The sequence below is a fragment of the Aquimarina aggregata genome, from assembly GCF_001632745.1.
Classification (GTDB): Bacteria; Bacteroidota; Bacteroidia; order Flavobacteriales; family Flavobacteriaceae; genus Aquimarina; species Aquimarina aggregata.
This window is the reverse complement of the sequence record NZ_LQRT01000013.1, coordinates 57,672-288,357: the sequence shown is the minus strand read 5'-3', so window position 1 is coordinate 288,357 and position 230,686 is coordinate 57,672. Positions and strand designations below refer to the sequence as shown.

Sequence of the window (230,686 nt, the reverse complement as noted above, 5' to 3'; positions counted from 1 at the left end):
AGGACGTATTTTTGGTTAAATTTCTAAAAGCACTCGGTGTTTGCCCTGTTTTATCTTTAAATATTCTATTAAAAGCAGATTTACTATTAAAACCGTTATCATAGGCAATAATCATAATTTGTTCTGTAGATGTTATGAGCTCTTTTTTAATTGATTCAACTCTATATGTATTTATTAAATCGTAAAAATTATCAAACTCACTGTACTTAATTATCTCTGTTAATTCTGTGGATTTAATATTTAGGTAATTTGAAAGTTTAACTAGCGAAAGGTTTTCATCTTGATAATATTGACTTGTTTCTAGCACCTTTTTTAACTCATTTAATTTTTCTTTAAATTGTTCTGTTGGCTTGTCATCTTGTTTTGAAATATTTGTTTCAGGTATACTAACATAATTTTGCGATATAACATTTGAATTAAAAATCAGTGAAAATAATATCTGAATGATAACCATAAAACTTAAAAACAGCTTAATATTAATTACGGGATACATATAATTAAGAAAGTACAGTATAATTGGAATTAAAAAAAGAAAAATCCATATGCTATGAAACTTTAAAATCCAATTTGCATTTATGTTTTTTAGGCTAGAAAAATGATTATAAAGAATAGTGTTGAACTTTTTTAGCTCCCTAATACTTTTGCCAAAGTAAACGGTGGATACTGTAATTACTGCTAGGATAAAAACCAAAATATCTATGGCAAAAAGAGATTTTTTATCGCTGATATTTCTGTCAATTTTCGCGTATTGTTCTAAAATTAATTCATCGGGCACAGGTGAATAACTAAGTAATGAAAGTAACACTCCTATTATGAATGGAAGAAAATGAAGTAATACTTTAAATTTAACCGTAGTGTTGCGTAGTAATGATTTTGAATATAGCCATAGAAACACACTGTCCAGCAACAAGAGATTTTGATCTAACATTAACAATATCGGAAATCGTAATGATATATCTAAGTCTTTTAATATAAAAAACACAATCCTAATAGCCCAAAACATATTAATTAAAACGGCTATTTTAGTAGAGATAAGTTTAAAGTTTCTTCCTTTCAACAATTGAAAAATTGCTAATAGATTAATTCCAATACCTATTCCTAAAATAATTTTCATTTTTATTTATCCAGCTTGTAGCTAATATCTCGTACAAGAAATGTACGACAAGTGATAAACACCTGTGTTTTGATTTATAACAGCGCTAAATATAAATATTGTGCTTTATTTTTTACTCATAAACGGCAAATTTTATAGTTGGCGACTTTCAAAATAGGACACAGCACTTTTGATTAAATGCAAAGGCACTATGTTTTTTCTGTATTGTTAGCAATGGTTTTTAACTCGATTAAACTATATATGAGTTATTTTTTGCTCAAAAAGTCGAATTTTTTGATTTAACTCTTCATTTAATTCATTATTCGAAATTGTATTTTCTGTAAAATTGTCATAAAAACTAACTAAAGAAAAGTCTGCGACTACGTCACCACCTAAATACGGAAAATAGGTCTTAGCAGATTGTAATACAGTAGCTCCGCCTCTGGCACCTGGTGAAGTAGCTAATAATAGTAGGGGTTTATCTTTCCAAACTTTAATATCTATTCTGGATAACCAATCTATAGTATTTTTAAAGGAAGAAGTATATGAGCCGTTATGTTCTGCTAATGAAATTACTAGCCCATCTGTTGAAGCAATCAGGTTACTTAGTTTTTTTACATTTTCTGGAATTCCATTTTCGGTTTCTAAATCTACTCCATATATTGGTAGTTCAAAATCGTTTAAATCTAAGATACTTACTATTGCATTTTGAACTTTATTGGCTGCGTAGGTAGCTAGTAATTTGTTTATAGAATTTTTACTATTACTTCCTCCTAATGCTATTATTTTTTTCATGATATATTTTGTTATTTTTTATTAAACAAAGAACATAAACTTTGTTTACTGAAAAAATAATGTACATTAAGAAATTATATAGAAGATATTCTTTTTCGTAATACACTCAAAAATTCTGGTGTAACTCCTATGTATGAAGCAATGTCTTTTTGAGAAACTCGATTAACTAAAGAAGGATATTTTTTAACAAAATTAAAGTAACGATCTTCTGCACTTAACGAAATATTTTGATCAGATCTAAGAATATAGTTAGCCAAAGATTTTTGATATAAGATCCTATAAAAACGTTCAAATTTTGGTATTTTTTTAAATAGTAAATCATAATTTTTTCTTGAAATCTTTATGACTTCAGTTTCTTCAAGCGCTTGAATAAAATAATTTGATGGTTGTTGTGTTAAAAAACTCGCTATATCTCCAGTCCACCAATCCTTAATAGCAAACATAGAAATATGCTCAACTCCTTTATCATCGATACTATAAACCTTTAAACAACCTTTAACGATAAAATATTCATCTTTTACAACTTCTCCAGGTTTTAATATAAAATCTTTTTTTCTAATTACCCTTTGTCTTAACAGAGAAATATATAAGTTTTGTTCTTCCAGATTTAAGTCTATAAAACGACTAATGTTTTTTAAAATTAATTCGTATGAAAACGGTGTCTTACTCTCTTTCATTAAAATAGATGTGAAAGTTTTATTTATACTTAATACTAACGTTTAATTTATGTGTCGTAACAGGGCGAAATTTTACCAAGCCATCGATTTTTTCTTCACATTGGTTGCCAGTTTTTCCTTTTTGCAAGCATTGCGTCTTACCAAATATACAAGAACCATTCGATTGATTACCTAGTTGGTGTTAAACATATATGTTGTTAGCAAATGTTATTCTATTTTTTTTAGAGAGCATAGATCGAATTGAACTTTTTTATTGTGAAATTTCACTAGACATTCTGTTCTTCCAATTTCCAAGGAATTTAGATCCGTTTCCATTGCATCAATATCTTTTTTTAGAATTCCCAAAAGATACTTTTTCTTTAACTTTAAATATGGAGGGCTTCCAGGTCCAAAGATATATTCCTCTTTAGCATATGTGATTTCATAGTTATCTATGTCCCATTTTTCAAAAACTTTTTCGGTTCCGCTGAAACTACCAATAAATTCCACGAATAATAAATAGAAACCAAATCCAATAATTAATATTGATAAGAGTACTTTTGTACCTTGATTTTTAAAACTCAAAAAAACAAAATAACAATAACCTATTATTGAGAGAATAGTAATTTTTAAAAAGTGGTTTTCTAAAGAAAAATTGAAATCAGAGTAATATATTAGCAATTGAAATATTAGAAATATCACAATAATTATTCTTAACCTTTTTTCTTTTTGTTGCTTATGAAACATTTTTATCGAACGTCTTTTTATTAAGATACTAAGCAAAGAATTTATTCATTATTAAATTCAATCCAATTACAATTAGGAATATTGGAAATTCTAAAAGTGCCAAACTGAGAATGATACTAGGAAAGGTAAGCCTAACAATTTTCTCCCAGTTTCTTTTAAATTCGGGAATTATGAAATAAAATGCATATATGAGATACATATAATACTCCACGATCCAAAAATAATGTAACTTAATTGAGCGTCGCCTTGAACTTTTCCAATTTTAATTATCATTATAAAAATCGGAATTAAATTTGTTGATACGGGAATTTCGTGATAATTCTGAACATCCTTTTTTTTTATATGTTTGCCAAAGCTTTTGTATAAAAATTATAGCTATTTATAAGTGCATAAATTTATCAGTTTAGGCCAAAGTTTTTGTTGTTTTATTTTTTGGGTTTAACAGAATTTCCATCATTTATTTTTCTTGTATCTGTTGATTTTTCTTGCAAGATAAAAAGATCGAGATTGTTAATGTGATTAAAATTGTCTTTTCATTTTTTAAGGGGTCTAGTTTAATATGTAGAGGCTTTTTTCTTAAATAGCTTCTTTGAAGAAATTTCCGTGTAACTTACGTCTACTTGGAGTATTCTAAATTACCTACAACGTATTTGGCTATGATTTCGTTGTATAACTCATCCGCAGGATTATCTCACGTTAGAAATCAACCGTTGATTAATATTTTTATTTTGGTTTAGCATTAAGTCACAATGAATTATAGTTATTGTTACCTGTATTTACTTTTTTTGTTTAAATATTTAAATAATTCAAACCCAAAATCATCTGCTTGATCCTCATTGGTAAAGGTAATCAGTCCCCATTTTGTATTTAATTCAATTAAGAAAAGACTTGTGAACCCTTCATTGTTTCCGATATGGCCGTAAATCGGATTACTCAAAAAGTCAAATTTATGTTTAGCAAAGCCTAATGTCCAATTTTGAATTCCGACTTGGGTAAACCATTCAGATTCTGGAGTTTTAATTTGGTCTGTAAACAGTTCCTTGTAACTTTGTTCAGTCAAACCATCTTTATTCATTAAAGCAATTAGCCATTTTGAATATTCATTTGCTTCTGAGTGAATAGCGGAAGCCGCATTGAATTCTTCCGCCATCTTTTTAGTGGGTAATACTTTACCATTTTTATGAGGTTCGGCTTTGTGAGATAAATTGTAGTTATCTTGCACAAATTTGGTATGGTTCATTCCTAAAGGTGCTGCAACTTTTTCCTGAAAATATGCTTCTAATCCTTTATAGTCCGTTTTAAGAATTGACTCTATTACCTTTACCAAGTACTGATATCCTTCCCCAGAATATCCGAATTCAGTTCCCGGGTCAAATTGAATCTCAAGATTAGATTCCCCTCGCCAATTTGGAAATCCAGTTGAATGGGAAAGTACCATTCGTGCTGTGATGGTTGTATATCTTTCATCTTGATAATTTATTCCCTGATATTCGTAGTTAAGATATTCAAATAGTGGTTTGTCCAATTCTAATTTTCCATCTTCAACCAGGTGCATTACTAGATATGCAAATATAGGTTTTGAAATGGACGCACCTTCAAATAGAGTTTGACTGTCAACAGTTTGCTTTTTCTGGCTATTGGTATATCCTTTTGTAATGCTATAAACAATCTTGCCTTTATTTATAATTGCCAAAGAGAGTCCAGGTATATTCATTTCATTCATGCGTTGATTTATGAATGTCTCTAATGAGTCAATAGAAATCCTTTGGTTATTTATATTCTTAATACCCGAAAAATCCTTGACATTCAAGTTTTGATTGGGAGTGTTTTTACAGGACAAAACCCAAAAAAGTATAAGAGGCAAATAAATTATTCGTAATAGAGATTTCATAATAGATTTTTAATTACAATGAAATTACATTTGATAGCGAGATTTACGCTTATAAAATTAAAGGTAAAAACTATATATGTGTAAAAGTAAATATATTTTTATTATAGAAACTTTGTCTAGTGAATTCTTAATAATAGCCAATATATCATAAATAGTACGTGCGTAAAACGTTTCGTTTATTATTTGTATAGTAATGTTACGCAAAAATTGAATATTAAAAGAGAATATTATGTAATTGATCATAGGAAACATTTGATGATAAAAAGAAGTACTAAACATCTAAGCGAAATAAAAGAAATTAATTATTCCTATGTGGTGTAATTTTGAGTACGAAAGTCAATAAGATGTTTTTATTTGGTAATCATGATTTTAAAATGATTCGGTGAATTGAGCTAATTCAATTTCTCTTCGATATGATACTTCAGCTTTTACTTTATTTTATACTCCTGATTATTGTCTATTAAAATGAAAACTATTTAGACTTACTTTTGACAATTGTACTTTTTTTAGGAGCTTCAGAAAGCTTGGGTGACTAAAACAGATTGACAATTTTATCAGGTTTTTATTCGATAATCGTTGCTTTTTTTGAAAATGTGAAATTTTTAATGATATATTTCATTTCTTAAGCTTCCATATTCGTATGTTTTGAATAAAATATAAAATTGATTGTCAATTTTTTTAAAGTGTTTTATAGGGATTTTGTCATATGCATTGTACTTGATCTTTACAATTTCTCCGCTTTCAAGAATGTCTTCTGTGATGTTCTCCTTAGATATTTCTGAGTTGGTAACCGTACGTATACTTTCTTCAAAATCTTTATCAAATATAGTATGACATTCTGAATGTGCTGAATACAATGTTAATTCTTTGGCTATATAGTCAAATTCCATTGCTTTTAGTTCTGTTTTATGCTTTTCTGAATCTATAAATTCATAAGAGTTATGAGATTGAATAAGCGCAAAAAGTCTTCTATAAGATTCTGGTGAATTATCTGTAATTATTTTTTGATTAATTAAAGTTGTTTCAAACCTTTTTAATTCTGTTTTTACATCTATATTTTTAGATTTAAAATTTGGTGTTACACAATTTAAAAAAGGTGTTTTTTCTTCTGTACATCCATAGAATTGAAGTAAGGCTAAAAATAAAACTAGTTTGCTAAGTTTTTTCATCTGGTTTGCATTTCTATCTTTTATCCTTAAAGTTAATTATAATAATGATAATATTCTATGTAACCGTATTTGTTATTTTATTTGTGTTTCCAAAGAATTTTGATCTTTGAGTTATCAAACTTGAAGTGCAGGATTGAAAATTAAATCATTTTATAAAATCTTTTAAATAGTCTTCTAAAATTCAAAAACCCATAATCTTTATTGATTTGATGCTTTTTTATGGAGTCGAATAGGACCGTAGCGTTAAGAATTAATCCAGTGGATCAATTTAATGCAGGAGCCAGTTGGCGTGTTGGCAGAATCCTCTGGATACGCAAAATCCCGCCATTTGGCGGGATTGAAGTGGAGTCGGAGTTAACACTTTGGTAAAATTTCACTTCTTTTCAGATCGACTAAAAATAACTAATAAGTTTAATTTTACCAATATAATCAATAGTTTAAGAGCTTTTCTTTTCTTTTGCTAAGTTGTATCGTATTGTGTTAGATTGTGTTTAGCCGTACAAAAATAATTATATTTGTACGGTATTTTGTTTTTGGTACTATGGCTACAGTTAATTTTCTATATCGCTCTATTAAGGAAAATGCACCTTTGAATATTCGATTGTTGTTTAGGCACGATAAAATAGATTATTCTTTAGGGGCTAAGACTAAACTATACATATATTCTCATGAAGAATTAAGTGCTAATGATAAATTAAGCGGCAAAAGGTTTTGGAAAGAAAGGTTCAAAAAGTCCAAAGACATTGACTTTCAAAATAAGCAAGCTCAAGTTAACTTCGAGCTTAATAGAATTACCAACTATGTATTAGATGCTTTTAATAAAGTAGATATAGATATTATAATAAAAGATTCCAAGTGGTTACATGATTGTATAGGGTCTTACTATAATCCTAATAAGAATATTGAAATCCCTGTCGATTTATTGAGCTTTATCGATTACTATATTAAGAAGAAAGAAAAAGGAGGTAATACAGCGTCAGTAAAAAAGTATCGAGTCATCAAAAATAAGCTAAAACGTTTTGAAGATTTTAGAAAGAAACAGATTCTTATAGAAGATATTAATGAGGATTTCAAAGATGAGTTTGAGAAGTATTATGTCGATCAAAAATATTCAAGAAATACGATTCATCGTGAGTTTGTATTTATAAAGACGTTTTGTTTTCATGCTAGGTATTTGGGATTAAAAACTCATCACCATTTAGATAGCTTAAAATTTGATAGGGAAGAAGTATCACACGTTTATTTGTCATTTGATGAAATTGATAAAATAAAAGAAGTTGAATTGCCATATGAATATTTAGATAATGCAAGGGATTGGTTATTGATAAGTTGTTACTTAGGTCAGCGTATAAGTGATTTTATGAATTTTTCTAGTGAACTTATCAGGAAAGAGAACGATAAATATTTACTGGAATTTAGACAAGTAAAGACTAAAAAGTTAATGACTATTCTAGTTTCCAAAGAAGTTAGAGAGATACTAGAAAAAAGAGGGGGAGAATTTCCTAGAGCTATTTCTGATCAAAAGTATAATGACTATATAAAAGAAGTAGCTAGAATTGCTGGATTAAATGAAATATGTGAAGGTAAAAAACGAATTAATGTTACTCCTGACAAAAAGAAAGGGAGTTTTAGAGATGTTATCGGAAAATACGAAAAATGGCAACTTATTACATCGCATATAGGTAGGCGTTCTTTTGCAACTAATTATTATGGAAAAGTACCTACCACGTATTTGATAAATATTACTGGACACTCTACAGAATCTATGTTTTTAAATTACATCAAGAAAAGTAACAAGGATATAGCTTTGGATGCTTATAAATATTTTAATTAGAAAAGGCTTGAAATTTTAATATGGAAGATTTTAATGAAGAAAAGTTTAATGGAGACTGGGGTGAACGTCTAAATAATCAGAATAAAGATTTTGAAGAAAAATACACGAAGTTATATGATGAACTTTATAAGAGGTTCGAAATTGAATTTGGCAATCTTCAAAGTCTAGATAGTAAATGTGATTTCTTACAGGAGTTAATGGATAAGATAACCGAAGCTAATAATGACATGAATAATAATTATGATATTAATGAATTAGCGGAAGAATCTGAAAGTAAACTTAAAGGGTTACGTAGTTTTTTTGAAGTAGAGATGCAGAAACTTTTCCATAAAACGGAGAAAAATGAAAAGTCTGATGAGGACATGCTTTGGTTTAAAGTAGGATTATGTTTTGCGCAAGGTATAATGGAAAAGTATAAATCAAATGGAGTAATGAATTCAAATTGGACTGCTCCAAAGATTGCGAAAGACTTAAACCTTCCGAAATGCGAAAAATATTTCTTAGGAACATTAAATAATTATGATTCTAGTAGTCCTAATGCTAGCAAGAATATTTTTAATAATCTAGCCAAAATAGAAAAAATAATTAAGCATTGTGATGATAATAAAATTTCAATTTCCCCAAGTTTTATGGTTCGTTACAATGAGATGAAACAGAAAAGCATATATAACAAAAAGTAGTACTACCTTAGTACAGTACTATACAACTGTTCCAGATATTCGAAAGTAATATTGCCTAAGAAATTTAAATATTAGGCGATGGACAAAATTCAATTCATTCAAACTACACCCGAGCAACTCGCAGAATTAATAAAAGAAGGCGTTAAGTCAGAATTAGATATTTTAAAAAAAGAGTTGCTTCACGAAAATGCAAATGACGAGCTTCTAACCAGAGAGCAAGCCGCAGAGTTGTTACACATAAATTTATCGACTTTGTGGGCGTGGACTTCAAAAGGTAAAGTCAGTGCTTATGGTATTTCAGGAGCAAGACGTTATTACAAACGATCTGAGATAATGGAGGCTCTTACACTTCTCAAAAAATGATTACATGAGGAATAGTAAACAATCTCATGATTTTCAATCTATCCAAAGAAGTGAGTTTAAAAAAGAAAAATTTTGGAAAGGATGTATAAAAAATGGTGTGCCAAGTTTTCAAGTTGATAGGGCATTGTTAAGTGACTTTTTAGAAAAAATGGGTTATCGTACTTATTCCAGTTTTGGTAATGTACAGGTAGTTCAATTGTTAAATGGTATTGTTTTTATAAAGACTCCTCAAGATATTTTTAACGATTTGCTCATAATAATAAAAGAACAAAAAAATGATTTACTTCGGAGTTGTTTCATAGAGCAAGGAGAGAATCTATTGTTGGTTAAAAAAGCAATTCTAGGAAGTTTACCTCTTATAGAGTTAGATAGGTATAGGGATACTAGGAAAACTGTTCATTTGTTTTATCAGAATGGAATTATAAAGATTACCAAAAGTAAAAGGAAGGCTTTTTCCTATAAAAAATTTGGAAAACGAAAACATTACATTTTTTCAGAACAAATTATAAGAAGAAATATAAAATTGATAGACGGAAAAAACAGCGATATCAAAAAGTTTATATCCTTAGTAACTAATGATAATTCGCATTTTAATAGTGTTTGTAGTGCAATAGGTTATTTGGTTTCAAGTTATAAGAATCCCTCACTTGTTAAGGCAATTATTATCACAGATATTTTAAGTCAAGTAAAAAATGATGCTTATGGAAGATCGGGAAAGGGGATATTGGTTAAGGCATTATCCAAAATAATAAATGTCACCGAATATAATGGTAAAGTTACTGATCTTACAAATGATAAATTCGTTTTCCAGAATGTAAATCTTAATACGACTCTAATCGTATTGCAGGATGTAACAAAAGGTTTTTTATTTGAGAGTCTTTTTAGTACACTAACGGATAATATGAGTATAGAGCGTAAACATCGCCCTAAAATTAACATGCCATTTACTGATAGTCCTAAAATAGCATTAACAACTAATTACACTATACCGCAGGAGACGGATAGTTTCAAAGACAGGAAGCATTTAGTTACTTTAAATAACTTTTTTAATGCAAAAAATAAACCCGAGAAATATTTTAAGCATTTATTGTTTGAATGGGATGATGATGAATGGAATAGATTTGACAATTTTATTATCGAGTGTGTACAATTGTTTTTAAAAAAAGGATTGATAACATACGAAAGTGAAGACCTGAAATTGAAGAAATTAATCAATCAGACATCAAGAGATTTCGTGTATTTAATGAATGCTGATTATGATAGGTTAAATGACTACTTCGGTTTAAAAGAGTTGGCTCAGATGTTAGAAGTTGATGCTGAAGAACCTAGAACTAGAAGTAAAATAGTTAGTCAATGGGTTGATTTATATGCAATTTTTAAAGGGTATAAAGTCGAGAGAAGGAAAAGCGCAGGTGTCACTAAAATGTGCTTTAAAATTTAATTAATGTATTCATATCATCAGTAGATGAAAAAATTTATCCTCGATTAGAAATATAAATTATCATTGAAGGGTTTGATAAAAGTCAATTACATACTTACATGAAAACTGAATTTTTTAAGAAAAAGTGATTTTATACAATTTAGATGAGTATATGAAACACTAATCTACTTAAAGTAGAAGTATTAAGAATTACATCTACCAATGAAATCCATTGATAGCATTGGGTTTAGTAATAAAATGTAGATTAAGTAGATGTGTTTCTAAAATAAACGTGTGTTGTGATAATTGTATAAGAAGTAAATTAAAATTAAATCTATTTAATCTACAATATTAAATATACTAAGATGAAAGAAATAAAAATTTTGGAAAATAATTGTACACCTTGTTTAGAAAAGGAGATTAATAAGTATCTAAAAAAGGGGTGGGAAATAAAAGGTAATATAATCAAAGGAGAGGATTTATTAGTAATACTTTTGCAGCGATAATCAATGAGGTTTCTTTGTTATTTAATAATATAACAAATGCACATAACAAGGTTCAAATCCGTGTAAAGTGTTTGCTAAAAGCAGGACGTAACATATTGCATGTAGAAAAAAAAGTCGTTAAAGTACCTTTTTTTCGTGCTAGTTGGTTTACTTATTAGAGCCTTGTAGCAGTTTGGTGATAATAGGCTTAAGTGTTTTTGTTTCTTTCCACATGGAGAGGATGTTTTTAGTTGATGGATGAACTTCTAGTTTAGGAAAATTATAGTGCAACTCTAAAAACAATTCTATTAATTTTTTTACACCCCTAATAGGTTTGTTGTTCATATGACCTATTGCACCATTTAAAAGATGAAATAAGTATTCGTTATGTTTTTTAGAAACATTAAAAAGGTTTGAAGTTAAAAGATCGGTAAAGCGTTTAATTGGGGCATATTCTCCATACTCTAATTTTCCAATCATTTCACCCAATAATGTATTGTTTACTTTCTCCTCAGAATTGGCTTTAATCCATATTTCAGCAGCAAGTTCTCTTGCCACTTTATCACTACATAAGAGACCTGTTGCTAAAAATAAATAAGTAGAATCTTTATAGTCTATTCGATGCCATATTTCATACAACCCTTTTAATAGGTTAATCATATTCTTTTTGCTGCTTTCATCAAAAAAAGTAGATTCTTTTAGATTATTATGAATGACATTACTTAAGAACATACTTGGATTATTAGGCGATAGTAGTAAGAACTTTACATCATCATTAGGTTGTATAGTAGTGTAGTATTTCTGTTTTTTAAAATACATATAGTCGTAGATACTACTTACTTTAACAGGTTTTTTCTTTTTTGTGAAAATGTTTTTAATGGTAGAAATGAGGGGGTCAGGCTCCATTTTTTGCGGATGAAAATCTATAAATTTTAGTTCTTTTCTGACCATTTTCTTTTGTACTTGCTTACCAAGAGTATAGTCATACTCTTGGTAAAAGTGATCTCTTGGTTTACAATCCCAGTTATAAGTGCCTTTTTCCTTTTGTAAAGGATTAGATAAGTATTCCTGAAAATAATTAATTTCTTCTTCTTTATTTCTACTTAAAACACTCTGTAGCCATAATTCTGGTTTAGAGATATTATTTCCTTGAATCTCTAATAAATCGTAATGATAACTTAGAACAGCTTTAATATCCTTGTCTTTAATTGTATCTATATGCTGAGAAATGTCAATAGGGTTTTCGTTCAAAGGTAATCGACCAAGTGCTATCTGAAAGTCGTATAGATTTATTTCCTCGTTACTTTTTTCGTAGGACAAAACTCTATTAATTAGGGCTATTGGATCAATCCAGCAAGGAGCATGGGTTGGTTTAGATAATAAATCTAGGGTTAAGCCTCTTTTGATAAACGATTTAGATTTTATGAATAAAGAATGATGTATTTGATATATGTAATCTGGGATAGGTTGAAGTTCAATTTCTTTTAAGTTGTTTTTGTAATGAGAGTTAAAGTACCTATCCTCCTTGAACTTCTTGATTTTTTTGTTTTTAGTTTTTCTAAAATTGGTAAGTTCAGCAGGATATTTTTTCATTAGAATTTCTGCGAAATCATTTATGTAATATGCTGCCTCAGATTCTAGATTTCCAATCTGACTATTCCATTCAAAGCTCATCGAAAGATCAAAAGAACGTTTAAAGATGGGCTCTAGCTTGATTACATTGTCTTTATTTAGAAGAACATTTAATTTAGGCAGATAGCTTAGAAGCAAATCTATGTGAAAGACTTCGTTATTATCAATTGCTTGACTAACAAAAAAGATTAAATCATCCAGAGAGTCATAATTTGGGAGCTTATTCTGATCAATTAAAAATTTTGTTTCTTCAACTTCGTGGATAAAATCTTCTGTTTCTGTAGTTGTATCTATAAACTCTTTTAAAACCTCTTTCGAATCATGAAATAAATTATCAGTGTATAACCCAATTTCATCTAGTAATTCTTGTTTTTTAGAATCGCCATGTTTTTGAATAATCTTTGCTGCTCTTAGTTGTATTTTTTCATCTACATTTAGTAATGCTTCGGCGGCTTTTATGCAAACGGGTGTTTTTGATGTTTTATGTGTTTTAACAATCTTGTCTAAGATCATTAATGTAGAATTAACAACCGATTTTGTTTCAGAATTTAAGAGTATTGATGCGTTTTCTATAAAGACGCGATATTTAAACTTTTTGTGATTAGCAGCTACTTTAAAATACTTTAAAACAGTATTAACCACTTTAGAATGTGGGGAGTTTAAAGCAGCAAAAAATTCATTTTGCAAACTCAACACTTCATCTGTGGTAGGGTCTAGTTTTATAAGTAAATCAAAAAACCATCCGCTTAAGGTTTTGTTGAAACCTTTTGTAGATGTATAGATGGTTGCAATTAACACTTTCTTTCGGTTTAATCTATTTTCATTGGTTAAGTTATAAAAGGTGTCAATCCAAATATCATTTCCTCCTTTGTAATTCTCTAGGTGTAAGTAGTTGTAGTAATTATTTATAGTAGACTCTTCCTCAAATAAAAACCATATATGCTCATTTAAGGTTTCTTTATATAAATGTAAAACATCTGGTTTGTAGTAATTTAATCGTTTGTTATTCTTCCATTCATATTCAACTATGGCATTAGGGAGTTTGTTAAGAATGAGCTCGTGAGAAGGCTCTAGCAGTCCTTTTTTCTGCAATTCCATAGTTTTTTCATATGATAATTCCCAAGGTATATTTTCATTAATAAGATCACCATACCATTTAGGCGTATACCATGGTATAATATTTTCTAAATAATCATCACTTATAGAGAGGTTACTAACATTAAAAAAAGCTTTTTTTATATCTGTTTTGTTAAAACATACGTAACAAGCTTTACTGATAATGTTTCTTTTGGTTTCGGAATGTTTAGGTTTTGTAGTATAAGAAGTTCCCCATTTGTTTTTTTCGGTTACTTCGTAATGTTCGAAAATTTTTTCTTTAAATTTTTTCAAAAAAGGAACAAGCTCTCTTTTGTCTTTTGGGGTTAATTTTTTTAAAAAAGGGATAATGTCTTTTTCTTTGAGAACAATTTCCTCTAATTCTTTTTCGAACATATTAATTGGCTTTTACTTTTTTCTTTACTGCTAGAATATGTTTACAAGCTCCACGCTCTCCTTGGTTTTTGCTAAACCAAGTACAGGTGCATTTTTGCAAATCTCCCTTTAAGACTACATAATGGGTTACCCCACTTCCTTCTACTTGTGCTTCAATTTCATTATCATTTTGAAGTGTGATTTTGACTTTGTTTTCTTCTAGTAACTTTTCTGCACCTTTTTGTCTAGGGTTTAAAGACAATATTCGTTCTAATTTGAAAGGTAATCTTCTATAAAAGAATCCATTTTTGGATAGATCATAACCCAATAATCCCATTGCAGATAATTTAGTCGATAACTTTTCAATTTTTGTAATATCTATGCCTTCTTCAAAAGATAGTAGTGCGGGATTGAATTCCTGATTTGTATAAGAATAATTATCAAATGCTTGAACCAAAGAATCAGGTAAGTCTTCTATAAGAGATTCTAAAGCTGCTCCTTCACCTGAAAAACCTCTCCAAAAATCCCTAGAGACCGAGAAAACAAAATTTAGTTCGTTGAAACATAAAATAAAGGTCACAGACTGCATGTCTTTATGAGGGTATACCTTTAACTCATTTATTAGGGGGATTAGTGGTTGAAGTAATTTTAATCTATGGATACCGCCAATGCAAATAGCATTAGAAGCTTTTAAAGGGCTAAATAAGTATTTGTTTCCTCTTTTGATCAGATAATAGTCTGTTTTAACTTTTCCTGCTGGAATTGTTTTGAACAGTTGTAATGCTTGAATTCTATTTAACGTCTGTGCGTAGTCTGACTCTGAGAAATAATGTTGAACAGTAGTAAGCCCCTTAATCCATTTGCTAGGCAACGGAACTTTTCGTTCTATAAAGCTTGAGCCTTCTTTGTGAAACCCTACTTCTTTCTGACCTACGGATAAAATGAGATTGTCATTTTTTTTTATTTTACCCAATTCTGAAATTAGAGGAGTATTGAAATCTACATTAGTAGTTCCATTCTCTATGAAATCTCCATCTTGTCCGTTTTCTAAAACATCGACCCTTGCATAAACTCCTGCACAATGAGAAAAACCTTCAAATCTAATCTGGTTGTTGCCAGCGGTTACAATAGGGTCTTTTAGAAGAGCTAATTGAAAAGGGGATAAATTAAAGCAAGATTGTACGATGTTAGAGAGTGTTATTAGACACCTAGATAATTCATAGGGATTATTTAATTTACCCCAAAAAAAGCAGGGAGAACTTCCTTTATTAACTTCATTAAACTTTGATAGTAATAAATTCTCTTTCCCTTGCTTCTTTGTTATACTGGAGAGTGCGTTGTATTTATAACTCAAAGTTTCTGTTGACATACTTTTTGCTTGTAAAATAGTTAAAGTATGCCAATATAGGTAATAGTTTTTAAGTTAATCAAAGTAGGATAAAATTCCCTATTTATTATAGACTATATGAATTAAAAGATTTTAGATATCCATTTTGCTATAAACCTCTTCCAATTTCTCAAATTTCAGCTTATCAAAGTTTTTGTTCGGTAGCCATATACCGTTTTCAAGATTGAATAAAATGGAAAAATCATCACTGTTTAGATGCTCTTTTAAAATAGATTTAGCTTTTGCTCGATCAACTTTTAAGGTCTTCTTGTAGCTGTCGTAATACTTCTTTCTATCTTCAAAATCTAAAGGAACGGAGGTTATCGTCAATTCATTTAAGTTAGTTTGAGCAAATGTTTGAAAAGCAACATAAACTATATCTCTTTTTACGATTTCCTCTACAGCACTTTTTGAATCATTCTTTGAAATAGGTTTAGAAACCTGTATGTGTATATTTGATTTTTCTTCTGAGATAAATTTTAAAGAACCATTTTCTTCATAGAAATCACCAGAGTCTTCAAGCATTTCTCTAACGGTCTCGTATTGAGGTAAAGTCTTAGCTTCTGTATTGGTTTTAGTTTCAGACTTGCAACTCGCTAATAGAGCAGAAGCAGCAATTGAAAGAATGAATAACAGGTTAAGTATTGAATTTTTAGTCATTGGTTTATATTTTTTATTTTTGGTAAATATACAAAAAGGTTGTAAACAACCTGTTGTTTTCAATTCGTTGAATGAAACTAATTGATTGCAACTTTGATGTATGTCAAAACGTGAACGAAAAAAAGAGATACCTGTCTTTTGTATCGAACTAGGACAGCATATCAGAACTCTAAGAATCGAGAATGACTTGAGTATTGAAGAAATAGCATTTAAGGCAGGAATTGATGCTCAAAACCTAAGAAAGTACGAACTCGGTAAGCAAGAAATGAAAGTTTCTATGATGAAAAGAATAGCAGATGCGTTTGGGATAACTACCCCTGAATTATTGTCATTTGATAAGTAAATAATTATACAACAATAAAAAGTTAATGAGTAACACAACATCTATAATAAGATCCATAAGGAATATAATGAGAAAGGATGAAGGAGTCGATGGTGATGCACAGCGAATTTCTCAGATGGTATGGATGCTTTTTATGAAGATATTTGCAGATAAAGAAGAAGAGTGGAAAAAATCAAGGAAGACATATAAAAGCCCAATACCCGAAAAGTTAAAATGGCAAAATTGGGCAGCAGATGAAAATGGACTAACAGGGGATGAATTAATAACTTTTATTAATGATGAATTATTTCCAATATTAAAAACTATTGAACCTACCGATACGGATCAATCTGTAATTGTAAAATCAGTTTTTAATGACACATATAATTATATGAAAAAGGGAACTCTGTTCCGCCAAGTAATTAATGAGATAAATAAGATTGATTTCTCTAGTAATAATAAAGAGAGACATATTTTTAATGATATTTATGAATCAATTTTAAAAGAGCTGCAAAGTGCTGGTTCTTCGGGAGAATACTATACTCCTCGTGCGGTTACTCAATTTATGGTGGATATGGTAGATCCTAAAATTGGAGAGAGTATATTAGACCCTGCGTGTGGTACAGGCGGATTTTTGACATGTGCCTTAGATAATTTGTCAAAAAAAGAAGATTTCAATCCAAGCTCCATAGTTATTCAAAATTCTATTAGAGGTGTAGAGAAGAAGCCCTTACCACATCTTTTGTGTTCAACCAATTTAATACTTCACGGTATTGAAAAACCTGCTATTACCAAAGGTAATTTATTGACTTATCCTTATAAAAACTGGAAAAGCTCGAGTCAGGTGAATATTGTACTTTCAAATCCTCCATTTGGTGGTCAAGAAGAAGATGGAACTGAGAAAAATTTTCCTGAAGAATTTAGAACTAAAGAAACCGCAGATTTATTTTTAGCACTTATTATTAAGATTTTAAAGAAAAATGGACGTGCAAGTGTAGTGCTTCCAGATGGTACCTTATTTGGGGAAGGTGTAAAGACTAGAATCAAAGAAGAATTATTAAACAAATGTAATTTACATACAATTGTACGTTTACCCAATGGTGTTTTTAATCCTTACACAAGTATTAAAACTAATTTGTTATTTTTTGAAAAAGGAAAAACAACTAAGGAAACTTGGTATTATGAAATGCCATACCCAAAGGGAGTTAAGAATTTCACTAGATCAAGACCTATAAGAATTAGTGATTTCGATTCATTAAAAAAATGGTGGAAAAAAAGAACAGAGAATGAATGCGCTTGGAAAGTCTCCGTAAAAGAGATTAAAGATTCAAACTATAATCTCGATATTAAAAATCCCTTTATTTCTGAAACAGAAAAAATATTTACAACAAATGAAATTATAGAGAAACTGGTCTCTAATCTTGACAGATCAAAAGAGTTAATTCAAAAATTAAAAAGTGAATTATCATGAGTAGAGAAAAGGTGAAAATAAGTTCTTTTTTAGCTGAAAGGGAAGTACGTTATAAACCTGATATAGCTAATAAGTTAGGTCTTAAAAGAGTGAAAAAAATAGATTTTACTGGGAATATCCATTTAGTTGAATCCAAGCCAACTAGAACAAACATGATTCTGGTAAAGAAGGGAGATTTATTAATTTCAGGGATTAATGCTGAAAAAGGAGGAGTTGCAATTTATGAATATTCAGAAGATGCTATAGCAACAATACATTATTCATCTTATACGTATGATGAGTCTAAAATTGACATTGATTATTTAAAATGGTTCTTAAAGAGTAATGAATTTAAACAGACTTTAATTGATCAGGCTGGGAGTGGTATTAAAAGTGAATTAAAACCAAAAAGATTTTTATCGCTAGAAGTTAGCCTCCCAACTTTAAACGAACAAAAAGAAATTTTAAAAAATCTTAATTCTATTAACTCAGAGGCTGAAGAACTGAAAAGTTTAATTGTTGAGAATGAAGTTTTTCTTTCAAAACTTCGCCAATCTATTTTACAAGATGCAATAAAAGGTAAATTAACTCAAAAATGGCGTGAAGAAAACCCAGATGTAGAGTCATCGAGTGAGCTACTTAGAAAAATAAAAACGGAAAAAGAGCAACTTATAAAGGAAAAAAAGATTAGGAAAGAAAAGAAATTTGAAAAAATTTCTAATGAAGAAATAGAATTCGATATTCCCGCAAGTTGGACATATTCAAGAATTGTAGATTTAAGTAAAGTTGTTACAGATGGCGATCATTCCACCCCAGAGAGAACTCATGAAGGTTATTATCTACTTTCAGCTAGAAATGTTACCAATAAAGGGATTTCCCTGCAAAAAGTAGACTATGTTTCGGAAAGTGAGTTTATTAGAATGAGAAAAAGATGTGCTCCTCAAAAAGGGGATATTTTAATTTCCTGCTCAGGTTCTGTAGGTAGAGTTGCAATTGTAGATAAAGATGACACATATGTAATGGTTAGAAGTGCTGCAATGGTTAAACATTTTCATGAATACCTAGATAGTGAATATTTAGCATTTTCATTAAAATCTCCTTATCTGCAAACTCAAATTGTAAAAAAAACTAAAACTACTGCACAATCAAACTTGTTTTTAGGTCGTATTAAGGAATTAGTAGTCCCCCTTCCTTCACTAGAAGAACAAATAGCGATCAAAGAAAAGGTAAAACAACTATTTACATATTGTAATGAATTTGAGCAAGAGATAAAGATTAGTAAAAACAATGCGGAAAAACTCATGCAATCTATTTTGAGTGAATTATTAGGACAAGAAAATAATGTTTTAGTAAATAAATCGGCTTCTAGAAATCAAGAAAGAAAGCTTTCAAGAGAAATAAAATATAATAGTAAAACCTTGCTTATGGATTTAGTAGAAATATTAAAAGAAAATGGTAAACTGCATGCTGAAGATCTTTGGAAAATGTCTAAACATCCAAACGATATAGATGCTTTTTATGCTGAATTGAAAAAGCAAATAGAAGAAGAGAAAGCAATCAAAGAAGTAGTTAATGAAAAGGGGTATTTGGAACTAGCATGAGAATAGATAAAATCTACATAGATGAGTTTAAAAACCTCAGAGATTTCTCTATAGACCTTAATGAAGAATACATGAGTACTGTATTCCTTGGTCAAAATGCTGCTGGTAAATCTAATTTGCTAGAAGCTCTAGTTATCATTTTTAGAGATTTAGACTTAGAAGAAGAAACAGCTTTTAATTACACGATAGAATATCAGTGTAAAGACAATCTATTGAAAGTTGAAGGAGGTAAAAACACAAAAGGTAAATTTCAGTTTTATAGAGGTGTTAAAATAAAAAATTCAATCGCTTATAACTTAAAAGCCATTTCGAAATCATTGATTAAAAAGAACAAATCAGATTATTTGCCTAAATATGTGTTTTCCTATTATTCGGGTGTCAGTAATCGACTTTTGGAACATTTTGACAAACACCAAAAACGTTTTTATGATGAATTAATAAAAGGAGTTGATGCGCCACCAAGACCCTTATTTTATGCACGTCAAATTCATAGTTATTTTGTGCTAATGGCTTTCTATGCTTTCTCAGATAGAAAAGCGAGTAAATTTTTAAAGGAGTTTTTAGGTATTATAGGTCTAGAATCAGTACTATTTGTTTTAAAAAAGCCAGTGTGGGCAAGAAGTAAAACAGAAGCATTAGATTTTTGGAAAGCCAAAGGCGTAGTTCGTGAATTTTTAAATGAATTATTTGAATCTTCAATGGCGCCAATTGTTCATGAAAATACTGTGAGAGAGGATTTTAGAAGAAGTCACAAACAAGAGCAATTGTACTTATACATTTCTAATCAAGAAAAACTAGAAAAGATTGCAAAGAAATATGGAACCAATACAGAGTTTTTCAAAAGCCTAGAGAGTACCTATATATCAGATTTAATTCAAGAGGTAAGAGTTAAGGTGAAAAAAGTAAATGTACACGGGGATATTACTTTTAAAGAACTTTCAGAAGGAGAACAACAGCTTTTAACTGTTTTGGGTCTACTACGTTTTACAAGGGAAGATGAATCCTTAATTCTTTTGGATGAGCCGGATACTCATTTAAATCCATTGTGGAAATGGAAGTATATGAATCTTCTTGAAGAATATTCAGGAAAAGATGATTCAAGTCAAATTTTGATGACAACTCACGATCCATTGGTAATAGGTGGATTAAAAAAAGAGGAAATTCGAATATTCCAATCAATTAGGAAACACGATAAAGACGGAAAAGAGTATCAACATATAGAAACTTTTAAACCTGATTTTGATCCAAAAGGACTGGGCGTAGCAGGAATCTTAACTAGTGAATTTTTTAATTTACCAAGTACACTTGATGAAGATACATTAAATGATTTGATTGAGCGTAACCGATTGATTACTAAGCAGGAAACTAAAGGTTTGACAGAAGAGGAACAGCAAGATTTAAATGATTTATTCCAGCAATTGAGTCAGTTAGGTATTAACACAACAGATCGTGATCCGTTCTATCAAAAATTTATTATAGCCCTTAATAAGCGTAAAGATTTTGATATTAAAGAATCTACCCCTGAAGCACGAAAACGTCAGAATGCAATTGCCTTAGATATTTTGGAAGACCTATTTAAAGAGAAGAAATGATTTATATAAATTTAGAAAATGCGCCTCCTTCTCCCGAGTGGATTAAAAAAGCCGATGATGTAACTGCAAAACTTGTGGCGGAAGGTGATTCGGAAAAAAGAAATGAAATAATTGAAAAAAATGCAAAGATATGGGGGGAATTAAAAGATCACCTATCAAAATTAAGCCATGATAAATGTTGGTACACAGAGTCTAAAAATGCAGGAGGTTATTGTCACGTAGATCACTTTCGACCTAAGAAAAAAGCTATTGATGAAAATGGTGATGATAAAGGTGGGTATTGGTGGTTAGCCTTTGATTGGATGAATTATAGGTTTTCTAGTCCAGCTTCAAATACTAAGAAGAATGCTTATTTCCATGTGACTAAAAATAAAGCTGTTAAATACGGAGACAATATTAACAAAGAACATTATATGCTTCTTGACCCTATAAAATTTACGGATCCAGATTTATTGGCTTTTGATAATGAAGGTATGGCTCAACCAAAGTCGCCAAATAAGAACACAATTGATTATAAAAGAGCCTGTTATTCAATACTAAGATTAAATCTCAATTACTATAAAATTGTTGAGCAAAGAAAAGATTACTATAGGAAAGCAACTAATAAAATATTTAAAATTAAGAATCTTTTGAAACTACAAGATGTTAATTTAGATTATGATAGAGAAATTGAAATAGGTGATTTAATGAAGGAGCTTTGGGAAATGTGTTGTAGAAACTCCGAATACTCGGCAGCAGTAAAATATTGTCTGAAAAGCACAGGTGAGGATTGGGCTATTGGAATTGTTAATAAAGCTGCATAATGATAAAAACTATTCAAAATGATTGGCTTTACGAATTTAAAAATGAACTTGAAAGTACCCAGGAAATCAGAATAGTTTCTCCTTTTGTTACAGATAATATTGTGAAACATTTGCTAAAAGATTTTAAAGGTAGAACTATTAAATTTCTCACTCGTTACAATTTAAATGAGTTTAAAAAAGGTATTTCAAGTTTAACAGCACTTGAAAGATTGTTAAAGTCCAATGCGGAAATTAAAGGTATTAAAGATTTACATAGCAAATTGTATCTTTTTGATAAGAGGAGTGTAATTATCACTTCTGCAAACTTCACTCAAGGAGGATTCTTCAATAATAAAGAGTTTGGAATAATTTCAAATGAATATAAAACTGTTCTTGAGTCTTTGGACTATTTTAATGACTTATGGGGAATCGACCCTAATTTGTTAGAATTAAATAGGATAAAGGAATGGAGAGATGAAATAAATAAATCAAAGGCACTCAAAGAAAAAAACGAGAATCTTCCAGATTATGGAGTTTCGTATCAAAAATCAATTATAAAAAATAGAAAATATTTTATTAAATTTTTTGGTAAAGATGATAATAGGTCAGACTTAAGTGCTAAAGTTGTCAATGAGTTAGATGGAGGTTGTAGTCACTTTGCATTGTCTTTTTCAAGACCAAAAAATGATGGTAGACCTCGAAGATATAGGGATGGAGATATCGTATTTATGGCTAGGATGACAAATACGAAGGATTATGTAATTTTTGGAAGAGCTATAACTTATGCTCACCAAGATGAAAGAGATGTAGCTAATGACGAGGATATAAAACACATACCTTGGTTAAAAGATTGGCCAATTTTAGTTAGAGTGAGAGAGCCTTTATTTATTAATTCGACTTTAAGAGATTGCCCAAAGCTTAACGATTTATTGTATGATCTGGATTATGAAAGTTTTGCGAGTACCAAGTGGAGATTTGGACGCGGTGAAAGAAATATCAACCCTAGAAATACACTTATGCGAAAAGGAGATGTAATTTTAAGTGATTCTGGCGCACAATGGATGGAATTAGAATTTCAGAAAGCTTTAAGTGAGCATGGAGAAGTGAATAAGAGAATTATCAATAAATTGTACCATGGTCTAAAGATTAACAATTAGAGAAGCGAATAATTTCTTGAAAAAAAATAACTGTACAAAAATCATACATAAATATAAAATAAAAATCCGTAAGACTTTGTTTACAAAGTAATTACGGATTTTTAAAGTGGAGTCGGAGGGATTCGAACCCTCGTCCAAACAAGTAATACAATAGCTTTCTACACGCTTAGTTCTTGTTTAATTTTCGTCGATAAGAAAGACCAAAAACCGCCAACCTATCGCTTATTCTCAATTAGATTTCGAAATTATATCAAGACTCTATAATTTCTAGGTTTACTTTTACGATACTCAAAACCAAACGCCATAAACCAAGGCTTTTGAAGAGTATCCTGCTTGTCTACCTTGTAGACCGAGGCATTATCTTACTAAAATTCAGATTATGCAGCTAGGGCGTAGTTATTCTCGCCGTTTAAAAAAGTTGAAATATGATATTTACGAGCTGTATCTCAGCGCTCGACGTGCTTACCACTCTATTAATCTCGCTGTCAAAACCAGTCGACCCCAATAGTATTTTCTTTGAAATTGATCATTATAGATAAACAATATACAACTACTATTTATAATTTGATTAAAAAATCAAAGGTCGGCAAAGATACATATAATTGTCATATCTTTAACCGCAATTTTATAATACAAAATACATACCAATTACATATGATCAAGTTCGGTATTATTAAAGAACGTAAAAACCCGCCAGATCGTCGTGTCGTTTTCTCACCAAATGGCTTAAAAAACACAATATCAAAATTTCCAAAAGCTTCTTTTACTGTTGAAAACTCTGATATTAGAGTTTTTGAAGATGCATCATATACAGCAGCCGGTTTCGAAGTTACTAATGATATGTCGCATTGCGATGTATTACTAGGGGTTAAAGAGGTGCCTATCGAAGCATTAGTGCCTAATAAAAAATATTTTTTCTTCTCTCATACGATTAAGAAACAACCGTACAATAGAAATTTACTTAGAGCAATTCTAGAAAAGAATATTGAGTTTTATGATCATGAAACGATTGTAGGATCAAGAGGATTCAGGCTTATTGGTTTTGGTCGATACGCTGGTATTGTTGGAGCTTACAATGCATTTAGAGCTTGGGGGCTAAGAGATGATAGTTTTTTTCTTCCTAAAGCAGAAACACTTAGTGATCAACATGCTTTAGAAGTACAGCTCTCAAAAATCAAGCTACCTAATATTAAGATTGTACTTACAGGTAATGGTAAAGTGGGTAATGGTGCCAAAGAAATTTTGGATGCTATGAAAATCAAAGAAGTTACTGTTGATGAATATCTAAATAATGAGTTTAGAGAGCCCGTTTATGTGCAAATAGATGTGTTAGATTATAACAAAAGGAAAGACGGTGATGATTTAGATAAGAATGATTTTTATAAAAATCCAGAAGAATATGTAGGCGATTTTATGAAATTTGCAGAAGTTAGTGACTTATATATTGCGGGCCATTTTTATGGAGATGGAGCTCCTTTTATTTATACAAAAGAAGATGTTAGATCCAAAGGTTTTAATATTAAAGTAGTTGCAGATATTTCTTGTGATATAGATGGTCCTGTTGCTAGTACTATAAAAGCCTCAACGATTGCAGACCCAATATATGGTTATGATCCCCAGACGGGCTTAGAAATAGATTATAAAGATCCAAAAGCAATAGTGGTAATGGCTGTAGATAATCTTCCGTGTGAACTGCCAAAAGACGCTAGTGAAGGTTTTGGTGAAATGTTTTTAGAACATGTTATTCCGGCTTTTTTTAATGATGATATCGATGGTGTTTTAGAAAAAGCAAGAATGACTAAGGATGGAAAACTAACAAAGTCATTTAGTTATCTTCAAGCTTATGTAGATGGTAAAGAATAATTGTAAAAAAAGAATATTTATTATATGACTACTCAAGAGTTAGTACAACAGATTTATAAAAAGAAATCTTTCTTGTGTATAGGATTAGATGTAGACCTTACAAAAATCCCTAAGCATTTATTAGATAAAGAAGATCCAATCTTTGAATTTAATAAAGCTATTATAGATGCTACGCATCATTTGGCTGTTGGATACAAACCAAATATTGCGTTTTATGAGGCATACGGGGTTAAAGGATGGAAATCTTTAGAGAAAACAATACAGTATATAAATATTAATTATCCAGAACTTTTTACTATTGCTGATGCAAAACGTGGTGATATAGGTAATACAAGTACAATGTATGCAAAAGCGTTCTTTGAAGATTTAGCTTTTGACTCTATTACGATAGCACCGTATATGGGTAAAGATTCTGTAGAACCTTTCTTGGCTTTTAAAAATAAGCATACTATCCTGCTAGCGTTAACATCTAATCAAGGTGCTTTTGATTTTCAAACCAAGAACGTAGAAGGAAAAGAGTTGTATAAACATGTATTAGAGGTTTCTAAGTCATATAAAAATGCAGAAAACCTAATGTATGTTGTAGGCGCAACCAAAGCAGAATATTTATCAGATATCAGAAAAATAATACCAGACAGTTTTTTATTGGTACCAGGAGTAGGTGCCCAAGGAGGAAACTTAGATGATGTATGTAAATATGGATTAAATCACCAGGTTGGATTATTAATTAATTCTTCAAGAGGAATTATTTATGCTTCAGATGGCTTAGATTATGCCGAAGCTGCAGTAAAAAAAGCACTAGAGCTTCAAAAAGCAATGGAGAAAATATTGACTTCTAAATAAAAAAAGAAGACCAAAAATATTTTAGATATTCTTGGTCTTCTTTATTAGTAATTTTAAATTACCGATTAGTAAACAATAGAATTAACGTCTGTTGGAGTTAAATACTTGTCTGGCATATCCGTAGAGTCCATAAGAAATGAATATTACGAAAAATGCAATAATACCGTAAATAATAAAATTTAGTAATTCTGAATTCATAGCCCCGAAATTTTAATTAGTAATAATCTTAAATATACATGTTTTTGAAATAAAAAACAATTTTAAATACATGATTTACAAGTATTTATGTTTTTTTTATGATTTGTTTGAAAGTAATGTAATGAAATAAAACCATGGTATACGTAGATCAATTAAATAGGGAAATTAATCTTATAAATACACCAAAATGTATTATTTCCTTAGTTCCTTCTCAAACAGAATTATTGATAGATCTAGGTTTGGGAGATAAGATCGTAGGAATAACTAAGTTTTGTGTACATCCCGATACGTTAAGAAAAGAAAAAACTATAGTTGGGGGGACAAAAAAAATTAATTATAATAAAATCAAAGCCCTTCAACCAGATATTATACTTTGCAATAAAGAAGAGAATACAAAAGAAATTGTTGAAACTTTAGAAAGAGAATATGTTGTTCATGTTTCTGACATATTTACATTATATGATGCTTTTGAAATGATAGAGCAATATGGTAAAGTTTTTAATATAGAGACCAAAACCAATAAATTGATTTCGGAAATTAAGGTCGAAAAAGAATCTCTTGATCATTTTATAAAGCAACTACCCAAAAAAAGAGTCGTATATTTTATCTGGAAAGATCCTTGGATGGCTGTAGGAGGAAATACATTTATAAATCACCTTTTGAAATTAAATAACTTTGAAAATGTATATGAAGATCAAACAAGGTATCCCGAAGTTTCAATCGATCACATACGATCTTTGACAGATATCGATTTAATTCTTTTATCATCAGAACCCTATCCTTTTTCAGAAAAACATGTAAAAGAGATAAAAAATAGTAATACTAAGGCACAAGTGGTATTGGTAGACGGAGAATATTTTTCATGGTATGGTTCTCGTCTATTAGGCGCATTTGCTTATTTTAAAACCTTGCATAGCAAGTGATATCAGATAAACATTTCTATAAATACTGTTAAGCATAGTTGTATTACCAAATAAGTTTATATTTTTGGCAGACTAAATAATCTTTATATTGCTTAATTACTCGGTATACCGTCATCCAAAAAATGTTGCATGGGTAACTTTTGTCCATGGGGCAGGAGGAAGCTCTTCCATTTGGTTTAAACAAGTCCGAGAGTTTAGAAAACACTTTAACGTATTGCTTTTAGACCTTAGAGGGCATGGTAACTCTAAACCTGTGCTTAAGGATGCGTTTAATTCTAAGTATACTTTTGATTCTATAACAGAAGATATTGTTGAGGTTATAGATAAAGAAAAAATAGAAAAATCTCATTTTGTAGGTATTTCATTAGGAACAATATTGATTAGGAATCTTGCAGAAAAACACCCTGGTCGAGTATCTAGTATGATCATGGGAGGTGCAATCATGAAACTTAACTTTAGATCGCAAGTGCTAATGAAGTTAGGTGTTGTGTTTAAGTCTGTTATCCCGTATATGTTTTTATATAAGTTTTTTGCATTTATCATAATGCCTAAAAAAAATCATAAAAAATCTAGGTTGCTGTTCGCAAATGAAGCTAAAAAATTATATCAAAAAGAATTCGTTCGTTGGTTTAGATTAACTTCAGAAATTAATCCACTGCTGAGGTTTTTTAGAGCTAAGGATATAAAAATACCAACTTTATATGTTATGGGAGAAGAAGATTATTTATTCTTGCCTTCTGTTCAAAAAGTAGTTCTAGCCCATCAATTGTCTCACCTTTTTGTAATTAAAAACTCAGGGCATGTTGTAAATGTTGAACAACCGGAAGTTTTTAATAAAGAAACAATTTCTTTTATAGAACAATGTTAAGCCAGTAATTTATAAAACCGATTGGTTTTCAATTTTCTTTATCTGACTTAAAATCTGATTGGCTTCGTCATGTAATCTATCACTTTTACTTTTGTCTGTAAGTGCTAATTTGTAGGCATTCTTCATCAGCTTACAGTAAGCATGCTGTAATTTTTGTAGTTCGGTTTTTTGTTTAATCCAAGCAAACATTTCTTATCTTAATAAACTTCATTACAAAAGTACAGGATAATACAAACAAGGTTTCACAACAATGAGTTAACATTATTTAAAGTTGTGTAAATATTGGATTCTTTTTTTAACTCTTGTTTAACTTAAAGAGAGTTACTAATTTGTTTTCAGAAGATATGCAGGTCGCCTTTTTGTTAATCTTGTAGTGCAAAAACTTTTCGTAATAAATCTGTCGACCTAGAACTAAGTTTGGTTCTTATTTCTTTCTCTTCAACCGCAATCATTGTATATACACCCTTTAATGCTTCTTGTGTAACATAATCTGTTAAATCTGGATTCACATTATTAGTCAAAGGTATTGCATTGTATTTCTTGATAATATTCGCCCATATTTTATCGGCTCCAACTTTAGAAAAAGATTTATTTATAACAGGATTAAACTTTGCATACAAAGGACTTGTTGTTTTATTTTTTAAATATGAAGTTGCAGCATTATCACTACCTAAAAGTATTTGTTTAGCATCTGTAAATGTCATTTGTTTGACTGCACTTACAAAAATAGGAGTGGCTTCTTTAACAGCATCTTCTGCAGCCCTATTAAGAACTTTTAGCCCTTCGTCGGCAAGTTTACTAAGTCCAACATCTCTTAATGTTTTGTCAACTTTTCGTAGCTCCTGAGGGAGAAGAATTTTCACGAGTTCATTTCTATAAAAACCATCTTTTAAAGTGAGCTTATTTACTTGTTTGTCAATACCATTGTCTAAAGCTTCTCTTAGCCCATTAGCAATATCAATATTACTAATTCCGATACCACCTAAACCTCCGGTAGTCTGCGGGAGGTTGTTTACAACCTGTTGAAGTTCTGCACAACCACTAAAAAAGACAATACAAAGTAAAAAGATAGATTTTTTCATAAATAGTAATAATTGGGGTTAAAATAGTTTCCGCCTATTAGACGACTAATTTAAGCATAAAATTATTTGATCTTTACCTAAATAAAAAAATATTGATTTTAAAGCCCAGTATTTCCAAACGACTACAGTGATTTACGAAAAAATGACAGTTTTGTTGTTGTACACTAGAACTTTTCTTTCGATATGATGTTTAATAGCCCTTGATAATACTATCTTTTCAAGATCGCGACCTTTTAGAATAAAATCTTGAACGTTATGGATATGTGATACTCTAACGATTTCTTGTTCTATAATGGGGCCTTCGTCAAGATCAGAAGTTACATAATGACTGGTAGCCCCGATAATTTTAACACCTCTTTCATAGGCCGAATGATATGGTTTGGCTCCTGGAAAAGCAGGTAGGAATGAGTGGTGAATATTAATAATCTTATGTGGGTACTGATCCACAAAATTGGCAGAAAGAATTTGCATGTATCTGGCTAAAACAATAAAATCAATTTTATGCTCTTTTAGCGTTTTTAATTGTTCAGTCTCAGCCTCCTTTTTATTGCCTTTTGATACAGGGATATGCTTGAAAGGAATATTAAAGGCATTGGCAATTGATTCAAGATCCCTATGATTACTTATAATAATTGGTATTTTAACCTTTAACTCTCCAGAGGCATATCTTCCTAAAATATCATATAAGCAATGATCATATTTAGAAACAAATAATGCTAGCTTTGGAAGTTTTTCGGCATTGTAAAGCTCCCAATGCATATTGTAATTCTTAGCAACATGTTCATTAAAAGATTCTTTAAACAATGCTAGTTTTTCTTCGTCATGATCAAACTCACAATCTAAACGCATAAAAAACTCCCCTAATTCTCGATCAACATGTTGTTCTATATATACAGTGTTTCCCTTTTTAGCTAAGATAAAATTAGTAACTGTTGCAATAATTCCTTTTTTATCTGGGCAATTAATGAGTAGCGTCGTTTTTTTCATTATAATCTGTGTTTTCAACAATAAACATACTATTAATACTATAAATTACCTTATTATTTTGGGCAAAGCTGTGGTCGTAGGTGCTGTTTTTGAGTGATTAGAAATAGATAGCCAATATCAGTACAGAATTTTCAAAAAAGAGAATAGAAATAGTGCTAAATTTGAACTATAAGTAATGAAAAGCTTTAAAGAGGTATTGGCATTAGATAATTCTAAAAAAACAATCCTTTTTGATGCATATTTCGTAAATTAGCAGCATAAAAATCACTTTTTATTATCAATGGAACAAATAGCACCGTATACACCCAAGAATAAAGTTAGAATAGTAACCGCAGCTTCATTATTTGATGGACATGATGCTGCTATTAATATTATGCGCCGTATCATACAATCTACAGGAGTAGAAGTGATACATCTTGGTCATGATAGAAGTGTAGAAGAAGTTGTAAACTGTGCAATTCAAGAAGATGCTAATGCTATAGCAATGACTTCATATCAGGGTGGGCATAATGAATATTTCAAATATATGTATGATTTGCTTAAAGAAAAAGGAGCAACACATATCAAAATATTTGGCGGCGGTGGTGGTGTAATTCTACCTGAAGAAATTAAAGAGTTAATGGATTATGGAATTACCCGCATTTATTCACCAGATGATGGACGATCTCTTGGATTGCAAGGTATGATTAATGATCTGGTAGAACAATCTGATTTTCCTATCGGGGATAATTTAAACGGAGAAGTGGATCATTTAGAAGGAAAAGAAATTGGTGCTATTGCCAGAGTGATTTCTGCAGCCGAAAATTTTCCTGAGATAGCAAAAGATACACTAGATCAGATTCATACTAAAAATAAGACATCCAAAACACCTGTTCTTGGAATAACAGGAACTGGTGGAGCAGGGAAATCATCATTAGTAGATGAACTGGTACGTCGATTTTTAATTGATTTTCCAAAAAAAACGATAGGATTAATATCTGTTGATCCTTCTAAACGAAAAACAGGAGGAGCACTGCTTGGAGATAGAATTAGAATGAATGCTATCAATTCACCAAGAGTTTATATGCGTTCTCTAGCAACACGACAATCAAATTTAGCCTTATCTAAATATGTTGCAGAAGCCATAGAAGTGCTTAAAGCAGCCGAATTTGATATTATTATTTTGGAAACTTCGGGTATAGGACAGTCAGATACCGAAATATTAGAACATAGTGATACTTCCTTATATGTGATGACTCCAGAATTTGGGGCAGCAACTCAGCTGGAAAAAATCGATATGCTTGATTTTGCAGATTTAGTAGCGATCAACAAATTTGATAAGAGAGGCTCTTTAGATGCATTGCGTGATGTAAAAAAACAATATATGCGTAATCATCAACTATGGGATACTCCGCAAGATGATCTGCCGGTATTTGGAACAATAGCATCGCAGTTTAACGATCCTGGAATGAATACACTCTACAAAGCCATTATGGATAAAGTAGTAGAAAAAACAGGTGCTGATCTACAATCAGATTTTCATATCTCTAAAGAAATGTCTGAAAAAATATTTGTGATTCCGCCTAGTAGAACTAGATACTTATCAGAGATTGCCGAGAATAATCGAGCTTATGATAAAACAGCAGATATCCAAGTAGAAGTTGCCCAAAAACTTTATGGTATATATAAAACAATCTGTAGTGTAGCAGAAATAGATTTTATAGGATTGTCTAAAAATGGGATTGATGATGAACACCTTAGAAACGTCAAAGATGAAGACAGTTTAGCATTTATAAAACTATTACTAGCAGAGTTTGATAGAGTAAAACTTAACCTAGACCCATATAATTGGGAAATTATAACAGGATGGGCAGTAAAAGTTAAAAAATATAAGGATCCTATTTATTCTTTTAAAGTAAGAGATAAAGAAATTAAAATAGAAACACATACAGAATCCTTATCACACAGTCAAATCCCTAAGGTAGCATTACCTAAGTATCAAGCTTGGGGTGATATATTAAAGTGGTGTTTGCAAGAAAATGTGCCAGGAGAATTTCCTTACGCTTCAGGATTATACCCTTTTAAACGTACAGGAGAAGACCCAACGCGTATGTTTGCAGGAGAAGGTGGTCCAGAACGAACAAATCGTCGTTTTCATTATGTAAGTTTAGGTATGCCTGCTAAACGACTTTCTACAGCGTTTGACTCAGTAACACTTTATGGAAACGATCCCGATCATAGACCTGATATTTATGGTAAAATTGGTAATGCAGGGGTTTCAATCTGTTGTTTAGATGATGCTAAAAAACTATATTCTGGTTTTGATTTAACACATGCAATGACTTCTGTGAGTATGACAATTAATGGACCAGCACCAATGTTGTTAGGGTTTTTTATGAATGCTGCTATCGATCAAAATTGTGAAAAATATATAAAAGAAAATGATCTTGAAGAAGAAGTAGCTACTAAAATTGCAGAAATATATAAAGCAAAAGGAGTAGAGCGCCCAAAATATCAAGGAGATCTTCCTGAAGGAAATGATGGACTTGGGTTATTATTATTAGGGGTTACCGGTGACCAAGTGTTACCAGAGGCGATCTATAATGAAATTAAAATTACAACATTAAATACGGTTCGAGGTACTGTTCAAGCTGATATTTTGAAGGAAGATCAAGCACAGAATACCTGTATTTTCTCTACAGAATTTGCATTGCGATTAATGGGAGACGTTCAAGAGTATTTTATAGAGAAACAAGTGCGTAACTTCTATTCGGTATCCATTTCAGGTTATCATATTGCAGAAGCAGGAGCAAACCCAATTACCCAATTGGCGTTAACCTTAGCAAACGGATTTACCTATGTAGAGTATTACCTAAGCAGAGGTATGGATATTAATAAATTTGGACCAAATTTATCATTCTTCTTCTCAAATGGTATTGATCCAGAATATGCGGTAATAGGTCGTGTAGCACGTAAAATTTGGGCAAAAGCGCTAAAAAACAAATATGGAGCAAATTCTAGAGCTCAAATGCTAAAGTATCATATCCAGACTTCTGGCCGTTCTTTACATGCCCAAGAAATTGATTTTAATGATATACGTACAACTTTACAAGCCTTGTATGCTATTTATGATAACTGTAATTCGTTGCATACCAATGCCTACGATGAAGCAATCACAACACCTACAGAAGAATCTGTACGTAGAGCAATGGCAATACAACTTATCATAAATAAAGAATTGGGGTTAGCAAAAAATGAAAATCCAATTCAAGGTTCTTTTATAATCGAAGAATTAACAGATTTAGTTGAAGAAGCTGTTCTAACAGAGTTTGATAGAATTACAGAGCGCGGTGGAGTGTTAGGAGCGATGGAGACCATGTATCAGCGTAGTAAAATACAAGAAGAAAGTTTGTATTACGAAACCTTAAAACATACAGGAGAGTTTCCGATTATTGGTGTAAATACATTCTTAAGTTCTAAAGGTTCGCCAACAGTAACTCCAGGAGAAGTTATTAGAGCAACTGAAGAAGAAAAACAGTATCAAATCACAATGCTGAATGAACTACATAAAGGAAATACAGAGATAACTTCTGATTTGTTAAAAGATCTTCAAGAAAAAGCGGTGAATAATCAAAATATTTTTGAAACACTTATGGAAGTCTGTAAAAAGTGTTCGCTCGGTCAAATTACAGCAGCTTTATTTGAAGTAGGAGGTCAGTATAGAAGAAATATGTAAGTAATTTTCGGTAATAAATTACAGTATACTAAATCTTTGAAATAGATAACAAAAAAAACCCTTTGTCATAAGGGTTTTTCTTTTTTTGGACTTTGCTTATCTTTAGCAGATAATCTCCTTTATGTTTCAACCAATAGAATATACAGTAACTACAATTGTTTGTCTTATTTCGGCAGTTGTGATTCAGCGCATATTTAGTAAAGAGAAATTAAGAGGGGCTGATCAAAATGCTATACAAGGCATCAAGTGGTTTGGATTAGCAATTTTCGTTTGGGGATTAGGGGCATTGTTTAACTTAATTACTGTGATTGGATTAAATTGGTCTCCAACCAATAAAATTCTAATATATTTTGGTGTAGTGATTTCTTTAGCAAATTCATTGTGCATTATACTATCGCTACCTTCTATAGAACATCCCAAAAAACCAGGAATTATAGTTCGATTAGTACAGCGTTTTAGTGTTCGTGAGTTTGTAGGACTTTTTTGTGGGGTATTGGGGATGATTATTTTTGTATTCATGGCAGCGTCTTATGGTAACCCCGAGATTAGCAATAATTTTATATGGATAATCGATATCCCGATTTCGATTTTAGTAGCAATTTCTTTATTGTATGAGCTTAATAAAGCTTTTGTAGGTAGGCAAATGCGATTTATGTACTTGCCAACATTTGCTTTGTTTGTGCTCATTATCATAGCAGTTTGCCATCGAATGATACCACAGGATAAGGTGTTACAGTTTATAGACCAGGAGTTTTGGAGCGTTTTAGGAAGTATTACTGCGATATCCTTTAAATTTTTATTTATCCTATTGTTTTCTATTCTTTTGTATAGTTGGAAATTTCTTTCTGAAAAAGAGCAACAGCAAAGTTTGGTGGATGAATTAAATATACAAAAGGCAAAGTTGATAAAAGAAAAAGAACAATTACTTATTGCAAATGAGAGTCATTTAGATACAATCAAAACTTTAAAAATTGATTTAAAAACATTAAAATCCACTACTAAAATTGAACTCTCAGATCGACAAAAAGAAGTCTTAGGATATTTAGTTCATTTTGGGAGCTATAAATCATATACAGAGATCGCTCAAGAAATGCATATTAGTACAGATGGATTTCAAACGCATATTCATCAAATCAAAAAGATACTAAACATAAGTGGAGCCGATGGAAAAGAGCAATTAATAGCTTTTGCTAGAGCTAATAATTTTTTAAAATATACTTCTTTTGATGATCATGCGTAACCCTATGGTTAACCATAATGGTTGTTGAATTTGAGTAGTGCTTAACCTTTTGTATAATAGGTTTTTAAGGCAATTTGCTTTAAAAATTTTTATATGTTACTTCCTTGTATTATTTCACAACAAAATTTAGACGAAAACATTAATCAAACGTTTGGTAATGCTACGGGCTGGTTTGTAGATGCAATGTTTGCAGAAATCCCGATAACATCATCTGTTGGTATTCCTTGGGTAGCTGTAGTATTGTTATTGGGTGCTTCTTATTTTACGGTATATTTTAAGTTTATTAATTTCCGAAGTTTTTATACAGCCTTTCAAGTAGTCCGTGGAAAATATGATGTCTTAGAAGATAAAATAAAAGCACAAGACGAAGTAAAAGATACTAATGATATTGGAGAAGTAAGTCATTTTCAAGCATTGACTACTGCCGTTTCTGCAACGGTAGGACTTGGTAATATAGCAGGAGTAGCAATAGCGTTATCAATAGGAGGACCAGGAGCTACGTTTTGGATGGTTGTAATAGGTGTCTTAGGAATGTCATCAAAATTTGTGGAATGTACGCTTGGTGTAAAGTATCGAGAGATTGATGAAAATGGTAGAGTTTTTGGTGGACCGATGTATTACCTGACAAAAGGATTAAAAGAAAAAGGATATGTTAGGTTAGGAAAATTTTTATCGATTTTCTTTGCAATTATGTGTATTGGAGGCTCTTTTGGTGGCGGAAATATGTTTCAAGTAAATCAAGCATTTAAACTATTTGATCATGTAATTGTCTCAGAAAATTCTATAATTCATGGTCAAGGTTGGGTTTTTGGCCTTATTATGGCAATATTAGTCGGAGTTGTAATTATTGGTGGAATTAAAAAGATAGCCAGTGTAACGGATAAGATTGTTCCCTTTATGGTGTTGATCTATATCGTAACAGTATTCACAGTTTTAATACTATTTAGGGCAGAAATTCCCAAAGCACTGATAGCAATTTGGGAAGGAGTTTTTTATCCTCAAGGAGTCATTGGCGGTTTTGTGGGGGTGTTAGTACAAGGTTTAAGACGTGGTGCTTTTAGTAATGAAGCAGGAGTAGGTAGCGCTTCAATAGCGCACAGTGCCGTAAAGACTAGATTTCCAGCTAGTGAAGGTTTAGTGGCTTTACTAGAACCTTTTATAGATACCGTAATTGTGTGCACTATGACCGCCTTAGTCTTGATTATTACAGGACAAATAAGCACAGGAGTTGCCATTAATGATGAGCAGGGTGTTTTGTTAACGGCTTCAGCATTACAAAGTGGGGTTTCTTGGTTCCCTTACCTGCTTACGATTGCAGTGATGCTTTTTGCTTTTTCTTCTATGATTTCATGGTCGTATTACGGGTATCAAGCATGGAGCTATCTCTTTGGTAGAGGTAAACAAACAGAATATGTATATAAGTCTATCTTTTGCTGTTTTACTGTAATAGGTGCGGCAGCAACATTAAATTCTGTAACAGATTTTAGTGATGCCATGATTTTTGCAATGATGGTTCCCAATATGATTGGCTTGTTTTTACTAAGTTCTAAAGTAAAAGAAGAGTTAATACGGTATAAACAGAATATTTCAAATTTGACAAAGTGAGATGTTAAGTAGTTTTTTTATCTTTAGAGAAACACAAACTCATCATGCAAAAATTATTAATAGGACTCGTATTTATTACAGCATTCTCCTTTGCGCAACAAAACCAAGTAAAGGCTTTGGTAGGGGGAACTTTGATTGACGGTTATGGATCTACACCCATACAAAATAGTGTTATTTTGGTAAAGGGAGATAGGATACAAGCAGTTGGTACTGTTGAAACTCTAACAATACCTGATACGGCAGAAGTTATATCTACCGAAGGAATGTCTATACTACCAGGGCTATGGGATATGCATGTACATACAATGATTAATGGACATGCAGATTATTCGTATTGGGACAAAACATATCCACCATTATTAGAAAAAGTTATTATGCCCTCTTCGGCAGAACAGTTATTAATGGCAGGAGTTACTAGCGCTAGAGACCTAGGAGGACCGCTTAAAGAAAGTATCGTTGTACGAGATCGAATAAATAAAGGTGAGATACCAGGAGCCACATTATATGTTTCAGGGCCGTTTATCCAAAAAAAACCATATCCGGGTACAGAAGCTTTTCGATGGGGAATTAATGGAGTTGAAGACGCAAAAAAGAAAATTAAAAAATTGGCCGATGCAGGTGTAGATTGTATTAAATTAATTGATCAAGATCAAATGACTTTAGCAGAACTGCAAGCAGTGGTTGATACTGCACATAAGTATAATCTGAAAGTTGTAGCTCATGGTCATCGACCTCAAGAAATTAGACAAGGTTTAAAAGTTGGTGTTGACTGTTTTGAACATACAGGTTTATCTTCTGCTCCAAAGTATCCTGACGATGTTATTGATGCTATAAGAGAGAGAACAGCACAAATGAATTTAGGACCTATGTTTTGGTGCCCTACAGTCGAGGGATTATACAATTATGAATATGTAAGGGATAATGGCGAGCATTTAGATAATGACTCATGGCATAGGGGATTACATGATACGATTATTGCAGATATTAAAAATAGTTTTACGCATAAAGATCAGTTGCCTTATTTTCAATTAACTCCTATCAGAAAACCAACATTAGAAACAAAGATTAAACAATTAATGGATGCTGGTGTCGTATTAATGATTGGAACAGATAGTGGGATTCCTATGAAGTTTCATAGTCAATCTACTTGGAATGAATTAGATGTATGGGTTAATGAGTTTGGAATTGACCCAATGTACGCAATACGTGCGGCAACATACTGGCCGTCGTTGTGGATGGGCGTTGCAAATGAAGTAGGTACAGTTACGCCTGGAAAATATGCAGATATAATAGCAGTAAAAGGAGATGTGTTAAGACATATCAATATCTTACAAGATGTAGATATAGTAATCAAACACGGTAAAAGATATAAATAAGTAAAATGGTTTATAAACTTAGAAGCCACCTTCGTTGAAGATGTCTGAATTTTCTAAGTTCTTTTCGAAGAAGAATTAAAAATTCTTTTCCATTACTATCAGATTGTTCAAGCCGCTCACAATTTTTATACAACCTGTTCGTAATATGGATTAGTGAGTTAGCATGTTTGATTCGATCATCTTGAAAAGTCTGACTTTCTGCTGAAATGATTTTAGGAACCAATTCATCTGATTGCCTAATAATATCTCCAGTAAAATAAATATGAGGATGTTCTGTACCATTATTTTGTAATGAGGCCATGTCATAAACGAGATAGTTAGAAATACTTCGAGATAGAGTCAATATTTCTCTTGCTTTCTTATATAATCTTTTATTTTTTGGTTGTGGTCTCATATTCTATTTGGTTTCCCAAAAATAGGGTTATTTTAAGTAAATTTTATTTTGATTTTAATGCATATTTGCTAATTTGCTTTAATTATTAATTGTAAAACCATTTTTTGATTTAAAAATTAAGATTTTCTATATTAAATCAGATTGGTACTTAATTTTAAGTCGTTTTTTATGATTAAAGATTTCAAATAGTTAAAAATATAAGCTGCTGTATTTATGGAGATTGATACTATAAATTGGGAAATTTTACAATGTCTACAGGAAAATGCAAGGTTATCTAATGCAGAAATAGGTAGAAAGGTTGGATTAAGTTCTCCTGCGGTAGCAGAAAGAATAAAAAAAATGGAAGATTATGGTGTTTTAAAAGGTTATGTAGCAAATGTATCCTATACCGAGGCGGGATATCAACTAAAAGCTATTATTACATTAAGAGCTTTTATGGGGCGTTTAAAGCCATTTTTAACTAAGGTATCAGAGTTTAAAGAAGTAACAAATTGTTACCGAATAACAGGTAATGAAAATATAATTATGGAAGTAGTCTTGAGAGACCAGATACACTTACAAGAATTTATTGATCGATTGATAACTTATGGTGAAGTAAAAACACATATCATATTATCTAATTTAATCGAGAATAATCCAATTACAAATGATGCTTGATTAAATACCGAAAATGACTAGTTTTTTGGCATGAGATTTGATTATATTTGTATGGGAAACGATCTTTATCTTGTGTGAGGACATTAGTATGGGAAACTAAAGAGAGTACAAGTAAAAGATACGAGAACGCCTGAAGAGATTCAGGCGTTTTTTGATTTTCTTCATAAGCTTTTCTTACATTTATATCATTAATAGTGGCACCTTTTTTGTTGCACGATTATTTAAATACAGTCAGTCATGCGGTTATCAGTCATAAAGGGGTTTAGTTTTTTTATAATTCTTTGTTTTACTTCAATTATTTACAGTCAAAATAGTTTGACTGTAAAAAAAGGAAAAGTTATTGATTCTTTGATTGTTCCTGGAGCAAATACAATATTTAGTATATACTTACCTAAGTCTTTTGACCTTAATAAAAAATGGCCAGTTGTTTTTGGTTTTGATTCTAATGGAAATGCAGGCAATATTACACGACTGTATAGAGAAGCAGCTGAAGAACTAGGTTATATGGTAGTAATTAGCGATTTTCCTGAAAAGGTAGAAATAAAAGAAAAGGCAGAATATGTTGCTTCTTTTATGGATCATATTTTCTCTATTTTTCCAATTCAAAAGAAAAGGGTATACACTACAGGATTAGGAGAAGATGCAAATTTAATAAGTTTAGTTTCTGTTTTGATTAACGATGTGGCAGGAACAATTGCTGTTGGAGATACACACTACTATAATTCTAGTGTAAAAATAAGGAAAAACTTTTCCTACTTTGGAGTCGTAAATGTTAGTCGTCATAATTATAAAAACTTCTTATATAATAAAATGTATCTTAAAAAGCAGAATGCTTTTGCAGATGTATTAGATTATGAGGGTAAACAAGATTTCCCAAACCCTAATTTGTTTAAAAAAATATTATCAAATTTTACCTTACAAACAATGAGTAAGGGTGTAATACCAAAAGATTCTATCTGGATTCAAAATTTATTTCAGACCGAACTAAAACAAGTAGAAATTAACCAGAATCAAGGAAATTTTTTGTTGGCTTATGAAGAAATAAAAAAAATAAAGGATAAGTATAAGTTGTTTTTTGACACAAGCTATCTTAAAAAGAAAGAGAAGCAATTGAAACAATTTAAGGGATATGAAAGAGAGAAGAAACTATATTTAAAATACGATACAAAAGAAGCAGAGCTTAGACAATCGTATCAATTATCTTTGGCAGAAGATGTTGGAAATGAGGTATACGAGAATTTGGGATGGTGGCAACACGAGATGTCTAAATTAGATGAGCTATCCCGATCTAAAGAAAAATATGCGTCTAATACGGTACTTAGAATTAAAGGATATCTTAAAGAGAAGGTACGTAACTATAAAGCAGTTAAATTTTCTAAGGAAGATAAGTTCGAGAAGACAATGTATCTTAATATACTAAGTACGATAATAGATAAAAAAGATTATGAGTCCTACAGAACTGTTATTTCTTTAAGCGCGCAGGACCAAGATTATGAAACAGCCTTATTTTATTTAGAAAAATTACTTAAAAATGGTTTTAAGGATAAAAAAAACCTATATAACATAGAAGGTACATTAGGACTAAGGCTCTCAAAACCCTACAACATTTTAATAGAGAAATACCTTGGGTCATCAAGATATTTGTTTTCAGATTAAATTGAAATCATAAAAAATTGTGTATTTCATCGATTTTATTTGTTTTTTATCGTTTGTTTAAAAAAACTGTTTATCTTTACACCATCAAAAAGAAATATTCGATGTAATATCCATAACCAACATTTTAAGCTATATGACGATATGGAATTAAAATTTTAGTTTGGAATACATTAAGGGACAAATTGGATGTGAGGACATTAGTAAAAAGACCCCAGATCTTGAAACTAAAGAGAGTATGTGATTTGCCCTAAAACACAAAAGCGTTTGCTGAAAAAGCAAACGCTTTTTTTATGCTCCTATTAGAAGGGGAGTAGATCATTTAGATATGAAATTAAAAGAAGGTGTACTAAAAACATTTAATTAGATAACTATTATATATAAAGTACAGAGAATATATAAGATTTTGTTACCGCTCAATGATTAGAAAATGTAATGTTTATTTCTATTCTATTAGTGCTTAAAACAACTAATTTGTTAAAATTTGTGTATTTCGTCGATTTTATTTGCTTTTTATCCTAAAAAATTACTATATTAGTATTGTTAGTTAATGAATAAAGGAGTTCTTAAAAATTATGGTTTAAACGGTTATGACGATAATTAGATAAGCTGTATTTTTTTTGATCATCCGGGAAAAATTACGTGTGAGGACATTGGTTAAAGACCCCAAATCTAGAAACTGAAGAGAGTACATAATTTGCCCCAAAAGAAATAAAAAAGCACCTGAATAAGGTGCTTTTTTATATTAGAAAGAGTTTTATTTGTTAAAAAGTTACCTCTTATTTTTTAATTATTAAATGTGGCACGTCTTCTAATTTCCAATCAATGACCAATCCACCAGCTAGGGACCTAGCAATTTCGCTCCCATATAAATATTCACATAAGTATAATGCAGCTTCAAAACTCTTAGCGCCACCAGCAGAGGTAATGTATTTTCCATCATGAACAAATAATACTTCTTTTCTGATATCTAAGCCCGGAAACATAGTTTTCATTTTATCGATATCACTAGGAAAAGTAGTTGATACTTTATCTTCTAACAGACCAGCTTTAGCAAGCACAAAAGCTCCATCACAATGCGAGGTCATATATAAAGCATTCTTATCAACCTCTTTTATGAAATTAATCATATCGACATCTTCAAGATCTGTATCAAGATGATGTTCGGCACTTGGTACTACTAGAATATCAATTTTAGGAATCGAGTCTTTAGTATAATTATAGTCAGGAATAATTTTAAGACCTTCAAAAGTAGTTATTGGTTGATCTGTATTTGCCACAGTAAAAACATTCATTTGTTTAATGCTTTTTCGATATTGAGTATGTTGAAAAATATCGTAAGGAGCAGTAAATTCTGTATTATACGTCCCGTCCATAACTAAAAATGCAACATTATAACGATTTGGGACTAATTTTGGAAATGTTTTTATATTAGAGGTGCTTTCTGTTTCAGTAGCTACCAAAGGATCAGGTTTTTTGATCTCACTACACCCAAGTATTAGGATTGATAATAGGATTAAAAATGATTTTTGCATTGTCGTTATATATTTGTTATTGATTCTTTACGAACCCTTAATTTTACTAATACTAATAGAAAAGTTCCTAAAACCATTATTGATGTCATAAAGATCCAGGTGTTATTATAGCCAAAATTATCAATAAATTGCATTCCTGAGTTATGCCCAAAAATATGAGCTAAAGAAAAAGACATACTGTATAACCCCATGTATGCTCCTTGTCTTCCTTTTTTTGCTCTATCCAATGCAAATGCATTTCCAAATGGAAAAGCCACCATTTCACCAAGAGTAGCAATAATCATCCCAATGATTAATATTCCGGCCCAAGGCGTTACAAGCAAAAGAATAAAGCTTATCCCTGTTAATATAAAACCACTTATAACATGTCCCGTCTTAGAAATTTTAGTTTTTTCAAGATAGGCTATTAAGGGCATTTCAAAGAAAAAAATTAATGCTCCGTTTAAAGCTAGTAATAAACCAATTTTTTCTTCTGATAATTGATGGATTTCTTTATAATACAAAGGAATCGTAGAAAAATATTGAACGAATATAAAGCCAAATAATGCTAATGAAATTAAAAAGATAATGTATGTGGTATCTCTATATGCTGGAGTAGGGTTTTCTATAACAATTTCTTTATCTAGTTCTTTTGCTTTTTTGGGATGTAAGGTTTGTATCATAACTAACCCGGCGATAATACAAGTAATACCATCAACCCAAAATAGTCCATAATAACCTATCGAGGCGATAATTAATCCTCCTATAGCAGGGCCTGCAGAAAACCCTAAATTAATAGCTAGTCGTATAAAAGTAAGAGACCTAGTCTTGTTTTCAGGTTTGCTATAAGCACTTAAAGCAACAAAAAAAGCTGGTCTTGCAGCATCTGCAATAGCTATGAGAACAAAAAAACTGATACAAATACTCCAGAAACTAGTAAAATATTGAACAATCAAAAACGATGCACCTGTTAGAAATAAAGAACCTAAGATTACTTTGTAGTATCCAATTTTGTCACTTAATTTACCTCCAAGCCATGCTCCAAAAAAAGAACCTAACCCAAAACTGGTCATTATCCACCCAACTTGTTCTAAAGAGAAATTTAAATTGTCAGTTAAGTACAAGGAAAGAAATGGTATTACCATTGCTCCAGCTCGATTGATTAATGTAATAAGGGCAAGCCACCATACCTCTTTGGAGAGTCCCGAAAAAGAATTTATGTAATGGCGTAACATAGTAATAATGAATTTAGGATTTGCGCTTACTTTAATAATCTGTAAAAGTAGTTTTTTATCTATGATAGAGATACAATTTAGATGAAATTTAGTAGTTACTAATTGTTTGTATTAAATTAAATTATAAAGCACATTTATAGATTGAATGAGTATAAATTGTACTTTTGCAAAAACACAAGGGAAGGTGAATAAATTATTTATAATATTATTTTTTGTAGTAGGGAATGCTTTTGCACAAGATTCTTCTAGTATAAGACGTATATTACAGTTCCAAGAAAAATTGAATGAAGAATTTGCTTCAGAAGATAAATCACCACTAAGCCCAAAGGATTTAACGCATTTCAAAACCTTAGCGTTTTTTGATATTGATACTACTTTTTGTGTTCTTGCTAATTTTGTGAGAACTCCACATGAAACTCCTTTTATTATGAAAACAACTACAGGAAGAGAACCTGTATATGTAAAATACGGAGAAGTACATTTTAATATTCAAGAAAAAGAATTTGCTCTAAATATATATCAGAATCAAGCGCTGAAGGCAAAACCAGAATATGAAGATTATTTGTTTCTTCCTTTTACAGATTTAACAAACGGAGAAGAAAGTTATGATGGAGGACGTTTTATTGATCTTAAAACCCCAGAAGGTAATACAATTTTAATAGATTTTAATACGGCCTACAATCCATATTGTGCTTATAATGAGCGTTATTCATGTCCAATTCCTCCTTCAGAAAATCATCTTGACATTGTAGTGCCGGTAGGTGTCAAAAAATATAGAAAATATCCTGATAACAACTAAATAAAAAGCCCGCTTATTAGCGGACTTTTTAACTTTAAACAAACAAAACATAGTTAATTTAAACTATATTAAAATTTATATATAGCGCCTAAAACAAAAGACGATAGACTTTTTGTAGCTTCTAAATCATTATCTAGAAAAGTATCCTCAGATGTAGAATCTAATCTTAATTCTGGTTTTAGTGTTAAACTACCTATATCATAACTACCTGTTAAGGTTGCAGCAACAACGCTTCCATCACCTTCCGTATCAACTCCAACAGCTCCTAATCCTAATAAACCATCATTGTATAATGCAAAATATTCTCCTCTTATTCCAATAGTGAATTTTTCAGAAGTTTTGTATTGAGGGTATAAAGCTACCCCATAAAAACCTCCAGCATCACCATCTGCTTGTGGATCTGTCGAAAGGTATGTCGCATTTATACCTAAATAAAATTCTTCAGCTACGTCCCATCCTGTTGTTAAGTCAGCTTGAAATGTAGGTCCTACCAAACCAGGAAATCCTTCATTACCATATCTAAAGTTTAAGTAAGCACTGCCATTATCTGCAGAATATCCAAGCTGTGCACCTATAATATAAGTATCAAAAGGATTACTTTCTGTAAAATCTGTTGGATTCATAATTGCTAACATAGCTGACCAGTTATCATTAAGTGTAAAATCTGCTTTTAAACCTGTATGAGAAAAAGGTCCGTAAGAAAACATATATGATGTAGAATAATTAAAGTTTCCTGTTGGGGAAATCACTTCATAACCAAGGTAAGTGTTAAAGTTACCAACTGTTAGTTTTACAGATTCTGAAACATTCCAGTATGCATATAATTGATTTACAATTTGAGCAGAACCATCAGAATTGAAAACGGCATCTTCTCCTCTTTGACCAAATACAAGATCAGCTACGAATCCAACTTTATCGCCTTCATATCCTAAAATTACATTAGCCATACCTAATGCGAACCCTGATTGATTAACAAAAGAAGTTCCAGGAGCAATATATGAAGGGTCAGTTGTTGGATCACCATCAAAATCACCTATTCTATTAGGAGCTCCAATGTTGTAACGATAATAACCATCTACTGATCCACTAACAGAAAAATTTTCGATCCAACTTTTTTCTTCTGATTCTTCTTGTGCTACTGTGGTGAAGCTTGCTAAGGCTAGTGCAACAAGACATACTTTTTTTAAAAAATTTGTTACGGTTTTTGTTTTCATAATAAACATTAATTATTGTAATTGTTTTAATCGGAACCGTAAAATTATGTTAAAAGAGTTTTACCCCAATATAAAAAGGGGATATGTGTGGTATTTTTATGTATTCTTAATTTTATACCCTAAAAAAATTAGGGTTTAACTTTATTTTGGATAAATTTTGAGAATTTGAAAGTCGTTTTTTGAAGTTTTTGAAGTTTTTTTCAAAAATTTTTAAGAGGATATTTCATATTGTTAAACATTTAAGTGTTCAATTTGTTAAAATTTGACAATATATATCCCTATCCTTAAGTAAAAAATAAAAGAATTATTTATTTGTTTAGAAACCCTATAAGAAGATAGCTTAATTTAGTGCTTGGTTTCCTTTCTCGCCAGTTCTAATTCTGTAGGTATTTTGAATATCTGAAACAAAAATCTTTCCATCACCAACTTCTCCAGTTTTTGCTGCTTCAATTATGGCTTGTATTGTTTTTTGTTCGAATTGGTCAGAAACAACTACAGACAAGTATCTGCGTTGTATATCGGTAGTACTATAAGTGATTCCTCTGTAAACGTGTCCTTTTTTTTCATTACCAACACCAGTAACATCCCAATATGTAAAAAAGTTTACCTCAATTTCATGTAAGGCATCTTTTACGGCTTTAAATTGCGATTTACGTATAATAGCTTCAATTTTTTTCATAAATATATAAAGGGTTTATTTGGTAATAAACATTCCTAAAAATACAAAAAGCAATCCAATTGCAAATGATCCAATGGCATAGATTATGAAATTTACAAAATCTCCAGATTTTAAAAACAAATGATTTTCATGAGCAAAGGTCGAAAAAGTAGTAAACCCTCCACAAAATCCAGTAGCGAGGAAGGCTACCGTATTTTGAGACACCGAATTGTTCTTGACAGCAAGTCCAAGAATAATACCAATAATCAGACTGCCTAAAACATTCGCGGTAAAAGTGCCATAAGGAATATTAGAAGCAGTACTATTTAGGTATTTACTAATAAGGTATCGAGCTATACTTCCTGTGCCACCTCCTAAAAATACCAATAGTATTTGTTTCATTAGTGAATCATTTAGAAACTGCATTTTAATGATTATAGTAAAATGCAGTTTGTGTAGTATCTAATATTATTTTATTGGAATATAAATTTCTGTAACCCATTCTGCCGGGTTAGGTTGTAATTCTGGTTCTACTCGATATACCTCAAATGCTGGTGAAGCAGTGTCCAGCTCTAAGCCATTATCAGCAATATATTTATATCCAGCTTTCCAAGCTTCTTTTAAATTTATATAGTCTCCTTTTAATGTTGTTTTAACCGCTTTTTGTTTAGGTAGAAAACCAGAAAGAATATCACTGTCTTTAGGAGTAACTACTTTATCTCTGGTAGGGATTGCTGCAGAAAAAATAGCTGTTCCTTGCTCTTCATTAAAATCATTATATATTGTGAATGGCGTCCCAGTGCGAGGTAAATTATTTTGCATCATATATGCATTAACATTAGGTAGCATTTGAGCAATTTTTTCGGAGGTATTTGCAATAGTTGAAGCAGTTGCACTATACATATAAAAGCCACCACCATGTTCTGTTTCACCATCAACATGTATGTGGTATTGTTTCATAACCTCTTTGGTTAGGTTATCTAGGTTTTCCAGTCCTTTTTTGTACATAGGACGTATTGTCTGTGATAAGGTACTATCTTGTGTTGCCCAAAATGCTTTCTCCATAAAAGATTGTTCACCTTTCATACCCCAAGTCACCTTTGTCTTTCTTTCATCGATTTTTTCAAGTTTCCAATATACGTCACTTGTACTTTCACCCATAGGACTTATAAAGGTTAGCTTTTGATCTAAACTAGCAAAAGGTATAGTTTTTACGGTTTTCATGGTACCATCACCTTGCGTCTCGCTTTTCCAACTATACGAAGCTCCTTTACCACTTGTAGTAGTAGCATATTCAAGAATCATATCATCAGATCCATCTATCCACGGGTTCCATTTTTCCCAAGTTTTATATTCATTAATGCTATTAAACAGTAATTCATCAGGAGCGTCTATTGTTCTACTTTGTTCTATCTGATATTCGCCATTAATAGTTGCTACATATACAGCACCTCCAATAACAACCAGTAGTAATAGAAAGAATAAATACTTGATTATTTTCATGTTAGTTAGTTTTGATTATTTGATCAGCTAATATAACTAAATTTTGCCTCCTATTATTTTATTACATTTGTCTGAATAATGAAATGCTCAATATAAAATGCGCTATTACTAATTTTGATATTACATTAAAATTAAAGTAATAACGTATGTAGTACACAAATTAAAAAACATAAACTATAACACATGAAACTTAACAAAATACTTGTTTTTACAGCTTTTATAGCGTTTACAGTAGGTTGTAAAAATGAACCAAAAGTTCAGGATCAAATAGATCAAAAAGAAGCAGAGATTACTGAAGAGAAATTTGAATATGTAGTAGAGCAATTTGCAGACTTAAAGATTTTGAGGTATCAAATCCCTGGATGGGATAATCTTACCTTAAAAGAACAGAAATTAGTATACTATTTAACACAAGCAGGTTTAAGCGGAAGAGATATAATGTGGGATCAAAATTACCGACATAATCTTACTTTAAGAAAGGCTCTTGAAAAAATCTATACAACATATGATGGTAATAAAACGTCTAAGGATTGGAAAGCATTTGAAATTTACCTGAAACGAGTTTGGTTTTCAAATGGTATTCATCACCACTATAGTAATGATAAAATTAAACCAGAATTTGATCAGGATTATTTTAGTTCTTTGTTGGCAGCGACAGGAACAGAAGTTTCAAAAGAAGTTTATGAAGTAATCTTTAACGAAGCAGATGCTAAAAAGGTGAATCAAGCAAAAGGAGTTGATAATGTAGCATTGTCTGCTGTTAACTTTTATGGCCCAGGAGTAACAAATGATGATGTGGAGTCTTTTTATGGAAAAATGAAATCCCCAAATCCTGAGAAACCATTGTCTTTCGGTTTAAATTCTCAATTGGTTAAAGAAGAAGGAAAACTAAAAGAAAGAGTATATAAATCGGGAGGATTATATGGTACTGCAATAGATGAGATTATTAAATGGTTAGAAAAAGCTAAAACAGTAGCAGAAAATAAAGCTCAAGGTGATGCTATTGGTTTGTTAATTGAATATTACAAAACAGGGGATTTGCAAACGTGGGATGATTATAATGTGGCTTGGACTGCTGCAACCGAAGGAAATATTGATTATATCAATAGTTTTATTGAAGTATATAATGATCCTTTGGGGTATAGAGGTTCTTATGAAACTATCGTACAAATCAAGGATTTTGACATGTCAAAGAAAATGTCTGTATTATCCGAAAATGCACAATGGTTTGAAGATGAATCACCTTTGATGGATGAACATAAGAAAAAAAATGTAGTTGGAGTTTCGTATAAAGTTGTTGCTGTTGCAGGAGAAGCTGGTGATGCATCACCAAGTACACCTATTGGAGTAAATCTTCCAAATGCAAATTGGATTAGAGCAGCCGTTGGATCAAAGTCAGTTTCTTTGGGTAATATCATTGGAGCTTATAATAACGCTGGTGGATCTGGACGATTGAAAGAATTTGTACATGATAATGAAGAATTTGAATTAGAAGAAAAATATGGTCAATTAGGGGATAAACTACATACAGCTTTACATGAAGTAGTCGGTCATGCATCTGGACAATTAAACCCAGGAGTGGGAGAGACAAAAGAAACTTTAAAGAATTATGCTTCTACAATGGAAGAAGGACGTGCAGATTTGGTTGGTTTATACTATTTAATGGATCCAAAATTACAGGAACTTGGATTAGTAGAAGATTGGGAAAAAACAGGTAAAGCTGCCTATGATGGGTATATCCGAAATGGATTACTAACCCAATTAATACGTTTAAATCTTGGAGATGATGTAGAAGAAGCCCATATGAGAAACCGACAGTGGGTTAGTGCTTGGGCTTTTGAACAAGGCGCAAAAGATAATGTTATAGAGAAAGTTACCAGAGATGGTAAAACCTACTATGATATTAAAGATTATCAAAAATTACGTGAGATTTTTGGACGTTTATTACGTGAGACGCAACGTATAAAATCTGAAGGTGATTATAAAGCTGCAGAAGCGTTAGTAGAAGGATACGGAGTAAAAGTTGATCAAGATATACACGCAGAAATATTAAAGCGTAATGAACAATTTACATCTGCACCTTATAGTGGTTTTGTAAACCCAGTTTTACTGCCACAAAAAGATGATACTGATGAAATCACTGGTTTTGAAATATTCCAACCTAAAACTTTTGAAGAACAAATGTTATGGTATAGTAAGAATTATAATTTCTTACCAGAAGTGAATTAAAATAATTCTGTAACTAATAATAAAAAACCTCTTTGAAAAATTATCAAAGAGGTTTTTTATTGCTTATAAATTGTTAGAATAGATTTCTATGATCTGTGATAAGCCTCATTTGATCATATTCCCCATCATCCCAATCTATTTTACTAGCCTTAACAGCAATAGGAAATGAGGAATTTCCTTCTGAAATCATTTCAATTTTACTTTCAGATACCCTAGAAAATGTAACTTTTCCTTCTGCAATATTATTTAATTCAATGTCTAAATCTATATTCAGGTCGGTATTAGTTTCAATAATAGCTTTGATGTTTTTTGCCATAATTACACCAGTTATAACAATTATGTTGTTTCGATTGGCATTCCTTAATAATTCTCTATTTGGGTGTATAAAATCAGCATTGCTCAAAAAATTTGCCAATTCACCTTGCACAACGGTTAAGGTTTTACTTCTGTCATAACTCAGACTGACTTTTTTTCCTTTATTAAATTTAGTGTTTAATCCTAAATTACCTAACCCTAAAGAAGTAAGAAGCTCATCAAGAACAGTGATCCCGAGATTAAATTTGTATTCTAATTTTTTAGTATGATCTACAGCAAAGGCATTATCTTCAATAATACTAATCTTCTGATCCGATATTAATGCATGTAAAATGTTTTCATAATATAATTCAACTGGATTAGAAGGTTTTTTTAGCCATAATTGTAGTGGTTTATGATTTCTTATAGGGCTATCAATAAGGTCATATCCATATGTTTTTCGTAATTCTTTTTTAAAATTCATTGTTTAGTGTTTTTTATAGATTTTACTCAAAACTACCTCACAATCAAGCATAAAAAAATACCCATAACAGGGTATATTTAGTGTTTATTGAGAATAAATGTACTTAAAAATCATACTTTTTCTCAATGGCATATCGCAATAATTCTCCCTTGCCATGCAGTCCAAGTTTTCGGATGATGTTTTTTCGATGTGTTTCTACTGTCGAAACAGAGTTAAAACGAATTGTTGCAATTTCTGATGATGTTTTCCCTTGTCCGATAAGTTTTAAAATTTCCCGTTCACTTTTTGATAAGATTTGTTTTTTGATTTCTTGCTTGGCATCTTTCGAAAAAAGTGAAGGGTCAAGAGCGGCATCAAAATAGGTTGCTCCTTTTGATATTTGCTTTATAGCGGTTAATACTTCTTCTAAGGGCGAATTTTTGAGGAGATATCCAGATGCTCCGGCTTCAATCATTTGTTTTACAGCGTCTTCTTGATCAAACATAGAAAATGCTATTATTTTTGTATAAGGAAATTCTTTTTTTATAATATGAGTTGCTGCGATACCATCAATTTTTGGCATACGAATATCCATTAGTACTACCTTAGGTTGTTTTCTTCTAACAATATTGATTAGTTCTTCTCCATCATTAGCCATCCCTACGATGCTTATTTCCTCTTCGTATTTAAGAAGAAGTTCGATACCATCAATTAAAGACTGGTGGTCTTCTGCAATAGCTACTGTTATCATATTGGTATATTTATAATAATGTTCGTTCCTTTATTAATAGTAGAATCTATCTCAAAAGTTCCTTCAAGATGTTCAACACGTTTTTCGATAGTGGCTAAACCCATTCCGTCTTTTTGAGGTAATATTTTGGCATCAAAACCTATTCCGTTATCTTCAATAATAATGTTTAATAGTGAATCATGATTGGTTAACGATATGTTTACTTCTGAAGCTTTTGAGTGCTTAATTGTATTGGCTACCAATTCTTGAATCATTCTGAAAATTGAAATTTCAAGAGTGTTGTCTAATCGTTCTTCTAATCCATAATCTTGAACTTCTATAGTTATTTCATTACTATTTGAGGCATTTTTAGCTAGTTTTTTTATTGCAGGTAAAAGCCCTTGATTAGCCATTACACCACTATTTTTTTCGTGTGCTATAGTTCGTACTTTTTGATAAGCCTCATCTAATAGATCATTTGTTTTAATAAATAATTCTTCTTTGTTTTTAATTTTAGAATTTTCTCTGTTATTTTTTAAATGATTGAAATGTAATTTTACAGTGGCTAAGGTACTTCCTAGATTATCATGCAGATCATTCGCCATTCGTTGACGTTCTTTTTCTTGACCAGCAATCATAGCATCAATAGCTGTTAATTCTTGGTCTTTAAGTAATTTTTCTGTTTTTTGAAATTCAATTTCACGTTCTTGTTCGGCAATACGTTGTTTGCGTCTAACGTTTTTATATACTAGAAAAGAAATTAGAATAGCCATTGCTAAGAGAGAAATTGATCCAATTAGGAGATTTCTATTGCGAATTCTATGCGCTTCTGATTTTAAGTTGGTATTAAGTAGTTGTACGATTTTCTTTTCTTTTTCTGTTGTTCGGTACTTAGTTTCTAGTTCGTCATAAGCATTTTTATTACTTGATAATAGGAATTGCTCTGTTCTGGAAGTGTATTCTATTAAGTTTTTGAAAGCAGATTTGTAATTTTTATGTGTAGAGTCGATTATTGAGTTATAAAAGAATATATATTTTTTGTGATCATCTTCTAATTTATTATATGCTTTGCTATTTATTTTTGGTAAAATAGCATGTGCATTTTCCATTTGTTTTAGCGAAATGTAATATCGTGCTAATGCTATGTACGAGGTTTTTAAATGTGTAGATTTATAATTGTAGGGAATTTTTTTAAAATTCGCTATCGCTTTTTTTTCAAAATCAACAGCTTTTGTGTTCTCCTTTAAAAAATTATAGTAACTGGATAGTAATTGAAATATCATACCATTAAGAAAGTAATGGTTACTATTTTCAGTAAAATTGATGAGTTGATCTTCCAGCGTCTGATCCCACTGCTCCTTTTTGAAATATTGAAAAGATAAAATAAGCTTGTAATAAGTATAGTAGGCTACCTCAATAGGATCATAAGTATTTGTTTTATATAGATCCATATACAACTTAGAAGAGGTGTTATCGATCAGGTAATCAAATCTATTTATTTTAAGTAGTCGTTTAAGTACTTCACAAATTAATTGAGGCCTGTTATTCATTTCAGCAATTTTTAATGCTTCGAGATAAGCATTTCTCGCTTGGATATTTTTGCTGCTATATTTATAAAAAAGATAATCTCCTAAATTGATATAATATAAAAACCTACCAAGAATATTTTCTGTATTAAGTGCATTTTCCTGTGTTATCGAAGAAAACTTATCTTGATAAATATCAAATTCTTTAAGGAAATTTACTTGCCATAGAATCATTCGAGTAGTAAAGGGGTCATACGTGTTTTCGTGATTAAATTCTTTCTCTAGATCATATTTTCGCAGGTTATCAATCACTTTAAAATGTTCTTGGGCCGAGAGATAGCCAAGGCCCAAGAAAAAGAAAATAACATATAGTGTCTTATTCATTTAGTTTATTTGGAAAAAAGCGTTTTCGGGCCTACAGGCAAATGTTATTCCTCTAGCTTCTCTATACGCTTTGGCTTTTAGTAATTTTGTTTTTGTTGGTTCTTTTTTATCATCTATACCTGCTGTTAGTAATGATTCTTCTGAGATCAGATCTAATAGGTGTAAATTAATCAAGGCTTCTTCTCCTTCGGGAGTTATAAAAACATCTTCACCCATTCGTTCCATAAATAAATCGTCTACAAAATTTGATTCGTTTCTATTTTTATTATCATAAATCAAGGAAATATCGGGTATTGCAGGAGTGAAAAACGGATTAGTGATTAAAATATCTCCCTGTTTTAATCTTATGTTTAATGGGGTAGTATGATCTTCAGGATAATTTTGAGTTTTGCTTTCCATTTTAAAGCCTTCTAAACCAATATGAAGATAATATTTTTTTCGATAAGTATATCTAGGATCGTTATCAGGATCATTTTCATCCATTTGGTCTACAATATCCATAGCTACGTAGCCATTAAATCCTATAGAAACTGATCCTGTATAGTTTTGTAGGTATAGTTGTATTTTATTGATAATGAAATCGTCCCCGTCTTTTTCACCTAAAAATTTTCCATATAAAAAATAGTGGGTACCATATTTTATATCCGAATAAATTGGTTGCCAATCTCCGATTTCTGCTCTGGATTGAATCGTGTTTCTGTTCATAGCATTAAAAGATCTAAATTCTTTGATGCTCTCGTCTAATCTTAATGTGTATTTTAAATTTTCATGCATTGTACTATAGTTGTTTGGTGATTATTATTTAAATACTGTATTATTAATGATGTTTTTATGCCCGTTAAGTTGTGGGGTTTGGTCATGTCCTTTTGACTGGTCAGGAAGAATATTTTGTAACTTTTTAATTAACTCTGCATACGTTATCTGTGGGTTGTCTTTAATATAACCTATAGTATAGTAGGTCAGTACCCCATTCATTCTTGCATTTTGATCTCGGATAAATAAATCTCCATATGCTAATTCATTTGGTTTGCAGGCAGAAAGTGTAATAAAATTTTTGTTAAGTGGTTTTAATAGTTTTCGGTAATTCTCTTTTGCGATTAAATTTTCTTTTAAAATTTTATTGGCATAACTTTTTATTTCTAAGTTTTGATTTTTTCTCTCTAAATTTTTGAGAATTAGTTCTTTAAAATCTACTCCGCCAGAGTAGCATGCGTCTACTATAGAAACAAAATATGCTTCGGGATTTATTTTATTTGTTATGGTACGTAATTCATTTTCATAAATAGATTTATCTCTTGCTCTAATACCTTCTTTTATGGTAGGTAAACCGTTTGTCGTAGTGAATTTCTGGTTTCCATGACCAGAAAAGATGAAAACTCCTAGATCTCCTTTTCCTAGACTTTTTACTAGTTTTCTTAATTCTTTTTTAATAGTAGAGGCATTTGTTTTGGGACCAAAAGAAAGTCTTGTAATATTGTTTTTTGGCACTTGTAAATCTTTATGAAATAATTGTTGCCAGTCTTTTGCATCATTAATGCATGATGTTAGTTTTGAAATGCCTAAGTAGTGATTTATTCCAACACAAAGTACCTTGATATTCATTGTCGTAATGGTTTTTAGTTATTTCAAAACTCTTAATAATAGAAGCGTTAATCCATACCCAATACAAGGTATTTTAAATGTTGCTAATTAAAAAAAATGATTGAGCTTTCAATAACCAAAATGTACTGATCTAAAAAAGGAAAGTATGTAATGCAAAAAGAAGTGTATAAGGTTTACTCAGGTTGTAGGTATGTCTTAAGTGCAAATAACAGTAAGATAAAAACAATAAAACCAACTAAAATAAAAATACTGCCTTTGTAATATTTACGATGTAGTTTGATGTCTTTACGGTAGCTAAATATCATCAAAACGATAAAAGCAACAACAAAACACCCTGCAAATATTAATTGACCAGTACTAAACATAAATGATTATTTTTACAGCAAATATAAGAACTGAATACTAAAAAATAATAGATAGATGAAAGATAAAATCGCTGCTGTACAAGAGTTTCACACTGCCTTTGAAATTGGATATAAAAATGAACCAATAGCCGATTTAGGAGAAGCTAAAAATACACTTCGTTTTAATCTCATGAAAGAAGAGAACGAAGAATATCTTGAAGCTGCTCAAAACAATGATTTGATAGAAGTGGCAGACGCTTTAGGGGATATGCTTTATATTTTATGCGGCACTATAATTGAACATGGTATGCAGCACAAAATAGAGGAGGTTTTTAATGAAATTCAACGTAGTAACATGAGTAAGCTAGGTGAAGATGGTAATCCAATTTATAGAGAAGATGGAAAAGTACTTAAAGGGCCTAATTATTTTAAACCAGATATAGCTGCAATACTTGATAAATAATAAATAAAAAAACTCCGGAATAATTTTCCGGAGTTTTTTTATTGTTATAGTTTGGAAGACTATTATACTTTATATCTCCATCCAAAAGGATCCTCTACTTTATTGTATTGGATATCCATTAATACTTTTTTGAAATACGAAGCATATGAGTTTTCTTGTTTTTCTATTTCATAATGTTCTCCTTTGTACCCAAAAGATTTAACCGGGCTTACTACGGCTGCAGTACCGGCTCCAAAAACCTCTTTTAAGCTTCCATCTTTAGCGGCAGCTACTATTTCGCTTACTTTTACTGGTCTAACATCTACTTTGTAGCCTTCTTTTTCGGCTATTGAAATTAAACTTTTACGAGTTATACCATCCAAAATACGATCACTAACCGGAGCAGTAAGCAACGTGTCATTAATTCTAAAAAATACATTCATAGTTCCAGCTTCTTCCATATATTCATGGGTATTAGAGTCTGTCCAGATAACTTGTTGGTATCCTTGCTCTTTTGCAAGTTTTGTCGGGTAAAATTGTCCAGCATAGTTCCCCGCGGCTTTAGCATAACCAAAACCACCACTGGCAGAACGACTAAATTTTTCAGCAACTAATACGCTTACATCTCCACTATAATATGATTGTGCGGGAGAGCAAATAATTAAAAATTTGTATTCATCGGCTTCTGATGCTGATACAGAGGCTTGAGTTGCTATTACAAAAGGTCGTATGTATAATGAATTTCCAGAACCTGATTTGATCCATGCGTTATCCAATTTTAATAAAGTGTTTAAACCATCAAAAAAGTACTCCTCAGGAAATTCAGGGATTGCTAGACGTTCAGAAGATTTGTTAATTCGTTTAAAATTTTCATCGGGTCTAAACAAAAAAGTATCTCCATTATCATCTTTATACGCCTTCATCCCTTCAAAAACGGCTTGACCATAATGAAAAACACGGGCAGATGGTTCCATAGTTAAAGGTCCATAAGGAATAATCTTAGGTGTTTGCCAAGATCCATTTTTATAATCGCAGACAAACATATGATCTGTAAAGATTTTTCCGAAATCAAGATTTTCGAAATCAACTTGTCCAATTTTGGACTCATTTACTTGATTAACTTCCACGGTTTGTGAGATTGTATTTTTCATCCTATACATATTTTAAAAGGTTGGATAGTACTGTATCCAGAATTCGTATTCTCTACTCTTGGTCTGAAAACTAAGAGCATACTAACACCTTAAATAATTCCTAGCAAAAATACCCTTTTCTGACAAAATATAAATTTTTAAAATGCGTAATTTTGTATTCTGTAACCAATATTTATGAAATCATGAATAAAAGTATACTTTTCTTGATAGTATTGTTAATAGGATTAACAAGTTGTCAGCATAAAAAACAAGTTTCGTTTTCAGTTAAAAATATCCCTGTGGAGCAATATGAAAGTTTTGGAGAGGTGCTAACAGCAGAAAACATTTACTACAAGAAAGAAATAGTAAAACGTTATAATAATCTTGTAAAAGGTGATACCGTATCTATTGCTTTTACAGGAACGGTAAATGGTGTTTGTAAAGCAAAAGGATGTTGGATGAAAGTAGCAATGGGAGACGGCAAAGAAACTATGGTTAGGTTCAAAAATTATGGTTTTTTTGTGCCAAAGGATATCGAAAACGATACTGTAATTGTTCAAGGAAGGGCTTTTGTAGGAGAAATGTCTGTTGATGATCAAAGACATTATGCCACTGATGCAGGTAAATCACCAGAAGAAATAGCTGCAATCACAGAACCTAAAAAAACATATTCATTAATTGCAGAGAGTGTTTTGATCAAAAATTAATGCAAAAAGAAATAAAGAGAGAAATAAGTATAACTGCAGACGGTTCTACTACAATACATCTTCCAGAGTTAGATGAACACTATCATTCTAAACATGGGGCTATTAATGAGGCGAACCATGTTTTTATACAGAATGGGTTATATCATATTTTAAAATCCAGAACCTTTAAGTCATTAAATATTTTGGAAATAGGATTTGGTACAGGTTTAAATGCCATAATTACATTGATAGAAGCTAAGAAAAAGGAACAAACTGTTAATTATGTAGGTGTAGAAGCATATCCTATTGCAGCAAAAGAAGTTCAACAAATGAACTATCCCAGGGCTTTAGGTAATATCGAAGCAGAACCTATTTTTAAAGAGTTGCATACATCTAATTGGGAAACTAACAGACCTGTTACCGATATTTTTACTTTACAAAAGCGAAAACAATTCTTTTCTGATATTGAGGATAAAAACAGTTTTGATCTTGTTTATTTTGATGCATTTGGTGCGCGAGTACAACCAGAACTTTGGACTGTTGTTATTTTTAAAAAAATGTTCGAAGCCTTAAATAAAGGAGGGGTATTGGTGACGTATTCGGCAAAAGGAAGTGTTAGAAGAGCTATGCTTGAAGTTGGTTTTGAGGTAGAAAGATTGCCTGGTCCTCCTGGTAAACGAGAAATGTTAAGAGCTACAAAACCATAAACAAATGCTGTGTGTTTTTGAGTATTTAACCATTTTAAACGATTGTTAAACCTATAATAAAGGAATAGGTTTTGTAATAAGCTGATAGTATTTTGCATAAAATTCAACTACAATGAAGGTTTTAATTACTGGTGCTACGGGTTTAATAGGCCAGGAAATTGTAACATTATGTCATCAATTAAAAATTGATGTAAATTACCTTACAACCAACAAATCCAAATTAAGCGATAATTCAAATTATAAAGGATACTTCTGGGATCCTAGTAATGGAATCATAGATGATAATTGTTTTACTGATGTCGAAGTGATTATTAATTTAGTAGGTGCCTCGGTAGCAAAACGTTGGACAGCTTCGTATAAGAGGGAAATACTAGAAAGTAGGACGCTTACTGCTAATTTAATTTTTAACTCTCTAAAAAAATTAAAACATAATGTTAGACATATCGTTTCTGCTAGTGCTATAGGGCTTTATCCAGATTCTTTTCAGAATTATTATATGGAAAATTCACCAGAAAGAGATACCGGTTTCTTAGGAGAAGTAGTGTCAAAATGGGAGGGAGCTGTTCTTGAATTTGAAGCTTTGGATATAAATGTGAGTTTACTTCGTATTGGTTTAGTGCTTTCTGAAAAAGGAGGAGCGTTTCCTAAAATAGTAAAGCCTATTCAATACGGTTTTGGAGCTCTTTTTGGAAGTGGTAAACAATGGCAAAGTTGGATACATGTTCATGATTTAGCACGTATGTTTGTATTTGTTGTTCAAGAAGAATTGACAGGAGTTTTTAATGCTGTAGCACCTAATGCAGTATCAAATAAAAAGTTTACCAATGTTATTGCCGAACGATTAAATAAAAAAATAGTATTACCAAATACACCTAAGTTTATAATGAAAATTATTCTTGGAGAAATGCACATACTTTTGTTTTCAAGCCAACGCGTCTGTAGCGATAAGATTTCTAAACTTGGTTTTGGATTTAACTATGATAATATTAAATCTGCAATCGCGGATTTGGTTAAATAATTGAAAATAAAAAACCGATACTGCAAGTACCGGTTTATACAAAATAATTTTATTGAATTAAGCTTTTGTAGCTGTTACACTAATTTTTAGCTCTATATCATCATTAATAAACTTATCTCCTATATCTGTAATAATAGATTTAGATGCGTAGTTTATTCCCCAATCGGTTCTATTAATAGTAAATACTTCAGTGTTTAAGGTCATGGTATTACCATTAATGGCAGTAGAGACAGGAAAAGAAATATTCTTTTTAATCCCTTTAATTGTTAAATTGCCATTCATAAAAGTTTTATTCTCTTTTTTGCTAATTCCAGTAACTTCAAATGAAGCAGAGGGAAACTTTGTAACATTAAAGAAATGATCTTCTTCACCTTTAGCTTCACCTTTTAAATGACCTTCTAAACCAGCTTTTTCTTTTCCTTGAAGATCAGTTACAGTAATGGATGTCATATCGATCACAAAAGATCCACTTTGAATAACATCATCATTAAGAGCAATTTTTCCTTTAGCTACTTTAATTGTCCCAGTATGCTTTCCTGTAGGTTTAATGCCTGTCCATTCGATAGTACTTAACGCATCATTCACTATGTAAATAGAAGCTTCTTTTGGAGTTTCAGAGGTTTCTTGCGCTTCAGAAGCTACAGTTTCATTCTTTTTTTCACCTTTACAAGAAAATGAACCAATGCTTATTAAGGCAATTGCAAAAAGATTAATCAATTTGGTTTTCATAAAATATAACTTAATAGTTTTCAGAATTTCAAAATTATTTTTTTGACTTAAAAACACTCTTAAATATATACTAAAATATTCCTGTGACATTATGACATTAATTCAAAAATGGCAGTACTTTTGCTATTTCAAAATGAAAACTTATAAAAGTTACATATTACATGAGTAAGAAAAATAAAAATACTGAAGATGTAAAAGATCAAGTAGAAGAAGTACTTGATACAAAAGTTGATGAGGAACAGGCTGAAGAAGTAGATGTAGAAACACAGCTAAAAGAAGATTTGGAAAAAGAAAAAGATAAATTTCTTAGGCTTTTTGCAGAATTCGAGAATTATAAAAAACGTACTTCTAAAGAACGTTTAGAGCTTTTTAAAACGGCAAGTCAAGATGTAATACAATCAATGTTACCGGTTCTTGATGATTTTGATCGTGCTACAAAAGAAATCGAAAAGTCAGAAGATAAAGACCTTATCAAAGGAGTATCACTTATACACAATAAATTAAAAGAAACATTAAAAGGAAAAGGTTTAACAGAAGTAGAAGTATCTGCGGGAGACACCTTTAATGCGGATGATCATGAGGCTATAACTCAAATTCCTGCGCCTAGTGATGATCTTAAAGGAAAAATTGTGGATGTGATAGAAAAAGGATATAAGCTTGGAGATAAAGTGATCAGATTTCCTAAAGTAGTAACCGGACAATAAAGAGGTATGAAGGAAGATTTTTACGACATATTAGGATTAAGCAAAAGTGCAACTGCATCTGAAATAAAGAAGGCGTATCGCAAGAAAGCTATCGAATATCACCCTGATAAAAACCCTGGTGATAAAAGTGCAGAAGAAAAATTCAAGAAAGCAGCAGAAGCTTATGAGATATTAAGTGACCCTGATAAAAAAGCACGTTATGATCAATATGGTCACCAAGCATTCGAAGGCGGCGGCGGCTTCGGAGGCGGCGGTATGAATATGGATGATATCTTTAGTCAGTTTGGAGACATCTTTGGCGGCGGTGGCTTTGGTGGTTTCGGCGGCTTTGGTGGTGGAGGCGGAAGACAACGACAAGCCAAAGGAAGTAACCTTCGAATTCGAGTAAAACTTACATTAGAAGAAATTGCTAATGGTGTAGAAAAAAAGATTAAAGTAAAACGTAAAGTACAAGCACCTGGTACAACCTATAAAACTTGTTCTACTTGTAATGGTACAGGCCAAGTAACCAGAATAACAAATACGATTCTAGGAAGAATGCAAACGTCATCTCCATGTTCGACATGTGGCGGAGCAGGGCAATCAATAGATTACAGACCTGATGGAGCTGATGGACAAGGATTAAAAGCTTTGGAAGAAACAGTAAGTATTAAAATCCCTGCAGGGGTTGAAGATGGTATGCAGCTTAAAGTTTCTGGAAAAGGAAATGAAGCACCTGGTAATGGTATAGCTGGAGATTTATTAGTAGCAATAGAAGAGCTTGATCATGCAGATTTACAAAGAGAAGGTAATAATCTTCATTATGATTTGTATATAAGTTTTTCTGAAGCTGCTTTAGGAGCCTCTAGAGAAATTGATACTGTTTCAGGAAAAGTGCGTATCAAAATTGAAGAAGGTGTGCAGAGTGGAAAAATCCTTAGACTAAGAGGTAAAGGAATCCCAAGTCTTAATGGATATGGCAGAGGTGATCTTTTAGTACATGTTAATGTATGGACACCAAAAACATTAAATAAAGAACAACGAGAGTTTTTCGAAAAAATGTCAAAAGATGACCATTTTAGACCTAGCCCAGATAGTGGTGAGAAGTCGTTTTTCGAGAAAGTAAAAGATATGTTTTCATAGATAAAACAAGTGGTTCGGATATTATGAATCCAAGCAGTTTTATTAATGGTTGAATAGGAAAAATTCGTATATTTGAGACATCACTAATGTATTTAGTGACAATTTTTCTTTTTCATAGCAATTTTTTTCCCATCCTTAATACTTGTATTTAGGGTGGGTTTTGTTTTTAATAAAAAAGTGTCTAATTCTGTCCCTTAATTTTTTAAAGAAATAAAAATCAAACTCGCTTATTTGATTAAGAACTTGTGCCGAAATAACATTAGTTACCTTTATTTTAGCATAAGTTTTTAAGTTTTCGTATCATTCGGGTATATTATAAATTATAAAATATTATTTCTATCTATGGCTAATCTTTTAGAGGTACAACAAGCTACAAAACAATTCGGTAGCTTTACAGCCTTGCAGAATGTTTCTATTCAGGTTCCTAAAGGAAGTATTTTTGGTTTACTTGGTCCTAATGGAGCAGGTAAAACGACATTAATAAGGATCATTAATCAAATTACATTACCAGATCAAGGAAGTGTGTTTCTGGATAATGAACCTTTAAAACCAGAGCATATAAAAGATATTGGTTATTTGCCAGAAGAAAGAGGACTTTACAAATCAATGAAAGTAGGAGAACAAGCTTTGTATTTGGCACAACTTAAAGGCTTGTCAAAAAAAGAAGCTAAAGAGCGATTAAAATATTGGTTTGATAAATTTGATATTACACATTGGTGGGACAAAAAGATACAGGAATTATCAAAAGGGATGGCCCAAAAAGTGCAGTTTATAGTGACTGTTTTGCATAGACCTAAACTTTTAATATTTGATGAGCCTTTTAGTGGTTTTGATCCTATAAATGCAAATGTTATTAAAGACGAAATATTGCAATTGCGTGATGAAGGAGCGACAGTTATTTTTTCTACTCATCGTATGGAAAGCGTAGAGGAACTATGTGATCACATAGCACTTATTAATAAATCTCAAAAAATATTAGAAGGTAAATTATCAGATATTAAAAGAGCGTATAAATCAAATACTTTTGAAGTCGGTCTTTTAACAGATGATCACCAAAGCTTATTTTCAACACTGAATAATAAGTTTAGTGTTGCACCTGCCGATTTTAAAACCATAGATGATCAATTAAAATTAAAGATCACTTTGGACAATACCATGTCATCAAATGATATGTTAAGGTATCTATCAGAAAAAGCTCAGGTATTACGCTTTAATGAAGTCATACCTAGTGTAAATGAAATATTCATCAAAACCATTACAGAAAATGAGTAATTTAAAGCTAATCATTAAAAGAGAATTTATTGCTCGGGTTCGTAACAAAACTTTTGTTGTAATGACTTTTTTGAGTCCGCTTATTTTTGTGGGAATGATCGGATTAATTACCTGGTTGACTACTTTAAATAAAGATGAAATTCGTGAAATCGCAATAGTTGATGAGACAGGGTCTTTCGAACCTTATTTTAAAAGTAGTAAAGGGATAAGTTATATTGATTATACAAATCTACCTTTAAATGATGCAAAAGACTCTGTAGTGATCAAAGACTTGTATGGCCTGTTATATATTCCAGGGAATACATCCAATAAAGAATTAGAAAAGAGTATTCAGTTTTATGCAGATGAGGCTCCTAATATTGATATTTTACAACAGATAGAAAAAATTATTTCAGAAGAACTAACGCATCAAAATTTTAAAAAGAAAGGTGTGGATATAGCAGTTATCGAGAGTTCAAAAGCTAAGGTAGATATACAAATAGAGAATTTTTTAGGAGAAAAAACATCCAAAATATCAAGCTATGTAAAAATGTTCTTTGGTGGGCTTGCAGGATATTTGTTATTGATGTTTGTAGTGATTTATGGTAACATGGTTATGCGCTCTGTAATTGAAGAAAAAACAAGTAGAATTATAGAGGTTATTATATCATCGGTAAAACCTGTACAGTTAATGATCGGTAAAATACTTGGTACAACATTAGCAGGTGTACTTCAGTTTTTTATATGGGTGATTATAGGTGGTGTTTTACTCTTTATAGCGAGTTTTTATTTAGGTATAGATGTGCAACCAACTACTCCAGGGCAAATACCGCAAGATGAATTGATGGAGCAATCACAACTTATTTTGCAAGATGTTTTAAACCTACCATTAATTTCTTTAGTAGTTTTATTTCTTGTTTATTTTATAGGAGGATACTTTTTATATAGCTCAATTTATGCAGCAATCGGTGCCGCTGTGGATAGTGAAACCGATTCACAACAATTTATGTTGCCAATTATCGTTCCATTGATGCTAGCATTTTATGTTGGAGTATTCGCAGTGATCGAAAATCCACATGGTACTATATCTACAGTATTTTCAATGATTCCCCTTACTTCACCAATAGTTATGCTAATGAGAGTGCCTTTTGGCGTAGATTGGTGGCAAATCCTCATTTCTATAGTAATTTTAATAGCCAGTATATGGTTTATGGTGATGTTTGCTGCAAAAATCTACAGAATTGGTATATTGATGTATGGTAAAAAACCTAGCTATAAAGAAATTTTTAAATGGTTAAAGTATTAAGTTAATGATTCAAGAGGACGGTTTAGAGAAAGCTGGAGATTTAATTACAAAAATTATCCCGGGTTCGGTAAAAGAATTTTTAGGGTATGAATTATTCCATTTAGGTACTGATAAAAAACCTATAGTATTAACCGTAGGTATGATATTGGTGGCTGTCTTAGCAATTGTCTTAACTTCTGTAGTTTTAAAGTTTATTAGAAGAATTGTAACCAAAAAACTATCACATGATGGTAAAATAAAGTTTGTATCGGTATTTTCTTTTGCCAAATATTTTATCTATCTCATTATTTTATTCATAATGTTAGATAGCATTGGCTTCAATATTACCGCCATATTTGCAGCTTCAGCAGCATTATTAGTTGGTGTTGGTTTGGCGTTACAGACCTTAATTCAAGACATTATTTCAGGAATATTTATTTTTATAGATCAAACGGTACATGTTGGTGATATTATTGAATTAGAAGGAAAAGTAGGTCGAGTAGAAGAAATAAAATTAAGGACTACGAGAGCGGTTACCATTGATAATAAAGTGTTAATTATACCTAATCATAAATATTTAACCTCCACACTATATAATTGGACTCAAAACGGAGCGTTAACAAGAGAATCTATTAGCGTAGGTGTTGCTTATGGTAGTGATACAAAATTGGTCAAAGAACTTCTAGTGCAAGCAGCATTATCTAATAAAAGTGTATTAAAAACACCAGAACCATTAGTTTTGTTTACAGAGTTTGCAGATAGTTCATTAAATTTTAAATTAATATTTACAATAGGAGATAGTTTTCAGGCGTCAATACCTAAAAGTGAGATACGTTTTGAGATTGATCGTTTATTTAGAGAACACAATATCAGTATTCCTTTTCCGCAAAGAGTTGTAACTATGATTCAGGATGAAAATAACAATGTTTCAAAAATATAAATAACCTATAAGCCCCAAGAATGAAAAAAAAGGATCTAATCTTAATGTGCATATTTTTTTATGCTGTTTATTATATGAGATCCCAGGATACAAATCTAGCTAGGTTAGAGTATGCTTATATTCCTCAATCAGGTAGTGAAAATACTTATAGCCGTATTCGATTTTCTGCTAATTATCCAATTAAAACGGATGATAAAGGGACATATATTGTAATATCTCCTCAATATAGATATAACGATCTTCAAATAAGAGATGAATTAATATTTGATCAAGGTGGTGATTTAAATGTTTTTCAAACTATAGGCCTAGAATTAGGATTTACCTTTAAAATGAAAAATAACTGGCGCTTTGGAACAAAAATAGGAGTAGGTATCTCCTCTAATTTTGAAGGTTCAAAATTAGAGAGTGACGATTTTAGATATACAGGTTCTGTCTTTTTTGTTAAAAGCTACAAGAGTAGTACTACACCTAAAACATCACGATTAATTTTAGGGTTACGATATTCAACACCAGCTAGTATAAGTTTTCCTTTACCAATAATTAATTATTATAAAAGATTTAGTCCAAGCTGGGCATATGGTATAGGTACACCTAAAACAAGTATTAAATATTTCTTTAATGAAATAAATACAATCCAAGCTTTTATTGGTTTAGATAGATTTTATGGTAATTTGCAGAATAACAGAACTTTTGTAGATGCAAACGGAACTACGAAAACAGTAGAAAATGCTTCTATGTTAAATGTAATAGGAGCTTTAGGATATGAGTTTTATTTTACGGAACACTTATTGTTCTATACATATGGAGGATATACATTAAGTAATGAAATTCGCTTACGAGATAAAAATCAAGATAATGTATTAACCATTAATAATGAAAATACATTTTATTTTCGAAGCGGAATTAAATTAAAAATATAATGGCAAAAATATTAGTAATTGAAGACGAAGCAGCAATTCGAAGAGTGCTGACTAAAATTTTATCTGAAGAGAATGATACTTATGAAGTTTTTGAAGCCGAAGATGGTTTGGCTGGTATAGAAAAAATAAAATCTGATGAGTATGATTTGGTTCTTTGTGATATTAAGATGCCAAAGATGGACGGAGTTGAGGTTTTAGAGGCAATCAAAAAAATAAAACCAGAAACTCCGGTAGTAATGATTTCTGGACATGGTGATCTTGATACAGCCGTAAATACAATGAGATTAGGGGCATTTGATTATATCTCTAAACCACCAGATTTAAATAGATTATTAAATACAGTACGAAATGCATTAGACCGTAAAGAGTTAGTTGTAGAAAATAAGAGACTTAAGAAAAAGGTTTCTAAAAACTATGATATGATCGGAGAGTCTCAGGCAATTTCGGATATTAAAAATATAATAGAAAAAGTTTCTGCTACAGATGCGAGAGTTCTAATAACAGGATCTAATGGTACAGGAAAAGAACTGGTGGCACACTGGATTCATCAAAAGAGCGAGCGATCCGGTGGCCCAATGATAGAGGTAAACTGTGCTGCAATACCTGGTGAACTAATAGAAAGTGAACTTTTTGGACATGTAAAAGGTGCGTTTACATCTGCTAATAAAGATCGTGCCGGTAAATTTGAAGCAGCAAATGGAGGAACAATATTTCTAGATGAAATTGGAGACATGAGTCTTTCTGCGCAAGCAAAAGTATTAAGAGCCTTACAGGAAAATAAAATTCAAAGAGTTGGTAGTGATAAAGATATCAAAGTAAATGTAAGAGTTCTTGCCGCTACGAATAAGGATTTAAAGAAAGAAATTGCAGACAATAAATTCAGAGAAGATCTATATCATAGATTGGCAGTAATTTTAATAAAAGTACCTGCCCTAAATGATAGGCGAGAAGACATTCCGTTATTGGTCGACTATTTTGTAAAGAAAATAGCAGGAGAACAAGGGTCTACAGTAAAAACGTTTTCTGAAAAAGCAGTTAAACAGTTGCAACAGTATGATTGGACAGGAAATATCCGAGAATTGCGAAATGTAATAGAGCGATTAATCATACTCGGAGGAAAAGAAGTTAGCGAAGAAGATGTTAAGCTCTTTGCAGCCAAGTAATTAAATAAAAAGAAAATTACAGATCATAGAATCCTATTTTGTGATCTGTTTTTTTAATTGTTGTAATGTATCATATATCCTTTACGACCAATATCTGATATGCCCCTGAAAATGAAAATATTTGTTTTTTTAATCACATGCTTATGTGGTATTTATGCTTCTAATGCTCAATATGATCCTGGAGCTGTAAATTATGGATTAGTAGCTATAAAAAGTATTGGATTAGAAGATGAGGTGGGTTTAGGAGCTCGTGTAGAATATGCATTTAATTGTTATACTACCTTTATTGGTGAATATAACCGATCTTTTACACTTGATGATTCGACCTATGAGGGGCATAATGAGCTTGCTTTAGGAGTAAACCTTATACTGTTTAATTGGTATCCGACCACAATAACTGCAGGTATTGGGTATGCCGGTAATGATTCAAGCCTTTTTAAAGAGATCGAAGATGAAGCTTTTTTGGGGTTTAGAACAGGAAGCTTTAATCATGGAGCACAAATTAAAATTAGAGCGTTACATCAACTCTCTAGATATGTGCACATTTTTGGAGAATTCAATCTAAAAAGTTTAGGGAGACGTTACGATACTTTTTTGATAGGGTTTAGCTATGATTTTTACGGAAAGTAACATAATTAGAACAGTTTATAATTTTTAATAGTTACCTTATTATTTTGTGATTTTTATTAGTTAACTATTTTTTTACAAATCCAAAACTTTAGTATCTTTCAAGATATAATATTTGTTGCACTATGAATTCTATACATCACAAAGATTTTAAAGTAACTAACCCCGTAGATTTGTCTAAAATCCCAACAAAACATGATCTTGATGCGAGCGAAAAGAAAATTGAAAAAGAATTAGAAGAAGTACGGGAGGAGCTAGGAGAGTTTCAAGATACAATATATGCTCATGACAAATATGCAGTGTTAATTTGTTTACAGGGGATGGATACTGCTGGTAAAGATAGTTTGATTAGAGAAGTCTTTAAAGATTTTAATACTCGTGGAATTGTTGTGCATAGTTTTAAAGTGCCTACAGACCTTGAATTAGGCCATGATTATTTATGGAGACATTATATTGCCTTGCCACAAAGAGGTAAGTTTGGTGTCTTTAATAGAACACATTATGAAAATGTTTTAGTTACTCGTGTACACCCTGAGTATATAATGGGAGAGAAAATTCCGGGGATAAATTCTGTAAGTGATATTACCGATGAGTTTTGGGATAAACGTTTTGAGCAAATTAGAAATTTTGAAAAACATATTGCAGAAAACGGAACTTTGATTTATAAGTTTTACTTGCACCTATCCAAAGAAGAACAAAAAAATAGACTTTTAAGAAGACTCGAAAAGAAAGACAAAAACTGGAAATTTTCATCAGGAGACCTTAAAGAACGAAAGTTATGGGATCAATATCAATCGTGTTATCAAGATGCAATTAATAGAACATCAACCCCACATGCTCCTTGGTATGTTATTCCAGCAGATGATAAACCAGTAGCAAGATATATTGTAGCAAAAATACTGTATGATACGCTAACAAAATATACCAATATACAAGAGCCAGAATTAGATGATAAAACCAAAGCTAATTTAGAAATGTATAAAGAGCAGTTAGAGAATGAGTAAACTGATCAGTGCAGTTGTTCATGCCTTAATTTAAACTTATAGTAAAACAAAATGTCAAAAAGAATAATCACAGTACTTTTAACCCTTTTATCCCTAAACTCTTTTTCACAGAAAGAAAATAAAGAAGATTCGATAATACTTAAAAAATTATACGATACATCATTGCTTAATGGGAAAAGTTATTCTTGGTTAGATTACCTTTCAAATCAAATAGGAGGAAGATTATCAGGATCTATAAACGCTCAAAAAGCAGTAGAATGGGGAGAGAAAGAACTTAAAGAGTTAGGAATTGATAAAGTATGGTTACAACCTGTTATGGTACCAAAATGGACTAGAGGAGTAACCGAATTTGCATATATAGAAACTACTCCCGGTAATACTACAAATGTGCCAATTTGTGCACTAGGAGGATCTGTACCAACACCAATAGGTGGTGTAAAAAAACCTATTATAGAAGTAAAAAGCTTAGATGATCTAAAAACCTTAGGAACAGATAAGATAAAAGGAAAAATTGTATTCTTTAACAGACCTATGCAAGCTGATCTGATTAGCACATTTAATGCTTACGGAGGTTGTGTGGATCAAAGATACTCTGGAGCAGCAGAAGCTGCAAAATATGGTGCAGTTGGTGTTCTTGTTCGTTCAATGAATTTAAGGTTAGATGATTTTCCACATACAGGAGCAATGAGTTATGGGGATTTAGCGAATATGGACAAAATTCCTGCGGCAGCAATTAGTACAAACGGAGCTGATTTATTGAGTTCTATGCTCAAACTAAATCCAAAAATTAAGTTTCATATGAATATGAATTGTCGTACTTGGAAAGATGTGAAATCATATAATGTGATTGGACAAATAACAGGTAGCGAATTTCCTAATGAATATATGGCCGTTGGTGGACATTTGGATTCTTGGGATTTAGGAGATGGTTCTCATGATGATGGCGCGGGTATAGTACAGTCTATGGAAGTTCTTAGACTTTTTAAAGAAATAGGATATAAACCAAAACGTTCTATACGTGTAGTGTTATTCATGAATGAAGAAAATGGATTACGAGGAGGTAAAAAATATGCCGAAATAGCCAAAAATAAAGGAGAAAATCATGTATTTGCTTTAGAAAGTGATGCCGGTGGTTTTACACCTAGAGGATTTTCTTTTGATTGCGATGTCGATAATTTTAAACAAGTCCAAAGTTGGAAACCATTATTTGAACCCTACTTAATTCATTATTTTGCTTTAGGTGGAAGTGGAGCAGATATTGGTCCATTAAAAAAGGATGGTATAGTATTAGCAGGACTTCGACCAGACTCACAACGATATTTTGATTATCATCATGCTAAGAATGATACTTTTGATGCAGTAAATAAACGTGAGCTAGAATTAGGCGCTGCTACGATGGCGAGTTTAGTATATCTTTTTGATAACTATGGCGTAAAATAGAGCGATTTAATCTCCAAAATCAAAAGATATATTTTTATGAATAAAGAACAATTAATTCACGAATTTAAAAGTGTACATTCATTGTTTATAGATGATATAGAAGTATTAGATGAACATGATTTTGTGAGTTATTTAAAAGGTAAATGGTCTGCAGGTCAACAATTAGAACATATATATCTTTCGGTAAAACCTCTTATTCAAGTATTTTTACTTCCAAAATTTATTTTAAAAATATTTTTTGGTAAGGCTAAAAGAGAAAGTATTTCCTATGATGCTATGATCACAAAATATTCAAAAGTCTTAGAGCAAGGAGGAAAAGCTACTTCTAAATATATTCCCAAGAAGATAACTATCCAACAAAGAGCACAACTCGCCAAATCATTAAAAAGTACCATAGACACGTTATTGATCAAAATTAAAAGTACAAAAGATCAGGATTTAGATGAAATTTTGGTTCCGCATCCACTAATGGGAAAGTTAACACTTAGAGAAATGTTATACTTCTCTATCTATCATGCTAAACACCATCATAAGTCACTAAAAAAGAATATAGTTGAAAATAAAATATGACTAGTGTGAATTATGCATTTATTAAAAATGATATTGAAAAGACTCTTTTAAAATAATTCTATAATAATACCATAACCAATAGATATTTATGCGATTTCGATTGCTATAATATTGGATATTTAGGCTAGTATTAATTATTTAATCGATTCTTGTACAAAAAATGAGATCAAAATTTAACCTCCCAAATGAAACGAGCTACGCAGAATGATGAAGAAACAGTAATCAGAATTTTAACCGAATCATTTGATCAAAACAAATCAGTCAATTTTATTATTAAACAAGACCGAAAAAGAAAAAAGAGAATTAAGTTTTTGATGAAATATTCTTTTTTTATAGGAATGAATTTTGGTGAAGTTTTCTTAGGAGAAGATAAATTATCGTGCTGTATCGTTATAGATTCTAAAAAAAATAAAAATACATTTAAAAAACTAATTTTTGATATTAGATTAGTACGTAATGCTATTGGTTTTTTTAGGATAAAAAAAATATTAAAAAGAGAAAAGATTTTAAGACGACATCAACCTAATGAGCCTTTTTTTCATCTCTGGTATATCGGAGTACTACCGCAATATTTCGGAAAAGGAAAAGGAAGTGTTTTATTAAAAGAAGTACTTGCATATTATGAACCCTTTAAGAAGAATATATGTTTAGAGACTTCTATGGTAGAGAATATTAAATTTTACCATCGTCATGGTTTCGATCAAGTTAGTAAAATAGATCAAGAACTTGCATATGAGCTTTTTATATTTAAGCACGAGTTTGCTAAATGATTATATAGGTGAAATGTATTTGACATTAATGGTTATTAACAATATCAATATGGTAATTATAGTTCCGAAAATATAGTGTTAACACTTAGCCCGAATTTTAAAAGTTACTTTTTTACTAACATGCAAAATTTCCATCACAGAAAATAGACATGTAAATAATTGCACCTATACCGATAAGAATATTTAAAAAAGGTAGACTAGCAGAAAGGATAGCCCCAAAAAATATTTTTCTGACAAACAATATCCAAGCTACTATAATACTTATAGATGTTACAAAAGGATAAGCGATTAAACTAATCACTAAAGTGATTGTTGGAATGCTATCTTCTGACCCCGGACTATCAAACATCATAGCAGACATCATGATCATAGGTAAAGAGGGGAGTATTAAAATTCCGAAAACAATGCTGGCTATAATAAGATAGATTTTAGTGGTATTCTTTTTCTTTCTCTCTTTTTGGGATACTGTAGTTTCTAACATGAAATTTAATTAAATAAAGTTAAATATACGATAAGAATATTTTAGTTTATTTTGCATCCAATACCTTTGCGTCTTCAAAATTATATAATGCTGTACCAATATACCAAAGAGTTTAGATATAACTTAAAATTAGCCGCCCCGGTAATGATGGGAATGTTAGGTCATACTTTTGTAGGTTTGATCGATAATATTATGGTAGGACAACTGGGAACGGCAGAATTAGCGGCAGTGTCATTAGGGAATAGTTTTATGTTTATTGCTATGTCCTTAGGGATTGGTTTTTCTACAGCAATTACACCATTAGTTGCAGAGGCAGACGGAGAGCATAATTTTAAGAATGGTAAATCTGCTTTTAAGCATGGTTTGGTCTTATGTACTACATTAGGGATTGCACTATTTTTAATGATACTATTGGCAAAACCGTTAATGTTTTTAATGAAACAACCTATAGAAGTGGTTGAGTTAGCTATGCCATATTTAGATTTGGTAGCTTTTTCATTAGTACCATTAGTTAGTTTTCAAGCTTTAAAACAATTTTCTGATGGCTTATCTATGACCAAATATCCAATGTATGCAACGTTAATTGCTAATGTCGTTAATGTTGTTTTAAATTATCTGTTAATCTTTGGAAAATTAGGATTTCCGCAGATGGGGATAGTAGGTGCAGCGGTAGGTACTTTGGTTTCAAGATTTGTTATGGTTGTTTTTCTATGGACACTACTTAGAAATAAAGAAAAATCAAGTAGTTATGTTACTAACATTAAAATTTTTGTGTTAGAAAATAAAATGATGAAAAAAATAATAGCACTGGGGTTTCCTTCTGCTTTACAAATGTTTTTTGAGGTGGCTATTTTTACTGCTGCAATATGGTTATCTGGTATTTTAGGAAAAAACCCTCAAGCCGCAAATCAAATTGCACTAAATTTATCATCAATGACTTTTATGGTAGCTATGGGATTAAGTGTTGCAGCTATGGTACGAGTTGGTAATCAAAAAGGATTACAACAATTTTCGGATTTAAGAAGAATTGCTATTTCAATATTTCTATTAGGGTTTTTAATAGCTACTGTTTTTGCATTGATTTTTATCATTTGCAATCAAATGTTACCTAGAATATATTTAGATGTTAGTGATATAGAAAACCTAGCAGATAATAATGAAGTGATTAGAATAGCTGCAAAACTTTTGATTATAGCAGCATTATTTCAAATATCAGATGCTGTTCAAGTAACTGTTTTAGGTGCATTGCGCGGGTTGCAAGATGTAAAAATACCCACATTTATAACGTTTATCGCTTATTGGATAGTAGGGTTTCCGATAAGTTATTATTTGGGGTTACATACTGCGTATAAAAGTGCCGGTATTTGGATTGGTCTCTTTGCGGGGCTTACTACTTCGGCATTGTTATTGTATATTAGATTTAATAAATTAACCAAAGACTTAATTCAAAAGAAGTAAGTTATTTTTAATTAAATTAGGAAAGAAATACGTTTTATCTACATTATTCGTTTATTTTGTATTAACGAATAATTAACTATCTTTCCAAAAAAACAGAACACAAAAAATGAGAGTCCCAAATTCTAAATTTTGTCTGCTGCTGATTCTTTTTACAGTAGTATGTGCATTACCTGGTATAAGCCAAGAGTTCGAACATAGTAAAAAGCAAAACCTTATTCCTAACCCTAGTTTTGAAGATGTAAATACATCTCTTAAAAGACTAGATATGGAGATGCAAAATTTTGCTTTTATGAAGGAGTGGAACCCTTCAATAAATACTCCAGATGTACATCATCCAGATCTAGAATTAATTAGATTTATTCATAAATCACCAAACTTTTTAAAGCAGTTTGGCCCACAAGAACCAAGAACTGGAAAAGGGAAAGTAGGGATGTATATCGCCGGAGGAGCTTATAAAGAAGGCGTAACAGCCAAATTGAAGAAGCCTTTAGGAGCAGGAAAATACTACTATTTTCATATGTATGTTTCTTTAGGAGAGGGGATATCTAATTCATGTACTTCTTCTATTGGCTCATATTTTAGTGCCAGAAATCCTAAGATTACCATGACCTCAAAACTTCCTTTGCATGTCGAGTCTTCTAAAATGGTTTGTGATACAAAAGGATGGGCGAAAGTTTGTGGAGTATATAGAGCAAAAGGTACAGAGAAATATATTTCTCTTGGATTCTTTTCTGATAGCCCAAGAGGAAAATCGGTAAAAGGAGGGAAGTATGATACAGGTTATTATTATGTTGATGATGTTTTACTAATGGAAATGAGAGATCCAAAAAATCTAGTATCGGGTCAAGTTTGTGATATGGCTTTAGACTTTTCACCTATTGAATTTTTAATTGGAGAAAGTGAAGCATATACCGAGATCAAAAAAGCTCTGGATTCCTATATCCAGTATGTTACTATTTTTAAAGTTAACACGATCAAAATTACAGGGCATGCAGATGATGCCGGTTCTACTTTTGAAAATGAAATTATGTCAGCAATGAGAGCTAGTAATGTAAAAGCTTATATGATTGAAAAAGGAGTAGATGAATCGTTAATCGAAATTATAGCTGCTGGTAATACCGAACCTATTGTTACCGAAGGATCAGATTTAGATCCAGAATCAAATAACAGAGTAGAAATTAAAATTGAATAACACTAAGATAATTTGTTAGTTTAGTTAAATAACTTATTACCTTTGAACTGTAATTTTAAGTAGTTATTTATGGACTTTCCTAAATTCTTGTTGGGCGACAATACTGATTATCCTTCGGCTATATTTGTAATTCATACCGAATTTCCTAGATTTATTATTAATTTAGAAAATGATGAGGTGGAGTGGTTAGAAGAATTTGATAAGGGAGAAGAGAAAGAATTATTAGAAGAGGCCGAAAATCTTTTTCAGGCAGCTAATGAATTTTATGACAGAGAGATTGAACGTTATGATGGATAATAACATACTTGAATAATGGAAGAACTTATACAATTAGATAAAGATCTTTTTTTATACCTGAACAATTTAGGAACATCTACTTGGGACTGGTTTTGGCTGTTTATGACTGAAAAGCTTTATCAAATACCATTGTACTTAGTATTGCTTTTCTTTTTTTATAAATATTTTGGATTAAAAGGCACTATTATCACTTTAGTAATTGTTGCTGCTTTGATTACTGCTACTGATCAGTTATCAAATCTGTTTAAAAATGTATTATTTATGAGGCCCAGACCTTGTCGGGCAGAAGGAGTGGCAGAATTTACACGTTTTATTGCAGAACGATGTGGTCGTCACGGTTATTTTTCAGCTCATGCTGCAAGTTCTATGGCTATCGCATTTTTTACAGGACTTGTGCTACAAAAGCGATTAAAATATATTTTTCCATTTATGGTGATATGGTCTATTGTAGTAAGTTATAGTAGAATTTATTTAGGTGTTCATTATCCTGGAGATATTATTACGGGTATGGCTATAGGTATTTTACTGGGTTTAGGAGCGTACAAATTGCATATATATTTGATCAGTAAGTACGGAGAAAAACAACATATTGCGATCTAAACAGCAAGCTCTTCTTTTATTCTGTAGTAAACTTTTTCTTTTTTTTCTTTTTTCCAAAAAGACGTTTTAATAAGTTATCTCGTTTCTCTGGTTTGCAGTCTAAATCTTTTAATACTTCTTCAGACGTTTCTGTAAATTTACTTTTTGTAATCGTATCAAAAGTAGGGTCGATATTCATTTTTTGATACCATTTTGCAAAAATTGGTAATGCGGTATTTGCGCCTTGACCTAGTGCGGTTGTTTTAAAACCAATATTGTAATTATCGTTTCCTACCCATGTGATAGTTACTAAATTTGGTGTAATGCCTACAAACCAACCGTCTTTATTGTCTTGTGTTGTCCCTGTTTTTCCTGCAATATCGTTTTCGAGTTTGTACGTAGTTCGTATTCTTGTCGCCGTACCACTTTCTACTGTAGATTTCATCATTTCTAGCAAAGCTTGCCTTGTATACTCACTATACCCTGGAGTTTCCAGAATATCAGACTTAAAAGAAGCAATAAGGTTACCATTTTTATCTTCAATTTTTGAAATAAAATATGGAGTAACTCCTTTTCCTTGATTTACATAACTGGCATATGCACCGGCAAGTTCTTTTATCTTAATTGCATCTGTTCCTAAAGCCATAGCAGGCTCTTTGGATAGAGAATCGGTAATACCTAATTTTCGAACTTGATCTATCACTTTTGGAATTCCTACCTCGTTTAAAACCTTTACAGCAATTGTATTTACAGAATTGCTTAGCGCTTTCTCTAGAGTGAAATTAAGATGGGGGTCTTCTTTTTCTGAAGCATTTTTTGGAGTCCAATTGTTTAGATTTGTATATGTAATTTCTTTTGTCGAGAAATAAGAGCATGGTTTCATCCCGTTTTCTATAGCAGTTGTATAAACAAAAGGTTTAAATGTTGATCCAATTTGCCTTTTGCTTTGCGATACATGATCGTACTTAAAGTAACGGTAATCAATTCCGCCAAGATATGTTTTTACGGCACCAGTTGAAGGTTCTATAGCAATCATTCCGGTATTTAAAAATTTAAGGTAATGTTGTAAACTATCTAATGAAGAGATTTTTTTGGTGGTATTACCAGTCCATTCAAACAACTCAATTTCTTTTTTTATGGATAAAGAATCTTGTATTTGATCATCTGTGAGCCCTATCTCTTTATATGTTTTATAAACATCAAGATTCTTAATAGCATTTTGGACTAAGGAGGTGTTGTTTTTCCATGGTGCCATATCCCCATAAGATATCTCATAGTCGTTTTGAAGCATTTGCATATGTTCCTTCATCGCTTCTTCTGCAAGAACCTGCATTTTATAATCTAGCGTCGTGTGTATAATTAAACCATCATTGTAAATGTCGTAGGCCGTGTTGTCTGGTTTTTTATATTCTTCAAGAATCGAAATGAGTTCTTTTTTAACGGCTTCTCTAAAATAAGGTGCTACACCAAGATCATGATTAAAATATTGATAATTAAGCAGTATAGGCTTGCTCATTTCTTGATCGGCTTTGTTTGTATTTAGATATCCATATTTGATCATTTGTTTAAGGACCACATCTCTTCTTAGCTGACTCCTTTCAGGAAAAAGCCTTGGATTATAACTATGATTAGCCTTTAGACTACCTACTAAAACTGCAGCTTCAGATAAGGATAATTGGCTAGTAGACGTATTAAAAAATTTATGGGCGGCACTTTCGATTCCATAGGTGTTATCCGGAAAGGGCACGGTATTGAAGTAAAGCGTAAGGATTTCTTGTTTAGAATAAATGTCTTCTATTCTTTTTGCTACAAAAGATTCCTTTAATTTATTAACTACAGTACTAAATATTTTGTGTTTTTCTCTACCAAATAAGTTTTTTGCTAGCTGTAAGGTTATAGTACTTCCTCCGCCAGAAGATTTATCCCGAAGTAAAATAGTTTTAAAAAAGACTCTTAAAAGACTCTTGTTATCTACGCCATCATGTTCATAAAATCTTACATCTTCTGTCGCAATAAGTGCGTCTATAAGATGTTGAGGCAAATCTTCAAAGTGAATAGGTTGTCTATCAAAAATATAATATTTACCTATTAATTGGCCATTTTGATCTAAGACTTGAGTAGCCTCTGCTTGTTTGAGTGTACTTAATTCTTCTTTAGTAGGTAAATCCCCCCAAAAACCTAAATAAATACTGGCATAGAAGCACAAAAATAACATGGTAACTGTGCCTATTAAAAATAATGGCAACTTGACCCATTTCTTTTTTAATAATTTTTTAATCATAATCATAATATCCACTAGATAACGGCTAAAACAAAATATTATTAGACAGTTGAGTATTCTTACATTTTTTTGTAGTAGTAAAAGATGTGAAAGTAGTAATAAGTTTTTAATGGTTTTATTTTTATGCCATGATAAATCTTGTTTTTTAAGGGTGAACCTTATGTTTTTTATGTGATTTATATCTAAAAGAGTTAAAATGAAATAATTTGATTTTTGAATTAAATATTCTACACTTTTTAGCAAGTTGAAAAGAGTAAAAAATATCAGTTTTTTAAAGATAATTTCTTAGAAATTTCATTTTTTTTAGTTAGAATTGTAAGTGTATAATGTAGATTATTATATTCATATACCCAATTTGAACACTACTTGAGGTATTGCCGTAAAGTATCTCAGGATTATAATTAATAATGTGCTTAGCACATTTTTTGACTACTAAATATTGTAACTAACTAAACCTGCAAACTCATGAAAAGAGTAATTGTTGATTACAAAAAATTAAATAAGAATATTTTAAATCTTCTCGTAGAAAAATTTCCAGATGGATATAATGATAATGATATTATTTCTTTTCGGAATCATCATAACGAAGCTATTGAAGCGGTTGAAGTGAAAACAGAAGATACGATCTATCTGGTAAAGATCAGTAAAAGATTAGCAGATACGATGGAAAGTTTTGATGATGATACTACCGACTCTACTACAGAAGTTCCTGTTGCAATGAGTAAAGATCAGGTAGAAGATCTAGAAGATTGATGAGTTAAAGGTTCTGTTATATCTTTAAAATGCTAGTTTAAAGACATTGTATTGATCATATAGTTTATGTATAACTTTAATATGTGCTATTAAAAAGTTATTATTACATTATATTAATTTGATTTAAACAATGAAACTAGGGTTAAGAACTACCCGTTTGTAGTTGGAATAAAACTTATAAATGGGGAATAAAATATATTGTTTACTTATATTTTTTATAGGTATTAAGTTTTTTGGACAAGATTCTGATACAGTACATAAGAATTCTTTTTTTATAGCTCCAGAAATTGTCGTTGGAAAAACTGGAGAAGCCAATACTGGTTTTCCGGATACCGAAATACAAAAGTCACTTTTTGTAAGTTTTGGGGTTTATACTACTTTAACTGGAAAAAATAGGAGTAGATTAAAACCGTTTAAAACTGGTTTTTCATTAGGCATAACTGATTTTGGAAACATAGAGAAATTGGGTTTAGCGTATACCCTAATGCCTTTTTCAGAGTTTAAAATATTTCAAAAATATTCTAATCGATGGAGTTTAGATTTGGGATTAGGAGTAGCCTATTTAGATACACAATTCGATGCAGATAGAAATGCATTTAATAAAGCGATTACAACAAAAATAAATTGGGCTTTTAGATCTTTTATTTATTATGATCTTATAAAGAAAGATAAGATTAATTGGCGCATGGGTTTAGGGTACGCTCATTTTTCAAATGGACACACACGTTTGCCTAATCAGGGTCTTAATTCATTTTTAATTAGTCTGTCTTCTTCGATTGGTAATGAACCAGAAATGGAAAAAATCGAGAAAGTCAAAGACAAACAAAAAAAACGTTTTTCTGAGACTTATTTTTCCTTTCGTACGGGTATTGGTCAAAATGTACTTTCTCAAGTGTTTAATGATAAAAAAGAAGTATATTCAATAGCATTGTCTGCTGGTAAAATTTTAAATAAAAGAATCAAGCTAGGTACGGGTATTTATTACAGGTTTTATGAGCATTATTATGATCATATAAAAAATGATGGACAATTAATTAGCGAGCAGGTACCAGAATTTAAAGAAAATCCTTATCGATACGCTACTAATCTTGGAGTATTTGTAAATGCCGAACTTTTACTTGGACATTTTGGGACTGAATTTGAATTAGGTATAAACATACACAAACCCTTTTATAAAATTGATTGGCAACTTAGTCAAGGGTTTTTCTTTAGAGGAGAATATACAAAATTAGGAGAGTTGGATTGGTATTATAAAGTAAAAAGAACTGTGTCATCAAGATTAGGAATAAAATACTATTTAATAAATACTTATAAGTCTCCGGTAAATAATGTGTTTTTTGGAGCAAATATCAATGCAAATCTTGGACAAGCAGATTTTTCAGAGTTTAGTATCGGATATGTTTATCGCCTAAAACATTAGATAGTTTTATTTCTCGTTTTTATGTTCACTTAATTTTAGAAGATATCTTGCTGCGGCAAATGGTGTTATTTTATGGTGTATAACATCATCAATTTTAGAGGTAAGCGCTTCTTTAATATTTTTATGATTATAAAACGAAGTTTTCAATTGTTCTTCTATAGTCTGTAATAACCAGAATTTGTTTTGGCGCATACGGTTTTTTTCAAAAAAACCATTTTCTATGGTTATACTTAAATAGTCTTGGATAAGATCCCAGACCTTATTTATACCTTTGTTTTCGAGTGCACTACAGGTTAACACATCGGGAGACCATTTATTTTCTGATAAAGGATAAAGATGCAATGCTTTTCTAAATTGATTTTTTGCCTCACGCGCTCTTTTCTCATTATCACCATCTGCTTTATTAATTACAATAGCATCTGCCATTTCTATAATACCTCTCTTAATACCTTGCAATTCATCACCAGCCCCAGCTAATTTCAATAATAAAAAGAAATCAACCATACCATGAACTGCTGTTTCACTTTGTCCAACACCAACAGTTTCAATAATAATAATGTCATAACCCGCAGCTTCACATAAAATAATTGATTCTCGCGTCTTTTGAGCTACACCTCCTAAAGAGTTACCCGAAGGTGACGGACGAATAAAAGCCATTGGAGATCGAACTAAAGATTCCATACGAGTTTTATCACCAAGTATGCTACCATAAGAAACGGTACTACTTGGATCCACAGCTAAGACAGCTACTTTCTTGCCTTTATCCAATAATAAATTACCTAAAGCTTCAATAAATGTGCTTTTTCCAACCCCAGGTACTCCCGTTATTCCAATTCTTATAGATTTATTTGCATACGGAAGACATTTTTCTATGAGTTGTTGTGCTTTTTCGACATGTTCTTGTTGCGTGCTCTCTATCAAAGTTATCCCTTTACTTAGAGCAGTAGTGTTCTTAGAGACGATATCATTAAAGATATGATCTATTGAAATTTCTTTTTGTTGTAACCTTTTAAATCTATCAATTACTTGATGATTAGTACTAGATGGTACTTTTGAAGGGTGATTAGTTTTATTTGTAATTTCTTTAGGCACAAAAAAGCTTTATAGCAAAGTTATACATTCCTTTTTGGAAACACATAATAATTTAAGTTTTGAATACTTACTTTTTAAACTTTAATAGGTACAGCTACAGCTGTTCGGTCCCATGCCAAGTATAATATTGTAAAGTCATTCGCATTTTCGAAATATATAGAGAATTGTTCTATTTCGTTTAATAAAGGTTGAGTAGGAACTTCTATGGTTAATACATCAAATTGGTCATCACGTTTAACCGTACCATCCATGTTAACTCCCCAATTATATGTTTTACTATTAAAAATAACTTTCCAAGATTTCAAGTTTGGGATAGTCCACAAGGTGTAAGTTCCTGCTTTCAAAATAGTACCATCTACCATAATATCTTTGTTCGTAGTAAATGTTGTAGCTTCATTAGCTCCCGTTCGCCATATTTCTCCAAAAGGAATTAATTTCCCAAAAATTTCTCTTCCTTTTTTATAGGGTCTATTATAAAAGATAGTGAAAGTGGCATCATTTGCGATATGAGTAATAGTTTGTTCAGGGCTATGTTTTTTTGTGTTTTGTCTTAATATATACACTGTAGAAACTCCAATAACTAAAAGGCTAATAAGAACAATTATGGTACGTTTTAATAATTTTGACATAATAATTATTTGTGTTTAAAGATAGTTTTTAGAAAATTGTTTACATCTAAAAATAGTTTAAAATATGCCCGACATTACTATTTAGCTACGCGAGCAAGGTTCATTACATGTATAGCACAGGTGTTTCGTATAGAAGTAAGAATCTGAACTATTGATTCGGATAGATGTTTGTTCTCGAGAAGTAGATCAATATGCTTTATTAAAAGCTGTGCGCAATTACTATTCTTTTTTACAAGATTATATATATCATTTACATCATCGATACTCTGATAATCGCAATCATTTTTTATTGTGTGCATGATTTTCTATTTATTGATAAAAGCCGTAGAGTAGTATCGTTTTGCTAGTATTCCTTACTTTGTAAATAGTTAAATTTGTATTAATTGTTTGATATTCAGTAATTTGTTGGTTTGTAATTTTTTTTATGTATAATTTTGCAACAAAGAAAATAGGATTACGTCTTTATAAATGAGTACGATTTAAGATAGTTTTTCTAGTATTAATCACTAACCTAAATAAAAGAAAGTTTGTTACAAAGCGAGCTAATAGAACAATGTAGGACTAATGACCGTAGAGCCCAGATGAAGCTTTATAATAAATACTCAAAAGGTATGTATTATGTAGCATTACGATTCCTCAAAGATCCTTTTGAAGCAGAGGAAGCGATGCAAGAATCTTTTATCAAAGCATTTACAAGACTTCATCAATTTACAGGTGATGTGACTTTTGGTGCATGGTTAAAACGGATCGTTATTAATAAAAGCATAGATATGCTAAAAGCCAAGAAAATGAACATGGTAGCAATTAATGAACAAGTAATGTCTACTGTAGAAGAACAAAACGACTGGTCAGTATCAGATTCAGTTACTGTGGATGAGGTTAAAAAGGCTATTGAAAGGTTACCCGAAAAGTATAAATATGCCGTCATGCTTTTCCTTATAGAAGGATACGATCATAATGAGATAAGTGAAATTTTAGATATAACATCAGTAGCATCGCGGACATTGGTGCATAGAGGTAAAAAACAACTACAAGAACAATTAAAACATTTAAGAGATGGCACAGGATATTAGAGAGCTTTTAAAGCAAGATAAGCACATTCCTGTAGAGCAAATACAGGAAGGTCATGAGGATCGTTTTATGGCCAGATTGGAAAAAGAACTTCCAAAAAAAGCAAGACGTTTTAATTATAACTGGCTTAAAATTGCAGCGAGTGTTGTTGTTATTCTTACCGTTTCTTTAATGTCTATTAACCGATTTGGAGATAATTCTGATGGACCAAAAGTAGTAGATACAGATAATGGTCCTGTTCAAAATGCTACAATTAAAATAAAAAAACAGACTTCTACTTTGGCAGAAGCATTCCCAGAATATGAAGAGGTAGAGAATAATATACTAACTACTATAAAGTTTCAACTTTCGAATATAAAAGTAGATGATACGAATAGGGATTTGGTAGATAGTTTTATGAAAAGGTTACAAAACCTAGATAAAGAGTATCAGCAGCTTAATAAAGAACTTATCGAAGTTGGACCAAATGTACAAAGTGTAGAGGCTATGATGGATAATTTGACCATTAGACTATCACTTTTAAAAAGGCTAAATGATAAATTAAAAGAATTAGAGAGAATTGAAAAAGAAAATTACAATGAGGTACAAGCTTAATATAGCTGCGATTAGCGTGTTATGTTGTGCAGGGTTGTTTGCACAAGAAAAGCATGATAAGTTAAGTGAAAAACTAGCTGTAGAAGAAGACGTTACTGTTACTCTTAATACAAGTCATACTAATATTGTCTTTGAAACCTGGAATAAAAACACAATAGCTATAGAGGCATACTTAGAAGGAGACCTTGACGATGATAATAGTAAGCGTATTTTAGAAAGTTGGCAAGTTGATGTGTTAGGAAATAGTAAAGAGATTACTATTAATTCTACTGCGGGTAATTTATGGAGAGGAGAAGTCACAGCTTCTAGTATCAGAACAGATGAAAAACTAAGACAACAATTAAAAATGTTAAGTCCGGTTATTTCTGAAAGATTAGGTCCTCTAATAGAGAATATGGCAAAAAACCCTATGCCAAGTACGCTAAACAATGATAATCAAGCAAATGTAGCTCTTAGTAACGGTCAGTATAAATCGAAAGATGAAAAATATATCCAACAATGGGAGAGTCAAATACGTGAAAAATTTGATGATGGTAAAAAGGAGGAAAATCAAAAATGGACTTCAAACCTTACCGATGGATCACAAAATATTTCAGGTAAAATGCAGATTCGTGTAGAAACATGGACACAACAGTACGGGAAACAAATGGAAACATGGGTTACACAAAATATTAGAGATGTAGATGATCAACATGGGGGTACTGCTAATGTAACAGTATATCAATACAGCACTAGCAGAGCAAAAACAAATAATGGCAATAAAATTATTAAAGTTCGTATGCCCAAAAAAGCTAATTTAAGACTTAATATTCGTCATGGCAACGTGCAATTAGCAGAAGTATCGACTAATGTTAAGGCATCTTTGTCCCACACAACCCTCTCTGCAGATGTGATTAATGGAGATCAAACATTTATTAAAGCATCTTATTCTCCAGTTTTTGTGAGACAATGGGATAACGGTAAGCTTGTTGTTAATTATGTCAAGAATTGTAGAATACAAAATGCTAAAAACCTTTTAGTTAATGCAGATTCTAGTAACATATATATTCAAGAGTTAGATAAAAATGCGGCTATCTCTGGAAGTTTTGGAGTAATAACAATTGCCAACCTAGGAGAGTCTTTTTCTACACTCGATCTTGCTGTTCAAAACAGTGACTTTAAATTAAAATTGCCAGAGACATCATTTAACTTGTCTTATAGTGGGGCTCAAAGTATTATTTCGTTGCCTAGAACTCTAGAAATAAATACTCGAAAGAATTTTGGTAATGTATTTATTAATGGATTTCAAAATACTCGAAGTACTGATAAAATGATTACAATCAATGCAAAATACAGTAAAGTAATGCTTAGTAATAAAGAGTAAATGCATAAAAGAATTTAGTAGTAATAATGTAGTGTTAATTATAAAAAAGCTCGGTCAGTAGAATGATTGAGCTTTTTTAGTTAACAATACTTTAAGAAATTTTGTTAACTAAAACCTTAAGGGTTAATAATTCTAATATTTAGTATAAAATCCTTCTATAAGTCAAAAAAATCAGCAATACTAATGTTTTCTTACCTGATTATGAAGACAAAAACTACTTTTTATGAATGTAGAATAAAGTAAGAATAATCAAAATATTGTCTTTTAGTCCTTATAAATTGCATTTAAACCGTTTTGTTTCAATTATTTTAAAAATAAACAACTGATAATCAGGTATTTATCTTTTTTTTAGGTCAATTTTAACACTTTTTGTGTTTTTTATCGAAAATCAATGCTATTTGATCTAAAAGTCTGATTTATAGTTTGTTTAACTAGAATTAAGTGATATTATTGTAAGGTAAAACCGTAATAAAAACATGGCGATGAGATTGACAGTATTTATTTTTAGTTTATTTTTCTTTTTAAATAATTATGCAAATAATGATGATCAAACTCTTTCTGTAGAGAAAGATGGTCTTGTTGTTATTGTTTTAGATTTTGAAGAAGGAGATAAAATAAAACTGTTTGAATTAGAAACAGGGGATCACATCTTATCTAAGACCTATAGCCAAATAGACCTTAGTCAATTACCTGTTGGTTCTTATCTGTTAGAAAACAGCTACGGTAAATCTGTAGTTATTAATAGATTAGAAGAAGAGCTTAATGTAGACGGTGCTATAGAAACAATCCATAATGACTTTTTAGTAGAGATGGATAGTAAAAAAGCTTTAATGCCTGCTGAAATTGATGTAGAGCAAGAGTTTATTCATTACTATGATAAAACACAAACTAATTTGTTAGCTATCACAAGAGAAGGTGATATGATAACAGTAGTTGATTTTGAAGAAGGAGATAAGATAAAGTTATTTGAATTAAAAAATACGGTTCATATTTTATCAAAGACAACGAATTATGTTGATATGAGTCAATTACCAGAAGGAGTTTATGTACTTGAAAATGGTAATGGAGATTCTGTAGTAATAGAAAAATATTCTGAAGACGAAAGTCTAGTAGCAGATACAGATATGTAAGACAATATAAATACTTATTTCATAAGCCCATTCTAACTTAGGATGGGTTTTTTTATGGTATGAATTGTAATTTGGGCTTGGGCTTGGACTTGGACTTGGGCTTGGATGATTTATTAAATGTATTAGTATACAAAACCCTGCGTATAAGCAGGGTTTTGTATACAGCAATTAGATAAATTTATTTATCTAATTTTTTTGTCATATTAAACCCTGTAAATAATCCAACTCCTGCCATTAAGAAAATAGTGCCAGGATAAGCTATGTCCTCTTCTACACCAACTGAAACATGCAAAATCCCTGCTATAAAAATGCCAATTCCAATTCCCATTAATAGTAAAGAAAAATTTAAAATTAGCACTTTCCAGATTGGAGTTACTCTTTTTTCTTTACTACTATAAAAGATAGACGCATCCGCGCCTTTTTCTATAAGTGCCATGCGTTCTTTGTTTCTTGCACTAATGAATAAATAAAATATGCCAAATAATACTCCAAAGATTAATGGTAAAATAACTACTTCTGATCCCATATTTTTTGATTTAAAAGTTAATAACTGTTCGTTTTCTTGGTATGACGAGGTTTGATTTAAAATGGTTACAAAAAAATGAAAAAAAATAGATTCATATTTTCTGTAACCAAGTAAGACTTAATATCGTCTTATGAATAAATGAACCATCAATCAGATCAATATTATATCGATAAAGTTCTCGAAGGAGAAGTAAATGCTTTTTCAATACTAGTAGAACGCTACCAAAGTTTGGTGTATACTGTGGTATATAGGATGGTGAAAAATAAAGAACATGCAGAAGAAATAGCGCAGGATAGTTTTATTAAAGCATTTAAATCATTAAAAAATTATAGAGGCGACTCTAAATTTTCTACTTGGTTATATACAATAGCATATCGTAAAAGCTTAGATGCTATAAAATCTAAAAATCGAGTACTTACATCCGAATTAATTGAAGAAATTGGTGAAGGAGATATTGCTTTAGTCAGTGATGCACTTAGTTATTTGCAAGCAAAAGAAAGAAAAGAAATGATATCAAATAGTATTTTAAAGTTACCAGAAGATGAGGCAGTTATTGTGACTTTATATTATTTTGAAGAGAAAAGTGTAAAAGAAATCGTTGAGATTGTAGATTTAACGGCAGATAATGTAAAAATAAAGTTATATCGTAGTAGAAAAAAACTATATTCGATATTGAAACATCACATTTTGCCAGAAATTAGTAATAAAAATGGACAAGCAATATAAAGACATAGAACATTTAGTCAAAGATGCTGGGTTGGATAATCCGTCCCCAGACTTTTTGAAAAATGTAATGGATCAAGTTGAGGTTTCAAACATTTCGGCTCCTGTAATATATAGCCCATTGATTTCAAAAAAATCTTGGCTGGTAATAGGATTAATTTCTTTAGTTTTATTATGCATTGTGCCCTTTCTTTCAAATACAAAAATTGATTTTATTCAAAATATTGACTTTTCCTTTTTTCAAATACTAAAAATACAAAACCTATTTTCTGGATTTACATTTCATGTTTCCACAATTTATGGCGTTTTGTTTTTGGCACTTTTGTTTTTTATTCAAATTCCAATACTCAAAAAAAGAATCGACAAAAGTTTTTCATAATGTAGTGTCTGATTTAGAAGCTATGAATACTTATATAGATTCATTTTAGATCACTTTTTCTACTCATTTTGATTGTTGGGTTACATGAATTAAGTAAACCCATGAGCCAAACTATGTACAGTGTTTATATAAAGGCAATGCCTTTTACTAAAGATATCCAAGAGCACTGGGATATTAGTTTTCATACTTTTAAATAAGTGAAACGAAAAAATATTTTTTAAACTGAAGCACATTCTCTATTTTACAGACATAAATCAAGCTACAAGAATTACAAAAGGTATGTATCCACTTTTATTTTGTTATTCTTTATTATCATTTGAAATATGCAAAAAAGAGTGTGTGTTATTGGTGCAGGACCTAGTGGTATTACTGTTATTAAAAATTTAAGAGATAAAAATATCAATGTTGTTTGTTATGATCGAAATACCGAAGTAGGCGGTAACTGGATTTACTCAGAAGATGAAAGTCACTCTAGTGTTTTCGAAACTACTCATATCATTAGTTCCAAAACACTATCTCAATACGAAGATTATACTTTTGACGATTTTGATAAGACAGTCGCAGATTATCCTTCTCATGATGAGCTAAGAAGGTATTTTCAAAGTTATGCCAAACATTTTGATTTGTATTCGTTTATTGTATTTGAAACAAGTATAAAACATTGTGAAAGAGTTGCTGATAATGAATGGCATATTACTATTGTTCAAAATAATAAGGAGCGTATCGAGGTATTTACAGATTTAGTAGTTTGTAATGGTCATCATTCTGTTCCTAGGATGCCAGAATACCCGGGCAACTTTACAGGAAAATTCATGCACTCACATCAATATAAAAAAGCAACTCCTTTTACTGATAAAAAAGTATTAGTTATAGGAGGAGGTAATTCTGCTTGTGATGTAGCAGTAGAAACCAGCAGAGTTAGTCAAAAAACAAGTATAAGTTGTAGAAGAGGTTATCGAATCATTCCAAAGTTTTTTTTCGGACTTCCATCAGATGTTATAGGAGAGCGTTCTTCATGGTTACCAATTAGAATTAGACGTTGGTTTTTTGATAGATTATTAAACATTATGTTGGGTAAAAACAAATTATATGGTTTACAAGAAGTTAAGACTAAATTTGGAGAAACACACCCCACCATTAATGATGAATTATTGTATAAAATTAGACATGGTAAAGTACAACCAAAAGTTGATATTGAAAGATTAGAAAAGAATACAGTCTATTTTAAAGATGGTTCTAAAGAAGAAATTGATGTCATAGTGGCTTGCACAGGATATGTGCTCAAACATTCTTTTTTTGATAAAGATTTTATTGATTATAGTAATGGTCCTGTACCGTTATATTTAAAGATGTTTCATCCAGAATATCATGATGTGTTTTTTGTAGGAATGTTTCAACCATTAGGGTGCATATGGCCGGGGTCAGAATTACAAAGTAAACTATTGGCAAATTATTTAACAGGAGATTGGAAAATGCCATCTAATATCAAGGCTCTTTGTGAAAGAGAGGTTACAAACCCGCATTACAAACAAATTGATACTCCAAGACATACCATTACGGTAGATTTTCATACTTTTAAAAAGTCATTACTAAAACAATTACCTAAAGACTGGAAAGTAAAGAAACTTAAAGTAGTATAAAAAGGGTTTATTTTATTTTCTGAAGATAAAAAAAGAACTCGTATTTAGCTTTACCTTTCATATCCATTATCCCCATAATAGTATTTTGATCAATTTTTCTAAAATGATCTATTATCGGAAGATAGTAATACACCATGCTTGAAGATGTCTTACCTCGATAATGGATTTCTCTTAAACATGCTTTGGTAGCAGGCATTCTGTATTTTTGCTGTTCTGTCCATATTTTCCAAGGAAAATAAAGAAGAGTGCCAAGAAAACCAACTACAGAGAAGAATCGAAATTTATGAACCACAGCATCTACATGATTGATGGTGTGAAAAATCTTACCATACCATTGTCCAAGTTCTAATAATCCATCTAAAGGAGTTCCTACTTTCCAAGAACCACCTTTCCAATGGCCTAACATCTCATTAGGTAGAATTTCTGGTAAAGAGTCATAAAAGGTAAATAATTCATCTTTTAGTAGTGTCTTTTGAGCAGTATTCTTTGTTTGTTTACCCTTTGCAATAAGTTGATTAAATATTTCTAAGTTTTGTCTCAAATCATCCCGCATGCTTTTCTAAATAACCGTTAGTAATTATGTTTTTGTAAGATACAATAACTTTAATGCAGTTGAAAAAATATAGAAGAAAGAACCTGTTGGATTTAGTATATTTGAAACTGAATATCTTATATTTCAAACCCAATTAATGCTACAAATTAATGATCATAAGAGATTTTTCAGGATTTATTGAGAATGTCGAGTCAAATTTTATACCGGTAGTATCTTCAAGGTTTTCTCAAGAAGAATATATTGAGATAGATCTATCTGAAGATAATCATAGACTAGATGTAATAGATGTTTCTTCTTCTAAGGCCTTTGAAATTTATATTAACCGATATCTAAAAGAGAATAATGCAAGTATAGCATACGGGGGATATAATGAGATAAGAGGAATCTATCGTAGAAGCACACATTTTAATCAAGAAAACCCAGAAACAGAACGTAATATTCATTTAGGCTTAGATGTTTGGTGTGATGCTAATACTTCAGTTTTAGCTCCTCTTGATGGTAAGATACATAGCTTTAAAAACAATACTGGCTTTGGAGATTATGGTCCTACTATTATTTTAGAGCATACAATACATGATATAGTTTTTTATACGCTGTATGGGCATTTAAGCATAGCTTCGATCGCTAACATTAGGATAGGTGAAAAAATTAAACAAGGACAAGAAATTGCTGTCCTAGGTGACGCATCAGTTAATGGAGATTATGCTCCTCACCTTCATTTTCAAGTCATTAAAGATTTACAAGGTAATATTGGAGATTACCCTGGGGTTTCGAATAGAAATGATATAGAGTTTTATCTTCAAAATTGTCCCGATCCTAATCTATTGTTGAAAATTTAGATTTGTTTATATATAGTATAGCTCTTTAAAAACACCGAAAATATACGAATTCGGTGTTTTTAGAGAGTATATAAACTTAACTGTTAGTTTAAAATTATTTGATCATTACGTAGCGTTGCAGATTTACGAACCCCAGAATCATTATCAATAGTTAAATCGGCAAACGAGACAAACACATTAGCACTGTCATAAATTATTAAGGAAACTTCTATAGTTACTTCATCATCATTTGGCATTGTGAATTCAATGCGTTCTGTTTCGATATTGAAAGAAGTTATACCCTCAAAAGTATCAGTTACGTATGTAATAGTTAGTCCGTTTTGTTGCGAAGCATCTAGTATTTCTTCTCCATTTTTCTTTTTTACAGAAAAGGTACTTTCAATAAAAATAGAATTTGGATCTATATCTTGTGCTAAGCTCCCAAAACCATAAATCTGTAATGTAACTTTTGAGTTTGCAGGAGCTTTATAAACACCTGTTGTTTCATCATATGATGTAAGGTCTTCTATAACTATAAAATCTCTAACTGCACTTATAGAATTATCCGCTACAGAAGTAACTATTACACTGGCATTTCCAACACCAACTGCCTTGGCTATAGGTCCACTGCTAATTTCCATAACATTTGGGTCTGTAGAGGTAAAGATGATGTCTTTATTAGTAGCATCTTCTGGTTCTATTCTTGGAAATACATTTTGTGACTCACCTGTAAATAAAGTCTTCGGGTTTTCAGAAAAGAACGTAAAACCGCTAATTGGAATTGGTGTACGAACTATACGCAGCATAATACTGGCGGATATTGTGGTGTCAACGGTAGAGGTAACTGTGATAGCTACTGTGCCTTCTTGTAATCCAGTAACATTTCCATCAGCATCAACAGATGCTATTGTTGGGTCACTTGATGTAAAGGTAAAGCTGTCGTCGGCAGAACCTGTTTCGATATTAAATTTATTGACTTGTATTTTTTTACTATCATTAACTAATAATGAGGATCTTTTTGGTTGCGCTGAAATAAATTTAGCACCTATCGGCCTTGGTTCGGTAACTGTGAGTTCAATTGAAACGGTTATTTGAGGGTTGTCAACAGAAGTTGCAGTAATAGTGGCTATTCCAATATTTTTTGTAGTAACATAGCCAGATTTATCTACAGAGGCAATAGTTTCATCACTACTTGTCCAGACTAGATCCACAGCATTTGCATTTGCTGGTATAAATATTGGAATTAATTGCACAAAACTTTTTCCTTCAAAACTAGTAGTTGTCCCTCTAAAGAAAGTAAAACCAGTTAATGGTACTTCACTTGGATCGGGTAATGTGGTGAATTCAAAATCCAGAGCTGCTGATTTTTGATTTGTACTAATAGCCAAAAGAACACCACTATACGTTGTATCTGGCTCTAAATTTTCAAATATATAAGAGGTTTCTGTTAAGTCACTAGAGACCAAATCGCCGTCGACATAAATAGTATATGTTATGGTAGAATTGTCGCTTATAGTGGCAGTATCCCAATTTAATGTTGCGCTATTATTAGTTATATTATTTGCGGTAAGATTAGAAACTTGTGGTATGGGAGCATTAGGATCTGCAAATTGTTTCGTTTTAAGAGAAAATGGGATAGGAGGCAACTCGACAAACACTTTATTCTTTGACCTACTATCATCGGTGGTTTTGGGTACTATGCGTCCTGTATAGTTGGTATTTGCATCTAGTTTTGTTAATGTGTAATCTGTATCAGTATTACTATCTTTGATTTTAGTATCACCTAAATAAATATCATAGACTATAGTTTCATTATTTTCTCCAGTGACTACTGGCCATTTGAGATTAACTAAGTTAAATGAAATGTCGCTGTCATTAATTATTATTTCTGAATTTTCAGGACTTTCTTGAGGATTAGATTCATCATCACTACAACTTACAAGTAGTAACAGTGATAGTAAAAAGGTAATAGTTGTTGTAAATTTCATAAGACTTGAATAAATAATTTAATTGTAATCGCCTTGTTTTTTACCAAACAAACCACGAGGCTATATTTGTTAACTACAAATCTTTTAAAATGTTACTTCTATTGGGTACGGTAGTTCATGATATTTATAAATCCGGACTAATTAATTAGATTAAACTTCCTTTTTGAATTAATACTGTACATGCTTCGTTTTCTGAAAATTATTCATTTCGCTGTTAACTATTTCAGAAGAACAATCATTAATGTCACAGGAAAAAAACAGAAAAGCCTGAAGGGATTATCGCTTCAGGCTTTTCTATATTTAACATCAAATATTGTTAATCATTAATAATGACCCACTCTCCTTTTTCGATTAAAGGAATCGCTTGCTTATATTTGACAGTTTTATTTTCACCACTCATTACATGCTTGATGGTAACTTTGTCATTACGTCCAATTTTTGGTTGTTCACGCACTATGGTCTCAGTCACCTGAGGTCTTGATTGTGTTTGACCAGCTTCTCTATTTTGAGCGGCTCGTTCATCCATGTTTGGAATTTCTTCTTTAGAAGTTTCAAGGTTTTCTTTTCTGCGTACCTGACGAGCTTCAGAAATATCTTGAGTGTTCCCAGTTGGCAGCTCTCCTTTAAATAAGAAAGAAATAACATCTTTATTAACTTCCTCGATCATGGCTTTAAATAATTCAAAAGCTTCAAACTTATAAATTAACAAAGGATCTTTTTGTTCATGAACAGCTAATTGAACACTTTGTTTCAGTTCATCCATTTTACGAAGATGTGTTTTCCAAGCATCATCTATAATTGCTAAAGTGATGTTTTTCTCAAAATCTGTTATCAGTTGTTTACCTTCAGATTCGTATGCTTTTTCAAGATTTGTAGCAACATTTATGTTTTTTACTCCATCTGTAAATGGTACTAAAATGCGTTCGTATTTACTAGATGGATCTTCATAAACTTGTTTGATTACAGGATATGCAGCTTCAGCATTACGTCTCATTTTATCCTGATAATGTGTATATGCCGATTTGTAAATTTCACCGGCTATCTTTTTAGAATCCATTTTTTCGAATTCTTCTTCAGATACAGGACTACTCATAGAGAAGTAACGTATTAGTTCAAATTCAAAATTCTTATAGTCTAGAGATATTTTATTTCCTTCTGCAATAACTTCAGAAGTGTCATAGATCATATTCGCAATATCCACACGTAAACGTTCTCCAAATAAGGCGTGATAACGACGCTTATATACTACTTCACGTTGTGCGTTCATTACATCATCGTATTCTAATAATCGTTTACGAACTCCAAAGTTATTTTCTTCTACTTTTTTCTGCGCTCTTTCGATAGATTTTGAGATCATAGAATGTTGGATAACTTCACCTTCTTTTAATCCCATTCTATCCATCATCTTTGCAATACGTTCTGATCCAAAGAGTCGCATTAAATTATCTTCAAGAGATACATAAAATTGAGAACTACCTGGATCTCCTTGACGTCCTGCACGACCTCTTAACTGTCTATCTACACGACGAGAATCATGACGTTCTGTACCTACAATTGCAAGACCGCCGGCTGCTTTTACAGCATCAGATAATTTAATATCGGTACCACGACCTGCCATATTGGTTGCGATTGTTACAACACCAGGATTACCGGCTTCTGCTACAATATCAGCTTCTTTTTTATGCAACTTCGCATTTAATACATTATGTGGGACTTTACGGATGGTTAGCATTCGTCCTAATAATTCCGAAATTTCAACAGAGGTAGTACCAATAAGAACTGGTCTTCCTGCTTGAGATAGTTCTGTCACTTGCTCAATAACGGCATTGTATTTTTCACGTTTGGTTTTGTAAACCAAATCCTCCATGTCATTTCTAGCAATAGGTCTGTTGGTTGGAATTTCTACAACGTCTAACTTGTAGATTTCCCAAAGTTCACCAGCTTCTGTAACGGCAGTTCCTGTCATCCCAGATAATTTACCATACATACGGAAATAATTCTGAAGCGTTACTGTGGCAAAAGTCTGCGTTGCATCTTCGATCTTTACATTTTCTTTAGCTTCAATAGCTTGGTGAAGACCGTCACTATAACGACGACCGTCCATTATACGACCAGTCTGTTCATCAACAATTTTAACTTTATTGTCCATAACTACATATTCAACATCTTTTTCGAATAATGAATATGCTTTTAACAATTGGCGTAATGTATGTATACGTTCACTTTTTACACTATACTCTCTAAAAAGATCTTCTTTCTTCTCGGCTTCTTCTTCTTTCGATAACCCACCGCCTTCGATTTTAGCGATTTCCATGCCGATTTGAGGCAATACAAAGAAATCAGGATCATCTTTACCAGAAAGATATTCTACACCTTTATCTGTAAGATCAATTTGGTTATTTTTTTCTTCGATCACGTAATAAAGATCTGCATCAATTTTGTGCATTTCTCTATTATTATCTTGCATGTAGAAATTTTCTGTTTTTTGTAGTAATAGTTTTACACCTTCTTCACTCAAAAACTTTATTAAAGCTTTGTTTTTAGGGATACCTCTATATACTTGTAGTAATTTGAATCCTCCTTCTTTAGTATTTCCTTCTTTAATCAGTTTTTTAGCTTCTGCAAAAACGGTAGTCAAGTATTTTTGTTGTACCCCAACGATATCAGCTATTTTTGGCTTAAGTTCGTCAAACTCATGAATATCACCTTTTGGTATAGGACCTGAAATAATTAAAGGAGTACGTGCATCATCGATTAATACAGAATCTACTTCATCAATAATCGCATAATTATGTGGTCGCTGTACTAAATCTTCAGGGGCGTGAGACATATTATCACGCAAATAGTCGAATCCAAATTCGTTATTGGTACCATATGTAATATCTGCATTATAGGCTGCACGACGTTCTGTAGAGTTTGGTCTATGATTATCTATACAATCAACGGTTAAACCATGAAATTGAAATATCGGAGCCATCCACTCACTATCACGACGAGCTAGGTAATCATTTACCGTTACAAGGTGCACCCCGTTACCAGAAAGTGCATTAAGATATACAGGAAGTGTAGCTACTAATGTTTTACCTTCTCCAGTTTGCATCTCGGCAACTTTTCCTTCGTGTAAAGCAATACCTCCAATTAATTGCACATCATAGTGGACCATATCCCACTTTACTTCTTTTCCGGCGGCATCCCAACTTGTTGACCATATGGCTTGATCACCATCTAACGTAATATGCTCTCTCGCTCCAGAAAGCTCACGATCATATGCAGATGCTGTTACTTCTATGGATTCATTATTTGCAAAACGTTTTGCTGTTTCTTTGACTACAGCAAAAGCTTCTGGTAAAATATCATTAAGAGCATTTTCTGTAATCGTATACGCTTCTTCTTTTAATGCGTCTATTTCTGCATAAATATCTTCTTTTTTGTCGATATCTTCAGTGTTATTAGCATCTTCATTAAGTGCGTCTATTTTGGCATTAACCTCTGCACGCGCTTCGTTTATCTTATTTTTAAACTCAGTAGTTTTGGCACGAAGCTCATCATGTGTAAGATTTGATAAAGCCTTTTCTGCTTGCTTTACCAGTTCAACCTTTGGTTGAATACCTTTTATATCTTGTTTGGATTTATCTCCAACAAATACTTTTAATACAGAATCTAAAATTCCCATAATTTATGGTTGTTGTGTGTTTAATGAGATTTTAATTTCAATAATGAAATTAATTTACCATCTCTATTGAGATACAATCGGGAAAATTCCCAAAAATGGGACATCCTTAAGTTATCTCAAAGCCTTTATTGGCTATGTTATACAATGTTAAAACGTAAAAAGCCGTAAAGCAGCATAATTTACGCAAAAAAAAAGCCTCTTGCGAGACTTTTAATACTATTTCGATGTTTTAATATTCATCCTCATTCCAAAGATAATCTTCGTCAGTGGGATAATCCGGCCATATTTCTTCAATAGAGTCGTATGAATCTCCTTCATCTTCGATTGCTTGTAGGTTTTCTACAACTTCTAGAGGTGCTCCAGTACGAATTGCATAATCTATTAATTCGTCTTTTGTAGCTGGCCAAGGCGCATCACTTAAATACGATGCCAATTCTAAAGTCCAATACATATGTTTACTGGTTTATTTTTTGCAAAAATAATTTTTTAGTTTAAAAAGTCAAGTAAAAAATTAATTATTTCAACAATAATTATAAGAACGTAATTTTTTTAAGGATAAATCCTAATAAATTTTAAAAGGAAAATGGATTATGAATTCTTCGTTGGAATCCATTGTATTTCATTTGCCTTTAAATCGTGGGACAACTTTCGTGCCAGTACAAAAAGATAGTCAGATAGTCGGTTTAAATATTGTAAAGTGGTCTCTTCAAAGGGTTCTAACTCGTAAAGTGCAGTCGCCAAACGCTCCGCTCTTCTGCATACACAACGGGCAATGTGACAGAATGACACAGTTTGATGTCCACCAGGTAATATAAAATGTGTCATCTGTGGTAAAGCGTCGTTCATTCGATCCATTTCTTTTTCTAGCAACTCGATATTTGTAATCGAAATAGTAGGAATGTTTAATCGTTTTTGTCCACTCTTTAGAATAGCTTTTTCTGGGTCTGTAGCTAGAACAGCACCCACAGTAAAAAGTTTATCTTGTATGTCTACAAGTACTTTTTTGCTTAGTTCATCAATTTCTTGATCTCTAATCAGGCCAATATGCGAGTTAAGTTCATCTACCGTACCATAGCTATCAATGCGAATATGATGTTTAGGTACTCTGGTGCCGCCAAATAGAGCAGTGGTACCTTTGTCGCCAGTTTTTGTATATATCTTCATTATGAGTTTAACTTTAGAATTATAAATTTTGAAAAGTACTATTGTTTCTTTTTCTTATCAAAGTAATTTTTCTTGAAATTACGTTTTTTCCGACCGTATAACTTATTTTTATTCCGTTTGGTGTTCCATGATACTGCAATAAATAGAATCGCAATTCCTACCACCATTAAAATAAGCTGTATTTCTTCAGAAAGGGAATCGAACATTATTTTTACTTTTAGAGTAAAAGTAGAAAAATGCTTTTAAATGTGTAGTAATAATCAAAAGGTATTTATGAAGAGGTCTTCATTAAAAATAGTAAATTTGCTTAGCTATGGAATTTTCTTCAAAATTATTAGAAAATGCAGTATACGAGATGTCGCAGCTACCCGGAATAGGAAAAAGAACGGCATTACGATTGGTACTTCATTTATTAAGACAACCCGAATCACAAACGGCACACTTAGTAAGTGCTTTAGGTACTTTGCGTAAAGAGATTAAATTTTGCAAAAACTGTCACAGTATTAGTGATGATCAGATTTGTGATATTTGTAGTAATAATAGTCGGTTCAAAGATATTATTTGTGTTGTTGAAGACATAAGAGATGTAATGGCTATAGAGAGTACAGGGCAGTATAGAGGTTTATATCATGTTCTTGGTGGAAAAATTAGTCCTTTAGATGGTATTGGACCTCAGGATCTAACAATAAGTTCTTTGATAACAAAAGCTAAATCAGGAGAGGTAAAGGAGTTGATATTTGCATTAAGTGCTACTATGGAAGGTGATACCACGAATTTCTATATTTATAAGCAGTTAGAAGAAATAACGATTAAGACCTCTACTATTGCAAGAGGTATTAGTGTTAATGACGAGTTAGAATATGCAGATGAAGTTACCTTAGGAAGAAGTATTCTTAATAGAATCCCTTTTGAAAATGCCTTAAAAAATCCTTAGAATGAGGTGATTTATGAAATTATCTATTATTATAGTTAGTTATAATGTACGTTATTTCTTAGAACAATGTTTGCTTAGTGTTTATGAAGCTATAGAATCGATTGATTCAGAAATTATTGTTGTAGATAATTGTTCCCATGATGATAGTCTTCATATGTTGCAAAATCAATTTCCGAAAGTTACAGTAATTAAAAATAAAATAAATGTAGGCTTTGCAAAAGCTAATAATCAAGGGGTATTCATTGCGAGAGGAGAGTATGTTTGTCTTCTTAATCCTGATACCGTGATAGGTGCAAATATATTTAAGGACCTTTTAGGTAAAATAGTTAAATTACCTCATGCTGGATTATTAGGTCCAAGATTAATTAATGGTAGAGGAGATTTTTTACATGAGAGTAAGCGAAATATTCCATCCCCTTTGTCGTCGCTTACAAGACTTTTTGGAATTAGAGTGGAGCAGATAAAAAGCTACTATGCGGATCATATTTCTGGAAAAGCTATTGGGGATGTAGATGTACTAGTTGGAGCTTTTCTATTTGTGAAAAAAGAAATATATAAATTAGTAGAGGGTTTTGATGAGGATTATTTTATGTATGCCGAAGATATTGACTTGTCATATAAAATTAAGAAAAAAGGGCTCCAGAATTATTATATAGGCAATGTTTGTGCAATTCATTATAAAGGAGAAAGTACGGATCGCAATGCAACATATGTGAGAAGATTTTATACTGCTATGCGGTTCTTTTATAAGAAACACTTTAAAAGTACTAGGTTTTTAGATTTTTTAATTTCGATTGCAATACATATTGTATCTAGGATTCAATCCTTCAAGAATTTTGAAAAAGAAAAAAGAAAAATAACTTTATATTGTTTGCTCTCTAATGATAATGATTTATATGATTTAATAAAGAAAACATTAGGTAAGAACTTAGAGCTTAGAAGCAGTATAGGAAAAGAAGATTTGGGAGATCAAAATATCGAGATTATCTTTGACAATAGTTTTATTAGTTTTGATGAAATTATTAATCAAATGCAAAAGTTACGAAAACGCAACGTAACTTTTAGAATAAGACCTAAGAATCGCAATTATATCATTGGGAGTGATTTTAGTGATGGAAAGGGAGAAGTATTATCTTTTTAGGTAAATTTTAATAGAGGAAAATTAATTTTTAAGGTTAATTTTAAGTAAATTCGCAAAAAATATAACGTACAAACACTTTTAATTAGGAATATGGCAAAATTTGAGCTTAAGCTTCCAAAAATGGGGGAGAGTGTTGCAGAGGCAACAATAACAACTTGGTTAAAAGAAATAGGAGATACTATCGAGTTGGATGATACTGTTGTTGAGATTGCAACAGATAAGGTAGATAGTGAAGTACCTAGTGAAGTAGAAGGTGTTTTGGTAGAAAAACTATTTGATGTTGACGATGTAGTACAAGTAGGCCAAACAATAGCTATTATAGAAACTGAAGGTGATGATGTTCCTGTTTCAGCTCCGGAAACGACCAAAGTAGATACTAAAGACGCTCCTAAAGAAGCTGTAGTTATAGAAACTCAAATAGCAGAAACTACTGAAGCAGTTACTAATGCGGCTGTAGATTTTTCTGAAAGTACTTCATTTTACTCTCCGTTGGTAAAAAATATTGCTGCAGCAGAAAATGTTTCATTGGCAGAATTAGAAGCTATTGCAGGTACGGGTAAAGATGGTCGTGTAACCAAAAATGATATATTAGGATTTGTAGAAGATCGTAAGAATGGAACGACTACAACTAAGACTGCTGCTCAACCAGAAAAAGTTCAGCCTGTTGCTGCTCCAAGTAAAAAGGAGAGCGCTCCTAAAGCTACACCAGTAGTAGCCTCTGGAGAAGATGAAATCATAGAAATGACGAGAATGGGGAAACTCATTTCTCATCATATGGTAGAATCTGTTCAAACGTCTGCTCATGTTCAGTCATTTATAGAAGCCGATGTAACTAATATCTGGAACTGGAGAAAGAAGGTAAAAGGTGATTTTATGAAAAGAGAAGGAGAGAACTTAACGTTTACTCCGATTTTTATGGAAGCTGTCGCAAAAGCAATTAGAGATTTTCCAATGATTAATATCTCTGTTTCTGGAGACACAATAATTAAAAAGAAAAATATAAATCTTGGTATGGCAGCTGCTTTATCCGATGGTAATTTGATTGTTCCTGTTATAAAGAATGCAGATCAATTAAATTTGGTAGGAATGACCAAGGCAGTAAATGATCTTGCAAATAGAGCCAGAAATAATGCGTTAAAACCAGATGATATTCAAGGGGGAACGTATACCGTAACCAATGTTGGAACGTTTGGTAGTATTATGGGTACACCGATTATTAACCAACCACAAGTAGCTATTTTAGCACTTGGAGCTATTAGAAAGGTACCTGCTGTCATAGAAACTCCTGATGGTGATTTTATAGGGATTAGATATAAAATGTTCTTATCACATTCATATGATCATAGAGTAGTCAATGGAGCATTAGGCGGTCAGTTTGTACAACGAGTTAAAGACTATTTAGAAGCTTTTGATGTAAATAGAGAGTTTTAGAAAATAGATTATGTAAGTAGTAATGCTGCTTCAATACATCAGATTGATAAAAAACCATGAAAAACTATATTCATGGTTTTTTATTTATAGCATGTCTTATCTCAATAAAGAATTTATATAATGATATTGTCTATAGAAACGTTACAAGCAATGAAAGATTAAGGTAACATTTTGTTTTTGTAAGACACAAACACATAATTATTAATAACTTTAAATAGTAAATTGAAGACATGATTATTTTAGGGATGTTAGGCATTTGGCAAATTTTACTTATTCTATTATTTCTTTCGCTTCTTTTAATATCAATAATGGCTTTGATTGATATTTTAAGAAACGAATTTACAGGAAATAATAAACTGATTTGGATACTGGTAGTACTTCTGTCCAACCTAATAGGTGCTATTTTATACTTTATAATAGGGGCAAATCATAAAATAAAAAAGCAAAAGTAAAAGAACCAAGATAGTCCTAGGATCTTTTGTAATTCACGTTAGTCAGGTTATGTCATAATTGAGCAATTTGTTGCATCATTTAAAAGGTATGTTCTCTAGTTTTTAGTCCTAAGTTTTTATTTTTATATAACAACCAAAAACAAAAAACTCAGGAATGAAACAGTTTGTCATACAAGTCCTTTTGCTGATATGTATTTCGCAGTATACAATAGCACAATATCAAGAGCAATCTTTTAAATCAAATAAAAAATACAGCAGTAAACAATGGGAGGTTTTAGATATCAAATTAGAATCCAAAAAAGTAACTAATCCCTTTAAAGATTCTAGTACAGTAGTATTTAAACATAGTACCGGTACAGAATTAACGCTGCCTCTAATTTATAACGGAGATGATGCATCTAAAAGCAAGTGGTTGATTCGGTTTTCTAGTGCTATATCTGGAGAATGGCAATTCGTTACAAAAAGTGATCACGCTACTTTAAACAAAAAACAAGGAGTAATAACTGTTTCTGCTAATCAAGATCATAAGGGAGGTTTACAATTATCTAAAGAAGATACTCGCAGTTTTTATTATGAATCAGGAGAGAAATATACACCAATAGCATTTGAATGTGATTGGTTATATGCACTGGATTATGCTAATCCAAATGAAATACCTAAAACAAATCATTTACTAGATCTGATAAAAGATAATGGATATAATCAGATCGTGATGAATGTGTTTTCTTATGATGTAAGCTGGAAGAAAGATGAAAAGTTAAAGGCGCACAAAGATCATGAATTTGGAGGTCCCGAAGCAATTTTTCCTTTTTTAGGAACAAATGAATCTCCGGATTTTAGTGGTTTGAATATCGATTTTTTTAAAAAATATGATCGTACGATACTTGCAATGCATGATCGACAATTATTTGCTCATATTATGATTTATGTGTGGAACAAGTTGGTTGCTTGGCCAGATATGCGATCCGATGCTGATAATATGTATTATGACTATGTTATTAAACGTTATCAAGCGTTTCCAAATGTACTTTGGGATGTTTCTAAAGAGGCCTTGTATTACGGTCGAGCCGATGAAGCGTATATATCCGAACGTATAGAACGCATTAGGAAGCAAGATAGTTATCAACGTTTAGTCACGGTTCATGATTATGGTTTCTGTAAAAAACATGCTGATGAGGTCGATTATATTTCTTCTCAAGATTGGAGTCATAATCTTTATAATCGTACACTAGAAGTTTATCAAACGTTTAAGAATAAACCTATCTTTAATATTGAACATGGCGGATATGAAACTTCTGACTATACAGTTTTTACGGGTGATTATACAAATGCAGAAGTATGCTTAAGAAGAAATTATATGTGTTTATTTGCTGGAGCAGGAACTACATACTATTGGCAAGGAAGTTCTTGGAATGTTGTAGTATATAATCCATTTGAACAGCCCGAAGACTCTTACAAGCCAAAATTCTCTTATTTTAAACATTTAAGTACTTTTTGGAAACAATTTATCAATGAAGATTTAAAACCAGCACCATGGGTAAACAGTAGTGGTTATGCACTAGCAAATAAGAAAGGTTTACAACTACATTATGTGCCTAAGGAAAATTTCCAAATAAAACTAGGTTGGCTTTTAAAGCCGGAAAAAGACAAGGTAAAAACTTATTATTGGTTTAATACACTTACAGGTGAAATGACTAAACCAATACCAACCAAAGGGTCAGGTTATGTAAACCCTTGGCGATACGAAGCAGATGCTATTTTAGTGTCAAAAGTAATAGATAAAAAGTAAAGGATGTCAGAAAACCTATATCATCATTATAATTTTTAGTATTTTCCTTAAAAATTGAATTATAAGTAATAGGGTTAAATGGTTTCAGAAGAATATATAGGCAGAATAAATATTATTCTAAGGTTTATTGATAATAACCTTGATAATCAACTGTCTTTAGAAAAGATTGCTGAAAAAGCAAGCTATTCGCCATTTCATTTTCATAGAATTTTTAAAGCAATCACGGGCGAGCCATTAAATGCATACATTATTCGTAAACGAATTGAAAAAACTGCAGGCATTTTAATAAGGCAAAAAGGGGCTCGTGTCTCAGAACTTTCTTTACAATATGGCTTTAGTAGTAACTCTTCTTTTACACGAGCATTTAAAAAGGTTTACGGGATAAGTCCTTCAGAATTTAGGAAATTGAGTCCAGGAAAATATAGCAAGATATGTAAAGTTGAAAGCAAGAATGGACAAGAAAATCAAATCTTTGAAAAATATATTTGCAACATTAATAATCAAATAACTTGGATTAAAATGAATGCAAAAATTGAAATTAAAGAATTTTTAGAAACGGATATAGCATATGTAACCCAAATAGGTGTTGAAGGTATAGAACAAGCATTTGATAAAGTACTGAGGTGGGGCAGATCAAAGGGAATGCTAGAAAATTCGAATACTAAAATAGCCAGAATATTTCATGATAGTTTTAAGATTACAGATCCTGATAAAGTGCGTATGAGTATCTGTATGTTTCTAGATAAAGAAATGAAAGCCGAAGGAGAAATAGGAATGGATAGTATAGCTGGTGGAAAACATATAGTAAGTAGGTTTGAAATTACGGTAGAAGAGTTTGAAAAGTCCTGGAGTGGTCTTTTTATTTGGATGAATGAAAACGGATATCAAAAATCAGCACATGATCCTTTTGAGATATATCACAATAACTTTAATGATCATCCTGAAAAAAAATGTATAGTTGATTTTTGTATTCCGATTAAATAAAAGTCTAATGGCTATAAAGTAAAAGAAGATATTTACAAAAGACTTTAAGAAACTGTTTTAATGTGTTTACTAAGTGGTTCCTGTAAATATCTTCTCTTTTTTTAGTTAATTTTATTTCTCTCCGGGATGATATGTTTTTTTTGCTCTTTTTACTACATCTTCTTTGTAATAGGCTACATCCTTAAATTTGACATCAATGTAACGTTGCGCTTGGTCATCAAAATGTGGAGAATCAGGATCACCACTTTGTCCACCAGCTAGCATAGTTTTGGCTTTCACTTTGTCTCCAAATTCAACAACTGCGACAAAACTATTGCCCGAAGTCCCATAAATGCGCTTTGTACCATCGTATGATTTGGCACCATATGAGGCTAAAGCTCCCCATCTACCAGAAGCTAATCCAACTGGCAGACTCGGTTTTGAATCATCAAAAGGTTGTTGTATATCGCCATTAATACGTTGATATCTATTGATTTCTCCCCAAGGAGTATTCCATGAACCAAAATCCGTATTAAGTTGTGAAATAGTTTTAGAAAAAATAGAAAGTCGCTCTTGAGCAGGTGAAGAGGTACCAAAGTAAGTGAAAGTTTCCATTGCACTCAAATTCTCTGGTTTTTTCCCTAGTTTTCGATAAGTTAATCCATAAAAATGCGCCAATGACATTGCCACGGATTCTGAAGACACTGCAAAATCCCATTTTCTTAAAATATCTATAGGTTCTTTTAGGTCTGTATTTTTAACAGGAGATTGGTCATAAGCTTCTATTAATCCTGGGATCAAAGTTTCAAAAGCAGGTAAGTATGGGTCATAACCAATCTCAATCAGCTTGTCTAGCGTTAGGCTATCTACTTTTTTTAAGAGACGAATCGCATGTATACCTCTAAAATTTTCTCTGTCGATTGACATGTATTTAGGATAATCCTCTTTTTTAGGGCTATACTCGGCTGCAGAAGTGAAAGGAGTCGAATTACAATTTTGTATCCAACCACTTTCAGGATTTACGACCACAATACTTTCATCAACGGTATGTAATCCTTTCCAATCGGTTGCAGGATTACTTCCATCAACAGGTTTTCTAAAATTAAATAGGGTATCTCTTTTAGGTATAAAATTACCATGATAATAAGCAATATTTCCATCCGCATCAGCATATACTGTGTTATTAGAAGAATTAGTTCTAATATTCATCATTTGCTTAAACGCTTTATGACCGTTTAATTTTGTGCGAGTGTATGATTGTTCCAGAGCTTTAACTGGGCTCCACATTAGTGCGGTCGAAACCCATTTATCATCTATCATATGGGTGATAGGACCATGATGTGTTTTGTATATAGGAAATTCTCTTTCTCTAATTTGATCACGATCTTTATATTTCAAAGTCACTTCTGAGGTGGCTACATCCCTAGATTCATCGCCATAAGCGTATTTTAATTGTCCATCTTGGCTGGATATAGTCTCTATATACTCATCGATCACATCAGTATAGGTCGAAGTATGCATCCAACCTGTTTTTTCATTAAACCCTTGGTAAACAAAAAACTGTCCCCAAGTAATAGCACCGTAAGCATTTAACCCTTCTTCACTAACAACATGAACTTCACCTCTAAAGAAAAAGGAAGTATGTGGATTGATTAAAAGCATGGCATTACCTGATTGAGTACGTTTTCCCGAAATAGCAAAACCATTGGAACCACTGGGTTCTGAATGAGGATCTTTGTGTGTTAAGGCATCGCCATAAGCTGTGAGTTTTAGGGCTTCTTTATTTTCGTAAAAAGCTTTAATTCTTTTAGTAGACACCCTTTCTATATCACCACCTATAGACCCTTCACTAAAATACATAGGCATCCATGGCTCAAAATGAGTGATTAATTTAGGCGTAACTTCAGGGTGTGTATAGAGATAATAATTAATACCATCGGCAAAGGCATCACATAGTTTTTTTAACCAAACAGGAGCCTTTTCATAATTGGCAATAGCTTCTTCTTTAGTCATAAATAAACGAGCACGTAAATCACTATATATAGCTTCTTCTCCCTCTACTTCTGCTAGTCTTCCTATAGCCCAAATATAGTTTTGTTCTACCCTGTTAAAATCATCTTCACATTGCGCATATAATAAACCAAAAACGGCATCTGCATCTGTCTTTCCATAAATATGAGGAACTCCAAAATCATCCCTAATGATTTCTATATTAGAAGCATGTTTCTCCCAGCGGGTCACTTCTGTATTTGTGTCTTGTTTTTTACATGCAATTATGGCTACAAATAGAGTAAGAAGTATTTTTTTCATTAAAAATAAGTTTTGAGATGTGTGTGATTGTCTAAAAATACTAAAACATAGATAATTAAATCAATTATAACTCATCTTCTCTTTAAATTTTAGAAAAGATTAAAAAAAGTAATACTAATATTAAGTTTTTGAATGATTAAAATTTTGTCTACCTATTAAAAGGATATTCCTGAATCCAGTTAAAACCTCTGTTCATGAGTCTGAAATCTTTCTTGTCAAGACGCTTTGTTTGACAATCAATAGTATCATTTTTATGTATTCCTTGAAAGCGCATAGTAGAATCTGTCCGGGTGTATATGAAGTTGTATACTTTAGTAGAGTCTTTAGTGTCAGTCCAAATTATTTTTTGATTAATCGTGTCTACTTCAGATTTATAACGAAATCTTTTCATATCCATGTTATAGAATTGCATAGACTTTTTATACTCTATTGCAATATATTTCCAACGAATAGTATCTGTTGTAAGTGGAGGGATTTCTTTTTGATTTACTTTAAAATTGGTGATTTCATATAAACCGTACAAAGGCGTTTTTTTATAAGAATAGCGTCCATATTCTTTTAAATAATCCATGTTTTCCTTTAGAGGATAAAAAAATATAAATAGCACAATCATACCTTTAGAAATTAATAATATCTTTTTGTGGATTGATTTATGAAAAGGCGGTCGATAAGATGTAGTAGCATGTGTAGGTACATTAAGGATTAATAATCTGTACAATTGCTTTATTTTTGGAGTTGAAATGATTAATGCCATTAACCATAGTTCGGTAGAAAATAGTTTTATAGGAATATCATAAAAATAGTTTAAGGCCATAACGTTGCCCATTACTATCATTAAAATCAAACCTCCAAGATATTGTGTGCGTTTATATAATAAGAGTATGCCTCCTATGAGTTCTGCTATTCCAGAAAATATGGTGTATCCAGCAGAAAACCCCATAAAAGTCCATGCAAGTCCCATTGGTGACATATCTCCAATCGGCTCTAATAATCTATAAAATGAAGGCTCTGAAAACTGTAAAGGAATTGCTTTTGCCCAACCATAGGACATCATATTATATCCAAGGTAATAACGTAATCCTACTCTAAACCAATAATTAATTTTGATTAAGTCTTCTTTGCTTCTGAAAAAGAAAGTCCAAAAAACAGCTCCTATAATAGCAACTAAAATAAAAAATAGAACCAGTACATAGTCATATGTAGTATCTCCGCTACCATTAGTAAAAACTGTGATATCTTCTTTTAATTGAAGAATGTTTTTTCCTATCCAAGGGATAATAAAGTGATAAATGTCATTAAAAAAAATGTCTATAAAATCAAAACCTGGGATAATATTAAGGGGAAACGGAATGATTAATAATATGAAGAATAAAACTACAAACCTAAATACTATTTTATGTTTAATCATTGATTTGTTGATTGATTGTGAATGTTCGAAAGTAAATGTTTTGAGTTAATTGTTTTGAAGTGTAAGTAGGATTTTAACTTTTTTATAGGACAAGAGGTGCTTTTGTATTACCAAATGTTTGATTATTTAAATAATACTAAATAATATCATAGGGTTATGATATGTGGTATCGAATGGGAAAATGTAAAACCTAAATTAACCTCTGAATAAGAAAAACCGATCTTTCATATGTTCAATTTCAGAGTTTTTATTGGTTAAGATGTAATCGATCGCTTCTTTGGTAAAGTTCTTTCCTTTTTCGGTTAAAAAAATGATATCTTTTTCGATAGTAATCATGTTGTTTTTAAGAGCAAGATCCAAAACAGATTTAGCTTTCACCTTTTGCCAATTAATATGTTCATTAAGATGTTTTACGTGTCTTTCAGACTCATCATCATTGTGATTACCTAGATGTAATAAAAATGTAAGTAATGAAACTTCAATACGTTGTTGTTTTTGACGATATAGAACAGAGAATAAACCTTTGTTAGGAGCAAATAAATAAACAAAAAGAAATATAAGTCCTAAAATAGTGGTCATAGATCCTGAGATAGAGGTGTCAAGAGCATGAGCACTCCAGTATCCTATAATAGCACTGCTTACACCAAATATAACAGACAGCAAAAGCATTTTTTTGAGATCATTGGTTAATAAATACGCTGTTGCAGCGGGCGCAATCATTAAAGCAATAACAAGGATAGCTCCTACAGCGTCAAACGCTCCAACGGTAGTGATTGAAGAAATAGTCATTAAACCATAATGCATAACTACAGGAGAAAGACCTAATGCAGAAGCAAGCCCAGCATCAAATGTGCTTACTTTTAATTCTTTAAAAAAGGCAAAAAGTAATGTGATAGTAATAAGTAGTATCGTACCAATAATCCATAAAGATTTTGGTCCAATATCTACTCCACCGATAGTTAGTCTATCAAAAGGAGCAAAAGCAAGTTCGCCTAACAGTACAGCATCTACATCAAGATGAACGTCATTTGCATTTTTGGAGATTAAAATGATACCGATACTAAAGAGTGCAGGAAAAACAAGTCCTATGGCTGTATCTTCTTTAACTAATCCTGTTTTTTGAATAAACTCTACTAAAACAACAGTCAACACTCCGCTAGCAGCAGCAAGAATAATGAGTAAAGGGGACGATAAATCATGGGTAATAAAAAAGCCAATTACGATACCTGGTAAAATCGAATGACTAATAGCATCAGTAATCAAAGCCATTTTTCTTAATACTAGAAATGTACCAGGTATAGCACATGCTATGGCAACCATACTGGCAATTAATTGTATTTCAATTTGGGCATTACTCATTTTCTTCTTTGATTAATTGATCATATAAATTAGCAGCTGTATGATATCCAGATGCAGTCATTGACCACATATTTCCATTAATTTTTACATAATCCTTGTCTTCTAATTTTTGCAATGATTTTCTAGTAAATCCTTGAAAATTGTTCAAAATTTTTATAGCATGAGGGTGAGTAGTATCTTCATGAGTTTTGGCAATATTGTACATAAAAGAAAGTGTCTTATGTAGTTCAAGATCACTTCTGTTTTTTCTAAATCTAATTTCTCTAAATAATAAACCACGACCAGGAGAAAATATAAAAGAAAATAAAACAAAGACTCCTGCAACTAGTACAATTACAGGTCCTGTTGATAAATTATTGTTACTAGCACTAATTGCAGTGCCTAACACACCCGAAAAGGCCCCAAATATTGCAGCTAAAATTACCATAACGGCGAGGTTATTTGTCCATTGTCTTGCTGCAGCAGCAGGAGCAAGTAACATAGCGCTCATTAAAACTACTCCAACAGTTTGTAGTCCTAAAACAATTGCAATAACAATAAATGTTGTGATCAGTATGTCTAAAAATTTAGTATTAAAACCAAGGGTTTTGGTGTAGTCGGCATCAAAAAGTAAAATCTTAAGCTCTTTCCAGAATAGTAATAAAATAATTAGACTAATCCCTGTAACAATAGCCATTAACCAAACATCACTTTCTAAAAGGGTGGCAGCCTGTCCAAAGAGATAACTTTCTAGGCCAGCTTGATTGGCATTTGGCATTTTTTGAATATAGGTAAGCAATAACATACCAAACCCAAAAAATAATGACAATATAAGGCCTAATGCGGTATCTGATTTAAGATGTGTTTTACGAGTTATCCCTCTAATCCAAAATGTACCAATTAACCCGCTGATTAAGGCGCCGAGTAAAAAAACAGAACTATTTTTTGTTTCAATAATTAAAAATGCAATAGCAATACCCGGCAAAGCAGCATGCGAAATGGCATCACCTAGCAGACTTTGTTTTCGAAGTACGGCAAAACTACCCAACATACCACAAATAGCACCAAGAACAGCTGTGCCTAAAGTAATAGTGCGCAAGGTGTAATCTGTAAAAACGAGATCTATGTATTGAATTAAATCCATATTTTTATGTTATGAGTATTATCTATTGCTGAATACTCACTTTGTAATTGATTCCGTATGTTTTAGTTAAGTTATCATCGTTAAAAATATCTTTCACAGGGCCCGTTGCGATCTTTTTTACATTTAGAAAAGTAACCCAATCAAAGTATTCAGGGACAGTTTGTAAATCATGATGTACAACAATAACTGTTTTTCCTTGTTTTCTTAGCTCTTTGAGAATATTAATTATGGCTTTTTCGGTAGTGGCATCTACACCTTGAAAAGGCTCATCCATAAAATAAATAGCAGCATTTTGTACTAAAGCTCTGGCTAGAAAGATACGTTGTTGTTGTCCGCCAGAAAGTTGGCTTATTTGCCTGTTTTTAAAAGAAAGCATTCCTACTTTTTCTAAAGCTTCTAATGAAGCTTTTTTTTCTTTTTGACCAGGTCTTTTGATCCAACCTAAACTTCCGTACGTTCCCATCATAACTACATCTAGGGCTGTTGTAGGGAAGTCCCAGTCTACACTTCCTTTTTGTGGGACATATGCAACTAACGAGCGTTGTTTTTTGTATGGCTTTCCGTATATCTGAACACTTCCGGCAATAGGAGTAATGATATCTAAAATAGATTTAATCAATGTAGATTTTCCTGCGCCATTTGGTCCAACAATAGCCATTAGAACACCTTCAGGAATAGCAAGGTCAATATCCCATAAAACAGGTTTGTAATTATAGGCCACAGTAAGATCATCTATTTGAACGGCTATTTTTTTATTCATTATTTTAAGGCATTTACAATCGTATTGACATTATATTCGAACATGCCGATATAATTTCCTTCGTTAGTATCAGGGTTTCCTAAGGCATCAGAAAATAATGTGCCTCCTATAACGACTTCATGGTTTTTTGATTTTACAGCTGCCTGTAATGCTTTAATTGTTCGTTTTGGTACAGAAGTCTCAACAAAAATAGCTTTTACTTCATTTTTAATAATAAAATTAGCTAATTTCTGAACATCTTGAACCCCAGCTTCTGTTGCTGTTGAAAGCCCTTGTAATCCAACAACATTAAAGTCAAATGCTTTTCCAAAATAACTAAATGCGTCATGAGCGGTAACTAAAATACGTTTTTCTTTTGGTAAGGTTGTGATGGTATTTTGTAATTCTTTTTCAAGTTGACTTAATTTATCAAGATATATCTTACCGTTATTTTTATAGCTACTAGCATTTTTAGCATCTATTTCTACTAGTTTGTCTATTACAAATTGAGTAACTATTTTCCAATTCGTGACACTAAACCAAATATGAGGGTCATAATTTGAAGCAAAATAGTCGGACCCAATTAATGTATTTTTATCTAAGCTTTCTCCTACGGCAATCGCTTTTCTATTTTGAAGTTTCATTTTCTCAAAAACTTCGACCAGTTTACCTTCTAGATGTAAACCGTTATAAATAATAACATCGGCATTAACTAGTTTAGATACATCACCTTCACTGGCTTTATATAAATGAGGATCCACACCACTCCCCATTAATCCATCAACCTTGATTAAATCTTTACCTATATTTTTAACAAGATCTGTGATCATAGATGTAGTTGTAACTACATAGAGTTTTTCGTTTTTGTCTTTCGTTTCTTGTTTACAAGAAAATAGAGTAATAAAAAGAAAACAAAGACTTATAATTCGATTGATCATGTTAGGATAGTTTTTTTAATATTTTACTAAGCTGTTTAGCACTTAAAAATGATTGTTGCTGAAATATGATTTCATATTTAGCATTTAAAATGGTTAATGTAGGGTAGCCAATTTTATTGTTTACTGTAGCTAACTCTTTTGCCAATTGATGTACTCCTGTTTTATGGCCATTTGGCTGAAAATTAAAATCGTTATTTAAAAATGTAATTCTTTTACGACTTTCAGCATTTAGAGATACGAAATAAAAATTGTTGTTTAAATTTTGAACGATTTCAGAATTTTTAAAAGTAGTGTTCTCCATATTTTTACAGTACATACACCAATCCGTGTGCACAAAAATGACTATAGGTTTTGGAGCAGTACTCATTTTGTCCTTTAGAGACTCGAATGAATTCACTTGTATTTGCGCATTTATATTTTGACTTATTAAAAAAGTAAAAATTGCGACGCTATATAGTAGTATTGTTTTCATAATTATAGTAGAGTATAACGTACCCCTAAGAATCCACGAGCTCCTTGATTAGGGCCGTAAATATAGGTAGAATCAAAAGTAAGGCCATATGGATTATCTGCAGTAACCAAAACATCTCCGTTTTGATTAAATTGCACATTGTTATCAAAAGGATCTTCAGCTCTAGATATTAAAAAAGGATTACCTCGATTAGGTGTCCAGTCTAATAGGTTTTTGACACCTCCGTATATTTCAAGATTGGTGCTAGATTTGTAAGTAAATTGAATATTTTGAATACTATACCACGGAGAATTATCTCTTCTAGGGTCATTTGGGCCTAGAGTAGGCAGTCGCATTGGGCCGTAAGCATTTCCTGTATAATCTAATGTGAGATTTAGAGCATGGACTTTATAGGTAACTCCCCAAGTTCCTGTAAAGCTTTCTGTTAAAACCTGACGAGACCTTATGCCATCATCAGTATTAGATACATTTAAAGCACTAAAACCAGCCATTACCTTTAGACCATTAGAAAAATTGATGTCAGAATTAAGACTCACACCTGTCGACACGGCATATCCATCTAAGTTACCATAACGTATTTGTTGTGGGTTTGTATCATAATCAGGAATAATCGCATTGGTAAAGTGGGTATACCAAGCAGAGGCATCTAAACCAATAAACGTTCCGTTATCGAAAAATATTTTTTTGATATAATTTAGATTGACATTATATGATTCTTCGGGGGCAAGATTTTCTTCAACTATGACTTCTCTAGATCCAGTAAGTGCTGCATGTTCTTCTGTAAACAAATTCACTACTCTAAATCCTGTTCCTGCATTTAATCTAAAAATGTTTTTATCATTAATACTCCATTTGTATGCTATTCTAGGAGTGAATATAGAACCATGACGATCGTCATAATCTAGTCTTGACCCTAGCAATAATTTATGATTTGAGGCTAACGTAATTTCATCTTGAACAAAAACGCCTGGTATTTTGGTTTCTTCTGGGTCGTTTGTATTATCAGATCCTGTTGCCGTTGTATTGTCGTCATAATATTGATATCGATACGCAGCACCAAACAACAAATCATGAGACTTTAGTTTTTTATCCCAAGCTAATTGTGTAAAACCTATTCTTTGTTTTGCTTGATAAGAAACATCGCCATAAAAAGAATTTTGATCATGGTTTGTATACGAGAAAGATAAAGATATAGGTTCTTTGGTTGGGAGTTCATAACTTCCTAAAACCTCATAACGGGTAGTGTAGATACTTTCTCCATAGATTTCATCACTACCTCTAAATGATCTATCCCATTCATTTTCTCCTCCCCATCTATCTTCATAATAAAAACGACCTGCAAGCGTAAAGTTCTTTCCACTACTTCTTTTAAAATTCCATTTATTAAAAATAGATATACGGTCTTGAAGTGTTAAATCGGTAAAACCATCTTCATTTTTATCAATGACTTGATCATAAAAAAAGTAGTTAGCTCCAACTAATGCAGTAGCTTTTCCTACTCTGGCCTTAAAACCGAAATCAATATTTGTTTCTCCCCAACCAGATGCAAATACATCGGTACTTATTTCGGGCGCAGCATCTGGGTTTTTGGTAATAATGTTTATCAATCCACCTACGGCTTCACTTCCGTAAAGAGAAGAGGCAGGCCCTTTTACAACCTCAATTCTTTCAATTAAAGAATTAGGTATTCCAGAAAGTCCATATACAGTTGATAAACCACTAACAATTGGCATACCATCAATCATAACTAGCGTGTAGGGACCTTCTAAACCATTGACGTGTATATCTCCTGTATTACAGATGCTACAATTAAGTTGAGGACGTACACCGTTAACATTTTGCAAAGCTTCAAATAAATTGGGGGTTGGGTTTTTTTTGAAAAATGTAGGAGAATAAATCTCTACAGGAACAGGACTTTCAGATCTGATAACAGGTTTAAGGGTTCCAGAAACAACTACTTCATCTAAGGTGGATCCTTGTGATAGTGTAAGACTTATTTTATTTTCTCCTTCTTTAATAGAGAGTTTTTTCTTAATTGTATTATATCCCGTAAAAGAAGCTATAATTTTATATGTTCCGATAGGGATTTTATGTATTGAGAATGTACCATTGTCATCACTAGAACTTCCTATAGAAGTTCCTTCAATAAATATATTAGCAAAAGGAAGTACTCCATTTTCATCATAAACTACACCCTCGAGTGATCCGGTAGTTTCAGTTTCTTGAGCATTCAATAAACTATGCTTTGGTATGCTAATAAGAAAAAAAGTAAATAATAATATGGTAACTAATCGCATTAGGTTTGTTAAATTTGTTTTATTAATGACGCAAAACTAAAAAAGTTAGCCATGACTAACAAATCAAATTTGAATAATTTAACAAAAAGTGAAGAAGATTATTTAAAAGCTCTTTTTCAGTTGCTTGTAGAAGATGATTCTGAGAAAGTAGGGAACAATTTATTAGCAGACTATCTTAACGTATCTCCGGCCTCTACTAATAACATGGTTAAAAAGTTAAAAACCAAGAATTATGTGGTAAGTGAGAAGTACGGAAAATTGGACTTAACTGAGCAAGGTAAATCAATTGCGGTACGCTTAATTAGAAAACATAGGTTGTGGGAAACTTTTTTATGTAAATACTTAAACTTTAGTTGGGATGAGGTACATGAAGTAGCAGAACAACTAGAGCACATAAAATCGAGTAAATTAATAGATGAATTGGATCGTTTTATGGATTTTCCTGAAAAAGACCCTCACGGAGAAATAATACCTAATGCCGATGGGGAGTACGCTGTTCTACCTAAAATAATGTTATCTTCTCTTGCCGAAGGTGAAGTATGTAAGTTAATCGCTGTAGATGATGGGTCGGTGAATTTTTTGAAATATGTATCAGAAATAGGATTAGCCTTAAGTAGTGAAATCAAAGTAATTGAAGTTAGAGAATTTGATAATTCAATTCGGATTCAATTTAATGATACAATAGAGACGGTAACTAGAAAGTTTGCTGATAATGTATTCGTTAAGAAGCTTGTATAAATTTAACAAATGTTAAAATAGGGATTCATTATAAGAATGTTAAATAATAGCTGTTATCTTTGAGTATCACACAAATAATTTATGGAGCTTAATTTAAAAAAACCAATATGTTTTTTTGATCTGGAAACTACTGGTGTAAACATATCTAAAGATCGAATTGTAGAAATAGCTATTCTAAAAGTATTTCCAAATGGAACTCAGGAGAGTAAGACATGGTTGGTAAATCCTGAAATGCCAATTCCTGCAGAAACTACAGCTATACATGGTATTGATGATGCGAAAGTGGCCAATGAGCCGACTTTTAAAAAACTTGCAGGTAAAATAAGCGAGATGATTAAGGGTTGTGATTTAGGAGGTTTTAATTCTAATAGGTTTGATATCCCTTTATTAGCAGAGGAATTATTGAGAGCGGATGTCGATTTTGATATGAAAAGTACCGTAGCGGTAGATGTACAAACCATTTATCATAAAATGGAGAAAAGAACATTGTCGGCTGCTTACAAATTCTATTGCGATAAAGATTTAACCGATGCACATTCTGCAGAAGCTGATACTAATGCCACTTATGAGGTATTGAAAGCTCAATTAGATAAATATCCAGAGTTAGAAAATGATACCAAATTTTTGGCAGAATTTAGTTCAAGAAAGCAGTTTGCAGATTTCGCAGGTTTTATTGTATACGATGAAAATGGTAAAGAAACTTTTTCTTTTGGTAAGCATAAAGGGAAGTCTGTAGAACAAGTTATGGAAGAAGAACCAGGTTATTTTGGATGGATTCAAAATGCAGATTTTCCATTATATACTAAAAAAGTGCTTACAGCAGTTAGACTTCGTAAGTTAAATAATAGTTTAAAGCTATAATTTTTTTACTTTTAAAATCACTTTAGGATTATGAAACTCATTTGCATCGGTCGCAATTATACGGATCATATTGAGGAATTAGAGAATGAAAGACCAACAGATCCTGTGGTTTTTATGAAACCTGATACCTCTATCTTGCTTAAAAAACAACCTTTTTTTATTCCTGATTTTTCTAATGATATTCATCATGAAGTAGAAGTACTGATAAAAATAAACAAGGTGGGTAAACATATTGATAAGAAATTTGCTCATAAGTATTATGATGAGATAAGTTTAGGAATAGATTTTACAGCTAGAGATTTACAAAGTAAACTCAAAGAAAAAGGATTGCCTTGGGAAAAAGCTAAATCCTTTGATGGAGCTGCAGTTATAGGACATTGGGTGTCTAAAAAAGAATTCGTAGATGTGGATGATATTGATTTTCATTTAGAGAAAAATGGTAAAACTGTTCAGCGAGGTAATACCAAACTTATGTTATGGAAGATTGATGAATTAATAGAATATATATCAAAATATTTTACTTTAAAGATAGGAGATGTTATATTTACAGGTACACCAGCAGGTGTAGGATCCGTAAAGGCAGAAGATATTCTGACAGGATATATAAGCGATAAACAATTTTTTTCAATAAAAATTAAGTAAATGAGCAAAGGATATAGTTTAAAAAATGTGAATGAATTATCTGGAGGAGATGATGAATTTGTAGCTGTTTTGGTACAGACGTTTTTAGAAGAAATACCACCTGATCTTGATAGTATGGTTCAGGCTGTTGATTCGGATAATCCACAAATGGCATATCAATATGCTCATAAAATGAAACCTAATCTTCAGCTATTTGATATAGATCTTTTGACTCAGATTAAACAAGTAGAAGCCTGGTCTAAAAATAATAAAGCAAAAGAACAGATAAAACCTGTTTTAAATGATATTGTTGCCGCAGTTAATAACGCTATAGAGCATCTTAAGGAAGATTTTGCCTAAATATGCTTGCAGAAATTATTACTATAGGTGATGAAATTCTCATCGGGCAAATCGTAGATTCTAATTCTGCGTTTATAGGAAAAGAACTTAATGATATCGGCGTCGATGTTTATCAGATCACATCAATAAGTGATGATAAAAAACATATTTTAAATGCTTTGGATGAGGCAAAACAGCGAGTTGATATTGTCATCATAACTGGTGGTTTAGGTCCAACAAAAGACGATATAACTAAGCATACTATATGTGAGTACTTTGATGATAAGCTAATTCAAAATGATGAAGTTTTAGTGCATGTAGAAAAGTTATTTGCAAAATACATCTCTACGCCTATTTCGGATGTGAATAAGCAGCAAGCAATGGTCCCTAGTACCTCACGAGTGTTAATGAATCAATACGGTACTGCTCCAGGGATGTGGTTAGAAAAGGATAATACTGTATTTATATCCATGCCTGGTGTGCCTTATGAAATGAAAGGACTGATGAAAAGTCAAGTTCTTCCGGGATTACAAAAAAGATTCGATAGACCTTATATTTTGCATAAAACTGTACTTACCTATGGTATGGGAGAAAGTGCAATTGCCGAGAAAATTGAGTCTTGGGAAGATAATTTACCTTCATTTATAAAGTTGGCCTATCTGCCAAATCTTGGTAGGGTCAGATTACGGCTTTCGGCAAGAGGTAAAAATAAGGCAGTATTAGAAGAGGCAATTAAGATTAATGTAGACCAGTTAGAGACTCTAATCGGGGATATTATAGTTGGTTTTGAAGAAAATGAAACTATAGAGAAAAAAATAGGTAGTCTATTAGTTGATCAAGGTAAAACTTTAGCTATTGCCGAAAGTTGTACAGGAGGAAAGATAGCACAATCTTTTACTATTAATGCCGGTGCTTCGGCTTATTTTAAAGGCGCAGTTGTAACCTATGCTACAGCATCAAAAATAGATGTTTTAGGAATAGATCCCGCCGTAATCAAAGAATATACTGTTACAAGTGCAGAGGTAGCAGAAGCTATGGCTTTAGCTGCAAAAGACAAATTTAAATCCGATTATGCAATTGCAACAACCGGAAATGCAGGTCCTACTAAAGGTGATGGTGATGTAGAGGTGGGGACAGTTTTTGTAGCTATAGCTACACCTGATAGTGTTTTCTCTAAAAAATATGTATTTAGTAATCTAAGAGAAAGAACTATTGGTAAAGCGGTTAATAAAGCGTTTGAATTGATACTGGGGGTGCTAACAAAAAACTTATAAAATATTTTTAGACCAGTTAATTGCATCTTCTAGAGTGTTGAACTGATAGAAGGGTTTTCTGGCAAAGTGTTTTTCTACATGTACCGATTTTTCAGAAATCTTATTATACGTAACTACTCCATAGCCCGAAAAATTCTTCATAGAATTTAGAGGGCAATCTAAATAATCTACAGGAGAAATCGAATGAGAATTGACTCTATTTGAAATATAAGAGAATGGTTTCCCATTTCCATAATGTTTAAGTATTAAAGGAATAAGATCATCAAGTTTTTTAAGAGTAATAATCTCTCCTTCTTTTATTTCAGCAATAAAATAATTTTCAAAAAAATAATAGACCCCCAAATTAAGATCGTGTTTTTCTATAAGTTTGTCATTTTCGAGTTTCATGACTTATCTTTTTTTTATTTTTAAATGAGTCGTTAAAAGATAAATATTATTTCATTTTATACTTGATATTTAGTGTGTTACAAATTTAAATAATATTTAGTGTTGATTTCTTTTAGAAGGATTATAGATGATATTTGATAAATTTTGTAAGAATATCATATAACAAATTAATGCGAAACAATTAGTTCATCGACCCAGTCTATTGCATCTTTTAGACTATAAAAAATACGAGAAGGTATTTTATTGATAAATGCTTGCTCTAATGATGCAACCTCCTTACTTATATCATCGTATATAACGGCTGCAAAACCCTTGAGATTAGGAAATAATTTCTCAGATTTAAAATGAGAAGTTGGTTCGAATGAATAGGAGTTTTTTCTATTTGAAATACAAACAAAAGGGGTTTTGTCAGTATAGTGCATTTGAGCCAGTTCAAATAAAATGGCTGATTTTTCAAAATTTAATGTTATTCCTTCATTTATTTCGGCAACAAAGAAGTTTTCGTAAAAATAAACTTGACCGATTTTGAGGGTGTATTTTTTGATAAGTTTTTTGTCAATTTTGTCTATCATAACATATAAAAGGCCGAAAATAAGAGAATGATTTTTAAAATGTAATGTTTATAATGATTTTTTAATCGGGAATAAAAATTAATCAGGTAATACAATTTGATCTACCCATTCTATGGCGCTATCAAGATTTTTGAAAATACATGTAGGCCTATTGGTGAATAATTTTTCTAAGTTGGCAACTTCAAAACTGATATCATCATAAGTAACAATAGCATAACCTTTGAAATTCGGAAAAATATTTTCTAACTTATAATGTTCTGTTGGTTTTACAGAATATGAATTAATTCGATTAGAAATATAAACATATGGAATAGTACTTTTGTAATAGTCTTGTGCAAGCTGAAAAAGTTGTTTTCCACTTTCAAAATTAAGATTGATGTTTTCTTTTATCTCTGCAATAATAAAGTTTTCATAGAAATAAAATTTTCCAATATCCAAAGTGTGTTCATTAATTAATGACTTGTTTGTTTTTCTGCGCATTTATAATAAAGTTGGTCTATCTAAGATAAAACAATGCCTTTAAAAATTCAATATTTCTAATTGTTTTTTGTAGTCATAGTGGTTAATTTATGGTATAATCGTTTTTAAATAAGGTAAAAACTTCCAAAGTCACTGTGTTGCAAAGCCTAATTTATTTACTTTACAGCACCAAAATGTTCTTTAAAATAGTTGCAAATCCTTGTTTTTTGTAATTCTGAAAAAAAGTTACACTTAAACAAAAAAAAAGACTAAAGTATTATTGGTTGTTCGGTAATTAATTCGTTAATTTGCACCCTGTTTTGAAATAATACCAAAATTAAGAAGAGATGTCAAGAGTTTGCGAGCTTACAGGTAAAAAAGCAATGGTTGGGAATAATGTTTCTCATGCGATGAATAAAACAAAACGTAAATTCAATGCGAATTTAATTAAAAAGCGTTTTTATATCCCAGAAGAAGATCGTTGGGTAACACTAAAAGTGTCTACTTCTGCGTTAAAAAATATAAATAAGAACGGAATCTCTGCTGTTTTAAAAGAAGCAAGAGCAAAAGGTTTCTTAACTAAATAATCTCCTTTTTTAAAAGATACTAAAAAATGGCAAAGAAAGGTAATAGAGTCCAAGTAATATTAGAATGTACAGAGCATAAGGCCTCTGGAAAACCAGGTACATCAAGATACATTACTACAAAAAACAAAAAGAACACTCCAGATAGAATCGAGTTAAAGAAATTTAACCCTGTTTTAAAGAAAATGACTGTTCATAAAGAGATAAAATAATTAGACATGGCAAAGAAATCAGTAGCAACGTTACAGACAGGATCAAAGAGATTGACTAAAGCCATTAAAATGGTAAAATCTCCAAAAAGCGGAGCATATACTTTTGTTGAATCAATCATGGCACCAGAGGCTGTAAACGATTTTTTCAAGAAAAAGTAATTTCCCAAACAAGATATTTTAAAAAGAAGCCGTTTCAATTGTATTGAAATGGCTCTTTCTTTTTATATTTAGTAATTAATACTATTATTGTTGAATTTTAGCATATTGAATAATACAAATGGGGCTATTTAAGAAAATATTTTCTTCAGAGAAAAAAGAAACACTGGATAAGGGGTTAGAGAAATCTAAAACAAGTTTTTTTTCTAAATTAGGAAAGGCTGTAGCCGGAAAATCAAAGGTTGATGATGACGTTTTAGATAATCTAGAAGAAGTTTTAGTTACCAGTGATGTAGGTGTAAAGACTACTATAAAAATAATAGAGAGAATCGAAAACAGAGTTTCAAAGGATAAATACCTGGGAACTGATGAGTTAAATACTATTTTAAGAGAAGAAATAGCAGGTTTACTTTCAGAAACTAATGTAGGAGAAGCTACCGACTTTGAAATTCCAAAGGACAAAAAACCATATGTACTTATGGTTGTAGGTGTTAATGGCGTTGGAAAAACTACAACTATAGGTAAGTTAGCTCATCAATTTAAAAATAGAGGATTAAAAGTTGTTCTAGGTGCAGCAGATACATTTAGAGCAGCTGCGATAGATCAGCTTCAAGTTTGGGCAGATAGAGTAGATGTTCCTATAATTAAGCAAGCAATGGGAAGTGATCCAGCTTCTGTGGCATTTGATACATTAGAATCTGGCGTAAATCAAGACGCCGATGTTATTATTATTGATACTGCTGGTAGATTGCATAATAAGATTAACTTAATGAATGAGCTTACTAAAGTTAAGCGTGTTATGCAAAAAGTTATAGGGGATGCACCTCATGATGTGTTGTTGGTTTTAGACGGTTCTACCGGGCAAAATGCTTTTGAACAGGCAAAGCAATTTACTGCAGCTACCGAAGTTACATCATTAGCAGTAACTAAATTAGACGGTACGGCAAAAGGTGGTGTGGTAATTGGAATTAGTGATCAATTTCAAATCCCTGTAAAGTACATAGGAGTAGGAGAAGGGATAGAAGACCTTCAGGTATTTAATAAATATGAATTTGTAGATTCTTTTTTCAAATAAAAAGTAATCGTTATAAAATAGTTAAAAAGGTATTTTGATCTCTTCAAAATACCTTTTTTTGTTACTATTAAAAGTTGAATAGTGAATTGTGTTTTTAAGGATTATTTATAAAAACGTTTAATTTAAAATGGGCAAATATGGTTAAAAAGTTATTTTTTATAACATTATTATATTACTGTACTTGTCTAAATGTAATTCAGGCTCAGGATCATGTCGATGCAAATCAATTATTTTGTAGAGTCTTAGAAGAAGGTTCGAAACAACCAATTCTTTATGCAACTGTAAAGTTTATAGGAACTAATAGAGGACTCATATCTGATGATAGAGGAGAGTTTAGACTTCCTCTTGATCTAAATACAATAGAAAAAATCGAAATATCTTCTATAGGTTTTGGAACCAAAGAAATATCGGTAAAAGAACTTCGAAAGGATCAAATTAATATCATTTACTTAAAATCAAAAGTTGAAGAGCTAGATGCTGTAGCTTTAGTATTGAAAAAGAAAAAACTACCGCAGCCTTCAGCAGAAGAAATTGTAGCCAAGGCCCTTAGAAGAATCCCTATGAACTATCCTAAAACACCTTTTTCTTATATAGGGTATTATAGAGATTATCAGCAACCTGCTGATGACTCTTATTCAAAACTGTATAAGGGTAAAGGAAGTGTTCAGTATGTTAATCTAAATGAAGGTATAATTGAAGTTTTTGATGCTGGTTTTGGAACAGACTATTTTGGAGATAACAAAAACCAAACATTGCTTTATAGTTATGGTAGAAATGCTACTTTTATTCAAGACAGTACCCTTTCAGTCCCTTATGATAATGATAAAAAGAAATACTTAAAAGATGTTACTATATCACCATTGGGGGGTAATGAACTAAGTGTACTTAATATTACAGATATATTAAGAAATCATGATAAGGTAACGTTTTCTTTTGTCGATATGTTTGATAAAGATTTCATGAAAAATCATTTTTTCACATTAGAAGGTCTTAGTTATCTGGGGGATATTCCAATTTATAAAATTGGTTTTCTAACGGAAGCAAAGATTGCAGGAACTCTTCATTATGGAAAAGGGAAAATATATATATCTAAGGAGAATTATGCAATTCATAAATTTAATTATGAAATGTACGAAAAAGACAAAGAGATTAAAAAAAGTCCATTATACGCAGCGACATTAGAATACAAGGATATTAATGGAAAGATGTATTTAAATTACCTAACATTTAATAACAAATTTCAAGCAAATAGTGATCATTATTTTAAAGTAAAGAAAACTGTTTTTGATGAAGAAGATCTTTTCTTTGATGTTTATTTTAATAGAAAATTTGATAAAAAAACAATAAGTTCTAAAAAGAATAGATTTAAAATCGAATATACTTACAAACAAGAAAAAATAAATGTAAAGGAAGTTTTGATTTTTGATGATTATGTTAGGGTTTTAATTGATAAAAATCAATTACTATCCTCTCCTGATTTTAATAAAAGTACCCTTAAGAGAGATCTTAGGTTAACGATTAAAAATATAAAAGATATAGATGGAAATCTTTTAGATAAGATTCCTTCTGTAAAAGTAAATCAATATAGAGAGATATTTGTTCAAGAAGTTTTTCCGGGAAAAAAAGTGGACAAAAGATTGAAAGTAATGAATAAATATGCTCCTTTATTAGAGTCTGAGATCAATCCATTAGAAGAAAAAGAAAAATATTGGGTAAATACCCCATTAAAAAGGAATCGAAACAACTAAGAAAAAAGAGTATAAAGATAGCATTGATAGGTGTACAATCGTTATAAAATAGTTAAAAAGACGTTTTGATATAATCGAAACGTCTTTTTTTATAGATTTTTATAAAACTAGAAAAATACCTTTAATTAGGGGTTAAGTATTGAACAGAATTAATAAAGGCAAAAGTAGGTATGTGGTATAAAATTGATATAATCAAAATAACAATTTTGTTTATCACGATGACTTGCTATAATATGCAAAGTCAGCTTAATACTGATTTTTATTTTTGTCGAGTTGTGGATCAAGGTTCTGATATGCCTGTAGTTTATGCAACAGTTAAACTTGTAGGAACAAACCTAGGAGTAATTGCTGATGACAAAGGACAGTTTAAGTTACCTTTTGATCTGGAGGTTTCTGAGAAAATTAGTTTGTCTTCTATTGGTTATAAAACTAAAGAGGTTTTTATTAATCAACTCAAAAAAGGGCAAATTAATACGATCTATATCGAGCCTGGTATTGAAAAATTAGAGACTGTTACTTTAGTTTCTAACAAAAATAAGTCTGTTAAAAAGTTCACTGCAAGAGAAATTGTAAATAACGCAATAGATAATATCTCAAATAACTATCCCCAAAACCACTTTTCTTATATAGCGTATTATAGAGATTATCAACAGCCCAGAGATAATTCATATAAATTAATATTTAATGAAGATGCAGATATAGAATATATTAATTTAAATGAGGCTATTGTCGAAGTTTTTGATGCTGGATTTGGAACAAATTATTTAACAAATGAAGAAAATCAAACACTTCTTTATAAATATAAACAAAACACAAGTTTTTTAAGGGATAGTACATTAGCAATACCTTATGACAATAAAACAAAAAAATATTTAAAAAATGTTATAATTACTCCTTTTGGGGGAAACGAACTTAATCTTTTAAATATTACGAATGCAATACGAAATCATGATCAACTTGCTTTTTCTTATGTGGATAAATTTGATAGTGATTTTGTAAAAAATCATCTTTTTAAATTAGTCGGAGTTCGCAATTTAAACAATGTACCAATTTATGAAATAGAGATATCAACTAAGGTTGGAGCCACAGGAGGAAAACACTATGCAAAGGGTAAAATTTATATTTCTAAAGAGAATTTCGCAATTTTTAAGATGAGCTATCAGTCGTATGAGAAAGAAGTTAAAGAACCTTTATACGCTGTTACCGTAGAATATATCCCTATAGGTGAAAAAATGTATCTAAACTATATCACTTTCAATAATAAGTTTGAGGCAAATAGTGATCACTATTTTAAAGTTACAGATGTTGTATTCAATATAGAGAATACCTCTTTTGATATTTTTTTTAATAGAGAACTAGATCAAAATTCAATTACATCTAGAAACAACAATTTAAAAATTACCTATAAAGAAGAAAAACTAGCAATTAAGAACATTTTAATTTTAGAAGACCACTTAAGGGTTATAGTCGATAAAAAGAAGTTATTTTCCTTACCAGATTTTAGTCTGGAAAAATTACCCCAATATATTACTATAAAGGTTAAAACGATAAAGGATCTAAAGGGAAATACATTGCATAAGGTACCTAAAGTTTCCGTTAATCAATATAGGGAGTTGTTTGTGCAAGAGGTTTTTCCCGAAAAAAAGAAAAATGACAATACAGCTTCAATGAATAAATTTAAGCCCTTATCAACGTCAAGAATAAATACTTTTGAAGGAGAAAATGTATATTGGGAGAATACGCCACTAAAAAAGAGTAAAAAAAATTAAGTAAAAAAGTAAGCATATAATTTATAAATAATAAATCAGAACACCTCATGAAAAATATAAGCCTTTTTCTTCTTACAATTTTTGTTTTAATTTCCTGTAAACAACAACAAAAAGAAGTCGTAAAAGACAAGTTAGAACCTAAGGTGGTTTGGCAACCTTATGACGAAACAGCTGATCTAGCAGCTACACAAGAGTTAAAGCAAACACGAATGCATTTAAAACTTGTGAATTCAAAAGTTGTAGATAAAAATGATATTTGGAGTACATTGGCATCAGAATTAGAAAACTTTTCTGAGGAAAAGTATAATGAATTGAAAGAGGTTGTTCTTGAAAAAGATATTCCTACCCTTCAAAAGACTATAAAAGAAGGTAAGATTACCTATGAAGAGCTTACAAAGTTCTATGTCTATCGTATTAGAAAGTATGAAAGTGATAATAAGTTATCGTTAAATTCTGTAATATCATTAAACCCTGAAGTCTTTAATGAAGCAAGGATTTTGGATAAAACAGACAAATCTACAATCGATGTAAATTCTGTTTTTGGAATGCCGATATTACTTAAAGATAACATTAATACTAAAGGTATGCCAACAACTGCTGGCGCAATTGCTTTTCAAAATAATCATACTAATAACGCCTTTATTACAAAAAAATTAGTCGAAAAAAATGCATTGATTTTAGGTAAAGCTAATTTAAGTGAGTGGGCTTATTTTTTATGTTCAGGTTGCCCAGTGGGGTATAGTGCTATTGGAGGTCAGACTATGAACCCTTATGGAAGAATGATTTTTGAATCTGGAGGGTCAAGTTCAGGAAGTGGTGTTACTGTAGCAGCTAACTTTTGTGTAGCTGCCATAGGAACAGAAACAAGTGGTTCTATTTTATCTCCAGCAAGTCAAAATTCTGTGGTAGGACTTAAGCCAACAATAGGAGTTTTAAGCAGAACAGGAATTGTGCCTATTTCTAGTACTCTAGATACTCCAGGTCCAATGACAAAAAATGTTATTGATAATGCTATTCTTCTTAAAGCCGTCGTAGGAAAAGATAATGATGATGCAGCCTCGATTGAACTCAAAGATAATTTTGTAGATTCAATAAAGGGGGTATCTTTAAAAAACAGAAGATTTGGTGTCATAAAAGAACTCTTAGAGGATTCACTTTATCAAATTGCTGTCAACAAAATTAAAGATGCCGGTGCCAGTGTTTATGAAATAGAACCAAAACAAACCCCTTTGCCTGGCTTTTTAAGTATTCTTAATATTGACATGAAAAATGACCTACCTGATTATATCAGTACTCAAGGAGGAAATAATGTAAACATCAAAAATATTGAAGATGCTGTAGCTTTTAATAATCAAGATACAGTTAGAAGAATTCCTTATGGTCAACAGTTGTTTGAGGGTATTCTTGTTGATAGTACAACAAGTGATGAATTAAAAGTGATTAAAGAAAACTTGAAAAAAGTGGCTCGTAATTATTTTGATATACATATTGATGCACATAAGTTAGATGCTATTCTATCGATTAATAACTATCATGCTGGATATGCAGCTGTGGCAAAATACCCGGCGCTTACCGTTCCAATGGGATATACGTTAAAAGGACAGCCCAAAGGGTTAACGTTAATTGCAAAACCTTTTTCAGAAACAAAACTATTACAGTTAGGGTATGCTTATGAACAAGTATCGAAAGAACGAAAGACTCCAGTTAATTACAGATAATAAAAAACTATTTTAAATAAGAAAACCTCCAATATATATTGGAGGTTTTTTTGCTATTTAGTTATTTGGTTAAATAGTTAGTCTTGTTTTGAAACAAGAAGATGCTGTAGGTCAAAAATTCAGATTTACAATCAAATACGCCATAAAAATGCAATAAACTACTAGAAAAGTTCCACTTATTAGTAGCTTGTACTTGGACATTCGTTTTAATAATTTTGACATGGGATTTCGGTGTTTGTTGAGTTTAGTATTGTTAAGCCTTAATGTATTTGTGTTTAAGTTTTGTGTGTTATACATTAAGTGAAATCTTTTTCTGAAATTATAATCAGACTCAAGTAGTGGTGTTTTTGAGCGATCAAAATAACAGCAAAAGAGCAATGGTTATAACGCTATTTAAAAAAAATAAATACGTTTCTAGGTCTGCAGAGTATTTTTTGATACTGCTTATTAGAATTTGTTTGAAAGGTCTTTTGTTTTTTTAAAGCATTGAAACAAAATTATAGTATTAATTGATAAAATCCCTATAATTTTAAGATAAATTAGCATAATATGACAATTATTTAGGTTAAAAGATTTGGTATTCTCTGTTTTTACTAGTTAGAAACATTATCACATCTATTTCTTAACACATCATCAAAAGTATTTTCTAACTCTCCGATACTACTAACTCTTAAAACAGCACCATCAGAAATATTAACTGTAATAGGAAAATCTATAGTAATCAGATCATCTCTTTTTAGATCATCAATGAATTGGTAAAGGTCAAGGTCTTTTTCGAAATTTATAGTTCGTATTAATTCTACTTGTGAATCAAAACCTGAGGCAGAAAAAGGATATTCAAAGTCTATACATGCTATATTTTCATCAGTGTCATTACAAGTATTTACCAATTGTACAAATTGCGTATTATCATTAACTAATACCTCAGAAAAATCACCATAGACAAGAGTTATAGGAAAACTATAAGTAACTGGGTTAGAAGGGTTGTAAGAGGCTTCAAAAGTTCTTAGTTCTACTATAGAAGCTAGTGTTGTTTGTACCCCTGTAACAGTTATGGTGTATGGGAATTTTACTGTAAAACAACTGGATTTGTCAAGACTGTCATCTAATGCACCATCATTAGTAGCTGCTCGCAATATAAAATTAGTAATTCTAGAATCAGGTTGAAGAAACCCATTATCTACTATCTGAGGTAATTCATCAGATTCACTCCTACAAGAAGAGAAAAGCCCTAATGTAATTGTGATAAATAAAAATAGAATTATACTGATTTTCGTATTCATAAAAATGTAATCTTTTTGTACTCAGATTATACTAATAAAACAACTAACTTTTAAAAACTCCTTTTTTATTTTTGTTTTTTTCTAAATTTAGACCCAAGAAACTCCATACCAATGCCAAAAGACCTACACGATAATGTTTGTAAAGAGGAGGTATTCTCTAAAATTTACACAAAATACGCAAAAGATTTGTATAACTATCTATATTATAAATACGGAGAGTCATTAGGCCCTAATGATAAAATGCAAGATGCTTTTATTAAATTATTAGATAATTGTAAAAAAGTAACACCTTCTAAAGCAAAAGGTTTTCTTTTTAGTGTTGCAAAAAATATGATGCTTAATGAGATAAAACATCAGAAGGTTGTGCTGCGCCATAGAGAAAATAAACCTAAAGAGTATACAAATGAGTCTCCTGAGTTCGTAATAGAGGAAAAAGAGTTTTTAAAAAATTATCAGGTCGCTTTGAGTAGATTAACCGAAGACCAAAGAGTCGCCTTTTTATTGAATAAAGTTGAGGGGAAAAAACATGCAGAAATAGCTGAAATGTTGGGAGTTACAAAAAAAGCTGTTGAAAATAGAATTTATGCTGCATATAAAAAATTGAAAAGCGAATTAGAAGGTTTTAAATAATTTTAGGGGAAAAACTAAAACTTAGTTGTTTTATAAATAGTAAGGAATAAAAGATGGATAAAGAAAATCTTATAAAAAAATGGTTGAGCGATGAACTAACCACAGAAGAGTGGGAAGCCTTTAGAAGATTAGATGATTATAAGAGTCATGTTAAAATTCTTGAAGGAGCTCAAAATTTTAAAGCTTCAGAAGTGTCTGAAGTGGCTAGTTTAGATGATTTGTATGCAAAGTTAGATAAGCAACAAATCTCTTCGTTCAAAGAGAAAGACTCTAATACATGGTACAAACCATTGTTGAGAATTGCCGCAATACTTGTGTTATTGTTGGGTATTGGATCCTTTTTCTTTATGGATAACGGCACAAGAAATTTTGAAACTTTGATCAGTGAAAAAACTTCTGTTGCATTACCAGATGCGTCTACAGTAATGTTAAATTCAAAATCAAAAATAGCATTTAACGAAGACAAGTGGGGTGATAAAAGAGAGGTTGTACTAGATGGTGAAGCTTTTTTTAAGGTGGCAAAAGGATCAAAATTTGATGTTGTTGCAGGTACGGGAATCGTAAGTGTCAAAGGAACACAATTTAATGTTAAAAATCGTAAAGGATATTTTGAAGTTAAGTGTTTTGAAGGACTTGTAAATGTTCAATACAATGGGCAGAATAAGGATTTGCCCGCAGGTAGCACCTTAAAAATTGTAAACGGAACTATGACTTCTGATATGACTTCAGATATATTTCCTAATTGGTTGAACAATATAAGTAGTTTTAAGAGCGTTCCGCTTTATGAAGTAATAAATGAATTTGAAAGACAATATGATGTTGTTTTTTCATTAGAAAATATAGATACTTCACGTATATTTACTGGAGGATTTGTGCATACAAATTTAGAAGATGCCTTAAAATCCATAACGTTACCTTTAGATTTTACTTACAACATTGATTCAGATAACCATATTAGACTATATAAGAAGTAACAATAATAGCCCTAAAAAGAATATCTTAGGGTTATTTTTTGTGTTTTTTGTATTGTTGTCAAATGGTCAGACTTCAAAAAAAAATAAAATCTTATTAACTGATGTAATTGCTGATTTAGAAAATCGATTTCAGTACACATTTACTTTTGCAGATGATACAGTAAAAGACATTTTTGTACCATCATTTAAGAAAAAGAGCTCTTTTGATAAAACATTAGAATTTCTAAAGCAAGAAACAGAACTTACCTATACAAAACTTGCTAATAATTTTATTTCAATAAATAAAAAAGACATTTCCTATATCATTTGTGGAAAGCTAAAAGATAAAGAAACAGGTTTAGCTTTAGCAGATGCTACAATACAAGGAAAAAAATCTTCGGGCATAAGTAAAAGAAATGGAGATTTTGAAATAACTGCATATTCTAAAGGAGAAACAATTATTATAGGTCATCTGGGTTACAAAACCGTTTACAGACTATCTAGCTCGTTTAAAAGTGATAAATGTGCAGAAATTCTTCTAGAACCTAAAACAGAAGAACTCACCGAGGTTGTACTAAGTAATTATATCACTAAAGGAATAAAAAAGACCACTGACGGAAGTTTTCAAATAGATTTTAATGATTTTGGAACCTTACCGGGACTTATTGAAAGTGATGTGTTACAAACCGTTCAGGCACTACCAGGTATTCAAAGCACAGATGAAACAGTTTCTAATATTAATATTAGAGGCGGTACTCATGATCAAAATTTAATTCTTTGGGATGGTATAAAAATGTATCAGTCTGGTCATTTTTTTGGACTTATATCAGCCTTTAACCCTACATTAACTAGAAAAGCTACTTTATATAAAAACGGTACCAGTGCCGAGTATACAGATGGAGTGTCTGGAACTATTATAATGAATACCGATAAGGAAATCAATGATAAATTTGAAGTAAGCGCGGGTATCAATATGATTAATGCAGATGCATTTACAGATATTCCGTTAGGAAAAAAATCATCAATGCAGCTGGCAGGTAGGAAATCTATAAGCGATGTTGCAGAAACACCAACATATAGAGAATATTTTAAAAGAATTTCTCAGGACAATGAGCTTAGTGCACAAGAAGATATTGTTTTTGATTTTTATGATATTGGTATGCGCTGGAACTATAATATCTCGGATAAAGATGATTTAAGAGTCAACTTCTTAGTGATTAATAACGAATTGGTTTTTACAGAAAACATTGATGCTACTACTACTCAAGAGTCAAGACAGAGTAGTTTGATGCAGAATAGTTATGCGGGTGGGATTTGGTATAAAAGACAATGGAATGATGTTTTTGAATCTGTACTTCAGATTTATGAGACCGATTATGAGCTTAAAGCTATTAATGCAAACTTTGGAGATGGTCAACGTTTTGTCCAAGAAAATAAAGTTTCAGAAACAGGAGCAAAGCTAAGCACGTTTTATGACATTAATAAAGGAATGAAATGGCTTAATGGATATCAATTTATTGAAACCGGGGTAGCTACTTCAAATGATATTGGAGATCCGACTTTTAATAGAAAAGAAAACAGAGTAATTAGAACTCATGGACTTTTTTCTCAATTATACTACAGACCTCAAACGATTGCGAAGACCACTAAGATTAATTTGGGAATACGATATAGTTTTAATGAAAAGTTTAACTCACACATCATAGAGCCTAGATTAAATTTTAATCAACAATTTTTAAAATATTTTAATCTTGAGATATTGGGAGAGTTCAAACACCAGAATATTTCTCAGTTAATCGATGAACAAAACGATTTTTTAGGCATTGAAAAAAGAAGATGGATACTATCTGAAGAAAATAAAGAAATACCAATTATTAAAAGTAAACAAGCATCGTTAGGATTGCACTATAACAGAAAAGGTTTTTTAATTAGTATTGAAGGGTATTATAAAACAGTAGACGGAATAACAGCAAAAGGACAGCGGTTTAGAAACGATTTTGAATTTGAAGATGCAGTTGGTGAGTATACGGTAAATGGCGTTGATGTTTTAGTAAATAAAAGATTTAGAAAAATTAATACATGGGCGAGTTATTCGTACGCAAAGAATGATTATGTTTTTAAAGACTTTCAAGAGGATGCTTTTCCTAATAATTTAGATGCTAGACATTCTCTATCATTTGGGACATCTTATATTTTAAAAGATTTAAAATTATCTTCTGGATTAAATTGGAGTTCTGGGTTGCCTACAACTAGACCTGTACAAGGAAATGAGAGATTTGGGAACCGAATTAATTTTGAAGATGTTAATAGTAGTAGATTAGATGACTATTTTAGATTAGATATCTCTGCAACATATGATTTTAGATTTGGTAAAAAGGTTTTTGCTCATGCAGGAGTATCTGTCTGGAATATTACCAATAACCAAAATGTAATCAATAATTACTACAGAATTTCAGAAAATTCTCTGGAAGAAATTCAAGAAGAGTCATTAGGGTTAACACCAAATGCTACTTTTAGAGTTTCTTTTTAAAAAAGTATTTCCTATAAATATAGCTTGAGTTTAGAGAGAGTTCTTTTTTTAATGCTTATAGTAATTAAATTTATAGGCTAAACTATACTTATTCATTGTATCTTTGCACACCTTTTATTCAAAAGATATGAGAACAAAGACTTTAAAGAAAAATAAAATCAACGTTGTTACATTAGGCTGTAGTAAGAATGTCTACGATAGCGAAGTGTTAATGGGGCAATTGAAGGCGAACAACAAAGAAGTTGTTCATGAGGAAGAAGGAAACATTGTGGTTATTAATACTTGTGGTTTTATTGCTAATGCTAAGGAGGAGTCTGTAAATACTATTCTTGAGTATGTGCAAAAAAAAGATGAAGGTACTGTTGATAAAGTATTTGTTACCGGTTGTTTATCAGAACGCTACAAGCCGGATTTACAAGAAGAAATCCCTGATGTAGATCAATATTTTGGTACAACAGAACTTCCCGGGTTATTAAAGGCTTTAGGAGCAGATTATAAACATGAATTGATAGGAGAGCGTCTTACTACTACTCCAAAAAATTATGCTTATCTTAAAATTGCAGAAGGTTGTGATCGTCCTTGTTCATTTTGCGCGATACCTTTAATGAGAGGAAAGCATAAATCCACGCCAATAGAAGAGCTCGTTATTGAAGCAGAAAAATTAGCTGCAGATGGAGTAAAAGAATTAGTGTTAATAGCTCAAGATCTTACATATTATGGTTTAGACTTGTATAAAGAGCGAAAATTAGCAGATTTATTAAGATCTCTTGTAAAAGTAGAGGGTATAGAATGGATAAGACTTCATTATGCATTTCCAACAGGGTTTCCTATGGATGTATTAGCAGTTATGAAACAAGAACCAAAAATATGTAACTATATTGATATCCCACTTCAGCATATATCAGATCCTATATTAAAATCAATGCGTCGTGGAACCACAAAAGCCAAAACCACTAAATTATTAAAAGAATTTAGAGAGGCTGTACCAGAAATGGCAATTCGTACTACCCTAATTGTAGGATACCCAGGAGAAACGCAAGAAGATTTTGAAACCTTAAGGTCTTGGGTTACAGAAATGCGTTTTGAGCGTCTAGGGTGTTTTACATATTCTCATGAGGAGAATACCCATGCTTTTAATCTTGAAGATAATGTTCCTGAAGATGTGAAAATGGAACGAGCAAATGAGATCATGGAAATTCAATCTCAGATTTCTTGGGAATTAAACCAACAAAAAATAGGTAAGGAATTTAAGATAATTATAGATCGTAAAGAAGGTAATTATTTTATAGGTCGTACCGAGTTTGATTCACCCGATGTAGATAATGAAGTATTAATAGATGCTACTAAACATTACCTCAAGACAGGGGATTATACCACAGTAAAAATTTATGAGGCAGAAGATTTTGATCTATATGGAGAACCTATATAGGTTAAGGTTTATTTTGCTTTTTGATAATTAAACCGGAAAATAAGTATCAATAGTATCTTCTAATTTTTTTACGGTTAAGGGTTTTTTTAGGTAGATATTAATTTCAGGTGTTGTATTGGCAATGTGTTCATCATCAGGGTTTACACTGGTAGTTAACATAGCAATTATAATTTTTTCCTTTTGCATACAGGGCAGTTTTTTGTATTCGTCAATAAAATCCCACCCACTCATACCGGGCATGTTGATATCCAAAAAAATAATCCCTGGCCTGGGAAACTCACTACTAGAGCCTTGATCCATTTCCTTTAAATAGTTTAAAGCTTCGGTGCCATTATAATTAACTTTAATCGTAACATCTATATCAGCACGCTTAATAACTTTCTTATTAATAAAGTTTGTAATCTTATCATCATCGACCAATATGATGCAATCTAAACCTGTTATCTTTTTCATGATAGTCATATTTTGATGTTAATGGTAAAATAAAAAGAGCTACCTCGTCCAGGTACCGATTCTACCCAGATATCTCCATCATGGATTTCAACAATTTTTTTACAATGTGATAAGCCTATTCCTGTTCCAGAATATTCTTCTTTAGAGTTTAATTGTTGAAAGATAGTAAAGATCTTATTTATGAATTTCATGTTCATCCCAATGCCATTATCTTTTATACTAAAGAACCAAGTATCTAATTGTTTTTGCGCTGAAATTTCGATAATGGTTGGCACATGTTTTTTTCTAAATTTAATAGCATTGCTAATAAGGTTTTCAAACAATACTTTTAATTCAGTTCTATAACCATAGATGATCGGTAAATCCCCAATTTTAAATTCGATTTGAAAATCTTTGATAATAGTAGAAAAATCATCTATAACTTCTCGAATTAAGGTATTACAGTTTATTTGTTTTAATTCAAGATGTCGTCCTAAACGTCCATAATCTAAAAGAGCAGAAATAAGATTTTTCATGCGACTAGTAGATTCATGTAGAAAAGTAAAAGAATTTTTAATTTCTTCATTTAGATGATCTCGATACTCATCGGTTATCATCGTTGTCAAACTAGAAATAGATTTTAATGGTTCTTGTAGATCGTGAGAAGCAATATAATTAAATTGTTCAAGTTCCTTATTTTTGTTTTTTAGTTTTTTAATATGTTTTTCTAAAGTATTTTCCGTTTTTTTTCTTTCACTAATATCTATTAAAGAGATAAGAATCATTTTTCCATCAGAAGTATCGATAGTATTTGATTTTATTTCTAAAGGAATCTTATTTTTATTTTTTCGTATCCCAAAAATTTCGACGTTTCTATCAGTAATTTTAACTTCAGGGTCTTTAAATATAAAATCTAAGTACTGATAATGCTGCCAATTAAACCATTTTGGGATAACGGTTTCAATATTTCGCCCAATAATTTCATCCTTTTGATATTGTAATAAGTGTTCTGTATAAGTATTTATATATACAATTTTTCCTTCTTGATTAATTAAAATCAATGGATTAGGAATACTATCAATCATTGTTCGAAATGTGAATCCTTCGTGTTTATGTAGGGGGTCAATAACATTCATGAAAAGTTAGTTTTAAGTTTAAATTAGAGACTGACTAAAAACTATTTTGACAATGAAAATATAAGCGGGTGTTTATCGAAGATAATAAAAATTTAATTCACTTTTATACGGGATTCCATAACCTTTTTTAAGAAAAATTACAATTGTAATAAAAACGGAAAATTCCCCGAATTTTTAACTAGTTCTTTTTGCAAAAAACTAACTAACATTATTAAGATTTAGGAACTAAGTTTATCTTATCTGTGAAAAATAAAGGAACCCTTTAGAGGTCTAATTGTGCCGTTGGGAAATTTGTATAAGCGATATGCTAAAGGGTGACAATAATAACAATGTTTTACTTGAAGTCGTAAAAAATGCTTGTAACATAAAGATACTTCATTTTGGTATTTTTCGCAGTATCAATAAGTACTACAAAAAAAAGAAGCCTTTATAAGGCTTCTTTAATTTATTTCAATAGGTCTTTTATTATTTTGAGGCTAATTCAAATGAAAAAAACTATTAGGTTTGGGGTATTATAACTTAAATATTTTCTATGTCTTATTTATTGACCGTCAACTTCGTCTAGTTCATCTATTGTAACATCAGGATCTACATCAGGATTGTTTTCTTGAGGAAAAGGAGCAGCATCATTTAATGATTCTGTTTCACAAGAAAAAAGACTAACGGCGATAACGAGTAGGATTAAAAAATTTTTCATAATAATAAAGTTTTGTGTTTTGTTTATTTAAATGTATCTTTTATTGTTCTGAGGCGAATTAAAATCAAAAAACTATTAGATTTGGGGGGATAACTAAAATGTTTTTTTTATGTCTTAGTGACTAACCTTTTATTTCGTCAACTTCATCTAATTCATCAACAGTATCATTTGGTTCTGTATCAACAGGGTTGTTTTCTTGAGGAAAAGGAGCAGCATCATTTAATGATTCTGTTTCACAAGAAAAAAGACTAACAGCGATAACAAGTAAGATTAAAAAGTTTTTCATAATAGTAAAGTTTTGCGTTTTTGTTTTTTAAATCGGTGGCAAATGTATTCAAAAAATCAATCCAAAATCATAAAGTTTTTCTAACAAAATTGATGATGAACTGGTTCAAGAAAAAAATAAGATTATTGGGTTTGCAATAGAAACAAGAGAGGTGTTCTTAATTATGTAATAAACCGAAGATCAGAGATGGCTTTTATGTAATTTTTAAGCTGTTTTATTAAGAAATTGGTAAACTTAATTTTGTTGTAAAACTGTTAATTATTAACAATTTGGTAATATAAAAACGTTTATATCTGGTATTTTTATTGTTTTCTTATGTAAAACATTATTTTATTAAGAATAGTGTATTTTTTAATAAAGAGATTTCGTGTCTTGCTAAGAATTAAAGTGATACAAGAGTAATCTGATAATTTTATTGACAAATTATAGAGATAATTGGTAGTTTTTTACTCTAATTTTAAAAACATACAGGGGCTATTTAAGGACGAAAAATGCAAAAAAAGTCAAATGTTACGAATGTTGACTCTATAATTATTCTTGTAGGTTACTTACGTAAAGCTTTTAATCCATCATACACTATAATACTAACAGCATTTGCTAGGTTTAAACTTCGAATATGCTCATTGTAAATTGGAATTTTATAAGTTCTATGTAAATTATTCGCAATAATATTTTCAGAAAGCCCTTTTGATTCTTTCCCAAATACGAAAAACATATCATCTTCATAATCTATAGACCAATATGATTTTTCACTATGACTAGAGAAAAAAGCTATTTTTTTGTCCTTATGTATTTCAAAGAATTCTTCTTTACTCTCGTATATGGTTATAGAAAGATGTTTCCAATAATCTAGCCCGGCTCTTTTGACCCTTTTGTCACTGAGTTCAAATCCAAATGGTTTTACTAAATGCAAATTGGATCCTGAAGCTAAACTTAACCGACCTATATTTCCCGTATTGTTAGGGATTTCAGGTTCGATAAGAACTATGTTATATGCCATGAATTTTATTGTCTTTGTATACTTAAATTTGGGTACGAATTACTTCTTCTGTTTGTGTGTCAAAAATAAGAATTCCTTGATTTATGTTATCTAATTGTGCTATAAGTTTTCCTTTAGAATTCCAAATAGAAGAAGTTCCTGTGCTCTCAAAAGTATCACAAAGTCCAATGCCATTACACATTAAAATAGGTGTCGAATGTTGTTGAGCTAGTTTAGCATAATGTTTTAATGCATGATCAACCCCTTTTTTTGATTTTGCAACAGATGTTAAATAGTATTTGGCTCCTAGTTTAATAGATTTTTTAAAATGAACTAGTTGTAAACTTTCATAACAGATAGCCAAGGCTACCTTTATGTCATTTATAGTAATAATATTACAATCTTGACCTGTAACAAAATAGGGGAGTTCATCATCATGCAAATATTGCTTGTGATAGATTTGTTTTGGTAGATTAGGCCGAAATATAATCATACTGATATGAATACCATATTCTGATTTTGTAGGTAAACCTACACCGACAGTAATTGTATTGCGGTTACTAAGTTCTTGAAAAGGCTCAAGTCTAATGTCTTCTTTTGCGATAGCTAATTCTTTAGCAAGTTTGGGCTCATATCCTGTTAATGATAACTCTGGAAAAAAAATAGCATCTGCCTGTAACGAAATACATGAATTGATTAACTTTTTATGATTAGTAATATTGGCAGCGATATCGCCTTTAATAGATTTTGTCTGTACCGTTGCTATTTTCATTAAACCTTAATTTGCATTTTTGAATTATCGTAAAGGTATAATTTTAGAGTGTTACATTTTTTATTTCTGATTTAGAAATGTTTGTAATATAGGTGTTGAATAAAATCTAAACCTTTTGCTTTTGGATATTTTTCACCAATCAAAAAGAACTCATACTATTCTAAAATGGGGATTTGTACATTAAACGAGTGTATAACATTTTGAGAATCTTTTATATCAGCTGCACAAAGTAGAGCAATTGGTTTTCCATTTTCTATATAAAGCTGGGGTCGTTCTAAATGATCTACAGTTTGTGTATATCCATTGGCCCAATCAATTTTTAATTCGGAAACCAATGGAGTATCTGATAGTTTCCAATCAAATCCATCTTCGGATTCAAATAATACTAATGAACGGCCAACATTGGTAAAAGCCCCATGCATGTCTTTAACAATGGCTCGGTATTTACCTTTTTGATACCAAATAAAAGGATCTTCAGCCGGAAAATCATAATCTTTTGTTTGAAATACAGGTTGATCATATTTTTTAAATGGGCCGGTAGGATTTTCTGAAGTAGCTATACAATGTACTACAGGTCCACCCCAAATTCCAGGTTTTTGTTTTCCAACAGCTTTGTACACCATAAGATAACCACCTTCTGGACGCTTAGTAACGGATGGATTGCTAACCATTAATGCGTCTAAGGCGTTTTCATGCGTACCAGTATTAATAAGAGGAGTATCAAACCTTTTCCAAGGACCATTAGGACTATCAGAAACAGCAACACCAATTCGTTGATTATTGCGATGGCTTGGATTTAATACTAATTTACCCGGAAAAGTGGTCGTTTTGCCATCTCCAGTATTTCCCATATAGTAGAGATAATATTTTCCATCAAACTTGTGTATATTAGGGTTATGCGTACACAATCCATCCCAATAATTACTACCTCTACTTGAAAGTGCTACATCCCTGAACGTAAAGGGACCAAATGGAGTATTAGAAACTGCATGAGCGATTTCAGAATCAGTTACCCAGGCCCATCCTAATTCTTTTTTCCAACGTGAATAAAACATGTGGTACAATCCGTCATTTCCTTTTACCATAGAACCACCCCAGATACTCCAAGTATCATTTTCAAATTTTGATTTAAGAGTTGGTTTTCCTAAATCTAATTTAAAATAATTAACGGATGCATCACTTTTCTTAACATTGCTTTCTTCTGAAACCGAACTGTTATTTTTGCAAGAGTTTGATAGGAAAAGAATCAAAACAAATAGAGGATAATATTTCATTATATATTACGAATTATTTGAAATTTAAATGCGCTTGGACCCTGGTTGTTTCATCATTTCTTTTAATTTATCCAAATGGTCTTTATACACACCTTTAGGAGTAGTATTATATTTCGAACAAATAGCTGCGGCTTTACCTACTATTTCACCCATCATTCCACAGGTTTTCATTACTCTTACAGGACCTAATCCTTCTCTACTAACACTAATATTTCGACCAGCCATAAACAAATTTGTAATGTTCTGACTATAAAGTGCGCGATAAGGGGCCCAATATGGGCCTTCATAATCATATCCTTTTCCTGTGGTAGCAAAAGAAATAAATTCTTCGCCTTTTAAATCTTTATCAAAAGATTCATGGGGGCTATGAACATCTATACCCCAAGAGCAAGGAAAGGCACCATCGGGAAACTTAACCTTATCTCTAAAATGATTAGCGGTTAATTTTATGTCTCCCATAAGTCTTCTGGATTCTCTTTTTCCTGAAATAAAGGCTGACCATCCTAATCGATGATTAGGGTATAATTTATCTATATTTTTTAAAGCATCCCATGCACCATACATGGCTCGAAAGTTTAGATCTCGAATTTTTTCTACGTCAGTTATAGGGTCTTTATCAAAACCACTTTCCCAGAACCATCCTCCAAGATTACCTAACGGATCTTCTGATCCCCATTGCCCTTTGTAATTGGCCCTTCCTGGAAATGGTTTATCACTTAAATCTATGGCCCAAGGACATCTCGGAAATGGTTGTGCTGTATCTCCAATCTCACATGATAGCGTGAGTGCTGCTTTATCTTTACATTCACATTTTAAAACATCTTCCTCATTTGCCGCATCCATTACATTCCACATATTAGAAAACCCCATGAATCCCGAACTGGATATTTCATATTTTGCTCCCCCCAGAAAACCAACAGTTGCATCACCTGTGCAGTCCGCAAAGAATTTACCTTTAATTTCAGTTTGCACCGCAGTTCTGGTATTTTGAGAAACTACAGCATTAATTTTGCTGTTCTCTTGTGTAACTTGAATTACTCTTTCTTCTAGGAATAATGTAATACGAGGTTCCTGTTTGATAACTTTTATTTTGCGCTCATCATCATACACATTGCCTAATCTGGCATTACGTGTTCCATATTTTCCATGATCTACAAAGTCGGGTGCAATTTCGTCAACAATTTCTCCTATATGCACGTAGGGTTTCTGTCGAGTATGGCCTTCTGGCCAAACTCTTACCTCCGAACTTCCGTTCCCACCTAATACGGGACGATCCTGAATAAGTGCCACAGATAACCCATTTCTTGCTGCAGAAATTGCGGCACAAGTTCCAGCAAATCCACCACCTGTAACCACTAGATCAAAATTTCCACCATCTAAAGGTTTTTCTGGTAATCCTAATAACTCTCTCCTAAATTTGGTAAGAGCTGCAATATCATTTACCGGTTCAAAATCTAAATCTTTACAAAATAAGATGGCTTCACATCTTCCTTCAAAACCTGTTAGATCATGTAGTGCTACTTTTGTTTTTTGGGATACTTCTACAAGCCCACCATCGTGCCAATGCCAATCGGCTCCTTTGGTTCCAAAAGTTTCTTCTAATGGTTTGTCATTAATAAGTAATTGAAACTTTCCTGGAGTACCTGGTACTTTCCATGGAGCTACCCAATCTCTAGTACGTACCCATACTCGATATTTTCCTTTTTTAGGAAATGTTAGCATTGTAGAAGCATCCTCGACAGGAATGCCTAATCCATGAGCTAATAAATAAGGAGAACCCATTTGATCCATCGATTGCTGATCTAATTCCCATCCCCCGTGATTGGCAAATTGTTCTGCTTCGGCAAAGACGAAATCGCCCGACATGTCATCAAGAATTTTACTCTTAGCTAATAGTTCTATTGGTGCCAATAGTAATAATGTAGCCTTTCCAACGGTATTAATAAACTGTCTCCTTTTCATAATAAATTAGTTACCTAAAAATAAATAATTCTTTAAAGCGCAGGAGATAATTCACTATAACAAAAGATTAAAAACCTATAACAGAAAAATAAATTACAAAGTAAAATATGATGATAAAAAATATCCCCTTTATTCCAATAGGAGTAAAGAGGATACTATGTATGATTATGTTGAAAAGAATTCTTATATATTAATTATGAGATAGCATATTGGCATAAGAATCTTTTGCAGTACCTGTTGTAACTATAATTGAAGCGTCACCATCAGTATTAGTTTTTAGTGTTGCTATATCGGTTAAAAATCGGACCGTTGCAAGATCATGTTTGTCTTTAGTTCCTGGATTAAATTCAAGGTCATCTGTCCAGTACGTCATAAAAAAGTCAATGATTAGATCTTTATTACCTTCAAAAACGACTTTGGTACTTATTAGTTTACCAGTTGGTAATTTTTCAAAGTATACTTTATAAGATATTTTTCTCTTTTTTAGAGTACTGGGAGCATTGGTTTGGTGAACCCATTGCTGGCAATTTGTTCCGCATGATGAATATTGCGCTTCCCAATTCGTTTTAGCTTGAATAAAAGGTTGGACCATCTTTGTTATGCCATAGGCGTAATCTGTCTTGTCTCCTGTTGTATTAGTAAGTAGCCATTGTTTCTCGTGCGAAGCAGCAGCTGTAATATCCTCTTGCGAGTAATTCGTCTGTGCAAAAATAGTAAGAGGAAGTAAAAGTAAAAATAGTAGAAATTTTTCCATAAGTTGTTGGTTTGTATAAGGTTATACAACAATTTACGAATTTTTTCTGACATTTTAGTACTAGTAGGGTCTAATTTTTTGTTAACATAATGATATGCAAAATCCTATATATGTATTGTAGAGCACTAAAAGATTTGCTTTTTTTAATTTGATCCGGACTTACCTTTTAAAAGACTATCGTTTATACTTTTGAGATTATATACTTTTAACAAAACTCGAAAACACCTTTTTGTGAAGTTCAAAATCCAAATTAGCCGAAAGTGCTACGCGTACAATATAATCTTTGTCATCCTCTTTAGTTGTACCTTGAGTTGAGGTTGCAGGTATTGTCCAATAACACCCTTTTAACTGCCCGTAGCTTACACAAAATTTACTTTCATTTGGAATTTCACTAATCATTAAGTTGATTAATTTGAGATTAAGTGCTCGTTTGTATGTTTCTTTTTCTTCGTCAGTATTACCTTTTGTTGGAAGGTCTAATGAAAATACTGATGGGGTGAATCCTTTATTAGCCAACTCTTCTGAAACAAAATTGATTTTTGCTTCTGGTAATATATCGTTGATATAGTTTACAAATTCACGTGTATTCTTATAAGCATCATGTATTCTTTGATTCATTGAAGGTAACTGTTTGGTGAGTATTTCCATTTGAAGATTTGTAGCCTCATTGTCACAAAGTCTTAAATGTAGCTCTATTTTTTTCATCAAAGCCTCAGATTTATTATTCGCGACACAGTAACCAGCGGTACATTTACCGCCACTTGGAAATTTAGATCCACTTACATATGCAATGGTTCTAACAGAAGAGAGTATTTCATCTTTGCCAAGAAAATGAACATTAGGGCAAAATGTTTGATCCAATATAAAAACTGGATCAATTGCGGTTTCATTATTCTTAGTCTTACGTTCTTTACTTAAAACGTCTTTTAACTTTATAAGATCTGGGACTTCAACTCTTGGGTTTGTTGGAATTTCAGCAATGATATAGGGAATTGCATCTTCATCGGCAATTTTATTTAAAACTAGATCAATGCTTTGTACCATATCTTTACCGCCGTCAACGGGTAAATCCATTACTTCAATAGTATCACTGCAAGCTGCTACACGTCTTGCTTGGTCGTTTGTTCCTCCATAACAATTTGGGGGAACGATAATTTTTATGGCTTTTCCTTTATGATTTTCGAGTGCATGATGAACCAGCCCCATTACAATAGCATACTGCATAGAGAGTCCACTAGATCCAACTAATGGTTCTACAGTGGTATCAGTAATGTGTTTTATTGAATTTAAGACAAGTGTTTTATTAGTTTCAATAGCATTATTTGGACTATCGATAGTAGTTTTTTCTAAAAGGTAATTTAGTGCAACCAAAGTATTAGCCGGTGTCATTGCAATAGTTTCTCTTCTTCTTACATGTTGAATTTCTGAGATATAACTTTTGTTTTGCTCACCATTTACTAATATTAGACTACCTAGGTCAGGATGAATGTTTATAAAAAAGTCAACATTTGAAATGAGATCAAAATTGCAAATATCATCTCTTTGTGAAATAAAAATTGTACTGTCATCGAGTTCAGGAATCTCTTGAATACTATTTATTTTCTTTACATCAAATTTATAACCGTATATGTGCTGTATTACATCTGGATCAAAAAAATCAGGTAATTCATCGATATAAAAGATCTGAGTGTTTTTATTGATTAATAAGTTCTTTCTAAGAACAGCTAAAACAGGAATTGTTTTTGAAGAAAAACTGATTATATTTTCTGCTTTTGAATTGTTTAATTTTGCAACAACCCATTCCAGAACGCAAGATAATGGGTGACCTAATCGAATGTAATCGTATGCAGTAGGTAGTTCATTTAATGCTGAAGATTGAGAATTATTTGTGTCAAATAAAATTTCAAACTGTTCTAAAAACTGACTTTTGGCCAATTCCTCATCATAAATATCTAATCGATGTGTTGTTAGATTTAACCAATCCTTAGGCATATTTTCTATTACATCTTTAATGTAAGTCAGCACGGTATTACTTTGCATATTTTTTACCTTTAAATAGGGCGGTAATATACATTAATTAGATTTTTGTTTAAAGTGTTTCAGAAGTTTTTATTTGGTCATAGTAAGGCTTATTGTATACTACTTCTGTCTTCCTAAATATAGCAAATATCGTCTCCTGCTAATTTGTGTAACGTATTATTTGTTAATCAATGGCTTAGCTTGTATCGGTTGAAGGAATTCTAATTTAAAGACTGTTGCAATTTCATCCATTTCTGTTGTTTCAGGAGTTTTTACGATAAGTTTATCATCATTAACAGACCAATCTAGTGTGCTTTTACTACCAATTATAGAAACACGTTTAATAGGTTGATTTTTTGAAATATCTATCACATGGTTAATTTCTAAATTTGTCTTCGCTTCGGGCATTCCTAATGTAAAAATGTATATAGTTTTTTTATCTTTTGAGGTTGTAAATCGAACATCATCTTTAGTATATTTAATAGTAGCGGATTGTCCACCATGCACGTTATCTTTGACAGCAACAACACCATAACCATATGTAGTATGTGTTCTTGTTTCGTATACCGCTTCTTTATGTTTGTTCATCCATTTGCCAATAGACTTTAAAACTTCTTGTTGTTCATTAGGGATGGTTCCGTTTGCACGTGGAGATAGGTTTAATAATACTACTCCTTTTTTACTCCATACATCTATCATGTTGCGGATAAGTATATCTGGTTTTTTACACTTTAACTTATTGGTATAACTCCAACCCCATTTAGTAATAGTAATATCTGTTAACCAATATTGTTTTGACATACCTTTTTTACCTCCTTGCTCAATGTCTAATAGGCCAACGTTATCTGGTAAATCTTGTTGCTTGTAAAATACGATAGGTTTTTGTCCTCGGTTTACACCAGTATTAAAATGATGAGCTACCATTTTTTTGCGATAATTTTCAGGAATTAAATGCAACCAAGAATCAAACCAGATCATATCTGGTGCATAATTTTCGACTACTTCGTTTACCTGATTGAGCCAATAATCATTAAATTCTTGTTCTGAAATATTACCATACAAGTATTTTAATTCGGCATCTTTGGTAGAAGTAATTAAATTAGGGTGATAAGGATAATAGCTATCATTTGACATCATTGGCTTATCGCATTTATCTGCCCATTGACTGGTGTCATTTGCATGACGTGCTAAATTTCTAGCATGATGAAATGTAGCAATAGTTTTGATTTTACGTTTTTTAAGCTCTTGAAATAGCTCACCAGTGATGTCTTTTTTAGGTCCTTTATCCATAACATTAAATGGATTTACATCACTATCCCACATAGCAAAACCATCATGATGTTGGGCTACTGGTCCCGCAAACTTAGCTCCGGATAACTCAAACAATTCTGCCCATACCGCTGCATTGAATTTCTCTGCTTTAAACATAGGAATAAAATCATGATAATTGAATTTCTCTACACCACCATAAGTTTCATTATGATGTTTACGAACTGGACCTCCCCATCCTTTTTCAGGTAGTTTTTCAAAATACATCCATCGGGGATACTTTTCATCATAGTACTCGGGTACCGTAAAAAGACCCCAGTGAAAGTAGATTCCAAACTTTGAATCTTTGAACCACTCAGGTTCTGTATCATGTTTAGCTAAAGATTCCCAAGTAGGTTCAAAGATTGTTTTTTTGCTATTAACATTCTTAGAGTTACAAGTAATAAGAACGAAGGTTCCTATAATCATTGAAGCAATTTTAGAAGCTAACTTTAACTTATTTATTATAAATATCATTTTATGCTTACCTAAAAATTAGTGTTTTGTGTGTTATTATTTTTTAGAAGAGATATACGCTGGTTATGACTCAGAGTTAAAGATAATTAATGCAGGTTAATTTCTTACGAGAAACTTCTGTAACAATTAAGAATACGTATTTATGGAGTCATTAAACTGTCATAGTATATTTACAATTTGCCATTTTTGAATAGTAAATATAAACTAGAAATAAATATGAGACTTAAAGTGATTACTAAAATAATGTCAAAAGTATTTAACTCAGGTTGTGTTCCTATTATGTAAATTGAAAACCCAACTAAAGAAAAATTAAATAAAATTGTAATAGGTCTTTTGAAGTCAATTTTTTTTAATGTTTTATCCTTTATAACAAAAGTGCCAGATAAGTTATCATGAATAGCTCTTTCATGATCGCTAACACCAGAAAAAATGCTTACAAATCGACTTGAGTTTCTTATTATTAGTTGAGTAATGGTTGGTTTTTTGTTGTTCATACGTACAACTTTGGTTTGTGTTTGATATTTTCCCGGTGTTCTGCCTAATAAAAGCTCAAAACAGAAATAATAGAGAAACCTAAGAATTGTGTATACGAAAAAAGCAAAAACTAAATTTTGAAAGGTTAGAAAGGAAACTATTAATCCCAATACACTAGATAAAATAAAATCAATAATAAAGTTTTCGGCACGTTCTTCTTCAATAGCTAATTTTAGGTTTTTATATTTTTCGTTTGTAATTTTCATTAAGTTCGAATAAACATAGTTTATATAATATTGACTATATTTTTTTGTTCACTTTTGATTTTAAAACCTTTAAAAAAGTCTTTCCTTGATTTAAAGGAGCAATTTCGATCATCATAATATCTCCGTTTTTGCTAGTTACTTCGATAATATCTCCGATAAAGGGCTCGGTTCTGTTTTGTATGTCAATAATATCATTAATATCAATAGATGTTGTTTGTGTGTTCTTGTTGTGATAAATTAATCTAGAATTGGTTAATAAAACAGATTCTGTACCTACAAGGGAAATAGTATAATCGTAATAAGCTGATATTTTTTCACCTTCTTCTAATAATTGGTTCTTGTTAATGTACTCCAAAGCATATTTTTCCATGTTGTTTCTTGTTCTTACCCCTCCTTCTTTTAAATTACAGGAAGAAAAAAGATATGGAAATACTACAATTATTAAAATAAATTTAATTTTCATTTTTTAAGTTTAAGTATTATTCATGTTATACATACATGTCACAATACCAGAATATGTTACTTTATTTTTTGATTTTTCTGATATGAATTGAAAATCTTCTTCTAAAAGCACCGAACTTCAGTAAAAATACAATAACCTGATTACTATAATACTATATTGCATAGGATCTAGCTGCATTTGAATATGAGGGTTCGATGTTTCATTTAATTAAAAGTTATAGCCAGTTACATTATACAAGATGGATACTTTGTTTTATGATAAATATGAGAATTGAAATTAATAAGACTTTTGATTAAACCTTTTTTTGTTTATGGATTGGGCTCTATTATATTATTCTACTTTGACTTTCATGATTTTATAAGGTTCTAACTTTTTTAAATCCAAAATCATATTCGTATCCTCATCAAAATTATCTATTTGCGTATTGGTCACAAAATAAATGTTTTTATCAAAAATGTCGAAAGTAGTTGGGATTTTAAAACTCTCTGTAAATTCGACTATTTTTTCATTTTCCAGAATTTCGGTTCGAGCTTTGTTGAGTTTAAATTTGAATAATCCATTTTGCGTTCTGTCACGCTTAGCATTTACTATGCCGTATAAATTATTATTATAATATTTTAAACCGTCTATGCCCGAATAATCTTTTCTGGGTTTGTTTATTATTTTTTTTGATACTGTTTCAATAATTCGAATTCCTTTACTTGATGCTAAGTATAACAATTCATCATCATTAGATATAGTAATTCCATTAGAGTTAGAAACTTCTTCAGCATCCAAATAAACCTCAATGTTCTTGCTGGGTCTTTGTACGGTATAGATTTTATTATTTTCTGAGTCTGTTATAAAAATCTTATTGGTTGAACTAACAGCTAAGTCATTTAAGTAGTGAAAAGTTGAATCATTAATTGAGTAGGAATCAATTAGGTCACCAGAAGAAAGTTGTAAAAGTAAAAGAATTGATTTGTTTTTATTTTGTGTAAGACTGTTACCAAGAGCATATAAAGTATCTCCTTTAATTGTCATTCCAAAACCAGCTAAATAATTATGTTCGTTAGATTCGAGAAAGGTTGTAGGGGAACTACCATCGAGTGAGCTACTTACTATTTTATTATTTTTTAAACTGTTTAAATATAACTTTTTTGTACTACTATTGATCGCAATACCTTCAGGCATTAAATCTTTTTCGAAATTCAACTGAATCAACTCTGGTTTTTCACTCATACAAGAGACAATTCCAAGTAAAACTAAACAAACAAAAAATAATTTGACATTTGACATCTCCCTTATTTTTAATACTCCGCTATGTAAAATAATCATTTACAATTTCAGACACAAAATTAAAATCTTGTTAGGTTATATCGTTTTTTATTTATTTCTGATAGTATTGAATTTAATAGAATAAAAAGAGTTCCAATTACAACAGATACATCTGCCATATTAAAAATTCCAGTATGTAGAGAACCATACTCTACATACATAAAATCTGTTACAGAATTAAATAGAATTCTATCGTATATATTTCCAATTCCGCCCCCAATTATGAAAGAGAATCCAATTAGATTAAATTTCGAAATCTTCTTTTCTTTAATAATATAGATAAACATAAAAATAAGTACTAATAGTGGTAATACTTGCAAAAGAATAATCTTAGCATTAGGAGTTAAATTTTCTCCTAAACTTAATGCAGCACCTGTATTTTCTACTTTTGTAAGAATGAAATTATCACCTATAATTTTAATGGTTTCATTTTTTGATATTTCTTGTCTAACTTTTTCTTTAGTAATTTGATCACAGCTTATATTACTAAGTATAATAATTAAAGAGAATAGAATTTTAATAGGTTTTTTAAATTTCATGATCTTGTTTTTGCTCGCGACGATCTTTTAGATAAGTAAGAAAGTAATTTTCGACTATTTTTTAATTAGTAGTCTGTTTTTCAAGTTCGTTACATGTTTTTTTATATGATGATCAATATTTTTTGAAAACTTCTTTAATCTAAAAAATCGAAATACTTTTTAATTGATCATCGCTGGAAGTATGTATTCTTTTAAAATTTTTCTTGGTTGATTACCTTTGCGATTTCTAAAATTTCCTGATGTGATCACTACTACTGCTTCTAATTCTGGAATTATAAAAATAAACTGACCTCCAGCACCTCTGGCTTCAATAGATTTAATTGCTTTTTCGTTTACTATATACGTATCATGCCACCATAGATAACCATACTCATTTTTATCTCTAGAATCTTGTAAACGCATACGTTTCTTAAATGATTCTGCAACCCAATGTTCTGAAATAATTTGTTTTCCATTCCATTGACCTCCATTGAGGTAAAGTTGACCAAATTTGAGAAGATCTCTTGACGTCAAAAGCATGCCTCCCCCAAAGTATGGTGTAATTTGTGTGTCATCTGTTTGATTGATGTAGTTTATGATACCTAAAGGACCAAAAAGCTTTTCTTGCATGTAAAACTCAAGAGGCTTTTCTAGTCGTTCGTTTAAACATATACCAAGTAAAAAAGGATTTGCAGATCCATAATCAGCATAAGTTCCTGGTTTTTTTACCATAGGAGCTTCTAAAACAGTTTGCAGCCAATTTTTCGTGCGACTAGGATCTTGGTAATAATCTTCTGAAGCTAGATTGTTGACATCTAACCCCGAACTCATGGTTAATAGGTCTTTGATTTTAATAGTAGCCTTTAATTCATCTTTGGTGTATTGATAATCTTTAGGAACAAAATCATAAAGAGGTTCGTCAACATTTTTTATTATTTTATCATCAATGGCTATCCCAATGATAGCAGAAGAAATACTCTTTGAAGCAGATCGTAGGTCGTGAGGAATATTTCGGTTAAATCCACCAAAATAGTTTTCAAATACAAGTTTGTTTTTCTTAGTAATAAGAACACTATGTGTATTTACTAGCTTATTAGCATTAATACTATCTATGAGTCGGTTTAACTCGTTTTTCTTAATTCCAAAACTATTAATGTTTGCAGTAGACCAACCATCATTTAATTGTTGAGGTGTATTTGTGTTTTGTGATTGATCAATAGCATCTGTTTTATATTCCCAACCATCATTAGTATGGGTTAAGCTAGTCTTGGTAATGACCACGTTGCTTAAAAGGATTTCAAGATCAATAGTGCTTTCTAATAACTTGGCACGAAAATTAAATCCGGTATTACCATCTGTAAATAGCAGTGTATTTCCTTTCATTTTAAAATCTCTGGTCCAGGTTCCTCTAAACCTTTGATCTCCCAAAAAAGGGTAAGCAGCTAGACTACCATCGTCCATATTTTCTATGTATAAAAGAATATCATTAGACTGTAAACCATTGTCTACCATAAAGGCATTCCAGACACCGGTAAACTTTTGATCACCAATATGTTTTAAGTCAATATGATACAATAGCTTTCCGGATTTAATAAATCCTGTTAGTTGTTGTTTATCCTGGCTATATTCTAAATCTAGAAATAATTGCTGGTCTACATTTAATTGTACACGTTTCTTATTAGATGACTCTAAATTTTTATCAATAACAGTTTTATCATTAATTAGAGTAAGATGATAACGATTAGATGCTAACTGTTTTAATGATACTTGAAAATTGAAACTACCTTTATTTGGTAGAAAACCTACCCATTCTCCTTGATAATTTTGTTTACTATTTTGTGCGCATGATGTTAGTATAAAAGTTATACTTAGTAGAAGAATAATACTGAGATTTCTCATGAAAGATTTGATTAATGATTAAAGTGTAAAACTATTATGGAAATGATTACCAAAATAGAACGAAATTAACATCAACGACATTTTTTATAAAATTCTCTTGGCGTCATTGCCATATATCTTTTGAAAGTTCTTGAAAAGTGACTTTGGTCTGAAAATCCACATTCATAGGAAATAGCAGAAAGCGAAGTAGTAGAATAGAGCATAAGATCGATTGCCCTTTTTACCTTAACTTGTCGGATATAATCACCTAAAGTTGTTGAGAAATATTTTGGGATAGCTCTTGATAAATGTCCGGGATGTATTCCTAACTGTTGAGAAAGAGATTTTAAATCGAACGGTTCATTGTGTAGATGAATAATTTCAATAAGAGCTGTAAGCCAAGACGGGTTTTCTTCAAACAAATAAATCTGTTCTTTTTCTATGTTTTCACATAACTCTGATACTAAGAGTTCACAGGAGATTTCAGAATAAACATCGGCATATTTAAATTCAGCATAAATCTTCGCCAATATATGATGTGATTTAGGGTTTTTTATAAGTTTACTACCTTCCCAAAGATCAATATCTATATTATTCTTTTCAAACCAGCTCTTTTCAAATTCAATATGAAACCCTCTAGCTTGAGTTGACGCTTTTGAGTTAAAATGAGGTTCTTGCCAATTATGAAGTAAAAAACTCCCTGAAGGACATGTGGTTTTACATCTCTTATTTACATCATATAAATTACCTTGAAGAAGATACATGAAATAAGGGTTCTCATGAAAGTGCCAATCAGTTTTATCTGTCAGGTAATCGTATTCTGAAAATAAGACGCCATTCATCTGCTGCTCGGCATGCATCGCTCCATAATAGGTGCCTTTAGTTAATATTTTCATTTTTTATTGAATTTGAATATTACCATAGACAACAACTGTTAAGAAAATTAAAAGTAGTGAACTTATAATTAAACCCTTAGTTATATCTTTTTGATTTGGTCTATATACTTTAAATTTTTTGTTAAACCGATAATTCATAATAATAACACATATTACGAATCATAGTTTATTGGCTATATACTGTCTCAAGTAATTTTGAATACAAGGTAAAATAATTTTCCTAAGTCTTTTTATCTTGTTTATTAATATGGATTAATTTGTTTTATAGATACTTTTTCAGGCATAAATGTTTCCGTAATCAGTATATCCCCCAAAGAAATATCTGCCTTGTAGTTTTCATACAGTTTCGTTTTTTAAGTTCAGATGTAATACACAACATTTCTTGTGTATTGCTTTTACTTCCTGAAGGGTGGATAAATAAATTGTTGTATACCGTATGATGTTTTTATTTCATATTTCTACTCATAATTTCGGCTCCAAAACTTGGTAAATATTCATTTAACAATTTATTCCATAAAACCATTCCGTTTTCAGAATTTGCAAATACAACTAAACCTTTTTTCGATTTTAGTGAAGCAATGGCAAGTGTTTTGGTTCCGTAATCTCCTCCGGTATGCATTAATACAGTTTCGTTTTTGTTTAAGTTAGGTAATATTTGTATTCCTAGGCCCCAAAAAATACCCTCTTTTTCTTTAGAATGTGGCTTGATAAATTCTTGATATAATTCTCTAGAAATACCTGCACCGTTTAAAAGATGAACTAAAAATTTAGAATAATCTTCTGTAGTTGTTAATAAGTTTGCTGCAGCATTGGTTTTAGTATGTTTTTCAAAGTTGATCTTTTTACCATTTTCATTGTGTTCTACGGCGTATTGGTCTTCTTTAATATCAGATGTCCAATAAAATGAAGTATTGCTCATTTCTAAAGGTATGAACAGTAATTCTTGTGCTATTACTTCTAGAGGTTTTTGTAATTTACTTTCAATGGCTTTTCGCAAATATTCAAACCCTTCTCCGGAATACTCCCATTTGATACCTGGCTCTCTTAAAAAGCTTAATTTTTTAGTTTTGGTTAAATACCTCCAGTTAGGTAAACCTGATTGATGAGTTAGTATGTTGCGTGCGGTTAGTTTATTCAAAAACCGATGTCCTTTTAAGTCGTTATCCACATAGTATTTAGATAAGGGTTCGTCAAGTTTTAGTTTATTCATATCTACGAGTTTTAATACCACATTAGCAAAAACAGGTTTAGTCAATGAAGCAACTTTATAGATACTATTGATTCCAGCTTTTATGGTATCTTTTTGAAAACCAAAGGTTCTTATTTGACTCACTTTACCCTGTTCGATTAAGCCAACAGATATAGATGGTATTTTATGTTTTTTTAATAGTGTACCTATTTCTTTATCATTCTCAAATAACGGCATTGGGTAATTAGCATTAAAACCTGATCCATAATCTGTTTTTGGTTCTTTGTGATCATAACTTAAAACTCTAGATAGTTTCCATTGCCCATTTTGGATATTCCAGACAGATGTGAATTTTGCTATATTGGTAAGATAGAGCTGTTTATTGGGTTCTTTGATGTAAAATAGATGAACACCTTTTTGAATGGCTCCATATGTCTCTCCATTATTTTTTAACCTAAAAACTTGGAGACTCTCGTTAACCACTTTTCTGATTGGCTTCTTTTCAGTATTTGAACAAATACTTTCTTTAAACCCTTTTAGAAACTGTTCCCTGTTTTGCACACCATTTTCATCATGATAAAACTCAAAATCTGATGGAATATATTTTTCGAGTATTTGAAAATTACATTTGTTAAAGCCTTCATTAAAGAATAAACTATCAACACTTTTTAAGTCCTTAAAAAGTGTTGAGCTTTTAGAAATCTGTGATTGAATGTTTTTCGAAAAAAGAATTAAAATTGTGAAAATAAGTAGATTGAATTGCTTCATTGTTATTGATTTTATTTTTAGTTTAACAATGATGCAATACTCTATAATTTAAAAACGAATCAACACGAAAACACCCCGATAAAATCCCGCCAAATTCCCGACATTTTTTATATCAAGCTGAATTTCAATTTGATACGAAGTTTTTTGTTTTTGTCTAATGCTATAGTATTTACTAAGATGATTATAATATTTACCAAGACAGAAACTATCAAAACTGGTAAAACAAGTCTAATTTCTGATGTGAATATTCTATTGAAAAAAGGGCTCAATAAAAAAAGAAAACCCGAAATAATAGTCCACATTATTTGAATCGAAACAATTTGTTTTGTTAATGAATTATACTCCTTTTTTGCATAAATAATAGCAACTGGAACAAATATGTTTAGAAAGGGAACCACAACGAAAGGTAAAGAGGAAATGTTAATCAATTTCATAAGCTTATAATTAGAGGTCTCTTCACTCTTTTCTTTAATTAACTCTTCTTTACTAATTTGTAATGCTTTAGCAATAGCATTTAAAGTATGTCCTTTTAGTTTAGCTCCAGCCTCAATTCTCTGTATCGTTCTCACAGATATTCCCGATTTTTCAGCAAGTTCTTCTTGGGTAATATTTAGTTTCTCACGATATTTTATAAGTTCAGGCATTTATTGTTTAAAGTTATGATTTGGTTAGTCTTTTTCTGTTATGATATACATCGTTTAACATAGATGCGTATTAAGGCAAAATAATACTTTATTTTTTAATTTTTCTTGAACATTCATTGTTTGCTGTACCAATTCGAATGTCACATCTTACCAAAAATACAACAATCATTCAATTCATCACTGAGCTGCGATAATGACAATAACAGAAAGTAGTTATGTATTCATTATCATATTATTTATGAGCGCGAACGGATTCTGCTGATTGATTCTGGAGAAATCCCTAAATATGAGGCTAATACATACTGCGGTACTCTATTTGCAATTTGTGGATATTTATCAACGTACTCCCAATATCGCTCTTCTGAAGTTTTACTGATATTGGAAATGGTTCTTTTATGAGAATAGGCAAACCCTTTTTGTATTAACAATCTAAAATATTGGCATATAGGATGTATTCTGTTGCAAAGCTCTTCAACATCTTCGTATTTCATTTGTAGAATTAAAGAGTCCTCAAGTGCTTCAGCGTAATATTCTGCAGGAGTTCTATGTACATAACTATAAAAATCTGAAAAAAACCAATCTTCGATTCCAATAATTATAGTATGCTCTTTTCCAAGGTCATCTAAATAAAAAACTCTGACTGCACCTTCTACTATATAGTTCTGATATTCAGATATAAAGCCTGGTTGAACAACAAATTGCCTTTTCTTTATTCTGGTCGTTTTTAATATAGAGGTAAACTCTTTTATTTCATCATCTGATAGTGTAACATATCGGGCGATGTTATCCAATATTCCTTTGTATTTACTCATTGGTGTGTGTTTTTTTGCCAATCGTCAATAATGTGTTAAGACGTGATTTTATCTTACATTTCATGAACTAATTTAGCAAATACTTCTTGAAGAGTAACAAACTTAATTTTATTCTTATTTCATTACACGATTATAACAAATGGGATTAATAGTATAGGTTATATGATTGTTTTAATTCATACTCTTACAGTATCACATTACCGTAACTCTGTTTGCTAGTAAGTCTATACATTGATTTTTTTTTTCATATCTAAAAACCATTAGTTTGGGCAAAATTGTTCATTTTCATGATATTGAATAGGAGTTATGCAGGATTAATATCCTCTTCTTTTTTGAGTTGCGCTTTGTATTTTGCAAATCTAGGCTTGAAATGAGCAGGAGTATCGGCTCCTGTTTTTTCCAACGCTATCAATGCATTTTTGAAATCGTTTTTCGCTGAAAAAGCCCTAGCCAATCCATAATGACTTGGAAAAGCTCCATCATTATTTTTGACATTTGCTTGCATGATTTCGAGTGCTTTGTCTAATTGGCCATCTGCGATGAGACCTAAGCCTAATCTATAAAGTTCATCTGGGTTTCCTAATGGGATGGCTCTTTGTAGTATATGCTTTGCTTCAGTAGTTTTTCCTTGTTTTTCTAAAATCTTAGATTTTAAAGAAAGATTTATAAATGTTTCTTTACTGAAAAAGTTACCTTCAATAGATGCATTAATCCATTGCAGCGCTTGATCTAATTCACCAATACTAAAAGCATAATTTGCGGCACTATCCCAAGTAGATTGTTGAAATCCTTTTGGATTCCTTAAATCGTTACTAATTCCTGCTATTACAATTTTATCAACTGCTACATCTATTTTAAAGGGTATCTCTTTGGTACTCCAATGTAAAGAAACTGTAGCACTAGTAGGTTCTACAAAATCAAAACTATAAGTCAACATTTCAGTAGATGTAGTTTTATCTATAGAAGTAACTTTAAAGCGAAGGATATCTTCTTTTTCATCGTAATAATAAGAACCCCATGAAGAAGTATTGGATGATAAGATAATAATCACTTCTCCATTTTCTTCAGGTGCTATAAATAAAGCATATTTTCCTGCAGGAACTTTATGACCCTGTATACTTACCTCGTGTGAGAAATCGATCGTTGTGTTATAGTCTGACCCAGCCCTCCAAGGTGCGGCTTTGGCAGTTCCAAAACCTAAATAATTAAATCCATATGGTACCAAATTACCCCAGATTTTTCTGCCTTTAACGTATGGCCTGTTGTAATGAATTGTAATATCGGTAATCCCTATACGTTGGCTGACCTCTGCTTCTGGACTTGAGGTAGGTAGGGTGATTTGGGCTCTTAAGTTTGACATACTAAAAAAATAAGAATGGTTATTATTAAAAGAGAAGTAACATGTTTTTTTATGATTAATGAGCTGCTTTTACGGGTTTTGTGACCCTTATTAAAGTAAATTCATTAAATTTTGGTGTATAAGACACTGTAATTAGATATTCTTATGATACCTATTTATTGATAGATGTTAGAGTAGGATCTGCATTCCAAATGTCTACAGCCATTTTCCACTCACCATTTTTGTCTTTTTTCCAAATAGAAACAACTTTTTCAAATTGATTTACTGTATTGCCATCTGTATCATCAAAATTCACCAACATTTTATCTATAGTATACCCTAAATCTCCGCTATTAGATACAAATACTTCTTGTGGTTCCCAAGTAACGTTAAAACCAGGTAGTGATTGAAATTGTTCTAATACGTTTCTAATTTTTTCATGACCTTGTAAAAGAGGTTGATCCGGAGCCATCATAATACCATCTTCGCCGATAAAACTAAAATACTTTTCAGTAGAAAATGCTTTAGACCATTTGCGGCTGGTTTCCATTAAATTGGTTTCTTCCTGTTTTCTTTGTTCTGTTGTTTGCTTATTTGTACAAGAGACTAATAAAAGCCCTGCTAATACACTTAAAAATAATGTTTTCATGTTTTTATATTCTTAGTTTGTAATTTTTAAAATTGTTCTTTGATCGAGTAATAAAAAGAAGAATTAGTACCGTTTATACCAGATAATTTTTTTGATAAAAAATGTGTCAAAAAAGATTTTTTTAAACCTTTTTCGACACATAAATTTTGGTACAACTTTACTTTCTATTACAAAGAATGTTATGGACGTAATGCTACTTTAAGTGTTCCTGATGAACGATCACGCATTAAATCATATCCTTTTTCTGCCTCAGAAAGGGGTAAAATATCAGTAAAAATCTTACTAGGATCAATCACACCTCTTTCTACAATAGGAAGTAACTTTTTCATATAAGCTGCTACATTTACAACACCAGTATGAATCGTTATATTTCTAAATAGGGCTGAAGAATAAGGCTGCTCAACTGGTTCATAAAGATGACCAAATCCTAGAACACTAATCGATGCTCCGGCCTGAGTCATTTCCATACCTTGTGCAATTGCTGTTTTATTACCAACAGAATCAATAACAGAATTTGCTCCTCTTCCTTCTGTAAGTGATTTCACAAATGCTACAGGATCTTCATTTTTTGAGTTCACTACGTGGGTTGCTCCAATAGTTTTAGCTAATTCTAATCGACTATCATGACGGCCTACAAGAATAATAGTAGAAGGTCCAAATAACGTAGCTGCCATTACTGCGCTTAGTCCTACCGCACCATCACCTATAACTACGACAGTTTCTCCTGTTTTAATATTAGCATTTAATGCACCATGATAACCTGTGGCAAAATTATCTCCAAGTGGAAGAACCTTAGTGTCATACTCATCTCCAGTTAGACCTTCTGGAAGTTTAAATAGTGTTGAGTTACCATAAGGGACACGTATAAATTCAGCTTGGCCTCCTTGGATATCATCCCCTCCATGCTCGGCAAAAAGAGGTGTCCCAAATAAACCTCCATGATCACATGCAGAAGGTAAATCACGTTTACAATAGTAACAATCTCCGTCGATAAACATAGCAGAAGCTATGACCCGGTCTCCAACTTTTAAGGAATGAATATCTTTACCAACTTGGTCTACTACACCTACAAATTCATGACCTATTCGCATTCCTTTGTATAAACCCATTTCAGGTCCGTTTTGCGTAAATTCTAAATCTGCTCCGCATACACCTGCTAGTGTAATACGTACGATAACATCATCGTCTTTTAATAATTGAGGTTTTGGTATATCAACGACCTCAATTTGTGCTCTTTCTTTATATACAACTGCTTTCATAATAAATTTTTTAATTTGTTTTTAATTTGTTTTTACTCTGTTTTTATTTTTTTTCTTTTTATAGAATTTTCTATTGTTAAAAGTTATAAATCGACTTTGCCGCAAACTATGTTTACGCAGTACTCATCTTTTAGTATAGTGTCGAGATATAACAGAATTAAAGGGGTTAACTCTGAATGTTTTCTAAATTGTATCCGTTGTTAAACTTTACATTCTTGGTGAATTGTTCTGTCCATGAGCCTTTTAGTTTATTGCCATCCCAATCAGCAGGTGCATATTTACGATAGGTAGATAAATAGATACCTTCTATTTTCTCATACGTCACTTTCATTATACTTGGTTCAGTTACACCAAATCCCGTAGCGTTGTATAGAAATTGATCTATCCTATATGTTTTTGGATTGATGTATAAAATGTATTTATCCTTGCTTGATTCTCCTACGTTATCTCCAAAGGTCATCTCAACGATCTTGTAAGTTATTCCGTCTACAGTTCTAGGGGTCAGAATTTTATGGTTTACACCTGGATCTAATAACTTGAACATCATTGTAAACCAGTAATAGTTTGTTTTTCTAAGGATATGACCAATAAATGCAGGTTGTTGCTCTGTGATAGTCTTTCCATTTATTTTAGAAACAGAATTGTTACCATTAAAGAACTGTGTGTATGTTTTACCAGGGATTTGAGGTAGTGCATAAACCTGTCTTTTTGTATATGCTGCATAAGAAACTTCGCCATCAAAAATGTACCGTTCTTTGGAAACATCTACTACATTGTTATCTTTAACCTTGAAGGTGTAATCGAAGGATACATCTTTTAATTTGTGTAAAGTATTCTTGCCGCCATTAGCTTCTACTACTTTACTAATAAGTTGTTTAGCTTCTTGTGCTTGGAGCGTAGTTATGAACGTAATTAATACGAATTGGAGGGTTTTAAAGATTATTTTTTTCATGATAAATTATTTACTTGTTTTTACTTTGTTTTATTTTTAAAATAGATTGTTATTAAGTTTTATAGAACTAATGGTCGGGTAAACTTCAAACCATATTTTAGTTATCCTGGGATGTTGACTAGAACATTTATTATTTATTTAAAGCAGCAATGATATCCGACGATTCAACACGATTTCTATAATCACCACCTTCAGTTTTTGTAAAAGAAACTGTTCCATTTTTTTCGATGATAAATGTTGCAGGAATAGGAATTGCACTTCCTTCATCAGAATAATAACTATCGTAATTGTATCCCAATTCGGTCATTTTATCTAATGATTTTTTAGGATTTTTATGGATAGTTGTAAATTCTTTAGACACGATATTCCCATTATCACTTAAGACTTCAAATTGTAATGCATTTTTCTCTTTTATATTCAAAGATTCGTCTGGTGTTTGCGGAGAAATAGCGATTAGTGTAGCTCCTGCTTTCTCTATTTCTGGAAGAACAGTCTGATACTGGCTCAATATTAAATTACAATAAGGACACCAAGTACCTCTATAAAAAGTAAGAACAACTCTTTTGGTTTGTAAAACGTTATAAAGGTTAATGCATTCATTAAATGTATTTAATAGTGTAAAATTTGGGGCTTTTTCTCCAACCTGAAGTTTTAAAATAGAAGTGTGTTCTTTTCTTAATCCTTCGGCATCTAAATTAAATACGTCACCTGCATGAGCAGAAAGCATCCGTGATGTATTTTCTTTTAATTCCTTTAAACCTTCTCGATAGGAAGGAATTGTCATAGTTTTCATTATTAATTCTTTTATATTAAAAAATATAGTAAGCCCTTATAAAGGGAATGCTTTTACATTTTCGATCTTGGGAACTTTACCAAATGATTTTTCATTTGATCAAAGATTACTCGATTATCAGGAGAAATTTGTTCCTAGTTGGTGCTTCAAAACTTTACTTTTATGAAGCCTCCATTTTTCATGATCTATTTGTTAATTATTAACATTACAAAGTTGCGTCATATGTGAAGAGATTAATATGACGTGTGTTAAGAAAAAAGCTTGACCTCTATCAAGGAGTAAAATTGATCTAGATCAATTTTTATTCTTAGAAGGTTTAAAACCCTAAAGTTTGCGGCTCTAGTAAAAAGTCGAAGAGTTTAAAAATGAAGAATCTGTTTGATGTGTTGTGGGATTACCACATAGATTTTTAACTTAAGAGCGCGAACGTATTCTGCTTATAGATTCTGGTGAAATTCCTAAATAGGATGCTAAGACATACTGTGGTATTCGATTTGCTATTTGAGGATATTTATTAACGTACTCCCAGTATCGTTCCTCTGAGGTTTTACTAATATTTGAAATAACTCTCGTGTTAGAATAAGATAAGGCTCTTTCTATATACAATCTAAAATACTGACATAAAGGGTGTATTCTACTACAAAGTTCTTCAACATCTTCATATTTCATTTGTAAAATCAGAGAATCTTCAAGAGCTTCGGCATAATATTCTGCAGGAGTTCTATTTAAATAACTGTGAAAGTCTGTAAAAAACCAATCCTCGATTCCAATACTTACGGTATGCTCTTTACCAAGGTCATCCAAATAAAAAACCCGGACTGCACCTTCTACAATATAATTTCGATATTCGGATACAAACCCAGGTTGAATAACAAATTGCCTTTTCTTTATTCTAGTAGTTTTTAATATGGAAGTAAACTCATTAATTTCATCATCTGTTAGTTTCACATATCTGGCTATGTTATCCAATATTCCTTTGTATATACTCATCGATTCGTGTTTTTTGACTCTTGCCAATAACGTCTTTATTTATTATGTGTAGTATTTAAGAAATAAAGATAGCAAAAAGAGAAGAACCTCTAGGTATTTCAAGGGAAATCCGATATGATTATTACAATCTAATATTTGTTTTTTATGTTGTTGTGTGCAGTTTTTCTGGATACTCATAAAATGCTGCACACTTTCTAACATCATTTTTTTTCTATGGATAGCTATGTAAATTCTATTATTTTTAGAAGAGTTTTTAATTTACATTTTCTCGACTTTCTTTATTTCAAACTGGTAGGGATTTCCTAATATTCTTTTTAAACTAGCAAGCTGTCCACAATGCCACATTGTATGTTTAATGTTCCAATCTATTGCTTCAAACTTGGTTTTGGCAACAGGATGTTCTACTTTTCCGGGTACCAATTCATTTTTAAGTTCTTCAGGAGCTAATGAGTTTATTATTTCAATTGACTTCTTAACAATAATATCAAGATGATTTTTTAATTCTCTTAAACTAAATTTTCCAGTAGAATTTCTAGGCGAAGAATAGAAGGTATACAAATCAGAGTATTTCTTAATAGGAACTAGTTTTAAAACATCTTTTTGATGTCCTTTAACTACAAGAATTGAATGATAATAAATACTAATTATTAAATGCCCTACTTGCCAAGTGACATTAGATTCTAATACTTCAGGAGTTTCATTCCACTTTTCTTCGGGTATTGAATCTATAAGGTTGTATATCCATTGATATGTATCATGGGTTTGCTTACTTAGCATTTCAATTTCTGTCATTTTACTTGTTTTAAATTTCGAGAATACCCTAGAACTTGTTAATGTACGATGAATTGTTTTTTTGTACACCTAAATTTATGAAATACAAGTCAAATAGAAAACTTGTAAGCTAGTATAAAAACGAAATTTGAAAGGAACTTCTTTAAGTATAGTGGCGTATAATAGCCATTTTTCTTGGAAAATGGTTTTCTAAAGTTAATCCAGAGCTCTTACTACATTTGTCTTGATTCTTTTTTTTGGAATATTTAGATAAAATGAGCAATCGAAATACCCAAACATACCACTACCAGCTTGGATAAATTAAATTTATGGCCTTCACTAGTTTCAAATAGAATAGTTGTAGCAATATGTAAAAAGATACCGATGACTATCGCATTAACAATATCAATATGTTCGGTAGCTAAGACTGTATTATTTGATATGTAAGTACCTAGAGGTGTCATTACAGCAAATACTACCAAGAATCCAATAATTTGAGTTTTATTATAACTAGATTGAAGTAAAAATGTAGTTATTAAGGCTGCTATCGGAATTTTATGAATCAGTATGCCATACACCATATCATTGTGTTGATGAATAGGAAACCCTTCTAAAAAACTATGAATGCAAAGACTTATAAATAGTACCCACGGAAACTCTTTACCTTCTTTTTGTATATGTTCATGACCATGCTCGACACCCTTAGAGAAAAATTCTAAAACAATTTGCAATAAGATACCGCACATTATAAAAAGTCCGGTTTGCTTGCCGTCTAAATGATGATATACTTCTGGCAATAGATCAAAAAGTGCTAATGCTAATAGAAATGCACCACTAAATGCTAATAAGAGTTTAGTGCCTATTGATTTTTGCTTTTTGGTAATAAAAGCAATAATAACACCAACAACAATGGCTATAACTGGGAGTAAATACTTATTCATGAGGATATTATTTATTTTGGTTTTATTTTATTTTTTTAAAGATTAGGCTTTAGTTTTATATAACTAATAGTCAAATAAACCGTACACTAGATTTATCAATTATTTACATTACAAAGTTGCGTCATATATGATGAGATTAATATGACCTGTGCTAAGAAAAAAGCTTGACTTCTATCAAGAAGTAAAATTGATCTATATCAATTTTATATATGAACGTGAAAATAGTATGCTTATAGACCCTGAAGAAATACCTAAACATAAAGTTTAGAACATATTGTGGTATTTAAGGGTGTTTATGAATATTCAAAAGGATTTGTTGGTAAAAATAGACTAGGAGAGGGGAGATAGATCTAAAAAAAGGTATTGTACATTTTACACCATAGTGTAGTTATTCGGATGTGCCTGTTAATTGAATGACAATTGCCTTTTCTTTATTCTAGTGATTTTATATTAAAAATTAATTATGGTATTTCAGTAGGTAATAATCATTTGTTGTTATTCATCAATTTATGTTTTTAGGCACAGTATTTTTTTATACGTTTAGGAATGCTTTTAACAATTTTAGAGTGGTCTTTCTCTACTTTTTTTCTATCCAAAGTTCCACCTAAAATTATTAGCTCTTTATTACTGAATCGTTGCCCTAATCTGTCATCAATCATAATATTCCTCATGCTTTCAGCGATTCCGATTTCGTCTAAAAACATATTTGGATGCCCCGCAGTACATAAAGAAATACCATATTTAACAGTTTTCATTTTTTTATTTTCTTTTTCGGCTTTGTCATACCCGTAAGCATATCCAACTGTATAAACTCTATCAAACCAACCTTTTAATTTGGCCGGGCAATCACTCCACCACACGGGATATAAGAAAATTATACAATCAGCATTTTCAATTTTTTCTTGTTCTTTTTGTACATCTTCAGGGATGGGTAAATCCAAATTAAGAAGTCCTTCTCGCATATACTCCTGTTCTGTCATTTCTGTTTGAAAGTTCATTTCATACAAATCCGAAATTTCGAATTTTATACTTTCGTTTTTCAAAACCTTTTTTAATTGTTGTAGAATTTGATGCGTGTAAGATTTTTTACTTGGGTGACAATATATAATTAAAACATTCATCTTAAAGCATAATTAATGGGGGGTTATAAGAACTATGATCTTTTACAAGTCAATTGTAATATTTCTTTTAATCCGATTTTTCTATCTTCAATTTTTTTAAAACATGATGTACGGATTCTAGTCAGAACAAATTAATATTTTCTCAGAGTTGATTGCTAATTTTTACTTTTTGTGGGGATTACGGCTTACCAAAAATAAAACAACTATTTGATTAAACACGGAATTGCTATGATCACATATAAAGTGTTAGCAATGGTAATTTCACTTATTCATCATTACATCTAATCTTTTTTCTTGCTCAATGAAACCTTATAATCATCGATACTACCTTTTATCTTTAGATTGAGATATTTTATTTTTTTGTTAGGATCTATTTCTATAATTTCATTTTCTTGTTCCTTGCTAATGATAGTATCTTTTTTATTTCCAAATAATTTTTGCCAAGCAGCTTTTCTTACGGTTTTCCAAGGAATGCGTAAATAATAATCTATATTTTGATTACTATCATGAGTTCCTGATAGTTCTATATGTCCCAAAGTAGATTCGATCCTCATAGAAGGGATATTGATTTTTCCTTTCTTTATTGCTAAGCTATTTTGTAACGTATCAAACCGAATATTTTGCAGGTTTTTATCTCCCATGTAATCCGAAAGTGCTAACATTGGATCATAATTTTTTAATCTTCCATTTAATACTTTTACGTCCATTTCTAGAGTAGATTGATCTAGATCAGGAACCATATCGGGGTATACTCTAATTTTTCCTTTAATTCTAGAGGTGAGTTTTCCTTGTAAATTTTCTGAAACAAGATGATCTTGTCCAAAATTTTCGAATTTAAATAGCAGTTTATCCAAATCAACATTATTCATAACCAAATCCGGCTGCATATAGATATGTTTTGGATCGCTACCATTAAAATACCCACTCAATCGAATATTTCCTCCTGCAGCATCCATGTTTAATGTATCTATATAAATGTAATGGTTAGGTGTTGTTCTTAAATCGGCTTTGATATTTTGAAGATCTATTCTGTGATAAATAAAGTGAGCAATATCTGCCTTAAATTGCATATCGGTAAATGGTAACTCATATAAATTAAAAGCATCTGCATGTTCTTTTACATCTTCGGTTTTTGAAGTTACAGCTTCTGTTGGTTTTGATGAACCTAAGTCGAATTTAAAAAGCGCATCAAAGTCAATATAATTTGCTTTTAAATCGAGGTAATTATCTCTTTTCTTTATTTGCGAATCTTTCCCCAAATAATAGTTCAAATCGAAACTAAAATTGGTCGTTCCTATTTCACCATGAAAGTCTTTTATCATTAAGTGTTCCTCTTCGTAATATATGTTTCCTCTAAAATTATCAAAACGTAGTGGATGCAATTTCATTTTTGTATCTAACTTGTCTAAAGTAAGATCGATAGAATGTAACGCAGAATCTTTATAATGCATACTAGTGGCAATATGCAATGCCAAATCGTCAAATTCTTCATGTCTATACTCTTCTGGAACATAGTTTTCTCCCTTGTACGAAAAAACATCTTCTAATCTTAGCTTTTTAGAAGTGAGATTGATATCTAAATCTACATCTCCTTTAAGTTGAGGTTTCATCCAAAAGGCGTAATCATGTATTAGAGCGTCAAAATGAAAATCACTATCATCTATATAGCCTGTAAAATCTATTACTTTTAAGTCTTTGTTATCGATTAAGACATCGGCATGAAAATCATGTAACTTATGCGGATAATACTTCAAATCTGCATATAAGCTATCAATAAAAAATTCGCCTTTTGGTAAATACTCAGATTCTGTGAAATCTTTTGCAGAAGCTTTAAAAGAAAGACCTAGACTTAGATCCTTTATTTGTTCATCGAACCGAGTTTGGGTTGTGTCCTGTTGTGAAAAGCTTGTTAGCTGGGCAATATCTAGGTGCTTAGAGGCAATATCTAAATGTACATCTATTGGGATGTTTGTATGGTGTAAAATCGCAGGTAAGTCCGAAAGAAAACCTTGTATTGATAAATCAGAATCTCCCATCAGCATTTCGAACTTGTTTAGAGTTGCTTCCTTACCATTCATTACCAAATGTACATTTAAATCATGTAATGGAGCAGGAAGTTCTTGGGCAACTAAACTTAAATCTTTTACAATCAATTCTGTAAAGTATGCCTGATTGAGTTTTTCTAATGCTTTTTCGGGATTGTCAATATCTATAATATCATGAAAATTCATTTTCAACGAAACTTCTCCAGTAGCGTCCTGTACTTGCTCTAGTTCAAAAAATTCTGTAATAAAATCGAGATTAAAATTCGAGTTTATTTGCATATTTACTTCTGGGGATTCAAAATTCTTCACAAAAATAGAACCTGTAAACTCTCCTTTTTCCAAAGACGCTGTCATATCGGTTAGCGAAAACTCCATGGTACTTGCATCTCTATTTTTCCCATTCGTAAAATGACCATTAAAGCCCATATGATCAATCTTTTTTGCTTTTTTGGTATTTTCTAAAAAGGCTTTTCCTGCTCCAAAATTGGCTTTGATAAAAGGTCTGTTTCCTTTGTTGGCAGGACCTTTGATATTAGCATTAAAATAGATTTCACCAGCATTTCTGTATTTTTCTAATACTGGTATGACATCTGTGGGAGCAAAAGCGATCAACATATCAAAATTGGGCTTCGTTCCTTTTATAGCTAGATCAAGATCTACATCATTTTTTGTATCTATCGAGCCTTCTAATTCAAAATCGCCATTTTCCATAACAATACTAGAAGGTTGTATGTCGAGAATGCCTGTGTATTCATTAAATATTAGGTCTGTATGTACTTCAAAATGTTTATCATGAATGAAAGTTGTATCTCCGTCTTTGATTACATTTAACTCAAAATGAGTGTCAACATGCCCAGCAATAATGCTATCCTTTTGACTAAAACCACCCGTACCGGCGTACATGTATTTTTCGACATCTGTATTGGTAGCTTCATCTAATGTATGAATGTCTAGACTTTTAAATCGTATTTTTTTTAGATGAATATTAGTAGAAGGTGTTTCCGTTTCAGAAGTGCTTGCTAAGGAGTTTTGTATATTCGTAGTATTATTTTCATGAATCACAATATTAAAAACACCTTCTTCTACTATTAAAGACTGAATATCATAGTTTCCTTTCACCATATCCCATAGGTTAAAGCCTATATATATATCTTTTACATCCATTATTATGGGTGCATTGTCTTCTTTGGTTTCCAAAATTTTTACATCGTATACTTTTATAGAGATATATGGAAAGTTACTAAAAAGTGATAATTCACTTTTACCCACGCTAATAAGGCCTTTGTGTTCTTTATTAAGTTTAGCGATCTCGTCTTTTATAATTTCAGATTGATTATTCTGAATATATAACATTAGTCCTCCTACTACTAAAATTGGAACTAAGATTAGGGCTAATAAAATTCGTTTCCAGAATTTTTTAATCTTCAAAGTAGATGTCTTTAGGGTTAAAAAAGATGTTTGACACTAAAATAACGAATTACTATGACAAAATCTTGTTTTAAATTGCGATTTAGTGTTTGGATTAACCGTATTGGTTACTTTAAATATGTAAAGCAACTTCTCTTTAAACAACGATCTGCTTATTTGATTTGGAAAAATGGATAGTTACAACATTAATTTTTCAAACTTAATTCATAATTGATGTAATTAGTTACGTGTTTTAAACAATGAATTTAACTAATGTATGTTAAATAAAAATCCGCTAGTTTTTTTGTTATTATGCTTGTAGTAATTAATTTTATTGGTCGTTGTACATTCGTTTTAATTTATAAATCTTTTGCAAGGCATAAGCTATCAGGAATATCCTTTAGTATACCGTATTTCTCTATAAAATTGTAATTGTTTCTTTGATAAAGTTTACCAGCCTCGGGTTGTTTTGACCCCATAAAAAGTACACATCTGGAATATCCTAATTCCTTAGACCAGTTTTCTAATTCGGATAAAACTTTTTCTCCAACTCTTTGACCTCTTGTTTCTGGCGATACATACATTCTTTTAATCTCCATAGAATTATAATTGTATTCAGAGATTGCTCCGCAACCAATTGCTTTGTCCTCTTTTAATGCCAAAACAACATAATTTAAATTGGAGATGTCATTAAATTGAGACAAAGGATGAGCCTTACCATCTCTTCCTGCGAGGTCTAGATTTAGTAATTGTACAAGTCTTTTAAATTCTGGATTTTGAGAATTTGTTCGTATTATTTTCATTATCCTTTATAGTGAGTTAAATGGCATACAACGGTTCGACTATGGCCTAGTTGTGATGTACTCTTTTAGGACATTCTGAGAAAACCAAACCACCACAACAAGATAGGAATTTCTGTTTAAGAAATTCCACCGACATGAATTATAGCTGTTGTTGTACTCACGTTAATTTAAAATAACTTAATTTTTAAAATTAGCGATGTTTCTAGTTATCGTTACACCAAATCAAAGTAGATACAAATTAAAGCTATGGTGTTAAAAAAACCGTGTACCGCAATAACAAACCACAAATCATATTTGCGTAAGTAGAATATCAGAGCTATAAGTGCTCCGGTAATCCAAGTAACAAGTTGTCCTGTAATACCTTGTTGACCGTGCATGAAGCCAAAAAAACCAGTAACTAGAATAATATTAATTACGATACTAATTTTGCTTTCTCCAAAGAATTTTACAAATTGTCGCATAAAATAACCGCGAAAAATTATCTCTTCTCCGAACCCTGAAGTGGCCCATACTATTAATAAAGTAAATAATAAGGTAGGAAGATTTCCTTTTAATTCATCAAAACTTGAATAATCTATAGGAACTCCAGTGAGTTTAGTAATTACAGGTACCAATAAAAAGGCATAAAAAATAAAGAGCCCCAGTGCAACTAATGGAGCAAGTACGAGAATGTTTTTGGTTGTGAATTTTTCCCGTTGAAACCCAAGTTCTGAAAATGCTTTTCTTTTGTATTCTATATAATTTGCTATAATGATTACTATCGAAGCAATAATATTTGTAAAGAAACTTAAATAAATTGGTCCAAACCATAAAAAGCAGATGATTGTAAATGTAATTAAAGGAATTAATATTTGTCGTAAGGTGATTTTATTCATTGTTTTTTGATTTTAAATTCTAGACGAAATAATGAACAAAATCTCTGAAAACCCCTTTAAATACTTATGTTTTTACTGAAGGGTCGTAATTTATAACTGAATAGTCGGTACTTTTTAGAATCTTTTATTGAAACCAATCCATAAATGCTTTTCGTTTGTAACGACTGATGTTGATTTCTGAAATTGCATCGTTTTTAATGAAAGATTTTAACTGAATACGCAACTTGCCATTTTCAATTTTTTCAATTAGGTCTACGGTATCTTTGTGGATTATAATTTGCCGATTGGCCCTAAAAAATAATTGATCGTTTATAGTTTCTTCGAGTTCATTTAATGTAAAATCGGTGTTAATTGTGGTGCCATTATTTTGAACCGTATATACAATTTTGTTTGCGCTATAAAAACATGCAATATTTTCGTAAGTAAGCTTTGTTACTTTCGCACCGCTGTCAATAATAATTTCAGCATCTTTTATAGATACCTTATATAAATTATGTAGATCTTTAGCATACAATAGACCTATGAGAATAAAACATATTAATAACGAAATTACTAAACCAATTAATGTATAATAGAACTGTATTTCCCCATCTAAAACTATCTCTAAAATAATATTTACAGGAATATAGATTATTGTAAAGTATCCTAAAGTTGAAGCCATAAACCTTATGATAGTAGCAATTTCTACTTTCTTAGAGAAGTACTTTTTCTTATAAAATTTAAAATTAAGTTCTGCAATGATTCCCACGACAATAAAAAAAACAATAGTAAAAAGAAAGCCTACAGTAGGAAATCTATACGTTGCACTATCAAGAAAATTATCACTCGCTGCTAAATGATTTGCGACTAACGAGAAAATAATCAATATAATTGCTTTCTGAAACCAACGCCATACAGAACTACTAGCAAATGAACGCCATACGGTTTTTAATGTATTCTTGGACGGCTCTTTAGTGCTCATAAATTAGAAACTTTTTTTTGTAATATTCAAAAGTAAAAAATAATTTCTCCAAGAATAGGTTTAAAATATTTTCGATTTTACTCTAAAAAGTAAGTTTTGTCTAATTTTTCTAAAGAATTTTAGTCTTAGTTAGCGGTTTATTATACTGAAGCGCAACGTATAATATATGTATCGTAATAGGGCAGAATGTTATCTTACTTTTTGCAAGCATTGTGCATAATCAAATATAGTAGCTATTCGATGTATTGCTTAGCTGCTATGATCACAATTGTGTTATTGGTGTTAGTTTTTATCGATATAAAACTTCTATTTCCGTTCTAGATTTTAATTTGCGAAACATGGATAATAGTGCAAGTCCTATAAAAGCGGAATATCCAATTATTAGTTTCATCTTGCCAAGATTTCCAAGGATGAATACAAGTCCACCTATTCCAAGTCGTCCACCTCCACCACGCAATTCAAAAACAGTGCCCTTATCAATTTCGATGGCGTAATACATACTCCAAATAAAAATTCCAGTTAAAATAAGTATCGCAAAAATCTGTGCTTTACAATAATTGAAAAAACTTGGTAATTCCAATTTGTATTTTAATTCTATAATATCTTTTTTTAAGAATTCAAAAATTTCATTTTTGATTTTTTCGTCTTCTATGATGAGTTCTTCTTCAGAGTCATTTCCGAAAAGTACTTTTATATGTTTGATTCCTTTTTGATTTATTACTTTTTTAATGTAATGATAAGGTATACCAAATAATTCCTTTTCAATTTCATTATTTGAATAAGTTTCAACATCCAGAGAGAATTTGTTAATTTTTTCCTTTCCAGGGTTTCCTTTATAAATAGTTTGGTTTTTTATCAAAATTAATTTATCTGATTTTGACTCCGAAAGTTTCCAGACTTTATTCATTTATTTTTTGGTTAATTAATATCAATGTTTAACATTTGTGTCGTAGTGAGGAAAAATGTTACCTAATCATTGAAGATATCTGCGTATTAGTTGCTGTTTTTTTCAGTCTTGCAAGCATTGCGCTTTACCAAAAATACAATAGCCATTCGATTCATCACTTAGCTGCTGTGATCACAATTATCGTGAAGGGGACAGTTTTTTATTTCTATTGGGATAATATTTTGAAACGGTTCTTTATCAGCTTTAAATTCTAATCTATCAAATGTGATGGCAGATTTACCATTTTTTATTTCGGAATTTACTAAACTTTCCAAAAATCCAATTCCGTTAGCACCTACTCCGTAATAATCCAAAATTATACTATTGTTTTTGTTAAACAGTGCTTTTATTATTAGCGCTTTTCTATTTGTGAAACTTAAATTTCCTAATTTGTCTTTTGAATTAATTCCGATCTCTTCGACAATTTTTTGAGCTATCAATTTGTCAATCCTCATTTTATTGATCAGGTATTTATTTACAGTCAAAGGACTTAATAATTCCATTAATGTCCCTTGTTGATAGTTTTTTGCCCATGGAAAATCAGGTTTTTGATTTTGAAAACGTTTTATTAATTCAATAGTTAAATCAAAACCTAAAGGCAGATATTTCCTGTCAAAATTTGGGACATAAATCCTAATAAGATTCCCATTCTTTAATTTGAATTCAGGTATAGAAATTCTATTTATTTCAAATTCTTCGTTATGGAAAATAGTATTTGTCATAATTGTACCAAACGTTAAATATAACGAATGTTACTGACCTATAGTGCGGCTATTTTTTGTTATATAGTGTTAGTAGTTTTTATTTTTTCCAATGCAATCCATTCGTGTTCAATATCTCTCATCAAAAGAGCATTATCAAATTTCACAGAACCTTTTGGAAAAATGTCTTCATTCTCAAAAAAACTTGATTGCACCTCTTTTACCTCCAAAAGAGATACTTTCCAGTTATATGCCTCGAGTTTTAATCCGTCAAATTCATTTTTGCCAGGAGAATAACCAATTGAACCATTCTCGAAAAAATCTGAGACACAATTTAGATTTTCAAATACACTTTCTTCATTCCATTTGTCAGTCTCACGAGCCTCGATTGATAAAGAGGTTCCATCATCACTAATAAATGCCACATTATAATTCCTATCTGATTCATTAACCGTAAATTCAGCAAGATGATGAATTCCAGGAAACATAGTTCCTCCAGCTAAAGAGTTCAATTTCGAAGAAGTATCTCTTCTCGGAATATAAACACCTTCGTTTAATTTTCCATTTTCATTCCATTCAACTGCAATTCTATGAGCTCCGTTCTCAGAGGAAATTCCGATTTGTTTTGGTAACCCTTTAGGTCTGATTTCTTTTAGTCTGATTAAACATATTCCAGCAACACCTTTTCCATTTACCAGTTTAGGTTTAAATGGCTTCGGTAAATAATTTTCTAAAACTTCCTTGTCAACTTGGTAGTTGATTAGAATACGTCTGTCAATTATTCTTTTAATTTTAGGTATTTTCATTTTTGAGTAATTAGCACTAACGTTTAATATATGTCTCGTAGCCGAGCAAAATGTTACTTTGTTTTTCGGTTTTTTCTGGACATTGGCTGCTAACTTTTACTTTCAGTTTAGCACTTACTAGTTATGTTTTATGCATGTTGTTACGGCAAGTTATTTATTCAAAAATTTTGATAATGTAGTGTTTAGAGAATCGATATCTTTTTTCTGATTAAAATACTTATCTATTTTAGTATCTCCCATATTTTGGATTTTGTATTCGGGTAATTGTTCCTTAAACATAATATGAATAAAAGTGTCTACAATTCTTTCTTTCAATCCGTGAGTGAGATTGTATTTCCGTACAATTGAATATTCCATTCCCATATGTGTGATTTCATGAATTATTGTGTTCACAGGGTTTTTATAATTCATGAAATCTCCTTTCATATTCGTCAATAAAGTGATAGTTCCTTCATCAGGGTCGTAACTTCCTCCTGTTCCAAATAAAGTGAATATAACTCTATATTTATCAAACATATTGAAGTTCCAATGCCATTGGTGTTTAGAAGTATCTATTTCATAAACTAGACTACTAATAAGTTCTGTTTGATTCGTAACTTTTTGTATCGCTGGTTCATAATTTTTTTTGTCGAATATTTTTGTTTCTACAAGGGTGTAAATAGTATTAAAGTCTTCATTTCCAAAAGTTCCATTCTTTGATTTTGTTATCAATGAGTCGATTAACGAATCCTTTGGTAGATTAATTTTATAACCTTGTTTTTCAAAAAAAGTAATATCATTGATTGTTCTCCAAATTGATGTTGCTTCTTGCTCAATAGTTGGCTCAACTATTTCTACTCGAGAAACCGATGTTTGTGATTTACAACCCAGGCAGGTTAAAGAAAAAAAAACTATAAAGATTAACTTGGGTAATTTCATTTCGTTTTAATTTGCCTCAACGTTAAATATAACAAACGTTGTTGTCCCGAAGGGTAACTATGTTTTGTTATATAGTGTGGGAAGTAGTTTTTATTTTGTTATTGACTTTTCTTTGTAATAGACCTTTATTTAATCTCCAGATTCCGATTCCAATTAACAGTAATGGGAATATTCCAATAAAGGCATTTAGAGAAATCAAAATTATTCCAAAAACTAAAGGAATAATTATCATAGCCAACCCAATGATTATATTCTCTTTCCCTTTTGAATTCAGGTTTGACTTTATGAGTTGAGAATAGTTTTTATCAATTCCGTGTTTCTCTTCTAAATCTTTATCTATTTCGGTTTCCGAAAATCCTTTTTTCTTAAGTTTGGTTATATAATCAAATAAAACACTTTCACTAATGTGATACTTTATTGAAAGTAAATAATTAGTAATATTTAAGGCTTTTTGGGTTTCTTCTCTGGATATTAATTCTTGTTGTAGGAATAGAATAGCTTCTGGTCTTAGAGTTTTTATTTCAGCAACCAATTTAGTCAATTCTTCTATTGACATTTTTTTATAATTTTCTCGTATCGTTTTAATATCCATTATTTTTCAATAAGAATCAATTACTACTAATAATTCACAATGTTTACTAGCCTACATATTTATTATATATAAAAATACACATATATCTAGATAATCTAGATATATGTGTATGTTATCACTATATTTTAGATTCTTAAGATTTAGGAACTGGAAATCCTCTATCTTTCATTAAAGCTTCAATTTTAGCATCTCGACCTCTAAATTTGCGATATGCTTCTGCAGGGTCCATAGCATTGCGGGGTGCAAATAAATATTTAACAAGTTTAGCTGCAACTTCCTTATCATAAAACCCTCCAGGGGCTTCAGCGAAAGCTTCAGCAGCATCAGATGTTAGTACATCAGCCCACATATAACCGTAGTATGCGGTAGCGTAACCTTCTCCAGAAAAAACATGTCCGAAATGCGGTGTACGATGACGCATTACTAATTCTTTAGGCATTTTTAATTCGGTTAGAGTTTCTTTTTCGAATGCGTCAACATCTATATTTTCTGGATCGGCTAAATGAAATTTCATGTCCATTAATGCAGACGCCAAATATTCTGTTGTAGCAAAACCTTGATTAAATGTAGCCGCTTTTTTTACTTTTTCAATCAATGCTTTAGGCATGGTTTCTCCTGTTTTGTAGTGTACTAAGTAGTTGTCGATTACTTTATCTGTAGCTAACCAACGTTCTAATAATTGAGATTGAAATTCGGTATAATCACGAACACCTCCATTTAAGGTTGGGTACCTTACTTCTGAAGAAAAGAAGTGGAGTGCGTGTCCAAACTCATGAAAAAAGGTAGAAGCGTCATCCCATGAAACTAAAACAGGTTCTCCTGGGGCTGGTTTTACAAAATTAGAATTATTAGAACCCAATACTGTTTTGTTACCATCAAATGTAGTATGGCTTCTGTAGGTTGTAGCCCAGGCACCAGAACGTTTTCCAGTTCTTGCAAAAGGATCTAAATACCAAAGTCCGATATGTTTTCCTGATGTTTTATCATTTACCTCCCATACTTTTACATCTTCATGAAATACGGGAACTTTACCATCTGCTACAGGGGTAAATTTAAAATTGAACAATTCACCAGCCACAAAAAACATAGCTTCTCTTAACTTATCTAATTGCAAGTATTGCTTTACTTCATCAGAGTCTAGATCGTATTTCTTTTTTCTAACTTTTTCTGCATAGAATCTATAGTCCCAAGGTTCGATAGTAATGTTGTCTTTGTTTGAATTAGCAACAGCTTGCATATCGGTAACTTCTTCTTTTACTCGAGCAATAGCAGCAGGCCAAACAGCATTCATTAATTGCATCGCATTTTGAGGGTTTTTGGCCATTCGGTTTTGTAACCTCCAATCAGCAAAGTTATCGTACCCAAGTAATCCAACACGTTCTTTTCGTAGTTTTAAAATTTTGGCGATATTTTCATTATTATCTTTATCATCTCCATTATCACCACGCGAGTAATAATTCTTCCAAACTTTTTCTCGTAGGGCTCTTTCTGTTGAGTAAGTTAAAAATGGATCCATAGATGAACGTGTATTGGTAACAGCATATTTACCTTCTTGTCCACGATCTTTAGCCGCTTTTGCATATGCTTTAATTAAAGGTTCTGACAATCCATTTAATTGATCTTTGGTAAGATATGTTACATATCCTTCTTCATCGGCTAATATGTTGTTAGAAAAATTAGTGTATAATCCAGATAGTTCTTTGTTAATGGCGGCATACCTTTTTTTCTTTTCTGCATCTAATTCTGCGCCGTTCATAGCAAAACCTTCATAGGTGAGCTGCACAACACGTTGTTGATCTTCTTCTAAAGGTGTTTTTAAGGTACTATTATAAACAGCTTTAATACGTTTAAATAATTTTTCATTCTGTGATATTTTTGATCTAAATTCTGATAATTTAGGAGCCATCTCTTTTTGGATCTCTCTAAACTCTGGTGAAGACATATTACTACTTAAAATGCCATAGTAAGTAAATACACGATCAAGCTCTGATCCTGCTTTTTCCATGGCAACAATTGTATTTTCGAAAGTCGGTGCTTCACTGTTGTTAGCAATTTGATCAATTTCTTCAAGGTTTAAAGCCATGCCTTTTTCAAGTGCGGGCTTTAGATCGCTAAGGTTCATTTTGTCAAACGCAGGTGTTCCTCCGTAAGGTCCGGTCCATTCTTTTAATAAAACATTTTCTGTTTTTTCAGGTGCTGTACTTGTTTTCACAGGTTCTTTCTTTTGATTACAACTAGTTATAAAAACAGTGGCAGAGAGCGCCATTATTTTTACAGTTTTAGTAATGTGTAGTGTATTCATCGTATTGTGTATTAATTATGTGTATTTTGATTGATGATATTTGATTAATAGAGTATCGTTTTTAGCTTAATTTATGATGTGTTAAAGCCTAAATTTATTATTATTGGTGAAAAATATAGCATTTACTAAGAAAAGCTTACCATTTTCCCAGAAAGACCGAAACATAGGATTGTCGACCATATAAATAACACTTCCTTTACCAATTCGGGCTTCACCAAATACTAGTGAATTATTTAAGTTTTTAAGAGCCGTTTTTCCTGAAAATCCAGATACATTTTCTGGACTTTGCATATACGCTATATTGTATCCTTTTTTTAGTAATTTATATGAATTATTATTTAATTTTAAGCTAAAATAGGTGTCATCATATCCAAAAGCCATAGGGTGAGAGGGGTCTACTTTAGTTTTAAAAATACTACCAGTTATTAGATCTTTTACATTTTCACGTTCTCGCTGGTCATATGGAGTCAAATTTCCGATAGAATCCTTTTTTTTCGGTTTAGGTTTGTTTTTTATAAGATCAAACCCTTCTTTACCTGCAAAAGTTCCAACGGCCCCTGCCATAGCAATTAATTTTCCACCTTGTTGCACCCATTTTTTTAATTTGTTAAGTGTACTAGCACTTATTTCTCCTCTATAAGACCCATTGGGTAATATCAGAACATCATATGAATTAAGATTTACTTTATTAAAATATTGCGAGTCTATACTTGTTATGGGGTAGTTTAATTGTTGTTCAAAGAAATGCCAAAGTTCACCATAGCTTAATGAAGAAACATAGTCACCCTTTAATATAGCAATTCGCTGTTTATTAATTAGTTTTACTTCTGGAGAACCAAAATCAACACCTTTAGATGCAAAACTACTTGTTGCAGTGAATAGTTTACGATGATGTTTATTGGCAATTTTTATAACAATTTTGTCATAATCTTTAGTACTTATATTATCGCTCTTAGTTATAATTAAACTTCCTTTTTTAAAATCATCACCATTATTAGAGAAGTTTTTTTCGCTAAAACGTACTCTGATAGAATTTTGTACTAAATCTGCCATAAATGCAGCATCATTGATGCTATTCCATTTTGTGATATATCCTGCTCCCGATGCATTAGCGATGTTGGCTATAGGTTCTTGTTGTTTACTTTGATTTGTGGCAACAAGTGATGTAGACGCAATTGCTTCCAGACCATAGGCATGAGGTATACTCCAAGCAGTAATATCATAGGTAAGGGGGTTACTTAATTTAGCGTCGGGTTCAAAAAGTACTTTGACCATTTTTCCTTTGGGTTGATTAGTGCTTACTACAAGTGCTCCATTAGCATTAATACTACCTTGTTTGTTTTCTCTAAAATTATATCCAGTTACTTTAGGCGTTTTAGTGAAACCATATTTGATTTCTTGTTTATCAAGTAATGTAGTTAATGCTTTTATTTTGTCTTTAGGACCATTTAGCACATAACTTTTATATTTTAAATCGGTATTGATAAAGAATTTTTTAAATTCTTCATTTAATTTAAGTGCATTTTTAGAAGACATTTCTACAGTAGATAATCCCGTAGCAGTATGGTGTAATGCTCTATCTTTTAAAGTTAATACATATCCTTCGTCTGTTTGTATACCTAATCCTGCCCGACCATGACCTGCTTGTTCATATGTCATTCCTATAGCTCCCATAAATGTAGGGTAGGTGTCTCCGTAACTTGGGTATAGTAAATCAAAACGTTCTCGGGTAAAAAATAACCACCCTTCTTTATCAAAATATTTAGCGTGGTTTTTACCGATCTGAGTTTGAAAATCACGTTGCCAAGGTGTTATGATCTCATGAAAAGGTTCTGCAGCAGGAGCAAAATAGTATGGTTCATTTATTCCTTGTTCATGAAAGTCTACATGAATATGTGGCATCCATTGATTGTAAATTTTTAAACGTTGTTGAGATTCTATTTGTGTGGCCCATGCCCAATCACGATTTAAATCGAATAGATAATGATTTGGTCTTCCTCCTGGCCAAGGTTCATTATGTTCTGTAGCATTTTGATCAGTATTATACGGAGTTGCTTTTACTTGATTATACCAATTTACATATCGATCGCGACCATCAGGGTTTATACACGGGTCTATAATTACCACGGTATTTTCAAGCCAAGATTCTTTTTTTGTAATTAGTTCATGAATCGTTTTCATGGCAGCTTCTGTGCTTGATGCTTCATTGCCATGAACATTATAACTCAGCCATACAATAGCTTTTTTTGACGTAGCCGTTCCTTCTACAATTCCAGCATTTTTAAGATGTTCTAATCGTATGTTTTCAATAGTGTTAATATTTTCTTCAGAAGAGACAATAGCATAAGTCAAAGGTCTTCTTTCATTTGTCTTCCCATAGGTTTTATAGCTTACCATTTTAGAGTTGTTTGCTACATGTTTGAAGTATTGAATTACATCAGAATGGCGCGTAAATTGATCTCCAATTTTGTATCCTAAAAACTCTTCAGGAGACTGTAATTTATTTTGAGCGTAAGTTATACATGTCGTTGCGACAAAAAGTGTGAAGAATAGTTTTTTCATTGAATCATAAGATGTTTGTACTTGATAGCGCCCTCATTTACTTGTAGAAAGAATAGAGAACGCGTGTAAAATACCGAGTAATATCAAGGATATAATCTGTGTTAACTAAAATTTAAGATTTACAATCACAATCTAATGTATATTTATCCTCTCAAAAAAAAAGTTTATGCCTAGTGACTGTATTCCGTTTAGAGATACGAATTACTTTTCAACGTTTATTTGTGATTATTTAGAAAAGAAACCCGAATTAAATGAATTTTATCATCGCTTCCCAGAGTTAGATAATTTTGGTGCGCAGATAAAAGAAAAAGGAGAGTCATTTTCTAACGAAAACAGAAAAGTATTAGTAGATGTACTTCAGAAACAATATAAAAATACAGCTGTTTCTGATGTTACAAACGACAATATTAAATTGCTGGCTAATGAAACCACATTTACGATTACTACTGGACACCAACTTAACCTTTTTACTGGGCCACTATATTTTTTGTACAAGATCGTTTCTACAATAAACTTAACTACTACTTTAAAAGAAAAATATCCTAAAAATGATTTTGTGCCGATATATTGGATGGCTACAGAAGATCATGACTTTGATGAAATTAATTACTTTAACTTATTCGGAAAAAAGATACAATGGAATCGTGATGATGGGGGAGCAGTAGGTGTTTTTGATACAGAAGGATTGGATAAGGTTTTTGATATTTTTAAAACTGAAATTGGAACTGGAAGAAATGCTGAACGATTAAAAAGTCTTTTTGAAAAAGCATATTTAGAACATAACACGCTTAGTGACGCAACACGGTATTTAGCCAATGCCCTTTTTGAATCCTATGGGTTAGTAATAGTTGATGCAAACGATCAGAAACTGAAACGTCTTTTTATTCCTTTTATGGAAAAAGAACTTCTAGAACAAACATCGTATCAAAATGTTCAACCTAAAGCAAATAAATTAGAAAAAGCAGGTTATAAAGTACAAGTAAATCCAAGAGAAATTAATCTGTTTTATTTAGCAGAAGGAGTACGAGAACGAATCATTGAACAAGATGGAGATTATGTAGTTAATGAAACAAATATTCGTTGGAGTAAGAATGAAATATTAAAAGAACTCACTGAATTTCCAGAACGATTTAGCCCTAATGTAATGATGCGACCATTATATCAAGAGGTGATCTTACCGAATTTATGCTATATCGGTGGGGGAGGAGAACTAGCGTATTGGTTGGAACTAAAAGACTATTTTGATGCTGTCGCGATACCTTTTCCTATGCTGTTATTGCGAAACTCTGTATTAATGCAAACAAAGAAACAAACAGAGAAAGTGAATAAATTAGAAGTTTCTGATAAAGATTTGTTTTTAAAACAACACGAGTTAATCAATCGCAAAGTTCGACAAATCTCAAATATTGATATTAATTTTGATACACAGAAAAAACATCTTGAAGAGCAGTTTAAAGAAATGTATGAATTGGCAGAGCAAACAGATGTTACTTTTGTTAATGCAGTTAAGGCTCAAGAGATAAAACAACTTAAAGGTTTAGATATGCTAGAGAAACGTTTGCTTAAAGCACAACGACGAAAGCTTAGCGATCAGGTAAAAAGACTTGCCGAGATACAAAACCAGTTATTTCCTAACCAAAGCTTACAAGAACGAAATACTAATTTTTCTGAAATGTATTTGGAATACGGTGAAAATCTAATACCTACCTTAATTAAATATTTGAACCCTCTTAAAGGTGAATTTGTAATTATAAAAGAATGATTAAATATTTAAAATCATATCCATAAGTATTTTATTTGATGGAATATCTAATTTTTTACGAAGTCTGTAGCGAGCTTTTCTTACTCCTTCTTGTGTAATGTTAAGAATACTTGCTATTTCTTTTGACGATAGATTAATCTTTAGAAGGGCCATCAAACGTAGCTCATTAGAAGTAACATTGGGATACTTACTTTTAATAATGCTATAAAAATCCTTATGTACCTGTTCAAAAGACCGTTTGAAATTCTCCCAACTTGTATCATCACTAAGATCAAAGTTAATAGTTTGTATAAGTTTAAGGTAATTAAACTGTGCATTTTGATCTTCAGAGCATCGAATGTGTTCAACTTCTTCTTTTAAACTTTCTAATACTTTGTTTTTTTTAACTAAATGTAGAGAATGAGTAGTTAACTCCTTTTTTTTTGTATCTAATTCTCTATCTAGTATCTCTTTTTCTAAAGATGTATGTTTTATTTTTTTTATAAAAATCAATAAACCAACGGTTAACAAGGCCATTGCGAGTATTAATGCAGATACCAAAATTGTATAGCGTTGCTTTATTTTATTATTTAATTGTTGTAGTATGTTAATTTGAGATTCCTTCTGCTTTGTTTCATACTTTGCATATAATTCTTTTGCAACTTCTTCTTGTTTTATAATTTTTAATGAATCTTTAAGTATAGATAAATTTTTAAAATGTTGATAGGCAGCAAGACTATTTTCTTCTCTTTCAGCAATACTAGCAAGTGTTTGATTTGCCTCTGTTTCGGTCTCTAGATCAGATGCTTTTTTTGAACTTGAAAGTGCCTTTGTGGCGTTAGATTTGGCAGAGTCGATTTGATTTAATTTTAGAAAACATCTTGCAATTGAATTATATGAAGTAGCTTTTTGTCTATAACTACCTTTGATACTATAGTTTTGTAATGCCTTTTTTTGATAGTGTAACGCCTCTACGTACGATTCCATTTCAAAATATGTATTTCCAATTTCTGATTGAATTACTGCAACTGTCTTTGAGTTTCCTTTTTCTTTTCGCAAAGCCAAGGATTTTTGTAAATATGCTAATGCATCGTCATAATTTTTTAATCCTCGTTGACTAATTCCGATATTATTTAAGACTACACTTAAATGTCTTTTGTTACCACCACTATGTATATGAGGCAATGATTTCTTTAGATAGCTTAGCGCTTTTTCATACTCTTTTTGTTTAATTAGAATCTGACTTATATGAATATAAGTACGACCAATACCTGATGTATTATGCAGTTGTTTGTATAAAGTATTCGCAGAAAGGAAGCGTTCTAATCCTTTTTTCTGGTATTTCATTAAGTTATAGGATACACCAATATTTTCTATAGTTTTGATATAGGATAAAGAGTCATTTAACGATTTAAACACCTTACCCGCTTTCTGAAAGCTTTTAATAGCTTTTGAGTATTTGTTTAAGTGATTCTGAACAACTCCAATTTGATGCAATGCAGATGCTTGGCCCCAAGAATGTCCCATTTCTGTATTTATCTTATATGCTTTATTAAAATACACTAAAGCTGAGTCATATTCTTTTTGATAGTAATACACTACTCCAAGACAATTATTGGCTCCGGCAATACCACGCGGTTTTTTGATTTTGTGAGCTATACGAAGTGCTTTGTTTATATTTTGTTTTGCCAAAATAGGATTAGAAGTAGCATGTTGAATACCTAAGTCATTATAGGCTTTTATAAGTGTAGTATCTGCAGTTTTAGGGGTGTTAATTAATTTTTGTAGACTATCTATTTTGTTAAGGTTTTGAGCTAATGCTCTAGAGTTTAGTAGTAAAAGAATACTAAGGCAAAAGCCAAAGTAAAAGGTTTTCATAGAGAATTATTAATCGTTAGTTAGCAAGACAAAAGTAGAGTTTTGATTCAGTTTTTTTGTGTGCTTAACAATCGGGTAACGTAATAGTAATTTTGATCTAAAATAGGTAATGTATTGATCTGAGTCCGTCATAATACAAAAAAATACCCCAGTATAAGTACCGGGGTATTCGCATTAAGAAAATCAGTATAAATGTAATCTTAATTTTTTATAATCTTTCTAGTAATTCGCTTTCCACTTGGCAATATTACTTTAAGAATATAGATACCAGGAATTAATGCTTGAATACTAATAGTTCCTGTTAATAGATCTCTTCCATTCAAAAAGTCGTCAGTTTTTAATAATTCCTTACCAGACATATCTAATAATGAAATTAAAACTTTTCCTTGTTCATGAGTATTTAGATTAAAATTTGTAACTAGTTTACTCGGGTTCGGGTATACAGAAAGGTCTTCTTGCGTTTTTAAGAGTGGTATTGTTTCTGGTAGATCTTCTGGAGCAGGGTTGCTACGTTTTGCGTTTGAATTTAAACTTGCACAATACTGGTGCATTAAATCTTCAAAATCAGATTGCGTATTGTATAAGTTATACTGTAAACCCCAATCAGAATTATCTACAAAAGTATATTCATTAAATTGAGCATTAGCGAGCTGTTTTGCTCTGTTTTCAAAATGATATAAAGATGCAGCTTCTTCTTTACTGAAGTGAAACTCACTTTCTCCTCTATAATAATTGTCCCCATTAGCAAATACTCTTGCTAAATCACGAGATTTAATATTACTTAAGGTTAAAGACCATATTTCATAAGATACGCGAATCCATGATGATAGTTCTGTATTGATATCACCATTTGCTCTTATATTTTTTTCTATTTGCTCCCAATCAATTAATGATGTAATATCCATATCACCAGGTAAAGGATTATTGATATCGTTACCAAAAAAGTTCGTGTGTCCATTACTTGTAAATCCACTGATTCTTTTCCCGGTGCGATTAAAAGTTTCTACATGTACTGCAATTTTAAAAATATCATCTAGCTTACCAAGTGCTTGTGCATTATGAACGATGTAAGGCTTTTCTTTGGTTTTTAAATAAGCACTATACCCAAAACTTTTGTCATGTATTATTTTGATGCCAAATTTAGGAGATTTAAGCAAGGAAAATTTCCCCATATCCTTATTGTATAGAGGAGCAGCACCTCTGGTACCATTATTATACCATTCTGGAGTGTTATCTGAATTTTTTGCTCCTGGTGTAGCGATAAATTCGGCATTTATTAATGTAGTTTCAATAGATAAAGTACCTTTTAATGCAATTTCACCAAATACAGCTTGCGGACGAGGAGGGGGGATGGATAGCTTAATATTTTGATCACTTCGTTTTGTCTTGTCTTTGATGTTATCATAGTATAGTTTTCTAGCATAGGCTACTTTTTTTCTAGAACTTCCTTTTGCAACAGTAGCTCCACCTTGTCCGATTTTTGCTGCGCCTTGAGCGATTTTCGCTCCACCTTCGCCAATTTTAAACCCCAAAAACTTTAATGGATTAGAATTCATTTTAGCTGCGCCTTCAGCTATTTTAGCAACGCCCTCAGCTATTTTAAAACTTCCGTCGGCAATTTCAGCATTTGCAATTTGATTTTTGCCCTCCCATTCTAAACGTGCAGCTTCTTTTTCCCATGCTTGGATTTCTTTACCTTCTAAAGTTCCGGTAATTTCTTCGGTAAACTCTTTGGCATTAAAGTTTTCATATTGATTAAAGGTTACATCGCCCAATGTGTTTTCTAATTCTCCAAAATCGTTATCCATGGCTCCAAGTAAGAACTTATCTTTGTTATTTTGCCAATCATCATATTCTTGGGTTCCTGCGGGTATTGCCCCTCCTTCTAAACGACCAATCATGGTTAAGTCACCTTGAGTAGTTTTTGTAACATTAATTTTAATACTAGATTCAAAAAAATCTATACAAGGGTCATACTCCATTACAAAATCTGCAAAGTACCAGCTACGCCCTGGGCTGGCTAGATACGGTAGTGAACGGCTATAAGCAGAGCTTTCAGAATTATTAAGTGCCTCAAACTGTTGTAGACCACCCCATAGTTTTGGAGTATAACTTGGGTCATTAGATTGATTCCCAGGAAGTCCCCTGTCCATTTTAAGACTAATTGTTAACTGGTTGGCAATGCTTTCATTTTTAGTATACATAAATACTCTAAGAGTTCCACTAATCCTATCATAGAGTATGGCATATGGATATACTGAAGCTTGATTTCTCTTTGTACCATCTGCATTGTATCCTAAGTTAGATTTTATCAATTCCCAACCTTCTACCGCAGAAAAGTCTTCTCCTCCTAGATAACTACCATTAGGACTATACTTGGCTGATATACCTGCAAAATCTATTTCGTTAGAATAAAATGGGCTAAATACGCGTTCTTCTACTAAGCCATTATCGCCAATATACCTTACATCCCATTGGGTCTGTTGCCAGTTAAAAGTATTAACAAATGCTTTTCCTTGATTATAGGGTAAATAAGCATTTGTAGAGATAAAATTTGAACCATCGTTATCCCCTTTGTCATTTGCCGATCCTATAAGAAAATTCTTTGGGGTAGAAGCTATAGTAATTTCCCCTTTTTTAAGTCTTGCGATTGCGCGAGCGGTTCGGGTAATTGATTGATTGAAGAAAAACTCTGTGGGAACCGCACCTTTTAGTTCAAAAACCTTATCCCCTTGAGATGCTACGAATACATCTTGACCGCTAAAACCAAAGGTGATGTCTTGTCCAAATACGAAATCTGTAAGTATTTCATGTCCAATTCCTTCTTGACTAAAAGGAAGCGGTTGATTACCAGAAAGATAAAATAATGAAATTTTGTCGTCTATTATTTTAATACCAATTTGAGGTTTTGCATTGGCAAAAACATTTTTAGTATAATGATGATGGGTATAATGCAAAAAACCTATTGTTCCTTGAGTACCTGGCGTGATGTTTACTTTAAAATCATCTTCTGCAAAATTTTTGACATAAAAATTAGTAGAGACAAAGTTCTGAAAGTGTTGCGTTTCGGGTTGTGTGATAATCGTTTGATCGTTTATTTCGCTAATAATACCAGTATTATTAATACTCGCTTTTTCAAAAACAATAGGGCGGTATTCATTAAAACTATCATTTTCAGAACGAATGATTTTAAATTTGGAATTTCCTTCTATTTGTAGCACATTACATTTACAATTTGTATCACTATATTCGGTAAGAGATTCTGTAACTATAATAGCTTTTGATGCTTTGGGGTTATTGCTGTCATTCGTAGGACCTTCAGGATACATTTGTAATAGCAGGTGAGATCTATCTTCATCTACGGTAGTAGCAAATCGAGTAGTACCGTCATTGGTAATACTTAAGGGTTTACCTTCACTTCCAATTCGTGCGCTATAGAGTTGAAACGTTCCTTTAAAGGCGTTTTCTATACCCCAAAAATAAAACTCGCTAGCGGCAGTATTAAAAGTGTCATAACTTAATATTCCGTTAGATTCTTTAATATATTGACCAGCAGGATCATCGGCCTGTAAGTGATAGAGACCTTTAATATAAGCTCCTTCAGGAAGTTCTCCTGAAGAAGGTATTCGTAATTCTTGTGCTGCTCCAAAATATAGGTTTGATAGTGCAAAGAGAACTATTAGCACATGATATCGACATGATATAAATATATTTTTCATAAGTTGTTGTTTTTTAGGAAATAAGTAAATAGGTGGTTTATTTCTGTTGTTTCCTTTTTAGTATTGTATTTTCAGCTTCTAGTGTTTTTATTCTCTTTTCTAGTTCGATGAGGTGTAGGTATATTTCTTCTATATTTTCTACAGACTTGGTAACTATTTTAGGAATATTCATTCCTTTTTCTACGATTTCTTTTTCACTGGGCATGTTTGGAAGATGCCTATGTGTAGTAACATAGGATTCCACAGAAGAAAGCGAACGTTTTTTATAGTCAGGGTCAAAAACATAATCTGGAAAACTTTGAAGCGATGTAACAAAAGAACTGGCTTTAATTTTACCCAAAACTTCCAGTTTTTCTGTTGGTACACTGGTTCCGATTCCTAAATATCCTTCATCCGTTAATCTCATTTTTTCTTGAATAGATTCACGAGAATTTCCATCAAAACCAAAAATGATATCCTCGCTTTCCGAGTTACCATCACGATCTCCTATAAGATATAACCCTGTATCGTCAGATAGTGTTCCTTGTTTAAGAAGTATATTGTGACCAGAAGCTGTGGTAATATTCCCTTGTACGTCTAGTTTTTCGGATGGTGAGGTAATTCCAACCCCGATATTACCAGTGGGATCAATTTTAAAAGCATTGATAAAATTACCTTCTTTTTGGGTTCTAAACTGAAGTCCAATATTAGAGGTTCCAGATCCATCTTTTGCCTGTAGATAGGCGGTTCCTGATTGGTTTTCTCCTTCATTTGCAAATAACTGAACATTTCCTTTTGCATAGGTATTTCCATTTACATGAAGTTTTTCTGTGGGATCTGTTGTTCCGATACCCACATTACCATTTGGGTTAATTTTAAGAGCATTGATAATGCTGCTACCATTTTTACTGCGTAATTGAAGGCCTATTTTAGAATCGTTAGATTTGTCTCGAGCTTGTAGATAGGCGGTTCCAGATTTTCCATCTCCTTCGTAGGCATGCAAATAAACATGTCCTTTTGCATAGATATTGCCTGTTACATGTAGCTTCCCTTTGGGGTTAGAAGTGCCTATTCCTAATCTACCTTCATCGGTTAATCGCATTTTTTCTTTAATTCTCTCTTTTTGATAGCCATCAAATCCAAAAATGATGTCTTCAGTATTTCGAGAATTATCCCAGTCAGCAATTAGGTAGAGATTACCTGCATCAGCATGTATACCATTCATCGTACTGATTGTGCCGTTGGCGTGAACTCTAAAACGTATGTTGTTATACCAACTTCCTTTACCACGAGAGACAAAAAATTCTTCATCTTTATGACTTGAACCATCATCGTTCATATGCATTACAATGGCATTATTTCTACCAAAAATTGAAGCACTTGATCTTGGTTTATTAGTGCTGGTTTGTGCTGTTAATTGACTTGAACTAAACAAAGTTGCAATCAAAATAGCATGAATAATAATTGTGCTTTTCATTGTTTAATTTTTAAATAGGTTTATTGAGTTTTATTAAGGTTTTTCTAATTGTTCAATTCGTTGTTTTAAATTTTGAATAATTTCTTGTTGTTGGATCACATAAAGAAAGAGCTCTTCGATTTTTTCTACTGATTTTACACTGATATCTTTGATGTCCAAACCATTTTTTAGGACATTGTTTTCTGAAGGCATACCAGGTAAATGATGATGTGCTTCGACATATTTTTTAACCTCGATAAGCGGTTGTAATTTGTAATCTTTTTCAAAAACGTAATCGGGAAAACTTTGTAGAGAAGTCACAAAAGAACTAGCTTTAATTTTGCCCAAGACTTCCAGTTTTTCTGTTGGTACATTGGTTCCGATTCCTAAATATCCTTCATCTGTTAATCTCATTTTTTCTTGTATCGACTCACGAGAGTTTCCATCAAACCCAAAAATAATATCTTCGTTTTCTGAGGTATTGTCGCGATCTCCGATCAGATATAATCCTTCTTGATCAGATAAGGTACCCTTTTGTAAAAGAATATTGTTACCATCTGAAATCTTGATATTTCCTTGAATTTCTAGTTTTTCTGTAGGTTCAGTTGTTCCAATCCCTACATTGCCATTAGGATTAATTTTAAGAGTATTGATGAAATTACCAGCTTTTTGGGTTCTAAATTGAAACCCAATATTAGAGTTTCCTGATTTATCTTTTGCCTGTAGATAGGCTGTTCCTGATTGGTTTTCTCCTTCGTTTGCAAATAAGGATACATTTCCTTTTACATAAGTATTATTGTCGACATACAGTTTTCCGCTTGTATAGGTATCTCCATTTACATGAAGTTTTCCTTTTGGATTTATGGTACCAATACCAATATTTCCATTAGATTTTATATAGAAACGATCTTTATATGAGCTTTGAGGATAGTTAGCATTAGGATTATTATTATAACCAATAAAAAGATTGTTATTAGAATTTATAATATTATAAGTAGAAGAAGAAGTATGGTTTTCTAATATAAATCCCGCACCGTCATATGAAGGACTAGTATGCTTAATATGAAGCATTCCTTTAGGGTTAACAGTTCCGATACCTAACCTTCCTTCATCAGTGAGACGCATTTTCTCTTTAACGTTGTTGATTTGATAGCTATCAAAACCAAAAATAATATCTTCATTATTATGAGAATTATCCCAATCTGCCACTAGATATAGATTTCCGTGATCTGTATACATACCACTTGTTGTACTTACAGTACCATTCGTGTGGATTCTAAATTGAACTCTGTTTCTCCAATTTCCAGATCCAGATGAAAAATAAAAATCTTCACCACCACCGCGACTGTCTTTATGAAAGTGATTTACCATACCTTTATTAGAACTATTAAGTATGGTGATTCCATTACTGGGTGGGTTTATGGGCCCAATGGGCCCAATTTGTGCGGATAAACTAAATGTAGAAATAAGTATATGAATCAATATTACAACCCCTACTTTATCCTTTAAAATGCACTTTGATAAAAAAAGTGTGTGTTTCATAATGTTGTTTTTAAAATTTTAAAAGCAATTGAGTATCTTTTATTTAGTTTTTTCTAATTGTACTATTCGGTGTTCGAGTTTTTTGATCATTAACTCTTGTTTGTGAGACATTTCTTGCTGAAAACTCATGAGTAACTGTAGTTTGGTATTGATTTCTTCTTGTTCTTTAATTACTTCTTGTTGTTTTATAGTATAGAGATATAATTCTTCAATTTTCTCAACAGATATAACAGTAATTTCTTTGAGATCAAGTCCTTTTTTTATAATTTCTTTTTCAGAAGGCATTCCCGGTAAATGCTGGTGCATTTCAACATACTTTTTTATCTCGGTAAGGGGTTGTAATTTGTAATCTTCATCAAATACATAATCGGGGAAACTTTGTAGAGAAGTAACAAAAGAACTGGCTTTGATTTTACCTAATACTTCTAGTTTTTCAGTGGGGACATTGGTTCCGATACCTAAATACCCTTCATCTGTTAATCTCATTTTTTCTTGTATAGATTCACGAGAGTTACCGTCAAATCCAAAAATGATATCTTCGCTTTCTGAGGTATTATCTCGATCCCCAATAAGATACAATCCTTTATTATCAGATAGGGTTCCTTGTTGCAACAGTATATTATGTTCTATTCCCGTTTTAAGATTACCATGTATTTCTAGTTTTTCACTAGGTGCAGTTGTACCAACTCCTATATTTCCATCTGGATTAATTTTAAGGGCATTAATAATATTACCCATTTTTTGACTTCGTAGTTGAAGTCCAATATTCGAACTACCAGATTTATCCCTTCCTTGTATATAAGCCGTTCCAGATTTATTTTCTCCTTCATTTGCAAATAATTGAAAATTTCCTTTCAGAAAAGAGTTACCATTAACATGAAGTTTTTCTTTTGGATCTGTGGTACCAATACCAATATTTCCATTAGATTTTATAAAGAAGCGATGTTGATACGAATTTTGAGGAAAGTTGCTGTTACGATTATTATTAAAACCAATAAAAAGATTGTTATTAGAATTTATAATGTTATAAACAGACGAAGAGGTATTGTTTTCTAATATAAATCCTGATCCGTCATACGAAGTGCTAGAATGTTTAAGGTGCAGTTTTCCTTTTGGATTCGAAGTTCCAATACCTAGTCTTCCTTGATCTGTTAATCGCATTTTTTCTTGAATAGTAGATCTTCTATTTCCATTAAATCCAAAAACAATATCTTCTCGATTTCCTATATTATCCCAATCGGCTACTAAATACAGGTGGCTTCGGTCCATAAACATTCCATTACGGGCGCTAACACCTCCTTCACGTTGAACTTCTAGTTTTACGTTATTCCACCAATTATTTTGTTTTCCAAAGGAGACATAGAAGTTTTCATTTTTGTGATTCGATTCATCATCATTAAAAAAAATTACTCTAGCTCTATTAGATCCTATTTTGTGTGTGGCGGGGTTAGTGTTACTACTATTGCTGTATTGGGCATGGCCTGTCTGTAGTGTAAGTGTCCAGAATAGTATTATTAATGTGGTCTTTAGAATGATGTAATACTTTTTTTTTAGAGTACTAGTTTTTTTCTTCATTAAGTTTTTCATGATTGTGTAGTTGTTATATAGGGTTAGCATAGTATTATCTTGATCTTTCTAAATTAGCTATGCGCTGTTCTAGTTTTTTAATTATTTCTTGTTGTGATATCATAAATGATTGTTGTTTGGCAGTAATTTCTTTTTGTTCTTCTATGATTGTTTGTTGTGTTATGGTATGCAGGAATAGCTCTTCAATTTTCTCAACAGATAAAACAGTAATTTCTCTGATGTCTAAACCGTTTTTTAGAACCTCTTTTTCTGAAGGCATACCAGGTAAATGATGATGTGCTTCGACATATTTTTTAACCTCGATAAGCGGTTGTAATTTGTAATCTTTTTCAAAAACGTAATCGGGAAAACTTTGTAGAGAAGTCACAAAAGAGCTGGCTTTAATTTTCCCTAGTACTTCTAGCTTTTCTGAAGGGGTATTGGTACCAATACCTAAATAGCCCTCATCTGTTAACCTCATTTTTTCTTGTATGGATTCGCGAGAGTTACCATCAAAACCAAAGATGATATCTTCATTTTCTGAGGTATTGTCGCGATCTCCAATTAGATAAAGACCTTCTTGATCAGACAAAACTCCCTTTTGAAGAAGAATAGCACTTCCGGTTGAGGTTTTTATATTTCCTTGAATTTCTAGTTTTTCAGTAGGCTCGGTAGTACCAACTCCAATATTGCCGTTAGGATTGATTTTAAGTGCATTGATGAAATTACCGGTATTTTGACTTCTTAATTGAAACCCTATTGAAGAACGACCAGATTCATCTTTAGCTTGTAAATATGCAGTTCCTGATTGGTTTTCACCTTCATTGGCAAATAAAGAAAGGTTTCCCTTTGAATATGTATTTCCGTTCGTTTGTATGCTTCCATTGATTTTTGTGTTTCCATCAACATGCAGTTTTTGTTCAGGATCAGTAGTTCCTATACCCACATTACCATTAGGGTTAATTTTAAGTGCGTTAACAATATTACCCACATTTTGAGTTCTTAACTGAAGTCCTATATTTGAACTATTTGATTTGTCTCTGGCCTGTAGATAGGCTGTTCCTGAATTACCATCCCCTTCATACGCATACAGATAAACATGTCCTTTGGAATAAGTATCTCCATTTACATGAAGCATTCCCTTTGGAGTTGTAGTACCAAGGGCTAAGAAACCATTTTGCGTAAGACGCATTTTTTCGCTTACTCTGGATCTTAGATTGCTATTGAACCCAAAAATGATATTTTCACTATTAGAATTATTGTCCCAATCTCCTATGAGATATAGGTGACCAGTATCCATGAACATACCGTTTCTGGTGCCTGCACCACCTTCTCGTTGTACTTCGAATTTTACATTCGGCCACCAATTGTTAGTATATGATACATAAAAATTCTCATTAGTTGTTCTGGAACCATCTGGATTAAAAATAACGACTCTTCCAGCTGCATTTCTGTACTGTCCTTCTCCTCCTGAATTTTTTATATAACCTACGTTGCCAGGTTTACGAGTACTGCTACTATAATTGGTTTGTGCATGAACATATAATGTACTTGCTATCCAGAGTATAAAGAGCAAGCAATTAGCAGTTATAAACTTGCTTTTTGAAGTGTTAATTTTTTTCATGATTATGTGTTTGATGTTGAATTCTTCATTTAAGAATCAAACCTATAATCATTGATGTGTTTTCAAAAAAAAAGAATAGGGACAAAAGCGGGACACGATTTTAATAATCTGATTTTTAGTGTGTTGAATGGGTTTTGTTAAGTGTGTTTTTGAATAACAAATGAGTGTGTGGAGTCAAGATTTTACAATAACTTAATACGAATCTTTTTGAGATATAAACAAGTGTGTTTTTATATAACAACAAAAAGAACTTTTGTTCTTAAGTATACTTTTTAATTAGGATCTTTAAATTGATAATGTTGTTTTGTAGAAACAAAATATGTTTACCCATTAAAAAACCAGATAGGAAAATATTCAAGAATTTTGAAGCTTTATTAAAGCGATAGAAAGCGTATCATTACTATAGTAAAAACTATAACTCAATTGGGTGTCCTACAGTCTTTAGAGACACTTTCCACTTTTCTTCATAAATAGAGGAGTAATATATAATAACGTCAAAAGGGAAATCGGTACTTCCTATGGGTAAATTATACATTTTATAATAGGATGCTATTTTTTCATTGGGAACAACAGCCTCAGCTATTTGTACTTCATTATTTGGCAATATGGTAGCTCCTCTTGCAATAATATTTGTACTTGAGTTAGAAATAATAGTGTCAGCTTGCGGATAGTTTTTTTTTGTAAAATCTTTAAAATTAAGAGGGTAGTATTTGTTATTAGCAAAAATGGCTGTAGAATCAATAATAGCAGGACCCAACCCATTGTTTTTTATTCCAATACTAAATTTTATAACGTCATCAAAATGACCTACGCCAGCTGTGAAAGTTAGTCTGGGAGTAACAGATAACCTTGCTTGTTTGCTAATTATCTTAGTTTGGTATAAGAAAATAATAAGTGTAAGCAAACTGATGAATATCGCCGAGAAACCAATGATTTTTTCGGTGTTTAGAATTTTTTTTTTCATATATCCCCTTAAGTTGTTCTTTTGTATAACTAGTATGTTACAAGGGCAATATACAATTATTATCTTTTATTTAAGGAACCAAATAATTACCATTCCAGTTGCTATTTTTTTTCTTAAATAAGACTCGCATATGATTTGGCTTTTTTAAACGTAAATATTCTATGCTTTCAGGAACAAAGGTAATAGCAGAAAAATAATGTTTGTTTTCTAGGTAATCTACAGCTTCAGGTTTTTGTATTTCAGATCCGGGGGCAAATTTTGTAGTGTAATCCTTTTTAGATTTTTGAGGTATATTTTCCCAAATGTTTTTTAAGGTTTGATCATCTTCTTCGATTTTTGCTTTGGCCTGTATAGAAACTTGAACTAATCTTTCTGGATCAAAAAACAAAAGACTTACCCTATTTTGTTTAGCAATATGAGAAATTTTTGAAGAACGTTTATCAGTATAAATAGTAATATTTAAGTTATTATCAGCCCCGCGCAATACCATCGTTCTTATTTTTGGAATACCGTAATTATCTGTAGTTGCCAGCGTAAAATATCTAAAAGAGTGATCCCGAGTAGTTAAAGCTGCTTTTAAGTCTCTTATAATTGAAGAAAAAATAATATCTGGCATCACAACAAAGTTTTCCTCAAAATTATAAGATTTTTATGGGTTCAGTTAACGATTTATGAATAATTAACGTAAAAACAGGAAATGAATTAAGAATATGAAAAAGAATTTATTTGATTAAATAATCAAATAATAAATAAAGTTAAAATTTATTGCCTTCAGGATTTCGAGGGTTGTAATTTAATTTTATTTTTGCCTATGCAAAACAACAAGGTACTTATTTTAGACTTCGGGTCACAGGTAACACAACTTATTGGGCGTCGAGTTAGAGAGCTCAATATTTATTCAGAAATACATCCATATAATAAACCACCAGAGGACATTGACAGTTATAAGGCTGTAATATTATCAGGTAGTCCATTGTCGGTTAGAGGAGATAATGTAGCACATCCAAATCTTAAAAAAATACAAGGTAATAAACCACTACTAGGTATTTGTTATGGAGCTCAATACTTGGCGCATTTTGGAGGCGGTAAAGTAGCTGAGTCAAATACGCGAGAGTACGGACGCGCAAATTTATCTTATGTTAACGACAATGAATTATTTAGAAATATTTCTAATGGTTCGCAAGTGTGGATGAGTCATAGTGATACCATAAAAGAATTACCAACAAACAGCAAACTTTTAGCAAGTACGCATGATGTAGAAAACGCAGCTTTTAAAATTGAAGGAGAACAAACCTATGCCATTCAATTTCATCCAGAAGTATACCACTCTAAAGATGGTACGCAGCTTTTGGAGAATTTTTTGGTACATATAGCTGGCGTTGTTCAAGATTGGACTCCAGATTCTTTTGTAGAGGAAACCGTAAGTAATTTAAAGGAACAATTAGGTAATGATAAAGTTGTTTTAGGGCTTTCTGGTGGTGTCGATTCTTCGGTTGCTGCAATGCTTTTACATAAAGCAATTGGTGAAAACCTATATTGTATTTTTGTAAATAATGGATTACTTCGTAAGAATGAGTTTTCAGGAGTTTTGGAACAATATAAAGGTATGGGGTTAAACGTTAAAGGTGTCGATGCTTCGGCACGTTTTTTGGAAGCTCTTGAAGGTGAGAGTGATCCAGAAAAAAAACGTAAGGCTATAGGACGAGTTTTTATTGAAGTTTTTGACGATGAAGCACATGCTATTGAAAATGTTACTTGGTTGGCTCAAGGGACTATTTATCCAGATGTTATAGAGAGTGTTTCTGTCACTGGAGGTCCAAGTGCTACAATAAAGAGTCATCATAATGTTGGTGGATTACCAGATTATATGAAACTAAAGATTGTCGAACCATTAAAAATGTTGTTTAAAGATGAAGTAAGACGTGTCGGAAAATCTATGGGTATGGATAAGGAATTATTAGGTAGACATCCTTTTCCGGGACCTGGATTAGCAATACGAATATTAGGAGATATTACAAGTGAGAAAGTTCGTATTTTGCAAGAAGTAGATGCAATTTTTATAAACGGTTTAAAAGAAAATGGTTTGTATGATAAGGTCTGGCAAGCAGGAGCAATATTATTACCAGTGCAGAGCGTTGGGGTTATGGGAGATGAACGCACTTATGAAAATTGTGTTGCATTAAGAGCGGTCGAAAGTACAGATGGGATGACTGCTGACTGGGTGAATTTACCGTATGAGTTTTTACAAAAAACATCTAATGCAATAATAAACCGTGTAAAAGGCGTTAATAGAGTAGTATATGATATAAGCTCCAAACCTCCTGCTACAATAGAATGGGAATAGTAGTATATTAGAGGTTGGTTTTTAGTAAGGGAATTTAAAAATAGAACTAAATGAAAAAGTTTTTATTGGTCTGTGTATTGTTGATCATGAGTAATTATGCTATAGGACAGCAATATAAGAGTCATACTGTGACTAAAGGAGAAAATGTATATAGAATAGCAAAACGTTATAATACTACTCCCGAGGCTATATATAAAATTAATCCGACTGCAAAAGACGGAATTAAAGAAGGTCAAATTTTGGCTATTCCAGTGGTTGATGATCAAGAATATAAAACACATGTTGTAGAAAAGGATGATACTGTATATAACCTTTCTAAAAAATATAATACGACTCCAGAGGTTATCTATAATCTTAATCCAGAAGCTGTTAATGGTATTAATTTGGGACAGGTTCTAAGGATAGGTGTAATTGAAAAAAACATTGAGGAAAATAGAGATGTAGAAGAGCAAATACAAGATGGAAAAAGTAAAGTCTTAGATAGCTTAAAAGTTCTTCCAGAAGAAAAGAAAATTGTTCGATATATTACTCATAAAGTCAGACGAAAGGAAACGCTATACGGGATTGCAGGTAAGTATAAAATTACAGTAGAAGATATAAAGAAAGAGAATAAAAGATTGTATTCTGAGCAAATCAAGAAGAAGGATAAAATCAGAATTCCTGTATTTGCCAAGGTCGAAACTCCTGTAGAGGTTGTCAAGGATAGTATTGTAAATAGGCTGTCAGTAACAACTACCTATATTATAAAACCAAAAGATACTAGATATAATATTGCGCGCAGACATGGTATTACTATAGGAGAATTAGAACGACTTAATCCTAATATCGATCCAAATCTCCCGATAGGTACCGAAATTATTGTTCCTACCACTGTTTTTATTCCAGTAGAAGAAACTTTAGAGTCAGGGTTTGAATTGTATGAGGTACCTGCAAAAGAAACAATCTTTAATATTTGTCGAACTGTCCAAATTTCTTCAGATTCACTTGTAAAACTGAACCCGTTTTTAGTGGAAGGTTTAAAAGAAGGTATGGTGATTACTATACCTAAAAAAGATACGTTGGCCTTAGATATTGTTGCGCAAGGTAAATATCTTACCTTGGAAGATAAGCTATATAACTTTAATCTAAAGAAATTGGCAGTAATGTTACCGTTTACTTTGGACACTCTAAATGTAGAGACCAGACAGCAAACAACAGATTATTTAAAGAAAAAACCAAGTCTTAGAATAGCCTTAGACTTGTACAGTGGTATTTTGATCGCTGTTGATTCGGCCAGAGTAAAAGGGATTACAACAGAGTTAAACGTATTTGATACTAAGAAAAATAATAATAAAGATTATATAACAAAGCTCATAAACGAAAATAATTTCGATGAAGCAGATGCTGTTATTGGTCCATTGTTTCAAAATAATTTAGAAACAGTTGCAGAGGCACTTAATAAGTATAATACCCCTGTTTTTTCTCCGGCATCCAAAAGGGAATCAAGTTTGTATGATAACTTCTTTCAGACAAGACCTACAAGTGCAGTATTGCAGGATAAAATCATTGCTTTTGTTGAGAAAGATTCAATAGATAAAAACATTGTAATTATAGTACAACAAAGTCCTAAGTATGAAGCTATAAAGGCAAAGTTAAAAGCTAAATTTCCGGAAGCTAAAATAGCAAGAATTGAAGAAGGTAATTATCTTTATGAGGTGCACCTTAACAAAGTATTAGACGAAAAGAAACCTAATTGGGTTTTTCTGGAATCAGACGATGTTGCAATGATAAGTAATGTTACGCCACTGTTGAATGCTAAAGCAGAAAGTCATAATATAACTCTTTTTACTACAGATAAGAATACAGCTTTTGATGATGATAGTATAAAAAATGAACAGTTGTCAAAGTTGCATATGCATTATCCTTCTTTGAATAAAGAATATGATAAAGAAGAAGTTGAAGGAGAAGAAAAGAAATCGGTGTCTCCGTTTGTTAAAAGATATATAAAAGAGTATGGTGTTGAACCTAATAATTGGGCAGTACGAGGTTTTGATATTACATATGATATATTGATGCGCTTAGGGACCGCAGATGACCTATATCATTCTGTTTCTTTTGAAGGTGTTACCGAGTATGAAGAGACCAAATTTAATTACACCAAAAAGATAATAGGAGGATACTATAATAATGCAGCATATCTTATAAAATTTGATAATGATTTAAAATTAACACTTGTAGAATAATTCTGTCAAAAAGTATGCTGAGGATACAGTCTACTTGTATTAAATAATCGAATTTTTATTTACGATAAAATAATTTTAATATTCAATAGTATAAAAAAAGATTTTTCTATATATTTGATATTGTATAAGTTGTCTTTTTTTATGAATTTATCTTAAAATTAGGTGCTCTTGGCATTATAATTGCTTATATATAATTGGAATATATGCAGTGGAAAAATTATACATTTTAGATGCTAATTGGTCATGTGAAATTTAAAAATACATGTATATTTAGGATCAAGGAAATTAAGACTATTTTAATTGTGTCGACAATATTTGCCCCATATTGGACGCTAACATAATTAAATAGTGAACAATATAACTTTTGGGTTGGGCATAATTGTTGCAATTATGATTAAGTACTTTACTATTATTTTATTTTTATCTTTTCCCATTAATAATGGTTTTGTAGGTAAATTCTCTTATGCTGAAAGAAGTAAGCTTGATTGGTCTGACTTTAGAGGTAGGCCTGAAATGAATAGTACTTTTGATGCAAGTGTAAATACAGGGATAACTTACCAATGGTCTTACGGTAAAGATAAAGGTGATATAGAATTAAATTATCAAGTAGATAGCTTTTGCTATCCATCTCTTTCGTGGGTGAAACGAGGGCAAATGTCTGATCATCTTCTCTTTCATGAACAATTACATTTTGATATTTCAGAGTTGCATGCTAGAATTATGAGGAAGCGATTAAAAGAATACAAAGCAGGTAAAAATATAAGACGAGATTTAAATAAAATGTATAAGTTGGTTGAGCGAATGAGAATCAATATGCAGGAAAGATATGATGAAGAGACAGATCATTCTAGAAATACTGCAAACCAAGCAAAATGGGAGAAAAAGATAAAAACACTTCTCTGGTACTATAGAGATTATACCAAATAATTTCTTCGCTTTAAATCAAATGGATCCCCAACTTCAAAGAGAGTTTTTATTAAAATTAGCTCATACTAAAATGCCATTCGGCAAGTATAAAGATCGATACTTGATAGATCTTCCAGAGTATTATATAGTTTGGTATTACAATAAAGGATTTCCGAAAGGCGTTCTTGGTCAACAACTTCAAACCGTTTATGAATTAAAATTAAACGGATTAGAGCACTTGATTAGGAATATCAAAAAATTATAAAGGTTACATGTTTACGAATTCATAGCCTGCTAGGTCATTTTCTTTTAAATTTATTTCTACTTCATTTAATAAAATACCATGTTCAATAAAAGCTTTTAGATTGGTGAGCCAGAAAGTCCAACCATTACTACATCCATAGTGTATTTGCAATTTACTTTTATCATCTTCAGGAATAGAAAATTGTTTTAAAGTTACAATAGTAATGTTGTTTTTTTCTTCTAAAGAAACAGATACCTTAGAAGATTCGAATGAAATTTCTAGATAGTTTTCTCCATTAGCTTCTAGTACTGTGCCTTCTTCTTCTCCATCCCAATTATGCCATTTCCAAACATATGAATCCCCTTTTTCAATATATTCAGATTGTTTTTTAATTCCCCCGCGGGAATTCTTATAGGTCGCTTCTCTTAAAAACCATGAAGTAATCCCTTCTGAAGTAGCCCAGAGTTTATATAGATTTTTAGCAGAGGTGTGAATGTATATTTTTTTCGTAAATGAATTCCATGTTAATTTTCCCATGATTATACGTGATTTGATTGAAAGTCAAAAGTAAAGAAAAATGTATTGCGCAGGTGTTAAGTAATTGTTTTTGATGTAATTACCGGTGGTTTGTTGTTTTTTTTGAAAGAAGAGCCTTGGTTTTGTATTGAATTCTGTAAGTTTATTCATAAATCGAAATGTATTTTAATTGCTAACCATGAAAATAGAAAAATCACTACTCGTTTGTTTTGTTTTTAATGTAATATTCAACCTGTCTTTTGCTCAAGAATTTTCTGAAGGACCATTTAAACAACTTATTATTCGTGGGGTAACTTTAATCAATGGTAATGGATCCCCTCCAAGAGGTCCATTAGATATTGTTGTAGAAAATAATGTGATAAAAGAGATTAAAGTAGTGGGGTATCCAGGAGTGCCTATTAAAAACGACAGAAGACCAATTTTAAAAGCCGGAGGAAAAGAAATTGATGTAGAAGGAATGTATCTCCTGCCAGGGTTTGTCGACATGCATGGACATATAGGTGGTGTTGCTCAAGGAGCTGATGCTGATTATGTGTTTAAGTTATGGATGGCGCATGGGGTTACTACAGTTCGAGAACCAAGTGGTAGAGGTTTGGGTTGGACTTTGGAATTAAAAAAATCTAGTATCAAAAACGAAATTGTAGCCCCAAGAATCTTTGCGTATACAGGCTTTGGTGAAGGAAGTGAAGCCCCGATTAGTACACCCGAAATGGCAAGGAATTGGGTTAGAGAAAATGCAAAGAGAGGAGCTGATGGGATAAAGTTATTTGGAGCTGCCCCAGAAATTATGTCAGCAGCATTAGATGAGAATAAAAAACTAGGATTGCGTTCTGCTTGTCATCATGCACAAACTGATGTAGCAAGATGGAATGTTTTGAATTCTGCGAGAGCTGGGTTGACCTCTATGGAGCACTGGTATGGATTACCAGAAGCTTTGTTTGAAGATAAAACCGTTCAACAATATCCATTAGACTATAATTACCAAAACGAGCAAGACCGATTCGAAGAGGCAGGAAAACTTTGGAAGCAAGCTGCAAAGCCATTTTCTGATCATTGGAACAAAGTAATGAATGAGCTTTTAGAACTTGATTTTACAATAGATCCAACTTTTAATATTTACGAAGCGAGTAGGGATTTGCAAAGGGCAAGAAGAGCAGAGTGGCATGAGCTATATACGTTACCGTCACTTTGGAGGTTTTATCAGCCAAGTAAAATTTCTCATGGATCCTATTGGCATGATTGGGGTACAGAGCAAGAAGTAGCTTGGAAAGAAAATTATAGGTTATGGATGACTTTTATAAATGAATATAAGAATAGAGGTGGTAGGATAACCGTTGGTTCGGATTCTGGTTTTATTTTTCAATTATATGGGTTTGCTTACATTCGAGAATTAGAATTAATGAGAGAGGCAGGTTTTCATCCCCTTGAGGTGATAAGAGCAGCTACGTTAAGCGGAGCCGAAGCATTAGGTGTCGCTGATAAAATAGGATCTGTTGAGGTAGGAAAATTAGCAGATTTTGTAATCATTGATGAAAATCCACTAAAAAACCTTAAAGTTCTATATGGTACAGGAGCAATTAGGTTAACAGAAGATAATGTTGTAACAAGAGTAGGAGGTGTAAAGTATACAATCAAAGATGGTGTTGTATATGATGCTAAAAACTTGTTGAAAGATGTAAAAAGAATAGTAGATGCTGCAAAGAAAAAAGAAAATTTCAAAATTCTACAACCAGGTATCAAAGAGTAGTTTTTATAGATACAAAAAAAAGCATCGATACTAATCGATGCTTTTTTTTTTGTATTAATACATAACTGATCTTAAGAAACAGATGCTGCTTCTTTAGAAAATATGTCTACATCGACTTGATTTTTTGTCAGGTCTTCAAAAACTTCTCTTTTACGAATAAGGTGCGCCTCTCCATTATGCCATAATACTTCGGCAGGTCTATATCTTGAATTGTAATTACTCGCCATAGAAAAACAGTATGCTCCAGCATTCTTAAAGGCAATAATATCACCTTCTTTAATTTCTGAAATACGTCTATTGGTAGCGAATGTATCTGTTTCACATATATAACCAACTATAGAATAAAAACGCTCTTTTCCTTCTGGATTTGAGATGTTTATAATTTCATGATGAGAGTTATAAAACATTGGTCTTATTAAATGATTAAAACCACTATCAATTCCGGCAAAAACTGTAGAGGTAGTTTGTTTAACTACATTGACATTTGCTAAAAAATAACCAGACTCACTAACAAGAAATTTTCCAGGCTCAAAACCTAAAGTTATTTCTTTTCCATACTCTTTACAAAATGAATTAAATCGTTTGGTGAGTTTTTCGCCAAATTCTTCAATATTAGTTTCTATATCTCCTGGTTTGTAAGGAACTTTAAATCCACTTCCAAAATCTATAAAATCTAAATTTTCAAAGTTTTTTGCGGTTTCGAATAATATTTCACTTGCATATAAGAAAACTTCGATATCTAGGATGTCACTTCCGGTATGCATATGTATACCATTAATGTTCATTCCAGTATTTTCAACAATTCTTAGAATATGAGGAATTTGATGAATAGATATCCCAAATTTACTATCAATATGTCCCACAGAAATATTGCTATTTCCGCCTGCCATTACATGAGGATTAACTCTGATGCATACAGGTACTTTAGGGTGTTTTGTTCCAAATTGCTCGAGAATAGATAGGTTATCAATATTAATTTGAACCCCCATAGCAGATACTTGTTCTATTTCTTCTAAGGAAACACCGTTTGGTGTAAAAATGATATTACTCGGTTTTACACCTGCAAGTAATCCTAGTTTAACTTCCTGAACAGATACAGTGTCTAATCCCGCTCCTAACGAATTCATTAGCTTTAAAATTGCAAGATTAGACAGTGCCTTGACTGCATAATTCAGTTTTAATCGTTTGACCTTCTTAAACGCTCCAGAAAGGCGATTATACTGTGAAATAATTTTTGAAGAGTCGTATACATATACCGGACTCCCAAATTCTTTTGCAATTGCTAATAAATTTTCATTTTCCATCGTGTCACGAATTTAAGCCTACGAAATTATCAATAAAATTAGAGATATCAGCGCCAGTTATCTAAAAAATCTACTATAACGATAGATTTTGAGATTTTTAACTTGTGTTTAAGCGTGATAAAGATGGTTAATTAGTATTTTTAATAAAAAAACATGTTACCTCTTTTTCCATTGCAAACAGTTGTTTATCCCGGTGAACGTCTGCCTTTACATATTTTTGAAGAACGTTATCAGCAATTAATTAATGATTGCGAAAATGATGGTATTTCTTTTGGTGTTCCAACGTATATAAACAATAAATTAGATTATGGTACAGAAGTAAAGCTTCAAAAAGTGTCTAAGAAGTATGAAAAAGGAGAAAGTGATGTGGTTTGTGTTGGAACTAGAATTTTTAGAATTAAGAATTTCTTTAAACGGTTTCCAGGTAAACTATATGCAGGAGGTGATGTTGAGTTTTTAACCGATAATGATAGTACCGCAGAAGAGTTGCAAGAAGAGCTATTAAAAAATATAGCGATTTTGTACGTAGAACTTACCATAGAAAACCCACCTTCTTTTGATATTCCTTTTATAAGTTACCAGGTAGCGCATAAAATAGGTTTAGCATTACATCAAGAGTATCATTTGTTAACATTGCGAAGTGAATTGGAACGATTAAATTATCTTATCGGACATTTAAAAATAACAATTCCTGTTGTTCGTGAAATGAATAGGGCCAAAGAAGTGATACAAATGAATGGTCATTTTAGAAACTTTGATCCTTTAGATTTTGAAAATTTTAAATTGTGATATCCCGTATTGTTTTTTAAAACTTTTTAAAGCGAATTTTTGTAAGATATATCTTCGATGTTTTTTACGATAAAAGATTGGCACAGTAACTTCACTTTTCATATTTTTGGGACTCCTATAAAAAAGGCAAAAAAATAATAGTATGAACTTACACGAATATCAGGGTAAAGAGATATTAAGCAGCTTTGGCGTGCGTATTCAGCGCGGTCTTGTTGCTCAAAATGCTAATGAAGCTGTAGCTGCAGCTAAACAATTAACTGCTGAAACCGGTACAGGATGGCATGTTATTAAGGCGCAAGTACACGCAGGTGGACGAGGAAAAGGTGGTGGAGTTAAACTTGCAAAAAACCTTAAAGAAGTTGAAGAGATTGCTGGTCAGATCATTGGTATGAATTTGATTACACCGCAAACTTCTGCAGAAGGTAAGAAAGTTCACCAAGTATTAGTTGCTGAAGATGTATATTATCCTGGGGATAGTGAACCAGATGAGTTCTATATGTCAGTTTTATTAAACCGTACTTCTGGGCGTAATATGATTATGTATTCTACAGAAGGAGGAATGGATATTGAAACTGTTGCAGAAGAAACACCTCATTTGATTTTTACTGAAGAAGTAGATCCATCTGTTGGGTTACTCCCTTTTCAAGCACGTCGAGTAGCATTTAATTTAGGATTAAGTGGTACTGCATTTAAAGAAATGACAAAATTCGTAATGGCATTATATACGGCATATGTAAAATCAGATGCGTCTTTATTTGAAATTAACCCTGTTCTTAAAACAAGTGATGATAAGATCATGGCAGTTGATGCAAAAGTGACTATTGATGATAATGCATTATACCGTCATAAGAATTATGTGGATATGAGAGATATCCGCGAGGAGAATCCTATTGAAGTCGAAGCAAATGAAGTGGGACTTAATTATGTTGACCTTGATGGAAATGTTGGTTGTATGGTTAACGGTGCCGGTCTTGCAATGGCTACAATGGATTTGATTAAGCAAGCAGGTGGAGAACCAGCAAACTTTCTTGATGTAGGAGGTACTGCAGATGCTAAACGTGTTGAAGAAGCGTTTAGAATTATTTTAAAAGATCCTAATGTAAAGGCAATTCTGATTAATATATTCGGAGGAATTGTTCGTTGTGATAGAGTCGCTCAAGGAGTGGTTGATGCATACAAAAATATGGGTGATGCAATCAAAGTTCCTATTATTGTTCGTTTACAAGGAACAAATGCTGATATAGCTAAAGAATTAATCGATAGTAGTGGATTAGATGTACAAAGTGCTGTACAATTCCAAGAAGCTGCTGATAAAGTACAGGCTGTATTGGCGTAGTACTTTATAGATTGTATACTATATATTCGAAGCGATCTATCTAGATCGCTTCTTTTTTTTTGTCATATAATAGTGTAAATCATTATGAAAGAAAAAATAGAAGACATAGTTTATAAATTACAAATGAATCCTCATCCTGAAGGAGGTTTCTATAAAGAGACTTATAGAAGTAATGGATTGATTTCTAAGTCTAGTTTAAGTGAAGGATTTTCGGGAGATCGAAATTATGCTACAGCAATTTATTTTTTACTTACGTCAGAGAATTTTTCTGCATTCCATAGGATTAAACAAGATGAAATTTGGCATTACTATAATGGTTCATCATTATATGTGCATGTTATAGGTTTGGATGGAGTTTATAGAAAATATATCGTGGGGATGCAATTGGATCAAGGAGAGTTGCCGCAATTAGTTGTGCCAGCAGGTTGTTGGTTTGCTTCTAGTGTTAAGGATACTAACAGTTATTCTTTGGTGGGATGTACAGTATCTCCTGGTTTTGATTTTAATGATTTTGAGCTGGCAGAAAGAGAAGCGCTAATTAAAGAATACCCAGATCATAAAAAAGTAATAACCCAATATACTAGAAACTGAGGAAAGCTCTAATAGAGAATGATAAAACATGTAAGTTGTTTTTTTAGGAGCAAAGAAGCTTTTGTTAAGTAATGGTTAAAGATTCTTTTTAACGTAACAAACTGAGATCGTTCGTAGTCTTATAGATATAAATCAATAAAAACGAATAGATCATGAAAAAACTAAATGTATTATTTCTGGCAATTATAATTGCAGTCAGTTCAGTAGCCCATGCCAATACTAATCCGTCTACTACAGAAAATGTTCTGACCCAAGAGATTAAAGGGTTACTTAAAAAACCTAATTTTAAAATTACAAATGAATTGATAGCTGATGTTATCTTGACGATTAATGATGAAAATGAAATCGTAGTGTTGTCTGTTGATTCTGAAAGTGAGGTATTAGAAAATTACATCAAAGGTCGTTTGAATTATAAAAAAGTTCATACAAGTTTTAGTTCTGATAAAGTCACTTTTAAATTACCAGTGCGACTAGTAGAAGAATAAAACTGTTAAATAGTTTATAGAATTATAAATCCCGGATTAATCAACCGGGATTTATTTTTTACCAGTATTGATGAACATATTTTTTGATATGCTCCTGATAGATATTTCTTATTGTCTCGACATCACCATTTGTAAGATTATTTATACTACTGGCGCTGATATTTGATACTAATTGTTCAACATTAGAGGCTCCAGGAATTACACAACTTATTTCAGGGTGATTTAAAATCCATTTTAAAGCTAAATGTGGTAACGAAACATCTGGAAAATGTTGTTTTAAAAGTTCAACAGTTTCAAGTCCTAGATTGTAATCTACTCCTGAGAAAGTTTCACCTTTGTCAAAAGCGTCACCATTTCTATTAAAAGCTCTATGATCATCTTTGTGAAAAGTGGTTTTCTTCGAGTATTTACCACTAAGTAGCCCACTAGCAAGAGGTACCCTTGCGATGATGCCTATATTTTTCTTTTTGGCTTGTTCAAAAAATAACTCATTTGGCCGCTGTCTAAACATATTAAAGATAATTTGAACCGTAGTAACATTATCGTATTCTATAGCTTTTATGGCCTCTTCAACTTTTTCGACACTTACTCCTAATGCACCAATTTTACCCTCGTCTTTTAATTTGTCAAACTCTTCAAATATTTCTGGGCGATAATATACTTCTGTGGGAGGGCAATGCAATTGGATTAAATCAAGTGTCTCTATTCCAAGATTAGTAAGACTGTCCTCGACATATTGCCTTAAGACCTTGGCTGTATAGTTTTTGTTTGTATGGGGGGTGATAAAACGCCCACATTTACTGGCGACGTATATTTTTTCGGATCTTGATTTTATCAATCTACCTACAGCTTTTTCACTTAAACCTTCGCTGTATACATCGGCAGTATCAATAAAGTTGATTCCTGAGTCTATTGCGGTGTTAAGAATTTTGTCTGCATTAGCGTTGTTAAAAGTAGAGCCCCATTTACCGCCTACTTGCCATGTGCCTAAGCTGATTTCAGAGATGGAATACCCTGTTTTACCTAAAGTTCTGTAATTCATGTGTGTTTACTAATATTGAATATAGATTACTCTATTTTTTAATGATTTTTAATAAGATAGTTAATGCTAACCGTAGCCAGATCAGAGTCCGGGAATTTTGAAAAATAGGTATTCTCACTTTCTAAGCCAACTTCTTTAACTATTTTAAGAAAAGAAGCAATTTCTAAAATGTATTGGTCCGAGAACCCGTGAGTGGCGTCATATGCAGTAGCAGCTGTTTTGCCAATGTTTTTTGCTGTTAATGATGGAGAGATAGTGTGTAGCTCAATAATGATTAGGCCAAATTTTGCAATGTGAGGTTCCCAGTTTTGTAAGTGATCTTTTAAATTGCGCTCAACATCATCATTGTTTAGTCGTTTTCCTCTATACGAAAAAGCTCCAGTAGAAATACTAGGAGCGTCTAATGTAGTGGTTGGTTGGCTCCAAATTCTATTATGATCTAGGAATGTACGAACCGATAATAGGTCTTTCAATTCAATTTGATAATTCTTTTTTAAGTCTTTTTGAAGTAAATCAGGATCACTAATATCTCCCCAAATTACTTTGGCCCATATGTCAGCTTGAACAAGGTTTGCACGGGTTACCTTTAGAGCAGCTTTATTGTAATCTGCACCAACTAGAAATAATGGGTGATCGTCTAAGTGTTTGCCTCGAAGTGTCTTTGATGCTATAACATCAAATAGATGAATCAAAAAAGCCCCATTTCCACATCCCATATCTAAAATGCCTTTAGGTTGTTCGTCTAAAGGTTTATTAAACAAGCTAATTATAATTTCATCGATTTTTTCAAAATAGGTAGCATGTGCACCCCCGCTGCCCCATACATTCATCTCTCTATCAACATGAATCTCACTTTCATTTTGAGTTTTCCATAAAATATTAGGATCTCCAAACAGCAACGTATTCATTTTTCTAAACATAGGGATGTATGAAACGGTGACACCATAAGCCGAAGCTCTTTTTGCAAAAAATAAACCTTTTTCTGTGAACGTATAGTGATTGTTAGACTTTGAAAACCAACCTAAGCCAGATAGAAATGTGAGTATGGTGTTAAAGCTTTTAGGGTGTTGATGGTATTCATCAGCACTAAAAGATGCTTCCATAAAATATTTATGAAACATACCTCCCATGCCTAAATGAACAACAGTAGGCCCTACAAGGATACCTTCAATATGTTTAAGAATTTGGTTTTGAATTTGATTAGTTGTATTTTCTGAAGAAGGTGTGAGGTTAAAACGATCTTGGTACTTCTTGAATAATTTTTCAAGTTTATAAAAAGGTTCGATTTCAAATTTTCTTGGATGAAATTTACCAGAATACTCAAGTAAATCTACAACGTCTTCATATAGATAAAAACACTCGAATGCGATTTTTGAATACTCATTAATACTAACTATGATTTCGTTACCTTCATTTTGATACGTTAACCAGCCTTGTGCAGCTAAGATTCGCAAGGCAACATTAATGTATCCTTCATTTGCTTTGTGAGCAGAGGCTATCTGTGTAACAGATGTCTCTTTATGATCTAGAAGGTGTTTTGTGATATCATTTTTGAATAATGAATAGGCAACAGGAGCAACTGCGATTCCGTCTAAATGACGAAAAAGCTCTTCCCTGTATTTTTGTTTTTGTTCGGTGGTGAGCATAGGTGCTTCTTTGAAAGATTATGGTTAGTTACCCTCCAAATTAAGCATTTATTCTGAATAGCTAAATAGATTAAAAGAATATATGAAGTGATTTTACTTTTTAATTAATTCTTCGATTTGTGATTGTAAGTTTTTTTCTGTCCATACAATATACAAGAACCATTCGATCAATCATTAGTCAACTGTGATCACATATGTCATGATAATAAATCGTTCTATTTTTTTACTATTAATTTTCGTCCCTTAGACAAGTATAAAATTGGTCCAATTATGCCAATCATTGAAATTATTATCCACATTCCTTTTGAACCATTGAATTCATTTGTTAAAATTTGAATTATTGCTACAAGAGTTGTTGTCATAGAGCCTAAGCAAATTAGAAAAAATAAGATTACTAAAAATGTTTCCATATTATTTTCATTTGTTTATTTGATTTATTCCGCAATCGATTCAGGTTGTTGAACATTGTAAAATTATTTAATAGGATAAATTTTTTTGACCTTTCCTTGTTTAAATAATTCTTTAATTATTTTAATGTCAACCTTTACGGTATCAGTTGAGTAATTTCCTTCACCTCCTATTTGGTATATGAAATCATACTTTTCAATTTCATATTCATTATAATTCAACCAAACAAAGTCTGAAGTGATTTTAATAGTTCTTAGTGTTGTGTAATTTCCATTATCAGTTTCATATTGTATTATTTGTGTTTGATCTCCGTTGGTTAATTTACTTAACTTTTCTTCATTTTTTTTTATTTGATTAACAGCAAAATATCCAATTCCGAATAGGATTATTATTACCCCACTAAATAGCCAAATTGGAATCCATTTCTTTGATTTAAAGTTCTTATAATAAGTTTTGTTTTCAGGTTTTAAATTTTTTGGCTCAAATTCGTTATTACACGATGTACATGTGAATATGTTTTTAGTTTTATATGGAGAAATAGGAATGTACATCAAATGATAAACCGATACCTTTTTTTCGACTATTATTTGGCTGGAAGCGTTACAGTTATAACATTTAATTTCTTTCGGTCTGTATGAGTGGATTGAGATTTGGTAAGTTCCTGAAATATAAACTATCATGCAGTTTTAAAAGTATTTGGTTTTTTTAATTATACCTAAGGTAATAACATATATGTCATGACAGAGCAAAATGTTACCTAGCGATCGATAAATTTGCGCATTGTTTGTTGTGTTTTTTTTCATTTTTCAATCATTGCCCTTACCAAAAATACAACAACCATTCGATTCATCACTTAGTTGCTATGATCGCATATATGTTGTTGGCAATCGTTTTTTATTTTAGGGGAATAAGAGAAATACTTTTGACAAAAAAGCACCAAATCCAATAAAGGTTAGTATAAACTACCAATATGATTTGATAAAACTTATTAATTTAATCTTCTCCTCCAAATTCCGAATACGACTTTCTGGTTCTTGTACTTTTTTTCTGATGCTCTCGGTTATTATTAACTGATCTGTTTCTTCAATCATAATTTGAAACATTTTTAAGTGTTTGTCAAAAATGTTATATAGTTACCCTGGTAACTACATTTCTCTGATATCACTCAAATATTTAGCAAGTTTATAATCAACTTAAAATTATTTACGCCTGTGACACCTCATGTATTTCAAATGTAATAAATAAAACATTTGTTCTAAATAGCTGTATAGATTAAAAGTGTAGGTAAAACGATTTAATCATAAAGATGAATGCCGAATGCTTTACATATGTAGATAAAAGAGTTTCTTGAAACACATAAAACTAAGAGGTCTTTTTTTTGGGTGTAGTTTCTTTTTTTGGCATTGGGCCTCTTAAATGAATAATGAGTCCATTAAGAAAATTTCTAAGAATTTGATCACCACATTCCATATATTTTGGGTGGTTTTCATTCCTGAAAAAGGCTCCTAGTTCACTTTTTGATACTTTAAAATCTACTAAAGCACAAATTTTAATAATATCGTCGTCACGTAATTTATGTGCAACTCTTAACTTTTTGAAAATGTCGTTGTTTGTCAAACCCATACTGCAAAGGTATGTTTTGTAACTATATTATGGTTAAATATAATTTGAAATTTACTATTTTCGGCAAAAAGTAATTAGGATGATGTATAGTAAAGAAGAAAAATTGAGTTTGCTTTCTGAGATGATACAGTTTGCAAAAGCAGATAAGAACTTTAAGGAACAAGAGTATAACTTTATTGTGGTTGTGGGATCTCAGTTAGGTGTATCAGAAGAAGAAATCAAAAAATTGATTGAAGAAGGAGTAGCAAAAAAGAACTTACAACCAGAATCTCAGCGCATTCTTCAGTTTCATCGTTTAGTACTTCTTATGAATGTTGATCAAGAAACTTCTCTAGAAGAGATTCATAAAATTAAAGATATAGGTTTGCGTATGGGATTGCGACCAGAAGCTTTAGATACCGTTTTAAAAGAAATGCATAACTATCCTAATAAAGTTATTCCGCCTAAAGAATTGATAGCAATTTTTACTAGATTTTATAATTAGTAGAAAAATGTTGATTTATTGCGGTTTTGTCATTGTTTTTAGATCAAAAATGACAAAAAGTCACTAAATGCCACGATTACGATGACAAACTGTCATTAAAAATGGATTGGAACCTAATTTGCTATATCCTCATTGTAAATAAAAATATAAATAACATTTAAAAAACAAATACAATGAGTTTAATAAAAAGAACAGATAGATTGCCATTCCTTTTCGATGATTTTTTTGCAACTGACTGGTTAGGAGGTACTACAAACACAAGTAGAATTGGATTTAATACTCCTGCGGTTAATGTACAAGAAACAGATAATGATTTTAAAGTAGAATTAGCGGCTCCAGGGCTTAGTAAAGAGGATTTTAATATTGAATTAGATAACGATACGCTAATAATTTCATCACAAACAAAATCTGAAAAAGAAACAAAAGAGAATGCAGGTAAATATACCAGAAAAGAATTTAGTTATGGTTCATTTAAAAGATCATTTAATCTGCCAGAAATTGTTGATAATGCATCAATAGAAGCGATATATGAAAATGGAGTATTAGCCGTGATTATCCCAAAAAAAGAAGAGGCTAAAATACAGCCAAAAAGATTAATCGAAATTTCATGATTTGTGTTGAGTTTAGATTTATTTAGTTAATGAGTGAAAAAACGTCCTTTATACAAGGGCGTTTTTTTATTTTTCAAAGATAAATGCTAAGTATTTCTTTTTAAGAGAGGCTGAAATATATTTTTTAAGTCAAAAAAAAATTGTATCATTGTGATATCAAAATGATATTATTATGAATAAAGAGAAAAGAATTAAAGCGATTAGTGGTTATATAATGCTTGGAGCATTGTTATTAGTTTTGATAAGTATGATTTTAGGTTTGATCATAACTGGAAAACCTTTTTTTATAGTTTTACTTTTGGTTTTGCTGTTTATTGGAAAAGGTTTTTTTATTGTAAACCCTAATAGTTCTAAAGTGATGGTGTTGTTCGGTGCATATAAAGGAACAGTAAAGGATAATGGCTTTTTTTGGATTAATCCTTTTTATACCAAACAAAGAATTTCGTTAAGAGCTAGAAACTTTTATAGTGAACGCGTAAAAGTAAATGATAAGATTGGTAATCCGATTTTGATTAATGTTATTTTAGTGTGGAAAGTAAAGAATACATATAGAGCTGCATTCGATGTGGATCAATATGAAGATTTTGTAAGAGTACAAACCGATGCAGCCGTAAGAAAACTTGCAGGTTCATATCCTTATGATAACTTTGCAGATGGAAAAAATGAAGTAACATTGCTATCTGGTATGGATGAGGTTAATGAAGCATTAGAAAATGAAATAACAGAGCGTTTATTGATTGCCGGGATAGAGGTAACAGAAGCAAGAATTGGGTATTTAGCTTATGCTCCAGAAATTGCAAATTCAATGTTGAAACGTCAACAGGCTGTAGCTATTGTTGCTGCTCGAAAAAAAATAGTTGAAGGCGCTGTTGGTATGGTAGAAGATGCATTGTTTAAATTATCAAAAGATAATATCATTGATTTTGATGATGATAAAAAAGCATCTATGGTCAGTAATTTGATGGTTGTTCTTTGCGGAGATAAAGAAGCAACCCCAGTAATTAATACAGGTACATTACATTCGTAATCTATGAGTAAAAAAAAATCATTTGTTCTTAGAATTGACCCAGAAACTTTTAAATTAATAGAGAAATGGGCAGATGATGAATTTCGTAGTGTTAACGGTCAGTTAGAATGGATGATGCATAAGTGTCTTAAAGATGCCAAGCGTCTAAAATCAAAAAATCTACCTGAAGATTCGGGAGGTAAAGAATAAAGATTTACATATAAAAATGCCCTTCGTATGAAGGGCATTTTTTATAGGAAAAATACCCTTTCATATAAGATCTAAGTCTCGATATTACCTTTTATAAATCAATATTTGTGACATTTTCTTGAAATAAAGAATGATTGTTTTAATTGTTTTAAGATTTTATAAGTGTATTTTACACTTATAAATATCTTTGTATGAATAACTTTTATTTGATATTTAATTAGTCTTATGCAGAGTAAAGAGAGTTTTAAGCAATAGAGATGAAACAAAAAGAAGATTATTTATTGAACTTTTTTGTTAAAAGTGAGGTGTTCTTTAAAACAATATTTCTACTACTTGGTTTAGTTACTTCTGCTCAGAAAGTATCTCAAAAATTCACACATTACGGAAAAGAAGAAGGCCTTAGTCAAAGTAGCGTGAATTTTATATATCAGGATTCCAGAGATTACTTGTGGGTAGCTAATTTTGGCGGTATTAATAAGTTTGATGGATATAATTTTACTTCATATTCTAATGAATTCGGAGACAGTTCTTCTATTGCTGATAATGCAGTCTGGACCATTTTAGAATGCAAAGATCAAACGCTTTGGTTTGGTACAAAAATGGGATTAAGTAAGTTTAATTTTGAAGAAAATAACTTTAAAAACTATTTGATACGAAAGCAAAATAAAACCCTGGGTAACCTAGCCGTAAAAACGCTTTTTGAAGATCAAAAAGGGAGATTTTATGTGGGATCAGAAGGTGAGGGGTTGTATATCTTTTCTAAAGAAAAAGAAACGTTTACTTTGGTAGAAGAATTACCATCTACTGCAAAAATAACTGCTGTCACAGAGGATGTATTGGGTAATTTGTGGATAGGAACCGAAAACCTAGGACTTTTTAAAATCAGTTCAGATAGATCTGAAGTTATAGCCTTTTTTAATATTGGATCGTTTAACACTAAAACTATTTGGAGTTTACACACTGACCAAAATCACAATATCTGGATAGGAACAGATAGTGATGGATTAGTAAAGTATAACACGAATACAAATTCATTTATTTTTTATAAAGATCAATCAGAAAAATTTAATTACAAAGGAGGAAACAAAATAAAATCTATAGAAAAAGGAGATGATAATTATATATGGATTGGTAGTGCTACAAAGGGACTTTCCTTGTATTCTTATGCAGAAAATCGATTCTATAATTATAATAAAGACCCTTATGATAGCAATTCTTTATATGATAACGATGTAAGTAGTATATTTTTTGGGGCTAATAATGTTTTATATGTGGGGTTTTATACTAAGGGTTTTGATAAAGTAATACAAAATCCCTTTCAAGTCTTAAAAAACAATCCAAAAATAAGTAATAGTCTAAGTAATAATAATGTTTATTGTATATATCGCGATCATAATGATATTCTTTGGTTTGGTACATATGGAGGAGGGCTTAATCGTTACGACCCTCAAACACAAAAATTTGATCATTTTAAGAATGAAGAAAACAATCCCTCTAGTTTAAGTCATGATTGGGTAAGAATTATTTATGAAGATCGTGCTAATACAATGTGGATTGGAACATGGGGAGGAGGCCTAAATAAATTTAATAAAAAGACTGGTACTTTTAAACGTTACCTACCACAATCAGGAGAAAATAATGAGTTAAGTCATAATATAATTACTGCTATATTCGAAGATAAAGATGGTGAATTATGGATTGGTACGTATGGAGGAGGAATTAATATCTACCAACCAGAAACAGATGATTTTATATCAATCGTTCATGATAAAAAAAATGATGACTCATTAAGTGATGATCATATAACGTCTTTTTATCAGGATAAAAAAGGGATTATATGGGTGTGTACATATGGGGGAGGACTCAATGCCTATGATAAAAGTACGAGGAAGTTTGAAAGATTTTTACCTGATATAGAAAAAGATTTTAGTCTTAATGATCATAAAATATTACATATTTATGACGAACAAGACAAAGATTTTTTTTGGATAACAACATTAGGAGGAGGGATAAACAAGTTTTACTATAAAGAAAAAAAATTCATTAACTATACCGAAAAAGACGGATTGTCTAATAATTCTACAATGGGTATGTTGCAAGATGATAATGAAAGGTATTGGATAAGCTCAAACAACGGTTTGTCACACTTTGATCCAGAGAACGAGACTTTTGTGAATTATACAATAAAAGATGGATTAGTAGGAGATGATTATAATCTTGAAGCCTATGCAAAGACAAATGATGGGGTGTTTTATTTTGGAGGTAAAAACGGAATTACATATTTCAAGCCTAAAGAAATAGAATCAAATGTAGCTTTTCCAAAAATTAATTTTACAAAAGTTAAGATAAATGATAGCGTATATTTTAAAATTCCGGAAAGACTGAATATTCCGTTTGAAAGTCATGCCACTTTTGAATTTGCGGCAATCAACCCTGATAAGCCCAGTAAAATTAATTATGCTTATCAATTAATAGGGTATGATCAAGATTGGCGTTATCTGAATAAGAATCGTTATTTAGAGTTTACTAACTTAAACCCTGGGAGTTATGAATTAAGAATAAAATCAACAGATAGTAATACTTTATGGAATGAAAATTATACCAGTATTTCATTACATATTCCAACACCTTGGTACATGACCTGGTATTTTAAGAGTAGTCTGATTTTAATTCTCGTACTGGCAACATATAGTTATTATCGTATTAAACTTAATAGAGCAGAAAGACGAAACCAGTTGTTAGAGAGAAAAGTAAATGAACGAACAAAAACTATTCAACAAAAAAATATAGCGTTAAGCAAGGAAAAAGATAAAACCGAAGATGCATATACCAAATTGAAAAAGCTAGAGAATTTTAAAAATGAATTTACAGGTATGTTGGCTCATGATCTTAAAAATCCTTTGGTTACAATTTTGGGATATTCTTCTGATGCTTCTGATAACCCTAACCTGAAAAGTATCAATAAATCTGGCAAGACGATGCTTAATTTAATCGAGAATATGCTAGAAGTGCAAAAGTTTGAGAGTACAGATGTTCAATTAAATATGAATACGTGTAACCTTAGAAGAGTAATTCTAGAAGGAACAGATCATGTTAATTTATTGGCGTCAGAAAAACGAATACAAATAAATAATACCGTTGATGAAATCTATAGCGTAAATATAGATCGAGATGTTATCGAAAGAGTTTTTATAAACCTTCTAACAAATGCAATCAAATTCTCTAAATCTGACGAATATATAGAAATCTCAGCAAAAGTAGAAGATAAAAACCCTAGTAAGATCATTGTTTGTGTAAAAGATAATGGATCGGGTATACCGAAACACCTTTTGTCTTTTATATTTAATAAATTTTCACAAATAGATGCAAAAGATTCTGGAGTGGCCCAATCTACTGGATTAGGATTGTCTTTTTGTAAAATGGCAATAGAAGCACATGGTGGTGAAATTTGGGTTACATCAGAAATTAATAGAGGTAGTTCTTTCTTTATTACGCTTCAAAGAACATCAGATAGTATTGTTGCCGAAAATCAAACTAACACCAATAACAATGCATATAGCAATCCTATGCATCGTTTAAATTTAGAAGAAAAAGATTTTAATTTGTTGAATTCTTTTACAGAAAAAATTAATACCTTGACCATATACGAAATGGGTGAGTGGCTGGATATTTTTGATAAACTATCAGCCCATGAAACGGATAATGTTAGAAAGTGGCGAGATATGATGATGGAAGCACTTACAAGTTTTGACGAAAAAGCCTTTTTATATCTTAAAGAAAAAGTACTGAATACATCATTGAAATGATACCCCTATGGAATACTCTATATTAGTTGTTGATGACCAGCCAGAGAATATTAGATTTATAAGTATTTTATTAAAAGAAATGGAGTTAGGAAATAAAATTTATTCTGCACCTAATGGAAAGGTAGCTCTAGGATTAATAGAGAAAATAACTCCAGATTTAATTTTGTCAGACTGGGGGATGCCGGAGATGGATGGTTTAGAATTGTTGAAAGCCTTAAAAGCATCACATAAAACTAAGGACATACCATTTATTATGATATCTGCAATTAAGATAGATGCAGCATCTATGAAAGAAAGTTTTGAAGCTGGAGTTCATGACTATCTAAAAAAACCCTTTGATAAATTGGAGTTTGTAGCTCGAGTTACTGCTACTCTTAAACTTCAAGACGCCTATCTTAAAATCAAAAAAAACGGAGAAGAGATTGCAAATCAAGCACTATTGATTTCTAAACAACATGAAGAACTTCAGAAGTTGAATATGCTTAAGGATAGGATTTTTTCAATCATATCTCATGATGTACGGGCCCCACTGGCTACTTTAGATGGTTTGTTAGAGATTTTTAGTGATGAAGAAATACAATTAGATGAAAAAGAATTGATTGGATATGTTGGTACAGTCAAAACGGAATTGAATAGTATTCAATCTTTAATGGATAATCTACTCTATTGGGCCAAATCTCAATTGGCAAATAGAGAAATGAGTAAAACAGATGTAAATATAAATGAAGTAACCCAGGAAATATCCGAGCTATTTCATGATAAAATTGTAAAGAAATCATTAGATTTTTATAACCATGCAAACAGTAATACCACTATTTATGGAGATAAAAATGTAATATCATTTGTTATTAGAAATTTGTTTGCTAATGCAATTAAATTTACGCCAATAGGTGGCAGAATTACGGTTGACCTTAAAGTAATCGAAGATTCTGCTGTAATTTCAGTTATCGATACCGGGGTAGGAATGGATAAAGAAGTATTAGATTCTATTTTTGATGAAGATGTGGTTTCTACTCAAAAAGGTACTTCTGGAGAAGTAGGTACTGGTTTAGGGCTGATGTTATGCAAAGAATTAATAGAGCAAAACAAAGGTTCGTTATCTGTGAAAAGTGAAATAGGTAAAGGAAGTACTTTTAGTTTCACAATTCCAATTGAAAACTGAAATCATTATAAAAAAATATCACTTCAACAGAGTTAACTAAAATTTGTTTATGAATTCATTTCAGGAAGTTTCATGCAAAGTTTCAAGGGATAAGACATTACTTATCAAGACCAAAGCAGAAAATATTTCATTAGATAAAGAAGTGTTTGCAGTAAATTGGTTTGTTACTAAGAATAAAACATTGTACAATTTTTATAATCTTTTAGCTGTTAAAAGTGTTTATAATGTAGGAGCAAGGCCAATTTTTAAAGGAGAGATTGTAAAAAAAATACTAGGAAGTGATCAACAAAATATGCTATTAATAGTTAAGTATCCTTCTGTAAAAAGTTTTAAGAATTTGATCGAAAAATTATACTTTAAGCTTATAAGTGTGATAAGAATCAAAGCTGTAAAAGATTTCAATTTTGGGTTTACCACAAAAAATAATTTTAAAGCAAGTAAGACAAAGGATACAACAAAAAAATATGCTGTTCATCACTATAGTGGAGAACATACTTCGGCAACCAAAAAAATAGTAATTGATTTAGCAAGTAGATATCAGGTTAAACTTTTTTATTCGGGATCAGTATCCTCATTGGTACATATTAAAAACAAAGATAAAAACCCGAAGCAGATTCCTTGCAATATGGATGAAATATTACTTTGGTATTCAGATTCAGAAGAAAGTATAATGGCCTTTATTGAAAATAAGTCCTATAAAGAATTTATAGCGCAAACATCAAATTCATATTTAGGAATCTTGGATAGGTCGTTGTAATAGAAAAAAGGATTTCCCCCTTTATGTGTCATAGTACTAAACCATATCTTTTTTTACATAAGAGGATTTTTCAAACTCTCTAATGTTCATCGATAATATGGGTACATTAGGAAACATAATCTTAAGAGTCGTTACTATTTTTTTTGAAAGGTCTAATTTTTGTTCATCCGTTCTTCCTTCCATGATATTACCAAATACGTGTATAAAATCATCATTAGTATTTCCTATAGTATAATGCTGAAAAGGGTTGATTCGTACTTTGATATCTCCTTTTGCAAAAAGCCCTGTAGAATCTGCAGTGTCATACACATTTTTAATGATCTCTTCTGGTGTTTTAAGTCTTATGATATGTTCTGAACAATCTAATATAAAGTGTGGCATGTGGTGTACTATTTTTGATCAATTATTTAGAAAGTAATTTTCAATTTTTGAAATGTATTTTTCTTTTTCTGTATCGGGTAACCAACTGGCATTAAAACTATTTTTTACGAGTTCGGTAATTTGTCTCTTAGAGAGGTTTAATGCTTTTGCAATACCAAGATAATTTTCGTTCATATACCCTCCAAAATATGCGGGATCATCAGAATTAACAGTAACTAATAAGTTTTTATCCATCATTTTTACAATAGGATGATCTTTTAAATCAGTGACCACTTTTAGTTCTAAATTAGAAAGGGGGCATAATGTAAGTGGTATTTGCTGTGTTGCTAATCTATCAACCAATTTATGATCATCTAAACAGCGATTACCATGGTCGATACGCTTTACGTTTAACAGGTCAAGGGCTTCCCAAATGTACTCGGCAGGGCCTTCTTCTCCGGCATGTGCTACTGTGATAAAACCTTCTTCTATGGATTTAGCAAAAACACGTTCGAATTTAGATGGTGGATTTCCTATTTCAGAAGAGTCCAGGCCTACACCACTAATCCATTTTTTATAAGCTAAACCCTGTTCTAATGTTTTAAAGGCTGAAGCTTCATCAAGGTGTCTTAAAAAAGACATAATTAACCTAAAAGTGATTCCTAATTTTTCTTTTCCATCTTCTAGTGCCTTATAAATCCCTGTAATTACGGTATCAAAAGAAATTCCTCGGTCGGTATGTGTTTGCGGGTCAAAAAATATTTCAACATGTTTTACATTTTGCTCATGAACTTTGTTTAAATATGACCAAGTAAGATCATAAAAATCGTTTTCATGGATCAAGACATTTGCTCCCGCATAATAAATGTCAAGAAATTCCTGAAGATTATTAAACTTGTAAGCATTTTTTAATTCGGTTACTGTTGAATACTTAATTTTTATATTATTTCTTTTAGCAATTTCGAACATTAATTCAGGTTCAAATGTGCCTTCAATATGTAAATGAAGCTCGGCTTTGGGTATTCCTTCTATGAACTTTTCGATTGAAATAGTACTCATAATTCTTGATTATTTAAGGGAAAATTACACTTTTTGATCTTGTACTTTGTCTTGCAACATTTTAATTTCATCACGTAACCTAGCGGCCGTAATAAAATCTAACTCTTTAGCGGCTTTCTCCATTTCTTTTCTAACATTACGAATACGTGTTTCTAATTGTTCTTTGGTATAATATGCTGTTTCTTCCTCTGCAGCTTGCAAAGTTGGTGACGTTTCGAATTGGTATGGTTCAATTTTTTTACCATAAAGAGCATTATCTAATGATTTTTTGATGGCAGTAGGCTGAATATTGTGTTTAGTATTATACGCAATCTGCTTTTCTCGTCTGTATTCTGTAGCATCTATAGTTTTTTGCATACTATCGGTAATCTTATCTGCGTACATAATAGCTTTTCCATTTACATTACGAGCAGCTCTACCAACCGTTTGTACTAAAGATCTTTTATTACGTAAAAAGCCTTCTTTGTCTGCGTCAAGAATAGCAACTAATGAGACTTCGGGTAGGTCCAATCCTTCTCTAAGTAAGTTTACGCCAATAAGTACATCAAAAATTCCTTTTCTTAAATCTTGCATAATTTCAACACGCTCGAGCGTATCGACATCACTATGAATATATCTACAACGAACATTAATTCTTGTAAGATATTTGGCTAACTCTTCTGCCATTCTTTTGGTTAGCGTAGTTACCAAAATACGTTCATCAACTTCGATTCGTTTATGCATTTCTTCAATTAAATCATCGATTTGATTTAAACTTGGGCGCACTTCAATAACAGGATCCAATAGTCCTGTGGGTCTGATAATTTGTTCAACAAAAGTTCCTTCACTTTTTTGTAATTCATAATCTGCAGGTGTAGCACTTATATACAATACTTGATTTTGTATAGCTTCAAGTTCTTCAAACTTTAAAGGTCTGTTATCCATTGCTGCAGGAAGTCTAAAACCATATTCTACTAGATTTTCTTTTCTTGATCGATCTCCACCATACATAGCATGAGTTTGAGGTATCGTTACGTGACTCTCATCTATAATCATTAAATAATCGTCAGGAAAATAGTCTAATAAACAAAAGGGTCTTGTGCCCGGATTTCTGCCATCTAGATAACGCGAATAATTTTCGATTCCAGAGCAATAGCCCAATTCTTTGATCATTTCAAGGTCAAAATTTGTTCGTTCCTCTAATCTTTTAGCTTCAAGAGGTTTACCGATCCCCTTGAAGTATTCTACTTGTTTACCTAAATCTAATGCTATCTGATCAATGGCAGCATTAAGGATATCAGGAGACGTTACAAACATATTAGCAGGGTAGATATTTAAGCGCTCATACTTTTCTATAATGCTATTGGTTTGCACATCAAAAGCTTCAATTTCTTCAATTTCATCACCAAAAAAATGTACCCTAAATGCATCATCTGCATAACTAGGAAAAATATCAACAGTATCTCCTTTTATTCTAAAATTACCGTGTTTGAACTCTGCTTCAGTTCTTGAATATAAACTTTGTACTAAGCGATGTAATAATGCCGTACGCGAAACAAATTGTCCTGTTTCGATAGAGATTACATTTTTTTGAAACTCTACCGGATTACCAATACCATATAAACAGGATACTGAAGCAACTACAAGTACATCTCGTCTTCCGGATAGTAGAGATGAGGTTGCACTTAATCTCATTTTCTCTATCTCATCATTAATCGACAAGTCTTTTTCTATATATGTACCAGAGGTAGGAATGTAAGCCTCAGGTTGATAATAATCATAATAAGAAACAAAATATTCGATAGCATTATTCGGAAAAAATTGTTTAAACTCAGAATATAGCTGTGCTGCTAGGGTTTTATTGTGGGCTAGGACCAAAGTAGGTCGCTGTACTTTTTCGATCACATTCGCCGCTGTAAATGTTTTTCCCGATCCAGTTACTCCTAAAAGTGTTTGGTATTTTTCATTTGATTCGATGCCTTCAACTAATTGTCTTATGGCATCAGGCTGGTCTCCAGTGGGTTTGAATTTAGATTTAAGTTCGAACTTCATGAATCTTTTCTTTTTCCTTTTTAAACATTAAAGATACTGAAACATAAAGTTTTGATAGCTACTATTTATTTCTAAAAAAATGTGAAATTTTATATACTACGTAAGGCTGTTTGAAATTAATCAAACAGCCTCAATCCAAATAAACAATTCAGAAATAAACAAACAAACTAACCTAAAACAGTAAAATCATGATTTACTCTATTGATTTTCCCACTAAAACCAATAAACAAGATTTAAATAGTACTTGCAGTATTTTGCATGATTTTACTTACTATATCTTTTAGTTTACTATCAAGTACTTTTATATAATTACTAGCACTCGTTGTATAATATTTGTATTCTTTGTTATTAATATTCAAAGTAGTTATAGATTTATCTCGTTTTCTTTTAAACGTAATATTTTCTTTAGGATCTTTTGTTAATGTTGCTTTTAAGCTTTCAAATTCTTCCTTACTTAATTTCTTATTTATCTTTCCTTTTACACTAACATTATTAATACCTGAGTACGCAATTGATCCATCTTTAAATATCCATAAATCATAAACAGGACATTTTCCATTACAAGGACTTTTTGAGTAATATATTAGAATATCGTCTTCTGCCGAAGTCAAGGGTGTTTTCTTAGTAGAACTACAAGAGAAATTTAATAGTGCCAGTAGCATTACGAGATACTTCATATTCTTATTTTTATTGTTTAATTAATCAGCGTCATAAGAAGCTGTTATCTTATTTTTTAATTTTTATGAAGTCTACAATGCGATTTGTTTTTATCTCCAAAAGTATGTGCTCTTTTCCAGGCTCCTGGAGCTGGTAAAAATGTTTTATTACTTTTTGAAATATTTCCACGAATGTAGTTTCTTAGTTTTACCATTTCATTGTCATCATACATGATCTTGATTTTTTGTTCAGCACCACTAGTTCCATTAACACCTTCTGCTCTAGTTGTGAACGTAGCAAATATTTCAGCGATATCTTCTCCAGGATTTGTTGAAGCATATTGTGTGACAAAACGTTCTTGATACTTGGTATAAAATTCTTGTGCTTGAACTTCGGTTTCAGTATTTTGAAATTCTTCCCAGATATCTGCCCAATGATTTTTGTGAAGCTTATTAATATTAGAATCAGATTTTGCGCAACCTTCTCCCGGAAAGTAGTTTGTGCAGTTACTTTGTTTTATCGAGGCATCTAATTGCGTATTATCCAATGTAATAATATGTCCAAACTCATGTATGATAGTGTAGGCAAGTTCCCCTTTAGCGTTAAATCCTCCTTCATATGCATAATCGACAGCTATACCCATTTGCCATTTTGAAAGGTCTTGAGTACGTTCTATAACATATCCAAGAACGCCTTTGTCTTCACTGTCATCTCCAGAATAAATCATGAATTCACTCATTTTAGATCGATACTCTAGAGGAACAATTTTTTTAGTTAATTCCCATATTTCCTGATGCTTTTGAGTATCTTTTTGTAGAGCTAGTGCATTTCCTGATACATTAAAGTCTTTTTGTTTTACAATATTTTCCCCCTCTACTTTGTACAAGGTTAAATTTTTTAGACTACCATCACCATCTGCACCGTTTGCTTCATTTTGTATTGGTCCGGTACCATCATCATCGTTATTACAAGATTGAATAAAAAATGTAGAAATACTTATGAAAGCGATGAGTATATAATTCAATTTTCTCATAGGATATGTTTCTTTTAAAAATTAAGTTTCTTTATATCCCAAAACAAAAGACTTTTAAAATACCCTACTTTTTATTTTAAATTTTAATTCATAAGAAGAAAATAAGGCCTATGATTGTAAGCTTTTATAAGAAGTTTTAATGTATTGTGTTTTTGTTTTTCGGGTTTATCTAATTAAAGAAAAACTGCCTGTGAGAACCCTCCCGGTTTGTAATTCAACTCTATACCAATATTGACTAGAAGGCATTAGTTTGCCATTGTAAGTACCATCCCAACCTGGGGTACCTGCTCTTAATTGTTTGATTAGTTTTCCATAACGATCAAAAATATAGATTAAAGAGTCGGATAACATTTGAGATGATATTCCATCTACATTCCAACTTTCATGAAATCCATCACCATTAGGCGAGAAAAAATCAGGAAATCCTATTACAGCTATATCTCTTGTGACCTCGGGAAGACAACCATTTTTATCTCTGACATAAACAACATGAAAACCTGGAGGAACATTGTTAAATGTCGCTTCATCCTGGTAGGTGCTTAATACACCATTTATTTCTATTGCATATTCATAACTACCAATTCCTTGTACATTAACAGTTACGGTGTTATTATTTGATGCATCATTAATATCTACAGATGTTATTGTTGGTATGCTAGAACCTGTAACTTCTACAGTACGAGTGTTAGAACATTGAGTTGACGTATCTGTTATTTCTACCATATATGTCCCGGCTTGATCCACAAAGATTGATTGTGTTGTCTCGCCGGTAGACCATAAAAAGGTAAAATTAGTTAAGCCAGGGTTTGGAAGTACGCCCTTATCAATTTCAATATTTGTTTGGTTTTGGCATAAAAAATAAGCACCTATTTCTTCAATTTCGGGAGTAGGGTTTACGAATAATGCTACAGAAGCAATAGCAAAGCAGTTACCATTGCTCTCTTCAACTTTGGCATAGACGATATCATCACCTTGAGTATTAGGGGTGGTATTACTATAAGAAGTAATCGGATTAACATTAAATTGGGCATCATCAATATTTTGATAATAGGTTAATGTCAATCCAGCTGTAGTTATACCTTGAAGAATTAGTGGATCGGCTTCTAAAAGGTTAAAAACGGTAATACCATCTTCAATACCATCATCATCACAGGCTCGTAATTCTACATCATTGGCACTTGTAGCATTGACTTGTAATTCGATAGTGGTAATGCTAAAACAATTCGTGTTGTTATTGTCTGTTACCCGGGCATATACTAGTTGATTGTTTTGGTTGTTTTCAAAACTAGTGATATTAGTAAGGGCAGGAGTTCCTGCTTGAGCAGAGGGGAGATCAATGAAAAAACTTACGCTAAATTGATTATTTCCTCCGGTAATTTGATCGGTAGCAAGATTTAAATCAAACAGTGCTAAATTATCACCCATTACTTGATATAGGTCACATTGTATAAGTGTTACGGGGATGCTAGGAGGAATTTCAGTAAATGTGGCATTCGCAACTCCTACAAGAGGGCAACTACCATCATTAAGATCGACTTCTAATCGATAATTAGCAGTTGCAGTGATATCTAAAAAATTGGATGTAGTACTTATTGGAGTATTATCAACAAACCATGTATAAGTAGCGCCCGGGATATTTTGATAAGAAAGTCTAAAAGTTTCTCCTTCGCAAAGAGAAAGGTTTGCATTGTTAGAATCACCAGAATTTATGATATCAATAGTTTGTGCAAAAATTGACTGAATAAAAGGTGGTAATCCAAGACGGACACCACGACGCCCGTCAGAATTTACTAAAAGCCCTTTTTCGACATATATCACATTTGCTGCTATTTCTTCCGGGTTCTCAATAATACCTAAGTAGTCACCTGTGTCGGTTGCAAAATCTTCATATTGAGTTCGGTATATTTTTCCGTCTGGAGCTAATTGTAAAGCCCCCTCAAAAAAAGAAGAAAAATTGACACCGTTTTCATTAAGGATTCTTGTTCCGCTTGCCGGAATATCTATATCGGGTAGTGTAAGGTCGAATTGTAAAAGAAAACTTTGACCTATACCTTCATTTCCGATCCCAATGGCAGAGTAGAGTCGTTGCCCGCTTTGAGAAAATTCTATTCCGTAAGGGGAGTCTCCGTTATAGAGTTCAATTTCATTACTTACAGCGCCTGTTATGTTATCAAAGTCATACAGTACTACTTTTCCTGGACCATTACCAGCAGTAACAGTGGCAAATCCAAAATGTGCTACAGCTAATTTGTTCCCTTCTGTAGACGCTTTAATATATCCTAAAGCATTGCGACGATATCCCGAAAGAGGAACAGTAACGCCAATTTTAGAAGTCACCGGGTTTACGTTAACACCAGTTTGTTCTATTTTAAAAGCATAAAAAGTATCCACAAAATGAGTAATTACCCAAAAGGAGTCGCAATCATCACTTTTTACTGCTGTTATTTTTTCTGAGCATTTGTATGCACTTTGTAAAGGATCTGAAGTATCGTATGTGATCAGAGGTATATTTTTTTGTCCTGCAACAATATCACCAGCGCCTCCATTTAGAGACATGTCTACCACAGAATACATAAAACCATCATTTATGCCATCACCATCTACAGTTGAAGGATCATTGTCGGCATTATCATGATGAGGTTCATCTACAGTGAAAATGATATAAATATTAGGAGTATTGGGTTGCGGTACGATTAATGCAGATGACGTGCTCGATGGATCTCCTTTTAGATTAATACCATTAGGCATAATGGTATTAAACCTATCCCAAACCCTAATACCATCAGTATAAAATAAAAGTGCTCCTGTTGCATCAGAAATTGTAGTACACCCTTCTAACGTATTGATTTGACCATCTGTAAGAACAGTTGGAGGAGTAGTATTAAAACTTACACCAGCATTTTTTCCAAAATACCAGTTATTAGCTTCTCCCTGACTAAAAATAGTTAAGCCATTAAAAAGTAATATCGTTAAAAAGGTGATATGTATATACCTCATTCAATGAGCAATTAAGCTCAAATATATTATAAATCTCTCTTTTTAAGTAATAGATGAGAAAGATATACGAAAATTACAGTCCAAACAAGTACTATAACGATACCATACCAGTGTACCGTATAATCCTTTTGAAAGTTTTCTCCCAATTGATTTGCTGCAGACTGAATAAAATTTAATCTGGTAAATGGTTCTTTAATTAGGTTTGACATCGATTCTAAAGGAAAAAACTGAACGATTGATTCGGCTATGGTAGAGCCTTTAAATACTTTGAATTTTAGTAATGCATAGATAATGTTCTCAACAATCCACCAAATAAATAAGAATCCTAATGCAAAAGCAGAGCGTTTTACAAAAATCCCTAAGAACATACAAAAAGCAAAGAAACCTACTAGTTTTACGAAATATGCCAAAACATATTCAAGATCCGAAACTATAATTGAAAACTCATTATAATCCGAGAAACTAACCCCTAATATCATTGATACAATGATTAGAAAAATAGTAGAGAGGATAGAGAAGACAATAACAGTTAGGAATTTAGATCCTATAAATTCTTTTTTGCTTAACCCATCAATAAGGTTTTGTTTTAGGGTTCTATGGCTGTACTCGTTCGCCATCATTGATACAATAACTATTGCTAGAAATAATTTTGCCCAAGCCGCGATATAGGTGTTGAAATGCCATATATATGGGAAATTAAAAATTCCTTGATCTGCAATTCTAAACTTGACACCTCCAAAATTAAATTCTATCGAGGCGATTAGCGCTATAAAAGTTATAAGTACAAAATAAGTGATAGTAATCACTTTAGCAGCTTTGTTATATCGTAATTTTTGAAATTCTATATTGAGTAGTCGTAACATGGCTTTAGTTTAAATTGTTGGTTAATTGTAGAAACTGTTCTTCAAGGCTTTCTTTTCGTTTTACCAAGTGTGTAAGAACTATTCCTTCAGTATATAATTGCCTGTTAAGATTTTCTGCATCTAATTCCTGAGCTAAAAAAGCAATGATTTTTCCATCTTCTTCTTTGTGGCTTTTAAAGCCGTCGTGTTTTGTTAGCCAATCTTTTAGAACAGAATTTTGGTTACTCTTTAATTCAAAAAAACCAAAACTAGCATTCATTTCATCTACGCGACCAGAATATAGTTTAATTCCTTTTCGTATAATCACCACATGACTACATACTTTTTCAACTTCATCCAATAAATGAGAGGCTAATAAAATTGTAGTGCCTTGTGCTGCAATTTTTTTAATGATTTCTCTAATTTGATGAATCCCTTGTGGATCTAAACCGTTTGTAGGTTCATCAAGAATCAAAATTTCAGGATCATTAAGTAAAGCTGAAGCAATGGCTAATCTTTGTTTCATTCCCAAAGAAAATGTTCTGAATTTACTATCCTTACGCTCCAATAAGCCAACGATTTCTAATTTTTCTTCAATTTTTTCTGAAGTTACCCCCTTAATTTGACAAACTAGTTTTAAGTTTTGTGCAGCAGTCATATACGGGTAAAAATTAGGGCGCTCGATTATAGCGCCAACCTTTTTTAATGCATCATGTGTTGAAGTGTTGCCATCGAACCAAGTAAATGAACCCGAAGTTTCATTAACAACATTAAGTACAATACCAAGTGTAGTTGATTTACCACTTCCATTGGGTCCAAGAATGCCATAGACATTTCCTTTTTTTATAGTAAAAGAAAGGTCATTTACAGCTGTAATCGGACCAAATTTTTTGGTAAGATTATGTAGCGTGAGTATATTTTCCAATTGTGATTAGTTTTGGTGGTTATATTAAACAAGACGATCAGTACGAGTTTTTGTTACATAAATATGTTATTGTCTTTTTTTGATTGTGTAAAGTTTTAACAGTATCAAAATAGTAATTTGTAAATTGCTAACTGAAATGATCGCAGTGTATGGAAGAAAAATTAATGTCTAAAAAAAAACCAACCTATCCTATAAACGATGAATTAGATGCGTATTTAAAGGAGTGCAATCGAAAAATTAAAATCCCAGTATTTTATGATGATTTGCTTAGGTTTTCGGGTTCTATTGTGGTGTATGATAGTAATGATGTGGATACATTATGGGTTAGAGTGTATTATGAAGAGCACGAAAGGCCTGAAATAGAATCTAGTCTTAAAAAAGTATATACGATTTTACATTCTGATGGAAATGAAGATGCTATTGAATTTTTGAATATTGATGCGATAGACTATTGTACTTTTGGTAATTCTAAACCTTTTAGAGTAAAAATTAGAAATATTCTTAATGATAATTACACTTATATTTATGTAAAAAAAGCAGATGCATCACGAATTTATGGATTAGAATTAGAACATATGTTTTCTCCTAATCGCATCAATTTTTTGGTTTATAAAAATACATTGATAGAAGAACATATTGCTGGTATACCAGGAGATGTATTTATTAAAGATTTTTTACCTGATTTAAGTGATCAGGCAAAGTCACAAATCGCTAAAGAGTTCGTGAAATTTAATGAACGTTGCCAAATGCGTTTGTTAGGGGATATGCGATCCTATAATTATGTCATTATACCTATTCATGATTTTGAACATGTAGAATATAAAATTAGGGCTATTGACTTTGATCAACAGTGTTTTGAAGGGAAATTAAAAGTGTATCAGCCACAATTTTTTAAAGAAAATTTTGCGATGGTAGATTTAGTAATGAGTAAGTTACAAGCGAGCTCGATAGAACAGTATAAGAAGGAAGAGCGATCCGTCTTGGCAAAACGAATCCTTAACTCTAGGTCTAGGTATGAAACTTTGGTTAACTGTATGTGTAGAGATACTATTTCTACAGAGGATAATATTAAACAGCTAAGAGAACATTTATATAATTTTACACTTGATCTAAATTTTAGACGTAGTATATCTATGGGAGAAGTTTTAAAAACCGCGATGGATTTTGTACGCCGTAATTATGAAAATGTTAATATGAAGCGGCTATTAGAGGGTTGATTTTAAAAGTTGATGCCCAAAGTCAAATACTATACTAAAGACAGAACTTGACTTTGAACATGTATTATGTAATTATTTAATTTTTTGTTTAAGTAATGCTACTTCTTTTTGAAGCTGCTCTGTTTTCTTATTTTGTGCGATGATATATAAGGTTAATTCTTCAATTTTTTGGAGTAATTTAGCATTCATTTCACCTAATTGGATACCTTCTTTTTCTACTTTTTTTGCAGAAGGAATATTAGGTAAATGTCCTTTTTCTTGAATGTGAATTTCTACTTCTTTTAATGTTGGAAGCTCATAATTTTCTTCAAACACATAATCTGGCCAAGTGTTATATAGAGCAACTTTTACTTCTTCAGCAACAACTTTACCTACTACAGCAAGTCTATATCCTTTTGTGTCTCTGGTTCCAATTCCAACACTACCTGATTTATTTATAAATAATTGAGACCTAGCACCATTCGTTAAAGATGATGAAGTGCCTAAACCTAATATACCATTAGTTGGATCGAAACGAATTTCTGCGCCATATTTTGTGTTATCCATGTCGATATCTCCTGATGGTCTGTATAAAAATCCTATTACTTTATGTCCGCCATCATGAAAAGTATATGACTCTCCGATTTGTAATTTTTCTTTAGGATTGTTCGTTCCTATTCCCATATTACCACTAACATATAGATTCGAGTCT

The 230,686-nt window shown here is 31.6% G+C and carries 205 protein-coding genes and 1 other RNA gene (2 of these 206 only partly in view); 92 read left to right on the top strand and 114 right to left on the bottom strand.

Annotated features, from left to right (window positions below; all coding sequences use genetic code 11):
• The 6 genes from AWE51_RS12595 to AWE51_RS12570 form a co-directional block, all read right to left on the bottom strand.
• Window positions 1-1,114: the 5' portion of a helix-turn-helix domain-containing protein gene (locus AWE51_RS12595; protein ID WP_066313986.1), read on the bottom strand. It extends 2 nt beyond the left edge of the window; the window shows 1,114 of its 1,116 coding nt (coding positions 1-1,114); it begins with the start codon at window positions 1,112-1,114; its stop codon straddles the left edge of the window (only 1 of its three bases is visible, at window position 1).
• A gap of 234 nt (window positions 1,115-1,348) precedes the next feature.
• Complete coding sequence (locus tag AWE51_RS12590) at window positions 1,349-1,888, bottom strand: NADPH-dependent FMN reductase (RefSeq protein ID WP_066313984.1); 540 nt, start codon at window positions 1,886-1,888, stop codon at window positions 1,349-1,351.
• A 74-nt stretch (window positions 1,889-1,962) separates the two neighbouring features.
• A complete protein-coding gene (locus AWE51_RS12585) occupies window positions 1,963-2,565 on the bottom strand; it encodes a Crp/Fnr family transcriptional regulator (protein ID WP_066313979.1) in 603 nt (200 codons plus the stop codon).
• 207 nt (window positions 2,566-2,772) lie between these two features.
• Window positions 2,773-3,291 (bottom strand): hypothetical protein, encoded by a 519-nt coding sequence (locus tag AWE51_RS12580; protein WP_066313978.1) that lies wholly within the window; start codon window positions 3,289-3,291, stop codon window positions 2,773-2,775.
• Between the two features lie 766 nt (window positions 3,292-4,057).
• Complete coding sequence (locus AWE51_RS12575; protein ID WP_066313977.1) at window positions 4,058-5,182, bottom strand: serine hydrolase domain-containing protein; 1,125 nt, start codon at window positions 5,180-5,182, stop codon at window positions 4,058-4,060.
• Between the two features lie 602 nt (window positions 5,183-5,784).
• A complete protein-coding gene (locus AWE51_RS12570; RefSeq protein WP_066313975.1) occupies window positions 5,785-6,351 on the bottom strand; it encodes a hypothetical protein in 567 nt (188 codons plus the stop codon).
• Window positions 6,352-6,892: 541 nt separating this feature from the next.
• Here AWE51_RS12570 and AWE51_RS12565 point away from each other — a divergent pair.
• The 4 genes from AWE51_RS12565 to AWE51_RS12550 all read left to right on the top strand — a co-directional run bounded on the left by AWE51_RS12565 (window position 6,893) and on the right by AWE51_RS12550 (window position 10,669).
• Window positions 6,893-8,185 carry a phage integrase SAM-like domain-containing protein gene (locus AWE51_RS12565; protein ID WP_066313973.1) on the top strand — a complete coding sequence of 431 codons (1,293 nt, stop codon included), beginning with the start codon at window positions 6,893-6,895 and terminating at the stop codon, window positions 8,183-8,185.
• 20 nt (window positions 8,186-8,205) lie between these two features.
• Entirely contained in the window at window positions 8,206-8,865 is a 660-nt protein-coding gene (locus AWE51_RS12560) for a hypothetical protein (RefSeq protein ID WP_066313972.1), read from the top strand.
• Between the two features lie 78 nt (window positions 8,866-8,943).
• Entirely contained in the window at window positions 8,944-9,228 is a 285-nt protein-coding gene (locus AWE51_RS12555) for a helix-turn-helix domain-containing protein (protein ID WP_066313970.1), read from the top strand.
• Window positions 9,229-9,232: 4 nt separating this feature from the next.
• On the top strand, window positions 9,233-10,669 hold the full coding sequence (locus AWE51_RS12550; protein ID WP_066313965.1) for a hypothetical protein: 1,437 nt from the start codon (window positions 9,233-9,235) through the stop codon (window positions 10,667-10,669).
• 632 nt (window positions 10,670-11,301) lie between these two features.
• On the opposite strand, the gene AWE51_RS12545 is transcribed toward AWE51_RS12550, so the two are convergent.
• The 3 genes from AWE51_RS12545 to AWE51_RS12535 all read right to left on the bottom strand — a co-directional run bounded on the left by AWE51_RS12545 (window position 11,302) and on the right by AWE51_RS12535 (window position 16,282).
• The gene (locus tag AWE51_RS12545; protein WP_066313963.1) at window positions 11,302-14,256 is read right to left on the bottom strand and encodes a DUF6493 family protein; all 2,955 of its coding nucleotides are present in this window, start codon (window positions 14,254-14,256) and stop codon (window positions 11,302-11,304) included.
• A gap of 1 nt (window position 14,257) precedes the next feature.
• Window positions 14,258-15,604 carry an SWIM zinc finger family protein gene (locus AWE51_RS12540; protein ID WP_066313962.1) on the bottom strand — a complete coding sequence of 449 codons (1,347 nt, stop codon included), beginning with the start codon at window positions 15,602-15,604 and terminating at the stop codon, window positions 14,258-14,260.
• Between the two features lie 111 nt (window positions 15,605-15,715).
• A complete protein-coding gene (locus AWE51_RS12535; RefSeq protein WP_066313961.1) occupies window positions 15,716-16,282 on the bottom strand; it encodes a hypothetical protein in 567 nt (188 codons plus the stop codon).
• Window positions 16,283-16,382: 100 nt separating this feature from the next.
• Here AWE51_RS12535 and AWE51_RS12530 point away from each other — a divergent pair, with 100 nt between their 5' ends.
• Genes AWE51_RS12530 through AWE51_RS12505 form a run of 6 tightly spaced genes read left to right on the top strand, consistent with a single transcriptional unit; the run spans window position 16,383 to window position 23,186 of the window.
• Window positions 16,383-16,625 carry a helix-turn-helix domain-containing protein gene (locus AWE51_RS12530; protein WP_066313960.1) on the top strand — a complete coding sequence of 81 codons (243 nt, stop codon included), beginning with the start codon at window positions 16,383-16,385 and terminating at the stop codon, window positions 16,623-16,625.
• Between the two features lie 25 nt (window positions 16,626-16,650).
• Window positions 16,651-18,075 carry a class I SAM-dependent DNA methyltransferase gene (locus AWE51_RS12525; RefSeq protein ID WP_082832421.1) on the top strand — a complete coding sequence of 475 codons (1,425 nt, stop codon included), beginning with the start codon at window positions 16,651-16,653 and terminating at the stop codon, window positions 18,073-18,075.
• Window positions 18,072-19,655: a restriction endonuclease subunit S gene (locus AWE51_RS12520; RefSeq protein ID WP_066313955.1), complete on the top strand. Its 1,584-nt coding sequence runs from the start codon at window positions 18,072-18,074 to the stop codon at window positions 19,653-19,655. Before AWE51_RS12525 ends, AWE51_RS12520 begins: the two co-directional genes overlap by 4 nt.
• Complete coding sequence (locus tag AWE51_RS12515; protein WP_066313954.1) at window positions 19,652-21,247, top strand: AAA family ATPase; 1,596 nt, start codon at window positions 19,652-19,654, stop codon at window positions 21,245-21,247. Before AWE51_RS12520 ends, AWE51_RS12515 begins: the two co-directional genes overlap by 4 nt.
• Window positions 21,244-22,050 carry an HNH endonuclease family protein gene (locus tag AWE51_RS12510; RefSeq protein ID WP_066313953.1) on the top strand — a complete coding sequence of 269 codons (807 nt, stop codon included), beginning with the start codon at window positions 21,244-21,246 and terminating at the stop codon, window positions 22,048-22,050. Before AWE51_RS12515 ends, AWE51_RS12510 begins: the two co-directional genes overlap by 4 nt.
• Entirely contained in the window at window positions 22,050-23,186 is a 1,137-nt protein-coding gene (locus AWE51_RS12505; protein WP_066313952.1) for a phospholipase D family protein, read from the top strand. Before AWE51_RS12510 ends, AWE51_RS12505 begins: the two co-directional genes overlap by 1 nt.
• Window positions 23,187-23,290: 104 nt before the next feature.
• Here the strand turns inward: AWE51_RS12505 and ssrA are convergent.
• Window positions 23,291-23,689, bottom strand: a transfer-messenger RNA (tmRNA) gene (gene ssrA / locus AWE51_RS12500).
• Window positions 23,690-23,843: 154 nt separating this feature from the next.
• On the opposite strand from ssrA, the gene AWE51_RS12495 reads away from it, so the two are divergent.
• From AWE51_RS12495 to AWE51_RS12480, 4 genes are all read left to right on the top strand, one after another.
• Window positions 23,844-25,049 carry an NAD(P)-dependent oxidoreductase gene (locus tag AWE51_RS12495; RefSeq protein ID WP_066314643.1) on the top strand — a complete coding sequence of 402 codons (1,206 nt, stop codon included), beginning with the start codon at window positions 23,844-23,846 and terminating at the stop codon, window positions 25,047-25,049.
• A 24-nt stretch (window positions 25,050-25,073) separates the two neighbouring features.
• Window positions 25,074-25,892 (top strand): orotidine-5'-phosphate decarboxylase, encoded by an 819-nt coding sequence (gene pyrF / locus AWE51_RS12490; RefSeq protein WP_066313950.1) that lies wholly within the window; start codon window positions 25,074-25,076, stop codon window positions 25,890-25,892.
• A 332-nt stretch (window positions 25,893-26,224) separates the two neighbouring features.
• Window positions 26,225-27,013, top strand: a complete 789-nt coding sequence (locus tag AWE51_RS12485) for an ABC transporter substrate-binding protein (RefSeq protein ID WP_066313948.1) — start codon at window positions 26,225-26,227, stop codon at window positions 27,011-27,013.
• 88 nt (window positions 27,014-27,101) lie between these two features.
• Entirely contained in the window at window positions 27,102-27,881 is a 780-nt protein-coding gene (locus AWE51_RS12480) for an alpha/beta fold hydrolase (RefSeq protein ID WP_066313946.1), read from the top strand.
• Window positions 27,882-27,890: 9 nt separating this feature from the next.
• On the opposite strand, the gene AWE51_RS12475 is transcribed toward AWE51_RS12480, so the two are convergent.
• From AWE51_RS12475 to purU, 3 genes are all read right to left on the bottom strand, one after another.
• Window positions 27,891-28,070 (bottom strand): Lacal_2735 family protein, encoded by a 180-nt coding sequence (locus AWE51_RS12475; protein WP_066313944.1) that lies wholly within the window; start codon window positions 28,068-28,070, stop codon window positions 27,891-27,893.
• Between the two features lie 173 nt (window positions 28,071-28,243).
• Window positions 28,244-28,963 carry a DUF4197 domain-containing protein gene (locus tag AWE51_RS12470; protein WP_066313943.1) on the bottom strand — a complete coding sequence of 240 codons (720 nt, stop codon included), beginning with the start codon at window positions 28,961-28,963 and terminating at the stop codon, window positions 28,244-28,246.
• A gap of 132 nt (window positions 28,964-29,095) precedes the next feature.
• The gene (gene purU / locus AWE51_RS12465; protein WP_066313942.1) at window positions 29,096-29,950 is read right to left on the bottom strand and encodes a formyltetrahydrofolate deformylase; all 855 of its coding nucleotides are present in this window, start codon (window positions 29,948-29,950) and stop codon (window positions 29,096-29,098) included.
• Window positions 29,951-30,230: 280 nt separating this feature from the next.
• Between purU and AWE51_RS12460 the strand changes: the two genes are divergently transcribed.
• The 4 genes from AWE51_RS12460 to AWE51_RS12445 all read left to right on the top strand — a co-directional run bounded on the left by AWE51_RS12460 (window position 30,231) and on the right by AWE51_RS12445 (window position 37,886).
• Complete coding sequence (locus AWE51_RS12460; RefSeq protein WP_066313941.1) at window positions 30,231-33,665, top strand: methylmalonyl-CoA mutase family protein; 3,435 nt, start codon at window positions 30,231-30,233, stop codon at window positions 33,663-33,665.
• A 121-nt stretch (window positions 33,666-33,786) separates the two neighbouring features.
• Window positions 33,787-34,905: a helix-turn-helix transcriptional regulator gene (locus AWE51_RS12455; RefSeq protein WP_066313938.1), complete on the top strand. Its 1,119-nt coding sequence runs from the start codon at window positions 33,787-33,789 to the stop codon at window positions 34,903-34,905.
• Window positions 34,906-34,998: 93 nt separating this feature from the next.
• A complete protein-coding gene (locus AWE51_RS12450; protein ID WP_066313937.1) occupies window positions 34,999-36,510 on the top strand; it encodes an alanine/glycine:cation symporter family protein in 1,512 nt (503 codons plus the stop codon).
• A gap of 44 nt (window positions 36,511-36,554) precedes the next feature.
• The gene (locus AWE51_RS12445) at window positions 36,555-37,886 is read left to right on the top strand and encodes an amidohydrolase family protein (protein ID WP_066313935.1); all 1,332 of its coding nucleotides are present in this window, start codon (window positions 36,555-36,557) and stop codon (window positions 37,884-37,886) included.
• Window positions 37,887-37,896: 10 nt separating this feature from the next.
• Here AWE51_RS12445 and AWE51_RS12440 read toward each other — a convergent pair whose 3' ends face one another.
• On the bottom strand, window positions 37,897-38,280 hold the full coding sequence (locus tag AWE51_RS12440; protein WP_066313934.1) for a hypothetical protein: 384 nt from the start codon (window positions 38,278-38,280) through the stop codon (window positions 37,897-37,899).
• A gap of 213 nt (window positions 38,281-38,493) precedes the next feature.
• Here AWE51_RS12440 and AWE51_RS12435 point away from each other — a divergent pair, with 213 nt between their 5' ends.
• Together AWE51_RS12435 and AWE51_RS12430 are read left to right on the top strand one after the other, a co-directional pair.
• Window positions 38,494-38,937, top strand: coding sequence for an Lrp/AsnC family transcriptional regulator (locus tag AWE51_RS12435; protein ID WP_066313933.1), 444 nt, complete (start codon window positions 38,494-38,496; stop codon window positions 38,935-38,937).
• A gap of 237 nt (window positions 38,938-39,174) precedes the next feature.
• Window positions 39,175-40,593 carry a hypothetical protein gene (locus AWE51_RS12430; RefSeq protein ID WP_157766089.1) on the top strand — a complete coding sequence of 473 codons (1,419 nt, stop codon included), beginning with the start codon at window positions 39,175-39,177 and terminating at the stop codon, window positions 40,591-40,593.
• Window positions 40,594-41,369: 776 nt separating this feature from the next.
• On the opposite strand, the gene AWE51_RS12425 is transcribed toward AWE51_RS12430, so the two are convergent.
• Window positions 41,370-42,125 carry a DJ-1/PfpI family protein gene (locus AWE51_RS12425; protein ID WP_066313931.1) on the bottom strand — a complete coding sequence of 252 codons (756 nt, stop codon included), beginning with the start codon at window positions 42,123-42,125 and terminating at the stop codon, window positions 41,370-41,372.
• Between the two features lie 5 nt (window positions 42,126-42,130).
• Window positions 42,131-43,348 (bottom strand): MFS transporter, encoded by a 1,218-nt coding sequence (locus tag AWE51_RS12420; protein ID WP_198403827.1) that lies wholly within the window; start codon window positions 43,346-43,348, stop codon window positions 42,131-42,133.
• A gap of 175 nt (window positions 43,349-43,523) precedes the next feature.
• Here AWE51_RS12420 and AWE51_RS12415 point away from each other — a divergent pair, with 175 nt between their 5' ends.
• Entirely contained in the window at window positions 43,524-44,138 is a 615-nt protein-coding gene (locus AWE51_RS12415; RefSeq protein ID WP_232517381.1) for a DUF1684 domain-containing protein, read from the top strand.
• Between the two features lie 68 nt (window positions 44,139-44,206).
• On the opposite strand, the gene AWE51_RS12410 is transcribed toward AWE51_RS12415, so the two are convergent.
• From AWE51_RS12410 to AWE51_RS12395, 4 genes are all read right to left on the bottom strand, one after another.
• Complete coding sequence (locus AWE51_RS12410) at window positions 44,207-45,352, bottom strand: porin (RefSeq protein ID WP_066314637.1); 1,146 nt, start codon at window positions 45,350-45,352, stop codon at window positions 44,207-44,209.
• A 340-nt stretch (window positions 45,353-45,692) separates the two neighbouring features.
• Window positions 45,693-46,031: a P-II family nitrogen regulator gene (locus AWE51_RS12405; protein WP_066313927.1), complete on the bottom strand. Its 339-nt coding sequence runs from the start codon at window positions 46,029-46,031 to the stop codon at window positions 45,693-45,695.
• A gap of 15 nt (window positions 46,032-46,046) precedes the next feature.
• Window positions 46,047-46,412 (bottom strand): fluoride efflux transporter CrcB, encoded by a 366-nt coding sequence (gene crcB, locus AWE51_RS12400; RefSeq protein WP_066313926.1) that lies wholly within the window; start codon window positions 46,410-46,412, stop codon window positions 46,047-46,049.
• Between the two features lie 66 nt (window positions 46,413-46,478).
• Window positions 46,479-47,513 (bottom strand): SRPBCC family protein, encoded by a 1,035-nt coding sequence (locus tag AWE51_RS12395; RefSeq protein ID WP_066313924.1) that lies wholly within the window; start codon window positions 47,511-47,513, stop codon window positions 46,479-46,481.
• A 183-nt stretch (window positions 47,514-47,696) separates the two neighbouring features.
• On the opposite strand from AWE51_RS12395, the gene AWE51_RS12390 reads away from it, so the two are divergent.
• Window positions 47,697-49,742: a dipeptidyl-peptidase 3 family protein gene (locus tag AWE51_RS12390; protein WP_066313923.1), complete on the top strand. Its 2,046-nt coding sequence runs from the start codon at window positions 47,697-47,699 to the stop codon at window positions 49,740-49,742.
• Between the two features lie 73 nt (window positions 49,743-49,815).
• On the opposite strand, the gene AWE51_RS12385 is transcribed toward AWE51_RS12390, so the two are convergent.
• The 5 genes from AWE51_RS12385 to AWE51_RS12365 all read right to left on the bottom strand — a co-directional run bounded on the left by AWE51_RS12385 (window position 49,816) and on the right by AWE51_RS12365 (window position 54,741).
• Entirely contained in the window at window positions 49,816-50,520 is a 705-nt protein-coding gene (locus tag AWE51_RS12385) for a gasdermin (protein ID WP_066313922.1), read from the bottom strand.
• A gap of 103 nt (window positions 50,521-50,623) precedes the next feature.
• Window positions 50,624-51,250, bottom strand: coding sequence for a response regulator (locus AWE51_RS12380; protein ID WP_066313920.1), 627 nt, complete (start codon window positions 51,248-51,250; stop codon window positions 50,624-50,626).
• Window positions 51,247-53,139, bottom strand: a complete 1,893-nt coding sequence (locus AWE51_RS12375) for a sensor histidine kinase (protein WP_066313919.1) — start codon at window positions 53,137-53,139, stop codon at window positions 51,247-51,249. Before AWE51_RS12375 ends, AWE51_RS12380 begins: the two co-directional genes overlap by 4 nt.
• Window positions 53,140-53,913, bottom strand: coding sequence for a hypothetical protein (locus tag AWE51_RS12370; protein WP_066313918.1), 774 nt, complete (start codon window positions 53,911-53,913; stop codon window positions 53,140-53,142).
• A 24-nt stretch (window positions 53,914-53,937) separates the two neighbouring features.
• Window positions 53,938-54,741, bottom strand: a complete 804-nt coding sequence (locus AWE51_RS12365) for a caspase family protein (protein WP_066313916.1) — start codon at window positions 54,739-54,741, stop codon at window positions 53,938-53,940.
• Window positions 54,742-55,161: 420 nt separating this feature from the next.
• Between AWE51_RS12365 and AWE51_RS12355 the strand changes: the two genes are divergently transcribed.
• Window positions 55,162-55,548: a pyrophosphohydrolase domain-containing protein gene (locus AWE51_RS12355; RefSeq protein ID WP_066313914.1), complete on the top strand. Its 387-nt coding sequence runs from the start codon at window positions 55,162-55,164 to the stop codon at window positions 55,546-55,548.
• Window positions 55,549-55,610: 62 nt separating this feature from the next.
• Here the strand turns inward: AWE51_RS12355 and AWE51_RS12350 are convergent, their stop codons facing one another.
• Window positions 55,611-56,678, bottom strand: coding sequence for a branched-chain amino acid aminotransferase (locus tag AWE51_RS12350; protein ID WP_066313911.1), 1,068 nt, complete (start codon window positions 56,676-56,678; stop codon window positions 55,611-55,613).
• Between the two features lie 182 nt (window positions 56,679-56,860).
• Here AWE51_RS12350 and AWE51_RS12345 point away from each other — a divergent pair, with 182 nt between their 5' ends.
• The 3 genes from AWE51_RS12345 (at window position 56,861) to AWE51_RS12335 (ending at window position 59,068) form a co-directional block, all read left to right on the top strand.
• Window positions 56,861-57,364 carry a DUF4920 domain-containing protein gene (locus AWE51_RS12345; RefSeq protein WP_066314635.1) on the top strand — a complete coding sequence of 168 codons (504 nt, stop codon included), beginning with the start codon at window positions 56,861-56,863 and terminating at the stop codon, window positions 57,362-57,364.
• Window positions 57,365-57,375: 11 nt separating this feature from the next.
• Complete coding sequence (mnmD, locus tag AWE51_RS12340; RefSeq protein WP_066314633.1) at window positions 57,376-58,050, top strand: tRNA (5-methylaminomethyl-2-thiouridine)(34)-methyltransferase MnmD; 675 nt, start codon at window positions 57,376-57,378, stop codon at window positions 58,048-58,050.
• A 112-nt stretch (window positions 58,051-58,162) separates the two neighbouring features.
• Window positions 58,163-59,068, top strand: a complete 906-nt coding sequence (locus AWE51_RS12335; protein ID WP_066313909.1) for a TIGR01777 family oxidoreductase — start codon at window positions 58,163-58,165, stop codon at window positions 59,066-59,068.
• Window positions 59,069-59,125: 57 nt separating this feature from the next.
• On the opposite strand, the gene AWE51_RS12330 is transcribed toward AWE51_RS12335, so the two are convergent.
• Window positions 59,126-59,797: a YceI family protein gene (locus AWE51_RS12330; protein ID WP_066313908.1), complete on the bottom strand. Its 672-nt coding sequence runs from the start codon at window positions 59,795-59,797 to the stop codon at window positions 59,126-59,128.
• Between the two features lie 161 nt (window positions 59,798-59,958).
• Here AWE51_RS12330 and AWE51_RS12325 point away from each other — a divergent pair, with 161 nt between their 5' ends.
• The 12 genes from AWE51_RS12325 (at window position 59,959) to AWE51_RS12270 (ending at window position 71,593) form a co-directional block, all read left to right on the top strand.
• Window positions 59,959-60,501, top strand: coding sequence for a nucleotide exchange factor GrpE (locus AWE51_RS12325; protein ID WP_066313906.1), 543 nt, complete (start codon window positions 59,959-59,961; stop codon window positions 60,499-60,501).
• 6 nt (window positions 60,502-60,507) lie between these two features.
• Window positions 60,508-61,623 (top strand): molecular chaperone DnaJ, encoded by a 1,116-nt coding sequence (dnaJ, locus tag AWE51_RS12320; RefSeq protein ID WP_066313904.1) that lies wholly within the window; start codon window positions 60,508-60,510, stop codon window positions 61,621-61,623.
• A 342-nt stretch (window positions 61,624-61,965) separates the two neighbouring features.
• Window positions 61,966-62,895: an ABC transporter ATP-binding protein gene (locus AWE51_RS12315; protein WP_066313901.1), complete on the top strand. Its 930-nt coding sequence runs from the start codon at window positions 61,966-61,968 to the stop codon at window positions 62,893-62,895.
• Window positions 62,888-64,180, top strand: coding sequence for an ABC transporter permease (locus AWE51_RS12310; RefSeq protein WP_066313900.1), 1,293 nt, complete (start codon window positions 62,888-62,890; stop codon window positions 64,178-64,180). Before AWE51_RS12315 ends, AWE51_RS12310 begins: the two co-directional genes overlap by 8 nt.
• A 4-nt stretch (window positions 64,181-64,184) precedes the next feature.
• Complete coding sequence (locus AWE51_RS12305) at window positions 64,185-65,099, top strand: mechanosensitive ion channel family protein (protein WP_066313899.1); 915 nt, start codon at window positions 64,185-64,187, stop codon at window positions 65,097-65,099.
• Between the two features lie 20 nt (window positions 65,100-65,119).
• Window positions 65,120-66,019 (top strand): DUF6268 family outer membrane beta-barrel protein, encoded by a 900-nt coding sequence (locus AWE51_RS12300; RefSeq protein ID WP_066313898.1) that lies wholly within the window; start codon window positions 65,120-65,122, stop codon window positions 66,017-66,019.
• Entirely contained in the window at window positions 66,019-67,182 is a 1,164-nt protein-coding gene (locus tag AWE51_RS12295; RefSeq protein ID WP_066313896.1) for a sigma-54-dependent transcriptional regulator, read from the top strand. The genes AWE51_RS12300 and AWE51_RS12295 overlap by 1 nt, the downstream gene beginning before the upstream one ends.
• 111 nt (window positions 67,183-67,293) lie before the next feature.
• Window positions 67,294-67,812, top strand: coding sequence for a hypothetical protein (locus AWE51_RS12290; RefSeq protein ID WP_066313895.1), 519 nt, complete (start codon window positions 67,294-67,296; stop codon window positions 67,810-67,812).
• A 122-nt stretch (window positions 67,813-67,934) separates the two neighbouring features.
• Window positions 67,935-68,813: a PPK2 family polyphosphate kinase gene (locus tag AWE51_RS12285; protein WP_066313894.1), complete on the top strand. Its 879-nt coding sequence runs from the start codon at window positions 67,935-67,937 to the stop codon at window positions 68,811-68,813.
• Between the two features lie 51 nt (window positions 68,814-68,864).
• Window positions 68,865-70,253: a M20/M25/M40 family metallo-hydrolase gene (locus AWE51_RS12280; RefSeq protein WP_066313893.1), complete on the top strand. Its 1,389-nt coding sequence runs from the start codon at window positions 68,865-68,867 to the stop codon at window positions 70,251-70,253.
• Between the two features lie 36 nt (window positions 70,254-70,289).
• Window positions 70,290-70,823: a DinB family protein gene (locus AWE51_RS12275; RefSeq protein ID WP_066313891.1), complete on the top strand. Its 534-nt coding sequence runs from the start codon at window positions 70,290-70,292 to the stop codon at window positions 70,821-70,823.
• A gap of 185 nt (window positions 70,824-71,008) precedes the next feature.
• Window positions 71,009-71,593, top strand: coding sequence for a GNAT family N-acetyltransferase (locus AWE51_RS12270; protein WP_066313889.1), 585 nt, complete (start codon window positions 71,009-71,011; stop codon window positions 71,591-71,593).
• 115 nt (window positions 71,594-71,708) lie between these two features.
• On the opposite strand, the gene AWE51_RS12265 is transcribed toward AWE51_RS12270, so the two are convergent.
• Window positions 71,709-72,074 carry a hypothetical protein gene (locus AWE51_RS12265; protein ID WP_066313887.1) on the bottom strand — a complete coding sequence of 122 codons (366 nt, stop codon included), beginning with the start codon at window positions 72,072-72,074 and terminating at the stop codon, window positions 71,709-71,711.
• Window positions 72,075-72,158: 84 nt separating this feature from the next.
• On the opposite strand from AWE51_RS12265, the gene AWE51_RS12260 reads away from it, so the two are divergent.
• The 4 genes from AWE51_RS12260 to AWE51_RS12245 all read left to right on the top strand — a co-directional run bounded on the left by AWE51_RS12260 (window position 72,159) and on the right by AWE51_RS12245 (window position 75,621).
• Complete coding sequence (locus tag AWE51_RS12260; protein ID WP_066314632.1) at window positions 72,159-73,532, top strand: MATE family efflux transporter; 1,374 nt, start codon at window positions 72,159-72,161, stop codon at window positions 73,530-73,532.
• Between the two features lie 106 nt (window positions 73,533-73,638).
• Window positions 73,639-74,724: an OmpA family protein gene (locus tag AWE51_RS12255; protein ID WP_066313886.1), complete on the top strand. Its 1,086-nt coding sequence runs from the start codon at window positions 73,639-73,641 to the stop codon at window positions 74,722-74,724.
• Between the two features lie 69 nt (window positions 74,725-74,793).
• Window positions 74,794-75,021 (top strand): hypothetical protein, encoded by a 228-nt coding sequence (locus tag AWE51_RS12250; RefSeq protein WP_066313885.1) that lies wholly within the window; start codon window positions 74,794-74,796, stop codon window positions 75,019-75,021.
• Between the two features lie 15 nt (window positions 75,022-75,036).
• Window positions 75,037-75,621: a phosphatase PAP2 family protein gene (locus AWE51_RS12245; RefSeq protein ID WP_066313883.1), complete on the top strand. Its 585-nt coding sequence runs from the start codon at window positions 75,037-75,039 to the stop codon at window positions 75,619-75,621.
• A 16-nt stretch (window positions 75,622-75,637) separates the two neighbouring features.
• On the opposite strand, the gene AWE51_RS12240 is transcribed toward AWE51_RS12245, so the two are convergent.
• The gene (locus AWE51_RS12240) at window positions 75,638-77,881 is read right to left on the bottom strand and encodes a transglycosylase domain-containing protein (RefSeq protein WP_066314629.1); all 2,244 of its coding nucleotides are present in this window, start codon (window positions 77,879-77,881) and stop codon (window positions 75,638-75,640) included.
• 465 nt (window positions 77,882-78,346) lie between these two features.
• On the opposite strand from AWE51_RS12240, the gene AWE51_RS12235 reads away from it, so the two are divergent.
• Window positions 78,347-78,634 (top strand): hypothetical protein, encoded by a 288-nt coding sequence (locus tag AWE51_RS12235; protein WP_066313882.1) that lies wholly within the window; start codon window positions 78,347-78,349, stop codon window positions 78,632-78,634.
• 181 nt (window positions 78,635-78,815) lie between these two features.
• Complete coding sequence (locus AWE51_RS12230; protein WP_066313880.1) at window positions 78,816-80,054, top strand: acyloxyacyl hydrolase; 1,239 nt, start codon at window positions 78,816-78,818, stop codon at window positions 80,052-80,054.
• Window positions 80,055-80,060: 6 nt separating this feature from the next.
• On the opposite strand, the gene meaB is transcribed toward AWE51_RS12230, so the two are convergent.
• From meaB to AWE51_RS12215, 3 genes are all read right to left on the bottom strand, one after another.
• Window positions 80,061-81,146: a methylmalonyl Co-A mutase-associated GTPase MeaB gene (gene meaB / locus AWE51_RS12225; RefSeq protein WP_066313878.1), complete on the bottom strand. Its 1,086-nt coding sequence runs from the start codon at window positions 81,144-81,146 to the stop codon at window positions 80,061-80,063.
• A 74-nt stretch (window positions 81,147-81,220) separates the two neighbouring features.
• Window positions 81,221-81,775: a DUF2911 domain-containing protein gene (locus tag AWE51_RS12220; protein WP_066313877.1), complete on the bottom strand. Its 555-nt coding sequence runs from the start codon at window positions 81,773-81,775 to the stop codon at window positions 81,221-81,223.
• 77 nt (window positions 81,776-81,852) lie between these two features.
• Window positions 81,853-82,074, bottom strand: coding sequence for a hypothetical protein (locus AWE51_RS12215; RefSeq protein WP_066313875.1), 222 nt, complete (start codon window positions 82,072-82,074; stop codon window positions 81,853-81,855).
• Between the two features lie 282 nt (window positions 82,075-82,356).
• Here AWE51_RS12215 and AWE51_RS12210 point away from each other — a divergent pair, with 282 nt between their 5' ends.
• The 4 genes from AWE51_RS12210 (at window position 82,357) to AWE51_RS12195 (ending at window position 85,933) form a co-directional block, all read left to right on the top strand.
• A complete protein-coding gene (locus AWE51_RS12210; protein ID WP_066313873.1) occupies window positions 82,357-82,848 on the top strand; it encodes an RNA polymerase sigma factor in 492 nt (163 codons plus the stop codon).
• Window positions 82,832-83,440, top strand: a complete 609-nt coding sequence (locus AWE51_RS12205; RefSeq protein ID WP_066313871.1) for a hypothetical protein — start codon at window positions 82,832-82,834, stop codon at window positions 83,438-83,440. The genes AWE51_RS12210 and AWE51_RS12205 overlap by 17 nt, the downstream gene beginning before the upstream one ends.
• Entirely contained in the window at window positions 83,424-84,803 is a 1,380-nt protein-coding gene (locus AWE51_RS12200; RefSeq protein WP_066313870.1) for a hypothetical protein, read from the top strand. Before AWE51_RS12205 ends, AWE51_RS12200 begins: the two co-directional genes overlap by 17 nt.
• Before the next feature lie 482 nt (window positions 84,804-85,285).
• Window positions 85,286-85,933: a hypothetical protein gene (locus AWE51_RS12195; RefSeq protein WP_066313869.1), complete on the top strand. Its 648-nt coding sequence runs from the start codon at window positions 85,286-85,288 to the stop codon at window positions 85,931-85,933.
• Window positions 85,934-86,111: 178 nt separating this feature from the next.
• On the opposite strand, the gene AWE51_RS12190 is transcribed toward AWE51_RS12195, so the two are convergent.
• Entirely contained in the window at window positions 86,112-86,459 is a 348-nt protein-coding gene (locus AWE51_RS12190) for a DUF6249 domain-containing protein (RefSeq protein ID WP_066313867.1), read from the bottom strand.
• Window positions 86,460-86,597: 138 nt separating this feature from the next.
• Between AWE51_RS12190 and AWE51_RS12185 the strand changes: the two genes are divergently transcribed.
• The 3 genes from AWE51_RS12185 to AWE51_RS12175 all read left to right on the top strand — a co-directional run bounded on the left by AWE51_RS12185 (window position 86,598) and on the right by AWE51_RS12175 (window position 89,201).
• Window positions 86,598-87,185 (top strand): RNA polymerase sigma factor, encoded by a 588-nt coding sequence (locus tag AWE51_RS12185; RefSeq protein WP_066313865.1) that lies wholly within the window; start codon window positions 86,598-86,600, stop codon window positions 87,183-87,185.
• Window positions 87,169-87,561, top strand: a complete 393-nt coding sequence (locus tag AWE51_RS12180) for a hypothetical protein (protein WP_066313861.1) — start codon at window positions 87,169-87,171, stop codon at window positions 87,559-87,561. Before AWE51_RS12185 ends, AWE51_RS12180 begins: the two co-directional genes overlap by 17 nt.
• Before the next feature lie 323 nt (window positions 87,562-87,884).
• Window positions 87,885-89,201 carry a flavin-containing monooxygenase gene (locus AWE51_RS12175; protein WP_066313860.1) on the top strand — a complete coding sequence of 439 codons (1,317 nt, stop codon included), beginning with the start codon at window positions 87,885-87,887 and terminating at the stop codon, window positions 89,199-89,201.
• 7 nt (window positions 89,202-89,208) lie between these two features.
• On the opposite strand, the gene AWE51_RS12170 is transcribed toward AWE51_RS12175, so the two are convergent.
• On the bottom strand, window positions 89,209-89,754 hold the full coding sequence (locus AWE51_RS12170; protein ID WP_066313859.1) for a DUF4334 domain-containing protein: 546 nt from the start codon (window positions 89,752-89,754) through the stop codon (window positions 89,209-89,211).
• Window positions 89,755-89,903: 149 nt separating this feature from the next.
• On the opposite strand from AWE51_RS12170, the gene AWE51_RS12165 reads away from it, so the two are divergent.
• Entirely contained in the window at window positions 89,904-90,593 is a 690-nt protein-coding gene (locus AWE51_RS12165) for a peptidoglycan DD-metalloendopeptidase family protein (protein WP_066313858.1), read from the top strand.
• Between the two features lie 83 nt (window positions 90,594-90,676).
• On the opposite strand, the gene AWE51_RS12160 is transcribed toward AWE51_RS12165, so the two are convergent.
• The 4 genes from AWE51_RS12160 to AWE51_RS12145 form a co-directional block, all read right to left on the bottom strand.
• Window positions 90,677-92,560 carry an Ig-like domain-containing protein gene (locus tag AWE51_RS12160; RefSeq protein WP_066313856.1) on the bottom strand — a complete coding sequence of 628 codons (1,884 nt, stop codon included), beginning with the start codon at window positions 92,558-92,560 and terminating at the stop codon, window positions 90,677-90,679.
• Between the two features lie 316 nt (window positions 92,561-92,876).
• Window positions 92,877-96,233, bottom strand: a complete 3,357-nt coding sequence (gene secA, locus AWE51_RS12155; RefSeq protein ID WP_066313855.1) for a preprotein translocase subunit SecA — start codon at window positions 96,231-96,233, stop codon at window positions 92,877-92,879.
• Window positions 96,234-96,462: 229 nt separating this feature from the next.
• Complete coding sequence (locus AWE51_RS12150) at window positions 96,463-96,684, bottom strand: DUF2795 domain-containing protein (RefSeq protein WP_008272287.1); 222 nt, start codon at window positions 96,682-96,684, stop codon at window positions 96,463-96,465.
• A 137-nt stretch (window positions 96,685-96,821) separates the two neighbouring features.
• Window positions 96,822-97,397 carry a cob(I)yrinic acid a,c-diamide adenosyltransferase gene (locus tag AWE51_RS12145; RefSeq protein ID WP_066313854.1) on the bottom strand — a complete coding sequence of 192 codons (576 nt, stop codon included), beginning with the start codon at window positions 97,395-97,397 and terminating at the stop codon, window positions 96,822-96,824.
• A 313-nt stretch (window positions 97,398-97,710) separates the two neighbouring features.
• Between AWE51_RS12145 and recR the strand changes: the two genes are divergently transcribed.
• The 6 genes from recR (at window position 97,711) to AWE51_RS12115 (ending at window position 104,128) form a co-directional block, all read left to right on the top strand.
• Window positions 97,711-98,331: a recombination mediator RecR gene (gene recR, locus AWE51_RS12140; RefSeq protein ID WP_066313852.1), complete on the top strand. Its 621-nt coding sequence runs from the start codon at window positions 97,711-97,713 to the stop codon at window positions 98,329-98,331.
• A gap of 13 nt (window positions 98,332-98,344) precedes the next feature.
• Window positions 98,345-99,472 carry a glycosyltransferase family 2 protein gene (locus tag AWE51_RS12135; RefSeq protein WP_066313850.1) on the top strand — a complete coding sequence of 376 codons (1,128 nt, stop codon included), beginning with the start codon at window positions 98,345-98,347 and terminating at the stop codon, window positions 99,470-99,472.
• A gap of 90 nt (window positions 99,473-99,562) precedes the next feature.
• Complete coding sequence (locus tag AWE51_RS12130) at window positions 99,563-100,903, top strand: dihydrolipoamide acetyltransferase family protein (protein WP_066313848.1); 1,341 nt, start codon at window positions 99,563-99,565, stop codon at window positions 100,901-100,903.
• Window positions 100,904-101,133: 230 nt separating this feature from the next.
• Window positions 101,134-101,355 carry a PLD nuclease N-terminal domain-containing protein gene (locus AWE51_RS27185; protein ID WP_082832420.1) on the top strand — a complete coding sequence of 74 codons (222 nt, stop codon included), beginning with the start codon at window positions 101,134-101,136 and terminating at the stop codon, window positions 101,353-101,355.
• Window positions 101,356-101,509: 154 nt separating this feature from the next.
• Window positions 101,510-103,144 carry a DUF5060 domain-containing protein gene (locus tag AWE51_RS12120; protein WP_066313846.1) on the top strand — a complete coding sequence of 545 codons (1,635 nt, stop codon included), beginning with the start codon at window positions 101,510-101,512 and terminating at the stop codon, window positions 103,142-103,144.
• A 78-nt stretch (window positions 103,145-103,222) separates the two neighbouring features.
• Window positions 103,223-104,128: an AraC family transcriptional regulator gene (locus AWE51_RS12115; RefSeq protein WP_066313844.1), complete on the top strand. Its 906-nt coding sequence runs from the start codon at window positions 103,223-103,225 to the stop codon at window positions 104,126-104,128.
• A gap of 111 nt (window positions 104,129-104,239) precedes the next feature.
• Here the strand turns inward: AWE51_RS12115 and AWE51_RS12110 are convergent, their stop codons facing one another.
• The 8 genes from AWE51_RS12110 to AWE51_RS12075 all read right to left on the bottom strand — a co-directional run bounded on the left by AWE51_RS12110 (window position 104,240) and on the right by AWE51_RS12075 (window position 114,753).
• Complete coding sequence (locus AWE51_RS12110; protein WP_066313843.1) at window positions 104,240-106,417, bottom strand: acylase; 2,178 nt, start codon at window positions 106,415-106,417, stop codon at window positions 104,240-104,242.
• Between the two features lie 148 nt (window positions 106,418-106,565).
• Entirely contained in the window at window positions 106,566-107,825 is a 1,260-nt protein-coding gene (locus AWE51_RS12105; RefSeq protein ID WP_066313842.1) for a hypothetical protein, read from the bottom strand.
• 195 nt (window positions 107,826-108,020) lie between these two features.
• On the bottom strand, window positions 108,021-109,184 hold the full coding sequence (locus AWE51_RS12100; RefSeq protein ID WP_066313841.1) for a metal ABC transporter permease: 1,164 nt from the start codon (window positions 109,182-109,184) through the stop codon (window positions 108,021-108,023).
• A complete protein-coding gene (locus AWE51_RS12095; RefSeq protein WP_066313839.1) occupies window positions 109,177-110,307 on the bottom strand; it encodes a metal ABC transporter permease in 1,131 nt (376 codons plus the stop codon). The genes AWE51_RS12100 and AWE51_RS12095 overlap by 8 nt, the downstream gene beginning before the upstream one ends.
• Window positions 110,308-110,329: 22 nt before the next feature.
• Window positions 110,330-111,067 carry a metal ABC transporter ATP-binding protein gene (locus AWE51_RS12090; protein ID WP_066313838.1) on the bottom strand — a complete coding sequence of 246 codons (738 nt, stop codon included), beginning with the start codon at window positions 111,065-111,067 and terminating at the stop codon, window positions 110,330-110,332.
• The gene (locus AWE51_RS12085; RefSeq protein ID WP_066313835.1) at window positions 111,067-111,984 is read right to left on the bottom strand and encodes a metal ABC transporter solute-binding protein, Zn/Mn family; all 918 of its coding nucleotides are present in this window, start codon (window positions 111,982-111,984) and stop codon (window positions 111,067-111,069) included. The genes AWE51_RS12090 and AWE51_RS12085 overlap by 1 nt, the downstream gene beginning before the upstream one ends.
• Before the next feature lies 1 nt (window position 111,985).
• On the bottom strand, window positions 111,986-112,456 hold the full coding sequence (locus tag AWE51_RS12080) for a thioredoxin family protein (protein ID WP_066313832.1): 471 nt from the start codon (window positions 112,454-112,456) through the stop codon (window positions 111,986-111,988).
• Window positions 112,457-112,458: 2 nt separating this feature from the next.
• Window positions 112,459-114,753, bottom strand: a complete 2,295-nt coding sequence (locus tag AWE51_RS12075; RefSeq protein WP_066313831.1) for a TonB-dependent receptor — start codon at window positions 114,751-114,753, stop codon at window positions 112,459-112,461.
• Between the two features lie 51 nt (window positions 114,754-114,804).
• On the opposite strand from AWE51_RS12075, the gene AWE51_RS12070 reads away from it, so the two are divergent.
• The 5 genes from AWE51_RS12070 (at window position 114,805) to AWE51_RS12050 (ending at window position 118,586) form a co-directional block, all read left to right on the top strand.
• A complete protein-coding gene (locus AWE51_RS12070; RefSeq protein ID WP_066313830.1) occupies window positions 114,805-115,491 on the top strand; it encodes a metal-dependent transcriptional regulator in 687 nt (228 codons plus the stop codon).
• 81 nt (window positions 115,492-115,572) lie between these two features.
• Window positions 115,573-116,352, top strand: a complete 780-nt coding sequence (locus AWE51_RS12065) for a 3'-5' exonuclease (RefSeq protein ID WP_066313829.1) — start codon at window positions 115,573-115,575, stop codon at window positions 116,350-116,352.
• Window positions 116,353-116,382: 30 nt separating this feature from the next.
• Window positions 116,383-116,994 (top strand): fumarylacetoacetate hydrolase family protein, encoded by a 612-nt coding sequence (locus AWE51_RS12060; protein WP_066313828.1) that lies wholly within the window; start codon window positions 116,383-116,385, stop codon window positions 116,992-116,994.
• On the top strand, window positions 116,995-117,333 hold the full coding sequence (locus AWE51_RS12055) for an Hpt domain-containing protein (RefSeq protein ID WP_066313826.1): 339 nt from the start codon (window positions 116,995-116,997) through the stop codon (window positions 117,331-117,333).
• Between the two features lie 2 nt (window positions 117,334-117,335).
• Window positions 117,336-118,586, top strand: a complete 1,251-nt coding sequence (locus tag AWE51_RS12050; protein ID WP_066313824.1) for a CinA family nicotinamide mononucleotide deamidase-related protein — start codon at window positions 117,336-117,338, stop codon at window positions 118,584-118,586.
• Here AWE51_RS12050 and AWE51_RS12045 read toward each other — a convergent pair.
• The 3 genes from AWE51_RS12045 to AWE51_RS12035 all read right to left on the bottom strand — a co-directional run bounded on the left by AWE51_RS12045 (window position 118,581) and on the right by AWE51_RS12035 (window position 120,025).
• The gene (locus AWE51_RS12045) at window positions 118,581-118,973 is read right to left on the bottom strand and encodes a hypothetical protein (protein WP_066313822.1); all 393 of its coding nucleotides are present in this window, start codon (window positions 118,971-118,973) and stop codon (window positions 118,581-118,583) included. The two genes, AWE51_RS12050 and AWE51_RS12045, sit on opposite strands and share 6 nt — an antisense overlap.
• 167 nt (window positions 118,974-119,140) lie before the next feature.
• Window positions 119,141-119,545 carry a hypothetical protein gene (locus AWE51_RS12040; protein WP_066313821.1) on the bottom strand — a complete coding sequence of 135 codons (405 nt, stop codon included), beginning with the start codon at window positions 119,543-119,545 and terminating at the stop codon, window positions 119,141-119,143.
• Window positions 119,546-119,623: 78 nt separating this feature from the next.
• Window positions 119,624-120,025 (bottom strand): hypothetical protein, encoded by a 402-nt coding sequence (locus tag AWE51_RS12035; protein WP_066313820.1) that lies wholly within the window; start codon window positions 120,023-120,025, stop codon window positions 119,624-119,626.
• A gap of 326 nt (window positions 120,026-120,351) precedes the next feature.
• Between AWE51_RS12035 and rpmB the strand changes: the two genes are divergently transcribed.
• The 7 genes from rpmB to AWE51_RS12005 all read left to right on the top strand — a co-directional run bounded on the left by rpmB (window position 120,352) and on the right by AWE51_RS12005 (window position 127,266).
• Window positions 120,352-120,591, top strand: a complete 240-nt coding sequence (rpmB, locus tag AWE51_RS12030) for a 50S ribosomal protein L28 (RefSeq protein ID WP_066313819.1) — start codon at window positions 120,352-120,354, stop codon at window positions 120,589-120,591.
• Between the two features lie 26 nt (window positions 120,592-120,617).
• Window positions 120,618-120,800, top strand: coding sequence for a 50S ribosomal protein L33 (rpmG, locus tag AWE51_RS12025; RefSeq protein ID WP_066313818.1), 183 nt, complete (start codon window positions 120,618-120,620; stop codon window positions 120,798-120,800).
• A gap of 6 nt (window positions 120,801-120,806) precedes the next feature.
• Complete coding sequence (locus AWE51_RS26125) at window positions 120,807-120,959, top strand: DUF4295 domain-containing protein (protein WP_082832419.1); 153 nt, start codon at window positions 120,807-120,809, stop codon at window positions 120,957-120,959.
• A gap of 118 nt (window positions 120,960-121,077) precedes the next feature.
• Window positions 121,078-122,031, top strand: coding sequence for a signal recognition particle-docking protein FtsY (gene ftsY / locus AWE51_RS12020; protein ID WP_066313816.1), 954 nt, complete (start codon window positions 121,078-121,080; stop codon window positions 122,029-122,031).
• Between the two features lie 137 nt (window positions 122,032-122,168).
• A complete protein-coding gene (locus AWE51_RS12015; protein WP_066313815.1) occupies window positions 122,169-123,779 on the top strand; it encodes a carboxypeptidase-like regulatory domain-containing protein in 1,611 nt (536 codons plus the stop codon).
• Between the two features lie 233 nt (window positions 123,780-124,012).
• Window positions 124,013-125,548, top strand: a complete 1,536-nt coding sequence (locus AWE51_RS12010) for a carboxypeptidase-like regulatory domain-containing protein (RefSeq protein WP_157766088.1) — start codon at window positions 124,013-124,015, stop codon at window positions 125,546-125,548.
• A 47-nt stretch (window positions 125,549-125,595) separates the two neighbouring features.
• Window positions 125,596-127,266 (top strand): amidase family protein, encoded by a 1,671-nt coding sequence (locus tag AWE51_RS12005; RefSeq protein ID WP_066313813.1) that lies wholly within the window; start codon window positions 125,596-125,598, stop codon window positions 127,264-127,266.
• A 593-nt stretch (window positions 127,267-127,859) separates the two neighbouring features.
• On the opposite strand, the gene AWE51_RS12000 is transcribed toward AWE51_RS12005, so the two are convergent.
• The gene (locus tag AWE51_RS12000) at window positions 127,860-128,549 is read right to left on the bottom strand and encodes a hypothetical protein (RefSeq protein WP_066313812.1); all 690 of its coding nucleotides are present in this window, start codon (window positions 128,547-128,549) and stop codon (window positions 127,860-127,862) included.
• A gap of 111 nt (window positions 128,550-128,660) precedes the next feature.
• Here AWE51_RS12000 and AWE51_RS11995 point away from each other — a divergent pair, with 111 nt between their 5' ends.
• From AWE51_RS11995 to rimO, 4 genes are all read left to right on the top strand, one after another.
• Window positions 128,661-129,179 (top strand): RNA polymerase sigma factor, encoded by a 519-nt coding sequence (locus AWE51_RS11995; protein WP_066313811.1) that lies wholly within the window; start codon window positions 128,661-128,663, stop codon window positions 129,177-129,179.
• Between the two features lie 53 nt (window positions 129,180-129,232).
• A complete protein-coding gene (locus tag AWE51_RS11990; protein WP_066313810.1) occupies window positions 129,233-130,153 on the top strand; it encodes a FecR family protein in 921 nt (306 codons plus the stop codon).
• Window positions 130,116-132,662, top strand: coding sequence for a TonB-dependent receptor (locus tag AWE51_RS11985; protein WP_157766087.1), 2,547 nt, complete (start codon window positions 130,116-130,118; stop codon window positions 132,660-132,662). The genes AWE51_RS11990 and AWE51_RS11985 overlap by 38 nt, the downstream gene beginning before the upstream one ends.
• A 127-nt stretch (window positions 132,663-132,789) precedes the next feature.
• The gene (gene rimO / locus AWE51_RS11980; RefSeq protein ID WP_066313809.1) at window positions 132,790-134,091 is read left to right on the top strand and encodes a 30S ribosomal protein S12 methylthiotransferase RimO; all 1,302 of its coding nucleotides are present in this window, start codon (window positions 132,790-132,792) and stop codon (window positions 134,089-134,091) included.
• Between the two features lie 27 nt (window positions 134,092-134,118).
• Here rimO and AWE51_RS11975 read toward each other — a convergent pair whose 3' ends face one another.
• From AWE51_RS11975 to AWE51_RS11790, 40 genes are all read right to left on the bottom strand, one after another.
• Window positions 134,119-134,544, bottom strand: a complete 426-nt coding sequence (locus AWE51_RS11975; RefSeq protein WP_066314619.1) for a response regulator — start codon at window positions 134,542-134,544, stop codon at window positions 134,119-134,121.
• A 5-nt stretch (window positions 134,545-134,549) separates the two neighbouring features.
• The gene (locus AWE51_RS11970) at window positions 134,550-135,659 is read right to left on the bottom strand and encodes a sensor histidine kinase (protein WP_066313808.1); all 1,110 of its coding nucleotides are present in this window, start codon (window positions 135,657-135,659) and stop codon (window positions 134,550-134,552) included.
• Between the two features lie 541 nt (window positions 135,660-136,200).
• The gene (locus tag AWE51_RS26480) at window positions 136,201-136,356 is read right to left on the bottom strand and encodes a hypothetical protein (protein ID WP_157766086.1); all 156 of its coding nucleotides are present in this window, start codon (window positions 136,354-136,356) and stop codon (window positions 136,201-136,203) included.
• A gap of 121 nt (window positions 136,357-136,477) precedes the next feature.
• Window positions 136,478-136,642, bottom strand: coding sequence for a hypothetical protein (locus tag AWE51_RS26475; RefSeq protein WP_157766085.1), 165 nt, complete (start codon window positions 136,640-136,642; stop codon window positions 136,478-136,480).
• Window positions 136,643-137,186: 544 nt separating this feature from the next.
• Window positions 137,187-137,642, bottom strand: coding sequence for a tRNA (cytidine(34)-2'-O)-methyltransferase (locus AWE51_RS11965; protein WP_066313805.1), 456 nt, complete (start codon window positions 137,640-137,642; stop codon window positions 137,187-137,189).
• Between the two features lie 22 nt (window positions 137,643-137,664).
• The gene (locus tag AWE51_RS11960) at window positions 137,665-138,393 is read right to left on the bottom strand and encodes a carbon-nitrogen hydrolase family protein (protein ID WP_066313803.1); all 729 of its coding nucleotides are present in this window, start codon (window positions 138,391-138,393) and stop codon (window positions 137,665-137,667) included.
• Window positions 138,394-138,548: 155 nt separating this feature from the next.
• Window positions 138,549-139,667, bottom strand: coding sequence for a glycoside hydrolase family protein (locus tag AWE51_RS11955; RefSeq protein ID WP_157766084.1), 1,119 nt, complete (start codon window positions 139,665-139,667; stop codon window positions 138,549-138,551).
• A 24-nt stretch (window positions 139,668-139,691) separates the two neighbouring features.
• Window positions 139,692-141,629, bottom strand: coding sequence for an FAD-dependent oxidoreductase (locus AWE51_RS11950; RefSeq protein ID WP_066313799.1), 1,938 nt, complete (start codon window positions 141,627-141,629; stop codon window positions 139,692-139,694).
• A gap of 190 nt (window positions 141,630-141,819) precedes the next feature.
• The gene (locus tag AWE51_RS11945) at window positions 141,820-142,383 is read right to left on the bottom strand and encodes a hypothetical protein (protein WP_066313798.1); all 564 of its coding nucleotides are present in this window, start codon (window positions 142,381-142,383) and stop codon (window positions 141,820-141,822) included.
• A gap of 195 nt (window positions 142,384-142,578) precedes the next feature.
• Window positions 142,579-144,423, bottom strand: coding sequence for a PLP-dependent aminotransferase family protein (locus AWE51_RS11940; RefSeq protein WP_066313797.1), 1,845 nt, complete (start codon window positions 144,421-144,423; stop codon window positions 142,579-142,581).
• Window positions 144,424-144,579: 156 nt separating this feature from the next.
• The gene (locus tag AWE51_RS11935; RefSeq protein WP_066314616.1) at window positions 144,580-146,139 is read right to left on the bottom strand and encodes an alpha-L-fucosidase; all 1,560 of its coding nucleotides are present in this window, start codon (window positions 146,137-146,139) and stop codon (window positions 144,580-144,582) included.
• A gap of 218 nt (window positions 146,140-146,357) precedes the next feature.
• Window positions 146,358-146,927, bottom strand: coding sequence for an RDD family protein (locus AWE51_RS11930; RefSeq protein ID WP_066313796.1), 570 nt, complete (start codon window positions 146,925-146,927; stop codon window positions 146,358-146,360).
• Between the two features lie 34 nt (window positions 146,928-146,961).
• Complete coding sequence (locus AWE51_RS11925; RefSeq protein ID WP_066313794.1) at window positions 146,962-147,390, bottom strand: hypothetical protein; 429 nt, start codon at window positions 147,388-147,390, stop codon at window positions 146,962-146,964.
• A 330-nt stretch (window positions 147,391-147,720) separates the two neighbouring features.
• Entirely contained in the window at window positions 147,721-148,668 is a 948-nt protein-coding gene (locus AWE51_RS11920) for an SMP-30/gluconolactonase/LRE family protein (RefSeq protein WP_066313793.1), read from the bottom strand.
• Window positions 148,669-148,727: 59 nt separating this feature from the next.
• Window positions 148,728-149,246 (bottom strand): signal peptidase II, encoded by a 519-nt coding sequence (gene lspA / locus AWE51_RS11915; protein WP_066313792.1) that lies wholly within the window; start codon window positions 149,244-149,246, stop codon window positions 148,728-148,730.
• 159 nt (window positions 149,247-149,405) lie between these two features.
• Complete coding sequence (locus AWE51_RS11910) at window positions 149,406-151,124, bottom strand: serine hydrolase domain-containing protein (protein WP_066313791.1); 1,719 nt, start codon at window positions 151,122-151,124, stop codon at window positions 149,406-149,408.
• Between the two features lie 71 nt (window positions 151,125-151,195).
• Entirely contained in the window at window positions 151,196-151,999 is an 804-nt protein-coding gene (locus tag AWE51_RS11905) for a helix-turn-helix domain-containing protein (protein ID WP_066313790.1), read from the bottom strand.
• Window positions 152,000-152,444: 445 nt separating this feature from the next.
• The gene (locus tag AWE51_RS11900) at window positions 152,445-153,956 is read right to left on the bottom strand and encodes a serine hydrolase (protein WP_066313788.1); all 1,512 of its coding nucleotides are present in this window, start codon (window positions 153,954-153,956) and stop codon (window positions 152,445-152,447) included.
• A 107-nt stretch (window positions 153,957-154,063) separates the two neighbouring features.
• Complete coding sequence (locus tag AWE51_RS11895; RefSeq protein ID WP_066313786.1) at window positions 154,064-154,600, bottom strand: helix-turn-helix domain-containing protein; 537 nt, start codon at window positions 154,598-154,600, stop codon at window positions 154,064-154,066.
• Window positions 154,601-154,836: 236 nt separating this feature from the next.
• Window positions 154,837-155,412: a Crp/Fnr family transcriptional regulator gene (locus AWE51_RS11890; RefSeq protein ID WP_066313784.1), complete on the bottom strand. Its 576-nt coding sequence runs from the start codon at window positions 155,410-155,412 to the stop codon at window positions 154,837-154,839.
• A gap of 304 nt (window positions 155,413-155,716) precedes the next feature.
• Window positions 155,717-156,772: a DUF2911 domain-containing protein gene (locus AWE51_RS11885; RefSeq protein ID WP_066313782.1), complete on the bottom strand. Its 1,056-nt coding sequence runs from the start codon at window positions 156,770-156,772 to the stop codon at window positions 155,717-155,719.
• A 151-nt stretch (window positions 156,773-156,923) separates the two neighbouring features.
• Window positions 156,924-157,400: a YybH family protein gene (locus AWE51_RS11880; protein ID WP_066313780.1), complete on the bottom strand. Its 477-nt coding sequence runs from the start codon at window positions 157,398-157,400 to the stop codon at window positions 156,924-156,926.
• 179 nt (window positions 157,401-157,579) lie between these two features.
• Complete coding sequence (locus tag AWE51_RS11875) at window positions 157,580-158,659, bottom strand: zinc-dependent alcohol dehydrogenase (protein ID WP_066313779.1); 1,080 nt, start codon at window positions 158,657-158,659, stop codon at window positions 157,580-157,582.
• A 166-nt stretch (window positions 158,660-158,825) separates the two neighbouring features.
• Entirely contained in the window at window positions 158,826-159,611 is a 786-nt protein-coding gene (locus tag AWE51_RS11870) for a DUF6503 family protein (protein ID WP_066313778.1), read from the bottom strand.
• Between the two features lie 130 nt (window positions 159,612-159,741).
• Window positions 159,742-160,404: a peroxiredoxin-like family protein gene (locus tag AWE51_RS11865; protein ID WP_066313777.1), complete on the bottom strand. Its 663-nt coding sequence runs from the start codon at window positions 160,402-160,404 to the stop codon at window positions 159,742-159,744.
• 414 nt (window positions 160,405-160,818) lie between these two features.
• Window positions 160,819-161,394, bottom strand: coding sequence for a Crp/Fnr family transcriptional regulator (locus tag AWE51_RS11860; RefSeq protein WP_066313776.1), 576 nt, complete (start codon window positions 161,392-161,394; stop codon window positions 160,819-160,821).
• Window positions 161,395-161,652: 258 nt separating this feature from the next.
• Window positions 161,653-162,186 (bottom strand): DinB family protein, encoded by a 534-nt coding sequence (locus tag AWE51_RS11855; RefSeq protein WP_066313775.1) that lies wholly within the window; start codon window positions 162,184-162,186, stop codon window positions 161,653-161,655.
• Window positions 162,187-162,431: 245 nt separating this feature from the next.
• Window positions 162,432-163,106, bottom strand: a complete 675-nt coding sequence (locus AWE51_RS11850; protein WP_066313774.1) for a ZIP family metal transporter — start codon at window positions 163,104-163,106, stop codon at window positions 162,432-162,434.
• A gap of 515 nt (window positions 163,107-163,621) precedes the next feature.
• Complete coding sequence (locus AWE51_RS11845; protein ID WP_066313771.1) at window positions 163,622-164,227, bottom strand: NAD(P)H-dependent oxidoreductase; 606 nt, start codon at window positions 164,225-164,227, stop codon at window positions 163,622-163,624.
• Window positions 164,228-164,508: 281 nt separating this feature from the next.
• Window positions 164,509-167,700, bottom strand: a complete 3,192-nt coding sequence (locus AWE51_RS11840; protein ID WP_066313770.1) for an AsmA-like C-terminal region-containing protein — start codon at window positions 167,698-167,700, stop codon at window positions 164,509-164,511.
• Between the two features lie 338 nt (window positions 167,701-168,038).
• Complete coding sequence (locus tag AWE51_RS11835) at window positions 168,039-168,482, bottom strand: GNAT family N-acetyltransferase (RefSeq protein ID WP_198403825.1); 444 nt, start codon at window positions 168,480-168,482, stop codon at window positions 168,039-168,041.
• 212 nt (window positions 168,483-168,694) lie between these two features.
• Window positions 168,695-169,357, bottom strand: coding sequence for a CPBP family intramembrane glutamic endopeptidase (locus tag AWE51_RS11830; RefSeq protein WP_066313768.1), 663 nt, complete (start codon window positions 169,355-169,357; stop codon window positions 168,695-168,697).
• Window positions 169,358-169,481: 124 nt separating this feature from the next.
• Window positions 169,482-170,318, bottom strand: coding sequence for a LytTR family DNA-binding domain-containing protein (locus AWE51_RS11825; protein ID WP_066313767.1), 837 nt, complete (start codon window positions 170,316-170,318; stop codon window positions 169,482-169,484).
• Between the two features lie 289 nt (window positions 170,319-170,607).
• The gene (locus tag AWE51_RS11820) at window positions 170,608-171,225 is read right to left on the bottom strand and encodes a hypothetical protein (RefSeq protein ID WP_066313766.1); all 618 of its coding nucleotides are present in this window, start codon (window positions 171,223-171,225) and stop codon (window positions 170,608-170,610) included.
• A gap of 158 nt (window positions 171,226-171,383) precedes the next feature.
• Window positions 171,384-171,986: a hypothetical protein gene (locus AWE51_RS11815; protein WP_066313765.1), complete on the bottom strand. Its 603-nt coding sequence runs from the start codon at window positions 171,984-171,986 to the stop codon at window positions 171,384-171,386.
• A 59-nt stretch (window positions 171,987-172,045) separates the two neighbouring features.
• The gene (locus AWE51_RS11810; RefSeq protein WP_066313764.1) at window positions 172,046-172,771 is read right to left on the bottom strand and encodes a DUF2071 domain-containing protein; all 726 of its coding nucleotides are present in this window, start codon (window positions 172,769-172,771) and stop codon (window positions 172,046-172,048) included.
• Between the two features lie 150 nt (window positions 172,772-172,921).
• Window positions 172,922-173,689: a hypothetical protein gene (locus AWE51_RS11805; protein ID WP_066313762.1), complete on the bottom strand. Its 768-nt coding sequence runs from the start codon at window positions 173,687-173,689 to the stop codon at window positions 172,922-172,924.
• Between the two features lie 67 nt (window positions 173,690-173,756).
• Window positions 173,757-174,245, bottom strand: coding sequence for a hypothetical protein (locus tag AWE51_RS11800; RefSeq protein ID WP_157766083.1), 489 nt, complete (start codon window positions 174,243-174,245; stop codon window positions 173,757-173,759).
• A gap of 169 nt (window positions 174,246-174,414) precedes the next feature.
• Complete coding sequence (locus AWE51_RS11795) at window positions 174,415-176,583, bottom strand: M3 family metallopeptidase (RefSeq protein WP_066313760.1); 2,169 nt, start codon at window positions 176,581-176,583, stop codon at window positions 174,415-174,417.
• 81 nt (window positions 176,584-176,664) lie between these two features.
• Window positions 176,665-179,145 (bottom strand): M14 family metallopeptidase, encoded by a 2,481-nt coding sequence (locus AWE51_RS11790; RefSeq protein WP_066313758.1) that lies wholly within the window; start codon window positions 179,143-179,145, stop codon window positions 176,665-176,667.
• Window positions 179,146-179,311: 166 nt separating this feature from the next.
• Between AWE51_RS11790 and bshC the strand changes: the two genes are divergently transcribed.
• Window positions 179,312-180,907: a bacillithiol biosynthesis cysteine-adding enzyme BshC gene (gene bshC, locus AWE51_RS11785; protein WP_066313756.1), complete on the top strand. Its 1,596-nt coding sequence runs from the start codon at window positions 179,312-179,314 to the stop codon at window positions 180,905-180,907.
• Here the strand turns inward: bshC and AWE51_RS11780 are convergent, their stop codons facing one another.
• From AWE51_RS11780 to AWE51_RS11745, 8 genes are all read right to left on the bottom strand, one after another.
• The gene (locus tag AWE51_RS11780) at window positions 180,908-182,764 is read right to left on the bottom strand and encodes a tetratricopeptide repeat protein (RefSeq protein WP_066313755.1); all 1,857 of its coding nucleotides are present in this window, start codon (window positions 182,762-182,764) and stop codon (window positions 180,908-180,910) included.
• 200 nt (window positions 182,765-182,964) lie between these two features.
• Window positions 182,965-186,483: a T9SS type A sorting domain-containing protein gene (locus AWE51_RS11775; protein ID WP_066313753.1), complete on the bottom strand. Its 3,519-nt coding sequence runs from the start codon at window positions 186,481-186,483 to the stop codon at window positions 182,965-182,967.
• A gap of 37 nt (window positions 186,484-186,520) precedes the next feature.
• On the bottom strand, window positions 186,521-187,939 hold the full coding sequence (locus tag AWE51_RS11770; RefSeq protein ID WP_066313752.1) for a hypothetical protein: 1,419 nt from the start codon (window positions 187,937-187,939) through the stop codon (window positions 186,521-186,523).
• 33 nt (window positions 187,940-187,972) lie between these two features.
• Complete coding sequence (locus AWE51_RS11765) at window positions 187,973-189,460, bottom strand: hypothetical protein (RefSeq protein WP_066313751.1); 1,488 nt, start codon at window positions 189,458-189,460, stop codon at window positions 187,973-187,975.
• A gap of 39 nt (window positions 189,461-189,499) precedes the next feature.
• Window positions 189,500-191,047 carry a hypothetical protein gene (locus tag AWE51_RS11760; protein ID WP_157766082.1) on the bottom strand — a complete coding sequence of 516 codons (1,548 nt, stop codon included), beginning with the start codon at window positions 191,045-191,047 and terminating at the stop codon, window positions 189,500-189,502.
• A gap of 34 nt (window positions 191,048-191,081) precedes the next feature.
• Window positions 191,082-192,650, bottom strand: a complete 1,569-nt coding sequence (locus AWE51_RS11755) for a hypothetical protein (RefSeq protein ID WP_066313747.1) — start codon at window positions 192,648-192,650, stop codon at window positions 191,082-191,084.
• Window positions 192,651-193,062: 412 nt separating this feature from the next.
• A complete protein-coding gene (locus tag AWE51_RS11750) occupies window positions 193,063-193,614 on the bottom strand; it encodes a hypothetical protein (RefSeq protein ID WP_066313746.1) in 552 nt (183 codons plus the stop codon).
• 70 nt (window positions 193,615-193,684) lie between these two features.
• A complete protein-coding gene (locus tag AWE51_RS11745) occupies window positions 193,685-194,230 on the bottom strand; it encodes a pyridoxamine 5'-phosphate oxidase family protein (protein ID WP_066313745.1) in 546 nt (181 codons plus the stop codon).
• Window positions 194,231-194,425: 195 nt separating this feature from the next.
• Between AWE51_RS11745 and guaA the strand changes: the two genes are divergently transcribed.
• The 4 genes from guaA to AWE51_RS11725 all read left to right on the top strand — a co-directional run bounded on the left by guaA (window position 194,426) and on the right by AWE51_RS11725 (window position 199,351).
• Window positions 194,426-195,958, top strand: coding sequence for a glutamine-hydrolyzing GMP synthase (gene guaA, locus AWE51_RS11740; RefSeq protein WP_066313744.1), 1,533 nt, complete (start codon window positions 194,426-194,428; stop codon window positions 195,956-195,958).
• Window positions 195,959-196,008: 50 nt separating this feature from the next.
• Window positions 196,009-198,180 carry a LysM peptidoglycan-binding domain-containing protein gene (locus tag AWE51_RS11735; RefSeq protein ID WP_082832415.1) on the top strand — a complete coding sequence of 724 codons (2,172 nt, stop codon included), beginning with the start codon at window positions 196,009-196,011 and terminating at the stop codon, window positions 198,178-198,180.
• A 390-nt stretch (window positions 198,181-198,570) separates the two neighbouring features.
• Window positions 198,571-199,107 carry a DUF922 domain-containing protein gene (locus AWE51_RS11730; RefSeq protein WP_066314615.1) on the top strand — a complete coding sequence of 179 codons (537 nt, stop codon included), beginning with the start codon at window positions 198,571-198,573 and terminating at the stop codon, window positions 199,105-199,107.
• Between the two features lie 19 nt (window positions 199,108-199,126).
• Entirely contained in the window at window positions 199,127-199,351 is a 225-nt protein-coding gene (locus AWE51_RS11725) for a DUF3820 family protein (RefSeq protein WP_066313741.1), read from the top strand.
• A 3-nt stretch (window positions 199,352-199,354) separates the two neighbouring features.
• Here the strand turns inward: AWE51_RS11725 and AWE51_RS11720 are convergent, their stop codons facing one another.
• The gene (locus AWE51_RS11720; protein WP_066313740.1) at window positions 199,355-199,867 is read right to left on the bottom strand and encodes an SRPBCC family protein; all 513 of its coding nucleotides are present in this window, start codon (window positions 199,865-199,867) and stop codon (window positions 199,355-199,357) included.
• Between the two features lie 178 nt (window positions 199,868-200,045).
• Between AWE51_RS11720 and AWE51_RS11715 the strand changes: the two genes are divergently transcribed.
• Window positions 200,046-201,614, top strand: coding sequence for an amidohydrolase family protein (locus AWE51_RS11715; protein ID WP_066313739.1), 1,569 nt, complete (start codon window positions 200,046-200,048; stop codon window positions 201,612-201,614).
• 71 nt (window positions 201,615-201,685) lie between these two features.
• On the opposite strand, the gene lysA is transcribed toward AWE51_RS11715, so the two are convergent.
• The gene (lysA, locus tag AWE51_RS11710; protein ID WP_066313738.1) at window positions 201,686-202,918 is read right to left on the bottom strand and encodes a diaminopimelate decarboxylase; all 1,233 of its coding nucleotides are present in this window, start codon (window positions 202,916-202,918) and stop codon (window positions 201,686-201,688) included.
• Between the two features lie 153 nt (window positions 202,919-203,071).
• On the opposite strand from lysA, the gene AWE51_RS11705 reads away from it, so the two are divergent.
• The 4 genes from AWE51_RS11705 (at window position 203,072) to AWE51_RS11690 (ending at window position 206,119) form a co-directional block, all read left to right on the top strand.
• Window positions 203,072-203,707: an LON peptidase substrate-binding domain-containing protein gene (locus AWE51_RS11705; RefSeq protein ID WP_066313736.1), complete on the top strand. Its 636-nt coding sequence runs from the start codon at window positions 203,072-203,074 to the stop codon at window positions 203,705-203,707.
• A 142-nt stretch (window positions 203,708-203,849) separates the two neighbouring features.
• Window positions 203,850-205,043, top strand: coding sequence for an ADP-forming succinate--CoA ligase subunit beta (gene sucC, locus AWE51_RS11700; RefSeq protein ID WP_066313735.1), 1,194 nt, complete (start codon window positions 203,850-203,852; stop codon window positions 205,041-205,043).
• A gap of 84 nt (window positions 205,044-205,127) precedes the next feature.
• Window positions 205,128-205,634 (top strand): cupin domain-containing protein, encoded by a 507-nt coding sequence (locus tag AWE51_RS11695; protein ID WP_066313734.1) that lies wholly within the window; start codon window positions 205,128-205,130, stop codon window positions 205,632-205,634.
• A 152-nt stretch (window positions 205,635-205,786) separates the two neighbouring features.
• Complete coding sequence (locus tag AWE51_RS11690) at window positions 205,787-206,119, top strand: hypothetical protein (protein ID WP_066313733.1); 333 nt, start codon at window positions 205,787-205,789, stop codon at window positions 206,117-206,119.
• 58 nt (window positions 206,120-206,177) lie between these two features.
• On the opposite strand, the gene AWE51_RS11685 is transcribed toward AWE51_RS11690, so the two are convergent.
• The 5 genes from AWE51_RS11685 to AWE51_RS11665 form a co-directional block, all read right to left on the bottom strand.
• Window positions 206,178-207,161 (bottom strand): aldo/keto reductase, encoded by a 984-nt coding sequence (locus AWE51_RS11685; RefSeq protein WP_066313731.1) that lies wholly within the window; start codon window positions 207,159-207,161, stop codon window positions 206,178-206,180.
• Window positions 207,162-207,199: 38 nt separating this feature from the next.
• The gene (locus AWE51_RS11680; RefSeq protein WP_066313730.1) at window positions 207,200-208,807 is read right to left on the bottom strand and encodes an AprA-related methyltransferase; all 1,608 of its coding nucleotides are present in this window, start codon (window positions 208,805-208,807) and stop codon (window positions 207,200-207,202) included.
• Between the two features lie 215 nt (window positions 208,808-209,022).
• Window positions 209,023-209,169 (bottom strand): PLDc N-terminal domain-containing protein, encoded by a 147-nt coding sequence (locus AWE51_RS27225; protein ID WP_394332234.1) that lies wholly within the window; start codon window positions 209,167-209,169, stop codon window positions 209,023-209,025.
• A 111-nt stretch (window positions 209,170-209,280) separates the two neighbouring features.
• Window positions 209,281-209,895: a zinc ribbon domain-containing protein gene (locus tag AWE51_RS11670; protein WP_157766081.1), complete on the bottom strand. Its 615-nt coding sequence runs from the start codon at window positions 209,893-209,895 to the stop codon at window positions 209,281-209,283.
• 682 nt (window positions 209,896-210,577) lie between these two features.
• Complete coding sequence (locus tag AWE51_RS11665; protein WP_066313727.1) at window positions 210,578-210,838, bottom strand: DUF1456 family protein; 261 nt, start codon at window positions 210,836-210,838, stop codon at window positions 210,578-210,580.
• 79 nt (window positions 210,839-210,917) lie between these two features.
• On the opposite strand from AWE51_RS11665, the gene AWE51_RS11660 reads away from it, so the two are divergent.
• From AWE51_RS11660 to AWE51_RS11630, 7 genes are all read left to right on the top strand, one after another.
• The gene (locus tag AWE51_RS11660; protein WP_232517379.1) at window positions 210,918-211,322 is read left to right on the top strand and encodes a TerB family tellurite resistance protein; all 405 of its coding nucleotides are present in this window, start codon (window positions 210,918-210,920) and stop codon (window positions 211,320-211,322) included.
• Window positions 211,323-211,495: 173 nt separating this feature from the next.
• Window positions 211,496-211,933, top strand: a complete 438-nt coding sequence (locus AWE51_RS11655) for an Hsp20/alpha crystallin family protein (protein WP_066313725.1) — start codon at window positions 211,496-211,498, stop codon at window positions 211,931-211,933.
• A 172-nt stretch (window positions 211,934-212,105) separates the two neighbouring features.
• Window positions 212,106-212,960 carry an SPFH domain-containing protein gene (locus AWE51_RS11650; protein WP_066313724.1) on the top strand — a complete coding sequence of 285 codons (855 nt, stop codon included), beginning with the start codon at window positions 212,106-212,108 and terminating at the stop codon, window positions 212,958-212,960.
• 3 nt (window positions 212,961-212,963) lie between these two features.
• Window positions 212,964-213,149 carry a hypothetical protein gene (locus tag AWE51_RS11645; RefSeq protein ID WP_066313722.1) on the top strand — a complete coding sequence of 62 codons (186 nt, stop codon included), beginning with the start codon at window positions 212,964-212,966 and terminating at the stop codon, window positions 213,147-213,149.
• A gap of 257 nt (window positions 213,150-213,406) precedes the next feature.
• A complete protein-coding gene (locus AWE51_RS11640; RefSeq protein ID WP_066313720.1) occupies window positions 213,407-216,955 on the top strand; it encodes a ligand-binding sensor domain-containing protein in 3,549 nt (1,182 codons plus the stop codon).
• A gap of 7 nt (window positions 216,956-216,962) precedes the next feature.
• Entirely contained in the window at window positions 216,963-218,117 is a 1,155-nt protein-coding gene (locus AWE51_RS11635; protein ID WP_066313719.1) for a hybrid sensor histidine kinase/response regulator, read from the top strand.
• 49 nt (window positions 218,118-218,166) lie between these two features.
• Window positions 218,167-218,874: a hypothetical protein gene (locus AWE51_RS11630; protein ID WP_066313717.1), complete on the top strand. Its 708-nt coding sequence runs from the start codon at window positions 218,167-218,169 to the stop codon at window positions 218,872-218,874.
• A gap of 36 nt (window positions 218,875-218,910) precedes the next feature.
• Here AWE51_RS11630 and AWE51_RS11625 read toward each other — a convergent pair whose 3' ends face one another.
• The 8 genes from AWE51_RS11625 to AWE51_RS11590 form a co-directional block, all read right to left on the bottom strand.
• Window positions 218,911-219,255: a 5-carboxymethyl-2-hydroxymuconate Delta-isomerase gene (locus AWE51_RS11625; protein WP_066313715.1), complete on the bottom strand. Its 345-nt coding sequence runs from the start codon at window positions 219,253-219,255 to the stop codon at window positions 218,911-218,913.
• A gap of 18 nt (window positions 219,256-219,273) precedes the next feature.
• A complete protein-coding gene (locus tag AWE51_RS11620; protein ID WP_198403824.1) occupies window positions 219,274-220,293 on the bottom strand; it encodes an adenosine deaminase in 1,020 nt (339 codons plus the stop codon).
• A gap of 24 nt (window positions 220,294-220,317) precedes the next feature.
• Window positions 220,318-222,324, bottom strand: coding sequence for an excinuclease ABC subunit UvrB (gene uvrB, locus AWE51_RS11615; protein WP_066313714.1), 2,007 nt, complete (start codon window positions 222,322-222,324; stop codon window positions 220,318-220,320).
• Between the two features lie 233 nt (window positions 222,325-222,557).
• Window positions 222,558-223,001 (bottom strand): DUF6438 domain-containing protein, encoded by a 444-nt coding sequence (locus tag AWE51_RS11610; protein ID WP_066313712.1) that lies wholly within the window; start codon window positions 222,999-223,001, stop codon window positions 222,558-222,560.
• Between the two features lie 56 nt (window positions 223,002-223,057).
• A complete protein-coding gene (locus AWE51_RS11605; RefSeq protein ID WP_066313708.1) occupies window positions 223,058-224,014 on the bottom strand; it encodes a zinc-binding metallopeptidase in 957 nt (318 codons plus the stop codon).
• A gap of 165 nt (window positions 224,015-224,179) precedes the next feature.
• The gene (locus AWE51_RS11600) at window positions 224,180-227,011 is read right to left on the bottom strand and encodes a T9SS type B sorting domain-containing protein (RefSeq protein ID WP_066313707.1); all 2,832 of its coding nucleotides are present in this window, start codon (window positions 227,009-227,011) and stop codon (window positions 224,180-224,182) included.
• A 26-nt stretch (window positions 227,012-227,037) separates the two neighbouring features.
• Window positions 227,038-227,874 (bottom strand): ABC transporter permease, encoded by an 837-nt coding sequence (locus AWE51_RS11595; RefSeq protein WP_066313706.1) that lies wholly within the window; start codon window positions 227,872-227,874, stop codon window positions 227,038-227,040.
• Window positions 227,875-227,878: 4 nt separating this feature from the next.
• Window positions 227,879-228,778 (bottom strand): ABC transporter ATP-binding protein, encoded by a 900-nt coding sequence (locus tag AWE51_RS11590; RefSeq protein WP_066313704.1) that lies wholly within the window; start codon window positions 228,776-228,778, stop codon window positions 227,879-227,881.
• A 149-nt stretch (window positions 228,779-228,927) separates the two neighbouring features.
• Here AWE51_RS11590 and AWE51_RS11585 point away from each other — a divergent pair, with 149 nt between their 5' ends.
• On the top strand, window positions 228,928-229,995 hold the full coding sequence (locus AWE51_RS11585; protein WP_066313703.1) for a hypothetical protein: 1,068 nt from the start codon (window positions 228,928-228,930) through the stop codon (window positions 229,993-229,995).
• Between the two features lie 72 nt (window positions 229,996-230,067).
• On the opposite strand, the gene AWE51_RS11580 is transcribed toward AWE51_RS11585, so the two are convergent.
• A protein-coding gene (locus tag AWE51_RS11580; protein WP_157766080.1) for a hypothetical protein crosses the window boundary here: on the bottom strand, window positions 230,068-230,686 show its 3' portion. 560 nt of this gene lie beyond the right edge of the window; 619 of the gene's 1,179 nt are visible here — the last part of the coding sequence; the start codon falls outside the window, past its right edge; it ends in the stop codon at window positions 230,068-230,070.

Excerpts from the sequence above, each read along its gene's own strand:
- AWE51_RS12100 (WP_066313841.1), bottom strand. The coding sequence starts at position 109,184 with ATGAGTAATGCCCAAATTGAAATACAATTAATTGCCAGTATGGTTGCC.
- AWE51_RS11815 (WP_066313765.1), bottom strand. The coding sequence starts at position 171,986 with ATGACAAATACTATTTTCCATAACGAAGAATTTGAAATAAATAGAATT.
- AWE51_RS11660 (WP_232517379.1), top strand. The coding sequence starts at position 210,918 with ATGATGTATAGTAAAGAAGAAAAATTGAGTTTGCTTTCTGAGATGATA.
- AWE51_RS12000 (WP_066313812.1), bottom strand. The coding sequence starts at position 128,549 with ATGAATACGAAAATCAGTATAATTCTATTTTTATTTATCACAATTACA.
- AWE51_RS12115 (WP_066313844.1), top strand. The coding sequence starts at position 103,223 with ATGGTTTCAGAAGAATATATAGGCAGAATAAATATTATTCTAAGGTTT.
- AWE51_RS11965 (WP_066313805.1), bottom strand. The coding sequence starts at position 137,642 with ATGGCATATAACATAGTTCTTATCGAACCTGAAATCCCTAACAATACG.
- AWE51_RS11765 (WP_066313751.1), bottom strand. The coding sequence starts at position 189,460 with ATGAAACACACACTTTTTTTATCAAAGTGCATTTTAAAGGATAAAGTA.
- AWE51_RS11685 (WP_066313731.1), bottom strand. The coding sequence starts at position 207,161 with ATGAATTACAGAACTTTAGGTAAAACAGGGTATTCCATCTCTGAAATC.
- AWE51_RS12195 (WP_066313869.1), top strand. The coding sequence starts at position 85,286 with ATGAGATTGACAGTATTTATTTTTAGTTTATTTTTCTTTTTAAATAAT.
- AWE51_RS12440 (WP_066313934.1), bottom strand. The coding sequence starts at position 38,280 with ATGAGACCACAACCAAAAAATAAAAGATTATATAAGAAAGCAAGAGAA.
- AWE51_RS12290 (WP_066313895.1), top strand. The coding sequence starts at position 67,294 with ATGAAAATATTTGTTTTTTTAATCACATGCTTATGTGGTATTTATGCT.
- AWE51_RS12200 (WP_066313870.1), top strand. The coding sequence starts at position 83,424 with ATGAGGTACAAGCTTAATATAGCTGCGATTAGCGTGTTATGTTGTGCA.
- AWE51_RS12215 (WP_066313875.1), bottom strand. The coding sequence starts at position 82,074 with ATGCACACAATAAAAAATGATTGCGATTATCAGAGTATCGATGATGTA.
- AWE51_RS11960 (WP_066313803.1), bottom strand. The coding sequence starts at position 138,393 with ATGAAAATAGCAACGGTACAGACAAAATCTATTAAAGGCGATATCGCT.
- AWE51_RS11845 (WP_066313771.1), bottom strand. The coding sequence starts at position 164,227 with ATGAATGTTTTAATTATATATTGTCACCCAAGTAAAAAATCTTACACG.
- AWE51_RS11810 (WP_066313764.1), bottom strand. The coding sequence starts at position 172,771 with ATGAAAATACCTAAAATTAAAAGAATAATTGACAGACGTATTCTAATC.
- AWE51_RS11825 (WP_066313767.1), bottom strand. The coding sequence starts at position 170,318 with ATGAGCACTAAAGAGCCGTCCAAGAATACATTAAAAACCGTATGGCGT.
- AWE51_RS11830 (WP_066313768.1), bottom strand. The coding sequence starts at position 169,357 with ATGAATAAAATCACCTTACGACAAATATTAATTCCTTTAATTACATTT.
- AWE51_RS12085 (WP_066313835.1), bottom strand. The coding sequence starts at position 111,984 with ATGATCAATCGAATTATAAGTCTTTGTTTTCTTTTTATTACTCTATTT.
- AWE51_RS12035 (WP_066313820.1), bottom strand. The coding sequence starts at position 120,025 with ATGCGCAGAAAAACAAACAAGTCATTAATTAATGAACACACTTTGGAT.
- lspA (WP_066313792.1), bottom strand. The coding sequence starts at position 149,246 with ATGAAATTTAAAAAACCTATTAAAATTCTATTCTCTTTAATTATTATA.
- AWE51_RS12505 (WP_066313952.1), top strand. The coding sequence starts at position 22,050 with ATGATAAAAACTATTCAAAATGATTGGCTTTACGAATTTAAAAATGAA.
- AWE51_RS12095 (WP_066313839.1), bottom strand. The coding sequence starts at position 110,307 with ATGGATTTAATTCAATACATAGATCTCGTTTTTACAGATTACACCTTG.
- AWE51_RS12305 (WP_066313899.1), top strand. The coding sequence starts at position 64,185 with ATGATTCAAGAGGACGGTTTAGAGAAAGCTGGAGATTTAATTACAAAA.
- AWE51_RS11665 (WP_066313727.1), bottom strand. The coding sequence starts at position 210,838 with ATGGGTTTGACAAACAACGACATTTTCAAAAAGTTAAGAGTTGCACAT.
- AWE51_RS11595 (WP_066313706.1), bottom strand. The coding sequence starts at position 227,874 with ATGTTACGACTACTCAATATAGAATTTCAAAAATTACGATATAACAAA.
- AWE51_RS12180 (WP_066313861.1), top strand. The coding sequence starts at position 87,169 with ATGGACAAGCAATATAAAGACATAGAACATTTAGTCAAAGATGCTGGG.
- AWE51_RS12160 (WP_066313856.1), bottom strand. The coding sequence starts at position 92,560 with ATGAAATTTACAACAACTATTACCTTTTTACTATCACTGTTACTACTT.
- AWE51_RS11790 (WP_066313758.1), bottom strand. The coding sequence starts at position 179,145 with ATGAAAAAACTATTCTTCACACTTTTTGTCGCAACGACATGTATAACT.
- AWE51_RS26475 (WP_157766085.1), bottom strand. The coding sequence starts at position 136,642 with ATGAAAAACTTTTTAATCTTACTTGTTATCGCTGTTAGTCTTTTTTCT.
- AWE51_RS11820 (WP_066313766.1), bottom strand. The coding sequence starts at position 171,225 with ATGAATAAAGTCTGGAAACTTTCGGAGTCAAAATCAGATAAATTAATT.
- AWE51_RS11940 (WP_066313797.1), bottom strand. The coding sequence starts at position 144,423 with ATGCAAAGTAATACCGTGCTGACTTACATTAAAGATGTAATAGAAAAT.
- AWE51_RS11955 (WP_157766084.1), bottom strand. The coding sequence starts at position 139,667 with ATGAAATATTATCCTCTATTTGTTTTGATTCTTTTCCTATCAAACTCT.
- AWE51_RS11835 (WP_198403825.1), bottom strand. The coding sequence starts at position 168,482 with ATGAAAATAATACGAACAAATTCTCAAAATCCAGAATTTAAAAGACTT.
- AWE51_RS11585 (WP_066313703.1), top strand. The coding sequence starts at position 228,928 with ATGGAAGAAAAATTAATGTCTAAAAAAAAACCAACCTATCCTATAAAC.
- AWE51_RS11795 (WP_066313760.1), bottom strand. The coding sequence starts at position 176,583 with ATGAATACACTACACATTACTAAAACTGTAAAAATAATGGCGCTCTCT.
- AWE51_RS12565 (WP_066313973.1), top strand. The coding sequence starts at position 6,893 with ATGGCTACAGTTAATTTTCTATATCGCTCTATTAAGGAAAATGCACCT.
- AWE51_RS11630 (WP_066313717.1), top strand. The coding sequence starts at position 218,167 with ATGAATTCATTTCAGGAAGTTTCATGCAAAGTTTCAAGGGATAAGACA.
- AWE51_RS12310 (WP_066313900.1), top strand. The coding sequence starts at position 62,888 with ATGAGTAATTTAAAGCTAATCATTAAAAGAGAATTTATTGCTCGGGTT.
- AWE51_RS11905 (WP_066313790.1), bottom strand. The coding sequence starts at position 151,999 with ATGAAAATATTAACTAAAGGCACCTATTATGGAGCGATGCATGCCGAG.
- AWE51_RS12065 (WP_066313829.1), top strand. The coding sequence starts at position 115,573 with ATGGAGCTTAATTTAAAAAAACCAATATGTTTTTTTGATCTGGAAACT.
- AWE51_RS11720 (WP_066313740.1), bottom strand. The coding sequence starts at position 199,867 with ATGGGAAAATTAACATGGAATTCATTTACGAAAAAAATATACATTCAC.
- lysA (WP_066313738.1), bottom strand. The coding sequence starts at position 202,918 with ATGGAAAATGAAAATTTATTAGCAATTGCAAAAGAATTTGGGAGTCCG.
- AWE51_RS12375 (WP_066313919.1), bottom strand. The coding sequence starts at position 53,139 with ATGAATAAGACACTATATGTTATTTTCTTTTTCTTGGGCCTTGGCTAT.
- AWE51_RS12540 (WP_066313962.1), bottom strand. The coding sequence starts at position 15,604 with ATGTCAACAGAAACTTTGAGTTATAAATACAACGCACTCTCCAGTATA.
- AWE51_RS11755 (WP_066313747.1), bottom strand. The coding sequence starts at position 192,650 with ATGAAAAAAATTAACACTTCAAAAAGCAAGTTTATAACTGCTAATTGC.
- AWE51_RS11975 (WP_066314619.1), bottom strand. The coding sequence starts at position 134,544 with ATGAAAAAGATAACAGGTTTAGATTGCATCATATTGGTCGATGATGAT.
- AWE51_RS12460 (WP_066313941.1), top strand. The coding sequence starts at position 30,231 with ATGGAACAAATAGCACCGTATACACCCAAGAATAAAGTTAGAATAGTA.
- AWE51_RS11735 (WP_082832415.1), top strand. The coding sequence starts at position 196,009 with ATGAAAAAGTTTTTATTGGTCTGTGTATTGTTGATCATGAGTAATTAT.
- AWE51_RS12220 (WP_066313877.1), bottom strand. The coding sequence starts at position 81,775 with ATGTCAAAATTATTAAAACGTACCATAATTGTTCTTATTAGCCTTTTA.
- AWE51_RS11690 (WP_066313733.1), top strand. The coding sequence starts at position 205,787 with ATGAAAAAACTAAATGTATTATTTCTGGCAATTATAATTGCAGTCAGT.
- AWE51_RS11970 (WP_066313808.1), bottom strand. The coding sequence starts at position 135,659 with ATGAATGTTATTGACCCCCTACATAAACACGAAGGATTCACATTTCGA.
- AWE51_RS11800 (WP_157766083.1), bottom strand. The coding sequence starts at position 174,245 with ATGTCAATAGAAGAATTGACTAAATTGGTTGCTGAAATAAAAACTCTA.
- AWE51_RS12255 (WP_066313886.1), top strand. The coding sequence starts at position 73,639 with ATGAGAGTCCCAAATTCTAAATTTTGTCTGCTGCTGATTCTTTTTACA.
- AWE51_RS12390 (WP_066313923.1), top strand. The coding sequence starts at position 47,697 with ATGAAACTTAACAAAATACTTGTTTTTACAGCTTTTATAGCGTTTACA.
- AWE51_RS12410 (WP_066314637.1), bottom strand. The coding sequence starts at position 45,352 with ATGAAAACAAAAACCGTAACAAATTTTTTAAAAAAAGTATGTCTTGTT.
- AWE51_RS11600 (WP_066313707.1), bottom strand. The coding sequence starts at position 227,011 with ATGAGGTATATACATATCACCTTTTTAACGATATTACTTTTTAATGGC.
- uvrB (WP_066313714.1), bottom strand. The coding sequence starts at position 222,324 with ATGAAGTTCGAACTTAAATCTAAATTCAAACCCACTGGAGACCAGCCT.
- pyrF (WP_066313950.1), top strand. The coding sequence starts at position 25,074 with ATGACTACTCAAGAGTTAGTACAACAGATTTATAAAAAGAAATCTTTC.
- AWE51_RS12330 (WP_066313908.1), bottom strand. The coding sequence starts at position 59,797 with ATGAAAACCAAATTGATTAATCTTTTTGCAATTGCCTTAATAAGCATT.
- AWE51_RS27185 (WP_082832420.1), top strand. The coding sequence starts at position 101,134 with ATGATTATTTTAGGGATGTTAGGCATTTGGCAAATTTTACTTATTCTA.
- AWE51_RS26125 (WP_082832419.1), top strand. The coding sequence starts at position 120,807 with ATGGCAAAGAAATCAGTAGCAACGTTACAGACAGGATCAAAGAGATTG.
- purU (WP_066313942.1), bottom strand. The coding sequence starts at position 29,950 with ATGAAAAAAACGACGCTACTCATTAATTGCCCAGATAAAAAAGGAATT.
- AWE51_RS11730 (WP_066314615.1), top strand. The coding sequence starts at position 198,571 with ATGATTAAGTACTTTACTATTATTTTATTTTTATCTTTTCCCATTAAT.
- AWE51_RS11930 (WP_066313796.1), bottom strand. The coding sequence starts at position 146,927 with ATGAAAATTACAAACGAAAAATATAAAAACCTAAAATTAGCTATTGAA.
- AWE51_RS11805 (WP_066313762.1), bottom strand. The coding sequence starts at position 173,689 with ATGAAATTACCCAAGTTAATCTTTATAGTTTTTTTTTCTTTAACCTGC.
- AWE51_RS12395 (WP_066313924.1), bottom strand. The coding sequence starts at position 47,513 with ATGAAAATAATCAAGTATTTATTCTTTCTATTACTACTGGTTGTTATT.
- AWE51_RS12555 (WP_066313970.1), top strand. The coding sequence starts at position 8,944 with ATGGACAAAATTCAATTCATTCAAACTACACCCGAGCAACTCGCAGAA.
- AWE51_RS11885 (WP_066313782.1), bottom strand. The coding sequence starts at position 156,772 with ATGTCAAACTTAAGAGCCCAAATCACCCTACCTACCTCAAGTCCAGAA.
- AWE51_RS11855 (WP_066313775.1), bottom strand. The coding sequence starts at position 162,186 with ATGACAGAAATTGAAATGCTAAGTAAGCAAACCCATGATACATATCAA.
- AWE51_RS12345 (WP_066314635.1), top strand. The coding sequence starts at position 56,861 with ATGAATAAAAGTATACTTTTCTTGATAGTATTGTTAATAGGATTAACA.
- guaA (WP_066313744.1), top strand. The coding sequence starts at position 194,426 with ATGCAAAACAACAAGGTACTTATTTTAGACTTCGGGTCACAGGTAACA.
- AWE51_RS12430 (WP_157766089.1), top strand. The coding sequence starts at position 39,175 with ATGCGGTTATCAGTCATAAAGGGGTTTAGTTTTTTTATAATTCTTTGT.
- AWE51_RS11870 (WP_066313778.1), bottom strand. The coding sequence starts at position 159,611 with ATGAAAAAAATAATCTTTAAAACCCTCCAATTCGTATTAATTACGTTC.
- AWE51_RS12110 (WP_066313843.1), bottom strand. The coding sequence starts at position 106,417 with ATGAAAAAAATACTTCTTACTCTATTTGTAGCCATAATTGCATGTAAA.
- AWE51_RS11900 (WP_066313788.1), bottom strand. The coding sequence starts at position 153,956 with ATGAAGCAATTCAATCTACTTATTTTCACAATTTTAATTCTTTTTTCG.
- AWE51_RS12280 (WP_066313893.1), top strand. The coding sequence starts at position 68,865 with ATGTCAAAAAGAATAATCACAGTACTTTTAACCCTTTTATCCCTAAAC.
- AWE51_RS12380 (WP_066313920.1), bottom strand. The coding sequence starts at position 51,250 with ATGATAACAGTAGCTATTGCAGAAGACCACCAGTCTTTAATTGATGGT.
- AWE51_RS12300 (WP_066313898.1), top strand. The coding sequence starts at position 65,120 with ATGAAAAAAAAGGATCTAATCTTAATGTGCATATTTTTTTATGCTGTT.
- AWE51_RS11995 (WP_066313811.1), top strand. The coding sequence starts at position 128,661 with ATGCCAAAAGACCTACACGATAATGTTTGTAAAGAGGAGGTATTCTCT.
- AWE51_RS12010 (WP_157766088.1), top strand. The coding sequence starts at position 124,013 with ATGCAAAGTCAGCTTAATACTGATTTTTATTTTTGTCGAGTTGTGGAT.
- AWE51_RS12170 (WP_066313859.1), bottom strand. The coding sequence starts at position 89,754 with ATGCGGGATGATTTGAGACAAAACTTAGAAATATTTAATCAACTTATT.
- AWE51_RS11680 (WP_066313730.1), bottom strand. The coding sequence starts at position 208,807 with ATGCTCACCACCGAACAAAAACAAAAATACAGGGAAGAGCTTTTTCGT.
- AWE51_RS11635 (WP_066313719.1), top strand. The coding sequence starts at position 216,963 with ATGGAATACTCTATATTAGTTGTTGATGACCAGCCAGAGAATATTAGA.
- AWE51_RS12090 (WP_066313838.1), bottom strand. The coding sequence starts at position 111,067 with ATGAATAAAAAAATAGCCGTTCAAATAGATGATCTTACTGTGGCCTAT.
- AWE51_RS11875 (WP_066313779.1), bottom strand. The coding sequence starts at position 158,659 with ATGAAAGCAGTTGTATATAAAGAAAGAGCACAAATTGAGGTCGTTGAT.
- AWE51_RS12175 (WP_066313860.1), top strand. The coding sequence starts at position 87,885 with ATGCAAAAAAGAGTGTGTGTTATTGGTGCAGGACCTAGTGGTATTACT.
- AWE51_RS12435 (WP_066313933.1), top strand. The coding sequence starts at position 38,494 with ATGGAGATTGATACTATAAATTGGGAAATTTTACAATGTCTACAGGAA.
- AWE51_RS12210 (WP_066313873.1), top strand. The coding sequence starts at position 82,357 with ATGAAGCTTTATAATAAATACTCAAAAGGTATGTATTATGTAGCATTA.
- AWE51_RS11935 (WP_066314616.1), bottom strand. The coding sequence starts at position 146,139 with ATGATTATAGGAACCTTCGTTCTTATTACTTGTAACTCTAAGAATGTT.
- AWE51_RS12235 (WP_066313882.1), top strand. The coding sequence starts at position 78,347 with ATGAAAAGAGTAATTGTTGATTACAAAAAATTAAATAAGAATATTTTA.
- AWE51_RS12050 (WP_066313824.1), top strand. The coding sequence starts at position 117,336 with ATGCTTGCAGAAATTATTACTATAGGTGATGAAATTCTCATCGGGCAA.
- AWE51_RS11775 (WP_066313753.1), bottom strand. The coding sequence starts at position 186,483 with ATGAAAAATATATTTATATCATGTCGATATCATGTGCTAATAGTTCTC.
- AWE51_RS11655 (WP_066313725.1), top strand. The coding sequence starts at position 211,496 with ATGAGTTTAATAAAAAGAACAGATAGATTGCCATTCCTTTTCGATGAT.
- AWE51_RS12070 (WP_066313830.1), top strand. The coding sequence starts at position 114,805 with ATGACTAACAAATCAAATTTGAATAATTTAACAAAAAGTGAAGAAGAT.
- AWE51_RS12265 (WP_066313887.1), bottom strand. The coding sequence starts at position 72,074 with ATGTTAGAAACTACAGTATCCCAAAAAGAGAGAAAGAAAAAGAATACC.
- AWE51_RS12545 (WP_066313963.1), bottom strand. The coding sequence starts at position 14,256 with ATGTTCGAAAAAGAATTAGAGGAAATTGTTCTCAAAGAAAAAGACATT.
- AWE51_RS12120 (WP_066313846.1), top strand. The coding sequence starts at position 101,510 with ATGAAACAGTTTGTCATACAAGTCCTTTTGCTGATATGTATTTCGCAG.
- rpmG (WP_066313818.1), top strand. The coding sequence starts at position 120,618 with ATGGCAAAGAAAGGTAATAGAGTCCAAGTAATATTAGAATGTACAGAG.
- AWE51_RS11920 (WP_066313793.1), bottom strand. The coding sequence starts at position 148,668 with ATGTCAAATGTCAAATTATTTTTTGTTTGTTTAGTTTTACTTGGAATT.
- dnaJ (WP_066313904.1), top strand. The coding sequence starts at position 60,508 with ATGAAGGAAGATTTTTACGACATATTAGGATTAAGCAAAAGTGCAACT.
- AWE51_RS11950 (WP_066313799.1), bottom strand. The coding sequence starts at position 141,629 with ATGAAAAGGAGACAGTTTATTAATACCGTTGGAAAGGCTACATTATTA.
- AWE51_RS12230 (WP_066313880.1), top strand. The coding sequence starts at position 78,816 with ATGGGGAATAAAATATATTGTTTACTTATATTTTTTATAGGTATTAAG.
- AWE51_RS11760 (WP_157766082.1), bottom strand. The coding sequence starts at position 191,047 with ATGAAAAACTTAATGAAGAAAAAAACTAGTACTCTAAAAAAAAAGTAT.
- AWE51_RS12045 (WP_066313822.1), bottom strand. The coding sequence starts at position 118,973 with ATGAAACTCGAAAATGACAAACTTATAGAAAAACACGATCTTAATTTG.
- AWE51_RS12150 (WP_008272287.1), bottom strand. The coding sequence starts at position 96,684 with ATGTATTGGACTTTAGAATTGGCATCGTATTTAAGTGATGCGCCTTGG.
- AWE51_RS11910 (WP_066313791.1), bottom strand. The coding sequence starts at position 151,124 with ATGAGAAATCTCAGTATTATTCTTCTACTAAGTATAACTTTTATACTA.
- AWE51_RS11605 (WP_066313708.1), bottom strand. The coding sequence starts at position 224,014 with ATGAGAAAATTGAATTATATACTCATCGCTTTCATAAGTATTTCTACA.
- AWE51_RS11990 (WP_066313810.1), top strand. The coding sequence starts at position 129,233 with ATGGATAAAGAAAATCTTATAAAAAAATGGTTGAGCGATGAACTAACC.
- AWE51_RS12385 (WP_066313922.1), bottom strand. The coding sequence starts at position 50,520 with ATGAATTTTAAAAAAGAATTACGAAAAACATATGGATATGACCTTATT.
- secA (WP_066313855.1), bottom strand. The coding sequence starts at position 96,233 with ATGGGAATTTTAGATTCTGTATTAAAAGTATTTGTTGGAGATAAATCC.
- AWE51_RS11625 (WP_066313715.1), bottom strand. The coding sequence starts at position 219,255 with ATGCCACACTTTATATTAGATTGTTCAGAACATATCATAAGACTTAAA.
- recR (WP_066313852.1), top strand. The coding sequence starts at position 97,711 with ATGGAATTTTCTTCAAAATTATTAGAAAATGCAGTATACGAGATGTCG.
- AWE51_RS12075 (WP_066313831.1), bottom strand. The coding sequence starts at position 114,753 with ATGCGATTAGTTACCATATTATTATTTACTTTTTTTCTTATTAGCATA.
- AWE51_RS12295 (WP_066313896.1), top strand. The coding sequence starts at position 66,019 with ATGGCAAAAATATTAGTAATTGAAGACGAAGCAGCAATTCGAAGAGTG.
- AWE51_RS12185 (WP_066313865.1), top strand. The coding sequence starts at position 86,598 with ATGAACCATCAATCAGATCAATATTATATCGATAAAGTTCTCGAAGGA.
- AWE51_RS12510 (WP_066313953.1), top strand. The coding sequence starts at position 21,244 with ATGATTTATATAAATTTAGAAAATGCGCCTCCTTCTCCCGAGTGGATT.
- AWE51_RS12485 (WP_066313948.1), top strand. The coding sequence starts at position 26,225 with ATGGTATACGTAGATCAATTAAATAGGGAAATTAATCTTATAAATACA.
- AWE51_RS12165 (WP_066313858.1), top strand. The coding sequence starts at position 89,904 with ATGATCATAAGAGATTTTTCAGGATTTATTGAGAATGTCGAGTCAAAT.
- AWE51_RS12250 (WP_066313885.1), top strand. The coding sequence starts at position 74,794 with ATGGACTTTCCTAAATTCTTGTTGGGCGACAATACTGATTATCCTTCG.
- AWE51_RS11610 (WP_066313712.1), bottom strand. The coding sequence starts at position 223,001 with ATGAAGTATCTCGTAATGCTACTGGCACTATTAAATTTCTCTTGTAGT.
- AWE51_RS11715 (WP_066313739.1), top strand. The coding sequence starts at position 200,046 with ATGAAAATAGAAAAATCACTACTCGTTTGTTTTGTTTTTAATGTAATA.
- AWE51_RS12445 (WP_066313935.1), top strand. The coding sequence starts at position 36,555 with ATGCAAAAATTATTAATAGGACTCGTATTTATTACAGCATTCTCCTTT.
- AWE51_RS12245 (WP_066313883.1), top strand. The coding sequence starts at position 75,037 with ATGGAAGAACTTATACAATTAGATAAAGATCTTTTTTTATACCTGAAC.
- AWE51_RS12425 (WP_066313931.1), bottom strand. The coding sequence starts at position 42,125 with ATGCAAAAATCATTTTTAATCCTATTATCAATCCTAATACTTGGGTGT.
- AWE51_RS12190 (WP_066313867.1), bottom strand. The coding sequence starts at position 86,459 with ATGGGATCAGAAGTAGTTATTTTACCATTAATCTTTGGAGTATTATTT.
- AWE51_RS12575 (WP_066313977.1), bottom strand. The coding sequence starts at position 5,182 with ATGAAATCTCTATTACGAATAATTTATTTGCCTCTTATACTTTTTTGG.
- sucC (WP_066313735.1), top strand. The coding sequence starts at position 203,850 with ATGAACTTACACGAATATCAGGGTAAAGAGATATTAAGCAGCTTTGGC.
- AWE51_RS12370 (WP_066313918.1), bottom strand. The coding sequence starts at position 53,913 with ATGCATGAAAATTTAAAATACACATTAAGATTAGACGAGAGCATCAAA.
- AWE51_RS27225 (WP_394332234.1), bottom strand. The coding sequence starts at position 209,169 with ATGACAACAACTCTTGTAGCAATAATTCAAATTTTAACAAATGAATTC.
- AWE51_RS12365 (WP_066313916.1), bottom strand. The coding sequence starts at position 54,741 with ATGAATATCAAGGTACTTTGTGTTGGAATAAATCACTACTTAGGCATT.
- AWE51_RS12240 (WP_066314629.1), bottom strand. The coding sequence starts at position 77,881 with ATGATTAAAAAATTATTAAAAAAGAAATGGGTCAAGTTGCCATTATTT.
- AWE51_RS12105 (WP_066313842.1), bottom strand. The coding sequence starts at position 107,825 with ATGATTAAACATAAAATAGTATTTAGGTTTGTAGTTTTATTCTTCATA.
- AWE51_RS11925 (WP_066313794.1), bottom strand. The coding sequence starts at position 147,390 with ATGAAAATTAAATTTATTTTAATAATTGTAGTATTTCCATATCTTTTT.
- AWE51_RS12325 (WP_066313906.1), top strand. The coding sequence starts at position 59,959 with ATGAGTAAGAAAAATAAAAATACTGAAGATGTAAAAGATCAAGTAGAA.
- AWE51_RS12315 (WP_066313901.1), top strand. The coding sequence starts at position 61,966 with ATGGCTAATCTTTTAGAGGTACAACAAGCTACAAAACAATTCGGTAGC.
- AWE51_RS11695 (WP_066313734.1), top strand. The coding sequence starts at position 205,128 with ATGAAAGAAAAAATAGAAGACATAGTTTATAAATTACAAATGAATCCT.
- AWE51_RS12475 (WP_066313944.1), bottom strand. The coding sequence starts at position 28,070 with ATGTTTGCTTGGATTAAACAAAAAACCGAACTACAAAAATTACAGCAT.
- AWE51_RS11850 (WP_066313774.1), bottom strand. The coding sequence starts at position 163,106 with ATGAATAAGTATTTACTCCCAGTTATAGCCATTGTTGTTGGTGTTATT.
- AWE51_RS11860 (WP_066313776.1), bottom strand. The coding sequence starts at position 161,394 with ATGAGTATATACAAAGGAATATTGGATAACATAGCCAGATATGTGAAA.
- AWE51_RS12550 (WP_066313965.1), top strand. The coding sequence starts at position 9,233 with ATGAGGAATAGTAAACAATCTCATGATTTTCAATCTATCCAAAGAAGT.
- AWE51_RS12585 (WP_066313979.1), bottom strand. The coding sequence starts at position 2,565 with ATGAAAGAGAGTAAGACACCGTTTTCATACGAATTAATTTTAAAAAAC.
- AWE51_RS11670 (WP_157766081.1), bottom strand. The coding sequence starts at position 209,895 with ATGATAGTTTATATTTCAGGAACTTACCAAATCTCAATCCACTCATAC.
- AWE51_RS11745 (WP_066313745.1), bottom strand. The coding sequence starts at position 194,230 with ATGCCAGATATTATTTTTTCTTCAATTATAAGAGACTTAAAAGCAGCT.
- rpmB (WP_066313819.1), top strand. The coding sequence starts at position 120,352 with ATGTCAAGAGTTTGCGAGCTTACAGGTAAAAAAGCAATGGTTGGGAAT.
- rimO (WP_066313809.1), top strand. The coding sequence starts at position 132,790 with ATGAGAACAAAGACTTTAAAGAAAAATAAAATCAACGTTGTTACATTA.
- AWE51_RS12005 (WP_066313813.1), top strand. The coding sequence starts at position 125,596 with ATGAAAAATATAAGCCTTTTTCTTCTTACAATTTTTGTTTTAATTTCC.
- AWE51_RS11620 (WP_198403824.1), bottom strand. The coding sequence starts at position 220,293 with ATGAGTACTATTTCAATCGAAAAGTTCATAGAAGGAATACCCAAAGCC.
- AWE51_RS11705 (WP_066313736.1), top strand. The coding sequence starts at position 203,072 with ATGTTACCTCTTTTTCCATTGCAAACAGTTGTTTATCCCGGTGAACGT.
- AWE51_RS12080 (WP_066313832.1), bottom strand. The coding sequence starts at position 112,456 with ATGAAAACAATACTACTATATAGCGTCGCAATTTTTACTTTTTTAATA.
- AWE51_RS12055 (WP_066313826.1), top strand. The coding sequence starts at position 116,995 with ATGAGCAAAGGATATAGTTTAAAAAATGTGAATGAATTATCTGGAGGA.
- AWE51_RS12040 (WP_066313821.1), bottom strand. The coding sequence starts at position 119,545 with ATGATAGACAAAATTGACAAAAAACTTATCAAAAAATACACCCTCAAA.
- AWE51_RS11645 (WP_066313722.1), top strand. The coding sequence starts at position 212,964 with ATGAGTAAAAAAAAATCATTTGTTCTTAGAATTGACCCAGAAACTTTT.
- AWE51_RS11770 (WP_066313752.1), bottom strand. The coding sequence starts at position 187,939 with ATGAAAAGCACAATTATTATTCATGCTATTTTGATTGCAACTTTGTTT.
- AWE51_RS12530 (WP_066313960.1), top strand. The coding sequence starts at position 16,383 with ATGTCAAAACGTGAACGAAAAAAAGAGATACCTGTCTTTTGTATCGAA.
- AWE51_RS11640 (WP_066313720.1), top strand. The coding sequence starts at position 213,407 with ATGAAACAAAAAGAAGATTATTTATTGAACTTTTTTGTTAAAAGTGAG.
- AWE51_RS12525 (WP_082832421.1), top strand. The coding sequence starts at position 16,651 with ATGAGTAACACAACATCTATAATAAGATCCATAAGGAATATAATGAGA.
- AWE51_RS12335 (WP_066313909.1), top strand. The coding sequence starts at position 58,163 with ATGAAGGTTTTAATTACTGGTGCTACGGGTTTAATAGGCCAGGAAATT.
- bshC (WP_066313756.1), top strand. The coding sequence starts at position 179,312 with ATGCCTAGTGACTGTATTCCGTTTAGAGATACGAATTACTTTTCAACG.
- AWE51_RS11725 (WP_066313741.1), top strand. The coding sequence starts at position 199,127 with ATGGATCCCCAACTTCAAAGAGAGTTTTTATTAAAATTAGCTCATACT.
- AWE51_RS12515 (WP_066313954.1), top strand. The coding sequence starts at position 19,652 with ATGAGAATAGATAAAATCTACATAGATGAGTTTAAAAACCTCAGAGAT.
- AWE51_RS12580 (WP_066313978.1), bottom strand. The coding sequence starts at position 3,291 with ATGTTTCATAAGCAACAAAAAGAAAAAAGGTTAAGAATAATTATTGTG.
- AWE51_RS12270 (WP_066313889.1), top strand. The coding sequence starts at position 71,009 with ATGAAACGAGCTACGCAGAATGATGAAGAAACAGTAATCAGAATTTTA.
- AWE51_RS12560 (WP_066313972.1), top strand. The coding sequence starts at position 8,206 with ATGGAAGATTTTAATGAAGAAAAGTTTAATGGAGACTGGGGTGAACGT.
- AWE51_RS12590 (WP_066313984.1), bottom strand. The coding sequence starts at position 1,888 with ATGAAAAAAATAATAGCATTAGGAGGAAGTAATAGTAAAAATTCTATA.
- AWE51_RS12470 (WP_066313943.1), bottom strand. The coding sequence starts at position 28,963 with ATGAAAAAATCTATCTTTTTACTTTGTATTGTCTTTTTTAGTGGTTGT.
- AWE51_RS12355 (WP_066313914.1), top strand. The coding sequence starts at position 55,162 with ATGAAAGATAAAATCGCTGCTGTACAAGAGTTTCACACTGCCTTTGAA.
- AWE51_RS11890 (WP_066313784.1), bottom strand. The coding sequence starts at position 155,412 with ATGAGTAAATACAAAGGAATATTGGATAACATCGCCCGATATGTTACA.
- AWE51_RS12015 (WP_066313815.1), top strand. The coding sequence starts at position 122,169 with ATGGTTAAAAAGTTATTTTTTATAACATTATTATATTACTGTACTTGT.
- AWE51_RS12405 (WP_066313927.1), bottom strand. The coding sequence starts at position 46,031 with ATGAAAAAAATTGAAGCTATTATACGTAAATCGCAATTTAAAGCCGTA.
- AWE51_RS12145 (WP_066313854.1), bottom strand. The coding sequence starts at position 97,397 with ATGAAGATATATACAAAAACTGGCGACAAAGGTACCACTGCTCTATTT.
- AWE51_RS12285 (WP_066313894.1), top strand. The coding sequence starts at position 67,935 with ATGAATTCTATACATCACAAAGATTTTAAAGTAACTAACCCCGTAGAT.
- AWE51_RS12060 (WP_066313828.1), top strand. The coding sequence starts at position 116,383 with ATGAAACTCATTTGCATCGGTCGCAATTATACGGATCATATTGAGGAA.
- AWE51_RS11865 (WP_066313777.1), bottom strand. The coding sequence starts at position 160,404 with ATGAAAACTATGACAATTCCTTCCTATCGAGAAGGTTTAAAGGAATTA.
- AWE51_RS12450 (WP_066313937.1), top strand. The coding sequence starts at position 34,999 with ATGTTACTTCCTTGTATTATTTCACAACAAAATTTAGACGAAAACATT.
- AWE51_RS12520 (WP_066313955.1), top strand. The coding sequence starts at position 18,072 with ATGAGTAGAGAAAAGGTGAAAATAAGTTCTTTTTTAGCTGAAAGGGAA.
- AWE51_RS11780 (WP_066313755.1), bottom strand. The coding sequence starts at position 182,764 with ATGAAAACCTTTTACTTTGGCTTTTGCCTTAGTATTCTTTTACTACTA.
- AWE51_RS11650 (WP_066313724.1), top strand. The coding sequence starts at position 212,106 with ATGAATAAAGAGAAAAGAATTAAAGCGATTAGTGGTTATATAATGCTT.
- AWE51_RS12455 (WP_066313938.1), top strand. The coding sequence starts at position 33,787 with ATGTTTCAACCAATAGAATATACAGTAACTACAATTGTTTGTCTTATT.
- AWE51_RS12205 (WP_066313871.1), top strand. The coding sequence starts at position 82,832 with ATGGCACAGGATATTAGAGAGCTTTTAAAGCAAGATAAGCACATTCCT.
- AWE51_RS11750 (WP_066313746.1), bottom strand. The coding sequence starts at position 193,614 with ATGAAAAAAAAAATTCTAAACACCGAAAAAATCATTGGTTTCTCGGCG.
- AWE51_RS11895 (WP_066313786.1), bottom strand. The coding sequence starts at position 154,600 with ATGCCTGAACTTATAAAATATCGTGAGAAACTAAATATTACCCAAGAA.
- AWE51_RS12275 (WP_066313891.1), top strand. The coding sequence starts at position 70,290 with ATGAATAAAGAACAATTAATTCACGAATTTAAAAGTGTACATTCATTG.
- AWE51_RS26480 (WP_157766086.1), bottom strand. The coding sequence starts at position 136,356 with ATGAAAAATTTTTTAATCCTACTCGTTATCGCCGTTAGTCTTTTTTCT.
- AWE51_RS12130 (WP_066313848.1), top strand. The coding sequence starts at position 99,563 with ATGGCAAAATTTGAGCTTAAGCTTCCAAAAATGGGGGAGAGTGTTGCA.
- AWE51_RS12570 (WP_066313975.1), bottom strand. The coding sequence starts at position 6,351 with ATGAAAAAACTTAGCAAACTAGTTTTATTTTTAGCCTTACTTCAATTC.
- crcB (WP_066313926.1), bottom strand. The coding sequence starts at position 46,412 with ATGAAACAAATACTATTGGTATTTTTAGGAGGTGGCACAGGAAGTATA.
- AWE51_RS11880 (WP_066313780.1), bottom strand. The coding sequence starts at position 157,400 with ATGAAAACATTATTTTTAAGTGTATTAGCAGGGCTTTTATTAGTCTCT.
- AWE51_RS12350 (WP_066313911.1), bottom strand. The coding sequence starts at position 56,678 with ATGAAAAATACAATCTCACAAACCGTGGAAGTTAATCAAGTAAATGAG.
- ftsY (WP_066313816.1), top strand. The coding sequence starts at position 121,078 with ATGGGGCTATTTAAGAAAATATTTTCTTCAGAGAAAAAAGAAACACTG.
- AWE51_RS12135 (WP_066313850.1), top strand. The coding sequence starts at position 98,345 with ATGAAATTATCTATTATTATAGTTAGTTATAATGTACGTTATTTCTTA.
- AWE51_RS11945 (WP_066313798.1), bottom strand. The coding sequence starts at position 142,383 with ATGGAAAAATTTCTACTATTTTTACTTTTACTTCCTCTTACTATTTTT.
- AWE51_RS12535 (WP_066313961.1), bottom strand. The coding sequence starts at position 16,282 with ATGACTAAAAATTCAATACTTAACCTGTTATTCATTCTTTCAATTGCT.